This is a genomic window from Pseudomonas sp. LD120 (assembly GCF_009861525.1).
In the GTDB taxonomy this organism is placed as follows: Bacteria; Pseudomonadota; Gammaproteobacteria; order Pseudomonadales; family Pseudomonadaceae; genus Aquipseudomonas.
The window spans coordinates 2859771-3085654 of sequence record NZ_WVHL01000005.1 but is presented as its reverse complement, the minus strand read 5'-3'; the positions used below and the strand labels follow the sequence as shown (position 1 = coordinate 3085654).

Below are 225884 nucleotides of genomic sequence, written 5' to 3'. Positions count from 1 at the left end.
GACCACCCGGCAGCTCTGAAAAACGGTTCTATGTTCGGAGTCAGGAGATTCATGCGGCGAAGATAATCAAAGTGCAGGAAAACCGCAAAAGCCCTGGATACGGCCCCCGCCGGAAGGCTATCAGTAGCTCTGCGCGACAAGTCGACATCCACGACCATCGACGGCGACGCCAAAACAGGCGATGGGTGGCAAGGTCAGAGGTCACTGCCATTCCAGGTCGTGTGAACAACATTGGCTGAATCGCTTTTTTTCGACTGCGCGGCGGCATCTTCTCTGTCGAGCCTTGTGCTTCTGGGGACCGTGAATACGTGTTGAACCGCCATGGCCAGCCAATGCCTGCTTCGGCCAACCCTGCCCAGGACCGGGGAAAACAAGGGGAAGAGTGGAAGAGTGATGTGGCAGCGGCGCATCGCACGCCGCTCCACTGCTTCCGATCGATCAGGCGATGATGTCGGTGACGGCCGCCTGGCCCACGGTGCCCACGGCGAAGTCCACCACGCCATGACCGCTCAGGTCGATCATCAGGCTGGTCTGGTTGGTTTCGGCGAAGTAGGTGAGGATCGCGTCGCCCGCATGGCCAGTGAAGCCGCTGACGAAATTCAGGGTGGCGCCGGTGGAGGCAAACAGGCCGCTGAGGTCGATCTTGTCCTCGCCACTGGCGAAATCCATGATCCAGTCCGGGGCGTCGAAGGTCGAATCCGAGGCTGCGCCGAACACGAAGGTGTCGGCCCCTGCCCCGCCCCACAGCGTATCGCCGCCGCCACCGCCGTAGAGGATGTCGTTGCCAGCACCGCCTTCGAGGAGGTTGGCCACGGCGTTGCCGATCAGCAGGTCATTGCCCGAGCCGCCGATGGCGTTTTCCACGGTCACGCCGTGGGCAATGGAGACGTTGCCCACCAGGCCGCCGACATCGGAGAAACCACCCTGGTTGAGGTTGATTTTCTGGTTCTGGGTAAAGCCGGAGAAGTCCAGGGTATCGTTGCCGCCACCGTCCCAGACCGCGAACACCAGCTTGTCGGAGGCGCTATGGGCGCTGTAGAAATCCCGCTCGGTGTTGGAGTTGAAGCCGTACACCGTGTCTTCGGCGCGGGTTTCAAGGTTGGCGCCATAGAGCTTTTGCACCGCGACGATATCGTCCAGCAGCGGTGCCGAAGCATAGGCACCGCCGCCGTCCTTGCTGAAGTTCTGCCCGGTGTGGCTCTCGCTCCAGTAGCTCATCAGGCTGTAGCCGCGGGTGTCCTGGGCGTAGGAGACATCGTTGTAGGTGGGGTTGCCGTTGCCGGCGTTGTACACGCCCGGGTGGGACAGGCCCAGGCTGTGGCCGATCTCGTGGGTCAGGGTCTGACGGCCATAGTTGCCGTTGCCCGGGGTTTCGTTGACCCGGTACTGGTCGTTGATCAGGTACCAGGACTGGCCGTCATAGCTGCTGCCGGACGGCAGGTAGGCAAAGGCCGCGCCGCCGGTGCTGACGTTGTAGTTGCCGAAACTCAAGTGGCCGTCGCCGCCTTTGGCGGATTCGCTGAAGGTGATGTTGGCCACGTCCGACCAAGATTGCAGGGCCAGAATCGCCTGGGCCTTCTGCAGCGCGCTGAATTCACTGAAGCTGCCCAGGGCCGGGTTGTAGTTGGCCGGTTTTTCGGTGAGAAAGCTGAAGCTCAGGCCGATCTTGCCGTCGCCGTTGTGATCCTGCCAGGACAGGCCTTTGCGCAGGATCGAGTCGGCAGCCTGGTCGGCAGTGAAGGAAGGCTTGCCATTCACCAGCGTGCTGCCGCCCCGGTCATACAGGTGGCTGAACGCCTGGACTTGCTGATAAGCATCGCTGGCCGCCGCAGCCACGATGCCAATCCCGTGGGCCTCTGAAAGTACTTTTGACATTGCTACGTCCTTGTTCCAGATCAAAAAAAACCGATAGAACACACGCGACTCCGCCTGCGAGATCGTCCTATCACTCGCCCATTGAGGCGTAGAAAACCTGACACAGCCATTCGCGCCGAGTCCATGATTTTTTTCGTCCTACAAAAGCCCGGAATCGCCCTGACACAGGGGATAGATTCCACTCGCGCGGGACGTTGGCAAACGATAGGCTGAGCACTGATCCGGGGCGCAACGCAACGGTTGTATGAACACGCGTCCCTTCGTCCAAGAGGAGTCCACGATGCGCAAAACCCTGCTGCTAGGCACCTTGATGATCTTCGCTGGCGCAGCCCAGGCCGAAGACCTTCCGCTGTTCAATGTCTCCTGCCCAGGCAATCTGGCGGTCAGCTCGGACCAGGGCGGACCGGTCTACATCAACGGCGAGGCGGTCGCGAGCAGCGCCGTCGATGACCGGCATTTCCAGGTCAAGACGGCGCAAATAAACCTGTTCATCAGCCTCGAAGACGACGATTCGGTGACGGTGCAATACAGCGATCAGCACGGTGCCAGCGGTGTTTGTGAAGCCATCGACGATTGAGCCGCCCTCGCCCTGCCTGCTCTTTACCCCTGGGCGTCCGCCATGCAAATCACCGCCACTCCCTTCGCCACCACCGACTGGTCCAGCATCGACCCCACCGAGCATCGCGGCGAAACCGGCAGCGCCTTCTGGCGCACCCAGCAGTTCGGGGCAATACGTGTGCGCATGGTGGAGTACACCCCGGGCTACCTGGCCGACCACTGGTGTTCCAAGGGGCACATCCTGCTGTGCCTGGAAGGCGAGCTGCACACCGAACTGGAGGACGGCCGGCAGTTCGTGCTGACCCCGGGCATGAGCTACCAGGTGGCGGACAACGCCGAGCCGCACCGCTCATTTACCGCCGTGGGGGCCAAGCTGTTCGTGGTGGATTGAAGCGTCTCAGAACAAGCCCATCTGCCCGCCCACCAGGGTGCTGAAGTCGTCCTGCACGAACGGCAGGATAGCGTCGGCCACCGGCTGCAATTGCCGGGTCAGGTAGTGCTCGTAGTCGATGGCGGCACGGCGGTTTTCCAGAGGCTCGGGGCCGGCCAGGGTGATCACGTAGCTGATCCAGCCACCATTCTGGTACTGCAAGGGGCGTCCCTGCTCGCGATTGTATTCATCGGCCAGGCGCGCGGCGCGCACATGAGGCGGCACGTTGCGCTCGTAGTCGTCCAGGGGCCGGCGCAGGCGTTTGCGGTAGATCAGCAGATCGTCCAGTTGCCCGGCCAGGGTGCGTTGCACGTAGTCGCGCACATAGTCCTGATAGGGCTGGCGGTGGAAGATCCGCTGGTACAGCGCCTGCTGGAATTCCCGGGCCAGGGGCGACCAGTCGGTACGCACGGTCTCCAGGCCCTTGTAGACCATTTCCTGGCGCCCATCGGCGCGCGCTACCAGACCGGCATAACGCTTCTTGCTGCCCTCCTCGGCGCCGCGGATGGTGGGCATCAGAAAGCGTTTGTAGTGGGTTTCGAACTGCAACTCCAAGGCGCTTTCCAGACCGTATTGCTGCTGCAGATGCTCGCGCCACCACTGGTTGACGTGGGCCACCAGGCCGCGGCCGATCAGCGCCGCCTGCTCCTCGTCATGCAGGCGGCCGAGCCAGACGAAGGTGGAGTCGGTATCGCCATAGATCACCTGATGACCCTGGGCTTCGATCAGTTGCCGAGTGCGGGCCATGATCTCGTGACCACGCAAGGTGATGGATGAGGCCAGGCGCGGGTCGAAGAAGCGACAACCGCTGGAACCCAGCACCCCGTAGAAGGCGTTCATGATGATCTTCAGGGCTTGGGACAATGGCGCGTTGTGCTCGCGCTTGGCCACTTCGCGGCCCTCGGCGACTCGGGTAACGATCGAGGGCAGGCAATGTCGGGTGCGGGAGAAGCGCGCGCCGCGCAAGCCCGCCACCGAATGCTGCTCGTCCGGCTGGCGCAGCCCCTCCACCAGCCCCACCGGGTCGATCAGGAAACTGCGGATGATCGAGGGGTACAAGCTCTTGTAGTCCAGCACCAGCACCGACTCGTAGAACCCGGGCCGCGAATCCATGACAAAACCACCGGGGCTGGCCTGGGGTGGCAACTCGCCGAGGTTGGGCGCGACAAAACCCTGGCGATGCATCAGCGGCATGTACAGGTGAGTGAAGGCCGCCACCGAGCCACCGCTGCGATCGGCGGGCAGGCCAGTGACCGTGGCCCGCTCCAGGAGAAAGGTCAGCAGCTCGGTCTTGGCGAAGATCCGCGTCACCAACTCACAGTCCTTGAGGTTATAGTGGGCCAGGGCCGGCTTGTCCTCGGCGAACATGCGGTTAATTTCGTCCATGCGCTGGTAGGGGTTGTCGATCGACTTGCCCTCCCCCAGCAGCGTCTGGGCGACGCTTTCCAGGCTGAAGGACGGAAAGCTCCAGGTCGCCGAACGCAACGCCTCGATGCCGTCGATGATCAAGCGCCCGGCGGCCGCGGCGAAATAGTGGGTGCGGCTGCCGTGCTCGCGCCATTGCATTTCCTCGCCCCCCCGCCCCAGACGCAGGGGCACGGCCAGGCGCCGGGCATGTTCGTGAAGCACCCGCAGGTCGAACTGCACCAGGTTCCAGCCAATGATCGCGTCAGGGTCGTGCTCGGCCAGCCAGTGGTTGAGTTTCTCCAGCAACTGCTCGCGGCTGGCGCAGAACTCCAGGTCGAAATCCACCGCGCTGTCGTCTTCCCGGGCCTTGCCGAGCATGTACACCTGGCGCTGGCCACAGCCTTCCAGGGCGATGGAATACAGCTCGCCACGCTCGCTGGTTTCAATGTCCAGGGACACCAGCCTGAGGGTTGGCCGATAGTCCGGCGCCGGCTTCATCTGCGCCTCCAGCAGCAGACCGTCCGGCCCTGGCTGGCCGCCGAAAGTCACCGGCGCAGTAATGAAACGCTCCATCAGGTAGCGCTCGGGCGGTCGCACATCGGCCTCGAACACCTCGACACCGGCGCGACGCAGGGTCTTGTCCAGGCGGATCAATTGATTGTGCTGCGCACAGTACATCCCCAGCACCGGGCGCTGGTGGAAGTCCCGCAACTGCAGGGGACGCAGTTCGACATCCGGGTCGTCGGCAAGCAAGCGCTCGGCCTGAGGACGCTGCACGGCCGGGACGAACGCCACGGACGTCTGCAACGGCAAGCGGATCCGCCGCGGGCCCTGGTCGGTGGCCAGCCAGAATTCGACTTGCGTGCCCGCCGGCGTATCGCGCCAGTGCCGGGTCAGGACGAAGCCTTGTTGTACCTCCACCGCTGCAACCTCAAAGCCGTTTCAAGACGCCGATTCTACCTGTCCCGGACGGCGACAGGGTGTCTGGATGATGGCTTTGGCGCTTTTGTCAGACAACATGTAGTGCTTTAAAATTTTCACTACAAAACCGTTGACGCGAGGATTTCGCCCTTGCATGATGCAGACGTCTCCCCGATCGGGGGACGAGGCAAAGGTGTTATGAGCAAGCTCGTCTGACCGCCGAGCTGTGACCCGGATGTGTACTGCCCACAAGGCAGATTGATGAAACTGACCTGGCATTGACCGTCCAGTACAAGGACCGGAAGCCGGCGAAAACTCTTCAAGATGCTTGTGGCCGATGGTGGGAATGTCGGCAGCTTCATCCAGGTTTACGCTGCTTCTCTTCGTTGTGACGCTATTGCGTAGCAGTTAATCAAGGCAACTACACGCATCAGGCTCTGGGCCTTATCTGTATCCGACAGACACCCTCTGTCGCCCTGTTTCCGGTATCAGGGTTCAACTTACCGACGTAGCAAGATGAATTAGCGAATCAACTTAGATAGATCGATAAATGGTCAAGGGGGCTACACATGAATCTTAATAATCAACCCACTATTGATGAATTGGCACGTATGTTCGCCGCACAGAAAGACAGCCACGACAGCCACATCCTGTGGATTGCCAAGTCGGGCCAAGTGCACATCGACTGCCTGTCGCCCCATAGCCATGAAGCAGAGTTCGACCAGAACAACCGGGACCTGGCGGCCCGCCTGAAGATGTACCGCCGTGGCCAGGGCTACGTCGGCAAGAAAGCCGCCGCCGACAAGGACTTCATCGGTCGGGTACTGGAGACCCTGAAGACTGAATGGCAGTCGCTGCGTGGCAACTCGGAAGTTCGGGTTATCGATCGGTTTTGTTGAGCAGGTTGTGTGATCAACGGGTTGAACACCCGTTGATCCACCCTCTTCCTGGAACAACTGCAACACGGCACATGACTGACTTCTGCGTGTTGCAGCCACCTCTAGCAACTTTCACTCCCCTCATGATTTGCCACAGCCTTGCAACAAGTGGCTCGGAACTTCCCTGACGCGCCTGTTTCTCGACCATTCGATCCAGCACCTGGGCATGCTCTTCGAGCACAGCGGCCTTACTTGCCAGTGAACGAAGCCGGAGGGACGAAATACGCATCGCGGCGTTTTAGCCCATAGTTCCCCATGCGCAGGTAACGCTCATTCATGTTCATGAAGGGCTTGATCATCGGCGCGATGATCAATAGAAACGCGACAGTGCCGATGCCGAATGGCCCACCCATGAACCAGCCGAGGACAAAGACCGAAATCTCCAGAACCATCTTCGCCAGGGTGAAGGACCAACCGAGTTTGTTCATCATGCTGATCACCAGTAAATCGATGACCCGGATGCCGATCCCGCTCATGATGATCAGCGCCGAGGAATAAGCGCACAGCCCCAAGCCAATGGCGAGCAACCCATAAGGCCCCAGGGCCGCCGCCAACACCTCGTCAAACTGCAGGAACAGCCAGAGATCGATGAACAGTCCGGTCAGGGTCGTGGTCACGAAGGGGCTGATCGGCGGCCACTGCCTGTTCCACAGTGCCCACCAGAGCAACAAGCCCACCGAGAACAAAGCAGAACAAGCCCCCAGTCCCACCTGCAGATGACCGTTCAAGGCAATGACAAACACATCCAGTGGATCGGTGCCCAAGCGGCTGACGATAAAGAACAGAGCCCCCAGCGAAAAGACCATCACGCCTATCAAGTACATCGCCAGCCGACTCGGCGTCAGCCAGCCGCGAACAGAGGCGGCCAGGACTTTCTTCAGGCCCTTGGGCTCATGGAGCGGTTCGTTGATCATATCGTTGGCCTTTTCTCAAAATGGATACATCCGTTGTGTCCTGCCATGAGCCCGCTCACCTCGGGCTCATGGAGATAAAACTCATGCCGTTGCTGACATGGCGAATGCTGACCCTGGAATTGTCGATGCCACCTTCGCAGATCTCGTTCTGCACTTCGTGGCTGGCCTGGGCCAGATACAACCCACCCAGCACCGAGGCTTCGGTGCCCTGGGGGGAATGCATCACCAGGGGCGGATTCAAGGAGGGTTTCAGGTAGCCCGGCTCACGCAGCAGCATGCCCACCTGATGGGGAATTTCCGGAAAGCGTCCGAGCATGCCCCCGCCAAGGCAGATCACCTCCACCCGGAACAGCTCCACCAGGTTGGCCGTGGCCAGCGCCAGGGCCTGTACCGCCCGCAAGCGCCAGTGGTTAAGCGTGGCGTCATCGGAAAAGCCCATCGAGGCGACAAACTTGTCCAGTGAACGAAACGACGCATAGGCCTGCAGACAACCCGCCCGCCCACAACTGCAGGGCGCACCTCCGGGCCAGACCAGCAGGTGCCCCAGCTCGCGATCGGGCAACATGCGACCCTGATAGACCACGCCGCCACCAACCCCGGTGCCCAGGGAGAAATGCACCAGGTTGGAGGCACGCATGACCGTGGCGTCGCCGAAAGTCGCCGCCGTTCCGTCATCGCACCAGATCACCCGTTCGACCCCCTCGATGCGAAAGGCCGGGCCGATGGCCAGACCTTCCCAGTCCGGCCGATTGGGCCAGCGGATGATGGTTCCGTCGGCATTGATCGTCGGTGCGCTGGCAATCACCAGGCAATTGATCGGGCCGTACAGCGCGATCTGCTGGGACAACAGGACCACCGCCTGTTCAAGAATGCTGTGCGCAACACAGCCGGCCGGAATCTCGATGCGCTCACGCTGCACAACGCGTCCGGCGATGCTGAAGTGAAGGGCCATTTTGCTGCCGCCCAGGTCGATACTTGCGCAATGCATCAGAAACGCCCTCCGCCATCGACCGCGATCACCGCACCGTTGATGTAGGAGGCCCGGGCCGAAGCGAGAAAGCCGACCACCGCCGCCACTTCCTCGGGGCGCCCCAGGCGTCGCAGGCCGATACGCTGGCACACCTGCTGCTCCTCGGCGGCGCTGTAATGGGTCGGTGGCCCGGCCACGGCTCCTGGAGCGACCACATTGACAGTGATGCCGAACCCACCGACCTCGAAGGCCAGCGACCGGGCGTAACCATGCAGCGCCGCCTTGGACGCGGCATACAGGCTTTGCCCGGGCATCCCGCTTTCGCCGGCCAGTGACCCCAGGAGCACCACGCGCCCGGCTCGCTGTCCCAGCATTGGCCGCACAACCTGACGCACCAGGCCGATCGTGGCCTCGACATTGAGTTCGAACAGCGACTCGCCATCGCGTTGATTGCTGAGCAAGGCGGACTTGCGCAACATCGTCCCTGCACAACAGACCAGGGCGTGAATCGGCCTTGAGTCGGCGGCCAGGGTGGCCAGCATGTTGGTGGTTTTTTCTGTGCATGTCAGGTCGCAAGCGACCGGAGTCAGTGTGCCAGGTAGCTCCGCGGTCTCGGCGACCAGGGCTTGCATACGCTCGATGTTGTGCTGGTAGACCCCGTAGACCCAAGCGCCTTCACGGACCAACTCTTCACATATCGCAGCGCCCAGCACACCTGAAGCCCCTGTGACAAGGCACACCCGTCCATTCAGTTCCAGCATGATTTTCCCTATCTGCAATCGATTTAAACAGGCAGCTGAACCGCTACCCTGTATGACACCCGGTACTGCATGGTTCCTGCCGTCGCCACAGGGAGCTGGCGAAAGTACTTGTCTTCGAAGCAGCTCAGGCAGGGGGCTCCGTTGTGGTCGTAGGAGTCGACCACGCACAGCCTCAACAGCGCGCCCAGCGGTGACCTGTGCAGCGGCCATTGATCACAGACAAGCCCCGCCTGCTGCGACAGCAGGCGAATCATCAAGGGGTCCACGGCAATCCACTCGCCACGAATCTGCAGCTCGGCCCAGTAATGACCGGTGGCATAGGGGGAACTGAGCAGCAGGCCAAATACCTGCCGGGCTGGCAAACCGAGTGCCTTGGCACGTTCGACCAGCAATTTCGAGAAACCGCCGCATTCGGCCAGCCGATGCCGGCTCATGAACTCAAGGTCCCAACGAACACCGTCGTGCAGCATGTAGAACTGCATGCCGGCGCTGACCTCTTCGAGCAACTCCCGAAACGGACTCGGCAACAGCCGTGTCTGGCCCGCGATGACCAGGCGCTGGTGATAGAAGTCGCCGCCCTGCGGAGCCTCCAGCACACACAGGCGCTCCGCGGCGGTCAGCACCTGGATCGGCCCCTGGGGCGGCTGCTTTTCGTTGAGCGTGTACACCAGGTCGACCTGTCGCTGACGATCGGACTGGCGAAACGCCGTGGCCCAACTGCGCATCGCCAGCTTGTGCAACGACGGCAAGCGCAGGTGCAGGGACAGGCTGTACAGATCGTCGGGATCGAAGAACTCGTCGTGTTCCTGAATGCGCGAGGCCAAGCCAATGGACTTCAGTGCCTGCAGGTCACGGTCGACAAAACCGTAGAGCCCCGCCTCCCCCGCCGCCACGCTGAACCGGCGATGGTGATCCCCGACCTTGCCCAGGTTATCGAGAACGGCTTGCGCCAACGGCTGCCCAACAAGCGCCAGGCCGGTCATGCAAAACTCGTCATTTCACATTGGGCAGCAGGCTGGCAACCACTCAGCCCAGCGATCGTCGGGGCGATCTGCTGCAGTTGAAGGGGCCCCGGCGCGGCCTGGATCCTGGCCCCGTCCAGCAGCACGAAACCGCAATCGCGATGCCATCCCGACTGCGCGGTGCGGCGCACGTGATTGGCCCAGCGCGGATCGCCCAAAGGAGGCCGCTTGGGGTCCGCCGGAGTCACGATCAGGCTCGGGGCCAGGTGAGTATGGGGCCCCTGGTACACCTCCTCCCGAGCACGGACGCTGGCCAGCGCCGGCTGCCCATCGGCAAAACGGATGTCGCTCAGGCATTGCATCACCGCCTGGCGTTGAGCAGCGCTGGCACGCCCTTCATTGCACAGGTCGGCGCACAACATCACCCCATGGGAACCCTGCACCGTCTCCAGGGCGACGCTGCGCTTGAGGTCAACCTGACCCTGCTCGTCGAGCACTTGCAGGCCGGCGGCTCGCAAGTGCTGGTCAATGGAGAAGAACCCCGTCAGTTCGCCGAAGCCCATCTCGGAAAACACCAGCATCGACTCCGGAGCCAGGGACTGCAGACGCTCGCAGGCACGGTCGATGAAGTCATAAGCGCAGAGAATCTGCGGGCGCTGCGCGGGCTCGGGATCGAGCATTTCGTACCACATGAAATGCGACAAGCGATCGGCCAGGGTCAGGTTGACGATCATCACGTCCGCCTCCGCCCCCAGGGCCATGGCGCTGTCGAGCTGATGCTCGGCGATCCGCAAGGCCTGGGCCGCGAACTCGTCGAAGGGCTGCCCGGTGTAGAACAGCGAAACGTCATGGGCGTAGCGCACCCCCTGGGCATTCAGGTCGCGCAGCAGGCTGCGCGGGTGGCTGGTATTCATCGAGTTGTGCATCGGGTAGGTAATCAGCGTGCCATTGAGCGGCTGCGGCGGATGGGTGAGCTGCACATTGACCACCGCAAAGCGCTGCCCGGCCATTTCCGGCCACTCCCAAAGCCGCGGCGCCATGACATCGGTGGTTTCGAGAATCCGTGGGATCTCCCCCGAACTGTGGGCGCTCCAGTAAGAAAAACACCCATGCCGACCGGGGTTGACCCCCGAGAAAGCGGTCGCCAGGTTGCTTGGTTCATAGGGCACTGGCCCACAATTCAAATGCCGATAAGAGTGCGCGCCCAAGCGCTGCGAGAACCATGGAAGCCGGCCTTTGGCAACTTCGGACTCCAGTACCAACGGGTCCATCCCTTCGGCAATGACAATCAACGTCTTCATAATATCAATTAGCCTCTTATCGTCCCTGAGCCCGGCAAACTTAGTGAATACCGAACCAATACTTAGACATGACTACAAAGCGACAGTCGCTTTGCAATGTCGCGAACAGCACCCGTCAAGAAAGCAAATAAAAGGCAACCGAACACAAACCACTCCATTACTTAAAAGGAGAGTTACATAGAAATTCCCGGATATGAAATGACACTTCCTTGACGTCAGCTATTTTTTTATAGGCGCGCTCATGCCCGCCACTATCCTGCCTAAAAGCCACTCAAACCGGGGCCCAAAGGGCAAGTCCGGCATTGGCGATTTTTTAACACAGGGATTAATCCAGACACGACAACTGCAACTATGAGAGTATTTCATAATATTACAAAGGATTACTAAAAATAACCTTGCATCCAACTTTTAATCCCATGTTATCTTCACGGCCACGCTGAAAATAACAACTTTGGAAGCACGACCCAGCAACTACAGAACCTATAGCGCGACACATTCGACACTTAACTAAAACTTCAGGCAAAACACTTCAATCGCCGAGAACTTTTCCGAAATATCCCGGCAATAGTCTGCTGCCTGCCTGTTTATAAACCTTTCCAAGGAAATGGATGTATGACCCTGGCTATTGATGGCGGTACCCCTGTTCGACAAACCCCTTATCCCGGCTGGCCGCAGTTTGGTGCCGAAGAGGAAAGCGCTCTGCTGCGCAGCTTGCACCAGGGCCAGTGGTGGCGCATGCAAGGCTGCGAAAACCTCGACTTCGAGCAGGCCTTCGCGCAGGTGCACGGTGCCCACTCGGCCTTTGCGGTAAGCAACGGCACGGTGGCGATCGAAATAGCCCTGCAAGCAGCGGGCATCGGTGCCGGTGACGAGGTCATAGTGCCGGCCTTCACCTTCATCTCCACCTCGATGGCCTGCCAGCGTATCGGCGCCACCGCGATTGCCGTGGACGTGCTGCCCGACACGCTGTGCATCGACCCGGCCGCCGTGCTGGCAAACATCGGGCCCCGCACCCGAGCCATCATCCCGGTACACATGGCCGGGCACCTGTGCGACATGCTCAGCCTGTCGAGAATCGCCGACCAGCATCGACTGGTGATCATCCAGGACGCCGCCCACGCTCACGGCGCACGCGGCCTGGGCGATACCGGGATTGGCGAATACGGCTCCCTGGCCTGCTTCAGCTTCCAGAACTTCAAACTGATGACCGCCGGGGAAGGCGGCCTGGTGCTGTGCCCCAACGAAGAACTGCGGGAAAAGGTCTTTCTCTACGGCAACGTCGGGCGCCCCCTGGGTGATCGCAGCTACCAGCACACCGTGGTCGGCACCAATGCCCGCTTGAGCGAATTCAGCGCCGCGGTACTCAGTGCCCAGCTCGGGCGCCTGGAGCAGCAGACCCGGGTGCGCCAGCACAACGCCCAGTTGCTCAATGCAACGCTGGTACGCCAGGGGCTGGTGACGCCGCAGGTGCGTACCGCGGATGCCCACACCCACCCCTACTACATGTTCCTGTTCACCCTCGACGACCTCCCGGGCCAGCGCGCGCTGGACCGCAACCAGGTGGTGGACTGCCTGGTGGCCGAAGGCATCCCGGCGTTCCGCTCCTACCAGGCGCTGTACCGCATTCCCAGCTTCTGGCAGGCACCGGCTCCGACCCGGCAGGACCTGGCACAGTGCATCGCCGCCTGCCCGGTGACCGAGCACCTGGCGCATCGCGGTATCTGGATCCACCACCGGGCCCTGCTCGGCAACGAACAGGACACCCTGGACATCGCCACGGCCATCGCCAAGGTCCACCAGCATCTGGCCGGCGCACGATGATCGAGCCCCGTGTAGCCCTCGTCGGAGCCGGCTGGGTGGCGCGCAATGTCTGGGCACCGCTGCTGGTACAACACAATGCGCACATCGTCTCAGTGATCGATCCCCAGGCCGAGGCGAGTACGGCCTTCCCGGCCCTGTCGCCTGGTCCGCGCTGGCATCGCTGCATGAGCGACCAGGCATTGCGGGACTGCAACCTGGCCCTGATCTGCTCGCCCAACGTGCATCACGTGCCACAGGCCTTGAGGGCCATGGGCCAGGGACTGCATGTGATCCTGGAAAAGCCCGCCTGCCTGTCCTGCGCGGATGCCGAACAGCTGATCCGCTGCAGCCGTGAAACCGGTGCCGAACTCCTGGTCAGCGCAGCCGCGGCCCACCGTAGCGACGTTCGCGCCATGGCCGCGGCCGTCGCCCGGGGCGCGGTGGGCACGCTGCACTGTATCGATGTCAGCTGGCGTCGGCGCCGTGGGGTGCCGCGCCCGGGCTCCTGGTTCACCCAGGCCGGCCAGGCCCTGGCCGGCTCCGGCGCGGACCTGGGCTGGCACCTGCTGGAGGTGGCCCTGCATGCACTGGACTATCCGTTGATCGACGCGGCCCTGAGCAACCATGTACCAGCGACCGCCGACGAAGCTCAACAGCCGGCCACCTGGCGCGGCGACCAGGGCCCGGGAGGCGCGATCGAAGTCGAGTCGCAGTCATTCAGTTGCCTGCAGGTCCGGGGCGGCACGCTGGTGCGCATGAGTACCGCCTGGGCCTGCCACCAGGAGCTCGATGAAACCCGCATCACCCTGTACGGCAGCGCCGGCGAGCTGTGTTTGCGCACCACCTTCGGCTTCAGCCAGAACCGCATCCAACAGCCGAGCCTGACGCTGACCGTGGACGGCACCCAGACCCCGCTGGCCTTCGCCACCGAGGACAACCTCGCGCCTTACCGGGACTTTCTCGGCCGCCGCATCGCCCGCCTGGGCACTTGTGCGCAGACCCGCGAACACGAGTACCGCAAGCTGCGCTCGCTGGCCTCGGCAATGTCCGCGCTTTACCCCCATCTCACGCCATCTTGCACCGCCCGGCCAGGTCACTGACCGGGCGCCGCAGCCAGGAGCCACTCCCATGGCCAGTTCCACACCGCTCAAAGACAAGTTGCTGCAACTCTCCAAACTCTCGGGGCCGATCGTCGTGTCGCGCATCGGCTTCCTGCTGCTGTCCCTGGTGGACACCATCATGGTCGGGCGCTATGCCACCGAGTCGCTGGCGGCGATCTCCATCACCCACGCGATTGCCGACACCTACATGCTGATTGCCGCCGGGTTGCTGCTGGGCATCCTGGTCATGGGCTCGATCGCCATCGGCCAGCAGGACCCGCGCGCTGCCGGCCTGGCCGCCCAGCGCGGCGGGGTCCAGGCCCTCGGTCTCGGGCTGGCCTGCGCCCTGGCCAGTGTCGCCAGCCTGCCCTTGCTCGCACGGTTCGGGGTGCAGGCGGAGCTGGCCGCGGCCATTGCCGAACTGATGGTCATCGTGGCGCTGGGGTTGCCGGCGATCCTGATCTACATCGCCTACTCGTTTTTCCTCGAAGGCATCTCTCGCCCCCTGCCCGCCACTCTGGTCATCCTGGGCGGCAACCTGGTCAACGCGGTGCTGTGCTACGCCATGGTCTATGGCGAGTTCGGCCTGCCGGAAATGGGCGCCCTGGGCTCGGCCTGGTGCACCACCCTTGTCCGGCTGTTGATGGCCCTGGCGATCATGCTGTATGTGCACCGGATCATGGCGGACCGGGCCGACTTCGGCATCAACCGGCGCTTCGCCTGGGGCTGGTCGCAATGGCAGATGCAACGGCGCATCGGCTATGGCGGCGGCTTGAGTTTCGGCATCGAGGCCGGCGCCTTCATGCTGATCGCCATCATGGCCGGGGTGGCCTCGCCATTAATTGCCGCCGCCTGCGCGGTGCTGGTCAACATCCGCTCGATCCTGTTCATGATTCCCATGGGCGTGGGCTTTGCCACCTCGATCCAGGTGGGTATGGCCCACGGCAACCGCGACCTGCCGGACATCCAATTGTCGACCCGGGCCGGGCTGCTGCTGGGGGTGTCCTTGAGCACCCTCTGCGCCCTGGTCCTGGCGGCCCTGCCGGGCCCCTTGCTGGCGCAATACAGCCATGACTCGCAACTGCTGGCCGTGGCCCTGCCCAGCATGCTGCTACTGGCCCTGGCGCTGCCCTTCGATGCCTGGCAGGGAATCATGTCCAATGCCCTGCGCGGACGCGAAGACGCCATGCCCCCCACCCTGATCCATGCCATTGCCTACCTGCTGCTGATGGTGCCCCTGGGCTGGCTGCTGACCCTGCACTGGCAGCGCGGCCTCAATGGTCTGGTGGAGGCCATGCTGATCGGTAACCTGATCGCCGCGGTGCTCATGACCCAGCGTCACCACCAGCTCAATCAGCGGACCGGCCGGGCGGCTCGCGCCTCCGACCTGCGCGACGAGGGGGCCTGATGTTGCTCTCCGTGATCGTTCCGGTGCATGCCAAGGCCGAGCGCCTGCGCCTGACCCTGGCCAGTCTGCAACGCCAACAGGCACGCTGTGAATTCGAGACCGTGATCGTCGCCGACGCCGCCCAGCCCGCCGTACAGGCCCTGATCGAAGCCTTGCCGGACGTACGGCTACTCAGCTCGCCGGGCCTGGGGCGCGCAGCGGCGAGGAATCTCGGGGCCAGTGTCGCCGAAGGCGAGGTCCTGCTGTTTCTCGACGATGACATCCTGGTCCAGGACGGTTTCTTCGAGGCCCACCTGCAGGCCCAGCAGGCACACGGCGGCCTGGTACACGGCCGGCTGCGGGAACTGATTGCCCTGGGCCCGCTGAGCGATCCGGCCCTGGGCACCGCCGGCTGCCCGCCGATCCTGGTGGACGACTTGCTCGCCGGGCGCTGGACAGCCGCAGGCGCGCGCGTCGTCGCCAACCCCCTGGAGCAGGCCGCGGAACATCCACGGGCCAGCCAGTGGCCATGGCTGGCCAGTGCCGGAGCCAATATCTCGGTGGCCCGCGGCGACTGGCAGCGGGTCGGCGGTTTCGATGCCTCTTATGGCCGACGCTGGGGCATGGAAGACCTGGACCTGGGCTACCGCTTGTGGCGGGCCGGGGTCAGGCTGAGCCTGGAACCCCGCGCCTGCGGTTACCACATGTCCCATCACAATCCCCAGCGCTGGGAGGACCATCGGCATAACCTGCAACTGTTCCAGGCCCAGGCACCGATCGCCGAGGCCCTGGCCCTGGACGAACTGCTCTCGCCCACCGGCTCGGTGCAGCGCTACATCGCCCGGGTCGACCAGATCCGGCAGAACGCCGTGTCCCCCTGTACACGGCAGTGACGCTGCAAGGCCTGGAGAAAACGGCCCTGAGTGGCGAACAGCATCAGCACCTGGGAGCGGTAGCACAGCGCCGCCTCGCGCCACGCCGGCCAGGAACAGGCAATATCCCGGGCCTGCAGCTGCAGGCCCAAGGCCCGCACATGCCCCTGCAGCGCCTGCTGCGACCACTGTTCGGCATAGGGAAACTCACTGTAGAAATACACCCGGTTAGGCAGCTCGCGGGCCAGGCGATGGGTCAGGCAATGGTCGACATGCCCCCCGATGGCCAGCGGCGCGCAGACCACATCCTGCGGCCGTAGAAAGCCTTGCAGCGCAGCCACCAGGGCAGGCTGCGGGGCTGGCCAGGAGGCCGGGGCGCTGTCCAGGAACAGCGACTGCAGGCTGGCATGCACAAAGCCCGCGTTCTGATCCAGGCGCAATGCACCATCCGTTGCCTCCAGGTTCGAACAGCCGTAGCCGAGGACTGCGGCGGCACGCCGATCCTCGGCGCGACGTTGCCCGGGCGTGGAAAAACAGCGCCAGCGCTGCTCCGGCGCACGGGCCCGGGCCAGCCCTGCCGGGGCGTCGCCGGCGAACAGGCTCAGCAGCACGATCTCCCGGCCCCCGGCCCAGGGCGCCAGACCGCTGCCCAGCGACCAGACGGCGTCGTCCGGGTGCGGTGACAGCACCACCACCCGGTCACGCGGCGCCTCAGCGAGCATCGACGGCGCCGCCGGCATAGAACTGCCCCAGGCGCAGGAAGCGGGAGATCTCCCGGTCATTGCGCTCCACCACCCGGCAACGGCCCATTTTCAGCGGCGAGAGCTGGATGTCGGGGAAGTTGGCCATCTGCACCCAGGACAGTTGCTGGAAATCCCGGTACAGCCCCTGCAGCTCGACAGCGCAGGCCGCCAGGCGCAAGGCCGGCGGCACTTGGGCCAGGCGCCGGACGCTGGCGCTGAAGGCCTGTTCGAAATCCGGGCCGACATGGGTTTCCGGACAGGGCACGCAGTAGTCCAGGTACATGCCGAAGCGCAATAGCGTCTGATACAACTGCGCCTCCTCCTGGACCCGGGCCGCCGACGGCACCTCGTGGCTGCCGAAATTCAGATAACCACTGGCCATCGCCGCCGGTGCCTTGAGTGCTTGCAGGGCGCGGCCGACAAACATCAGCAGGCCTCCCAGGTCCTTGAAGCCATTGACCGCGAAGCAGTCGAAGCGGCCACGCAGGCTGGGCGGCAGCGGCTCAAAGACGTCGTAGTGGACCACCTCGATATTGTCGAAGCCCTGTTGCGCCGCGACCCGGGCGATGGTCGCCAGCAACTGCGGATCGATGTCCGCCACCACGATCTGCCGGCGGTAGCCGTGGACCGCGAGAAACAGCGAGAACAACGCGTCGTCCCCCAGCAGCAACAGCGCCTCATGGTTCAAGTCGCCCAGGCTCTGCATGATCTTGTAACGACGGATCAAGGTTTCGTAGGTCTCGATGGACTGGCTGTAGCGGTTCTGCTTGTCGCTGACGAGGTCGGCGAGGATCTCGCGAAAATGCGGGTTCAGTTGCAGGCAGTCATCGCTGACCAGATGCAGCCCATGCCCGGGCGCCGGCGTGTGCGGCGCACCTTGCCAGACGAAACGCGGCGCGTCCGTGCCCGGCACTTGGCCCACGCGCTCATCGGCCAGCAGTTGCGCCAGGCACCAGAGCACCTGGCGCACCGTCAGGCGCGAGGAGAGCAGTTGGTAGATCCGCTGCGGGCGCCCGAGCTTGGCCAACAGATCGTCCAGCGCCGCCGGTTGCGCGCCGCCCGCGCCGGGCAGGGTCGCCAGCGTCGCCTGAAGTTCCGACTGTGTTGCAGTCACTGTATGCATGCAGCCTCCCGTGGCTTTGCTTGAAGTGAAATGCCGTCAGAGCACGGCATGCAGAATGTTTCCGGCACACCGGCCATGAAAGAAATTGACCCCGACTTCCAGGGTGGCGCCACGGCGGTCGGCATAACCCAGCCCGGTGCCGAACAGCCCGGGCAGCGCCTGACCGCCGACCATCAGTTCGTGGGTTCGCGGGTGTTTGCACAGATTGCCGTCACGCTGGTCGAGGGTCAGGCTGACACCCGCCGCATTCAGCAGCCCGGGCACCCTCGGGCGGTAGCCGGTGGCATTGATCAGCAGCGCGCCGCGGCTGAGCCAGGGGCGTGGATCGGCACTGCCGATGTGCAGTTCGACGCAGGCCCAGGTCCCCGCCTCGATCTGCAGCAAGGTGTCGCGGGCGGCGCCGCGCAAGCCACAGAAACGGTTGACCTCGCCGCTTTCCTCATCGATCAGGTCCCGGGCCTGCAAGGGTGGCGCGACCCCGGCGCAGGCCGACCACAGCGCCGGACGCTGGCGGCACAGCACCTGGATCGCCCCCACCGGCAGACGCCCGGCAAAACGTTCCAGCAGGTAGCCGACCACGGAGAAGGCGCTATGGCTCCCCCCCAGCACCAGCAGTTGCAGGCCCTGCTCCAGGGCCTGCAGCAACTGCGGGTCGGCCTGCCCGCGCAACACCCGGTCGGAGCAGAGGCTCGCAGTTGTCGCCGCGCCCTCCTGCGGCCGCAGGTCACGCACCCGGGCACCACAGGCCAGCACCAGGTAGCGGCTGTGGCTGCTGCCCCAGTCGCCGTGGACGCTGAAGCCGCTGACGGCGCTGCGGACACTGGCCACCGGGTGAGCAAAATGGATCGCCGCGTTGGGCTGGTCCCGGCACAGATCGAGGATCACCTGGGCCAGCTGGCGCAGGAACGCCGAGACTTCGACCAGCGACACCACCTGCTCCGGGTGCTGCAGCCAGTGCTGCACCCGGGGCTGGCGCAGACACTGGGCGAACGCCCCGTCGCTGCGGATGCCCCGGAGAAAGTCCGCGATCGGCGAGTTGGCCTCGATGGCGTAGGCCATACACTCCCACTGGCTGAAGGACGCACTGCGCTCATGCACCTGCACCCCGCCGTCGAGCAATGCCTGCAGGCGTCCATTGCGGTCCGCGGCAATGAACAGGCCCAGGGCGGCGGGCCCGAAGCCGATGATCTGTAGCAGCGTTTCCATGGCGTTACCCCTTATAGCGACTGCATGGGATCGCCCCGGTGGTGACCGGCGCGATCAGAATGAATAGGAAAGTTCCAGGGCCAGGTGGGAGTCGCTGGCCAGCGCATCCCACACCGCATCGCTGCTGGAGCTATTGACCAGCACGGCGGAGACTCCGGCCCGCAGGGCATCGCTGAGCCCCAGGTCGAGGGAGGCGCTGAGCATGTTGTTGCCCAGGTCCGAGGCCTGCGCGGTGTAGCCCAGAAACAACGAGGACAGGTGCGCATCGTTGAGTTCCAGGCGCGCGCCGAGCAGGAACTTGCGGTCGAAGATGCTCACCGGGGCCAGGCGCTGATCCTGGTCGCGGTGGTACTCGCCGATCAGGCTCAGGTCGGCATCACGCCAGGCCCGGGTGATGGCGTATTCCAGGCCGACGGACAGCTTGCGCGAGTTGTAGGCACTGTCCGAAACCCGCTGGTCCAGGGCTTCGAGCTTATACAGCCACTGCTCGCGGACCCAGATGGCGTCCAGCCCCCACTGCGTGACCTCGGTGTACTGGGCCACCAGGCTGTCGCCCTCTGCGCGAAACGCCGGCGCGCGGTTAGTGCCCTTGAAGTAGCTCAGGCCGATGTCCAACTCGGACAGCGAAACGAAATAGCGTGCCGCCACATCCAGCGCATCCCGGTCGGCGCCGTGGATGTACTCGGCCGAGGCCTGCACCTGGTACGCGGCAAAGCGCGCCGGCTCGCGGTAGAACTGCACCGGTTCGAAACCGTCCAGCAGGTACAGGCTCAGGTGCCCGGGGCCCAGGCTGCTGCCCAGCTTGAGGGCCTTCTGCGAGAGTTTTTCCTCCGGTTGCAGGCCGTCGAGGTTGTCGTAGGTGTTGATTACGTCCACCAACTGACGGGTTTCCATGACGCCCCAGTGTTCCTTGATCCGGCCAACCTTGAGCTCGCGGCTGTCCTGCTCCAGCAGCACGAACAGCTCATCCCAGTAGAAGTCCGGGCGCGGATCCCTCTTGGCGCTGGCGAGGTAGCGCGGGTTGACCACCAGCCGCAGGCGCAGGCTGTCCCAGCTCTGCAGGTACTGATAGTCCAGGCCCAGTTGCGCGGTGCCGGGCAGGCCGTCGTCGTCGACCCCGTCGGCGGGCGACGAGGTGAAGACATAGCGCTTGAGGGCGATCTTCGCCGACAGCCCCTGCTCCGCCTCGGCCTGCGCCTGGATGACGCTCCAGCACAGCCCCAGCATCAACGCCTGGAGCCTGCGCCGGCCCTTGCCTGGGTTCATTGCGTCAGGTTTCCAAGCCTTGCAGGTTCAAAGGCGTCCTCGCGGATGCCGGTGCGAAACTGCACGTCGGAACTGACCAGGACGGTTTGCCGACCGGTGATGTGGTTGACCATGGTCATGTTCAGGGCGCGCCAGTAGCGCCCCAGGAACAGCTGGTAGTCGCCCAGGGTCAGGGTCTTGAACTTGCTGCCCTTGCGGTCGTAGTACTCGGTCTTCATCTGCCGGTAGTCGATCTTGTTGTACCAGACCCAGATCGACGAATAGCCCGAATACGGATACAGCGGCACCTGCTTGACCACCGCGCACTGGAAGTCGCCGCAGGGCTCGTCGCGCAACCACTGGTAGTCGTAGTTGCCGACCTCCATCGAGCCGATGTCCTCGTAGGAAAACTCGCTGCCCGAGAACGAACCGGAACGGTCGGCCGCCGCCACCCGCTTGACCCGCTTGAGGGCCGGCAGGTACAGCCAGACCTGGTCGCCTTCCTTGATCTTGGAGTGGATCAGCACCCGGGAATGCTTGATGTTCTCCGGGGCCTCGAAGGTCAGCAGCACCTTGTCGCCCACCGCGCTGCTGGCGGTTTCGAAGCTGTTCATGCGCATGAGGCGGTCGGTGCTGGCGCCCTCCTTCTCCACCAGGGTCAGGCGGATCCTGGCACTGGTGTCCTGGTAGCCCAGGTCACTGTCGCGCCAGCGATGGGCGTATTGCTGCCCCAGTTCCTGCTCCGGGCTGGCCTGCAATGACGCCTGGTACAGCAGCGCGCAGAGTGACAGGCAGGCGCTCGATAGGGCGTTGCGGTTCATTGTTGGATCCTCTCTGGGTACGGGTTGGGGTTCAGGCTTCGCGCATGGCCAGCCGCGTGGCGGCGCGCCCCCACAGGAAGCGGTCAAAGGTCAGCAGCACCAGGGGCAGGCACAGCGCGTCGAAGATCAGACCGAGGAAAATCGCGATGACCGCCAGCAGGCCGAAATCGGCATTCATCGAAAACGGCGACAAGGTCATCACCATGAAGCCCGAGGCGAGAATCACCGCATTGGCGAACACCGACGGCAGCACCTGCTGATAGGTCCGGCGCAGCGCCTCTCGGGGCGGGTGGCCCTGCACCAGGCGCAGCTCCTTGTAGTGGCTCATGATGTGGATCGTGGCCTCGACGATCAGGCCGTAGACCACCACGCAGACGTTGATCGCCGCGGTGTTGATCTCGCCGCGCCACAGGCCCCAGAGGCCGAACATGATGAAGAACGGAAAAACATTGGGCAGGATGCTGATCAGCCCCAGGCCGGCATTGCGCAGGAACAGCGCGACCATCAGGGTGATGGTCACCAGTTCGAACAGCAGGCCATTGACCATGTACTCGATGCTGATGTGCGTGAGGTTGGCAAACACCACCGCCTCGCCGGTGCCCAGGCTCGGCACCAGCGCCGCGCGCTCGGCATGGGTCTGCCACCAGTCATCGGCCCGCTGCTTGATGTCGCGGATCTGCTGGGTGTCGAGGCGGGTCAGGGTCACCACCAAACGCGTGGCCGACTTGTCGATGTTGATCTGGCTGCCCAGGTCGAGGCCGAACGGCAGCGACATTTCGTAGACCAGCAGCATCTGTGCCGCCAACGCCGGGTCGGCGGGCAAGCGGTATTCCCCGGCCTGCCCGCCGTTCATGGTCTGGTTGAGCTTCTTCAAGGCATCGCCCAGGGTGGTGACCGAATCGACTTCCGGCTGAGTCCTGAGCCACTGGGCGAAACGGTCCAGTTCGACGAGAAAGGCCGGATCGGAAATATCGCCCTTGGCCGAGGTGGCGACATATTCCAGGCGATAGATCCCGGACAGGTTGTCCATGGCGAACTCGGTGGCGTTGCGCACCGGGATGCTGGTGTCGAAGTTCTCGACGATCCGGTCATTGATCAGGTTGTGGCGCGCCGGCTCGATCGCCAGCATGAACAGCACCACGAACCCCAGCAGCCACAGCTTCGGGTAGCGCAACAAGGGCTCCATGTACAGCGAATAGCGCCGCCTGGCAGCCCCTTCGAGCGGCTTGAGCCGCAGCAGCGGGATCAGCACCGCGGCCACCGACAGGGTCACCAGCAACGCCATGACCGCACCGATGGCCGCCAGCACCCCGAACTCCTTGTAGGGCGGCGACGCGGCGAACACCAGGCTGTAGAAACCCACGGCATTGGTCGCCGTGCCAATGGCGATGGGCTTGATGGTGTCCCTGATCGCCGCGCAGGCCAGGTCCACCCGGCGCTCGCCGTACTGGCCACTCATCTGCCGCGCGGCGGACAGCACGTGCATGATCTCCGCCACCGAGGTCGCCAGGACAATGGTCGGCAGCAGGCCGGTCAGCGCGGTCGCCTCGAACCCCAGCCAACCGCTGGCGCCCAGGGTCGCGGCGGTGGCCAGGCTGATGGCGATCAACACCACCAGCAGCGCGCCGATGCTGCGCAGCATCAGTACGCTGGCCAGGAGAATGATCAGGTACATCAGCGGGGTCAGCACCGCCATGTCCTGCTGCGCCGCCGCCGGATAGGCCGCCTCTACCGCCGCCAGCCCGGTCAGGTGCACTTCCAGGCCGGGGTTGTTGCGCGCGAAGTCATCCAGCAGCCGCTGGCCTTCGGCGGTGGCGGCCAGCGCCGCGTCCAGGGTCTGCGGCGGAAACTGCAGGGTGACCAGCACGCCCAGGGTCTGGCCATCGCTGGACACCAGGCGCTTGACCAGTTCGATGTCATTGCGTCCCAGGCGCTCCATCAACTCGATGTGAGCCGGCGTCAGGTCCATGGGCTCGCGCACCAGGGCCTCGACATGCACGGTGTCGCCTTCGGCGAACACATGCTGGAAGTTGGTTACCGAGTCCACCCGATAGGCGTGGGGAATGTGCCAGGCCTGTTGCGTCAGCTGATGCAACTGCTCCAGGTACTCGCGGGTAAACACCGTGCCCTTGGGGTTCTTGATCACGAACAACAGGGTGTCGGACTTGCCGAACTGCCGGTGCAGGGCGTCCAGTTGCTCGACGGTTTTTTCGCCCTCGGGAAAAAACGCCCGGTAGTCGGCGGCGAAGCGGATCGAGGGGATCCCCCAGGACAACCCCGCGACCAGCGCCAGCACCAGGGCAAACAGCCAGAAACGGTAACGCTTGAGCCCGCGTTCGAAGGTCGAAGTGGCCATCAGTGCTGCCCTCCACCGACGGCCGCCATGACTGCCAGCAACTGCCCGACGCCGTCGTCGACACTGCGCCCCGCCGTCTCGATCAGGCACTCGCAGGCCGGCGGCGGCTGGTAGGCACTGTCAATCCCGGTGAACGCCGGCAACTGGCCGCTGCGGGCCCTGGCATACAGGCCCTTGGGGTCGCGGGCTTCGCACAAGGCCAGAGCAGTGGCGACGTGCACTTCTATGAACTGCCCGCCAGGGAACAGCGTCCGTGCCCGTTGGCGATCTTCGATAAAGGGTGAAATGGCACTGACCAGAACGATGTAGCCACTGTCGTAGAACAGCCGGGCAACCTCCCCCAGGCGGCGGATATTCTCCTTGCGGTCGGCGGCGCTGAATGTCAGGTCGCTGTTCAACCCGCCGCGCAGGTCGTCGCCGTCCAAGACCCGCACTCGCGCGCCGAACTCCCCGAGCCGCGCTTCCAGGGCCCTGGCCAGGGTCGACTTGCCGGCCCCCGAAAGGCCGGTGAACCACACACACAACGGGCCGTGGACGAACCGGCCGGCCACCTCATCGAGCAATGCGATGGCGCCGGTGTGGCCCTTGCCCATGTCATCGATATTCACTGTCGCGCCTCTCATAAACAGATCCAGTAGGTTCACTCGTACACCGAGCGGATGATTCGGCAGGGATTGCCTGCCGCCAGTACCCCGGGCGGAATCGAGCGGGTCACCACGCTGCCAGCGCCGATGACGCTGCCATCGCCAACCGTCACGCCCCCCAGCAGCACCGCCCCCGCGCCGATCCACACGTCGTTGCCCAGCACGATCGGCGCCGCCCGCTGCACGCACTTGAGGCGACCGTCGATGCGCACCGTGCGCGCCCGGGGATCCACGGGGTGAGCGGTGGTCATCAGCTGTACGCCGGGCGAGAGGTAGGTGCGGTCGCCAATGAGGATCCGGTTAGCGTCCAGAAAGATGCAGTTCATGTTGATGAACACCTCATCGCCAATCTCGACATGCACCCCGTAATCACAATAAAAGTTGGGCTCTATCCAACTGTTCCGGCCCACTCGCTTAAGTAACTTCGCCAGCAGGGCCTGCTGTTCCTTGAACGCCGATGGCGAACAGTCGTTAAAACTTCGTTGCAACTCCTGGGAGCGAAAACGCATACGCGCAAGTTGCAGGTCAGGCGTGCAGAACCACTCTCCCGCGAGCATCAGCTCGCGGGCCGAACGACGTTCGTCAATCACAATGCGTGGGGATGGGGAAACGTCCATGTCCAACTCCGAAGTTCTGAAAAGTCAGACCTGGGGCAACTTTTCATAGGTCGATATATGTTTGAACGAGCCCTCGACGAAGGGCGTCTTGTCCCAACTTGACCAGCGCTGCACCAGGCGCATGCCCGCCAGTTCGGCCATCAGGTCCAGTTCCGCCGGCCAGGCATAGCGCAGCTCCACCGGAATCACGTTCAGCCCCTGCTCCTGCATGCGGATAAAGCGGCAACTGACCCGCTGCGCGACGGCATCCAGGCGCGAAGCTTCCAGCAGCACTTCGTTGCGCTCCAGGCCGCCGACATAGACCGGCTGGTCCTTGCCGTAGCGCGACAGGTCCGGATAAAAGGTCTCGATCACCAAGCGCCCATGGTCCTTGAGCAAGGCGCTGGTGGCCTTGAAGCAACTGACCTGGGCGGCCTGGGACAGCAACAGGAACAATGAACTGAAGGTGCAGAAGGCCAGGCTGAACGGCCCCCCCTCGACCCCGTCCAGGGTGGCGAAATCCGCCTCGGTCAGGGGAATGCCGGCCGCACCGGGCTTGGCCCGCAGTTTCTCCAGCATCGACGGTGACGCATCGACGCCATGCACCTGCACCCCGCGGGCATGCATCGGCAAGGCGAAGCGCCCGGTGCCGATCCCCAGCTCCAACACCGGCTCGCAGGTGCCGGCCATTGCCACCAGAACCTCGATGGCATTGGCCGGCGCCTCGCCATACAGATCGTCATAGATATCGGCCAATGTTTCGCCGTAAGTGCTGGCATCGTTCATGTGCTCATTCCACTCTGTGGTTTTTTTAGGGCAATAAAGTCCCGTGCGGGGGATATGATCCCCCGCAGGAAACAACCGTTAGTTAGGTATTCAGTTCAAAAGACTATTGATTGATTGCTTGCCTTACATAATCAGCAAGTTGCTTCTTTTGAACATCCGATACAGCAAACAACTTGATATGCCTGCGAAACTTTCCAGAGCCTTCGAGCACCCCGTGCGGGTCGTCGAACAAATAGCCCTGGCCAAACTCCACCGATACATGGTCGGTATAGGCATAGACCCCGCAGAACGGCGCCGCACGGGAAAACATGATGCCCCCGTACTTGACCATTTCCGTGACGCCGCCGCAGGTTTCCTCCACCACCTGGCGCACACGCTGGACGATGTCCAGCAAGGCTCCGTGGGTGCTGCCGATGTCCTCGAGCAACGCCAGCACCGCCTCATCGGTCTTAACCATGGCCGAACACTCCCTGGCAGCCGGCAACCTCACGCCCGGCGCTCACTGGCCCACCGGAGTGCACAACTCGACCAGGGTTCCGGCCGGGCAACGCACATAGGAAACCACCTGCCCCCAAGGCTTTTGCTGGATGGCCGCATGCTCGGTGGCGCCGGCGGCCAGGGCCTTGGCGTGGGCCTTGGGCACATCATCGGTGACCAGGGCAATCTCGATGCCCAGGGGTTTGTGCTCTGGGCTGCAGAACTGATAGCCGCCCTCGCAATTGGAGTCCGCCAGGCCACGGCTGGCGAAGGCCAGGGTCGTGGCGCCACTGTCGAGTTCTCCGTAATCACCGGACTCGTCGAGGAAGCGACGGGAGAAACCGAAAGCGTCCTCGAAGAAACGGATCGAGGCTTCAACATCGGGGACATAAACAATCGTGTATCCAAACTTCACAGTGTCACTCCTTTAATTACCCTGTTTATGAGGCTCCTGGCGCCTGGGTGGCCACCTTGGAGCCAAGGCGAATTTTCCCGGTTAGCGGCGCGATCCGCCAGTGCAGAATCGGCCTGGAACAGCACTTTCAGACACTCCACATCATGGCCCGCAGCCACTAGTGAGCCGCCTGCCGGGGTGGCCACTGGGCGCGCGCGCCTGTTGTCAGCAGCGTTCATGTCCCTGCCTGGTGGTCATCCGCCGCGCTGACTTCGCGCACCGCCGCCGCCAGGCACAGCACAATCTGCTCCAGGGCCGCCCCGGAAAGAATGCTGTAATGGTCACCGGCCAGGGTCCGGCAATGGGCGTCCCGGTCCTGCTCGGCCAGGGGACGCAGGCCGCTGGATGGGTGTGCGACGCTGGCCTGCAGGTGCCAGGTCGGGCAAGCCGGCGCTCGGTAGCGATAATCGAGCAAGGCGGCGTAATGCCGACAGAACAAGGCAAAGCGTTCCTGGGTGGCGCTCTCGCAGACTTCGGCTACCGCCTGGCCCATGGCCTGGATCTGCGCGCCATGCTCCAGATCGTCCTGGAACAGTTGCTGCAACAGGCTCGGTGGCAATTCGAGCACGCTGTCCAGCGGCGCACCCGCATCGAGGGTCACCAGCGCCAGTTGCCGATGGCCGCGATTACCGAGCAGGCGGGCCATTTCCACCGCCAGCACGCCACCGAACGACCAACCGGCGAGCACCACCGGACGTGCTGCCGGCAGGCTGTCCTGCAATTGCTCCAGGTACTCCCGGGCCTGATCCTCAAGCGTCTCGAAACGCTGGCCGGTGTCGGCACACAGGCCAATCACCTGGAAGTCCTCGCGGGTGGCACGAATCATCGGCCAGTAGCACGACAACGCCCCACCCACCGGGTGCACCAGCACCAGCAAGGGTTGCGGCTCACCGCTGCCGGCGCAAAAATCCACCCGGTTGCGGTGCCGCCGACCCGTGCCCTGCACATGAGCGAGCAAGGCACTGACCGAGGGATAGGCGTAGATGTCCGCCAGGCTCAGGTCCAGCCCCAGCTCGGTGTTCAACCCCAACAGAATGTGCACCGCGTGCAGTGACGAGGCGCCCATGTCGAACCAGGAATCAGCCGCCCCGCGCACCGCCGGCAACACCCGCTGGACGCAGCTCAGCAGCAGTTCCTGCCGGGCCGAGAAGCCCACCTCCGGCACCGGCCCGGCGGGTTCGCAAAGCCCTGGCAGCAAGGCCACCAGCGCCCCCCGATCCACCTTGCCGTTGGCGCTCAGCGGCATCTGCGCCAGCGCGAACAACTGCACCGGCAGCATGTAAGGGTTGAGGTACTGCGCCGCGAAGGCCAGCAACTGTGGGCCACTGGGTGCCGCTTGGCCGGCGACGAAAAACCCGTACAAGACCCCGGCAGCGTCTACACACACCGCCACCTGCTCGACCCCGGGGGCGCGTCCCAGCACCGCATCGATTTCCGCCAGTTCCACGCGCATGCCATTGAGCTTGACCTGCAGGTCCTCGCGGCCGAGAAACTCGATCTCCCCGTCCATTCGCAGGCGTCCCATGTCACCGGTACGGTAGACCCGCTGCTGCAGCCCGGGCTCGATGAAGAAGGCCTGCTCGGTCCGTTGCCGATCATGGATGTAGCCCGCCGCCAGGCCGTCGCCGGCGATGTACAGCATGCCCTTGACCCCAGGCGGGCAACGCCGGCCCAGCGCGTCGAGAATGTAGAACCGCTGGTTGCTCAGCGGCCGGCCATAAGGAATGCTCGGCCACTCGGGGCACACTTGCTGGACCTCGAAGCAGTTGGACCAGATGGCCGCCTCGGTGGCGCCCCCCAGGGCCACGAAGCGCGAACCCGGGGTAAGCTCTCGCAGGCGCTCGGGTAACCCCAGGGCGATCCAGTCGCCGCTGGCCATCCACAGGCGCACACTCGCCGCCGGCGCCGGCAGGCCCACCGCCCTGGCGTAGCCCAGGGCCATTTCCATGATCGCCGGGACCGAGTTCCAGACAGTCGCCCCATGCATCCGTGCCGCGTCGAGCCAGGCCTGGGGCTCGGCCCGCTCGCCATTGGCCGGCAGGATCAGCGCGCAGCCGCACAATGCCGGCATGAACAGGTCGAACACCGACAGGTCGAAGCTGAACTCACTGACCCCCAGCAGGCGGTCCTGAGCGTCGATGGCAAAGCGCTCGCGACAGTCCAGCAGGGTATTGAAGGCGGCGCGATGACTGACCGCCACCCCCTTGGGCGTGCCCGTGGTGCCGGAGGTGAACATCAGGTAGGCCAGGGAGCTGTCCACCGCCGGATAGGCCGGTGCGATAGCGGCGCCCTGCGCCTCGGGCGACGCCAGCCAGTGCCGGTAGTCGAGCGACCAGTTCACCGGCGATGCGAGCACCGCCGCGATGTCCGCAGCATCGTCGCCCAGCACCGTGGTAGCCGCCGCCTGGGTGATGATCGAATGCACCCGGCGTACCGGGGAACTCTTGCTCACCGGAACATAGGTCGCCCCGGCCATCAGTACCGCGTAAATCGCCACCACATTGGCGCTGTCCCGACTGCCGCGCACCACCACATGGTCGCTGGGGCCTACGCCGTTTTCATTCAGGTGGCTGGCCAGACGACTGGCCAGGCGCAACAGCTCGGCAAAACTCAGACAGGTGCCAGCGCTCAACAGCGCCGGCGCATCCGGGCGCAGCGCCGCCTGCCTTGACAGGCCCTGATGCAGAGACTGCCGAGGCAGCGGACGCGTGGCGTGATTGAAGGCATCGACCCGCTCCAGCAGTGGCGCCGGCAGGGCCAGTTCAGTCAGCTCCCAGGTCGGCGGCTGGGTGGCCAGGCGCTCCAGGGCGCCATGAAAATGCTCGAAGGCCTGGGCCACAAGCCCGGGCTCGAACACGCCCTCGCGCTCGTCCCAGGACAGGCACAGGCCCGCCTCGCTGGCGAAGGCCTGGGCGTCGATCCAGATCTGCGGCGTCATCATCGCGTGGTCGGTCTGTTGCAGCGGCGGCGCCGGCAGGTCCATTTCCAGCAACGAGGAAAACACATACGGCATCGGCGGCTCGCTGCTGTCCTGGCGCTGGTCGTGTTCGCGAATCCATTCGCGGACCACTGACACGCCATCGTAGGCGGCATGCCGCAGGGCGGCGTACAGGTCCTGCTGGACCCGCTGGGCGCAGGCGGCAAAGGCCAGGGATTGGGCTGGCAGATTGAGCAGCAGGGTATCGGCGAAATTGCCGATGGTGCGGGCGAACTCCGGCCCCAGCAGCGTCCGGGTGCTGTACATGACGCTACAGGTCACCGTGGCCCTGCCCGACCAGCGCGCCAGTGTCTGCAGGTACACGGTCAGCAGGACCGCATTGAGCGACACCCGGTGACGCCGGGCCGCCGCACTCAGCGCCTGCTGCAACGCCGGCGCCAGGACCACCCGATGCTCGATGAAGCGTGCCGGGGTTGCGCTCGCTTGCCGGCGCCGAGCCAGTGGCAGGTCCGGCCCCGCGGCCAGTTGGGGAATCTTCTGCAGCCAGTAGTGCCGGGCCTTGAAACGCGCCAGGCGTCGGGCCCGACTCCACGCCGCGACCTGCGCCGGGGCATAGCCCTGCACGTCCGGGGGGCTGCCTCCGGCAACCAGCGCCAGCAAGTCACCGATAAAAATCTGCACCGCCGGGGCATCGAACAGCGCCAGCCGATAGACCACATGCAAGCAGCGCTCATGGGGGCCGCTCACCAGCACCAGGCGAAACAGTGGTTGTTCCGCGGTCAACGGCGCAATCGGCATGGCGCTGTCTGCCAGGGCCGCGCAGCGCCTTGGGTCCGCGCCCTCTGCCGCGACCTGCTGCTCGACCATCAGTGACGGCGCGACCATGGGTTTGAAACGCGGTGTCTGGGCATCCAGGGTGTACGCCAGGATCGGGTGCAACGCCAGCAGCCGGGGCAAGGCCGCCTGCAATTGCACGGCCGTGGGCACCGCGCCGGCATAGACCAGGTGCAGATAGGCGGCACTGCCCTGGCTGAACGCCGAATGCTCCCCCAGCCAGTAGGCCTGGCGCAGCCCGCCAAGCTGAGACGCCAGCGGATCCGGCGGGGCCAGGTACGCCAGCAGGCGACGCCTCTCATGGCCCACCGCGTGGCGGATATCCTCAGGCAGCCGGTCCGCGTCGCAGTAATAGCGCAGGCGCCCGCTGTCTTCGTAGAGGTGCACGCCGCGTTGTTCCCAATGCTCGATCAAGGTCGCCATCGCCTGGTTCATAGCTCGCCCTCGGAAATCGCCCCGACCGGCCTGCCGACCGCCCCCTGCAGCAGGGCGTCGACAAACTCGCCAAGGGTCGCGGTGCCGACAATCAGGGTCAGGTCAATGCCGTCCTCGCCGCATAGCTGTGGATGCCGCTGTTCGAGCAGCGCACACAGTTGCAGGGCCTGCAACGAGCTGCCGCCGAGGGCGAAAAAATTCTGCCCGGCATGCAACTGCTCCTGCGTCACCTTCAGCAAGCGGGCGCAGAGGCCCAGCACGTCGTTCATCACTTGGGTCTGCAGCGCTGCTGCTGTCGCACTACACATGGCGGGCTCCCACCAGCGCCGCGGCGGCCAGGGCATAGCCATCGGTGCCCAGGCCGGCAATGAAGCCGTGGCACAGGGGCGCCAGCAACGACTGGTGACGGAAGCGCTCGCGGGCAAACAGGTTGGAAATGTGCACCTCCATCCAGCGCCCTGGGTAGTCCTGCAAGGCATCGCGCAGGGCCCAGCCGGACATCATCAGCGCCCCCGGGTTGATGATCATCGCCTCGGCCTGATGCTGGCTCTCGATGAAGTCGATCAACTCGCCCTCATGGTTGCTGTGCCGGGCCAGCACCGCCCAGCCACGGGAGTCGGCGACGGCGGTGACTTCAGCGGTGATCTGCTCCAGGGTCTTGGTGCCATAGACCTGCGGCTCGCGCTGCCCCAGGCGCCCCAGGTTGGGGCCGTTAAGCAGGAGTAATGTCGGCATGGCGAGCCACCTCCAGCAAGGCCAGGACCTGGCCCGGCGCGGTCAGTTGATAGGTACTGGGATAGCGCCGGACCTCCTCGCCGGGGTGATCCCAGAGCGCCAGCGCGGTCTGCATGCCAGCCGCCTGGCCGCATTTCAGGTCGGCCAGGGCATCGCCCACGAACAGGCAACTCGCCGGGTCCAGATGCAACTGTTCGACAATCATCCGGGCCATGTCCGGCGCCGGCTTGGGGTTGGCCACATCGTCGCTGCCGACGATGCAGGAGAAATACTTCAGCAGGCCCAGGTACTCGAGAATCGCCACCGTGCGCCCATGGTCCTTGCCGGTGGCAATCGCCATGGGAATGCCCCTGGCATGCAAGCTCGCCAACAGTCCGCCGACGCCCTCGAACACGCGGATGCGCTGCATTCGCGCGTTGCTTTCACGCATGAACACCGGGTGCATCTGCGCCGGCAGCCCCATGATCTTCATGATCTGCACGAAGCTGCGTCCCAGGTGCTGGCAGTACTCGCTGAACGGTGGCGGCTCGACGTCCGCCCCTACCACCTGGGCGTGGGCCGCGTGGTAGGCCTCGCGAATCACTTGCTTGCTGTCGATCAACGTTCCGTCGAGGTCGAAGATGACTGCACGGATGGGCAATTCAGACATGGCTCGCAGCCTCCATCGCCGCTTGATGATTCAGACCTCGATCCACCGTGGCCGCCATCGACGGCACCGCCAGGGGCAAGGGTGAGAGGAACGCCGCAACCCGGGTGAATTCGCCGGTCGGGTCTTGCAGCACCCGTTGATAATCCAGTTCCAGCAGCTGCATGTTCGGCCGCGAACGGACCCACGCCAGCACCTGGGCCACATGTTCGCGATACAGCCGCGCCAGTTCCTCGACCTCCTGCCCTGCCCAGACCTGACCGCTGTGGTGCTCGGCCATGTCCTGCTGGGAACGGATCACCGCATCGATATCGCGGTGCATGAACAGCACCCGATACCCGTGGGTCGCTGGCAGGTACTGGAGAAAGCGCGACACCAGCTTGACCGCCCGGCCGCGGGCCTGGTCCATCCACCCCAGGTAGCCGTCCCGGGACTTGACCGCTTCCCATTCGAAATAGCCATGGGGATTGCGTTCATCGCCCTGGCGCAGGTTGTCGGTCAACGGCGCCAGGCCGGCACTGGCCAGGGCACGCATCATCATCGAGGTGCCGCTGCGCGGCAGCCCGGACACCACGGACACGAAGCCGCCATCGCCGGCAACGCAGTCCGCTACCTTCATGCATTCATATTGCTTAAGCATCCCAGCTCCTTACTCGTTCTTTCCCGGCTGCCCGGTATCCCGGACAGCGGCCTGCGGGCTGCACTGGACCAGGCCCAGGCGGTTGCCGAACGGGTCCTCGATCACTGCCTTGTAACTGCCCCACAGGGTCGGCCCTGGCGCCTCGACAAGGGTCACTTGCGGCGGCATCCGCGCCACCAGGGCGTCCAGCTCAGACACCATCAGGTCAAGCATGCTGGCCGGCGACGGCCGCGCCATCAGCGGGTCCTCGATCAGGCCGAGCCCGGCACCGCCCTGCTCGTCCACATCCAGGCTGATCCAGCGGGTCGGGGCAAAGCGCCGGCTGACCTGCAGACCCAGTACCTGCACATAGAAGGCTTCGGCAGCCGCCAGGTCGGGAACCGCCAGGGTGGCGAAACACAGGGTCGACTGATTCAGCATGGCTGGCACTCGCGGGCCTCCTCGGACAGCGGCCGGGCTCCGACCTGGAACTCGAAGCCCACCCGATGGCGGATCAGGGCACACACCACCGAGGCCTCGATGCTCGCCGCCAACTGTTGCGTCAACGTCGCCAACTGGGCCGCCGGCCAGCCTTCAACCTGCAATTCAAGCTCGATGTCCTGCAGGTGGACCGGGGTCGGCGCCACCTCACACATCCCGCGGATATCCACCATGGCCCGCACATCCAGGTGCACCGCACCCGGCAACTGCTGGCGGCGGTTGAGCTGCGCCAGGACATCGGCGGCAATCGCCATCAGCAGGTATTCCTGAGGGTTGGGCCCCCAGTCGATACCGGCCAGTTGCTTGGGTTGGTCGATGGGAAAACTGCGCGGGTCCCGAGGGTCCTGGTGGACGAAGTCCGCCCGCAGTTGGGTGCCATAGAGCCACTGGCAATCCAGGGTCTGGGTCTGGGTCTGGGTCTGGGCCGCCGCCGTATCCGCAGGCGCCTGTTCAAGGGGGCAAAACCTTTGCCAGGGGCCGGCGCCCTCGGCATTCACCAAGCGTGCCGACAGGCCCAGGGCCTGGACGAAGGTCTGGTGATTGGGGCTGTGGCTCTTCACCGCCTCGATCACTTCCAGGGCTTCGTTGATCTTCTTGTCGGTGCCCGAACGGATCTCGTAGCGCACCTGGGGAGCCGCAGCGGCCGCTTCCTGCAGGATCGCGCGGGTGGTCATGGACAGATGATCGACCGTGGTCCGTCGCGCGGAAAACCCCGACACCGCGGACACCAGGAAACAGCCGGAGAGCGCCGCCAGGGCCAATTCCTGGGGCCAGGCCGGGTCCAGCAGCCCCTGGCATTGCAACGCCGGGCTGGGACGGATCGGCACTTCGAAATGCCGCGGCGCGCGCAACAGGCCGATCAGCGCCGGAGCCACCCCGGCCAGCATGCCGCCGGCCGGCGAACAGTGCGCATAGGCGGCGTAACGGAAGATCGCCTGGGCCGGCTCTTGCTGGATCTCGTGGACGATCTCGCTGAAGCCCGAGATGTTCATTCCGTTTCTCATGGCTGACTCCTTCCTTGATAGACCTGGCGCAACGCCTGTTCGAGATCGGCACACAGGTCATCGGGGGCCTCGATGCCCACCGACAGCCGGACCAGGCCGGGGTTGAGCCCGATCTGTTTCTGCTGCTCGCGGGTCAAGCCGCTGTGGGAGGTGTTGAACGGCAGGCTCACCAGGGACTCGATGCCGCCCAGGCTGGTGGCGCAGGTGATCAGCTTGAGGTGCTCCAGCAGTTGCAGGGCCGCCGGGTCCCCACCTTGCAGCTCAAAACCGAGCATGCCGCAGGTGGCCTGGGGGGCGTACTGCCGCAGATGGGGGTGGGCATACGCCTCGGCATACACCGAATGCACCGCGGTCACCTGCGGATGGCGTTCGAGAAAACGCGTCACCTGCCGGGCCCCCTCGGCATGGGCCTGCATGCGCACCGCCAGGGTCTTCATGCCCCGCTCCAGGAGAAAGCACACGAAGGGGTCGAGGTTGCCGCCAAAGCGCAACAGTTGCGCCCAGACCCGGTCCACCAGCTTGCGACTGCCCGCGACCGCGCCACAGGTGGCGTCACTGTGCCCGTTGAGGTACTTGGTCGCCGAATGGATGACGATGTCCGCCCCCCACTCCAGGGGACGGCAACTGATGGGCGACAAGAAGGTGTTGTCCACCACCAGCAGAATGTTCTCCTGCTTGCACAAGGCAGCGATGGCCACCAGGTCGATGGCCTTCATCAGCGGGTTGGACAGCAGCTCGAAGAACATGATCTGGGTCTGCGGGCGGATCGCCCGGCGGATCGCCTCCAGGTCCAGCGGGTCGACATAGCTCACCGAGCGCCCGGCCTGACTGATGTCGGCGTGCAGCAGACTGTAGCTGCCACCGTACAGATCATAGGAAGAGATGATGTGGCCATTGCGGTTGGTCAGGGCGAACAGGGTCGAGGCGATCGCCGCCATGCCCGATGACAGTACCAAGGCACTTTGCGCCCCCTCCATGGCCGCCACCTTCAACTGCACCGACCACTGCCCCGGGTTGCCGTAGCGGCTGTAGGTGGGAATGTCACGCACGTAGCCTTCCAGGAACGACTCATAGGTGGACTGGCTGAAACGGAAGGTGGTGCTGGGAAAGATCGGCGTGCCCACGGCCCCGGTCACCGGGTCCTCATAGGTGCCGGCGTGCACGCAGAGTGTCGCCGGGGCCTCGCCGGCGGTCAGCCAGCGATTGTTCTCCATCGCCGGCCCGGCCAGGCGCTGGCGGTTGAGCTGGTTGAGCCAGGGCAACTGGACGTCGGTGCCAGGACGATTGGCAAACACCGCCTCAGTCTTTTTTGCGTCGTTCACACGAATTCCCTCGTCGTTCGGTTCTTCCGGGCGGGCCGGCGGGCGCCGGGCCGCCCACATCGGCGCGCGCAGGAAACCACGCAGCCGAGGTTGGCAAAGAGACACATGCCGTCATCACCTTCAGACAACCTGGGCCTGGGTCTTGTCGGCGACGAAGGCTTCCAGGCGTTCCAGCGAGTTGACCAGTTCGATGGACAGCTCGTTGTCCTCGATGGAGAAGCCAAACTCGGTTTCCACTTGGATCAGCAACTGCAAGGCGTCGATCGAGTTCAGGCCCAGGGTGCCGATCAGGTCGCCCCCCGAGAGGTCTTCACGGCTCAGTTCACGGCCCACGGTGCTGGAGAACACTTTGATCAAGCGGTCGGTATCGGTCATTTTCTAGCTCCTGCTGAATAACATCGTGCATTGATAAATCATCGATTCGCGGCGCCAGATTTGCTCGCCGACGAACCCCAGGCGCGCCAGCGCCGCAACCACCTCGTCCTGCCTCGGGTACTGGCAGCCACCGTGGGTCAGCCAGTCCACACCGACGGCTGCCGAGGCCGTGTCGCAAAAGAAAATCTCGTCAATGATCAGCCGGCCATCGGGTCCCAGGCGCTCGAGCAAAGCCGGCAGCGCCTGGACCACGCTGGGCTGGTGCAGGGTGTTGTCGAGCACGATTACGTCGAACCCGCGCGCGTCCAGCTGCGCCAGCTCCTCGTGGCTGTGCACCGGGATATCCGCCGCCGGCGGATTGAGCCCCCCCAGCTGCACGATCCGACTGGCCCGGCAGTCCAGGCGCCGGCGGCCCAATAAGGCTTGGGTGTACACCGCGCCAGTGGCGCAGATGTCCAGCAGGGCGATGGCCCGGGGCGCGTTGTGCAGGGCCTTGCGCCAGGTCAGTTGGGCCGCCAGTTGCTTGTCTGCCCCGGCCACCGCGCGCTGGTAGCGCCGCTGCAGTTGCGGGTGCTTGGGGGTCTGTTCGAAGGCGCGCCGGTCGAGGCCGTCATGCAGCACCGCCAGCAACTCGTCCAGGCGGTTCCAGTGGCGGTTGTTGAAGGACTCCAGGTCCAGCACCCGGGCCAGATCCTCCAAGTCCCGGGGCGGCGTCTCGGCCTCCAGGGCCTCGTGCAGCAGGCCGTTGGCCTGGGCCGTGTCGAAGGCCACCGCCAGGGTGTGGGCATGCAGACCGGTACGCTGGGCGATCTGGTCGACGCTCAGGCCCTGGGCACTGAGTTGCAAGGCCCCGCACTCCCACAGCGCCAGCAACAACTGCGAGCGCTTGTAGGCCTGGGCGGCCTCCAGCAACACCTGGTTCGCGGCCGGACGATAACGCCGGCTGAGCAGCGGCTTGCCGTTGCCACGGCGGGCAATCAGCGGCGTGCGCTCGAAGCGGTCGGGGACCTTGGCCGGCGCCAGATTCGCCTGGCAATGTTCGCGCAGCAGTCGTGGGTCCCACGGGCGCTGAGGGTTCCAGACCACGAAGGCAAAGATATGGTCGTTGCCCGAGCGGGCCGACTTGACCGCGCGCACCGCGCAATCTTGCACATCCGGGTGGCTGCCCAGCACCGACTCAATCTCGAACGGCGAAATCCAGCGTTCGCCCCGGCGGATCGCACTGCTCTCGCGACCGACGATGCTGTAGCCGGCTGCGCTCTGTTCGGCAATGTCGCCGGTGTCGTAAAGGCGGCCATCCTCCAGTCGCACCTTGAGGGCAAACGGCTGCCCCGCCGCCGGCTCCACGACTTCGATCCCCGGCATGGGAAAGCCGATGGACAACGGCGGCAATGGCGCGACGCCGGCAAACACGGCACCGCTTTCGGTACTGCCATAGTTGCGCGACAGTCCGATGCCGAAGGCCTGCTGGAACTGCTGGTCGAGCTGTCCGTCCACTGGACCGGCGCCGGACATCACCCCCTTGAGCTGGGGCGGACGCTCACCCTGGCCTACCCGCTGGGCCATCAAGGCCGCCAGCATGGGCGTGACCACGCAATGGCTGGCGCGCAGGCGCAGCGCCTGCAGCGCCGCCCCCAGTTCCGTGGGTTTGCAGATCTCCACCTGGGACCCGGCCAGCAACGCGCCCCACAACCAGCCCAGTGCATAGGCGTGATACACCGGAGCGATGAACAGCACCCGATCCTCGCGGCTCAGTTGCAACAGCCGGCAGTAGCGCAGGCCCTCGTCACGCCAGCTGTTCAGGTCGCGAAAAACCAGCGACGGTTCCCCCGTGGTGCCCGACGTCAGCAAATAGATGCCACGCCGGTGTGGCTGCACTGCCGAAGCGCCAGGCAGCGCAGCGCCAGGTTCAAGCGCTGTCACCCGCAGTTCGCCCTGCTCCAGCTGGACGCTGTGGCTGATCGCCCCCTGGGCGGCATAGCGCTGCAGTTCCTGAGGCTTGGCATCGCTGGCCACCAGCAGCGGCGACAAGCCCTGCTCCAGTAGCACCAGCAACAGCGCGGCATGCTCAAGCGTACTGTCGAACACCAGCAGCAAGCGCCGCTGGCCGCTGCTGGCCAGTTCACCAAGCTGCCGGGTCCATTCACTGCGCCGGATTGCCGGCAGCGAAGCCAGTACCGGCCCCGCGCTCAGTTGGGCCAACCAGCGGTCGTCGATCCGTGACTCAGGCGCCATGTCGATACGCCTCCTTGGCTTGTTCAAGCAGGTTCCTGACGGCCTGGGGCGCGTAGGAAGGCGCACGGCACAGCTCGTCCAGGCTGATGGCGTCTTCGAAATACAGGCTCAGGGTGTCCCAGGGGGTGAAGCAGCCCTTGCAGGCATCCAGCCGCGGTCGTTCAGCCAGCAACAGTTGATAGAACGGTGAACGGTTGACCGGAGCCAGGGCCTTGTTCCAGTCGTCCTCCAACAGATTGCCCATGTTGTGGAACCAGATGTTCGGGCACGGGGTGGCCACGCCGTCGCTGAAGGTCGACATCACCAGGCGTGGCAGGTGGCAGCGCCAGGTGCGCCGCCCCTGGTGATAGAACGAACTGAGGCGCTCCAGGTAGGCCTTGGGTGGCAGGATCTGCGGGTAGCGCTCGCGCAGCTCGAACAATGCGTCGATGAACGGATACTGCTCGGGGCGGACCTTGAACGTCTCGCTGTCCGGGCCGCGCACGGGGAACGGAAACAGCTGCGGTGGGTTGTCCGCAAACCCGGAGCACCACTCCACGAACTCGCGCAGATACGGCGCGCTGCGGTCATTGAGCACGCCGTAGATTTCCAGCGGCAGGCCGGCCTCCAGGACCATGGCGATGCGCTCCATGATCATCTCGTGGATGCGTGGCGACAGGACCCGATAGCTGTTGCCCTGATAGTGGCTGCTGTCGAGTGAGATCTGCACCACGACATTGCCCAGTTGGGCCAGGCGCCGCACTTTGTCCCGGGTCAACGGCAGGCCGTTGGTCTGTACGATCAGCACTTCATGCAGGGGCGACATGCGCTCGATGAAGCTCATGATGCCCTTGATGATGAAAATCTCGCCGCCGGTGAGTTTCAGCAGCGGTGGCTTGAAGGTGCGGTTGACTCGCTCGACGATGGTCTGCAGGCGCTGGCCCAGGTCGCTGTCTTGGCTGTAGACGTCGTGCACCGGCGGCTGGAAGATCAGCTTGCCCTCATGGGACGACTTCATGTTGCTCTGCCCGGTCAGGCAGTAGGTGCACCCCAGGTTGCAGGCGTCCTCGTTGATCACCAGGTCGTTGCCCAGCAACTGGCTGTGACCGAGAAAGTTCACCGGTTCGGCATTCGTCATGGCTCAAGCCCCTTTGCTGAACTGGATGTCGCGCAGGCTCAGCCCGGCGCGGTGGAGTTGCATGCTGATACCCAACTGGACCTGGCGCAGCTCGCCAAGCTTGACCCGGTAGAACTGCTCGACCTGGGGTCGCCGTTCATGGGCATAGGCCTCGTCGAGGGTTCCCAGTTCGGCCAGGTCGGTCATCTCGGAAATCAGCGCATAGTTGAAATCGCTCATGAGCCGGCGCAATTCGGCGGCCTTGGCTTCGCCGGCTTCGAGAATCGCCATGCCCCGGACGTCGCCGAGCACCGCACGCCGCAAGCGCGACATAAAGGTGTGCATGACGATGTCGTAGGTCTCGAACTCGAACACCGCCGGCTCTTTTTCGATGACCATTTCCGAGGCGTACTTCTCGCCGTAGAGCAAGGCGCTGATGGTCGACAACTGCCGCACTCGCGGGTCTTCGAAGTCGTAGCTCAGGGCATTGAGCGACACATCGAAGTCGTCATGCAGCTTGCCCTCGGCGCGCAGGGTCTCCACCGCCTCCGCCCCGGGATACAGCTCCAGGCGCACGGTGTAGCGGCGCAGGTTGTAGCCCATGTACTCGCGCAGGAAGAGGTTGTTGTCGCGGATCTCCTGGAAGGTCGACCAGGGGTGATAGGCAATGAAGCCGAAGGCCACGTAGATGCCGGCGCCACGCACCAGTTCGATGGCGCGCTTGTTGTCCTCGACCGTGGATTTCTTCTTCCAGCGATCCAGGCCGATCTGTGAACCCGACTCGATGCCGATCAGCACCTTCTCCAGGCCGGAGCGGTACAACAGGTCCAGCAGCGGCTGGTCTTCGGGGTGCCAGTTCTTGGCCTGCATGCAGCAGTTGTAATAGATCTTCAGGCCGCGATCGAGCACGCCTTGGGCGATGTCGGCGATGCGCTGCTTGGCGAACGGCGCACCGCCCGGATCTTCGAAGGTCGAATCGACGAAGTCGAACGTGTTGAAGTTGTACTTGTGATAAAGCCGCTCGATTTCATCGACGATATTGTCCGGGGTCCTGGCCCGCCAGAGCTTGCCGGGATTGATCTTGTTGCCGGCGTGGGGCGCGTTGCAGAAGGTGCAGCGCGCCGTGCAACCACGGGTGGTGGCCAGGCGCAGGTAGGGCAGCTTGCCGCTGTTGAGCTCGAACTGATCCCGCGCCGGTTCAGGCAGCATGTCCAGCTCCGGCACCGGCTTGCCAATGGGGTTGTCGATGACGAACCCGCCCTCCTCGCGCCAGCTCAGGCTCGGCACCCGGGCGTAGTCGCCATGATCCCAGAAGGCCTCGACGTAGCGCACCAGCGGCACGTCGCCCTCACCGCGCACCAGGGCGTCAAGGAAGCTCCAGTTGGGGTTGCTCAGCAACTTGGAGCCCAGGAAGGTGGCCAGCGGGCCACCGGCCAGAAACGCCACCTGCTCGGGCAGGGCCGCACGCAATGCCGAACCGAAAGCGGTGGCATGACTGACGGTGACGGTGGTCAGGGAGAACCCGATCAGGTCGGGCTTGAAGGCCACCACTTCAGCAATGGCAATCTCGTCGCCGTGCTGGATCGACTTGACTTCGACCACCTGGCACTCGGCGCCCAGGTCCCGCAGGATCGACACCAGGTAGCTGACGCCCAGGTGTTCGGAACTCATTACCAGGTCGCCATCGAGCAACACCGGAAAGCACACGCGCATCGGCTGCGGCTTGCGGAAGTCGACAGTGGAATGCAGCGGATTGCTCGCTGGCGCGTCGATCGGCTCAGCCAGGTTGGCGAGCGGAATCAACCCGTCGGCGGCGTTGGTGAACGGCACGGTTTCCATTAAAAATACCCAATTTGTTGTAATTGGCGGTCCATGAAGCGCTGTTCTTCTTCACTCATTCGTTGCCCGCCACAGCCTTTGCGGCCGGGCTCGCGCTGCGGCTCGTGGGCCGGTTCCAGCAACCAGTGACCTTCCAGCCCTTCAGGCACTGGCAGCCCCAGATGGGCCAGGATCGTCGGGTAGATGTCTTCGATCCGCGCCTGCAGCGCGGCGTCCTCGGGAAAGGTCGAGCCACGAATGAACACGATGCCGTCGGGCCGATGCACGCCACGCTGGGCCGGTGTGTTCCAGACCCGGCCGGTGAGTGCCGGTGTCGGCATGACGCTGAAATCCCTGGGGATCAGCAGGTAGTCGGGAGCGTCCTGCAGGCGTGCGCCGGCATACACCTGATCGGCCTTGACCAGCGTGAACCAGGGGCGGCCCTGCTCGTCGAGCTCCTGCGCCAGGGCTTGCTGCAAACGCGCTTCGGCCTCCGGCAACTGCTCGGCGCGCAGCACCCCCTGGGCCTCGCGCCCCAACAGATTGGCATTGACACCGAAGCAGCCAGGGGTGGGCATGTAGAACTCGGTGCGCGACCAATCCACCACGCGTCGGTAGCTCGCCGGCGCGTCGAACCAGGAACGCGCCCCCGGATCGTCGTGGGAGGCCTCGGCGCCCGAGTCCTGGGGTTCATAGCGGGTCGCCAGCAGGCCCTGTTGTTCGAGGAACTCGTGCACGCTGAAGTCCGCTTCACACAGGCCGAAGCCATGGTCGGAAGCCACCACCACCAGGGTGTCGTCATCGGCCAGGGTCAATACGGTGCCCAGCGCCTGATCGATATCGATATAACACTGTTCCACGACGGAACTGGGCGCCGAGTGATCGCCCCAATAATAGTGACTGACACGATCAACTTCGGTGAAGACTACAAACAGTGCATCCACGGCCCGCGTCTGCTGTAGAAAACAGCAAGTATCGGCACGCCCCTTGATGAACTTGCGCGCCTGCTCACAGTAGTCTTCCTGACCGCGATACATAGTGACAATGTCTGAATGATAGTGCAGCCCCGCCTGCATCAACTCATGCATCAAGTTGGCGGGCGAGGTATATCTCAGGGTTTTGGCCAATGGCCAGCTGATCATATAGCCGCCCTGCAGATCTGCCGGCGGATGAGTCATGGGGATGTTGTAGGCACCGACTTTCAGCCCGTGGCGCTCCAGGGTCAGCCAGCAGGGTTCGCGCCCATAGTCGGCAGCGTTCATTGCCCGGAAACGATAGTCCGCAGACTGGGTCGACCAGAACTGGTAGATCCCGTGTTCACCCGGAGAAACCCCAGTAAACATGGAGGCCCAGCCCGGTGCGGTGTGCGGTGGAAAGGTCGATTGCAGTACCCCATGGGAGGCGCGCCGGCGCAGTGCGCTGAAGTTGGGCAGCAATCCCCGAGCCATCAGTTGCTGGAGGACAGCATGGGACGCCCCGTCGATACCGAAGACCAACAACTTCAACTTCTGATCTTCCATGATCACCCACCTCCGACACTAAAGTTCAACCAGATAAACTTTTATCAACATTGCAGAACAACATTTCAAACAGCAGCGACGTATAAGAAGCGCTATTGCGACGCCATTCGAAAACCAACCGATAAAGTTCGAGACTCACAACTACCAGACACAGCCAGAACAGCGGCGAAAACAAGCTAACACCGACACCGAACAAACAACCTCGAAAATAATTTCAGACTTGTAACAAAATCGCTCCGAGTATGAATCGATATTTCCAACAACTAATAAAGGAACGATCCCCCCCGGACAGCACGGCGACACCTGTCGATGGCGATAACTGATCCAATGAATGAGTTGATCAAGGCCCATGAATCAACGCCGGCGCCGGTCGCCGGCTTGCCTCGGGGGCGTGCGCGCCAGGTGCTGATCGCTCCGCCAGGACCTGCGAAACAATTGGTATCAACCTCTTACATGCTCAAATAACCCGCCGGCAATTTGCCTGGAAAGCGAGCACTGGCTATCCCATCATCGGCGTCTGCAATCAGGCCTGCGCAGCCTTTCACTCACCCACCCGCGCCATGCGTACTGGTGTCGAAACAGGGAAGTCCTATGAACCCGAACGCCAATGCTTTTTTTGGCAGGCACACACTGGGCGAGCTCTATCAGATCGCCCCGGAAAAGCTCAATGACCTGGATGCCTTGACCCAACTGCTGTGTGCCGCCTCCGCCGAAGCCGGCGCGACGGTCTGTGGCACGCTGACAAAACGCTTCGAGCCACAAGGCGCGACGGTGCTGGTGATGCTGGAGGAGTCCCACGCCTCCTTCCACACCTACCCCGAACACGGGGCGCTGTTTCTCGACATCTTTACCTGCGGCACGACTTGCGACCCGGTCAAGGCGTTCGACTACATCTGCTCGAACCTGGGCTGCGATGTACGGGCGATGAAGATCGTCGAGCGCGGAGCGGCGCAACCACCCCAGCACCTGCCCGCCAGCCATGCAGCGCCGGTGGTACGGCACCAGGCAGAGTCGGTCGATCCCTAGGCGTTGTACGAAGAGCCTTGATACTCGGTGATGCTGCGTTGAAAACGGTCTCGTGCGCGAGTCCAGAAGGCTCATTTACACCCCGTAAAGTCGAACGCGACCCCGGCCGTTCCTCGACCGTTTTCGCCTTGCCTGACCTTCGTCTCAAAACTGTTCGGACAGAGCCTAGCGAACGCCGGCCCAAGCTGAAGCCCCGAGCCTCATGCACCGCCGACAGGGGCTGCCGGCACCTGTTGCCCGGTGTCTACTGGGGCTCTGTAAAAAAAATCAGACACTTCTGGCATTCGGGAAGCACCGCTCTAGCTCACGCCTCTCCCCGTAGGCGAAGGGCAGCCGGCAGGGGACTGGAGCCTTTTACCCCCCTTACATTGGCCGACGGATTCTTGCAGTATTGATCCGCCCTGGGACAGCGGCCCCATTGATCCGCCCCAGCAGCACCCGGTTCCCATAACCCATAACCACAACGAACTCGACAGCGAGATCACATCGGCGATGTCCCCCCTGAGCCCGTATCACGGATTCGACAGATCAGCGCCCGCGCCCCTGCACAGAGGCTGCGGCGGTGATCTCGACGCCCGACTCGCGCTGTCCTGCCGCTCACTTCCCGCCACGCCTCATGAGGTTCATGAGGACCGCGCTGTCGTCATCGGCTCGTACTTGCTGGACAGGCCCTGCCCATGAAGCTCCTGGTCAACCTGCCCATGGCCCTGTGCCGCTCCCGTCTGCGCCACTCCTCACGCCCTCCGGATCACTCGCTGCTGGCCTGAGCGCGCGTCCCTGCGCGCTCCCTTTCCAGATCTGATTTCTGCCCTTGCAACCAAGCCGTGCGCGGCGTCGTTGCAGGACCTGAAAACCTGCGCGCCCCAATGGCGCAAGCGAGAACCCTGATGAAATTTGCCGCCCTCGACGAAGCCCGTGACTTCCTGGCCGCCAACCCCGATATCGACATGATCGAACTGTTCATCCTCGACGCCAACGGCGTGCCCCGGGGCAAGCTGCTGCACCGCGAAGAACTGCTGGCGGTCTACGCAAGCGGCCGGCCCCTGCCCAGCACCATCCTCGGCCTGACCCTCAACGGCGACGACGTGGAAAACTCCGGCCTGGTGTGGGACGTCGGTGATATCGACTGCCGTGCCTACCCGCTGGCCGGCAGCCTGGTGCGCTTGCCCTGGCGGCAAATTCCCACTGCCACGGTACAGGTCAGCATGCACCCGCAGGAGGGCATGCCCGCCAGCATCGCCGACCCGCGCCACCTGCTGATCAAGGTGATCGACGGGCTCAAGGCCGAGGGTTACCACCCAGTGATGGCCTGCGAGCTGGAGTTCTACCTGCTGGACGCCAAGCGTGACAGCAATGGCCGACCGCAACCGGCGCTGGATGCTGACGGCGGTCGTCCGCGCAGCACTCAGGTCTACGGCCTGCGCGAGCTGGAGCAGATCGAGCCGTTCCTCGCCGACCTGTACGCCGCCTGCAAACTGCAAGGCATCCCGGCGCGCACGGCGATCTCCGAATACGCCCCGGGCCAGGTGGAAATCACCCTGGAACACGGCGATGCCCTGGAAGCCATGGACCAGGCGGTGCGCTACAAGCGTCTGGTCAAGGCCGTGGCTCACCAGCACGGGATGCAGGCCACCTTCATGGCCAAGCCCTTTGACCACCTGGCCGGCACCGGCATGCACATGCACGTGAGCATCGCCGATGCCGCGGGCCGCAACCTGTTCGCCTCCGAAGACCCGGCCGGCACCCCGCTGCTGCGCCAGGCGGTGGGCGGTATGCTCACATCGCTGCTGGACTCCCTGCTGCTGTTCTGCCCCAACGCCAACTCCTATCGGCGCTTCCAGGCCAACAGCTACGCGCCCCTGGCACCGACCTGGGGCGTCGACAACCGCACCGTGAGCCTGCGGGTGCCCGGCGGTCCGGCCAACAGTCGGCACATCGAACACCGCATCTGTGGTGCCGACGCCAACCCTTATCTGGCGGCGGCGGCAATCCTCGCCGGCGTACATCGCGGCCTGCGCGAACAGCTCGATCCGGGCGATCCGGTGCAAGGCAATGGCTACGCCCAGGCCACCGAACTGCTGCCCACCGACTGGCTGACCTCGCTGATCGCCCTGGAGCAATCGGCCTGGGCCCGGGATGCCCTGGGCCGTGAATTCCTCGGCGTGTACCTGGCAGTCAAACGCGCCGAATACCGCCAGTTCATGGCCGAAGTCGGCGAGCAGGACTGGCGCTGGTACCTGACCCAGGCCTGAGCCCCGGCACGATCTGCACAGCCTGCTGCATCCAGGCGGCAGCGGCAGATCGCCGACACGTTATCCAGCACTGGCGGCTGTCCACACACAGCCGCCCGGTCGAATTTTTCAAGGATATTGTTCATGACAACCGCTCTCGATCCGCGGACCCCGGCAGCCGAACGCTGCCCCAGCTACTACAGCGCCACCCTGAACCAGGAAACCCAATACCCGACTCTGCAAGGCACTCATCAGGTGGATGTGGTGATCATCGGCGGCGGTTTTACCGGCGTCGCCAGCGCGGTGGAACTGGCCGAGCGCGGCCTGAAAGTCGCCATCGTCGAAAGCCACAAGATCGGCTGGGGCGCCACCGGGCGCAATGGCGGCCAGGTCACCGGCAGCCTGTCCGGCGATGAAGCCATGCGCAAACAGATGCGCCGCCAGCTCGGCAAGGAAGTCGATGATTTCATCTGGAACCTGCGCTGGCGCGGGCACCGGATCATCCAGCAACGGGTGGAGAAATACGCCATCGCCTGCGACCTCAAGCACGGCCACCTGCACGCCGCCTACAAGCCCAGCCACCTGCCGGGCCTGCGCGCCGACTACGAAGAAGCGCTGCGCCGCGGCATGGGCGATGAAGTCAGCCTGCTGGACCGAGCCCAGGTGCGCGGCCTGCTGGAAAGCGAGCTGTACCACGGCGCCATCAAGAACACCCGCAACCTGCACCTGCACCCGCTGAACCTGTGCATCGGCGAAGCCCGGGCCGCCGAGAGCCTGGGGGCGCTGATTTTCGAGCACAGCCAAGTGCTGCAGATCGTCCACGGCGAACACCCGGCGGTGATCACCGCCCAAGGCCGGATCAACGCCAAGCAAGTGCTGCTGGCCGGCGACGTTTACCACAAGCTGGAGCCGAAAAAACTCAAGGGCAAGATCTTCCCGGCCATGGGCGGCATCGTCACCACCGAGCCCCTGGGGGATTTGGCCAAACGCCTGAACCCCGAGGACCTGGCGGTCTACGACTGCCGCTTTGTCCTCGACTACTACCGCATGACCGCCGACGGCCGCCTGCTGTTCGGTGGTGGCGCCAACTACAGCGGCAAAGACTCGCGGGACATCGCCGGCGAACTGCGCCCCTGCATCGAGCGCACCTTCCCGGCGCTCAAGGGCGTGGGCATCGCCTTCCAGTGGAGTTGCGCCATGGGCATCGTGATCAACCGCATCCCGCAACTGGGCAAGCTCTCGGACAACGTCTGGTACTGCCAGGGCTACTCCGGGCACGGCGTGGCCACCAGCCACATCATGGGCGAGATCATGGCCGAGGCCCTGACCGGCCACCTGGGCGACTACGACACCTTCGCCGCCTGCCGGCATATTCGCGTGCCCCTGGGCGACCAGTTGGGCAACTCGATGCTGGCGGCGGGCATGTGGTACTACCAGATGCTGGAGAAGCTGCGCTGAGCCCAGGCCAGGCACGCACTGGCGCACAGCGCCATCAAGCAACCGTCCGACACGATCCTGTGAGCGCTATCAGGCATCCTCCAGGATCAGGTCGGCGCCCTTCTCCGCCACCATCAGCACCGCCGCATGGGTGTTGCCCGAAGTGACGTTGGGAAACACCGAGGCATCGACGATGCGCAGCCCTGCCAGGCCATGCACCTTCAAGCGCGCATCCACCACCGAGTGCTGTGCGTCACGGCCCATGGCGCAGGAGCCGCACAGGTGGTAGATCGAGCCGCTGTTCTGGCGAAAGTACTGCAGCATCTGCTCGTCGCTGTCCACCGTTGGGCCCGGTAGCACTTCGTCCACCGTGATGCCCTTGAGCGCCGGCGCCTGCATGATCTTGCGCAGCAGGCGACTGCCCTGGATCACCTCGGCGATGTCCTTGTCGGTGCTCAGGTAGTTGGGGTCGATCAGCGCCGCGTCCCGCGGGTTGTTCGAGGCAATCTCGATGCTGCCGCGGCTGGTGGGACGACACGGGTTGAAGCACAGCAAAAAGCCGGAATACGGCTCGGGCTTGAGGCGCGCCTTGTTGCTCTTGGGAATCTGGTACGACAACGGGTTGAAGTACAGCTGCAGGTTGGGGTGCGCTTGCCCGGCGTCGCCCCGGAAAAAGCCACCGGCCTGGTTGACGCTCATGGCCAGCGCGCCCTGGCGCCTCAGCAGGTACTGCAGGCCGAGCTTGAGCTGCCCCAGCAGCGAGCCGAACTGGTCGTTGAGCGTGGGAACATTGGCCTTGTAGTAGTAGCTCACGCACAGGTGATCCTGCAGGTTCTGCCCCACCGCCGGCAGGTGCTTGAGCAAGGGAATCCGGTGCCGGGCCAGCAGTTGGCGATCGCCGACCCCGGACAGTTGCAGGATCTTCGGCGTGTCCACCGCGCCGGCACAGAGGATCACTTCCTTGGCCGCGTTGAACGTCCGGCCGACCCCGTGCTGGGTCACCGCAACCCCCACCGCGCGCTGTTGCAGATCGTCAAACAGCACCCGGTCCACCAGGGCATGGTGCTCGACCTGAAGGTTGGGCCGGCGCAGCGCCGGGTGCAGGTAGGCAAAACTGCTGGAGCAGCGCTGGCCGTTACGGGTATTGACGTCGTAGATCCCCGCGCCTTCAACATCCGCGCCGTTGAAATCCTCGCTGCGGGGGTAACCCAGCTCCTCGCAGCCCTTGAGAAAGGCCTCGCAGATCGGGTGGGTCTGGCCCTTCATCGGGGTGATGCTGATGGGGCCGCTAGCACCGTGGTATTGGCTGTTGCCCAGCGGGTGGCTCTCCAGTTTGCGAAAGTACGGCAGCACCTCCTTGAAGCTCCAGCCGTCGTTGCCGGCCGCCGCCCAATCATCGAAATCATGGGCCTGGCCACGCACGTAGATCATCGCGTTGATCGAGCCGGAACCACCCTGGACCTTGCCCCGGGGCGCATAGAGCGCGCGGTCGGCGAGTTGTTTCTGGGGCTGGCTGTAGTACATCCAGTTGAAGGTCGGGTTGTAGTACATCTTGGCGAACCCCACCGGAATCCTGAACCAGAACGAGGCATCCTTGCCGCCCGCCTCCAGCAGCAGGACCGAGTATTGGCCCGATGCCGAGAGCCGGTTGGCGAGGATGCAGCCGGCGGCGCCGGCGCCGGCGATGATGTAGTCGTATGTCATGCAGGAGTACCGCGTCAGTCGTATTGAAGGCAGCCGTCAGCGGCTGCCCATGCCCCGCCCGCAACGGGCGGTCAGTGCTCAACCCTTGGCCGGTGAAGTGTCCTTGACGTCGGCCGGGGTCGCGGCCATTTGCAGGTGCAGGCGGTCACCGCTGTAGGGCGAGTGCTGGCGCACCACGTCCATGTTCAGCTCCACCCCGAGCCCCGGCTCGGTGGACGCAATGATGTAGCCGTCTTCCCATTGCAGCGGTTTGGTCAGCACCTGCGCATGGAAGCCGCCCCAAGTCATGATGCTTTCCTGAATCAGGAAGTTCGGCGTGCAGGTGGCCAGCTGGAAACTCGCCGCCGCGCCGATTGGCCCGTTGTAGAGGTGCGGCGCGATCTGCGCGTAGTAGGCCTCGGCCATGCTGGCGATTTTCTTCGCCTCCAGCAGCCCGCCGCAGCGCGCCACGTTCATCTGCAGAATCGACGCGGCACCGGCCTGCAACAGCTTGAAGAACTCGAACTTGGTGGTCAGGCGCTCGCCAGTGGCAATCGGGATGCTGGTCTTGGCCGCGACCTGGGCCATGGCCTGTTCCTGGCCTGGCGGCACCGGCTCCTCGAACCACAGCGGGTCGTATTGTTCCAGGCGCTTGGCCAGGCGAATGGCCGAGGACGGCACCATCTGCCCGTGGGTGCCAAACAGCAGGTCGCACTTGTCACCCACGGCTTCGCGGATCTTGCGGCAGAAGGTTTCACAGCGCTCCAGCACCTCCAGCGACAACTGATGCCCGGAGTACGCGGTATAGGGGCCGGCCGGGTCGAACTTGAGCGCGGTGAAGCCCTGCTTCATGTTCTGCACCGCGCACTCGGCCGCCAGGTCCGCATCCTCGTAGTCGTACTCGCCACGGCTGTTGAGTGGATACAGGTAGGTGTAGGAGCGCAAGCGCTCATGCACCTTGCCGCCCAGCAGCTCGTACACCGGCTTGTTCGCCGCCTTGCCGATGATGTCCCAGCAGGCCATTTCCAGGCCGCTGACCACGCCCATCATGGTCAGGTCCGGGCGCTGGGTAAAACCACTGGAATAGGCCTGGCGAAAGAAGCGCTCGATGTGATGCGGGTCCTGGTCCAACAGGTAGCGCTGGAACACGTCCTCGATGATCGGTTGCATGACCTTGGGGCCAAAGGTCGCGGCATAGATCTCGCCCACGCCTTCAATACCGCAGGCGGTCCTGAGCTTGACGAACAGCCAGTACATGCCGCCGATATGCGGTGGCGGTACGGCAACGATATGGGTTTCCAGGGAGACGATCTGCATGTCAGGCACCTGCCTTGTGATGGAGTGTTGTGCGCTTGACCCGGGCCCTGAGCACCAGGGCCGCGAGGGTGCCGAGCAAGCCGACGGCGGCGATGTAGCCGAAGTACAGTTGGTAGCCCAGGGCACCGGGGAAGTGTTCGGTGAGGTAGCCATTGATCAGCGGGATAAAGGCGTCCGGCAGGTAACCGACCACCGAGACGATGCCGATGGCCAGCCCGGTGATGCGCAGCGGAATGTTGCAGGTATCAAGAATCGCCCAGTACAAACCGCGGATCGCGTAGGTCATCAGGCCGATGAAGATCACCGTGCCGATCAACAGGCCCAGGCTGTTGAGGCCGGGGAACACCATCAGCCCGGCCACGCTCAGGGTCGCCAGCGACAGCGCGACTATCAGCACCGAAACGTTGGAGAAGCGATCACCCAGCCAGCCGCCGCCGATGCCACCAATCGGGCGCATCCACAGCTTGAGGGTGGTGATGGTGCCAGCCATGACGGCGGTCATGCCGTTGCTCTGCAGGTAGTCGGAGAAGCTGTAGGTGGCCCAGAAGATGTGGTAGCCGCAAAACACGATGGCGGTCACCAGCCACAGCTCGGGAATCTTCGCCAGAGTCGCCAGGTCGCTCAGCAGGTTGAAGCGGCCCTGCTGCACCGCGGCCGTGTCCGCCATGGGCTTGGGGTCCTTGAGCAGCACCAGCACGCAACCGATGGCGATGCAGGTAAAGGAATACAGATAGACCACCTGCCGGAATCCCTCGACCGCCGACTGGCCCCGGGTTTCGGTGGCGAAGGCGAACAGAGCCAGGGCCGCGGTCGCCAGCAACGCCTCCACCAGGCCGCGCCCACCGTCGAGGATGCCGAAGAAACGCCCCTGTTCGTTGGCTTGGGCAATCATCTTCACCCGCTTGAGCACCGAGGCCCAGAAGGTCAACCCGGTGGTCAGGCCCCAGCAGCCGAAGATGACCAGCAACCCGTTCATCGACGGCGCGCTGGAGTACCACAGGCCCAGGGCGCCGGTGGCCACCAGCGAAAAGAAGATCAGAAAGCGCGGCGCGATGCGGTCCGCCAGCCAGCCGCTGGGCAAGTAGCTGAGGAGGAAAATCGTGCCCAGCATGGAATACAGATACCCCAGCTGGCTGTGGTTGATCTGGAACACGTCGAGCATGGTGGTCTGGTAGACCTGGCGCAGGTAGAGGATGGGGTAGATCGCCCCGGCGGCCAGCACCAGCAACAGCAATTGAACGTAGCGACTGCCCTTGTCGTGGTTGCCCACGGGCAAGGCGGCACTGGCCTGGACCGCGACCGGATCGGCTGCATATTTAGACATGACGATGCCCTCGGGCGCCGGTGTCCGGCGCCTCTCATTGTTATTAGTGAGGCAGCGGCAAGCTTGGAGCTTCAAGCGGCAAGAACGACGGCGCTGCTCTTGCTTGCGGCTTGCGGCTGATGACTTGCAGCCGCCTTAGAAAGGCATGACCACCAGGCGGGTCTGGGTGAACTCCAGCATGCCGTGCTTGCCGTCGTCACCGCCCAGACCCGAGCGTTTCCAGCCCGCGTGGTAACCCTGGTAGGGGTCGGCCGGGGTGCGATTGACGTACAGCTCGCCGGCCTCGATGGCCCCGGCGACCTTCATCGCGGTGCGGTAGTTCTCGGTGTAGAGCACCGAGGCCAGGCCGAACTGGTGGTCGTTGGCCAAGGCCAGGGCCTCATCAATATCGCGGTAGGTGAGCACCGGCAGCACCGGACCGAAAACTTCCTCCTGGACGATCTCCATGTCCTGACGGCAGCCACTGAGCAGGGTCGGCGGGTAGAAAAAGCCAGGTCCGGGCGGCAGCACGCCACCGGCTTCAAGCACCGCGCCCTCGGCCACGGCACGCTGTACCAGGCCGTGGATCGCCTCCCGCGACGCGCCATTGGCCAGCGGCCCCATCAGGCTCGGGTCCTGGCGCCGGTCACCAAAATGCACCGCCGCGATCTGCGCCTTGAGCAGGGCCAGGAAGCGTTCATGCACGCTTTCATGCACGTAGACCCGCTCCACCGCCGTGCACAGCTGGCCACAGTGGGTGGTCTTGGAGCCGACGATGGCGCGCGCAGCCTGTTCCAGGTCGGCATCGGGTTCGATGATCGCCGGGGTCTTGCCGCCCAGTTCCAGGGACGGTTTGGCGACGTTGGCCTTGCAGTAGTCAAGCACGATGCGCCCGGCATTGACGCTGCCGGTCAGGGTGATCATGGCCACCGCCGGGTGGCTGCAGACCGTGGCGGCGGTGGCGTGATCCATGACCAGGATGTTCACCACCCCCGCCGGCAGGCCGGACTGCTGCACCGCCCGGGCGATCTCAAGGGCCGACAGCGGCGTGTTGTTGCTGGGGCGCACCACCACGCTGTTGCCGGCGATCAGCGCCGGGGCGACCTTGCGCAGCAAGGTATAGACCGGGTAGTTGAAGGGAATCAGGCAGGCCACCACGCCCAACGCTTCGCGGTGCAGAAACAGCTTCTCGTCGGGGCTGTCGCTGGGGATGATTTCACCCTCGATGCGCCGCGCCCATTCGGCGTGGTAGCGGGTGATCTGCGCCGCATAGCGGGCTTCGTTGCAGGCATCCTCCAGGCTCTTGCCGGATTCGGCAGCCAGGCTCTGGCCAATGGCCTCGGCCCGCTCTTCAAGGGCATCGGCCAGGGCCCGCAGGTGTTCGCCGCGCTGGATGCTGGTCAGTGCCGCCCACTTTTTCTGTGCGCTGCGCGCGGCTTCCACCGCCTCCCGCGCCTGCTGAGCGGTGGCCGCCGCGACCTCGCCCACCAAGGTTTCATCGGCCGGGTTGCAGACCGTGACGCGTTCATGGCCGGCCGGCTCGATGAAGTGGCCGTTAACAAAGTTTCGCTGAAGTTGCATGCTGGTTGCCCCGTCGTTGGCAAGAAAAGGTAATGCCGGCGGCCTGGAGGCGCTCCAGGCCCGGCGCTCAAAGGATCTGGCGTGATCGAGCGCGCATGGCGGCGCCGGCGCACAGGCCAATGGCCTGCGGGCAACGATGGATACAGCGGGCAAGGCGCAACGGCAGGCAATCGGCAAGGACCGGATACGGCATGGCTAGGCACTCGGGTTGTTGTTAGGTGAGTGCCGGCAGTCTTGTCGCTCGCCGCGATGGGGACAAACGATTAATGTCGCCGACTAACTTGCATAAAACGCATGTTAGTCGCGACCAGGGGACGGTTCATGGCGTCGCCGCACAGGCGCTGAAAGGCTCTGGCTCAGGCCTAAGGCGCAAAGGCTGCAGTGGACGGTTCGAGCTGGCGCTGGGCAAGCCAGACCTCCTCTTGCAACCATTGCCCGAACTGCTGCAACTGGGGCAGTGGGGTCTGCTCCGGACGGGTCACCAGCCAATAGGACTGATGCCCCTCCACATGCACGTTGTGCACCTGGGTCAACTGCCCGCCCGCCAGCTCCGCCGCCACCATGTGCCAGTCGGCGATGGTGATGCCCAGGCCGTCGATGGCGGCACGAATGGCCAGGTCCAGCAGATCGAATTCATAGCCACCCTGGGTGTCGACGCCACTGATGCGCGCTGCGTCCAGCCAGTGCTTCCAGGTCAGGTAGCGCTGGTCTTCGCGGGCCAGCACATGCAACAGGGTCATGCGCCCCAGGTCGATGCCCTGCTCCGTCGACTCGCGAGCCAAGAGCGACGGCGCGCACACCGCGACATGTCGCTCCTGGAACAACTGCGAGCTGTCCAGGCCGTCCCACTCGCCATCGCCAAAGCGGATCGCGCAGTCCAGGGTCGCGGTTTCCGCCAGGCTGTCCTGCAAGCGCGTGGTCAGGCTCAGCTCCAGCGCCGGATACTGCTCGCGCAAGCGCCCCAGGCGCGGCAGCAACCAGCGGCTGGCGAAGGTTGGGGGTGCATTGAGGTGCAGGCGATTGGCGTGGGATTTCTGCTGGATGCCGCGCACCGTCAGCTCGATCTTGTCGAACGACTGGTGCAACGCACGCAACAGCACGCGCCCGGCACTGGTCAGTTCCAGGTGGTGATGGCGTCGTTGCAGCAGGCTCTCGCCCAGCTGTTCCTCCAACTGCCGGACCTGCCGACTGACCGCGCTCTGGGTCACGTTGAGCAGCTCGGCGGCCCGGGTAAAACTGCCCGTGCTGCCTGCAACTTCAAAGGCTTTGAGCGCATTGAGCGCGGGGATCTTGCGTTTCACGTCAGGCTCTCGCTGAGGGCGGCTCAAGGGCACCCAGCATGGCACGGCGACAGGGCGCCGGCCAATGGGACAAACATGCGTTTTACGCATGCTGCAACGCACAATAAATCGTTTGTCGCCCTCCGGCGCGCAGGGCAACACTGCCGGCAGCCTAGGCCCTGTAGGAAAAGTTTTGAGACGCAGGTCAGGCAAGGCGAAAACGCTCAAGGAACGGCCGGGGTCGCGTTCGCCTTTACGGGTTGTAAATGAGCATTCCGATCGGACTCGCGCACGAGAGCGTTTTCAACACAGCATCGCCGAGTATCAAGGCTTTTCGTGCAAAGCCTAAAAAAACAACAAGACGAGTACTGCCCATGCCCACGCACCTGCCTGCTCCATCGATCGCCAGCGGCTGACACCCCCGACGCCGGACACTTCCCCCCTTTCACCCTTGGCTACAGCCCCCTTGCTGCGGCCCGGTCCAGCGCACCTGACCATAACAATCCGGGAGAAAACCCCATGCACACCCTGCGCCCTCGCCCTCTTTGCCACTTGGCCCTGTTGCCCTTGCTCGGCAGCCTTGCCGCCCCGGCGCTAGCCGTCCAGGTCAGCGATCACCTGGACCTGGGGGGCGCTCTTCGCGCCCGCTGGGACTACGACCCGGACCGGGACATCCAGACCTTCAACTTCGACACCGCGATCCTCAGCGCCAAGTACAGCTCCGACACCTGGATCGGCGCCGCCAAGTACCGCCTCTACGGCGGGGCCTACCCTTATCGCTACACCGACAAGGTCGGCGAGGTCGCCTTCGCCGAAAGCGCCTGGATCGGCTACCGCTTCAACCCCGAGCAGCAGGTGCAGGTGGGCCTGAATCAGATCCCCTTCGGCCTGCAGCCTTATTTTGGCAGCACCTTCTTCGAAACCCTGGGCAACGTGGTGGGCCTGGAGGACATCTCGCAAGTGGGCGCCAAGTACATCCAGGACAACGGCAACTGGAACCTCCAGGCCGGTTATTACCTGCGCCCGGCGTGGCAAGGCAAGGGCACCAGCAACGGTCGGACCTACTCCAGCGTGGTGTCTTCGGCCGACAGCTACGTGGCCGACGGCAGCGACAACCGCGAGCGCAACACCCTGGTCCTGCGGGTGGCCAAGGCCGTGCAGTGGGGTGACTGGCGCTCGGAAGTCGGGGTCTCGGGCCTGAGCTCGACCCTGAAGAACAACGACACCCACCACGATGGCCGGCGCAATGCCCTGGCCCTGCACTACCTGGGCAAGCACGGCCCCTGGGGCGTGCAGTTGCAGGCGGCGCGCCAGCAGATGTCGCCACGCAATCCCGGCAGTGATGAGCTGGTGACACTGGGCGGCTATGACGGCACCTTCAACGTTGCCAGTCGCGGCAGCCTGTACGTCGCCGACCTGAGCTACGACGTCGACGGCAAGCACCTGTTCGACCAGGTCAGCGGCATCAAGCTGTACGCCAACTACAGCGCCTTCGACAAATCCGCCAGCGCCTACAAAAGCTCCCAGCGGATGATCCTCGGCAGTTCGTTTTCCGTGGGGCCGTTGTGGGTGGCCAGCGAATGGCTGCTGGGCAAGAACGACCCCTACATCGGCGGCAGCAGCTATACCCAGAGCCTGGGCCCGGGTGGCAGCAACCAGTGGGAAAACCAGCTGTACGTGAACATTGGTTACTACTTCTAAGCCTCGGCCAGGGCCCTGGCGCATCGTCGCGCGGGGCGCCGCCAGGGTAGGATGAGCGCCTTGAAACACGCCGTCGGCCCCTAACCATGAACCTGCTCCACTCAGTGCCGCCCTGCCCTCCAGGTTCGGGGCGCCGCGTCCTGGCGCCAGGTGCGGAGTCTGCCCGCCATGCGTCAACTGCCCTCTTTGAACAGCCTCCGGGTCTTCGAGGAAGTCGCCCGCCACCGCAGCTTCAGCCAGGCCGCCCAGGTCCTGAGCGTTACCCAGGGCGCGGTCAGTCGCCAGATCAAGCAACTGGAGGATTACCTCGGCGTGTCGCTGTTCAGCCGCTCCCCCCAAGGGCTGGCGCTGACCGAAGCCGGCACGGCCCTGGCGCCGGAGCTGGGGCAGGCCTTTGAGCAGATCGAACAGGCGCTGCAGCGCCTGCGTGTGCCCAACCTGCGCCAGCGCCTGCGCATTGTCGCGCCGCCGACCTGGGCCACCCGCTGGCTGTCGGCGCACTTGCGAGACTTCTGCCGGCAGCACCCGGCCATCAGCCTCAGCGTGACCCAGCACGCCAGCCACGACAGCCCCGCCGAAGTCGACTGCCAGATTCGTTTCGGCCTGCAGGCCGCGCCCCATTGCCACAGCCGCTTGCTGGTGATGGAGCGGCACCTCGCCGTGGCCAGCCCGGAACTGTTCAGTGCCGGCCAGGCGCCGGACCTGCGCGACCACTCGCTGCTGCACATCCTGCACGACGGCAAGCGTTTGCGGGTATGGGAAAACTGGCTGGCGGCCATGGGCCGGAAGGACATCGACGCGGGAGCAGGCCTGGAGTTCGGCACCCTGGATCAGGTGATCCACACCGCGCTGGCCGGTGGCGGGCTGGCCGTGATCGACCGACAGATGATCGAGCGCGAACTGGCCGACGGCCACCTGCTGCCGATCACCCCAGTGGAGGTGATCGGCCCTTACGGTTATTGGCTGGACGTGGCGCACGACAAACACGGCCTGTCCAAGGTGCAGCGGTTCACTCACTGGCTGAGCCACCAGAGCCAAACCTGAACCCTGTAACCCCTGTAGCCGCTGGCGCCTGCGACGCCTGGCGGCGCCGCAGACGCACAACCGCCTCAGACGGTTTTCAACGCGCCGCTGTCGCTCATACCGGGGCCGCCACCTTGGGTCGCTTGAGCGCGGCCGGCTCGCCAGCCGCCACGCTGCAGGCCTGGTTCAAGGTCAGGGACTTGGTCTCCGGGGCCCAGGCCCAGGCAATCAGCGCGCCCAGGGCGAGGATGGCCGCCAGAATCCCCATGGTCGGGCGGAGGCCGATCCCGGCCACGCTCACCGGCAATAGAAAGGTGCTGATGGCCGAGCCCAAGCGGCTCACAGCGGTGGCCAGGCCAATCCCGCTGGCCCGCACCTCGGTGGGGAAACTCTCCGCGGGAAACACCCCCACCAGGTTGCTCACCGCCGACAGCACCAGGGTAAACACCCCGAACAGCAGCACCATCAACCAGGCGGCACTCCCCGGCAACACCGCCAGCAGCAACAGCGTCACCGCCAGGATGATGAAGGCGTTGATCAAGAAACCGCGGCGGGAAAACTTCAGCGTGCAGACGATGCCGATCAAGGCGCCGAGGATCAGCAGCAGGTTGAGCATCAGCTCAGTGCCAAAGCCCTCGGCCAGCCCCATCTGCTGCAGGATCGACGGCAGGAAGGTGTAGATGGCGAAATACGGCATGACGATGCACACGAAGAACAGGCAGTTGAACGCCGTGCGCGTGCGGTACTCGGGGCTAAACAGCACCGCGTAGCCGGAGCGCTTGTCGCAAGCCGGCTGCTCGTCAAGCAGCACATGCGCCCCCAGGTGCTTGTGCACGATGGCCCGGGCCTCGGCGAGGCGCCCGCGGTTGACCAGCCAGCGCGGCGACTCCGGGGTGCCAATGCGCGCCAGCAGAATGAGCCCGGCGGGAATCGCCGAAGACCCGAGCATCCAGCGCCAGGCATCGTCGCCGAGGCTGAGCATGGCGGCGCCGACAAAGGTCGCGGCCACGTAGCCAAAGGTCCAGACCACACTGAAAGAACCCAGCAGCACGCCGCGGTGCTTCTTCGGCGCGAACTCGGCGAGCATCGCGTGGCCGACGCTGAAATCGCCGCCCAGGCCGATGCCGATCAGCACCCGGCAGAGAAACAGGCCCAGGGCGGTTTCGGCATAGAACTGCAGCACCGAGGCCAGGGTGATCAGCACGAAACTGGCCAGGAAGATTTTCTGCCGCCCCAGGTGATCGGAGATCCAGCCGAAGAACAGACTGCCGATAAACAGCCCCATCAGCGCCGAGGCGCCGATCAGGCCCTGCCAGAAGGCATCCAGTTGCATCTGCGGGCTGAGCAGGGTGAAGGCAATGCCGATCAGGCCCAGGATGTAGCCGTCGGTAAAATGCGCGCCGAAGGTCAGGCCGGCGATTTTCAGGTGGAACCGGCCAATCGGCAGGTCATCGATCTTGACGGTTGCAGTGCTCATGTTCGTCTCCACTTATTGTTCTTGAATAAGAGATGAAGCGTTTGCGGGCGCCCCTGGCCGTGGCTGCGCGCAGCCAGGGGCCCGGCCTCAGAGGCCGCCCATCAGCAGGTATTTGATCTCCAGGTAATCGTCCAGGCCGTACTTGGAGCCTTCGCGCCCCAGGCCCGAGGCCTTGATCCCACCAAAGGGCGCGACTTCGGTGGAAATCATCCCTTCGTTGATTCCCACCATGCCCGCCTCCAGGCCCTCGGCCATGCGCCAGACCCGACCGATGTCGCGGCTGTAGAAGTAGGCCGAAAGGCCATAGAGCGTGTCGTTGGCCTGTTGCAGCACTTCAGCCTCGTCGCGAAAGCGCAGACAGGCCGCCACCGGGCCGAAGGTTTCTTCCTGGGCGATCAGCATCTCGGCGTTGGCTTCGGCAAGAACGGTCGGCTCGAAAAAAGTGCCGCCCAGGGCGTGGCGCCGGCCGCCGCAGAGCAGCCGTGCGCCTTTCTCCAGGGCATCGCCGACGTGCAGTTCGACCTTGGCCAAGGCTGCCGCGTTGATCAGCGGGCCCTGCTCGGTTTCGCCGTCCAGGGCACTGCCGACGCGCATCGCCGTCACCGCCTCGGCCAGCTTGGCGGTGAACGCGTCGTACACCCCGTCCTGGATAAAGAAGCGGTTGACGCAGACACAGGTCTGCCCGGTGTTACGAAACTTGGAGGCCATGGCGCCCTGGACCGCGGCGTCCAGGTCGGCGTCGTCGAACACGATAAAGGGCGCGTTGCCGCCCAGCTCCAGGGACACCTTTTTCAAGGTGTCGGCAGCCTGACGCATCAGCAGCTTGCCGGTGGCGGTGGAACCGGTGAAGGACAGCTTGCGCACACGACTGGACGCTTGCAGTGCTGCACCGATGGCCACTGCATCACCAGAAACGATGTTCAGCACACCGGCGGGAATCCCCGCCTGCTCGGCCAGCACCGCCAAAGCCAAGGCCGACAGTGGCGTTTCTTCCGACGGTTTGAGAATCATTGTGCAACCGGCCGCCAGCGCCGGGCCTACCTTGCGCGTGACCATGGCCAGGGGGGAAGTTCCACGGCGTGATCGCCGCCACCACACCAATCGCCTCTTTGACAACGATGATCCGCGCATCGGCCTTGTGGCTCGGAATCACATCGCCATAAGCACGCTTGGCTTCTTCACCGAACCACTCCAGGAAGCTCGCGGCATAGACCACCTCGCCCAGGGCTTCGGCCAGCGGCTTGCCCTGTTCCTGGCTGAGCAGCCGGGCCAGGTCCTGCTGGTGGCTCAGCATCAGCTCGCTCCAGCGCTTGAGGCGCTGACTGCGCTGCTTGGCGGTGAGCGTGCGCCAGGCTGGCAAGGCGCGATGGGCCGCGTCGATGGCCCACTGGGTTTCTTCGGCGCCGGCACGCTGCACCTCCGCGATCAGCGCGCCATTGGCCGGGTTGAACACCGGGTAGGTCGGGCCCGCGCCGGTCCATTGGCCATCGATGTAATGACCTGTGCGAATCAGTGGGTTCATGCCACGGCCTCGATCAGATTGAAGCGCTCCAGGCCCGGACGGGCGCTGCGCAGAATGCGCTGGCCGGCGGTGTAATCGTTGATCACATCGCACGGGGTGTAGTTGCGCTCCAGCTCATGCAACTCCTCGACATCCAGCGGGGTGTCGAGGGCCGCCAGGGCGCTGTCGAATTGCTCGGTGGTGTCGGCGCCCACCAGCATGCAGTCCACGCCGGGATGATTGAGCACCCAGGCCTGGGCGATCTGCGCATTCGACACCCCACGGGCACGCGCCACGCGCTGCACCGAATGGGCGATGTCGAACGAAGCCTGGTCGCTGTACATCTGCTGGGTGAAGAGGTCGGTCTGGTTGCGCGTTGACTGCGCCTCACCGGTGAGCAAGCCACGGGCCAGCGGGCTGAACACCGAGACGCCCAGGCCCTGGTCGCGGCAGAACGGCAGCATCTCGCGCTCCTCTTCGCGGTAGGCGCAGTTCAGTTGCAACTGCATGTTGATCGGCTTGACCCAGCCATGGCGCTCGCACGCCATGAGGATCTTCGCCAACTGCCCGGTGAGCATGGTGGACACGCCGATGTAGCGCGCCTTGCCAGCGCGCACGATGTCGTGCAGGGCGCTCATGGTTTCTTCCACCGGAGTGTTCACATCGAAGTAATGCAGCATGAACACATCGACGTAATCCATGCCCAGGCGCGTTAGCGAGGCGTCGATGCTGTCGAGGATGTGCTTGCGCGAATGGCCGCTGGCGTTGATCGCGTTGCGGGTGCCGTAGCCGACCTTGGTGGTGATCACCAGGTCTTCGCGCCGCGCCAGGCGCTTGACGATGCGTCCCACCACCTCCTCGCCAACGCCAGCCGAATAGAAGTCGGCCAGGTCGATGAAGTTCACCCCGTGATCCAGGGCGTGCCTGACGATGGGCTCGCTCTGTTTCTCGTCGAAGATCCAGGGCTTCCAGTCCGGGGTCCCCATGTTCATGGTGCCCAGGCACAGGCGCGAGACGTTGAGGCCGGAGTGGCCCAAACGGATGTAGTGCATGGCGCGCTCCTCAGGCTTTGGGGGTGTAGAACGGGTTGCTGATGTGGTTCACCTCTTCGGCCAGGCGCGCCCGTTCGGGCTGGCCGGCCAGGGCCGCGCGGATCGCCGTGCGGCAGGCGGTGTAGTTGTTCAGGTACACCGCATCCAGGTCGTCGCAGTCCGGGTTGACCCAGTTGGCGGTGACGATTGCCCACTGATCCTCGGCCTCGGCCGGCAAGCTGCCATCCAGCAGCGCTTCGAGCACCGCCTTGGCGATCCCGGCCTGGGATGCGCCCCAGGTGGCCTGGCCGTGCAGCTCACTGGCGATGGCGGCCTTGTTCACGTAGAGGGTCATGGGCTTGACCGGCAGGTTCGGCTGGGCAATGACCATGAACGGGCAATGGCCCTGGCTCGGCGAGGCCAGGCTGTTGGCGAAGGCCTGCCCGGCCGGACCGTTGCGCGGACCGATGAGAATATTGATGTGGGCCGCGTTGACGCCCGGGCCTGCGAAGCCTTCACCGATGTAGAGGTCGAGTGGGTGCATGGGTACTGACTCGTTGAGGGTGCAAGGGAAACAATCCGGATCAGCCGAGGCGGCACCGGATCGGGGGAACAGGCAACTCAAGGAGCGTGGCCGCAGGTCACTGCAACAGGGGCCGGGAAGCCCGGCGGGACGAGAGGACGTCATGGCGCAAACGCTCTTTGTTGTTAGGGATGAGCTGAATGAACGCTGTTGTATCACCGGGTTTTCAGGCCCCCGTAACCATTAAAAGTCATGCGGCCATGAGCTTTAGTCATACCCGCCGGCGCAGGCGCAAGCCGCTGGGTATGTCGCGCTACCAGGTGCTGGATAAGCGGCGCTATGGACCCACAGGGCGTCCGGCGCCCACCGGCGCGACAGCGGCACTTGATGAACCACGCCTGTGTTCAGTAGGCTCCGCCCCTCGAAGGCATGGATCGCCCTGAACCTGTGGGCAGTTCTTGCGCTTTTCCGACCCGTACCAGCCCAGGCTTGCACCCAGTGAGAGCAGCGTTATCAAAGTCCTCGATCCAGAAAGAATCGACCGTATCAATCGGCACTTGATGCGCTCCAGGCGGGGCGATCTGGAAACCACCTGCGTCCTCTCGGGCGTCACGCTGATCGTCTTCCTCATCGGTATTGGCCTACTGGAGGGGCCGCTGTTCGCCAAGCTCATACTGGCCGCTTTTCTATGCCTCATGATCGGCGGCTGGTGCGCAATCAAGTGGGTGAGCAGCCAGGAACAGCCCAGGTTCGACGTCGCTGAAATCCCCGTGGAGCAACTGCAAGGCTACTTCGATCGCCGCTGGGTACGCGCCGCAGGCAAACCTTATGTCCGATACAGCTTTGGCAACTATCCACTGCACATCCAAACCTGCGCCAGCCTGTACTTCAGTGGCGACACCCAATTGAAACTGAACCGCCGCTATCGCGTAGACGCGCTCTACATCACCGGGCTGAACAGTTCTGAGTCTGGCTATTACTTATTGGAAGAGACGTTCCAGGAAATCTTCGATGACAGCGACCTTAGCGCCGAGGAGAAAGCCGAGGTCGCCGAGCGTGAGGAACGGATCAACGAGGAACTCAAGGCCCAACACAAACGCCTCTATCGCCTCTACCGCAGCCCTCAGGGCGAACTGGCGGCGGTGGCCATCGGCTTCAATTTTGCGGCGTGCTTGCTCACCCTGCTCTGGTCGTTCAGCGCCGGCCTGAAGTGGGTTACCGGCATTGCTCTGGTAGCCCTGAGCCTGGTCCTGCTGATCCCGGATGCCGGCGATGATCACCATTGGTTCACCCTGGGGTTACTGCTCAGCGCCGGGGTTTTTGGCGCGTTTGGCAACCGCTGGCGAGAAAAGCAGGTGTTGTCCAGGGGCATGGTGCTGGTCGATTCCCTGCGCTCTTGCAACCCCGAGCAGGCCATCGCGGATTACCGAAGAAAGGTCGAAGAGACCGCAGCCAAAAACAACGACTGCACGCCATAACACCGCGTCTCACGACCATAAACCGGCCCTTCCACCTCCAGGCGCGGGCCTGGAGCATGGGCTTTCATCGCCCAGCCGATCAGCCTTGGATGGACCATAGGCCGGCGCCAGAAACACAAAGGCCCTCCGAAGAGGGCCCGTGCCGCGCCTGCCGGAGGCTTACAGGTAACTGATGCTGTACTGCATCGAGCTTTCCACGGCGGTGGCTTCCAGGCCCGACGCTTCGGCGTAGTAACGCACGCCCAGCACCTTGCTCACGCCCTGGGTCGACTCGCCCTCTTCCACCAGAGTGACCCGGCTCAGTTCGCCGGACGCCAGATTGATCGGGGTGGTTTCGTCGAGCAATTGCAGGCTGACCTTGTTGCTGCCGCCCGGTGCCTCGTTGGCCAGGCGGCCATCCTTGGTCACGTCGCCATTGGGCAGGAAGGAGGCAGCGATGGTGCGGGTCGCCTCGGCGCCGGTGCAGCCCTTGAGGGTCAGGGTGAAGCGCGACTCACCCGCAGTCTGGCCGATGGCGGACAGGTCTTTTTTCGAGACCGAAGGCAGCATGATGGTCGGGTTGGTCACGCCATTGACTTCCAGGCTGCAGGTCTCATCGACGATCTCCCCGATGAACTTGACTTCTGCGGCCTGGACTTGCTGGACGGTGGCGATCAACGCCAGGGCAATCACTGTTTTTTTCATGGTCGACTCTCTTCAAATAGGTACAAGGGGGTGGGCAATGGCCAGTTGTTCAAGCAACGAAGCCCTGGGGCTCGCGCTGAATGAGAGCGATTTTCGAGAGAGTCCGGGCAAGGATGAATAGGACAATGACTAATTATCCAAACCACCAACGATCCCGGCCATTTGTCTGAACTTTGCCGAAATTAGCATCTTAGTACCGGTCCTATTCAGGCGCAGGCGGCGCGCTTGTAACCTGCCCCCAGTGAATTTTTTCGAGCCACGGCACGTGCTGTAGCGCTCCGCGCTACGCCAGACCTCATCGCCAGCGGGCACCCCCGGCCCACCCTGCGCCTGAGGCGTGGCGCAGCGTTTTCCATCCAGCACCCGACCCGGGTGAACAGAGTGTGTTTCATGTCGAAAAAAAGCCCCGCGGTACTTTTCCTGGCCGGCTGCCTGGCCTTTATGGCCTGCCAGGCCCAGGCCAGCGTGGTGATTGTTGGCAGCCGCATCATCTACCCGGCCCAGGCCCAGGAAAAATCCCTGCAACTGAGCAATCGCTCCGATCACCCTAGCCTGGTGCAGGCCTGGGTCGACCGGGGCAACGAAGAGTCCAGCCCGCAGACCGCCGACGCGCCATTCATTGTCACGCCCCCGGTCTTTCGCATCGAAGGCCACACCGGCCAGGCGGTGCGCCTGCGCTTCACCGGGGAAAAACTGCCCGAGGACCGCGAGTCGCTGTTCTTCCTCAATGTGCTGGAAATCCCCCCAACCAAGGCCGACCAGGAAGGCCGTAGCCTGTTCGTGGTCATGCCCCGCCACCGGCTGAAAGTGTTCTACCGCCCCGCCACCATCGCCCAGTCACTGGAGCGCCTGCCGGCGTTGCTGGAACTGCGCCTGAGCCGCGAAGGCAATGACTGGCTGATCAACATCAACAACCCCAGCGGTTACTACGCCACGTTCGTCGAAGCCAACCTGCTGGCGGGCAGCCAGAGCGCCCCGCTGCAGTTGCAGAACAGTCTGCCGCCGTTTTCCAGCGCCACCTGGCGCGTCGCCCGCAGCGCCCTGGCAGGCCAACCGGACACCGTGCAACTGCGGCTGGTGACCGATGCCGGCGGCAGCCTGGAAAAACGCATCGCCCTCAAGCCCTGAGGGAACGGGCAGACATGATGTGCGCACACCGCCTACGGCTCCTGGGCCTCGCCCTGGCCGCACCACTGGCCTGGCCCGTGGCCGCCGACCCAGCCACCGTCGCCCCGGCCGCCAACGCCAGCCCGGCCTACCAATTCAACCCGCGGCTGCTGCGCGGCGCGCGCCCCGGCGGGCTGTCGGTGGAGCGCTTCAATCAGACGCATGTCACCCCGGCCGGTCGCTATTCGGTGGATGTATTGGTCAACGGCAGCAGCCTGGGGCGCCAGGATCTGCACTTCGAGGAGGGCCACGGACAGCAGCTCAAGGCCTGTTTCAGCACCGAGCAACTGCTGGAACTGGGGGTGCAGGCGCGCTACATCAAGAACGCCCTGGAGGAGAACTGCGCCGGTCTCGGCAAGAGCGTCAAGGGCGCCAGTGAGCGCCTGGACTTCGCCGCCTTGCGCCTGCAACTGTCGATCCCGCAGGCAGCACTGCAGCCCAGGCGGCGCGGGCAAGTGCCCAGCAACCAGTGGAGCCATGGCGAGCCCACCGGCTTCGTCAACTACAGCGCCAGCCATTTCCACCTCAACCAGGCCGGTGGCAATACCTATTCCAGTTACCTGGGGGTGCGCTCCGGGGCCAATCTGGGCGAATGGCGCCTGCGCCACCATGCCAGCCTGACGGCCAGCAGCGACCAGCCCAACCGCTGGACCCCGCTGCGCACCTACGCCCAACGCACGCTGGCCGACTGGGGCAGCGAACTGACCCTGGGCGACACCTTCACCAGCGGCCAGTTGCTTTCCAGCCTGGGCTATCGCGGAGTGCAACTGGCCAGCGACGAACGCATGCTGCCCGAATCCCAGCGCGGTTATGCGCCGACGGTGCACGGCGTGGCCAACAGCAATGCGCGGGTAGTGATCCGCCAGGACGGCAACGAGCTGTACCAGACCACCGTGGCGCCCGGGCCCTTTCGCATCGACGACCTCTACCCCACCGGTTACGGCGGCGACCTGGACGTGGAGGTGACCGAGGCCGACGGTCAGGTCAGCACCTACCGCGTGCCCTTCTCGGCCATGCCCGATGCCCTGCGCCCGGGGCAATCGCGTTACTCGGTGGCCGCCGGGCAAGTGCGCAACAACGGCATGGACCTGCCCTACGAACCCTTTGCCGAAGGCTCCTACGAGTACGGTCTGAGCAACGCCCTGACCCTGCGCAGCGCCAGCCGCGTCGCCGATGGCTACCTCTCGGCCCTGCTGGGCGGGGTCTACAGCAACTCGATCGGCGCCTTCGGCCTGAACTCCACCTACTCCGCCGCCCAATTGCCCGACGGTCGCCAGACCGGCTGGATGACCCAGGCCTCGTTCAGCCGCACCTTCCAGAGCACCGGCACCAGCCTATCCATGGGCAACGCCCGCTACTCCACCGAGGGCTACCGCGAGCTGATCGATGCCATCGGCGAACGCGAACGCACCTACGTACCCGAAGACTGGAGCTCCAGCAGCTATCAGAAGAAGACCCGCTTCGACCTACAGGTCAGCCAGAACCTGGGCAACCGCAGCTCGCTGTTCATCACCGGCTCACAACAGAACTACCGCCACCGCTCCGGCCAGGACCGGCAGTTCCAGTTCGGCTATTCGGGTTCGTTCGCCAACGGCGTCAGCTACAACCTGTCCATTGCCCGGCAGTTCGACAGCCGGGGCCAGCACAGCGACACCCAGCATGTCTTGTCGCTGTCCTTGCCGCTGGGCGCTTCCGGCAGCCGCAGCAAGCTGTCCACCAGTTTCAGCCACAGCGCCAGCCAGGGCAGCCAACAGCAGGCCAGCCTGTCCGGCAGCGCCGGCAAGGACAACGACCTGAGCTACGGCCTCAACGCCAGCCGCGCCCACAACAACCCGGACGGGGTACTGGGCGGCACCCTGCAAAAACGCCTGAGCAGCGCCACGGTCGGCGCCAGCCTGTCCCACGGCGACGACTTCTGGCAGGCCTCGGCCAGCGCCATGGGCGCCCTGGTTCTGCACAGTGGCGGCCTGACCAGCGGCCCCTACCTGGGAGATACCTTCGCCCTGATCGAAGCCAAGGGCGCCGAGGGCGCGCTGGTGATGAATGGCCAGGGCGCGAGGATCGACAAGGCCGGCTATGCCTTGATGCCCAGCCTGACGCCCTTTCGCTACAACGACGTCGGCCTGAGCAGCAACGGCCTGCACAGCGCGGTCGAGCTGCAAGAAACCCAGCAACGCGTGGCCCCCACCGCCGGCGCCGCGGTGCACCTGCAATTCAAGACCCTGGCCGGCTTCGCCGTACTGATCCAGGCGCCCCGGGAGCAAGGTGAAAGCCTGCCCATGGGCACCACCGTGCAAGACAGCCAGGGCCGCGTGGTGGGCATGGTCGGTCAAGCCAGCCAGCTCTATGCCCGGGTCGAAGCCCCCCAAGGCCTGCTCAGCCTGCAATGGGGCGACCACCCCGACCAACAATGCCAGGTCCAGTACCAGATCCCTGAAGCGGACCTCAAGCAACCGATGATCAACCTGAGCGGAACCTGCCGGCCCAGCCGGACTGCCGCTCTATAGCCCCAGGAATTTGCCCCATGTTTTCGATGTTCTCTGCCGGGCGCGGCGCAAGCGTGCTGGGCCTGCTGCTTGGCATGGCCTGCGCGCCCCTGGCGGCGCAGGCGCAATGCCGCCAGGTGTGGTCCTACAGCGCCCATGACACCGCCAACGGCAACCTCGGCCTGCCCGCCATTACCCTCACCGCCGAACAGTTGCAGCCCGCCGGCAGCGTGCTGGGCATGACGAGCATCTCGGTGGCGCGCAACGCCAACGTCGATCCCGAGACGGTGGCCTACGATTGCCTGCCCGAAGACGGCCCCTTCTACGAATACTTCTCCACCAATGGCACCGATGCCCTGAGCGGCAAGCACGAAGTCAGCGGCATGCCCGGCTACTTCCACACCTTGTGGCGCAATGTAGCGGTGAAAATCACCCACAACCAGAGCGGCCAGACCTTTTCCCGCACCTGGCAGCGCCGCGCCCTCAACGGCGACTACAACCCCAGCAGCGGTCGGATCGAGTTCAAAGCCAAGCATTTCAGCGACGTCACCGTGGAGCTGGCGCGGGTTGCCGACAGCACCGGCGGCGGTCAACCGGGCAGCCTCGCCGAGGGCGTCTACAACCTCGCCCGCCCCAACGCCTACATCGCCTTTCAGGGCGGTGGCTTCAGCACGGCCCTGAGCCCCGGCTGCGACCACGGCAATGGCTGCGCGAGCAATCAGCGCCAGCACTGGCCGGCGGCAATCGGCCTGTGGAACAGCGTCAGCATCAGCCGCCGCACCACCTGCGCGGTGCATTCAGCCACGCCCCTGGTGGACTTCGGCCGGGTCTCGCTGAACCAACTGCGCCAAGGCAACGGGCCACAGGCGCGCCTGAGCATCGAGATCGAGTGCAACAGCCCGGCGCTCGCTGAACACAGCCACGGCGGCCAGGTCACGGTGGGCCTGCAAGTGCCTCCAGACAGCTACCTGGCCCTGCAACGTGACTACCCGCAACGGCTCGACCCGGCCGGCGGCGCCCAAGTGCTGCTGTCCAGCGGCTACGGCAGCGACCCGACCCTGGCCAGCGGGGTCGGTGTGCAGATCCACGACCACAACCAGCGTCCGCTGCTGCTGGCCGGTTGGAACCCCGGCGGCACCCGTACGGCCGGCGGCGATGGCTGGTACTCGGTGCATGACCCACTGCTGACCCGCACCGCCGCAGCACCGGGGCAGACCCGCTACAGCGGCCAGTTCAGCGCCAGCCTGGTGCCCCTGGCGCGGCGCATCACCCCGGGGCGCATCGATGCCACAGTCAACGTGGTGGTGAGGGTCCAATGAGTACGCCGCGCCGTTCACCTGCGCTGCTGGCGACCCTCTGCCTGGCCCTGGCCGGCCTTTGGCAGAGCGGCGCCGACGCGGGCCTGCTGGCCTCGACCACGCGCGTCGTCTACCCGATGGACGGTCGCGAGCAGGTCCTGGAACTGAGCAATACGGGCCAGGCTCCAGTGCTGGTGCAAACCTGGGTTGACGATGGCCAGCCCAATGCCGCGCCGCAGGACAGCTCCAGCCCCTTTGTCGCCCTGCCGGCGGTGTTCCGTCTGGAACCCGGTGGGCGTCAGAGCCTCAAGCTGCTGTTCAACAAGCACCCACAGCCCCAGGACCGCGAAAGCCTGTTCTGGCTCAACCTGCTGGAAATCCCGGCCACACCCAGCGACACCAAGCCAGGGGACCGACTGACCCTGACGCTGCAAACCCAGATGAAGGTCTTCCTGCGCCCCGCCGGCCTTACCGAGCCCCAGGAACGGGCCGCCAGCCGACAGGTCTTCAACCTGACCCGCGAAGCCGAACGCCTGCGCCTGCACTGGCACAACCCGAGCCCCTACCACATCACCCTCGATCACCTGCGCTTGAGCGCCGGCGCCACGCAACTGAGCGTGCCCGGCGAGATGCTCGCGCCCTACGCCAGCGTCACTCTGGAGCTGCCCGCTGCCTCGACGCCCGACCTGGTGAGCGGCAGCCAGGCACTGCTGAGCTACCAATCGATCGACGACCAGGGCACGCCCAAAGCGCTGGAACAGCCAGTGGCCGTGCCCTGAAGCACCACCGGGCGTGATAGATTCTGCCACCGGCCATCAGCGCCCTAGGTCAGGAGACATAGCCATGAATGACGCGTTGTATCAGGGCGGCTGCCTGTGCGCACAGATCCGTTTCGAGGCCCGGGGCCCACTCGCCACCCCCCATACCTGCTCCTGCTCCTGCTCCTGCTCACTGTGCCAGCGACACCGCGGCGCCTTGACGCTGGCCTGGGTCGAATGCCCCAGCACGCACGTTCGCTGGACCGACCCCGCAGGCGTCCCCGCGACCTTCAGAGCGTCGGACTGTTCAAGCCGCGCATTCTGCCGGGAATGCGGCAGCTCCCTGGGCGCCATCGATGATCAGCCGACCAGTGCCTTGCTCCTGGGCTGCTTCGACGAAAACCGCGACCCGGCCCTGATGCCGCGCAACCATTCGTTCAGCGACCGCTGGCCTGCGGGTTGGCGCCCCCTGCGCGGCAACCGGCAGGCCGACGATAAAGGCCTGCCCCATGACTGACACAACGCCCTGCAACGCAACGCCTCTGGCCTCGAATATCTGGACCTGGTACGGCCAGGACGAGTATCGAAGGATCATCCTGCTCGCGGAATTGGGCCTGGCCCTGGAATTTCTTGCCCTGGACGCCGAGCGGCAACGGGCGGAAATCAGTTGCTGCGCCGAATGCAATCTTTGGTCTGACTAGCTGGATGGCCTCGATGGTTTCGTGAAGCACTTTCCGGCCTGCCTCGCCCCCGCCCTGCAGCAGCGCCTGCATATTCTGCTGGGCCGCTGTGAGGCCTTGTGTTGGGAGGCTTACGTTGGCACCCCGGAAAACAATGGCTTCGAGCATCCGCAATGGCAGCCGCTGCGCGAGCAAGCACGTCAAGTACTCGACCTTCTGGGTTGGCAAACCGTGCGAGAACACATCAACGAGCTGGCCCAGGACTGCCGAGCGGCCTTGAAAAAATGGCCGGATTGACGAGCCCTACATCAGCATCGAGCTAGCGCCCGGGTTCCCGGTCGCCGCTGCCGAAGGCTGCGATCGGCGACGCCGTCGACATCAAGGTGGCCAGTCGGTTTCTTAAGGCGATCGGGGGTACAGACTTGGCGCCTGCTGCGCAGCCACTGGCAGGCTGCGCCAGCGGCTACAGGATGGCGGGGCTGTGGGGCAAGGCGCGTTTGTGGGCGGTGCGGCGGTAGGCGCTTTCGATCAATTGTTGCACGCGCTCCGCGACCGGCTGGCCCATCAGGTAGGCATCGATTTCTTCGTAGCGGCAACCGTAGGCGGCTTCGTCCAGCTTGCCCGGCGCCAGTTCCTCCAGGTCCGCGGTGGGGGCCTTGTGCACCAGATGGCCTGGCGCGCCGAGGGCCTCGGCCAGCAGCCGCACCTGGGTCTTGGTCAGGCCCGACAGTGGGGCCAGGTCGCAGGCACCGTCGCCGTACTTGGTGAAAAAGCCCATCAGCGCCTCGGCGCCGTGGTCGGTGCCCACCACCAGGCCGTTGCTGAAGTTGGCCACGGCGTACTGCGCGATCATCCGCGCCCGGGCCTTGACGTTGCCCTTGGCCAAGTCCGTGAGAGCCGGTGAAGGCTGTAAGCCGTCGATCCGCACCTGGCTCATCAGGCCGTCGACGCTGTCGGCAATGTTGCAGGTGCTCACCGCGTCCGCGCCAATGAAGTCCAGGGACGCCTGGGCATCGCTTTCATCAGCCTGGCTTTTATAGGGCAGGCGCATGGCGATGAACTGCGCCTTGTGCCCTGCCCCACGCAGTTGCTCCACCGCCAGCTGGCACAGGCGGCCGGCGGTCAGGGAGTCGACCCCGCCGCTGATGCCCAGCACCAGGCTGCTGCAACCGGACTCGCGCAGCACCTGCTGGATAAAGGCCACGCGCCGAGCGATTTCAAAGGCCTCGCCACCGCGCACCAGTTGCCGGTCGATGCCCAGCTCGCGGGCGATACGTTCTTGGGTTTGGTTGCTCATGTCAGGCCTCCAGGGGCGAGTGGGCAAGATCGACTTTAAACACCTGGGCCGCATAGCGCAGGAACGACGGGTCTTCGCAGACGTTCTTGATCGGGTCGTCGGAAAACTTCACCACCGGCTCGCCATGCACCCGCACCAGCTTCATCACGATGCTCAGCGGTTCGACGCCTTCGACGTCGCAGGCCAGGCTGGTGCCCATGCCGAACCCGAACCGGGCCTGGCCGCGCACGTGGCGCAGGATCGGCAAGCATTTCTCGAAGTTCAGACCGTCGGAGAACATCAGGTCCTTGGTCCGTGGGTCGATCCCCAGTTCGCGGTAGCGGGCCAGGACCTTGTCGGCCCAGAGGATCGGGTCACCGGAATCCTGGCGCAGGCCGTCGTAGAGCTTGGCGAAATACAGGTCGAAATCCTTGAGGAAGAAGTCGGTGCTGATGCAGTCGGTCAGGGCGATGCCGAGGCGTCCGCGATACTCGTGCACCCAGTTCTCCAGAGCGGCGTTCTGGCTCTCCCGCAGCCGCCCCAGTTGCTGGTGCACCATCAACCACTGGTGGGCCATGGTGCCGATCAGCGGCAGGTCGAACTCGTAGGCCAGGTGGGCATTGCTGGTGCCGACGAAGACCCCGGGGAAATCACTGCGCATGATCTTCACCACTTCGCGCTGGGCCTTGAACGACAGGCGCCGGCGGGTGGAGAAATCCGAGACGCGCAACTCGGCAAGCTCGTCGCGGCTGGCGTTTTTCTCCAGCCATTCGAACTTCTGATACAGCCGGCGGGTGACGTCCTCCAGCTCCACTTCCGGGTACTTGTCGCGGTTGCGCAGCTCGCTGACCATGGCCAGCACCGGCTGCTCGAACATGATGCAGTGCAGCATCGGGCCGCGGACGCGGATGCTCAACTGGCCGTCGACCGCCGCCACGTGGATGTAGCGCAGGTTGAAGCGGAACAGGCCGAGAAACTGCTCAAAATCCGGGGTCAGGTATTCGCGAAAGCGCTTGTTGAACAAAAAGCGCTGTTCGCCTTCGCGCATCTGCAGGCCGGCGAGCTTTTCCAGCTCCTGGCGGATCTCGGGGATCAGGTGCACCAGGGACTCTTTGGAACGGACGATGAACTGGTATTCCACATCGACATTGGGGTGCTGGTGCAGCACCGCCTGCATCATGGTGAAGGTGTAGTAGTCGGTGTCCAGCAGGCTCTGAATCACGCCGTTGTTACGGTCGAATGCACTTTCCATGATGACTCCTCAAGCCTTGGCCACTCGGGTGGTTGCTTCGCGGGTTGTGGCCACCGTGATGCCCGCTCGTTGCATGTCGTCGATCGCCTGGGTGGCGCCCTCGGCGCTGATGGCCCGGCACGCCGGCAGGTGGATGATCACCTTGAAGCCGGCGGCGGCCAGTTGCAGCGCGGTGGTCTTGACGCAGAAATCCAGGGCCAGGCCGCCGACGATGACTTGTCGCACGCCCTGGCTGTTGAGGTACTCGATGACCCCGGTGGACAGCTTGCCGTGCAGGTCGTGGTAGCAGGCGCCATAGGGGTGCAGGTCCGGCTCCACGCCCTTCCACACGAAGTAGTCGTAGTCATAGGGCGTGGGCAACTCGTCCAGCAGGGTGAAGCCTGCGGTGCCCGGTACACAGTGGCTGACCCAGGTCAGGTCGGCGTGTTCCAGGCCAGTGGGCTGGAGCATCTGTGCGTGTTCGGCCACCACCCAGGGAGCCTGGTGGCTGTGGGCGTCCTTGCTGCCGATGCGCAGGCTGGCCAGGGTCGCCATGAAATTCAGCTCGCCGCCGATGCGGTCGCCTTCGGCCACGGGCAACTCGTCCGGGCACAGCGGGGTAAAGCTCTTTTGTGCATCGACATCGAAGGAAGCGGTCTTCATCGTTTGGCTGTTCATGCTGGGTCTCTCCTCTGCATGGAGCACAAAGTACATGTCATGTACTTTCATGACAACCCCCCTATGGATTTTATTTTCCTCAATCGAACTTCAATTTATCTTCATAAACAAGGTTAAAAAGGAGATTCTCCGACGACAAAATCGATGTTAAGGTACACGTCATGTACCAATTGAGGAAAGGCAGATGTTTGAACTGGCCCTCTATGGCGGCGCCTTCAACCCGCCCCACGCCGGACACGCCCAGGTGATGCTCGAAGCCGCGCGCCACGCCCGCCGGGTGCTGGTGGTGCCCAGCTTTCGCCACCCGGATGGCAAGCGCATGGCCGACTTCGAGCAGCGGGCCCACTGGTTGCAGGCGATCACCACACACCTGCAACCCGAATGCTCGGCCGAACTGGCGGTGAGCCGTCTGGAGCAGCAACTGGGCCTGGCCGATCCGCGGCCGGTCTACAGCTTCACCCTACTGCAGCGCCTGGCCGACGATCTGGCCCTGGACGGCAAGCGCATCGCCCTGGTGGTGGGCGAAGACGTGGCGCGGCGATTGCCCAGGTTCCATCGCGGCGAAGAATTGCTGCAACGCTTTTCCATCCTGTGCATCGAGGAACAGCCCGGGGTGCGCAGCAGCGTGTTGCGCCAGTGCCTGGCCCGCGGCGAAACACCGCCCAGCCAGTGGCTGGCACCGGGCATGAATCCGCTAAACTACGGCCTCTACGCCGCCCACGGAAGTTGATATGCACGACCGCACCACCCTCCCCAGCGCCTACCTGCACACCATCGACCTGTGCCTGCTGCGCTATAACCGCAACCTCGGCGAATTGGAGATTCTCCTCCATCAACGCGACGCCGAGCCCTTTGCCGGGCACTGGGCGCTGCCGGGCATCGTGGTCAACGGCGGTGTCGAGGACCGCAGCCTGAGCGACGCAGTGGAACGCCTGCGCCGTTCGAGTAAGGTCGACATGCCCCTGGCCTGGCTGGAACAAGTAGGCACCGTGGGTGACGCCTTCCGCGACCCGCGTTGCTGGTCGTCCTCGACCTTCTACCTGGGGATCGTCAGCGAGCCGGTGCAGCCGGGCCCGCAGCAGGGTTTCTTTGCCCTCGGCGAGGTGGCCAGCGGCGCCTTCAAGCTGCCGTTCGACCATAACAACCTGGTGGCCCAGGCAAGGGAGCGGCTGTTTTCCAAATCCCTCTACAGCAGCCTGCCGCTGATGTTTCTCGGCAACGAGTTCAGTGCCCCGGAGGCGGTGAGCATCTTCTCCCGGGTGCTGCAACGGCCGGTGCTCAAGACCAGCATCCGCCAGCGCCTGCTGAAGATGAGCGAAGCCGGTTACCTGCAGGAAACCGGGCGCAAGAAAAGCGGCGATGGTGGCCGCCCGCAAGCCACGGTGGAAAGCCTCAAGCCCACCGAGTTGTACCTGTTCGATCGTTGTTTTCTGGAGTAATGCCGCCCATGAGTTCCGTCACCGAAAGCCAGTGCCTGCTGCAAACCCCGTACTTCAAGGTGGTCCGCGAAAACGGCTACTTCATCATCAAGGAAGCCCAGGCGGTGAACGGCGTGGTGGCCGTACCCACCCTGGCCGATGGCCGGCTGATGCTGGTGGAGCTCAAGCGCCGGGCCATTGGCGGCCAGTCCATCGAGTTTCCCCGGGGCGCCATCGATGCCGGGGAAAGCGCCTGTGAGGCCGCAGCCCGGGAACTGCTGGAAGAGACTGGCTGGCAGGCATCGCAGGTCCGCCAACTGGGCTTGCTGCACAGCAACACTTCGCTGATCGCCAGCGCGGTGGCGGTGTGTCAGGTCGAGATCGCCGACCAGCAGAGCGCCGCCACCGATGGCGAGGTGGACCATGTACTGTGGGTCAGCCGCCAGGAGTTGCTGGCGATGATCGCTGCCGGCCAGATCAGCGACGCTCATACCTTGTCGGCAGCGATGATGTTGCTGGCCGCCGAGTCGGCCTGACGCCCCCACTTCTGCAGGGCGAAGTCGACAAAGTGGCGCAGCTTGGGCAGGCGGTAGCGGTCCTGGGCATACAACAGGTGCATCGTCCGAAACGGCAACTGATAGTCCTGCAGCACCGGCACCAGCCGGCCCTGCTGCAGGTCCTCCTCCACCAGCGCATCGGGCATCATCACCAGCCCCAGCCCACCCCGGGCCGCACGGTGCAGACCGGACGAGGTGTTGGTCAGCAGCGAGCCGGACACCGGAATCAGCACATCGCCCTCGGGCCCACGCAAGGGCCACTGGGTGGCGGTGGAACTCCACTCGTCACCGGCCGGGTAGGCAAAGGCCAGGCAGTTGTGCTGCTGCAGGTCTTCCGGCACTTGCGGCGTACCGCAGCGCTCCAGGTACTCCGGCGCGGCGCAAATGGTCAGGGTGTAATCCTGCAGACGCCGGGCGATCAGCGCCGAGGTGTCCAGGTTGCCCAGGCGCACGGCCACATCGAAGGTGCCGTCAGTCAAGTCGAAGCGCTGGTTGGCCAGGGTCAGTTCCACCTTGACCTGCGGACAGCGCTCCCGGAACTCGCTCAGGGCTGGCGCCAGGCGCTCGGTACCGAAGGTCAACGGCGCGGTGATGCGCAAGGTGCCGGTGGGTTCGCCCTGGACCTGTTCCGCCAGGCGCTCGGAGTCCGCCACCAGCCCCAGTACCGCCAGGCAGCGCTGGTAATAATCGCTGCCGAAGTCGGTGAGGCGCTGGCGTCGCGTCGTGCGATGGAGCAGGCGCACCCCGAGACGCTGTTCCAGGGCCCGCAGGTGATTGCCGACCATGGTGGTGGACATGCCGCATTCCCGCGCGGCAGCGGTCATGTTCCCCGCTTCCACCACCTTGACGTACACCGACATTGCCTGGAACAGATCCATTATCAACCCTGATTTCAAGATGATTAAAGAAATGGCGAGTTTATCCATCCAAGGTGGCTAACGATACTGGCAACACACCCACAACGATGGAATCAGCCGCCATGACCGCCGCCTGCCTGATGAGCACCTACCAACCCCTGTCACTGAGTTTTTGCAAAGGCCTGGGCACCCGCCTCTGGGACCAGGCCGGTCGCGAATACCTGGACGCCATCGCCGGGGTCGCGGTGACCGGCATCGGCCACGCTCATCCGCGGCTGGTCAGTGCCATCAGCGAACAGGCCGGCCTGCTGCTGCACAGCTCCAACCTCTATGACATCCACTGGCAGCAGCAACTGGCCGCCAAGCTGACCCGCCTGAGCGGCATGGGGCGGGTGTTCTTCAACAATTCAGGGGCCGAGGCCAATGAAACCGCGCTCAAGCTGGCGCGTCTTCACGCCTGGCACAAGGGTATCGAACAGCCCTTGGTGGTGGTCATGCACAACGCTTTTCACGGCCGTACCCTGGCCACCCTCTCCGCCAGTGATGGCCCGGCGGTGCGCCTGGGCTATGGCCAACTGCCGGACGGTTTTCTCAAGGTGCCATTCGGCGATCTGGCCGCCCTGGCGTCAGTGGCTGCCAAGCACGGTCCGCGCATCAGCGCCGTACTGATGGAGCCGATCCAGGGTGAAGGCGGTATCCAGCTGGCTGCGCCCGGCTACCTCAAGGCCGTGCGCGAACTGTGCACACGGCGCAACTGGTTGCTGATGCTCGACGAGATCCAGACCGGCGTCGGGCGCACCGGGCGCTGGTTCGCCTGCCAGCACGAAGGGGTGGTGCCGGATGTGATGACTCTGGCCAAGGGCCTGGGCAACGGCATTCCCATCGGCGCCTGCCTGGCCCGGGGCAAGGCCGCCGAACTGTTCACCCCAGGCAGCCATGGCAGTACCTTCGGCGGCAATCCCCTGGCTTGTCGGGCGGCCTGCACCGTGTTGGAGATCATCGAGGAGCAGCAGTTGCTGGCCAACGCCGAGCAACGCGGCGCCCAACTGCTGCGTCGGCTGCGGGAGGAACTGGCAGGGCATCCAGCGGTGCGGGAGGTTCGCGGGCTGGGGCTGATGGTAGGGATCGAGCTGGTGCAGCCGGCGCGCCAGCTGGTGCAGATCGCCGCCCGAGATCATGGCCTGCTGATCAATGTCACCCGGGGCAACACCATCCGCCTGCTGCCACCCCTGGTGATCGATGCCGCGGAAGTGGAGATGATCGTCGACAAGCTGCGCCAGACCCTCGAAGCGCGGTAATCGCGCCCAGGCCGAGGCGATGCGGGTTGGCAAGCGCCGCGGCGTTCAGCACCTGCCCCGGGCTAGCCGCCCCTGCAAGTCAATCGTTCAGCACCTTGGCATTGGCCGGTTTGGTTTCCGGTTCTGGGGCCGGGGCTGGAGCCGCGGCCTGCTTCTCCGCCGCTGGCAATTGGTCAACGGTACTGAAAAGCTCCTTGAGCTCGATGGCCCCGGAATGCTCCAGTTTCTTCTCGCCGTCCTTGCCCACCAGGATCACCTTGGTCTGCGCCCCGGCGCCGAGCTTGAGGCTGCGGATCAGGGCCATGGTGGATTGCGGATCGATGTCCTTGCCATCGCGCTGGCCGATGGTATTGATCACCGTGTACAGGACCATGTTGCGTTCGTTGAAGGCTTGACGGTTGGCCGGTTCATCCAGGGACTTCTTCAGGCTCACCAGGGTCGGGTCCACTTTGCTGGGAGCGATCACGATCAATGGCCGTGACTTGCCCAGGTCCTGAATCAATGGGCCATCGTTGTCGGCAGCCAGGACGGGGCCGGTGACAGCGAGCAGAGTAGCGAGGGTCAATGACCGAATGAACATGCGTCTCTCCTTATGTTTTTCACCCAGTAATGATTGCGTATTGCGGAAAAAGGTCCAGGCCGCGACTCAAAATCTGACATTTTTCTGCTGACTGTCCAAGCACTTCCCGGCCATGGCCACACGGCTGCAACAAACCCGAACGGCAACGACTTTTCCTCTCAGCAAAACCCCGGGACGCTTGTAAAAGAAACGCCCCCTAGGGATAAACTGCGCGTTTTTCCGGCCCCCCCCCGGTTTGCCGCACCTTTCCAGCGCCACAAGGAGTCCTGAGCGCATGTCCCAGTCGAATTCGAACCTGTCCCCGCAACAGCAATGGCAGCAAGCCGTGCTGACCTATGCCCGCGACATCAACCACTATGTCGAAACCGGCACCCGCGAGGGCTGGAAGGGCTTGAAGGAGCCGAACATGCCTGACACCGAGCACCTGCTGGCGGACTGGCAAGCCGCCCTGGAAGCGAGCAATCAGGGCCCCCATGACGAGGCCACGCGCCAGGCCTTTCGCCAGGACTGGCCACCGGCACACTTCCCACTGACGCCGCGCCTGGACAGCCAGGGGCGGATGATTCCGACCCTGGCCCTGTTGCCGGACGGCAGCCTGCTGGCCCGCATCGGCACGCCCTACGAGGCCGGCTTCGTGGTGCATATCGACGATGCACGGATCCAGACCCTGGAGCAGGTGGAGTGCTTCGGCATGTGCCCGCAGCGACGCTATTTCGCCTGGGGCCGGGCCGAGGGCATCCAGGTCACTGACGGCTGGAACGGGCCTCAGGTGGCAAGCTTTCCCTGGCCCACCCCTCACGCGGGCCTGCCTGCGGGTCTGGAGCTTGAAGACAGCGGACGCCCCGCTCCCACCAGCCTGACCCCCTTCCCCGACGGGCGCCGGGTGCTGCTGGTGAGTGCCGACGGCATCTTCGTCCTGGCTGCCGATGGCGCCACACGCCTGCTGCGCAGCCTTGAGGACATCCAGCAGGACCTGGCCGACGGCGTCACCGCTGAAGACCTGAGCATCGGCCTGAGCATGGAACATGGCGCGGTGTCGCCCGACGGCCAGTGGATCGCCGTGGGCGAACAAAGCGGGATGCACCTGGTGTTCGATGCGAAGTTGCAGCAGGTCGCGCAGATCGGTCCCGCCAGCGAGTACCCGCACTTCGCTCACTTCAACCTGCGCGGCGACCGCCTGCTGCTCAATGCCTGCCACTTCTATGGTGGCGCCAGCCTGGGGGTGGCGGTGGCCGACCTGCCGGGTCTGAGCACCGACTTCTACAGTGACGACCCGCGCACCCCGGTGCTGCAGGAAGGTGCCCGGGTGTACGCCGCGGCTTCACGGGGCGACGAGTTCATCATCGGCGACGCCTACGGCTACCTGCGGGCCATCAGTGAAACCGGCGAGCAGCGCTGGCAGCACTACATTGGCTCGACCCTCACCGCCATGGACATCAGCGCCGATGGCAAGACCCTGGTGGCCGCGACTTATGCCGGGATCATCGTCAAGATCGCCCTGGAGGGCGGACGACCGGACTGGCAGATCGGCACCGGCGAGCACCACGAACTGCGCCGCTGGCTGTTCTGGAAAGACCTCGCCAAGCCCCTGCTGTGGTAAGCCGGCGTTAAACCGCCTGGCGCGAGAAGCTCACCTGCATCTGCAGGTGAGCCGCATCGTCGATCGCCCGCAGGTACTCCTCGACACTGACCTCGCCGGCACTGGAGCGCGCCCCCGGTGCCGGCACCTGGCCGGCCAGCAGCTTGTGCACCAGGGCCACTGCCGCGCAGCTGGGGATCTCCGGGCCGTGATCGTGGGTGGCGGTCAACTGCGCGTACATCGACAGCGGCTGACCGTCCCGGCCCAGGCCCTGCACGTCCACGTACAGGGCACTGAGGCCGTCGCCGAAACCTTCAAACCAAGTGCCGCAACGATGCAGACGCGCCGCCCACGGCGCCGGGTCGGCGATCAGCCCGAGCTTCACCGCCTGGGCCAGCAGGGCGTTGGCCAGCCCGGCGATCTTCAGCCCGGCGCCGGCCTTGAAGCTCAGGGTGTGGGCGCCGTAGCGCTCGGCGAACAGGTCCAAGTCCGGCACATCGACATTGGCCACCAGCCGCATGCCCAACCTGGGCAGCTTGCGCAGGGTCAGGCCCTGCCAGCCGATCACCGGGTGTGGTTGGCCGTTCTTGAGTTGCAGGATCGGCCGGCCAGCGTAGGCCAGCACGCCCTGGATGGTGGACAGGCCGGGCATTTTCGCCGAGGAGGAAATACCGTGCTCGATCCGATCGATGCGGGAGAAACGCTCACGGTGTTCATCGATGATCGCCGTCGACAGGGTCGGCACCGAACTGCACCCGCTGAGGAGTGCCACCCCGGCGGCCCGGGCCGCTTCATCCAGGGTGCCGATACCGCGCACGAACTGGCGGCAGTCGGCCAGGTCGCAGTAGTTGACCCCAACCTCGATGCAGCCCTGGGCCACCGCATAGGGCTGGCCCTGGAACGGCCCTGCGGTGTGGATCACCCAATGCACGTCCAGGGCCTTGAGCGCTGGCACCCACTGCGGGCCCATGGCATCGCCGCACCAGCCTTCGCAGGGCTGTCCACCCTCGGCTTGCAGCGCCTGAACCTTGGCCGCGAGCTTGTGCGGGTCGCGCCCGGAAATCAGCAGATGCACCCCGGGCGTCTGGATCAGATAGCGGCAGACGATGCTGCCGAAATTGCCATAACCACCGACCACCAACACCCTGAGCGTCATTACCTGCATCCTTGAACCAAGCCATTGCGCAGTTGCCAAGCTGCCATTCGAGGCGCGGCAGCTTGGTTGATTTACCAGCGCTCGACAAGTACCCGAACAGCGCCAATCAGCACCTGAAGTCCCCTCGGCAGGCATCTGTAATATTCAGTTAGAAAAAAATGCCAATGCCGGTCCGGCATAATGCTATGCAAATTCCTCATCAACTACGGCCTTGGAGCGTGATAGCCTCGTTCTGCTATGTCGGCCTCGCATAACAAACCTGCCGGTTCGCGCAACCGAGCGGGATAAAGACGCCTTGCTACCCACCTTGATTCATCTTCATTTGCCCCACTAACGTTTCGCTGCGAGCCGCTCTTTCCCCGGCTCGCCAAGGGAACTGATTGCAAAATCTGACTCGACCTCAAGGTCGATCTCTCGATCCTATCTCGGAGCTGTTATGTCCAGGCTTTCCCATCAAGATTTGCGCCGCGGTTTCCGTGAACTGATCGCTTCCCACTCCTGCTACCACACCGCTTCAGTGTTCGACCCGATGTCCGCCCGCATCGCCGCCGACCTGGGTTTTGAAGTGGGCATCCTCGGCGGCTCCGTGGCTTCGCTGCAAGTGCTGGCGGCCCCCGACTTCGCCTTGATCACCCTCAGCGAGTTCGCCGAGCAAGCCACCCGCATCGGCCGCGTGGCTCAGTTGCCGGTGATCGCCGACGCCGACCACGGCTATGGCAACGCCCTCAACGTGATGCGCACCGTGGTGGAACTGGAGCGCGCCGGCATCGCCGCGCTGACCATCGAAGATACCCTGCTGCCGGCACAGTTCGGACGTAAATCCACCGACCTGATTTCGGTCGCCGAAGGCGTCGGCAAAATCCGCGCCGCCCTGGAAGCCCGGGTCGATCCGGAGCTGGCGCTCATCGCCCGGACCAACGCCGGCATCCTGCCAGTGCAGGAAATCATCAGCCGCACCCAGCAATATGAACGCGCCGGCGCCGATGCCATCTGCATGGTCGGTATCCGTGATTTCGAGCAACTGGAACAGATCTCCGAGCACCTGAGCGTGCCGCTGATGCTGGTGACCTACGGCAACCCGGAGCTGCGCGACGATGCCCGCCTGGCCGAGCTGGGGGTGAAAATCGCGGTGGACGGCCATGCCGCCTACTTCGCCGCGATCAAGGCCACCTACGACTGCCTGCGCGAACAGCGGCAGATCTTCACCCAGGCCTCGGACCTGAGCGCCACCGAGCTGGCGCATACCTACACCCAACCCGAGGATTACATCGTCTGGGCCAATGAGTTCATGAGCGTCAAGGAGTAACACCGGCGATTGGCCGGGGTGAGGCGCAACGCCTCAACCCTGAGCCGATTTCAACGCACCTTGCACGCAGTCGAGGACCTGCCCGATGGTCCAGGGCTTGCGAATGAAGGACACCGGATAACGCACCCCGGAGCTCTCGGGGGTCTCGAAACCCGACATGATCACGATCGGCAGCAACGGCCAGCGCTCACCGCACAGGTTGCTCAGGCTGGCGCCATTGAGGGTGCCGGGCATGCTGATATCAGTCAGCAACAGGGCCACGTCCGCCGCCCGCTCCTGCAAGTATTCCCACGCCTGATCGGCACGTTCAAAGCCTTCGGTGGCAAGCCCTTCGTCTTGCAAGATCTCGCGGAGAAACTCCAGCACCGTCGGCTCATCCTCCACCACCAGAATCAAACGGGAGTGGGTACCGGGGTTGAGGGGCGAGGCTGGGTTCATGAGGGTGACACTCCCTGATGGATTGAGGCGGCTACAGACATGAGCGCTGACAAGCGTTATGAGCGGCGACTTGAGGATAAATTCATTTACGCTGCAAGCCCGGCGCTTTTTTAGTACCGGTCCGAACACGGAAACAGCCGCTCCGTTCTTTCACCCACGCCCGGAACATGTTCAACCATGCCGTTCGATCCCAAGCGCCTGGCCCAGGCCCGGCATATAGTGGTATGAAGCGGTGCCGCCGTCTCGGCGGAAAGTGGCATCTCGACTTTTCGCGATGCCCTGACCGGCCTGTGGGAGCACTTCGACCCGCAGCCTCAGGCGTGTCGCGCGCCACAGGCGTACAGCCTGACGGGCCCGGCCGGCGAGGTTCTGCCGCAACTCGTGCAACGGGCCTTTGCCTGATTCACGGATGTGGCCGCGGCGAATCATCATTTTTCCCGCCACGGCGGGCCCGCATGAGGTAGATTCAAGCAGCGAATACCCTCGCAACGACGTTTGCTTTCTTGCCCTGCCGCTGGAAACCAAGCCCCGTACCGGTGGCTCTGTTCACTGCCCCACTTTTTCGCCACTGCGCCAAACGGTGTGGTGGCGCAGCTTTCAGGAAATGGATGAATGCCGCAAAGACACGTGATCAATGCTTCGGTTAGCCCGAAAGGCAGCCTGGAAACCCTCTCGCAACGTGAAGTACAACAACTCAGCGCCGCCGGTTCCGGCAGCATCTACACCCTGTTCCGCCAATGCGCCCTGGCGATCCTCAACACCGGTGCCCACGTCGACAACGCCAAGACCATCCTCGACGCCTACCACGATTTCGAAGTACGCATTCACCAGCAGGACCGCGGCGTGCGCCTGGAGTTGCTCAACGCGCCGGCCGACGCCTTCGTCGACGGCGAGATGATTGCCAGCACCCGGGAAATGCTCTTCAGCGCCCTGCGCGACATCGTCTACACCGAGAACGAACTGGACAGCCAGCGCATCGACCTGGACAGCTCCCAGGGCATCACCGACTACGTCTTCCACCTGCTGCGCAACGCCCGCACCCTGCGCCCCGGCGTCGAGCCGAAGATGGTGGTGTGCTGGGGCGGCCACTCGATCAATACCGAAGAATACAAATACACCAAGAAGGTCGGCCACGAACTGGGCCTGCGCAAGCTGGACATCTGCACCGGCTGCGGTCCGGGCGTGATGAAGGGCCCGATGAAGGGCGCGACCATTGCCCACGCCAAGCAGCGCATGAACGGCGGTCGCTACCTGGGCCTGACCGAGCCGGGGATCATCGCCGCCGAAGCCCCCAACCCCATCGTCAACGAGCTGGTGATCCTGCCGGACATCGAGAAGCGCCTGGAGGCCTTCGTCCGCGTCGGCCACGGCATCATCATCTTCCCGGGGGGCGCCGGCACCGCCGAGGAATTCCTCTACCTGCTGGGCATCCTCATGCACCCGGACAACCGCGACCTGCCGTTCCCGGTGATCCTGACCGGTCCCAAGAGCGCAGCGCCCTACCTGGAGCAGCTCAACGCCTTTGTCCTGGCGACCCTGGGCGACGCGGCGCAGCAGCACTACCAGATCATCATCGACAACCCGACCGAAGTGGCCCGGCAGATGACCGAGGGCCTGAAGGCCGTCAAGCAGTTCCGCCGCGAGCGCAACGACGCCTTCCACTTCAACTGGCTGCTGAAGATCGACGAAGGCTTCCAGCGCCCCTTCGATCCGACCCACGAGAACATGGCCAACCTGCAGTTGAGTCATGGCTTGGCGCCCCATGAATTGGCGGCCAACCTGCGTCGCGCGTTCTCCGGCATCGTCGCCGGCAACGTCAAGGACCAGGGCATCCGCCTGATCGAAGAGAAAGGCCCGTACAGCATCCACGGCGACTCGGCGATCATGCAGCCTCTGGACCAACTGCTCAAAGCCTTCGTCGAGCAGCACCGCATGAAGCTGCCTGGCGGCGCGGCCTATGAGCCGTGCTACCGCGTAGTGAGCTGACCGCCCCTTCGGTGGTTGAACGGCGCCGCGCGCTCCCTGGGAGCGCGCGGCTTTTTCTTGCCCGGCATTTGCCTTGCGCACCAGACCGGCCCCTCGGCTTTGTGCTAGCTGAAACCCGGCAAAGGATGGCCGGGCTCCGGTAGGATGTGGCGCCAACCATCAAGGAGTGATTCATGCCGGCACCAGACAGTGAGAAGTCCGCTCGTTGGGAAGCCTTCTACAAGGCTTTCGAGGGTCGCCCACCTTCACCCCTGTTGTGCCACGCCCTGGCCTTGTACCTGCCCGACATGGACCACCCTCTGGCCATTGACCTGGGTTGCGGCTCGGGCATCGAGACCTGCTTATTGCTGGAGCGCGGCTGGAGGGTACTGGCCATCGACCAGCAAGCGAGCGCCATCGAGCGCCTCAAAGACCGCGCCGGAACCCTCGCCGAAGGTCGCCTACGTGCCGTCCAGGGGCACTTCGAAACCCTCAATGAACTGGCGCCGGCCCAGCTGATTCACGCCGGACTGGCCTGGCCGTTCTGTCGCCCCGACGCCTTCGCCCGGTTCTGGCAGGTGCAAGTCGAGGCCTTGCAACCCGGCGCATTGCTGGTGGGCCAGCTGTTCGGTGAGCGGGACCAATGGGCCACGGTGCCAGACCTGACTTTTCACTCCCGCAGCGCCGCACAAGCACTGTGCGCCGGCCTGCACATCGAGCATTTCGAGGAAAGCGAAGGGCTGGGCAAGAGCCTGCGCGGCCCCAAGCACAACCACAGGTTCGACCTGATCCTGCGCAAACCCTGACGGGCGCCACCAAGGCCCCGCCCCCCCCTTTCTCCTATCCCCGGACAACGCCGCTGCACACGGCGTTACCACCTGCAAACGCAGCGGGTTTGACAGCCTCGCGGCCACATGAAATAGTTTTCCACAATTATGGAACATAATTCCATTTTTTATAAATACACCAAAAAGGCCTGTCATCGTGAGCGAAGTTCCCGCCGCAACCCTCCCGCCTCTTGATTGTGACCTGTTGGTGATCGGCTCCGGAGCTGCCGGTCTGGCCTGTGCCGTAACCGCGGCCTGGCATGGGCTGAACGTGGTAGTAGTGGAAAAGGATTCCACTTTCGGCGGTGCCAGCGCCTGGTCCGGCGGCTGGATGTGGGTGCCGGGCAATCCGCTGGCCCGCCGTGTCGGCATTCATGAAGACCCGCAACAACCGCGCACCTACCTCAAGCACGAATTGGGGCATCGCTATGACGCGGCGCGCATCGATGCCTTCCTCGATAACGGGCCGCAGATGGTCGGCTTCTTCGAACAGCACACCGCCCTGCAGTTCGTCGACGGCAATGGCATTCCGGACATCCACGGCCAGGTGCCCGGAGCCGGTATCGAGGGCCACCAGGTGATCGCCGCGCCCTATGACGCCCGAGTCATCGGTCCCTTGTTGGCACGCCTGCGCCGGCCCCTGCGCGAGACCTCGTTCCTGGGCATGCCGATCATGGCCGGAGCCGATCTGGGCGCCTTTCTCAGCATGACGCGCTCGTTCAAGTCGCTGTTGCATGTGGGCAAGCGCTTTGTCCGCCATCTGCGGGACCTGGCGCTGCACGGCCGGGCCATGCACCTGGTGAACGGCGTGGCGCTGATCGGCCGGCTGGCGAAGTCGGCCCAGGACCTGGGAGTGAATCTGCTGGAGTCGTCGCCGGCCCGTTCGCTGCTACGGGACGAACAAGGGGTGCACGGCGCCCTGGTCGACACGCCTCAGGGACCGCGGGAGATCCGTGCCCGTCGCGGTGTGGTCCTGGCGGCCGGCGGTTTTGCCCACGACCCAGTGCGACGCCAAGCGCTGTTTCCCCGGGCGCCTGGCGCCGACGAGCACCTGGCCTTGCCCCCCTTGAGCTGCTCGGGGGACGGCATTCGTCTCGGCGAGGCCGCCGGCGCCGTGCTGGCCACCGACCTGGCCAGCCCGGTGGCCTGGGCCCCGGTATCGCGGGTGCGACACGCCGACGGCAGCATCGGCCACTTTCCCCATATCATCGATCGGGCCAAACCCGGGGTGATCGGGGTGCTGGCCAATGGCAAACGCTTCGTCAACGAAGCCGACGGTTACTACGACTACACCGCGGCCATGCTGGAAGCGGTTCCGGCCGGCGAGAAAGTGGCGTCCTGGCTGATCTGCGACCACCGCTTCCAGCGTCGCTACGGGCTGGGTTATGCCCGCCCCTTCCCCCTGCCCGTGGGCCATCTGCTGGGCAACGGCTACCTGCAACGGGCCGACTCCATCCAGGCGCTGGCACGGCGTTGCGGCATCGACCCACAAGGCCTGGCCGCCACGGTACAAGCGTTCAACCAGCATGCCCGGCAGGGCCAGGACCCTGAGTTCGGTCGCGGTTCGACACCCTACAACCGCAAACAGGGCGACCCGCTGTACCCCGGCCCCAACCCCTGTGTGGCGGCCATCGAGCAAGCACCGTTCTACGCAGTGAAAGTGCTGCCCGGCAGTTTCGGCACCTTTGCCGGACTCAAGACCAATGCTCAGGCCCAAGTGCTGAACCAGACCGGCGCGGTGATCCCGGGGCTGTATGCGGCCGGCACGGACATGGCCAGTGTCATGGGCGGTTTCTACCCTTCCGGCGGGATTAACCTGGGACCAGCCATGACCTTCGGCTACATCGCCGGGCGCCATGCCGCAGGGGTCAGTGACTATGAAGTTCAGCTCGCACCGGCCATCAGCGCCGCCCAGGCAGCGCGTGTCAGTGCGCCGGTGGAAGGCTGATCCGGCAACGGTCTTTCAGGGACGCCACGGCGCGCCGCCTGGTTCAATCAGTGGCGGCGCCTGCTGCAACTGGCCTTCGATCTGCCGGCCAAGGTAATACACGCCCGCCATGACGCCATGTTCAGGGTCATGCAGTTGGGTCAACCACGCCTGATCGAACGCCGCGCCCAGATCGCGGCGAGTCTGGGCCTGCAGAGCCTCGCGATCACTGCTATGCACCAACGCCCGAACCCCTGCCACCCCGACAGAGATCAAGGCCCCGGCCACCCGCCCCACGGAAGCAGCCACCGCTCCGGCTACACCACGACCGGCGAACTCGGCCTGGAGTTTGTCGCTGGTCACTTGGGCCACCTGCGAGACCCCGGGCGCCGGCGTGCCCTCTGCTGTCGTCGGCGCGACCTGTATTTTCTGCAACAGCGGCCCGTAGGCGGGCAAGCGGGCGATGGGTTCGACCCGCAGCAGTTGGGCCAAAGAGGCGCGCTGGCCAGCATCGGGTCCCAGATCGATGGCCAGGATTCGATCAAAGTGCTGATCCAGTTGCGGTGCAGGCAGTTGATGATGGCGGGCGATCAGCACCAGTTGCTGGCGCAGCAACTGCACATAGAACTCCATGGCCTCGCCGGCAATGCCATCGGCATCGATGTCCAGCGCCACCGGGGCCAGAACCCGGCGCTGATACTGTTGCTGCAGGTAACCGGCCAGACGCTTGGAGGTTTGCTGGTCATCGCCCCCGCTGCTCAGGGCGTACCAGCCGACCTTGAGCGACAGCCACTCCTGGGTCCAGTAGCCACTGAACCAGGGGATGAAGTTTTCGTCGGTCTGCTGATAGATCCGCGTGCGCCAATGCGCCATGGAACCCTGGGTGTAGACTTCGGCCTGCAAGGTGGCGGAACGGGACGCGTGCAGCAGCTCCGCATCCACCTGGCGCCAGGTGAGCGGGCTGACCGGGAGCGCCGGGGCCGGTTCCGGGGCGCGCCCGGCGCAGCCGCTGATCACCAGCAACATCAGCAGCGTGCAGCAGCGCAATGCCAGGAGCGAATGACAGGAGCGGATCGCCAGCGGCCACAAGGCAGAGTCCTCCCAGAAAGACCGTGTCAGGCTCGCTAGGGCGCCTTGACGTCTGTGCAGTATAGGTAGCGCAGCCGCGCTGCTCGGCAGAAAACGCCTCGGCCTGGGGCCTTGGTCCAGACTTTTTCAAGAGGCCGGGGGCAATCGCCCTCCACAGCGCCCACCGTCATCGGTATATTGCCCGCGCGCTCGCGCCAAGGACCTGCCGCCCGCCACAAGGACCCGTCCATGTTCTACCGCATCGCCGCTGACAGCCTGGTGCTGTTTCACCTGTCCTTCATCGTCTTCGTGCTGCTGGGAGGCCTGCTGGTGCTGCGCCATCCACGGCTGATGCTGCTGCACCTGCCCGCCGCGGCCTGGGGTGTGGCGGTGGAAGTCCTGCACCTGGAATGCCCGCTGACCCGCTGGGAAAACCTGTTGCGCCACGCCGCCGGCCAGGATGGCTACGGGGCCGGGTTCATCGAGCACTACCTGATCCCACTGATCTACCCCGCCGGGCTGACCCCGGGCATCCAGCTCTGGCTGGGCAGCCTGGTTCTAGTGATCAACCTCTCGGTCTACGGCTACCTGGCACGGCGCTGGAGCCGTACCCGCCGCGCCTCAAGCCTCACCCCCTTGTGACCGCAGCGGCACCGGCCCGCACCTTGGCGCTCTAGGACGGATCGACCTCGCAGGCCTGGGTCAGCGCCTGCCAGGTGGCCTGGTCGGCGGGGATCAGGTGCTCGATGCGCAATGACGCCACAGTGATGTCCTGGGGCATGCCAAAGGTGGTGAAGGTGGAAAGAAAACGCAGTTCGTCCGTGGGCCCGCGCACCCGGGTCAGCAGCAACGGCGTGGCCAGGCTTGCAGCACCCGCCGCCTCGCCGGGGCACGGCAGGCTCGCCAGCAGCGCCGCCAGCCCTGGCTGTTGCGCCGCCTCCCGGGCCGCCCGCTGCCAAGCCACCTGACGGATCTCTTCGGCATTGATCAGGCAGTCGCCAAAACCACCGGGCAGCAGCAGGCTCGCCAGCAGATTGAAGCCTTGCTCCAGCGCCGCCGGCGGCAGTCCCAAAAGCCCGAACAAGGCCGTGGTGGCGCGATTGGCGGCCAGTACCTGCCAGCCGCCGTCGATGACAATGGCCGGCGCCGGGTTGTTGGCCTGGAGCAGGTGCATCAGCGCGGCGCGCACCGGCTCCAGGCCCGGGTCGTCCAATGGCAAGGCGGCATAACGGGGGGCATAGCCGGCGGCAAGATACACCCGGTTGCGTATTTCCAGTGGGGTATCCAGGGTGCTCAGCAAGCCATGCAGCAGCGCCGGGCTGGGCTGCGCCCGGCCGGTCTCGACGCAGCTCAGGTGCCGTTGCGACATGCCCACCTGCAACGCCAGATCCAGCTGGCTCAAGCGCGCTTGGCGCCGCAGCTGGCGCAGTTGCGCGCCGACCGGCAGCGCTGGCGCGGGAACGCGTCCAAGGGGTTCAATCATCGGGTTCCGTCATCCTTTGGGTGGGTTAGCCGTTGGCGGACAGCTCAGCGAACAGGCTTGAAAAAGATCAGTTCGGGATCATCCTCGTCCAGGTTCTCGACCACCCCACTGGGGCGAAAACCCGCCTTGGCCAGCAACCCTACTCATTCCTTGAAGGTGATTGTCGTCCGGTGCCGCCCAGCTGAGCGCTTGTGCCCCACGCCTGTCTATGACCTGGGAGGTCATTGAGTGGCCCGGGGGTTGCCACTTAGCCTGTTCGCTCCCCGTAGTTCAAGGAGTTTAACGGTGAGAAAAACACTCTGGCGCCTATGCCTGGTCTTGTTCGCCGGCCATGAACTGGACGCCGTGGCCCAAGCCGAGTGGCGCCTGCTGTATGGCTTGCGCGACCTCGATCCGGCGCTGGGCCAGCAGTGGTTCATTGCGCTGCATGTACCGCTGTGCGTCGCACTGATGTGGCTGATCGGGCACCCGCGCCAGGCCATGCGACGGAGCAGTCGGCAACTGCTGGCCGCCTTTGCCGTGGTTCACGCCGGGCTGCACTACAACCTTCAGCAGCACCCGCTGTACCTCTTCGACTCGCTGCTGTCGCAAACGCTGATCGTCGCCTGCGGTGCCACCGGCCTGCTCTACCTGATGCTGGACCTGGGCCGGCAACGCTCCCCGTGCAACGACTGATCACCTCCCGGCTCAAGGAACCCACCATGCCCCGCCCCTACCTCGCGCTGCTGACCCTGCTGGCCTTCAGTGCCTACACCCTGTTCACCCTGCTCCAGGCACAGCAGTCGCTGCTGCAATTCGGCATGCAACTGCTGTCGCAACCCGACACTGCACAGGTGGTCATCGACCTGTACTTGATGGCGCTGCTGGCTGGACTGTGGATGCTGCGAGACGCCCGGGCCCGCGGACGCTCGGCGCTGTCGGTGCTGCCCTACCTGCTGCTGACGGCGGTCTTCGTCTCCATCGGCCCGTTGCTGTACATCGTGGTCAACGGCTTTGGCCGAGGCTCGCCCCGCAGCGCCTGAGCGGCAACGGCCTCAGATCAGCCGCTGGATCTGCTTGTGCCGCCAGACCCGCTTGAAGTAGCCAGTCTGCAGCACCAGCATGCTCAGGTAGGCCACCGGGAACGCCATCCATACCCCCTGCAGGCCGAAGTGCGCGTCCAACAGATAGGCCATCGGCAGCTGCACCCCAAGGATGCAGAAAATCGAGATCGCCACCGGCATCAGCACCGTGCCGCTGGCGCGCATGATGCCGCCCACCACCGCCTGGAAGCCGAACACCAGGATGCTCCAGAGCATGATGTGCAGCAGGTGTTCGGCCTGCACCAGGGCGGTGGGGTCGATGATGAACAGCCCCAGCAGCCAGTGGGAAATCAGGTAGCCGAGCAGCACCAGGGCCCCGGTCAGGCACAGGTTGATCGCCAGGCCCGTGCGCAGGATCGGGGTGATGCGCTCCAGGCGCCCGGCGCCGATGGCCTGGGCCCCGAGGATCGACGCGGTGATGGCGATCGACAGCGCCGGGAACTGCACATAGTTGACGATCTGGGTCACCGCGCCGTAGGCCGCCGTGGCCTGGGAACCGTGGCGGTTGACCAGGGCCAGGATCACCAGCTCGGAGAGTGAGATCACCACCATCTGCACCCCGGTGGGCAGGCCGATGCGCAGCACTTTGCCGAGGATCGCCCGGTCCAGTTTCATCGCCGCGAACAGCGCCCGATCCGGCGCCAGCGGGTGCGCCCGACCGCTCAGGCGCCAGACCAGGAAACCCATGGCCAGGATATTGCCCACCAGCCCGGCGAAGGCCGCGCTCTGGATGCCCATGGGTGGCAGACCCAACCAGCCACGAATCAGCGCCGGAGTCAGGAGCAGGCCCACCAGGGTCGACACGATCAGCGCCAGCAGCGGCGACAGGGTATCGCTGACGCCCCGCAGCAACTGGGTAAAGAGCACGAACACCAGCAGCAGCGGCATGATCAGCATCATCACCCGGGCATAGCCCACCGCATCGTCCAGCACATCCAGCGGGGTCCCCAGCCCCTGCAATGCCGGCCGCGCAAACAGCATGCCCAGCACCGCCCCCAGCAGGCCGATCAACGCGCCGAGCAACAGGGTACTGCCGGCCACCGCCTTGACCGTGTCCAACTCCCGGGCGCCCCAGGCCTGGCCGATCAGCACCGAGGCCCCCGCGCCCAGGCCGATCACCAGGGCAATGAAGAAGAACACGATGGGGAACATCCCCGACACCGCGGCCAGGGCCTGGGTCCCCAGCATCTGCCCGATGTAGATGCCGTTGAGGGTGCCGGAGAACGACTGCAGAAAGTTCGACAGCACCATGGGCAAGAGGAAGATCAGGTACACCTGCCAGAGCGGGCGCTGGGCGGGAATCGACATGGAACAGGCAACCTCGGATCAAGAGGACGAAGGGCCGCGAAGCAGTCCGTGGCACGGGGCTCGCGTCGGTCCTAGAAGGTGCAGCAATGAAGGCCGCACGCGACGTTCCGGCAGCGCAGCGGCCCGAGGTTTATATCAGCGGTTGACGTCCACCACCACCCGCCCGCGGACCTTGCCGTCGAGCAGTTCGCGGGCGACGGTCAACGCCTCTTCCAGGCCCACTTCGCGGGTGATCCGCTGCAGGTGCTGCGGGTCCACCTCGGCAGCCAGGCGCTCCCAGGCATGCACCCGTTCGTGGTAGGGACGGGTCACGCTGTTGACCCCCAGCAAGCTCACTCCTCGCAGAATGAAGGGCGCCACCGAAGCCGGAAAATCCATGCCCTGGGCCAACCCGCAGGCGGCCACCAGACCATCGGCGGCGGTGCCGGCACAGACGTTGGCCAGGGTGTGACTGCCCACCGAATCGATGGCCGCCGCCCAGCGTTCCTTGGCCAGCGGGCGTCCCGGCTCGGACAGTTCGGCGCGCTCGATGATACGGCTGGCCCCCAGCGCCTTGAGGTAGTCGGCCTCTTCCGGCCGCCCGGTGGCGGCGATCACCGAGTAGCCCAAGCGCGACAGCAGGCTGATGGCAAAGCTGCCGACGCCGCCGCTGGCACCGGTGACCAGCACTTCGCCGTGCTCGGGGGTCAGGCCGCTGCGTTCCAGGGCAATCAGGCACAGCATGGCGGTGTAGCCGGCAGTTCCGACGGCCATGGCCTGGCGCGCGCTGAAGGCTTCTGGCAGGTGGATCAGCCAGTCCCCCTGCAACCGGGCCTTCTGCGCCAGCCCGCCCCAATGGCTCTCGCCCACACCCCAGCCATTGAGCAGCACCTGCTCCCCCGGACGAAAGCGCGGATGGCTGCTGGCTTCGACGGTGCCTGCCAGGTCGATTCCGGGGACCATGGGAAACTGCCGCACCACCGGGCTTTTGCCAGTGATCGCCAGGCCGTCCTTGTAGTTCAGGGTGCTGTAGGCCACCCGCACCGTGACATCGCCTGCAGGCAGTTGCACCTCCTCCAGTTGGCTCAGATGGGCGCGATAACCTGCAGTGTCTTTGTCGATCACAATGGCCTTGAACATCACGGACTCCTGTTGGCAAGGGAGGCAGCAGCGCTGGCTGCTGCGGCGTAGAACGCGAACGCGCCATCCTACGCAAGCCTTCGGAGGGCGTCCATGAACACCCCCACCCGCCTCAGGATGGCTCCGGTGGCCGGGCCGGCGCTGCCGGTCATTGACCGCCCCTCACCGCAGTCCCCGCCAGCGGTGCTCGCAATGGTCCGGGCCGCACCCAGTGTCCCGTATCGCAACGTAGCCCAGCGCGACTGGCCTGCCAGAACAGCGATGAGGGGCGTATCGGGCGTGGCAAAAACACAGCATGGAGCGTTACCATGCCGCGGTGTTTTTACCCTGACCGAACGGACTCTCGACCTTGTCTCACCTACTGGAAAAAGCCGCCGCACGCGGCGATCTCGCGGCCATCGAGCGCCTCCTTGATGCTGGCGCGAACCTTGAATGGCAGCACAAGGGCACCGGCCGCACGGCCCTGCTGGCCGCCACAATCGCCGGGCACCGGCCGGCCGTGGCGCTGCTGCTGGCACGCGGTGCGAATGTCCAGCAACCGTGCAAGGCCCTGGGCTACAGCCCCCTGGCCTGGGCCGCCAGCCAAGGTGATAGCGCCATGGCCGAGTTGCTGATCGCCCATGGCGCAGCGCTCGAACACGCCAGCCCCGAACTGCAACGCACTGCCCTGATGAACGCCGCCCAGGCCGGGCACGAGGCAATGCTGAGCTTGCTGCTCAAAGCCGGCGCCGATCCCCTGCGCCTGGACTTCCAGCAGCGCAATGCCTGGTCCCTGGCCGAAGAGAAGGGCCATACCCAGATCATGCAACAGCTGGCGCAGGCCGGTGCCGGAGCGCCGCCAGCGTCCGCAGCGGCCCCTTCCCTGCCCTGGCCGCCACTGGCACCAGGCGATGACAGCAGTGGCGATCCGGTCACCCAGGTACGGGCCTATACCCTGGCGCTGGAGGCCTGGGAACAACGGGGCAATGCCCTGGGCCACGAGGCTGTCGACGCCGCCTTCTGGGCCGAACCGCAACAGCTCCTTGAACGTTTCTGCACCCTGCGGCCGCGGGCCTATCCCCGAGCCTCCTACGGTTACCCCACAACCTACTCCGAGGCCGACCAACTCCTGGGCTGCCAGCTGCTCAAGCCCGCCCAGGCCGAAGTGCTGATGCGTGATCCAGCCTCCCGGGCGCTGTGCTACGAGCATCGCTTCCTGGTCAAACGGGTCGCGGGGCAATGGCGCATCGACAGCGTCAAGCGGCGCCTGGCCGGCACCCCGAAATGGACCAACGCGATTCTGTGACGCCCCTGCAACTTGCACGCCCCTCTCACCTTTCAGGACCTGCCCCCATGAAATACGACGACGCCTCCTGGCACTACGGCGGCGACTTTCCCGGCGACCTGCCCACCACGGCCGGAGCCACCCACATCGGCCTGTTCCTGGCCTGGATGCTGATCAACGACTTTGCCAGCGAGGAGCTGCTGGAGGATGTCGAAGAGGAGATCGGCCAAGTCCAGGCCCGCACCCTCGATGGCCGCGAGTTCCTGTTGCGGGTACTGGATGAAAAGCTCAGCGACGGCGATTTCAACGACGAAGGCAATGCCTTTGCCCTGGCCTACTACAAGGGGCGGGACAGCGGTCGGTTTTCCAGCGACTACGAACAGATCCTGGCCCCCGAGCCGGGCACCATCTACCGGGTGGAAAACAGCTGGAGCAACTACGACCGGCTGGCATCGGTGATGGACGAGCGACTGGCACACTGGCGCGCCACGGGGCGAGCGCAGTACATCGACTGAGCGCCGGACGCCGGCAATTGTGGTTAAATGCCGCCCCCGAAAATCGCCGGTTACCGTGATGACCCCTCAAGCCCTCGCCACCCTCAACCAGCACTTGCTAACCGCCCTGGCCACCGCGCCCATCGAAACCCGGCGCCTGTTCCATGGCCGCGGCCGCTGCTGGCCGGGGCTGGAGCAACTGACCGTGGACTGGCTGCAAGGGGTATTGCTGGTGTCCCTGTTCAAGGCGCCGGAGCCTGAACAGCTCGCGGCCCTCAAGCTGCTGCTGGTGGAGCTGGGCAACTCCGCGCAATGGGCCGCCAGCGGCGCCCGCAGCCTGATGCTGCAACACCGCTACCTGCCCGACAGCCATGGCGAATGGCTGCTGGGCCAGCCGGTGGATTCCTGCACCATCACCGAGGAAGGCCTGCACTACCAGGTGGACCTGGGCAGCAAACAGAACAACGGCCTGTTCCTCGACATGCGCTACGGGCGCAACTGGGTGCGGGCCCATGCCCAGGGCAAGAACGTCCTGAACCTGTTCGCCTACACCTGCGGCTTCTCGGTAGCAGCGATCGCTGGCGGTGCCGAGCAGGTGGTCAACCTCGACATGTCCCGAGCGGCCCTGAGCCGTGGCCGTGACAACCACCGGCTCAATGGCCACGACACCAGCCGGGTGAGCTTTCTCGGCCATGACTTGTTCAAGTCCTGGAGCAAGGTCAAGCAAGGGGGGCCTTACGACCTGGTGATCATTGATCCGCCATCGTTCCAGAAAGGCAGCTTTGTCCTGGGCAAAGACTATGCCCGAGTCCTGCGGCGCTTGCCGGAGCTGCTGACAGCCAACGGCTGCGTGCTGGCCTGCATGAACGACCCGGCGTTTACCGTGGAGTTTCTGCTGGAGGGCATGGCCGAGGCAGCGCCAGGGTTGCGCTTTGACCAGCGGCTGGAGAACCCGCCAGAATTTCCCGACGCCGATCCGCAGTGTGGGCTCAAGGCGCTGGTGTTTCGTCAGGGGGAATAGAGGGGCCATCGCTGCTGGGAAGGGGCCGGAAGATCAACATCAAAATCAAGATCAAAAGCCAAAGCCAAGGTGCGCAGGCCGGCTCTTTGTAGCCGCTGCCGAAGGCTGCGAAACCAGGCGACGCGATATGTCAGGAATATCGGGGAGGCAGGTTTAGCGTCTCCTGCGACGGAGTGCCGCCCAGAGCGTTCGCAGCCTGCGGCAGCGGCTACATTAACGCGAACGGCAATGAAACAGGTCGGCCGGCAGGCCGCCGTCAGATGTTGATCTTGCTCTGGCTTTTGATCTTGATCTGAGCGCCCCGTTAACCACGATGGCCGAACGCAGGCATTGATCCGTGGGTAACCCGGCAGGGATGCCGGGTTAGCCGCCACCCGGCCAGGGATGGCCGGTGGCGGCGGCCCACGGATCAATGCCGGAGTTCGGGCATGCCTCGCTATGCGAGGCACCGAGTGGAGGGGCAGAAGCGTTTTGCTCACCTTTTGCGCTTTTCAAAAGTGAGCCGCTGTAAGAGCCATCCCTTTCAAGGTCTTAGGTAGAATCCCCTGAAATCTCAGTCAGGGATCCCCGAAGATGTGGACCGATGTTCTAGCTCGATTCGAGAAAAAAGCACCTGCCAGCGTCATGGCCAAGTTGGCGCTGGAGCAGGCTATTGCTCCTGAGTGGGTCGATCAGGTCTTCGAAGAACATCGGCAACGGCAGTACTCTCGTGAACTACTGTTCTCGACCATCATCAAGCTGATGTCCCTTGTTTCATTGGGTTTGAAGCCATCCCTGCACGCCGCCGCTCGGCAACTGGAAGATCTTCCTGTCAGCTTGGCAGCCCTCTACGACAAGATCAGTCGTACCGAACCTGCTCTGTTGCGCGCGCTGGTCACAGGCTGTGCGCAACGCCTGACCCCAACCATCAAAGAGCTGGGTTGCACCACGATGCTGCCGGGCTGGCAGGTTCGGGTGGTGGACGGCAACCACTTGGCATCCACTGAGAAACGTCTGGGCGCTCTACGCCACGAGCGAGGTGCCGCTCGTCCTGGCTTTTCGGTGGTTGTCTACGACCCCGATCTCGATCAGGTCATCGACCTTCAGGCGTGTGAGGATGCCTACGCAAGCGAGCGTATTTGTGTGCTGCCTCTATTGGCTGATGCCGAGCCGGGCCAGGTGTGGCTGGCTGATCGACTCTACTGCACGCTTCCGGTCATGGAAGCTTGTGAGCAGGTCCAGACATCCTTTGTCATTCGTCAGCAAGCCAAGCACCCACGCCTGATTCAAGAGGGTGAGTGGCAAGAGCCCGTACCTGTGGAAACAGGCACTGTGCGCGAGCAGATCATCCACGTCAGAGGCGGTTACCAATGGCGGCGCGTGGAACTGACGCTTCATTCGCCAACGGACTCGGGTGACAGCAGCTTGATGTTCTGGAGCAATCTACCTGAGAGCGTCAGTGCACAGCAGATCGCGGAACTCTATCGCCGCCGCTGGAGTATTGAGGGCATGTTCCAGCGACTGGAAGCGATCCTGGAAAGTGAAATCGAAACCCTTGGCAGCCCAAAAGCTGCCTTGCTCGGGTTCGCTACTGCGGTATTGGCATACAACGTCCTGGCCGTACTCAAACGAAGTGTCGAACAAGCCCATCGGGACACCCAGCCTGAAGGCTGGGAAGCCTCGACCTATCACTTGGCGGTCCAGGTCAGGAGTGGTTATGAGGGAATGCAGATTGCGCTGCCCTCGGAGTACCTTCCCGTTATCCCTGCGGAAAAACTGGCTCAGCGCTTGTTGGAATTAGCCAGAAACATCCAGCCAAAACAAGTTGCGAAAAGCCCACGAGGCCCCAAGGTACCCAAGCCCAAAACATGGGTGCAGGGGACGGCCGTGAATGCCCATGTTTCAACCGATCGAGTCATCAAGGCAGCCAAAACGAAAAGACCTTGAAAGGGATGGCTGTAAGGGCGAAACCGCCAGCGGCCGTGACCGCAGCAACGGATATACCCCCCCAAAAAGCCCCAAAGCCCCCGCTCCGCCTCACAACCCCATCCGATACTCAATAACCCCCGGTTTCTGCGCCACCCAGTCATACAATCGCTGTGCGCGCTTGTTGCTCTCCTGGGTATGCCAATACAACCGCCCACAGCGCTGTTCCCGGGCAAAGGCCTGCACCCACTCGATCAACCGTTTCCCCGCACCGCTGCCCCGCTCCGTCGGGGCGACATACAGATCCTCCAGATAACAGAAGTCGGTGACAGCCCAGGTCGAACGGTGCAACACCGAGTTGACGAAACCGATCAGCTCATCCCCCTGCACCGCCACCGCTGAAAACACCGGCTCCTGCGGATCGCAGAAACGCTCGAAGGCAACCACACTGACCTGCTCGTCCAGCGTCACCTGATAGAAGTCCTGATACGCCAGCCACAACTGCAACCACTGCTGATAATCGCCAGGCTGAATCGGCCGTATCGTCACTGCGTGTTGTTGATCGCTCATTGCACTCTCCTGTTGAAAACCCACGCCAGGCATCAGTCCCTGGGTGGTGAGGAGCGTCAGCTTATGGCTTGAATGGAGGGTTTGATCAGTCCAGTTCAACCATAAGCAGCAGACCACTTTACCGCACCCCGCGAGCCTCAGACCTCCGGCTGTTGGTGGGTCACGCAGTGAATCCCCCCGCCTCCCGCCGCGATGGCGTCGATGTCCAACTGCACCACCTGCCGCCCGGGGTAGAGGCCCTCCAGCAGGGCCAGGGCCTTGGCATCCGCCGCCGGATCGCCGAACTGCGGGGAAATCACCGCACCATTGATCACAAAATAATTGATGTAGCCCGCCGCGAAATCCGGGTTGTCACGACTGAAGCGGCTGCGACGCGGGCTGAGCGGCGGCGACAGGGTGTACACCTGAAGCTGGCGCCCATCGGCGTCGCTGGCATTGCGCAGGATCTCCAGGTGCTTGAGCGTCACCTGGTGGTCGTAAGAGTCCGGGTCGTTGTCGAGGTTGGCCACCACCACCCCGGGCCTGACGAAGCGTGCATAGAAGTCGACATGGGCATCGGTGATGTCCCGGCCCCTGATCCCCGGCAACCAGATGATCTTGCGCAAGCCGAGACAAGCCTTGAGCTCAGCCTCTACCTCGGCCTTGCTCCAGCCCGGGTTGCGGTTGCCGTTGATCCAGCTGCTTTCGGTCATGATCCCGGTGCCGTGGCCATCCACCTCGATACCGCCCCCCTCGCCTATCAGCGCGCTGCGCAGGTACCGGGCAGCGGCGGCGTCGGCCATTTGCCGCGCCAGCCGGGCATCCAGGGCATGGCGCTGCTTGTTGCCCCAGCCATTGAAGTTGAAGTCCACCGCGCCCAGTTGACCCTGGGAGTTGGTGACGAAGTTGGCGCCGATATCGCGCATCCAGATGTCGTCCAGCTCGGTGATCACGTAGCGGATGTTGTGCGTCCCGCAGAGGGTCTCGGCCAGGTCGCGCTCGTGTTCGCGGCAGAACAGGGTCAGGGGCTGATGGGCGGCAATGGCTCGGGCGATACGCCCTTGGGCTTGCTGGACATCCGCGGTGAAGTCCTCCCAGATGGCGTCTTGGGCACCAAAGGCCATGAAGGCCCGCTGCTGGCGGTCGCCTTCGTCAGGCAGGTACCAGTCGTCCTGCTCCTGGGCCCGGGCGGGGCCCGAACCCAGGCCTAGGTTGGTCATGGTGGCGATACCGGCCAGCAGCGAGGCTTGCTTGATGAGTTCACGTCGGGTGGGCATAGGCAATGCTCTGGGTAAGGTTGCTGAAAGGGGTACAGAAGCCGGCGATGTACCTAGCGGAGCCCTCGCTACCCAAACAGTGTAGGAGGCGGCTGCCGGCCAAACGCGCTGCGGCCCGCCGCCTCGGGTTCATGGGCGGGATACGGTCGCGGTCTTGAACTGGGTCCAGGCGCGCATCCGCGCGCGCATATCGGCCTGGGGGATGTCCCGACCGGGGATCAAGTGCTCGAAGCTGGCGGCATCCGGGTAGATGTCCGGGTTGTTGCGCATCTGCGGATCGACTGCAGGCCGAGCCTTGGCATTGGCCGTGGGGTAGCCGGTGAAGTTGCTGATGGCCGCCATGTTCTGCGGGCGCATGACGAAGTTGATGAAGGCATAGGCGTATTCCGGATGCCGGGCGTCCTTGGGGATTGCCATGGTGTCCATCCACACCGTGGTGCCTTCACGAGGGATGCGATATTGGAAGTCGACCTTTTTCCCTGCGGCATCGGCGGTGCGCTGGGCCTGGGTCATGTCACCGCTGTACCCCAGGGACAGGCACAGGTTGCCGTTGACCAGATCGGTCACTGGCTGCGACTGGAACTTGCGGATGTAGGGCCGCAGCTTGCCCAGCAGTTCGCTGGCGGCCTGCAGGTCCGCCGGCTTGGCGCTGCGCGGTTCACGCCCCAGATAGTTGAGCACCACTGCCAGCACTTCATCCGGCGAGTCGATGACCGAGATTCCACAATCGGCAAATTGGCTCGCCAGCTCCGGCTTGAACAGCAGGTCCAGGCTGTTCACCGGGGCATTGGGCAGGCGCTCGGCGACTTGCTGTGCGTTGTAGGTCAAGCCGATGGTGCCCCAGGTGTAGGGCACCGTCGCCTGGCTGGCGCGGGGGTACTGGGTCCGCAGTTTTTGCAGGCCGGGCTCGATGTCGTCCAGGGCGCTCAGCTTGCTCGGGTCCAGGGGCTGCAGGCTGCCGGCGCGCATCAGCCGTTCGGCCACGGTGTCGCCGGGGAAGATCAGGTCGTAGCCGCTGCCGCCGGTCATCAACTTGGCTTCCAGCACTTCACTGCCTTCCATGACGTCGTAGATCACCTTGATCCCGGTTTCGGCGGTGAAGCGGCTCAGGGTATCGGCGGCGAAATAGTCGGCCCAGTTGTACAGGCGCAGGGTCTTGTCTTCGTCTTCGGCCCTGGCCTGGGTCGATATCAGGGCGGCGGCGAGCAACCAGCCCAGTGCCTGCAAGCGGGGTTTGCCAGTCGGTTGCATGTCATGCCTCTCGGGTAGTCCAGTGGGGGTGAATGTGGTGCCCATCAAGGCTCAGCAGGGGGCCGTACATCTCCGGACGCCGGTCACGGAAGATGCCCCAGGTGCGGCGCTCTTCGGCCATGGCCGCAAGGTCCAGGCTGTGCAACAGCACGCCTTCGGTCGTGCGATCGGCCGCGGCCAGCAGGCGGCCCTTGTGATCGCAGATAAAGGACGAACCATAGAAATCCATATGCAGCGTCGGATCGCTGGTGGCCACTTCGCGGCCGATGCGGTTGGCCGCTACCACGGGCAGCAGATTGGCTGCAGCATGGCCGCGCATGGTCATCTGCCAGTGGTCCCGGGAGTCCAGGTCGGCCGCTCCCGGCTCCGAACCGATGGCGGTGGGAAACAGCAATACCTCGGCCCCTTGCAACGCCAGGCAGCGGGCCGTCTCGGGGAACCACTGGTCCCAGCAGATGCCGATTCCCAGGCGCCCGAAAGCCGTCTCCCAGACCCGGAAACCGGTGTCGCCTGGGCTGAAGTATTCCTTCTCCTGATAACCCACGGCGTTAGGAATGTGGGTCTTGCGGTACACCCCCAGCAGACGCCCGTCAGCGTCGGCAACGCTGAGGGAGTTGAAATAGGCGGTACCGGCCCGTTCGAACCAGCTCAGCGGCAGCACCACCGCCAACTCCCGGGCCAGGGCGGCGAAGCGCTTGAGTACCCGGCTGTCGGCATAGTCCTCGGCCAGGGCCAGGTGCTGGTGCTGTTGCTCGATGCAGAAGTACGGCGTGGCAAACAGTTCCTGCAGGAGGATGACCCGGGCGCCTTGGGCCGCCGCTTCCCGCACCCGTTGTTCGGCGCGATCGAGGTTGCCGGGCAAGTCCCAGGTGCAGGGCATCTGGATGGTCGCGACGATCAACGGGCTCATGCCGGCACCTCCAGCGGCCACAGCGGCTGCTGCTGGGTGATGCAGTGCACGCCACCCCCGCCGTGGGCCAGGTGGTTGATCCGCACCGGCACCACTTCACGCCCGGGAAAAGCCCGGGACAGCACCTGGGCCGCCACTTGATCGGCCGCGATGCCGTAGGCCGGCATGATCACCGCGCCGTTGGCCAGGTAGAAGTTGGTGTAGGACGCACAGAACACTTCGGCCCAGGCGTCCACCGCAGCACTGGCCTCGAACAGCTCGATCAGCTCGAAGCGGCGCCCGTGGGCATCCCGGGCCAGCTCCAGAGCCCGGCGATTCTCCCGCACCACCTGGGCGTACACCGACTGCTGATCGTGGGTGGCATCCACCAACAGCACCGCCGGGCGCGCGAAGGCGCACACCCCGTCGACATGGCCGTCGGTCATGTCGCCGGTGACATGGTCCGGGTCACCCGGCAGCCAGATGGTCTTCTGCACCCCAAGCAAGCGTTTGAAAATCTCCTCGATCTCGGCCTTGCTCAGGCCCGGGTTGCGATTGGGGTTGAGCAGTACCGACTCGGTGGTGATCAAGGTGCCCTCGCCGTCCACATGGATGGCCCCGCCCTCGTTGGCCAGCGGGCTACCGAAACTGGGCAGCCGCAAATCGTCCAGCAGGCGTCGGGCCAGACTGCGGTCCAGGTCGTGAGCCGATTTGTCGCCCCAGGCATTGAAGCGCCAGCTGACCCCGGCCAGGCCTTGCTGCGGATGGCAGATGAAACTCGGCCCGGAGTCGCGGCACCAGCTGTCATTCACCGCCTGGGCAATCAGCTCGACATTGTCGCCACACAGCGCGCGGGCACTGTCCAGAGCCGCCGGGTCCACCACCAGTTTCACCGGCTCGAAACGGGCAATGGCATTGGCCACCCGCGCAAAATCCGCCTGCACATCGGCCAGGGTCACGCCCCAGACCGACTCCCACAGGGCCTGATTGTGGGGCCAGACCATCCAGGTCGCGGCGTGGAGCGCCCACTCGGCGGGCATCCTCCAACCCTGGGTTTGACGGTGATTGCTGAACATGGACGCAGCACCTCTCAAGTAAGGTTTTTTTATCAATCAACCCACTGGGTCGAACCATGGCGACCATGCTATGGCTTTGAATAACCCTCAACAAACGATAGATTTAGCGCAATTCTGATCAGCAAGGCTTATCAATCATGTTGAAACACTGGCCGCCCCTGAATGCCCTGCGCGGCTTCGAAGCCGCCGCGCGCCTGGGTAGTTTTCACAAGGCCGCGCAAGAGCTGCATCTGACCCAGTCGGCCATCAGCCAGCAGATCCGCAGCCTGGAAACCTTTCTCGAACAGCCTCTGTTCTACCGCAGCGGCCGCAGCGTCACCCTCACCGATGCCGGGCACGACCTGCGCAGCACCACCCAGTCGCTGCTGCAGCAATTGGCCGTGGGCATCCGCCGCCTTGAGCAATACCGCAAGCCCAACCAACTGGTGGTCAACACCAGCCCGGCCTTTGCCCGCCACTGGTTGCTGCCGCGCCTGGGGGACTTCCATCGCCTGCACCCCGAGGTCGACCTGTGGCTGTTCACCAGCTTCGAGCCGCCGGACATGAGCACCCAGACCATCGACCTGACCCTGCGTGATGACCTCAGTGCCCAGGCCGAGTGCAGCCATCTGGAGCTGTACCGCGACCGCCTGTACCCGGCCTGTCACCCGGCCCTGCTAGAGCAGCCCCGGGAGCAACGCACCACCTTGCATGGCGAACGGGAAATGGACTGGAGCCACTGGGTGGTGGAAGGCGGTGCGGACATCGGTCAGCGCAGCAACGGCCTGAACTTTTCCGATCCGGGGTTGCTCCTGGACGCGGCCTGCGCCGGTCACGGGATTGCGCTGGTCAGCCAGTTGCTGGCGCAACAGGCGCGCGGCCAGAACCTGCTGGTGCCCCTGTGCGAGCAGAGCGTGCGCGGCCCGACCTGGGCCTGGCTGGTGCATCGGGACAGCGAACACAGTGCACTGACCCGAAGCTTCTGTGAGTGGTTGCAAGCAGCATTGCTGCGCTGCAACGAGGACGCGGTGTGACCCCGCCCGCCCGGCGCCCGGAGGCATTGCCCAGCGCCAGCGAGTGGCAGCCCAGGCAACGCCTGAGCACGCGGCGCCTGAGCTCTAGCGGCCACCGGCGTCGCTGCACCGTGGTTTTTTCTTGACAGTGAAAAAACCCACCCGCTATTGTCTGACAACCTGACTACCACGGTTTCCCTCCATGCTCGAACTCCAGCGTCCCGACTCTCTCGTCGTCCGCGTGGTCAATGCGATCCGCAGCGAGATCGACTCCGGTCGCCTGGCGCCCGAATCGCGCCTGCCCACTGAACAGCAGTTGGCCGAGCAGCTGAATGTCAGCCGCTCGGTGGTGCGCGAAGCCATTGCCCAGCTCAAGGCCGACGGCGTGCTGATCGCCCGGCGCGGCCTGGGGTCGTACATTTCCAAGACCCCGGCCGGCACGGTGTTCCGCTTCCCCCAGGCCGATGGACGCCTGCCGGATCTGGCGCAGATGTTCGAGATGCGCCTGTGGATCGAGACCCAGGCGGCGTCGATTGCCGCCCAGCGCCGGGATGCCGCCGATCTGCAGCGCATGCAGCAAGCCCTGCAGGAAATGCACGACAAGCGCAGTGATTTTGAAGCCGCGGGGCTGGCCGACGTGGAGTTCCACCGGGCCATCGCCGAGGCCAGCAAGAACGACTACTTCGTGGCCTTCCATGATTTTCTGCGCAGCCAGCTGACCAGTGCCCGCAAGGCCGCCTGGGAGAACTCGGCGCGGCGCCAGGTCGGCGGCTCCGCCGATGCCGCCCAGGAACACCAGGCGTTGTACCAGGCGATTGCCGCCGGCGATCGACAGGCCGCCGCCGGTTGCGCCGACGCTCACTTGCGTGCCGCGGCCAAGCGCCTGGGCCTGGAGCTGCCAACCCTCGACTGACACCTGCAACACGCTTCGAGCCGCAAGCGCGAGCCTGCGGTTTTTTATCGGAATACTTAGTCTGACAACCTGATAACCAGACCTGAAACCGTTTGATCCAAGGTACCCAGAACCATGATTTATGACTTTTGCATCATCGGCGGCGGCATCGTCGGCCTGGCCACGGCCATGGAGATCCTCAAGCGCCAGCCCGGCGCCTCGCTGGTGATCCTGGAAAAGGAAAACGTCCTGGCCAGGCACCAGACCGGCCACAACAGCGGGGTGATCCACGCCGGTATCTACTACGCGCCGGGCAGCCTCAAGGCTGACCTGTGCAAGCGCGGCGCCGAGGCCACCAAGCAGTTCTGCCGCGAGCACGGGATCAAGTTCGAGGTTTGCGGCAAGGTGCTGGTGGCGTCCAATGCCCTGGAGGTGCAGCGCATGGAGGCCTTGTACCAGCGCTCGCAACAGAACGGCCTGAAGGTGGAGCGCCTGGACGCCGAGCAACTGCGCCAGCGTGAACCGAACATCGTCGGCCTTGGCGGGCTGTTCCTCGACGCCACGGGCATCGTCGACTATCGCGAAGTCTGCGAAACCATGGCCCGGGTGATCCGCCGCGACGGCGGCGAGATCTGCCTCAGCCAGACCGTCACCGCGATCCAGGAGAGCGCCGACAGCGTCACCGTCAGCAGCCATGGCGGCAGTTGGCGAGCGAAGAAGCTGGTGGTCTGCGCCGGCCTGCAATCGGACCGCCTGGCGGTGATGGCCGGGGTGCAGATCGAGCACCAGATCATCCCCTTCCGTGGCGAGTACTTCCGCCTGCCAGCGGCGAAGAACAACCTCGTCAATCACTTGATCTACCCAATCCCCGACCCGGAGCTGCCATTCCTCGGCGTGCACCTGACGCGCATGATCGACGGCAGCGTCACCGTTGGTCCCAATGCGGTACTGGGCCTGGGCCGAGAGAACTACAGGAAGTTCTCCATCAACTGGCGCGACGTGACGCAGTACGCCAGCTTCCCCGGGTTCTGGAAAACCCTCTGGCAGAACCTCGGTTCCGGCACCAGCGAAATGAAGAACTCACTGTTCAAGTCCGGTTACCTGGAGCAGTGCCGCAAATACTGCCCATCACTGGAAGTGACCGACCTGCTGCCCTACGAAGCGGGAATCCGCGCCCAGGCAGTGATGCGCGACGGCAGCCTGGTGCACGACTTTCTGTTCGCCCAGACCCCACGCATGTTGCACGTGTGCAACGCGCCCTCGCCCGCCGCCACGTCGGCGATCCCCATTGGTTCGATGATTGCCGACCGCATCTTCCAGGCCGGTTGACACCCCCTTCAAGCCCGCTGCTCCAGACCGCACTTAGCGGCGACCAAGCGGGTTCCGTGGCACCGCAACAACCACCGGCCGCGCCTTTAGTGCTGGTCGAGCAAGCCCCGCGTCAACTCGACAATAAATACAATGATTCATGAGGAAGTACCGATATGACCGCAGTTGAAACCAGCAGTACTGCAGCGGAAACCCCACGACAAACCCAGAAACGCCTGCGCAAGGTCGCGGCCGCCACCATCTTCGGCTCGATGCTGGAGTGGTACGACTTCTACCTCTACGCCACCATGGCGGCCATCGTCTTCTCGAAGATTTTCTTCGATAACAGCAACCCGCAAAACGCTACGCTGCTGGCCTTCTCCACCTTTGCCATCGGCTTTATCGCCCGCCCCTTCGGCGGCATTCTGTTCGGCTACCTGGGGGACAAGTTCGGCCGCAAGCAGGTGCTGGTGCTGACCTTCTGCCTGATGGGCGTGTGCACTACGCTGATCGGCTTGATCCCCAGCTATGCCTCGATCGGCATCTGGGCGCCGATCCTGCTGGTGGCAATCCGCATCATCCAGGGCCTGGGCGCCGGCGCCGAACTGGCCGGCGCGGCGGTCACCTCTTACGAGCACGCCAGCGAAGGCAAGCGTGGCAGCCAGGGCGCCTGGCCGGCACTGGGGCTGAACCTGGGCCTGCTGCTGTCGTCGCTGACCATCTACCTGCTGACCATCAACGGCAACGAGTTCCTGCTGGCCGGCGGCTGGCGCATTCCGTTCGTCTGCAGCATCGTCCTGGTGGGTATCGGGCTGTGGGTGCGCAACAGCATTCCAGAAACCCCGGAGTTCAAGGAACTGAGCAAGGAGAGTCAAAAGGCCAAGGCCTCGCCGCTCAAGGCACTGTTCAAGAACGACCTCAAGGGTCTGGCGGTGGTGTTCTTCATTGCCATTGGCTACAACGCCCTGAGCTACATCTTCAAGACCTTCTCCCTGGCCTACCTGACCCAGTACAAGCATGTCGACGTGCACGTCACCTCGCTGTCGGTGACCATCGCCAGCCTGATTGCCATCGTCGCCGTGCCGTTCTTCGGCTGGCTGTGCGACAAGTGGAGCAGCAAGACCGTACTGATTCTCGGCGGGGTGTTCTCGGTGCTGTTCGCCTACCCGTTCCTGGCCCTGCTCAACACCGGTGAAAGCCTGATGATCTACATCGCCATCGGGGTCGGCACCGGGATCCTGGCGCCCATGATGTTCGCGCCCCAGGGTTCGTTCCTCAGCCGTCAGTTCCCCACCGCGACCCGCTCCTCGGGCTTTGGCACCGGGCGCGAAGTCGGTACCGCGATCGCTGGCGGCCTGGCACCACTGGGGGCCCTGTCCCTGGTCACCGCCTCGGCCACCCACTCCACCGACGGCGTGGTGATCATTCTCGCCGTGGCTGCCGTACTGGTGGTGGTCTTCGCTCTGTGCGACCAGGGTCGCAAGCATTCGGCGTTCAAGAACTGACGCGGTGTTCAAGCCTCCACAGCGCCCCTGGCGGCCTGTGGAGACTCTGCTAAGGTGGCCGCTGCATTCGAATCACGGGCCACCCCATGCAATCCAGTAGCGCATTCGGCGTCGATGCCGACGGCTTGATCAACCTCCCTGCCGAACCGCCTGTGCAAGCCGAATACCGCGGCTTGCTCGATGACATCCGCACCACCTTGAGCGACCCGCTCGGCCCATCGCTGCACAGCCTCTATCTGTACGGCAGCGTCGCCCGTGGCACCGCCAGGGCCCATGCTTCCGACCTGGACCTGTGCCTGATCCTGCAACACCCCGCCACCCCGCAGCAGCTGCGCCACCTGGAGAACCTGCGCCGGGTGCTGCAAGCACGGCACCCGCGGGTGGCGAAGATCGACTTCGATATCGGCCACCTGGCCCAGGTCCTGGCTGCGGAAAACCTCGACAGCTGGGGCTATTGGCTCAAGCACCATTGCCGCTGCTTGTCCGGCGAGGACCTGCGCCCGCGCTTTGCGCCCTTCAGGCCCAGCCGGAACATTGCCCTGGCAGTGAACGGCGACTTCCAGACGGTGCTCGATGACTACGCCGAGCGCATCGAGGGCGAGCGCCGGCCCGCGGAAATCCTGCGCCTGCAACGGGAGGCGTCACGCAAACTCATTCGCGCCACCAACCTCTTGCGCGCAGAACAGGAGCCGAGGTGGCCCCATAGCCTGGATGAGCATGTGTGGTTGTTTGTGCAGCGTTACCCCGACATGGCCGTGCCCATTGCCGAGTTCCGCCAGACCGCCGAAGCCAGGGCCGACGCCAGTGCCGGTTTCAGCCGCCTGCGGCAGATGGTGCAGTGGATGAGCGCAGAACACATCCAGCCGCAAGCCAGGAACTAGCCCGGGGACCGACAACGCCCCCGGCCATTGCGGCACGCCGCGAACAGGCACGCGCCGCCCTGCCTGCCCTGTTGCCGGCCACCCTGGAACGGGTCAGGCCAGCAGCACCTCGATCCCCAGCTGCCGATAGCCCTGGATATCCGCCTCAGGCACTTCCTGCTCGGTGACGAGCCTCTGCAAACGCTGGCACGGCACCACCACAAAGGGCTCCATGGCCCCAAGCTTGTCGACGGTGGTCACGGCGATGACCTCGGCGGCGCTGTCGAACATCGCCTGCTTGATCGGCACTTCATCGAAATGCAGGGAGCTGAGGCCGATCTCCGGGTGAATCGCACACACCCCGGTAAACAGCAGGTCGGCCTTGACTCCCTGGATCATCCGCAGCGCTTCATGGCCGCTGACGGACAGGGTCGCCGGGTTGAGCTGGCCGCCGACCAGGATCACCCGAACCTTGGGGTATTCGGCCAGGGCCACGGCGATCATTGGCGAGGCGGTAACGGCGGTCAGGCTGATGTTGGCGGGAAGGGATTGGGCGATATGCAAGGTGGTAGAGCCAGAGTCGAACAGCACCGTCTGGCCATCGCGCACCCATTGCACGGCACACTGCGCCAGGCGCAGTTTCGCCTCGTTGCTTTCGCCCACCCGAGTGAAGCAGTCCTTGCCACTGTCCTTTGGCCGCGGCAGCGCACCGCCATGCACCCGCTGCACCAGGCCCTTGGCATCCAGCTCGGCAAGGTCGCGGCGGATGGTGTCTTCGGAGACCGAGAAATGCCGGCTCAGCTCGGCGGCCATGACCTTGCCGTCGCGTTCCAGCAGCAAGAGGATTTTCTGTCGACGCAGGGAGGGCAGCTCGGCTGCCGGGTGCCGGTTTTGCATGTTCGTGCCCGTTTTTGCGTGTTTTCGCGAGATTAGCCAAGCCCTCTCGCGAAAACAAGCAGGCGCGCTCAGGAGATCAATTGTGGAGGCCGCGCGTTGTACAGCGCCGCCTCGCCCAAGCGCTCGCGCACCAGCGCCTGGGCCTGCCGGGTCATCTGGTCCAACTGCCGATCACGCTTTTTCTCCGCTTCCAGCATCGCCTTGCGCCCGTGCTGGGCCAGCAGATAGGTGTGGATCTGCCGCACTTCCACCGATTGGTAGATCGGCGCTACGTCCAAGACCGCCAGCAGGCCGTCGCTGCCGTGGTCGTGGGTATTCATCAGCACTTGCGGACCACGGGCGCCCAGCACCTGAAAGCCCAGGGCCTCGAAACAATCCACTTTGGCCACATGGCAGGCCAGCTCGGCATGGGGGTAACGGGCGCGCATCACCTCCAGCATCTGCCGGGCAATGCCCTGGCGCCGATGGCTTTGCAACACCGCCATGTAGGCCACGGCGCAGGCCTGGGGATCGTCCTTGACCGGCAGATACAGGGTAAAGCCCAGTACTTTGTCGGGGTCCTGAGGATCGCCGGCCACCAGCAGTTCCACCGCGATACCACGGGAGCCGTCCATCGCCTGCAAGTACAGGTGCACTTCGTAGCCGACGCCGTACTGGTACAGGTTGTACAAGGGGTTGCTGGGGGCGATGGCCACCGCGCTGATGTCGCTGATGAAGTCCACCACCATCTGCTGGATCTGGCTCTGGATGGCTTCGGGCGGCGGGGCTTGGAACAGGGTGATACTGGACATCGAGGCGGTGACTCCGAGGATTGAGGCGTGCCCGCGACGGCGGGCGCGGCAATCATACCGCGTCACGGCAAGGCACAGGCGCACGACAAGACGCTCGAGTCGGGCTCCAGCCTCGTTGAACGCATAAGCACAGGCTGCTTCAGAGGTACCGGCAAGGCCGGCCGGTTGCGACGACATCAGGGATATCGCCGCAACCCATGCAAGATACGGCTGCACGGTGGCAGCCGCTGTGCCCCATCCGACCAGCGCGGACAGGGCCGAGGCTTACAGCGCCATGTCGGCCGCTGGATTGCTCGCTGGCGTGGCCATGCTGGCCGGGGCCTGAGGCGCGGCGCCCTTGACGGCCGGAGGCGGCGTCAATTGCAAGGTGTCGGCGGTGTAGGCCCATTCTTTGGCCACACGCTCAGGGCTGCCGTTCAGGGCCGTGCCGTAGCTGGGTACGATCTGGTGCAGTTTCTCCTGCCAGGCCGGGCTCGCCACTTGGTCCTTGAACACCTTCTGCAGCACGCTGAGCATGATCGGCGCGGCGGTCGAGGCACCCGGGGAGGCGCCCAGCAGGCCGGCGATGCTGCCGTCTTCGGAAGCCACGATCTCGGTGCCCAGTTTCAGCACGCCGCCCTTCTCTTCGTCACGCTTGATGATCTGCACGCGCTGACCGGCCTGCCACAGGCGCCAGTCTTCTTGCTTGGCGTTGGGGAAGTATTCCTTCAGGGCGTTGAAGCGGTCGTCATCCGACAGCATCAACTGGCCGGCCAGGTATTCCACCAACGGGTACTGCTCGATACCGACTTTGGTCATCGGCCAGACGTTGTGGGTGGTGGTGCTGGTCAGCAGGTCGAAGTACGAACCTTGCTTGAGGAACTTGGTGGAGAAGGTGGCGAATGGGCCAAACAGGATCACCCGCTTGCCGTCCAGCACCCGAGTGTCCAGGTGCGGAACCGACATCGGCGGAGCGCCGACCGACGCCTTGCCGTAGGCCTTGGCCAGATGCTGCTCGGCAATGCTGGCGTTCTCGGTCACCAGGAACGAGCCACCCACCGGGAAGCCGGCGTATTCGTTGGCCTCGGGAATGCCCGACTTCTGCAGCAGGTGCAGGGCACCGCCGCCGGCGCCGATGAACAAGAACTTGGCATCGGTTGCGGTTTTCGAACCGTCTTTGAGGTTCTTGTAGGTCACGCGCCACGAGCCGTCTTCATTGCGCTCGATGTCCTGCACTTCGCTGGACAGCTTGAGGGTGAAGTTCGGCTGAGCCTGCAGGTGGGCAACGAACTGGCGAGTGATCTCGCCGAAGTTGACGTCGGTGCCGATCGGGCTCCAGGTCGCCGCAACCTTCTGCGCCGAGTCACGACCTTCCATCATCAGTGGCGCCCACTGCTTGATCTGTTCAGGGTCTTCGGAGTACTGCATGCCGCTGAACAGCGGGCTGGCCTGCAGGGCTTCGTAGCGCGCCTTGAGGAACTTGATGTTGTCATCGCCCCAGACAAAGCTCATGTGCGGCGTGGAGTTGATGAACGAACGCGGGTTCTTCAGCACCCCGCTCTTGACCTGCCAGGACCAGAACTGCCGGGAAATCTGGAACGCTTCGTTGATCTCGATGGCCTTGCCGATCTCGATCTTGCCGTCCTTGCCTTCCGGGGTGTAGTTCAGCTCAGCCAGGGCGGAGTGACCGGTACCGGCGTTGTTCCAGCCGTTGGAGCTTTCTTCAGCCACGCCATCCAGGCGCTCGACCATCTCCATGGACCAATCCGGCTGCAGTTCATTGAGCCAGACCCCAAGGGTCGAACTCATGATGCCGCCACCGATCAGCAGCACATCCACTTTCTTTGGCTCAGCCGCGTGCGCGGTCGTGAGGCCTATCGACATCGCCAACCCGATCAGGGCCGTGTTCACTTTCTTCAACATTGTGTAGTACCTACGATAGAACGCCATCCGCCGCCCCATCCTCGATCCTGCTGGCCCCGGGCTTTGCGAAACAGGCATTTCGCAGGTCCAGAATCGCCGCATTCATAAGAACTGGAGGGTGGGCACACAAGGCCGACGAGACTGGCTCGACCTCAGTTTTATATCGCTCCGACGCTGACTTCTTATCGTTTTTGGCTTCAGCTATTTGAGTGACAGTGTTGCTCAGGGTGGGTCATGGAACGTCACCATCAGCCAGTGCCAACCGGCCCGATCCCTGCCGCCGGCATCGACTCGATGCACAGCCTGGCCCGCGTCTGCACGGGACCTGCAAGAAAAGAGGGGTCGGGTTCAACCAAAGACGGTAAACGAACACTGCCTGACATTACGCTCGGCGGGGTTGCCCAGACACTCCCGCACGCTTGCAAGAACCCGATCGGGTCAGTGGACCCGAAGCATGGGGGCGCGCATTTTTGCACAAACGATGAACCGATTCAGCGAAAAAATATCATTACGACATCAGACGGTCCTGGACGGACCGGTGGGCCGCGCCGCAAGACAAACCCCGAGCGCTTGCGCGTCCCACGGCAATCAATGCGTCACAACGACGCTGCCCACCGGCACGCCACAACGCCCTTGGCGCCAAACCGCACCACGGGCATCATGACCGCCTGCTGTTCCCACCAGGTCCAAACCCTGGTTCCAGACCATCGTCAAGGACAAGAAGAACAACCATGCACGAGACTTCCCTGCAAGACACCACCGCCCCCGAAGGCGTGTGTTTCGGCTGCGGCAGCAGCAATCATCACGGCTTGCACATCAAAAGCCACTGGCATGAAGACGGCGTGCACGTGATCGCCGAGCACCTGCCGGAATCCAAGTACTGCGGCTGGCCGGATCTGGTCTACGGTGGACTGATTGCCATGCTGGTGGACTGCCATTCCAACTGGACCGCCATGGCCTACCACTACCGCAGCGAGCAACGGGAACCGGGCAGCCTGCCGCGCATCGACTGCGTGACCGGCAACCTGGGCATCAAATTCATCAAGCCCACGCCCATGGGCGTGCCGCTGACCCTGCGGGCCAAGGTCGAGGGCGACGTGGGCCGCAAGAGCCGGGTGATCTGCGAGGTGTACGCCGGCGATGTGCTGACCGCCATTGGCGACTCGGTGTTTGTCCGGGTCGATACCTCACAGCTCGCGGCGGCGGCCCACGGCCGCGACGCCTGAGGCCGGGCCGGGCCGGGAACCTGAACTACTGGCCGTTGGCCGGGGACAAGTGCCGGTACCCCGCCGCCCGGGTGAAATCCGCCAGATGCCACAGCGTGCCGTTGGCGCCCCAGGTGCCATCGGGCACCTCGTCCAACAGGATCGAGGTCATCAACAGCCGCCCGTCCTCTGCCGGACGGCACGCCGCCAGGGCCTGATGCAAGCCGGCCACATAGGCCTGGCGCCGGGCGCTATCGAGCACGCCGGCGGGCACCTTGACTTGGACCAGACAAGACAGCGCCTGGGCCCCGAGATCGGCGCCGCCACAGCGCCAGGTGCCTGGGGCCAGCTCCTCCAGCAAGACCCAGCACAGTGCCCGCTGGCGCGGGTCCTGGCCGATCTGCTCCACGTCCAGCGCCACTTGCGTCACCTCGTGCAGCATCCGCTCACGTTGCTGGGCATTGAAGGCACCCTGGGGAATCTTGATCAGGATGTTGGGCATCGCTATCACCACTCGAAGAAAAAATGAGCCGCTATTGAGCCCCTTGCCCGGCTTGGCCAACAGCGACCGATTCGACATCTTTCGTGCATAATCAGCCAATGAACGATTTCACTGTGCTGCTGCTTCCCGGTGCCTTTGCCTCCAGCGTCGCCCTGACCCTGGACATGCTGTCCTGCGCCGCTCTGCTGGCTCCGCGCCTGGGGCTGGGCGCGCCGCGCTGGCGGGTCTGTGCGCTGCACGCAGGCCAGGTGCGCCTGGGACAAGGCTTGCTGCTGGAAGTCGAGGCCCTGGATACCACGGCCGACGACCGCTCCTGCTGGATTCTGCCGGGGCTGGGCCTCGACACCCCGGAGGCCATCGCCCAGCGCCTGCAGCATGCGGAGGTGGGCCCCGTGCTCCAGGCTCTGCGCCATCACGTGCACAGCGGCGCTGAAGTCGCGGCGTCCTGTTCCGCGGTGTTCCTGCTGCATGCCGCCGGGCTGTTGCACGGGCGCCGAGTGACCACCTCCTGGTGGCTGGCGCCGCTGCTGCAGGAGTGGGTCGCCGACTGCCGCGTGGACCCGGATCAGATGGTCATCGTCGATCCGCCGCTGACCACCGCCGGTGCAGCCATCGGCCAGTCCGACCTGATGTTGCACTTGTTGCGCAGGCGCTTCTCCCCGGCCCTGGCGGACGCCGTGGGACAGGTGCTGCTGATCGATCGGCGCCAGTTGCAAGCGCCTTGTACGGTTCCGGCGATGATGGCTCAGGGCAGCGCCCTGATCGCTCGTCTCACTGCCCATATCGAATCCTGTCTGCCCAGGCTGCCCAGCGTCGGCGAACTGGCGGCGCAGTTCGGCATGTCCGAGCGCACCCTGGGCCGCCAAGTGCGCAAGGCCACTGGCCACAGCAGCTTGCGCTTGATCCAGCGTGTGCAATTGAACCGCGCCCGGGCGCTGCTGCAGAACAGCAAGTACTCGGTGGAAAGCGTCGCCGAACAGGTGGGCTACCAGGACGCCACCGCCCTGCGCCGGCTGATGCGCAAGCTGCTCAACGCCACGCCGCGACAGTTGCGTTGAACACGACGAGCTACTGCCTTGCCGCCGCCTTTGCTACATTGCCCGCCCCCTTCCCCTGACAGGAAATCAGCCCTGACCATGGACATTCAGGACATCCAGCGCCAATTGGCCAAGCCGGCACTGCAACTGATCCCCGGCGGCTTTCGCCCGACCCACAGTGACGAGGAAAGCTGGCTGGGCCGGGTCTTTCTGTTTCGCGAGGATGAAGAGTTGCCGCGCAACAGTGCCGGAGAAACCCTGCTGCCGTTTGCCCAGTTCTACCTGCCGGCCCTGCCCTGGCACAGCCCGCTGCTGGACGGCGTGCGGGTGCTCACGGTGTTCGTCGCCAACCCCTTCCCCGAGCCCCTGGAACCCATGGGCGAGCGCTGGCTGATTCGCGAATACCGGGCCGAGGATGCCCTGGTGCGCAAGGAGCTGCCGGCCCCGGGAGCCTTTCTCAAGCCCTTCCCGGTCAAGGCCCAGGCCGTGCCCGAGGACTATCCGCTGTGGGACGGCGGTGGCGTGCCGGAAGACCTGGAGCGGGAAATCCTCGAGCTGGAGCGCTCCGGGCAGATCCAGTGCTACTACGACCTGGTGAGCCATTGCTACCAGCACAAACTCGGGGGCTATCCATCGTTCTGCCAGTCGGGGATCGATGCCGGAGACGGTTTCGAGTTCGTGATGCAGATTTCCTCCGACGCCAAGATCAACCTCAACGTGGTGGACAGCGGCAGCCTGATGTTCTGGAAGCACCCCGGCAGCGGCGAATGGGCGCTGTACTTCGACTTCTATTGAGAGACGCCGGTGAATCGCGATTTCATCCTCCAACGGATGAAAAGCCCGGGCCCCGGGTGCATCATGGCCGCTGTCATTTTTCGGGAGACCTTCATGCCCCTGCGTCCATTGCTCTTGCCCGCCGCCGCCCTGTCGCTGGGCGTGCTGGCGGCCACTGGCGCCGCCGCCGACGACCAGTCGCAACTGATCGAGTCGATCAACGCCTACCGCAGCCAGCCACAACGTTGCGCCAACCAGGCCTCCTCGGAGCTGCCGCCGCTGGCCAGCGATCCGCGCCTGGTCCTGCCGGTGGACAGTGTCGGTGATCTGCAGCAGGCCCTCACGCGGGCGGCCTATCCGATGGTCAATGTGCAGGCCATCACTCTGACGGGCCCGCGAGACGCCCAGGCGGCGATGCAGGCGGTGCGCGAGAGCTTCTGCCAGGTGGTACTGGACCCGCAGTTCATCGACATCGGGGTCAATCGCCAGGCCGAGCAGTGGCGCATCGTCCTCGCGCGACCATTGCTGTCCGCGCGTCTCGGGGATTGGCAAGCCGAGGGCCAGCAATTGCTGGCCCAGATCAACACGGCCCGCAGCCAGCCGCGGCAATGCGGCGGCCAGCGCTTCGCCGCCAGCGCACCGCTGACCTGGAATGCCACCCTGGGCAGCACCGCCGAAGCCCACAGCCGGGCCATGGCCAACCAGAACTACTTCGACCACAAGGACCACGACGGCCGCACCCCGGGTGATCGCGCGGAACTGGCCGGTTATGCCGGGCAACAAGTGGGCGAGAACATCGCCGCCGGCCAGGACAGCGTGCGCAAGGTGCTGGACGGCTGGCTGGCCAGCCCCGGGCATTGCGCCAACCTGATGAACCCGGCCTTCAGCGAGTTGGGAGCAGCCTACGCGGTGGACCCGAAAAGCGATGCGGGGATCTACTGGACGGCGATGTTCGGCGCGCCTTGAGGCCGCTGGCCCCAACACAGCTGGCGGACCGACGCACCACGCGCATCGCGCCCTGGCAATGCGCGCAAACGCCCCCGAACCAGCGGGGCGTTTTTGATCCAGCTCATGCAGGTGTTACTGATTGACCGCCACCTGCCCGACCGGCCCTCGGCCCACCAGCGCCTTGAGGGACGCATCGAACTGCTTCAGGGCATCGACCTGCAACGCAGTCTGTTGGTTGATCTGCGCTGCAATCTCCGGCGCCGCCTTGCCACGGACCCAGACCGACGGTAGTTCCTTGGCCTGTATGCCTTCAGCCTGACCGATGTACTGCAGGTTGGCATCGTAGAACTTGGCGATGAACCGCGCCTCGACCTTGCTGTTGCGCTTGCTCACCAACTGGTTGTAAGTGTCAAGCATCACCACCACGTCGGGGCGGGCCTGAACCACAGCGTCGAGGTTGTCGTAGACGGTCACTGTCGCGAAGTGTTGTTGCAGTGACGCCATCACCCAGTTGATCGCCCGCAGCGGATCGGAGCTGTCGACAAAGGCGGCACTGATGCGCGGATCGAGCCCTGCATTCTTCGCGCCCTTGAGCGCCACCGAGTGGTATTGCTCAAGGTACTGCACAGTATTAATGGTGTTCTGGCTGTACAGCACCCCCGCCGATTGCGCCTGATGCAAATCGACACCGCTGTCGGCCATCGGCAAGAAGCGGCAAGAAGTATCCTCAGCCACCGCGGCCATTGCAGGAGTTCCCGGTCCCGCAATCAAGACAACGACAAAGGTCAGTAACGTCGAGATTTTCATCGGATGTTTCCTTCTGCTGCCAGCACGGGGTGACAACTATCTTCCTCCTTTGTAGGAAAAACGGAACCTGCACTTTTTGATGATCACTATTGATTGCAGCAATGATGTAACGCCACTGGACACCTGGGCGCTCTTTGCCCGGGCAGCTAAAGGCTACTGATGCCAAAAGTATCGACGCAGAGCCATCGACGACACTTTTTCTTAAGATTTATCTGGGCATTAGGCGGTAGCATCCAAACCACTTTCGCCCAACGAGTTCGAACCATGGATGCTCACTCGATATTGACGTTCACCCTGGTGGCGGCGATCGCCATCGCCAGCCCTGGCCCGGCCACCCTGGTAGCACTGCACAACAGTGTGGCCTACGGCGCCAAGTCGACCCTGTGGTCATCCCTGGGCAATATCAGCGGCCTGTTCTGTATGTCCGCCGCGGCCATGCTCGGCCTGGGCGCGCTGATCGCCAGTTCCGAATCGGTCTTCAACGCGGTAAAGATCGTCGGCGCCGGCTATCTGTTCTATCTCGGTGCCAAGCAGTTGTTCAGTAAACGCCAGCTCCTGAGCGCCAGCAGCGCCGACAACGGCAAGCTCGCCCCCCCGCCGCGTCTGAAGTTGTTCAAGTCGGCCTTCCTGACCGCCGCCACCAACCCCAAGGCGACGATTTTCTTCACCGCGCTGTTCCCGCAGTTCATCGACCAGCATGCGGCGCTGCTGCCGCAGTTCTTCATCCTGACCCTGATCTTCATGGCCCTGTCGCTGATCTCCCTCAGCGTCTATGCCGTGCTCGCTTCTCGGGCCAAGGGCGTGCTGACCCGACCGGCGCTGTCCAAATGGGTCAATCGCGTAGTGGGTTCGACCTTCATCTTCTTCGGCACCACCATCCTGGCCATGCGCCGGCAAACGGCTTAGGCAATCAGACGCTATGCAAATCGATCTACTGAATGGGGCGATGCTCGGTCACTGGGAGACCTCTGCAGGCGTTATGCAATGCGAATTGCAGTTCGGCAGCCGCCTGTTTTATGTCCAACATCCCACCAACGAGCCGCCTCAGCGCCGGCTCGCCGCCGCGCAACAACAGGTGCAGGCAGCCTGGGACGACATCCCCCTGGCCCTGGCCTTTGCCGAACAGCGGTGTGAGCCCGGCATGCGCACAGTGTGGCAGTGGTACGCACGAGGCGCCCTGTCGTTCCCGCCGCTGGCGGTCTACTCGATTCATTTCGAGCTCGACAGTCCCTATCCGTCCTACAGCCTCTCTCTCAACCCGGACTTCAATTGGAAGGCCAGCGTTAGGCTGGAAGATGAACTGGGACAGGAGCACCTTCAGCCTCTGGCCCAATACGAACCTCGGGAAGGCTTCTGGTTGAGTGTACGGCGACTGGGCGCCGGACAATTCCAAAACCAAATCTGAGCGCCGCGCCTCAACCCTTCTTTTTCTGCAAGGCCTTGAGCCGCGCACTGGCCCGCTGCACGGCGGCCATCTTTTCCGGGCGCTTCATGCGCTTCCATTTGCGGATGTCGTCCTTGGTCCGCCCGCAACTCAGGCACAGGTCGCCGCTGAGCTGGCACACAGCGATGCAGGGGTTGTCGATGTCCTTGGCCATGGCTCAACCCCGTCCCGGGCGCAGGCGCTTGAGGCGTTGCACCCAGTCACCGGCGTTGACCCGGCGGCACTGTTCTTCGCTGTCGAAGAACACATGGGCGGCCAATGAGTCCAGGTGCACCCCGGCTTCGTTCAGCGCCCGGGCCGTCAACTCGATCATCAGCGTGCCCTGGCCCGCGGCCAGAGCGCGCTCCTTGCGGGCCTGGGTGTCGAACACCCAGACCACCACCAGGCTGGCGGGAAAGGTCGCGTAATCCGCCTCGTGGGTCAGCCAGGCAAACCCCTCGATCTGCGCCTTGGCGCTTTCGCAAGCCTCGGTCAGGGTGGCTGCCAGCAAGCGTTCCATGGCGGCCTGCTGGCGTTTGTTCAATGGCATGACGGCCCCCGATAGGCAAAAAAAGGCCGCACACGATACCTCAAGCTTCTCGGTCGAGAAGCATCTTTGCGTCTAGGCTTGAAGCCTCCTACGTACCTTCAAGGAAGAATGGTCATGCTACGACCCTCACTCAGGCGGCTCCTGGCCGCCCTCCCGCTCGCCTGCGGCAGCGCCATGGCCGCCACGGGCGCCCCGGTGGCGGATGCCATCTGGTTCAACGGCCCGATCATCACCCTCGACGACAAACACCCCAACGCCCAGGCCGTGGCGGTGAAGGACGGCAAGATCCTTGCAGTCGGCGAGCAAGCGCTCGTCTTGAAGAGTCAGGGACCGGCGACGCAGATGCTCGACCTCAAGGGGACCACCCTGCTGCCGGGCTTCATCGACCCCCACGGCCACGTGTCGATGGTGGGCTTCCAGGCCGCCAGCGCCAACCTGCTGCCACCGCCGGACGGTGCCAACAACACCATCCCCAAGCTTCAGGAAACCCTGCGCAACTTTGAACAGCAGTCGCCGATCCCCAAGCAGTTCGGCGTGCTGTTCGGTTTTGGCTATGACGACTCCCAACTCCAGGAACAGCGTCACCCGACCAAGGACGACCTGGATGCCGTGTCCAAGGATGTGCCCATTGCCATCGTCCACCAGTCTTCGCACCTAGGGGTGCTCAACAGCAAGGCCCTGGCGCTGGCCGGGATCGACGCCACCACCCCCAACCCCGAAGGCGGGGTGATCCGCCGCGTCGAGGGCAGCCAGGAGCCCAACGGCGTGCTGGAGGAAAACGCCTTCTTCAACGCCCTGATCAAGATCTTCCCCAAGCTCACCGCCGACCAGGCGGTGGACATGCTCAGCGCCGGACAACAGCTGTACATCAGCTACGGCTACACCACCTTGCAGGACGGTCGCTCCTCGCCGGACCAGGTCAAGACCGCGATCAAGGCGGCCAGCGAGGGAAAACTGCTGGCAGACATCGTGTCCTACCCCGATATCCTCAGCCCAGGCACCAAGGAACTGATGGTCGCGCCCTGGTATCACCCGAGCGACCAACCGGTGAACTATGACCACCACTTCCGTATCGGCGGGGTCAAGCTGACCCTGGACGGCTCGCCCCAGGGCAAGACCGCCTGGCTCAGCCAGCCCTACTTCAAGCCGCCCCAAGGCCAGGACGCCAGCTACGCCGGCTACGGCGTGGTCAAGGACGATCAAGCCCTGGCGATCTACAAAGAAGCCCTGGCCAATCGCTGGCAGATTCTGTCCCACACCAATGGCGATCGCGCCATCGATCAGTTGCTGAGCAACATGCGCGAAGCGGAAAAGGCCTACCCCGGGGTCGATGTGCGTCCGGTGATGATCCACGGCCAGACCCTACGCCAGGATCAGGTGACCGAGCTCAAGCAACTGAAGATCTTCCCCTCACTGTTCCCCATGCACACCTATTACTGGGGCGACTGGCACCGCCAATCGGTGCTGGGGCCACAGCGCGCAGAAAACATCTCGCCCACTCAATGGGTGCTCAAGGCCGGCCTGAAGTTCACCACCCACCACGACGCCCCGGTGGCGCTGCCGGACTCCATGCGGGTGCTGGCGGCCACGGTCAATCGCACCACTCGCACCGGTTATGTGCTGGGAGCGGAGCAACGAGTCACACCGTTACAGGCCTTGAAAGCCATGACGCTCTGGTCGGCGTACCAACATTTCGAGGAAGACCGCAAAGGTTCGATCACCCCCGGCAAGCTGGCGGACTTCGTGGTGCTGTCGAGCAACCCATTGACCGCGAAGCCCGAGACCCTGAGCGATATCAAGGTGTTGAAAACCATCAAGGAAGGCCAGGTGATCTACGCGCGGCCGCTCAGCGTAACGGCATTGCCACCGCCGTTCGGCATGCAGGGTGATCCGTCGCTGCCAGCCCCGGCCGGCATCAAGGCCGTGGCCCAGGGTGACGGCGATCTGGGGCCGGCGCTGGATGTGATCTACGACAAACTGGCCCCTGACCAGCCTTGAAACCAAAAAACCGCTCTCCCATACGGGGAAAGCGGTTTTCAGTGAACGGCGGTCGGCCTGCATGGCCACAGAGCCGGCTCGCGCTTCGGCCAGCCGCGCGGATCAGCCCGACACTTGCCGCGCCACCCGCGCTGGCCACCCACGGCGCTACGCCAGCGCCCCACGAATCCCCCCGCCCGACAAGCACCTGGCCCGGGGTTAGAGCTTGCTGGCCAGGGCTGCCGACAGCACCGCGTCACGTCCGTAAATGTCCGGGGCATACAGCAGTTGGCCGTGGTCATCGGCCTGCACCGTCCAATAGCTGAGCAGGATCGGCACCGGTGTGCTCAGACGGAATTCATGGGTCCGTCCGGTGGCCAAAAGTTCATTGCTGCGCAAGCGCTCCGCCGGGCTCAGCAACCAGTCACGTAATTGCAGCGCCTGTTCGACCCTGACGCAGCCAGAGCTGAACGCCCGTGGCCCCTTGCTGAACAAGGCCTGGCTGGGGGTGTCGTGCAGGTACACGGAAAACGGATTGGGAAAGCGAATGGCGATGCGCCCCAGGGGATTGCGCGGCCCCGCGCCCTGGCGCAACAGGATGTTGCCAGGGCGATCCCAGTCGACGTCCTCGGCGGCCAGGGGTTGGCCGTTGGCGTCGAGCACCTGCAGGTTATGCCGGCTGAGAAAGCCCTGGTCCCGGCGGATTTCCGGCAACTTGTCTTCTTTGAGAATGGTCGGTGGCACGGTCCATGTCGGATTCAAGGTCAGCCGTGTCACCCGGGACTTGAGCAACGGGGTCTGGCGCTCGGCGCGACCGACCTGGGTCCGGGTCTGCCACACCACCGCGTCATGTTGGTAGTAGGTCAGTTGCGCAGCCGCGACGTTCACCAACAGGATATTCGGTTCGAAATCCTGGGCCAGCCAACGCAGGCGTTCGAGGTTGATGCGTATTTGCTCGCGACGCTGACTCGGGCTGATATTCAACTCTTTCAAGGTGCCCGCGCCGACCACGCCGTCAGCTTGCAACGAATGGCCGATCTGGAAGTTTTTCACCGCGCTGACCAGGTCGTCACTGTAGAGGTTGTCCGGGCTGGCCACCGGATCGGGCAGATAGCCGCCCTGGTACAGACGCTGGATCAACTCGGGAACACGCTTGTCCTGCATGTTCGGGCGCAACAGCGGCCCCCCGGCCACCAGCGGCCAATGACGCAACGCTTGCTGACGCTCATGGGCATAGGCTTGGCGCAGATTACGATACTGTTCGAGGTTCGGCCGCGCCTGTTCGAACGCCCTGGCGAGGTTTTCGACACCCGGCACCGCGATCGCCAGCAATGCTGTCTGGCGATCATCCGGCAACGGTTGGGCACGCCACAGTGGCTCGAAACGCGATTGCGACAGGCGCCCGTAATGCACATCCTGTAAGGCTTGCAGGTACTGGTGAGTGATCTCGATATCGGTGCACGGCGCCTCCCCCTCCGGGGTCGGCAACGGCAGGCGGTACCGCCCCGGATCCAGACCGTCATCGCCCAGTTGCGCCAACTGTGCCTGCAAGCTCGACAGCCGCCCCGCGACGGACCACACCACCTGCTCACCCTGTTGCCGATAAAAACCCTGCAGCAGTTGCTGCGCAGGTGCGTTCCATTGCGGGGCCTGGGCCGGGCACGCTACCGCCAGTTGCCGCAGCGCCAGTTGCATCGGGGTCGCCGATGCTTCCGGCTGTTGCTCGGCCAGCGCGACCAATGGCGCGGCGAGCAAGCACAGGCTCAAGTAACATGCGTGTTTTTTGAACAACTGCTTTACTCCAATCCGAGGCCGCCTGCATGGCGGCCAATCGTTACGGCAGATACGCGGGAGCATCAGGCCTGGGTTTTGCTTATATAAACCAGACTGCCGGGAAAATGACAGGACGTCAGGAGCTAAAGTGACCATGGGGACTCTGTACACATGCTGACCTTCTTGAGCCGATTCTGCCTGGCGGCCGTCGCCCTGGGCGTTATTTGCACGTCATCCCTCGCCGCCAACAAGCCCCGTCCCACCACCAGCCCTACGCTGTACGCCAGCCTCGCTCACGCCGCGCCGGAACTCAATCCCCAAGCCCTGAAAAGTGCAATCAGCGCCATGCAATGCGCGGTCACCGGTGGCGCCCGGCAGGCACGACACCTGGCGGTGATCGACTACTCGCAGCCCTCCACCGCCCGGCGCCTGTGGATCTTCGACCTGCGCAGCAAAAAACTGGTGCTGCGCGACCTGGTGGCCCACGGACAGAAATCCGGGGAAAACTTCGCCACCCAGTTTTCCAATCGCCTGGGCAGCTACCAATCCAGCCTGGGCCTGTTCCGCACCCAGGAAAGCTACGAAGGCAGCCATGGCTATTCGCTGCGCATGGACGGGCTGGAGCCGGGCTTCAACGACCGCGCCCGGGACCGCGCCATCGTGATCCATGCCGCCGACTATGTGAACCCGTTATGGAGCCAGCGCCAAGGTCGCATCGGCCGCAGCCAGGGCTGCCCGGCCGTGCGCCCGCAGGTGGCGCGCCAAGTGATCGACAAGCTCAAGGATGGCCAGTTCATGTTCTCCTGGTACCCGGACCAGCGCTGGCTGAAATCTTCGCCCTACCTCAATTGCCAGCCGCGCCAGGTGGCGAGCATCCTCAGTGCCAATGGCGGCTGAGCAAACGCGCTGAACGCAGCGGCCAGACCGCTGCCGGGTTGCGCCAAGCGCCGGTGACGAGATACCGTTGCCGACTTGGAGCGACACCTCACCCGAGCCGGACCTCATGCCTTCAGCGCACACCCTGCTTCTCCATCATCCCGGACCACGCCCGGGATTCTGTCGAGTCGCCGAACACCTGTGGGGCGCCGGTTGCAATGTGGACTCCGATGGCGACAGCAGAACCCCCGACGACGAGCAGTGGACCGAGCTGACCCTGAGACTGCGCGACTCCAGCGAGCAACGCCTGGACATCGACCCGCTGTCCCAGGCGCCCCTGGTCTTGCGGATCCGCGCTTCTGAGGCGGAGCTGGGCACCAGGGCCGCGCACTTCATCCAGTCGGTGGCAGGCGGCATCCTCCAGACACACGTCACGGACCGATAAGGACCGGGCCTCGCCCTCTGGCAATGGCCCTCCTTCCCCCACTGGCAACGCTTTTATGAATCCACCCGAGATCGACTTTTTCCCCGACTTCATCGCCGACCCGCTGCGGTTGTTCAACCACCTCAAGCAGGGCGTGCAATGGGACGAGCGCATGCGTGCCCGCAAGACCGCCAGCTTCGGCGCGCCCTATGATTATTCGCAGATCACCTACCCGGCAGTGCCGATGCCCGAGGCCCTGGCACAGCTGTGCGAGCCGATCGAGCAACGACTGGGATTTCATCCCAACAACTGCCTGCTCAACTTCTACCCAGACGGGCAGTCCTCCATGGGCTTTCATTCCGACGCCAACGAACAACTGGTGGAAGGCACCGGGGTGGTGATCGTCTCCCTGGGTCAGCCGCGGGCCATGGTGTTCCGGCACAAGGAAAGCGCTGCCACCTTCGACTACACGCTGGCCAGCGGCTCGCTGCTGCATATGTCCGACGAGTTGCAAAAACACTGGCTGCACGCGATCCCCAAGGCGCCGGATGCAGGCGAACGCATCAGCCTGTCGTTTCGCCTGCTCAAGGTGCAATAGTGCTGGACGCGGTCAGGATCGACCCTTGACTCGCGCCTCGCCCCGTCGACAATGCCCGCCTGTGCCCACCGCTCTCCAAGAGGCCCCATGCAGTTGCTTCCCTGGTCCTATCCGTGCCCCGAAGGCTTCACCCTGCGCGGCCTGCGCTCCGAACCTTCGGGCAAACCCTTGCTGCATTTTCTTCATGGCAACGGCTTCTGCTCCATGGCCTATCGCCCTCTACTGGCCTTGCTGGCCGAGTCCTTCGATTTGTGGCTCAGCGACGTCCAGGGCCATGGCGACAGTGACCATGGCGGCCCGTTCCGCGGCTGGAACCGCACGGCACAACTGGCCGCCGAGGCATTCGAAGCCGGGCGCGGGGCCTATGCCGAGGTGCCGTGCTACGCCGTCGGCCATAGTTTTGGCGGGGTGCTCACCAGCCTGATCCTGGCCGAACGCCCCCAGCTGTTTCGCAAGGCGGTACTGCTGGATCCGGTGATCTTCAGCCCGTCGATGATCAGTTCCCTGAGGCTGCTTTCGGCCCTGGGCCTCAATCGCCGCCACAGCCTGGCACGCAAGGCCGCAGCCCGGCGCCAGCATTGGCCGGATCGCGCCGCGGCCAGGGCCAGCCTGGCCAACCGGGGAGTCTTCAAGGGCTGGAGCGAAGACGCCCTGAACGCCTATGTCGAGCACGCACTGAAGGACGACGGCCAGGGCGTGGCGCTCAAATGCGCCCCGGAACGCGAGGTGGACATCTTCAGCAGCTTCCCCCGGCACCTGTGGCGTTCCCTGCGTCAGGTGCAGACTCCGAGCCTGGTGATCCACGGCCGCGACAGCTACCCCTACGTGGCCCGTTCGGTGAAACGCTGGGCCGCCATCAATCGCCACCTGAGCACGCAACTGGCCGAGGGCCAGCACTGTTTTATGCAAGTGGACCCGGCAGCCAGCGCGCGGGCCATTCAAGGCTTTCTGCACCATCAAGGCCGCTGAAAACCCCGTCGCAGACACCCCAGACCAGATGTCACCGTGATATCATTGCCCGGTTTTCCAGACCGGGCCGTGCATCCTGATCGCCCTGGAAAGCCCTGGACAAGGCGCCGCCCAGATGCGCCTGCCACCCCGCCTTGTGTGTAAAAGACCGTCGGCGCCATGGAGCCTACTCCACAGCGCGCCGCACCGAAGCAAATCGGCGATGACCATCGCCGGTTGTACTTTTTGCTGCCACAAGGATCACCGCCATGCTGTTGAGAACGATGAATATTTCCCGCCGCGCAGGGTTCAGCTTTGCCCTGATCGCCCTGCTGGCGCTGGGACTGGGAGGCTTCTCGTTGCTGGAAATGCAGCGCATGAACCAGCAATCCCTTGAGGTTGACCAGAACTGGCAGCCGTCGATCGTCGCCGCCAACGCCGTGGCCCTGACCAGCACCCAGATCCGCACCATCACCCTGCGCATGCTACTGGTCAGCGACAGCCGCGATGTGCAAGTGCTGCTCTCGCGTGTCGCTCAGCTCGACGAACAGCTCAACCAGCAACAGGCCACCTACGAAAAGCTCATCAGCGAGGCCGATGAGCGGGCCGCCTTTGAGCGCTATGTGAACGCCAAGGCGGCGTATCTCACTGAGCAGCACAAGGTGATCGAGCAAGTGCGCCAGGGGCACAAACAAGCCGCTATCGATATTGTCGACGGCGGCCCATTCCTGGCCAACGCCGACGCCATGCTCAAGGAACTGCTGAGCATTATCGACACCAACACCCAAGGCGGCGTCGCTGCGGCCGCGCAAAGCAATCAGGTGTTCCACAGCGCCGTTGGCCTGGTTCTGCTGATCATGTCGATCGTGGTAGCCCTGACCATTGTCCTGGCACTGCTGCTGACTCGCAGCATCGTGCATCCTTTGGGCGAAGCGGTGAAGGTCGCGGAAACCATCGCCAGCGGCGACCTCGGCCAGAGCATCACGGTCAGCGGCAAGGACGAACCGGCGCGCCTGCTGCAGGCCCTGCAAAGCATGCAGGCCAGCCTGCGCGGGACGTTGCAGCGCATCGCCGACTCCTCCAACCAACTGGCCTCGGCCGCCGAAGAGTTGCACGCGGTCACCGAACACTCGACCCAGACCCTGCACCAACAGAGCAACGAAGTAGAGCAAGCCGCCACCGCCGTCAATGAGATGACCGCCGCCGTGGAAGAGGTGGCACGCAATGCCGTGAGCACCTCGCAGGCCTCCCAGGAAACCGACCGCACCGCCCACCACGGCCGCGAGCAGGTGCAGCACACCGTGGACTCCATCGGCCAACTGGCGGCAGACGTGACCCAGACCTGCGAACGGGTCGAACACCTGGCGGTGGACGTGCGCAATATCGGCCAGGTGCTGGAGGTGATCCGTTCGATTGCCGAGCAGACCAATCTGCTGGCCCTCAACGCCGCCATCGAAGCGGCCCGGGCCGGCGACGCCGGACGCGGCTTTGCCGTGGTCGCCGACGAAGTGCGGGCCCTGGCCCATCGCACCCAGCAGTCGACCCAGGAGATCGAAAGCATGATCAACACCATTGAGGAAGGCACCGAGGGCGCGGTCAGTGCCATGCGCACCAGCAACGAACGGGCGCACTTGACCCTGGAAGCCGCCCGCGCCTCAGGGCTGGCCCTGGACCAGATCACCCAAGCCATCACCATGATCAACGAGCGCAATCTGGTGATCGCCAGCGCCAGCGAGGAGCAGGCCCAGGTGGCGCGAGAGGTGGACCGCAACCTGATCAACATCCGCGACCTGTCGACCCAAACCTCGGCCGGGGCCAACCAGAGCAACGCCGCCAGCCAGGAACTGTCGCGCCTGGCAGTGGACCTCAACGGCCTGGTGAATCAGTTCAAGCTCTGAACAGGCAGCGGCAAACTTCGAGCGGCAAGCTTCAAGTTCAAGTTCAAGTTCAAGTTCAAAGCTTCTAGCTTGCGACTTGCGACTTGCGACTTGCGACTTGCGACTTGCGACTTGCGACTTGCGACTTAAAGCATGCGGCTTGAACCTCGACGCTTGAACTTTTAGAACGCGTAACGGCCAATCACTTGCCGGACCTTGGCCAGCGCCTCGGGCAAATCCGCCAGGTCCACCGAGCCCAACGCCAGGCGAATGGCATGGGGCACCGGCCCGGCGCAGACAAAGGGCTCGGCGGTGGACACCGAGACGTTCTCGCGCAGCAACGCCATGACCACCTGATCCGCGCGCACTTCCTCGGGCAAAGGCAGCCAGAGGAAGTACGCGTTGGGGTGGCCGATATGCTCCAGCCCTGCCAGCAGTTCCCTGGCCAGACGCTGACGGGCCTTGGCGTCCTGGCGTTTCTGCTGCTCCAGGCGCGCTACGGTGCCGTCCTCGATCCAGGCACAGGCGATGGCGGTCATCACCCCAGGGGTGTTCCAGGTGGTGGCGCGGATCGCACGTTCGAGCAAGGGCGCTCGGTCTGCGCAGGTCACCACGTAGCCGACCCGCAGCCCGGCGGCCACACTCTTGGAAAAACCCGAAACATAGACCGTGCTCTCCGGGGCCAGGGCCGCCAGGGGCAGCGGCGGCTCATCCGCCAGATAGGCGTAGGCCGCATCCTCGATGATCAGCAACCCATACTGGCGGGCCAGGGCCACCAGACGCTGGCGCCAGGCCAGGTCCAGCACCCAGCCCATGGGATTGTGCAAGGTCGGCATGGCGTACACCGCCCGTACTCGCCGCTGTCGGCACAGGCGCTCGAAGGCATCGAGATCCGGACCCTGAGGCGTCAAGGGGATGGCCAGCAACTCCAGTCCATGCGCCTGCGCCACCACCTTGAAACCCGGGTAAGTCAGGGCATCGGTGGCCACCACGTCGCCGGGTTTGAGCAGCGCCATGACCGTGGTCGCCAGGCCGTGCTGGGCACCGCTGACGATCAGCACCTGCTCGCCCTTCACCGTCAACCCGCGACTGGCCAAGTGCTGCGCCACCGTAGCCCGCTCATGGCTGCGGCCGGCATGAGGCTGATAACGCAGCAGGGCCTCCAGGTCCCCGCTGGACGCCAACTGACGTAACGCCGCACGCAGCAACTCTGCCTGCCCCGGCAAGGACGGGTAGTTGAAGTTCAGGTCCAGGGTTCCCACCGCCGTGGCCTGCTGATCCACGCCCTGCCCGGGCGGCAGAGCAGTTTCCCGGACAAAGGTGCCACGCCCGGTTTCGCCGCTGATCAAGCCCATGGCTTCCAGCTCGGCATACACCCGCGAGGCGGTCACCAGCGCGAGCCCCTCCCTGGCCGCCAACTCGCGATGGGTGGGCAGGCGGGTGCCAGGAGCCAGCACCCCGCGACGGATATCGGCGGCAAGCAGGTCGACTAACTGTTTGTAGCGGGCGCGGGCCATTGGCGCTGTATCCATGACAATTTTTTGATTGTGCTGATCTTCAATCCTAGGATGGGCCGCATGCAAGCCCCACTCCGGGCCTGCCCCCCGCCCATCGTAGTGAGCACTTGTTGAATGGAACGGACATCGCACCCGCACTCCGCCGCGCTGGCAAACAAAACCGGCGGCTGGCTGAACGGCTTTATCGGGGTACTGATCTTCAGTGGTTCACTGCCGGCGACCCGGGTCGCGGTGCTGGAGTTCGACCCCCTGTTTCTGACCGTAGCCCGCGCCACCCTCGCCGCGCTCCTGGCCCTGTGCCTGCTGCGGCTGTTCAAGGCGCGACGCCCGAGCACGCAGCAATGGCGGCCCCTGGCCCTTGTCGCCTTGGGCGTGGTGCTGGGCTTTCCCCTGCTGACCGCCCTGGCCCTGCAATACGTGACCTCGGCTCACTCCATCGTGTTTCTCGGCCTGCTGCCCCTGGCCACTGCGGTATTCGGCGTGTTGCGCGGCGGTGAACGACCGCGCCCGGTGTTCTGGTTGTTCTCGGTGCTGGGCAGCCTGCTGGTGGTGGGCTATGCCCTGTCCCAGGGACTCGCGGCCTCGCCGCGGGGCGATGCGCTGATGCTCCTGGCGGTGCTGGTGTGCGGCCTGGGTTACGCCGAGGGCGCGCAACTGTCCCGGACTCTGGGCGGCTGGCAGGTGATCTGCTGGGCCCTGGTGCTGGCGTTACCACTCATGGCCGCACTGACCCTGTTCAGCGCCCCACCCGACTTTGGCGGCATCAGCCTGCCGGCCTGGTTCAGCCTGGGCTACGTCTCGCTGTTCAGCATGCTGATCGGATTTGTCTTCTGGTACCGCGGCCTGGCTCAAGGCGGGATCGCCGCCGTCGGCCAACTGCAGTTGCTGCAGCCGTTTTTCGGTCTGGCCCTGGCCGCCGGGCTGCTGCACGAACAGGTCAGCCTGGGCATGCTCGGGGTCACTCTGGCGGTGATTCTCTGCGTGGCGGGGGCGAAGCGTTGGGCCAAGTGACAAAAACGACAGTGGCAGGCTCAAGAGGCCTGCCACTGCTTGCGCCTTACCTGGCGACGGGTGCTGCAGACGGTTTGGGGTCTAGGTCGGAGAGATAGTGGCAAGCGCACCGATCGCGATGGTCAAGGCTAAAAATCCAAACAAGAAAAACGCCATCTTAGTCATCAGGCCTCCTGAACAGTAGGTGTGCGGTGCAGCGGACCGGATCTCCAGCCAGGAGACCCAGTGGGCGCGCCATTTTCAAACCTCGACTGTTCTGATAACAGATGCAGATGAGCAAGAAAAATACGGATCAGAAGCACTGCCCGGGGAATCGCGGCCGACTCCTCGTCACCAGGGCCGCCGGGTTCAACACCCTGGAAGGACCCCGTGCACGACGGGAGTGATCAGCCCTGCTCCAGCCTGAGCAACGGCCATTTGCCCTGCCAGTTCTTCGACCGCAGCCGTTCCAGGAAGACCGGGCGCTTGGCGTCGATGAAGCCTGCGGTCGGCCGAATCAGCAGGCGCAACAGATCATCGAGGCCCAACGGCGCGCACACCTCACAGGTCCCTTCGGCCCCCAGCCTGACGGCGACCGCGGTGGCGGTTTCCGGCCAGTAGCTCATGGCATCGGCGCTGGAGAGGTAAGGCCGGTCACCGTTCTTCAGGTGCATCCGGGCCTGGTTCTTCACCGACCAGTCGACCCCCGGATGACTCGCCCGCAGTTGCTCTTCCAGTTGTCGATCGAGCTCGGCAGAACAGCGCTGGCGATCGAACCAGATGACATCCACGTCGCTGTCCAGCGGCGAACAGGCCCGGCCGTGCAGGTGATCCCACACCGCGTTGCGGACAAACCCGGCGCCGACCCAGCAATCGTCAAGCCCCAGGGCCTGCACCTGCTGCAGCACCTGCCAGCGCAGCGGATCGGCAGCGATGATCGCCCCGACCCGGGCCGCCATTTGCTCCTGCGGCTCCCGGGACGGGCGGACCTCAGCCGGGCTCAATACCCGCTCGCCAGCAGATAGGCCGACAGGTCCTGCGCGGCCTCTTCAGCCAGCAGCCCGACCTGCACCTCGATTCCCGCCTGCCGCAGGATCTGCACACCGGCCCCGGCGTTGCGCGGATCGGGGTCGAGCATTGCCACCACGACGCGGCCCACGCCCCGTTGCCCCAGGGTTCGCGCACAGGATGGCGTGCGGCCCTGGAAGGAACAGGGTTCAAGGGTGACGTAGGCCGTGAGCCCGCTGCAGTCGCCGGGCCACTGGGCGAGTGCCATGGCCTCGGCGTGAGGCTCGCCCGGGCGCTGGGTGAAGCCCTGGCCGACGATCTGCCGATCCTTGACCAGCACACAGCCCACCGGCGGGTTGGGCAGGCAGCCGGGCAAGGCCAGGCGCCCGGCAAGCAGGGCCTGTTGCATGAAGTAAACGGGGGTGGACATAAAGGCCTCGGTGGGTTATCGACGGGCCAACTTATACCGCACACAGTCGTCGTAAAAGCTTTTGCGCAAGGCTTCGGGCCTGATCCGCGAGGGGCTGTCGTAGGTCTGCTCGGTGATCCCCAGGGCCATCATGCGCATCCAGCCCTTGCTGAACTTGTAGACCTGGATCTTCTGCCGCGCCGCGTACAGTGACACCCCGGACAACTTCAGCTCCTGGGCCCTGGCAGCCGTGCCTGCGCCCCAACTGCAAACATAACGATCATTGGCCGCCAGCTCCCGGGCCTGGGCCGCACCAACCCCGCCCAGCAGAGCAAACGACGTCAGCGTAATCAACACATGGCGCATTTTTCGGTCACCTAACCACCTGAAAATAAAGCGATTTTGGCGACACTTCAGACTGTCCGGGGCCAGTATTCTGCCTGACCAATCAAGGCAATATGCCTGCCGATACTGGCCACCCAGGCGATCCCCCCAGTGGCGGCTCAGTTGCCCGAGGCCGATACAGCGCAGCATGACACCCGCCGCGCCGGCCGCTCGCCAGTATTCCCACGAGTAATGCCGGGATAAAAATCGCGCATTTTATTTATCGAACAGGATCTCTTAGCGTGTCGGTTCCCCCTATGGAGATACCGCCGTGACCGCTTCTCGCCCGCGCCTGTACGTCGATGCTCAGTTCACCAGCCCTTATGCCCTGTCCGTGTTCGTGGCACTGCGCGAGAAGGGCATCGATTTCGACCTGCTGCCCCTGGATCTGGACGCCGCGCAACACCGCGAACCCGCCTATGCCCGCCTGTCTCAGACCCAACGCGTACCGACCCTGGTGCATGACGACTTTGCCCTGTCCGAATCCTCGGCCATCACTGAATACCTGGAGGAGCTGTTCCCCGAACCTGCGGTCTATCCCCTCGACCGACAACCGCGAGCCAAGGCCCGCCAGGTCCAGGCCTGGCTGCGCAGCGACTTGCTGCCGATCCGCCAGGAGCGCTCGACCCTGGTGGTGTTCTATGGCTGCAAGGGCGAACCTCTGTCGCCACCCGCCGAAGCGGCGGTGGCCAAGCTGATCGATACTGCGCAAGCGCTGTTGGCCGATGGTCGTGACTGCCTGTTCGGCCAGTGGTCGATTGCCGATGTCGACCTGGCACTGATGCTCAACCGGCTGATCCTCAACGGTGACCCGATGCCCGCAAACCTGGTGGACTATGCCCGGCGCCAATGGCAACGGCCGGCAGTCCAGGAGTGGCTGCAATTGCCGCGGCCGGCGCTGTAGCGGCCGCGCAACGCCAGAACAGTACCCCTGGACCGATCCGGCTGGTATGGTGCGGCCCTTGAAAAACACACCGCCAGACACTGAGGAAAATGCCCTTGAGCAGTGAAGCAAAAATGACCGGGGACCTGTTCGAAGTCGACAAGCGCCTGGCCCTCAAGCCCATTGTCGATTTCAACAGCTACCTGCGCGCCGCCTTCGCCGACGGCCCTTGCTCCTGCGGTCGTTGCGTCGCCAGCCAGGGTGACGAAACCGGCTACGAGCACCCGCACAGCTTCAACTTTGCCGGCAAGGTCGCCAACCGCCGCTTCGCCACCACCGCCGGCAGCGACGTGCTGCTGGCCCTGAAAAAGGCCTGGCTGTCCTTCACCAAGGCCGAACTGCCAGCGAGCGGCGACCTGGACCTGGCGACGGTCAAGGACTTCGTCGACCCCGAACTGCACAAACTGCTGGTGCCGCTGTTCGTCGCCAGCGGCCTGACTCGCGAAGTGGACGGCCAGTTGCAGATTCAGGCGCAAGTGGCGGCTTGAGAGCCGCCAGCGGCCAGCACTGATTGCCCGGCGTCCCGCACCGTGCCGAGGCGCCCCCACGCAAACCCGGCACAAGGTCACACACCTACGCCCCCCCCTGCGGCATCAGGAGCTAGGAATGGATTCCCACCTGCCAACGTCCGATCAAGAAGCCCTGATTCCCATCTATCAGGGCTGCCTGTACTTCCTGCCCATGGCCAACGTCTTCGACTTGCTCCACATGCCGGCCCTGCAGAGGAATCTGTACGAGCAGGCGCATCGACCTGGCTGGCTCACCTGGAAGACCTTCAGCAAGTGGTTTGCAGACCCTCAGCCCAAGGAGGAGATGCGCCCTACCCAGAAGCTCAAGCTGGACAAGATGCTGCAAAGCCGTCCGGAGCTGGCACAACTGCAGCAAGAAATTCTGCAGAAGGAGGCGCTCTGGCGCCCCTACGCCGAATGGCTGGGTTTGATGGCTAGCCCGCTCTTCAATAGCCCGCGATGCGGGGACTACTGGAAAGACAAGCTCGAGACAGAATGGCACCTGGCCTGCAAGCTGTTGCCCGGTGCCTCCGGCGTCGCGGCAAAGCTGGCACTACTGGCCGACTCCAAATTGACCGAGGATCTCGGCCTTCCTGGTTCAAGGCCACGGCTCAAGGCATTGCTGGCAAGCACACGCGATGAGCAGGCCCTGACCAGCCATGCGGATTTCATGCAGACGAGACTGGCCGACAGCGTCGCCACATTGCTGCGTTTTGCGGCCTGGCTGACCGCCGATGCCGTGGTGCTGAACTGGGACCTGATGCAACACAACGCAACCCGGAATAGCCAGCCACTGGAACGCTGGCTGCCCAGGCTGACGCCTCCCCAGTCCGACTGGAGCAACCCTCTCGGCGACTGCCTTGAACACTTTGCCAAGCTCGCGGGATGCTCTAACACGGCAGCCCTTGGCGAGCTCTGGGCGCAGCATGAGTACCATCAGGGCAAAGTCCGTGACATCACCTCCAAACAACGCTTGCTGCGTGACTGGATCAGCGGCGGCAAAGGCCGGCCTACCCTCGCCAGCGTGCGCTCACTTGCCGAGGCGGTGGCGATCAGGGCGGCCGCCTTGCAAGGTGTGGCGGACTACCAGGGAGGAAGTGAAATCGATGCACTGCGGCAAATGCTGCACTTTGCCGAAACAACGCGTTTTCTACAGAAGGAACTGCAACGGCTGGGCCTGCCCGCGCAATTGATCGGCGAGGTGTTCGCCAGCTATCCGCAGGAATACCGCAAAGCGCTGATGATCCTGGGCCATCCGCTGCCCTGAAGAAAAGGGCCGGCACGTCGCCGGCCCCAAAGCCTTGGTCATCTAGGTTTCGACGGCGACTGATTGGGATTCAGCTGCTTGCCACGATTGCCCTGGCCCTTGTCATAGATGGGATTGGTACCTGCCGTGCCCTTGTTGGCGTTCTGGATATCCCCTCGCGCATCCTGGGGGTGTTTCTTGCTACTGCCCATCGCTGCCCTGGTATCCCCCCGTGAGCGCCGGTAGGCAGGGCTGTTGGGGTTCAGTTGATTAGCGCGGTTGTTGCGGCTTTGCTGGTTCATGAGGTGTGCCTTTAGTGAGTTGTCTGGCTGATCTTGAAGATCGAGCACAGGATCAACCCCAGGCCTGAAAACACCGAGGAATTGGCGAGGAAAAAAGTCGCCTATTGCATGCAACTTCAGCAGAAGCTCACAGCCAGCGCCGCACACGCTGTCGATACGCCGCAAAATCCGCACCAAACAACTGCCCGAGCGCCCGTTCTTCTGGAGCGATCTGCAAGCGGTTCATGTACAGGACAAACCCCAGGACGCCCAGCAGCACCAGGGGCGAGGCCAGGTATAGCCCCCAGGCCAGCAACCATAGGGCAAAGCCGACATACATCGGGTTGCGGGTGTAGCGGTAGATGCCTGACGTGACCAACGCTGAGGCCGCTTCGGGTTTCAAGGGATTGACCGTGGTCCGGGCACGCCGGAACGAGATCCCGCCCGCCAGAACGAACAGCAGCCCCGCCCCGATCAGCGACAGCGCCAACAACAGGCGTGTGCCCCATGCCAGGTCAAGTCCCGGCAGCCCCAGCGATGCACCGCCCATCAGCCCGCCGAACACCAGCGCCACCAGCGGGGGCGGAACCTTGTTTTCCAGTGCTTGCAGCATGATTCTTCCCTCGACATGTTGCGCAATAGACAGGCGACGGATCTCTGGCCCCAGAGGTTGCCCGTCACCCGCCACAGCTTACCGTCGCTCAATAATGCGACAAGACATTCCTGGGAAGCCGGCACTGCCCACTTGAGCATCAGCGCGCATTTGTACATCCTCCGGGCCTCGACCTGATTGTCCCCATCCACTCTGAACCCCCAACTGGACTGGTTCCAGCGCGAATGGCCCTGAAACCTCGGAATCCCTCACAACATGCAAATACCCCATCAAGGCAGTTGCCTGTGCGGCGCAGTCACTTACCGAGTGTCCGGCGCACTGAAAGCCGTCACCCACTGCCACTGCCGCAAGTGCCAGAAAGGCCATGGCGCGGCCTTTGCCTCCTACGCCAGCACCCCGCGCGCGAATCTGCACGTCAGCGACGACGGCACAGCCCTCAAGGGCTATGAGTCCTCCCCCGGCGTGCTGCGCCAGTTCTGCTGCCACTGTGGCTCATCATTGTTCTGGCAAAATGTGCGAGGCGAATACGCCGAGTGGATTTCAATCGCCATCGCCACCCTGGACACGCCATTCACGGCCCCCAAGCAGAAGCACCATTGCGTGGCCATGAAAGCCAGTTGGCATGCCATCACCGATCACTATCCGCAACTGCCCTGACCCCGGGCGCAGCCGTGCCCCTACCTGAAGGATAGGCCAATAGATGAGCCAGCACTTGTGCTACGTATGGCTACTGCCGCTGCTGGAAAGCCCTTATGAGTCGGTAGCGGCCAACCTGCCCAATGCCCTGGCCGAGCTGGACATCAAGCACCCGCTGCCCCAGGCGGTCGACCTGCGCCAGTTGCTGCTGACCGCCCTGGAGTCCGACTCCGAATACTGGGCGCAACGTGCCGTGATATGGCTGGAAACAGGCTTTCCACTGGATCGCGAGCTATGCGAAACCCTGCTGCATCAGGTGTCTCGCAAACGCTTCAGCCAATCCATCCGACACAGGCTGACGCCCCTGGGCAAGCGCTGGCTGCGTCAGCACCGCCCGACGACCTGAACACCACCGGCCCCGGCGCCGCTAGCGCGCCGCCAGATCCTTGGGTTTGTAGAACAGGAAATGGCCGATTTCGGTGGTCTTGATATAGCTCTTGGCCCACTGCGGTGAAACGCTGCGGTCGTGAAAGTACAGGGCGCCGCCGGTGCGGTCCTGGAGCTGCTGATTCAGCACCTTGCGCGCAATCTCCTTGGCCAGGCTATAGCGCCCCTCCTCTTGCACCTGATCCGGGCGACCGTCGCACCACCAGGAGAACTGGCACGGACTTTTTTCCGAGCCCTGCTTGACCACTTCGCACACCGTTGCGGGAAACCCCTCATGGCCCAGGCGGTTCATGACCACATCGGCCACCGCTTCCATATCGGCAGACTCCCCTCCTTTGGCTTCCCAATACAGAGTTCGCGACAGACAGGTGATGGCATCGTCCACCGGTGCCTGTCCGGCGGGGTCAACGGCCTGGACTTCAGGCTTGGTGATGGCTGCCGCCTGTGGCTCGGCCTTGGGGCTCTCTTTGTCCGCGACTTTCTGCTCCAGGACCTGAGCCTTGTCCTTGGCCACTTCCTGGACCACCGATTGCGGCTCGGCGGCCAGGAGCTGGGCAGCAGGCAACAACCAGGCAAAACACATGACTCTGACCATCGAGCGCATGATTGATCCCTCCAGACAAACCCTCAGGTCCCATATCCACGCCGTGCTTGATAGAAAGGTTGCAGCAACGCCTGTCAAAGCTGACCAAGCCCCTGTGCTGCAGTCAAACGCAAGCCAACGCTTCACCAGAGATTTTGTTGAGTCGACCATCTGGCCGATAAAACATTCCCTGGGCCTGGCTTCAACATCTTTGGACGCAAGGCCATATTTCGCCATACCATGGCCAAATACAGCCATAATCATGATTGGGAGATAATATTTTTTCCAATAAAAACAATAACTTATATAAAAATGAAATCTGGCACGGGACATGCTCTAGGAAGAACACGCAGATCTAAAGGAAATTTTCATGGCCAGTCATTTTTATATGTCCCTGAGTGGTGTCGGACAATGGAAACGTGCGCTGCGCGATTCCGGCGCCCAGCTCGCCCCTTATCGTCACTACCTGACGACTGCCAAGAACGCCGCCGAGCAGCGCTCGCCGATTCTGTCTTGGCGCCTGCCAAACCTGGACGAACAACAAGAGCTTGAACGTATCAGGAAGGCCTCACCCAGCAGGGAAAAACATGCTGGCAAGCTTCCTCGGCGACGCGAGCGAGCTCGGAACCAATCGGCACAAAGCGGCGAATGGATCATCCTTGAACCACGCCAGGGATTCGCCGAAGAGCCGGACGCGACGTTTGAAGCCTTTCTCGACGCAAAGGAAATCTACCAGCGCCCCCCTTACAAGAACCGAGGCGCCGTAACCTGGGACTTACGCTCGAAAATCGCGATAGTGGATCGGGACCACGAAAGGCTGGCCATCAAGCTGGCGCAACTGCCCACATTCATCGACAAGCATCCTCCCCCTGAACATCAGGTCGTCGAAGCCGAGCCGTTGATCTTTCTAAAACCCAACACCTGGCCTCTGGAGTGCCAGCGCAGAGCTTTGGAGTCCTTGGAGAACCGACCGTTTCCTCGACTGGCACCACTGCTCCGCTTGACCTCAATCCAACCCACTTGGGATCCGCTACAACCCAGGCACATGGATGAAGACGACTGGGTGTTCCTGCGCCAGGACAACGACGGCAGCTTTCGCGACGGCACCCACGAACAACGCCAGTTCGTTCAATGCGCGCTGCAAACACCCGACTTCGCGATGCTAGAAGGCCCGCCTGGGTCAGGCAAGACCACCGCCATCTGTGAACTCATCAGCCAGATTGCCCGGGATGGAAAACGCGTACTTCTGGTCGCGTCTACCCATGTTGCGGTGGACAACGTGCTGGAGCGCTTAATGGATTGGCAAGACCACTCGGATGAAAAACTGGTCATGCCGATTCGCATCGGTGACGAAAGCAATGTCGCCTCCCCAGCAATCAAACCCTGGGTTCTCGGCAATCTGACCCGTACCTGGAATGCCGAGATCCTTGACTACCTCGACCACCCCAAGGACGCCAGCGCCGAGGGCAATGCGGCGCGAGTGGTACTCCAAAGCGCGCTCGGCAGCAAAAGCCACAATGAATCGCTGACCAACATGATTCTTGAGACATCCAATCTGGTGTGTGGAACCACTATTGGCATCCTGCAACACCCGGCAATCAAGGTGGCTGGCTCGGGGCGCAAAGGCGAACAGAATGCCGCCAGCATCGAACCGTTCGACTTCCTGATCATCGATGAGGCCTCCAAAACCACCTTCAGCGAATTCCTAGTACCAGCCCTATTTGCCAAGCGCTGGATCATCGTTGGCGACAAGCGCCAACTCTCGCCCTATGTCGACGAACAGGATCTGGCCGAAAACGTACAAGGACTGCTGACGCCAGCCGCCGCCGACGCTGCGTTGTCGACCTTTCTGGCGTCAGACGCACTGCCGGTGCGCATGCGCCGTAACAGCCTGCTGGTGATCGAGTCAGACGAGCAAGCCAGACGCCTGATGGAAGAAGCCGAGGCGCGCCAAGTGGCGATCGTCAATCTCGACGATCTGGATCCGAAACAGCCCTGCCTGGAAATACTGTGCGCCCAGATTGTCTGTGCAAAGTCGCAGACGCTGGCGCTCTGGGAACACCGATTACCGGACGACCTGTGCCTCGGCAACGGCCCGGTTACGCACCTGCCGGACTGGCAGGCCCATCGTCGAGCCCGAGCCGAGCCCTCCCCCCCGGAGCCAACAAGCTGGGCCGAAGAAGTCGCCTGGCGTCAGGTCCGCGCTCATGAACTGCGCAGCAACCCCAGCGAACAACGACGTTATGTGCAGGAACTGCAAGAGCTGATCCCCCGGACCCTGCAGAGCCATGAGCGCCCTGGTGCTCGTCGGCCAAGAGATCTAAATGACGGAACCAAGCAAACTCTAGCCGCAGTGCTGGAAGAAGACCTGGAACAGATGCGCCGTGTCGCCATGATTTCGATTCTGGAAATACTGCAGAACGGCGCCGGCTCAATGGGCTGGCGCGACGAGACAGCCTTGACCGGAGGCCTACCTGCTCCAGTGTTGCGACAACGCTTAGTTTCACTGTCATTCCAGCACCGCATGCACCCGGACATTTCTGCGTTTCCCCGGCAGGCCTTCTACTCGCAAGCAGAGCTTCTCAACGATGCCAGCGGCCTTCACGCCGCCCGCCAATGGCAATACCCGCGCTACGCCCGGCGTGCCGTTTGGTTCGACATTGCACCTGGCGGCAAAAAGACCAGAACCCGCCTTTCAGGCAATCGCAACCTCGCCGAGGTCAATGTCCTGATGACCGAACTGGGTGAATTCGTCGCCTGGGCACAACACAATCCCCGCCCAGGCAAAAACCCGGAAGCCCCCTGGGAAGTCGCTGTATTGAGCTTTTACAAAGCCCAGGAAAAGGAACTGCGCGCTCGCCTGCAAAAGGCCAGTGGGCAACGTGGCAATACTCGCAACTTCAGCCTTGGCCGGGACCGCGTAAAGATCACGCTGTGTACCTCGGACCGCTTCCAGGGACACGAGGCAGACCTGGTACTGCTGTCCTTCGTCAAGTCCGGAACCGTCGGTTTCCTCAATAGCCCCAACCGTCTCAATGTCGCCCTGACTCGCGCCCGCTACCAACTGGTACTGATCGGCCACCGTGCCTGGATGGCTTCCAGACACTGCAAATCAGAACAACTCAAGCAGCTAGCGACTTCACCCCTTTACGCCAATGACCTTGGATGGGAATGAACATGATCCATCTTCATCGCCACGTAGCTGTCAGTTCCTTCGATGCACAAGCCACTGTCGCCATCGGCCGCAAACGCCCCGAGTTCCTCGCCGTAGCTCAATTGGCGGCCGATCTGGCACGCCCGATCACCCCCCGCGACATCATGCGCGAGTTGCTAGGCAATAGGCCCGAGGTCCTGGGCCGAAGAGTCATCGCTCGCTGCATCAGCCTCGGCCTGCTTGTAGACAGCGACCGCCACGGCAGCGCCGAGCTTTCCACGGCAGGCTTGCAGGCATTGGAAGCGGGAGAAGTCTTGGTTCCGGAAGAAGGCATCTGGCGCTTTTACCTGCAGAGCGATCCACTGCTGCCAAACACCCTGCTCCATGCTCGACGCCTGGAGACTGGCAGTGCCCACCAGGAGCGGAACAAAGGTAAAAAATCATCGAACCAGAATTCGCAGCCGCAGAACATCCGCGGCCCAGAGTTCCTTCGACAATGTCTCGCGGCGACGCCCTCGGCCTCTATTGCTGACGGGCAACTGCTACACCTCAGGGAACTGTCCGAAAGGGGCACCGAGGGCCCTTCAGGCACGCTGAACCTGTCATTTCTGTGGGAGCCAACGAGTTCTCCGCTGCTGACCCTGACGGGGGACCTGGCAAGAATTGACCCGATGCTGGAGAGCACCCTGATCGATAGCGCCTTGGTGCCTGATAGGCGATTTTTCAGCACCTATGAGGGCATGTGGAAGGCGATTGCCGCAATGGCAATGGACATCAGCCACGAAACCCTAGACCACTGGCACCAGCGCACGGAGCAATTGAGTGTACCGGTGTCCTTCAGCTCAACCACAGAGCTCGAACGCAAAGTATTCAAACGCAACATACCCGTGCCGGATTCCGATTGGGGAGAGTTTGGCGAATTCGAGCCAACAACCCTGAAAGACGCCCCGATCCTTCCAGCCTCCGCCGCGGATGCCCAACAATGGGCGCAGTGGCTGCAATGGGAATCCATACAAGACTACGTCACGGCGGAGCAGCTTATCCAGGTCACACAAGCACAACTGACTCGTTTCCCCTATCACCAGCCGCGCCTGCCGAGCCCGCAAGAGTTGATTGCGTATGCCCGCGATTTACCCCCTGACAGTCGCCGGAACTTTCTGCTGGCGCCTTTCGACCTCGGACTCTGGAGCTGAACAATGATCGCCAACACCCTTGACCGCGAAGCCATCATTGACCTGACCCAGGAGACACTGGGGGCTGGCTGGCTACGCAGGAATGAGACACGCCCGCAACACCATGAACGCCTCTCCGCGGAAGTCTGGCGTACCGGCCCGCAGTTGCACTTTCGCGACGCCTTGGTGGCTGCCATGAACAACGCTCAGGAAGTGCTCCTGCTTTCATCCTTTCTACTGGCCGACGATGCCATCGCCAACGGTCTGATCCAGGCTGCCGAACGAGGTGTACGCACCTACGTGATTACTGCCTCCGAGCAGCGCCTCGACAAGTTCCTAGAGGAGGACGAGAGCTTTGAACACAAGATGGTCGAACAACACAAGACCCTCCTCGCCAAGCTGGCAGGCAAAGTGCTGCTACGCTCGGGCGAACACATCCATGCCAAGTTCCTGGTAGTGGATCCGCAGTTGGGCCATGAGGCACAGGGCTGGTTGTCTACCGCCAATTTCAACAAAGCCCTGGAAAACAGCATCGAACTGGGGATACGCCTCTCCCCCTTCAGCGCACAAGCACTGGCCGAGTGCTTCAACTGGGCCTTCTGGTGCGAAGCACAGCGTGAGCTACGAGGTCCCAAGCGCCTGGTGGAGATCCAGTCCAGGCCGAGCCTTGCCCCCAAGCGCCCCTCGGCCCCCCAGATATTCGCAACGCTCAATGACAGCACCGACCTACGGGATCAAGTGCTCAAAATGATTCGCAGCGCCAACAGGGAAATCCTCGCCGCCAGCTATGGCCTCGATCCTGAGCATGTCGTGCTGCATGAGTTGACTCTAGCTGCCCGGCGTGGTGTACAAGTCACCCTGCTGACCCGTCCACGACCTGCTGTAGCCCAAGGCGCCGCCGCCTTGGCCGCAGCCGGAGTACGCATACTGGCCCATGACAAACTGCACGCCAAGGCCCTGGTGGTAGATGGCGACGCCCTGGTCATGACTGCCAACTTCGACGCCTTTGGCCTCGACACCGGCTTTGAAGTAGGCGCGATACTTGAGCGAAAGGCTGCGCAGGATGTCCAACATACCCTTCGCGAGTGGATTGACAACTTTCCCTGGGAGTATCGGGCCGACGCTGCACGTGGCGACCATCTGGGAGACTTCTGCCCGGTCGACAAGGGACTCAGAGACGGTGTCATCCGAATCGTCGCAAATCATCGGCAACAGGCTGCGAATATAGAGGCGCCGAATGCACTGGACCTTGAAGGTGCACCGGTCCCCAGGCTGTCACCGATACCGGTACCGCAGGAACTGCCACAGCAAGTCCAATTCAACTGGCAGGTTCAGGCCCCACGGTTGCCCGATGGTGCAACGGAGCTGTTTCAGGAAAGCGCAAGCGAGCCACAGTCGAGCACGGGCAGGCCTCGGCCGAAGGTACCTTTCGACCCACCGGTCTATCAGCATAAGAAACTCAAATACGTCGTGCTGCGTACCCTTGCGCAAGCCGATCGGGCAATCCTACTGGCCGAGCAGCTCGGGGCCAGACTGGTATTGAAACCCGCATGAACAGGAGCCCTGCCATGAACCAGTCCGTGCTTGTCTGCTGGCTCAGCGTGAATCATTGCGCCGCACCGATCATTGCTGCCCTGAGTAGCACCACGCCTTCCAGCCCTTGCACCTTTGGACATCTGCACCTGTGCTGGCGTGATGCCCCCGATGGTCAACGGGAGAAGCAGGCCCTGGAGACTACCCTCGGCCAACTGCAGAAGCTGGGTGACGACTGTCCAAAAATCACTATAGAGCCCTGGCGCACTCGCTCATCACCAACAGAACACGGCGCCATTCGCCTTTTTGCCGAGGCAACCTTGAAACGAATCCGCAAGCAGTACCCGGACGCCCTGATTCGCATCAACCTTTCACCAGGTACCCCAGCCATGCACGCAGTCTGGCTGGCATTGTGCTCCACAGGCCTGATCGAAGGGCCCCTGGAACTGGTCCAGACCAACGATGCCAAAGCTGTCGCCGCGGGCGCTGCCGCGGTCCAGGCCATCGAATTTGAACTGGATACCTGGCTGCAGCGTTACCGCGGTTCACGCCCGGGAAACACTGGTAGCGACGACACCGGCCATAACCTTGACCCATCCAGGGTCAAGAGTCCGGCCATGCGTGAAGCGCTCTCCAAACTGGAAATGTGGGCCCCCCTACGTATTCCGGTACTGCTGGTGGGCGAGCGTGGTACCGGCAAGACCACCCTGGCCAACCTCCTCAGATCCAACAGCCCGTTTCAGAAAAAAGGACAAAAAACCTGGCCATCCGTTGTCTGTGGGCAATTCCGGGTCAACCCGCAACTGGCCCGCTCGGAATTGTTCGGCCATACCAAAGGCGCCTTTACTGGCGCGAGTCAGGATCGTGTCGGGCTGCTTGAGCAAGCCGACGGAGACTCGCTGTTCCTCGATGAAATTGCCGATATCGATCGTGATACCCAACGCTTGCTGATGGCCGCTCTTGAGGGACGCGGCTTCCAGCGCATCGGCGAGCCCAAGATGCGCTACTCGACCTTCAGATTGATCTGCGCAACAAACCGTCCCGTACGACAACTGCAGAGCGAGCTGCTAGATCCGGATTTCTTCGACCGGATCGGCATCTTCGTACTCACCGTCCCAGCGCTACGCGACTGTGTCGAAGATATTCCCCAGGCCTGGGAGAAAGTGCTCGCCTCAGCCCTGAGGGTAAGCGGTACAGACATTCCAGGCTGGCAGCGATTCACCGACCACGAACAACTGCTGCTGCAGCTTACGCATCACCCTCTACCTGGCAATTTCCGCGACCTGCAGCGAGTTGCCTACCATTTGCTGGCCGCTCTGATGGCTGGACGCTCTGATGCAGAGATCCTGCGAGAGGCCTTGTCTGCACTACCTGCTGAGGACACGGCGCCTGCGGCCCTGCCCTGCGTCGCAGAACTGATCCCACAACTGCCTATAGACGATATACGGAGCAAAATTGGCGATTACGAAAAAGCCTGGTTTTCAGCGGCACTGAACAGGAGTGATGGAAACAAAGCCGAAGCCGCGCGCTTGCTAGGCATACCACGCAAGACGTTCGAACATCGCCTAAAGAGCGATAGAAAGGACTCGGCGGATTGAAAAGGACCGACAGCGACAGGGCCCGAGTCCTGATAACTAACGTAAGCTGGGCGGATGCTTCGCACAACTTCATGTTCGGCACCCGCCGGGACTTCCGAACCCGTTGCCATGCCGGACAACGTACCCGGACTGACACTACGTGAGATGGCTACAAGTGCTGAACCTAGAACTTGTACCCCAACCCCATCATGTACACGAACGGGTCAACATCCACATTGACCTTGGAGCGGACCCCAAGCTGGCGGTTGTTCACATAGGCATCGGTGTTGATGTCAATGTAGCGCATCTATGCGTTGAGCATCAGCCGATCGGTGAGCATGTAGTCCATGCCCACGCTGCCCAGGGTCAATGCACCTGACAGTGGCACCGCCAGGAGCCGCCCCCAACCCTGCCGAGCTCGTCCATGAAGCGGCACCGGCAGCTTGTCGATACCACGGATCACCAGGCTGTACAGGCCACCCAGGGCCAGTCCGCCGGCCAGCGGCAGTAGCAACAACTGCATCCATGACGCACGTACCAACAAGGTCGCGACCAGGCTCAGGATCAGGCCGATCCACAGATAGCGCATCTTGGCCTGCGGGCAGCGCCGATCACTCCAAAGCAGCAGAGGAATGCCCAGGACAATGGCAATCACGCTGCCAAACAAAAAACCGGAAAACAGCTGCGTGCCACTCCAGCCCTTGATCAGCCCCTTGATCACGGCGTAGACCAGACCGGCGCATACCGGCAGTGCAAACAATCGGAGTTCGGCGTTGGGCCGCATTGGGTTCCACCTGAGCTGGCAGCGGGTGCCGGGTTGAATAGCAGAGCGTTTTTACACAACTGCGGCGGACTCATCCACTGCTGGAAAAACTGTGCAACCTTAAGCCCGGCAATGGCTTATTGCTCAATATCGGGTTATACAACTGGGCGAAAATTCATCCAGACACTCACCGTAAAAGACTACCCACCGATGCTCTCAGCCCAACAAGCCTGTGCTCTGGTGCTCGCCATGCATGACGGCATTATCAACGATGGAAAACCTGAGCGTTTTGTCATTCAGTCCTGCGAGCTCTGCCCCCTGAGGGCTTACTGGGTGATCCGCTGCAACAGCGTGGATTATGTGCAGCACGGCGTGGAGTCGAGTTGCTATATCGGCATAAACGCCCATCTGGTCAACGTCCAGACTGGAGTGGTCGACACCATCGGTAGTGCCATCAGCGTGGGTGACTACCTGCAAGACAAGTACGATCAGGACGCTGCGATGGGCAACTTTTATGTGCTGACTCCTGCATTCAATCGCCACGACAAAACCGCGATGGGCAATCTGCGGCAAAAACTGGCCTGCACCTATCCACAGGTCGTTGCACTGCTGTCAGAGCAGAACAAGCATTGGCTTACAGGCAGCCGCCGAGTCCTGCTGCTAGCTCAACAGCTGCTCTGCGACCAAGGCGTGCCCTGCACGATCAGGTTGGTGCCTGAAACAGCCGGTGCAACTCCTCTGGACGGGCAACTCTGCCACGCTGACGCGGTCCTGCTAGCGCTCCGGCGCAGGTTGCAATGACCCAGCGTTGACCGACGCGATACGAAAGGAAACTTGACGTGCTGGCAAGACTGAACGGACAGGCACTGCATTTCTTTGGCACACCCAAAGCCTTCAATGCCATGGCACGAGCCATTCGCAAAGGCCGGCACGGCGACTCTCAATCGATGCCGCTGGAGCAGGAGCCATCCAGTTTCAGCACCCTGTTCCTGAGTTGCTCCGGTCAATCGAGCAGGATCTGGATTGAGCACAGCAAGGTTCATATCCAGTATGCCGAGGCCAGTAAAAACCAACTCTACCCTTGCCTCTCCATGCCCGCTGAAACAGCGCCGGGTACGCTTTTTTTCATCAACAAACTGCAACAGGATCACCCACCGCTGCTCACCGACGACTCGCTGAGCCTTGTGCTGCATGTCATCGCGAACGACGCCGATGCTTGAACTGCATCTGAAAGAGTAAACAGGCCCATGAAAATCTACCTCGACGACGAACGCCAAACCCCACAAGGCTGGATTCGCACCTACTGGCCGGACGAAGTCATCGCGTTGCTGAAAGCCGGCGGCGTCGAAGAGATCAGCCTCGACCACGACCTCGGAGATGACCAGCGCGGCACCGGTTACGACGTGATCCTGTGGATCGAAGAAGCGGTGGCGTTGCACGGTTTCTGCCCGCCGCAGATTCATGTTCACTCAGCCAATGCCAGCGCCGTGGAAAAAATGCGCGCGGGCGTGCAATCGATCTATCGGCTGGCTCGCAGCAACGGATGCCGACTCTAAACCCACGGCAGAAGCGGCAGATCCCATGAACGGCAAGCATGCCTCCAGTGCTTTGACGCTCCGCCGGCTTGCGTGGCGTCATCGGCCCGCTTGATGGCCGCATCGTTGCGCTCAAGGCCGTCGCCACGAGCCACATCGGCCACCAAACGCAGCATGATGGCGCCAGCCAGTCAGCGCCGTGGGAGAGATTCCTAGAGGATTGTGGCGGATGGGTGTGTGGCCCGGGCAGGGCTTTTTTGCATCTTCGTTCAATCGAACTGCAGGTCCGCCGCCCATGCCGGGTACTGGCTTTGCAAGCGCAGCAGGCATTGCTCCAGCAGTCGCGCATCGTCCGGCAAACGCTGAGAGAGGTTGTGCCAGCCCCTGATCCGCAACTGCAGCGGCATGTCCACCAGTCCGGAAATGGCATCCCAGAAGGCATCCCCATTACAGCCATACCACTGGGGAAAACCCAAGGCATCACGCAAGGCCAGGTGCAGCTCACGGGCCGTGCCCAGGTCACGCACATCAATTTCCAGCCACGCCAGGCGCGTCATGTTCTGTGCCTCTGCTCCGGTTCATGGGCCGCCAGCATAACCGATGCCATCGCCTGCGGACGCTTGCGCAAGCGGCTCGGGCACCGACGCTCGACACCGCCCCATGACTGAGGCGGCTGGGACACCGTTTCGGCGCGCGTCTTACAGGTATTTCTGGAAGAACGGCAGCAATTGCGCCATGGCCAGCGCCACCGGTTCGTCGCGGTCGTACAGGTCGTAGTGGGACCAGCCTTCGGCGACCACCAGATGCTTGTCTTTGGAGGCGGCACGGCCATGGATTTCCAGGCCATCGCGATAGGCGCCGAAGCCCCCGGGCTTGTCGCCGATCACCACCATCAGCGGCTGGGTCAGCAGCACTTCGGCATGCAGGAAGGCATCCCAGCCAAAGGCCGCGCTGTTGAAAGAAAACAGGCCACTGGTGGCGCCGTTGGGTTGCTGACCACGGGGCGACTTGTAGTACTCGGTGGCTTCCAGGACGTCGATATCGCTGATGCCGTTCTGCTGCGCCTCGGCTGTCGATGCCGGCAGGTAGTTGATCACATGACGCGCCTCGCCCCGGGCCTCGGCGCTGCGTTGCTTGGCCATGGCGTGCAGGGCGCTGACGGGATCGAAATTGCTGAAACCTTCGCGGATCAGGCGACCGAAGTTGACCCCGGTGACGGAGGCCAGGGCCTTGATCCGGTAGTCGGTCATCGCCGCATGGATGGTGTAGGCACCGCCGCCGCAGACGCCGATGGCACCGATGCGTTCCGGGTCGACATACGGCAGGGTCAACAGGTAGTCGATGGCAAAGCGGATGTCCAATACACGCATCGCCGGGTCTTCGATATAGCGCGGCTGGCCACCGCTGGCGCCCTGGAAGCTGGCGTCGAAGGCAATGGCGATGAAGCCGGCCCGGGCCAACCCGGCGGCATAGACATTACCGGAGGTCTGTTCCTTGCAACTGCCGATGGGGTGAGTACTGACGATGGCCGGGTAAGCCTTGCTCGGGTCGAAGTCCGCAGGCAGGTAGATGTCTGCGGCGGTGTCCCAACCGAGATTGCGGTAGGTGACGTGCTGGATGGTCGTGCTCATGACCGTGCTCCCTGTGCCGCGCTGGGCGGACTTGTCTGGATCGATGTGGGCCCTGATGGGCTGCTGCGTCGCTGGGCCCCAGTATAGAAATGCCGCACCACCAGACTTTGCCTATTCCAACGACAAGCTTGCCTGTTTTGCCAAGGAGACGATTGCGTACGTCCCGGCCTCAACCGGTCTCGCGCATCCGCCGGATATCCCGCTGTGGCGGCGCGCCAAACACCCGACTGTATTCACGGCTGAACTGCGAAGCGCTTTCATAGCCCACCAACCCGGCGGCACGACCGACGTCGAGGTTCTGGCTGAGCATCAACTGCCGGGCTTCCTGCAGGCGCAACTGCTTGTGAAACTGCAACGGGCTGACGCCGATGATCGCGCGAAAATGCTGGCGGAAAGAGGACGGGCTCATATGCGCCCCCTGCGCCAGGTCGTCGATCCGCAATGGCTGGGTGAAGTTCTGCTTGAGCCAGGCCACGGTCCTGAAGATCTGCTGGGTCGGCGAGCCCACCGCCAGCAGTTGCTGCAGCACCAGGCTGTAGGGCCCGGCCAACAGGCGCACGATGATCTCCTGCTGAATCAGCGGCGCCATCTGCGCAATCAAGGCCGGCTCGTCCAACAGCCCCAGCAGACGCTCAAGCGCACTGAGCAGCCCCGGCTGCAGCTCATTCACCACCACCGTCCGATAACCGCTGGCCCGGGGCGGGGGCGGGGGCTGCATTTGCGCAGCCGTTTGCAGGATCTGGTGCATATCCAGGGTCAGCATCATGCCCAGGAAGGGCTCGGCCACCGAGCCCTCGGACACCCGCGCCACCACCGGCTGATCGATGCTGGTCAACATGCCCTGCCCGGCCCGGTAATCGATCACCGAGTCATGCAGCAGCACCTGTTTGCCTCCTTGGGCGATCACCCCCAGGCCCAGGCTGTAGATGCAGGGAATGGGCGCCGTTGCCGTGGCGCGCCGGTGCAGCGTGAGGTTGGGCACTAGAGTGGGAAAATCACCGGAGGCTCTGGTGTGCCGGGCGATCAAGGTGGCCAGAGTGGCGAGTGAGGGGGAGTCGGGGACTTGGATCATGATGGCTGCGGTCGGGAGTGGTGCAAGAAGGGCCAGTCACTGTGCGCTGATTGTGGAATCAGTTCGAGTTTTTCTTCAATGGATAACCACCAACAGCAATCCCTTGCCTGCTTCGGCCAGCTCCTGCCACGGCCCTGTCCCGGTAACGCCACGGACACCGCACAGAACGGCACAGGAGAAGACTGCCGGATCATGGCCCGACTTTCGCTCCGTCTGCCGCTACCAACCAGGGAGTCGTTACATGACAGGAAGCATCTCAAGCACCACGTCACTCGTCGTTATGGGCCTCAAGGGAATCACCCGGGCTTTGGAGAGTGGCACGGTGAAGCCCATGAAGATTCAGGTCGAAAACGCAACGCCGCAAATCCAGGCGCAGATCGACGCCAGCTTTCGTGAATCACAGGCGTCGCAGGCGAAGCTGACCGCCCAATACAGAACCAGCCCTACCTGGGCGACCTTCGACGACAAGAGCAACAGCGTCGAACTGCCCGATGTGGCATCGCTCGACAAGAGCCACGCCACCCAGGTGCTCAAGGGCCTGCAATACCTGATGGACATCGGCCGCCTGGACGGCAAGACCCTCATCGCCAGGAACCCCGGCCAGTCCACGGACAGCCCCTTGCTCTACCAGGATTGGCTGCTGGCCAGGATCGGCGTTGATGCCCAGACCTGAGTAGCGCGATCCGTTCAGCGGCCGGACGGGGCCAAACGCAGCATCAGCGAGTATCAGGGCTTTGCGTACAAAGCCTAGTGACTGATGTACTGCTGGGTCTTGCTGTCATAGACATAGGTGAGGTTGTCGGCCGCCACCAGCGGGCGGACTTTTCCCGGTCCCTGGAAGGTGGTGCCGCTGACCTTGACCAGCACCTGCGGCAGTGACTCCTGGCCGGCGACGAAACTCAGCTCACCGTCGCTGCCGATGCACGGCATCACCGCGCCGTCGTCGCAGGCCGCCGAATTGTCCTCGCCGGTGCGTACCTGGCCGACATGGGACCAGATCCAGCCGTTGTCTTCGGGTTTCTTGTTCGGGTTGAACACGAACAGCGTATAGCCCTTGGTGACGATGCCGTCCTCAAAGGTGGCCGTGGGCACCGCCAACAGCAGCCGGCCATCAACAGTGCGGTGTTCCAAGGCCTGGCGCTGGGGGTCCACTTCCTCGGGTTTTTCCCGGCCGCCAAAGAAGCCGATCTTGCGCTCGATACTGAGTATGGAATAGGCCGGCGTCTGGCCAGGATGGGTGAGTTCGAAGGTGGCATCGGCCAGCCGCACCTGGACCTCGGGCGCGGCAAAATCCTCGCCCTGGCGGGCGGCACTGTCCCGGGTGTGCCAGACAAACGCCGCGTAGTAATGCTTGCCGTCGATATCCAGCTCCTTGCCGTACCAGAACGTGGCGGTGACACCGTCCTCCAACTCCACCTCCTCATTCGCCGCGGGAACCTCGACGTTCTGCATCACCGCCAGCACCGCGCCTGGGGGAATCGGTGCCTCTTTGGCCTGGACCAGCGCTGGTGCCATCAGCGTGAAGGTGGACAACAGCAGGCCTGCCAGGCCCTTGCCCAAGCAGCCTTGCATGAGCGAACCGGCCTTGATCGTGATTTTCATCGCTTGAACATCCCTGTGAGCCTGTAGAAAACCGCGGACCGCGTCGGCGGCCTCGGACATGACCCGGCGATCATAAAGGCAGGTTTTTGGCCGCAACAAGAGGCTGGCAAATAGCAACTATGGACAGGCATTCCGGGGCCGGATTGCTGGCGAGGCAGACAACAACAAGCTGGGGGCTGTCTTGGCTTGCCATTCATATATGGATTTCCGTATATTCGATTCTCCACATATTCAAGCCGCCACCACAATGACGCCTGCCGAAGTATTCAAGAGCCTTGCCGACGAAACCCGCGCCCGCGCCACCCTGCTGATCGCGCACCTGGGCGAACTGTGCGTCTGTGAGCTGATGTGCGCCCTGGACGACAGCCAACCGAAGATCAGCCGCCATCTGGGCCAACTGCGCAGCAGCGGCCTATTGCTGGATCGCCGCCAGGGACAATGGGTCTACTACCGCCTCAACCCGGACCTTCCTGCCTGGGTGCACGAGATCCTGCAAGTGACCCTGCAAGCCAACGCCAACTGGCTGCAGGACAACGCTGCCCGCCTGCAGAACATGGATGGACGCCCGGTCCGCTCCGCTGCCTGCTGCTGAATCGACAAACGACTGAATCTTTGATATCCGCCACCGCACAAGGAGCCATCCATGCGAGTCCTGTTCATGTGCACGGCCAATAGCTGCCGCAGCATCCTCAGCGAAGCCCTGTTCAACCACCTGGCGCCAGAGGGCTTCCAGGCCCTGAGTGCCGGCAGCTTTCCCAAGGGCCAGGTACTGCCCCGCAGCCTGACCACCCTGGAGCGTGCCGGCATCGCCACCGCAGGCCTGTACAGCAAGGGCAACGACGCCTTCGCCGACAACCCGCCCGACATCGTGATTACCGTCTGCGACAAGGCCGCGGACGAGGCCTGCCCGGTGTACTTCGGCCCCGCGCTCAAAGCCCACTGGAACCTGGAAGACCCCTCCGACGTCCGGGGTGACGAAGCCTGCGTCGACGCTGCCTTCGGCGCCGCCCTGGCGCACATCGAACAGCGCTGCCGGGCCTTCCTGGGCCTGCCTTTCAACCACCTCAGCCGTGAGCAACTGCAGCACGAGTTGAACCGTATCGGCACACTCTGAGCCGGAGGACACATGTCAGAACACCTGTCAGAACAACTGCCCAACCTCGACCTCTCCCTGTTCGACGGCAAGCACGCCAGGCCCGAGCACAAACCTCGCATCCTGCTGCTGTACGGCTCGACCCGGGAACGCTCGTTCAGCCGCCTGCTGGTCGAAGAAGCCGCACGCCTGCTGCAGCACTTTGGCGCACAAACCCGGATCTTCGATCCGTCCGGACTGCCGCTGCCCGACGACGCTCCCGTGGACCATCCCAAGGTTCAGCAACTGCGGGATCTGGTGCAATGGTCCGAAGGCCAGGTCTGGTGCTCGCCGGAGCGCCACGGCGCGATGTCGGCGGTGTTCAAGGCACAGATCGACTGGATTCCCCTGGAGCTCGGTGCCGTGCGCCCGACCCAGGGCAAGACCCTGGCGGTGATGCAAGTGTGCGGCGGCTCGCAGTCGTTCAACGTGGTCAATCAGCTGCGGGTGCTGGGCCGCTGGATGCGCATGTTCACCATCCCCAATCAATCCTCGGTGCCGAAGGCCTACCTGGAATTCGACGAATCGGGACGGATGAAACCCTCGGCCTACTACGACCGGGTCGTCGACGTGATGGAGGAGCTGGTGAAGTTCACCCTTGTGCTACGGGACCAGCAAGCGTTCCTGGTGGATCGCTACTCGGAGCGCAAGGAAAGTGCCGAGCAACTCATGGCCCGGGTCAACCAGCGTTCGATCTGAGAGCACGAATCCCGTGCCCTCTCGCTGGGTCCCGGACATTGCGGCCCACTTGAAGCACCGGCTCAAGCCAGCAACTCGCTGATCCATTGCGTCTGGCGGACGACCTCTTGCACCTTTTCCTCGGGCACGGCCTGGGCTTGAGTGAAATTGGCCAGGGTGCGCTGCTTCAGCCGCAGCAGGCGCTGCCACTTGGCCAGGAACGCCGGGCTGCGGGCCTGCATTTGCAGCGGGCCGAAGTACAGTTCCCGGGCGCTGTACTGCACCGGCCCGAGGCGCTCGGCGACGATGATTTCGTAGTCGAAGCGGTTCTCTCGCAGCACTTCCTCGGCGAGGATCTGGTAGTCATGTTCCATCAACCATTGGCGCAACGGCTGCTCGCCGCCGTTGGGCTGCAGGATCAGACGCTCCTCACCGCTCAAGCGCGCCTGGCCGCCCTCGAGGATGTCACGGATGGTCTCGCCGCCCATGCCACAGAGGCTGATCGCCGTGATCCCGTCTGCCGGTTCGATCGCGGCCAGACCGTTGGCCAGGCGCACGTCGATCTGCTGCTCCCTGCCGCTCTCGAGCACCGCGCGCTGGGCCGAGCGAAACGGCGTCAACGCCACCTCCCCGGCCACCGCTGCAACGATGGTGCCGCGGCTGACCAAGGCCAACGGCAAGTAGCCGTGATCCGAGCCGATATCGGCCAGCCGCGCGCCGGCCGGCACATGCGCCGCTACACGCGCCAGGCGCATGGACAATGTCTGTTGCTTCAACTGCTGCCCCTTTTCACCACGAACGTCCGCCAGCCAGGGCCGGATCGGGGGGCGATTCTGGCGGGCAATGCCGGGCTTTTCAAATTTATGCGACCGGGACCTGGGATGCGCTGCAGAAAAGGCCCGCTCCGGACGGGGTCGAAAGCACCGTCCTGCATGGCGGGTTTCTGAGCGGAAGCCGACCTTCGTTGCTGGCAGCGTGCACCCTGGTCAGTGATAGACTCCGTGCCCATTTGGAAGCTGAAAAAATGCTCTGTCCAGAATGTGAACAAGGCGAAGTGACCAAGGTTCAAGTGCGGGCAACGCAGGAGATTCTGTACGTTTGCCAAGAGTGCGAGTTGCTCTGGCTCAGCGCCGAGACCATTGGTACCGAGCCTTTCAACAGTTTCACTTCCTACATGGAGGAGCTGGGTTTACCGCCGCTTTGGAGCTCGCTGTATGTCCTTGAGCCAGAAAAGATCACCGGCCGTCAGGCACGAAAATACCTGCGCTCGGTCGGCTCGATCTAGGTCGATCGAAGCAAAACCGCGATAGCGCACCCACCCCACTCAGAAGCCCAGGGGCAAAAGGCTAACGAGCGCACCAAAGCAAAAAAGATGGGTATCAAAGATGAATTATCAACTCTGGATGGAACCGGATGACTGCCAGACCTTCTGTCTGAGCGGCCCACAGGGAAACACCGCACGCAAACTGCTTCACCCCGACGCCCAGCTTGTGTGGGAAGTTGAAGCCCACAGCCACTTCGAAGCAATGACCCAGTACTACGCGTACATGGAGTGGGGCGAATACAAGACCGACCTTGCCGAACAAGAGCAAACGTAGTGGGCGGCATGCTTTGGCCCAGGAGCGTCAGGCGGACTGAGCGTCGGCCCAGGCCTGGTTGCTTCGATGGCGACCCAGCCCCAACGCATCGAACTCATCCTCACCGACCTTGGCCACGACCCCGATCCGGCGCAAGGCGCGACTGATCGGAGAGTCCGGCCAGGGGCTCATGTCGTCCTCCTCGTCGCCGATGTTCAGCACCACCTCGCCCTCAAGCCAGACAACGGCGTCTTGCCCGCCTGTACCGCCATGGAAGTAGGTCGCGGCATAAACAATAGGGCCTCGATCCGAGAGCTGCGCCGCCAGCTCGGCGACACCGCAGGCCAGCTCACCCGAAAAGGGGCGTACGGCGGACAGTCGCCCCTGTGCTCGTCCCTGGAGTTGCAGCTCGAGCGCCTCGGTCACCGGGATCAACGCCAACCCTTGGCACAGCGGGCACAGCACCGCTGACGGCAGCTCAGCCCGCACTTCGGCCAGCACCTCGAGCGGCCCGATCAGGGCCTGAATCCAATGCATGTTGTCCGTCCCCTTCTCTTGTGGTCGGCCCATGAAGAGTCAATGCCATCGACTTGGTATCGACCTTCGCGTTACAGCCTTCGATGATGTCGTCGCGGGTAGAGAAGTCGACGATACAGCGCTGGCCCGGGCGGAACTCTACATCACGGGCTGCAAAGCCGCACCGGGCGCCACCGGTGCCCGGGGCCGGATAATCCGCAGTTTTTTTGCTCGTTTTCGAAGAGCACAGGTTTTTCGGCAATCGGTGAATGCTAGGCTTGGCGGTTTTTTCAGCAGGGACTGGCTCATGCAGCGCATCGTGATTCTGGGCAATGCGGGAAGTGGCAAATCGACCCTGGCCCGTGAACTGGGTCGCCGCCTTCAGTTGCCGGTCGTACACCTGGACAGGCTGTTCTGGGAGCCCGGCTGGGTCGAGGCGGACAATGAGGTTTTCCGCAGCCGAGTCCGGCAGGCCGTCTGCGGGGATGCCTGGATCTGTGAAGGCAACTACTCCCGGCGCACCTTCGACCTGCGACTGCCCCGTGCCGACCTGATCATCTGGCTCGACACCCACCGCACCACTTGCCTGCGGCGAGTGATGTTGCGCAGCCTGCTGAATCGCCCCCGGGCCGATCTTCCTGTTGGCTGCAGCGAAAAGCTGAACGGGGAGTTCCTGAAATTTCTGAATTTCGTGTGGAATTTCGATAGGGTAAACCGCCCAGGCATCGAGGCTGTACGCCTAGCTATCGGGCCACAGGTGCCTGTCGTTCACCTGCGCAGTGCCCGAGAGGTTGGCGCATTTGTGCAGGACTTATCCGCCACGGTCCAAGGCAGCTTCAAGCTTCAAGGATAATGCTCAGCGGATTGGCGAGTTGTTGAGTCTTCAGCCACCTTCAGGAAAATCATGGACATTCGATTGACGCAAACCAGGGACTGGATGCTGTTGAAGCGCGTTCGTCTCGCGGCACTTCAGGACACCCCGACTGCCTTTGGCGTGAGTTACCAGACTGCCGCTAACTACAGTGACCAGCAGTGGCAGGACCGCGCCTCGTCAACCGGTAGCCAATTCTGGCTGGCCTTCAAGGACCAGCAGCCGGTGGGAATGATTGGTGCCGCAGTCAGTGGCGCGAACCGCTACAACTTGATTGGCATGTGGGTGGCCCCCGACGCACGGGGTAGCGGCGTGGCCGCGAAGCTGGTGGACGCGGTGAAATCCCGTGGGCGAGACCAGGGCCATGAGTGCGTGTATCTGGACGTCGCCCTCGAGAACGCAAGAGCCGCACACTTCTATCTGAAGCAGGGATTCGCCTTCATCGATGAATGGGAACCCCTGGAAAGCCACCCCCATATCAAGGTGCAGACCATGCTCTGCCCTCTGTAGAACTGACCCCGCCGCGCCTCTGCTGGCCAGAGGCGTGCTCCGCCCGAGAAAAGATAGCGTCGCGCAAGTCGGCCAGATAAAGGTCCATCGGGCTTCAAGCGGACGGATCAGCTCTCAGTGACAACCACTGCGTCGTCATTGGACTCGGTGGCCAGCTTCGCCCGATCAGCCTTGCTGATGTACTTGGACTTTTTCTGCGGAGCCAGTTTGGCACTGGCCTTCTTGGCGTGGGCCTTCAATAGCTGCTGGATTTTCTTGCGACGATTCATGTGGGGCTGCCCGGCTTTTTAAGTGCCGCCATGATATCAGCCGCCGCTCGGCGGGGCTGGTAACTCTTCGTCAATCCAGTCAATGATCCTCTGCGCCCTTCCTCGGCGATGCCTGTTGCTTCAACCACCGCCCCTTCGGTGGGAGGCGGCAGCTGAACGTCGCACTTAACTCCCGATGGCCATCACGAGCACACCCAGCAGTAGGCAGGCGCTGGCCACGATGGTCAGTCGCAAACGCATCGGCAGGTACCAGGCCGGTAGGTGCATGACCTGCGAGAGCTGCCGGTCCTGCCACCAGTGCGCGAAGAATCCGACAATCAATAACAGCCCGCCCCATGACAGCGGCAGCAAGGTTGCGACCCACCCCATCAGCGCAGGGACGATGCTCCAAATAAAGCGTGTGTGACGCTGCTGCGCGTTCATGCCGGGAGCGATCATGGCAAAGCCCCAATGCAGGGCTCCGACAAAACTCAGGATCACCGCCCCGTAACTGACCAGTGCCTGGCACCACAACAGCCGCTGTCCGTGCGCAACCACGGCCAGCAACGCCAGCCCGAGAAACGGCAGCAAACCGCCATAACCCAGCAGGGCAACAGGCTTGGGTGGCGATACAGAAGACAGAAGGTTCATCTGGATTCCTCTCAATTAGGGCACTCAAAACTGTAGCCGCAAAAGCGCCCTCTGAATGGCCGTCGCGTTGACTCACCGCAACCGGCTGGCCACTGCCGGCCCCTCAGAACTTCGCCTGCATCCCCACCCGCAGCGTACGCCCCGGCGCCGGCATGAAGCTCTGCGCCAGCGGGTCCAGGTAGTAGCGATCCGTGAGGTTTTGCAGCGACACGTTGAGGCTGGCGTCTTCCTGCAACTTGTAATTGAGGAACAGATCGAACAACGCCACTTCGCGGTAGTTCAGTTGCGGCGTGGTGGCGCCGGTCTGCCAGGGCTTGTCGGCGGTGACGGTGGGCCCCGAGGTGTAGGTGATCCGCGTGCCGAGGGTCAGGCTCTGGTCGAAGAAGCGCAGGCCGGTGGTCAGGTTGCCGGCAAAGCGCGGCGGGTTCTGAGTGTTGGTGTAGGACCCCATGAAGCTGCCCGGGGTGCAGTCCGGGGTGTCGGCGGTTTTCCGGTAGGGGTTGCTGGTGGCGCGCAGGGTGGCGGCGAAGGCCGCGTCGCAGGTTTCGGTCTTCAGGTAGTAGGTGGACGACAGGTCGGCAAACACCCGCCCGGCGTCGTAGCGGGTTTGCAGTTCCAGGCCGCGGGTGGTGTAGCTGTCGGTGTTGCTGAAGCGCATCAGGCCCCACAGGCCCGGGCTCGGATCGTAGTAGCGGGTGATGTAGTTTTTGATGCTGTTGTTGAAGTAGGCGAGCTTGATCGCCGCCGCATCGTCATCCAGCAACAAGCCCTTGTGCAGGCTGCTGGCGCCGATTTCCCAGTTGCTTGAGCGCTCGGGCTTGAGGCCCTTGCCGGGCGTGGTCTGCTGCACACCGTAGCCGGTTTCGAACAGCGAGGGCATGCGAATGCCCTGGGTGTAAGAGGCATAGACGAAGGTGTCTGGCAGCACTTCGATGTTGATACCGAAGGCCGGGGCAAAGGCGCTTCCGCTGTTGCTCTGCTGGCTGGAATAGTTGTAGCCGGTGACCACCCGGCCTACTTGCGCGTCGCCCACTTCCGTCTCGGTCGCGCCGAATTGGTTATAGGGCGTGCCTTCGAATGGATAGTTGGTGTTATTGAAAACAATGCCGTTGTTCAAGCGTGGGTCGGTCGCATCGGTGTACAGCCCGTTCTGGTCCGGGAACCACATCAGGTAGCCATAGTCGCCGGGCCTGGAGACGGTCACGTACTTGTGTTCGCGTTCCTCTCTGCGCGCCGTGGCATTGGCCACATGGTCCTTGCTGCGATAGTGGGTGTAACGACCGCCGCCCCACAGCGTCAGGTGCTCCACCGGCTGGTATTCCAGCTTGCCGTTGAAGCTGAACTCCTGCCGCGAGCCTTCGCGCAAGCTGCGGTTGGCGTTGATGTCGTCCTGGGTGGTGACCACGCCCTTCTGCGGGCGCAGTTCTTCCAGCTGGAACGAGCCGCCCAGGTCCAGCTTCAAGTCGCCGTAGTCGGTGCTCAAGCGCGAGGTGTTGGCCAGCCCGCCGCCCATGCGGCGGTTGGCCTGGCGGGCCCAGGAGCGATCCGTGCGATAGGCCTGGGAGGCCGGTGCCGACCAGGCGCTCAGTTGGCTGGTTTGCGCATCGGTCAGCCACAGGTCGGCAGTCAGGTCCAGCAGCGGGTTGTCCGCGGGCAGGTAGTTGTAGCGCGCGGTGTAGGTGTCGATCTGGGTGTGGCCCAGGGGATACTGGTAGATGCCACCGGTGCCGAAACGGAAAATGTCCGAGGGCATGATCTCGCCGATGCGCCCGTCATAGCGCCGGTAGCCGAGGTCGAAGCGGTGGCCGTCCGCTGGGCGCAGGGTGGTCTTGAGCAGCCACGATACGGTCTTCGACGAGGAGTTCAGCACCTCTTCCCCGGCGTTGTAGGTGGTGGCCACGCTGGTCTGTTCATCGCCGTAGCGGTCAAAGGTGCGGTAGCGATCCTGGCCCTTGTTGCCGGCGAAATAGTTGCCCTGGGTGCGCTGGGCGTAGGCCGCCACCACATCGAACAAGTCATGGCTGTAGGCAAACGCGGCACTGCCGGACTCGGCCTGCGAGCCGAACAGCCCGCCACGGCTGTGGTGCGGTTCCGCGTACAGGTCCTCGGTCCTGGAATGGGGGTCGCGACGGGCCGGCGCCACGCCGTTGTTCCAGACATCGCCCTTGAGCCGCAGGCCGACATGCTGACCGTCCTTGAGGATGTCGCCGACCCCGAGGGTGCGCATCTTCACCGTGCCGCCGATGGCGCTGGAGGTCAGGCTCGGGCCCTTGTCGATGGCGATGTCGCTGATCATGTCCGGGTCGATGTAGCTGCGTTGCTGGGTGCCGGCATAACCGCGATAGACATCCAGCGCCTGTTGCGACCCGTCCACCGTCACCGCCACCCGGCTCTGGCCCTGGATGCCGCGGATGTTCACATCCAGGCCGCCGCCATTGCGGCTGTCGCCGACCTGCACCCCGGGCTGGCCCTTGAGCACGTCGCCCACCGACACCACGCCAAAGCGCTGCATGTCGTCGGTGGAGATGTACACCGACGAACGCGGCGCCCGATACACCTCTTGCTCGTCAGGGTTCTCGCCCTTGATCTTCTGCATCGGCAGCGACACCGCATCAAAGCGCAGGCGCAAGGCATAGCCGCCGTCGGCCTGACGCACGTAGCCCAGGCCGGTGCCCGCCAGTAGCTGGTTCAAGCCCGCTTCGGCATTGAAATCACCTTGCAGGCCCTGGCTGGTCTTGCCCGCCGTAAGCAGTGCACTGCCGGCCAGGCTGATCCCCGCCTCGGCGCCAAAACGCGACAGCACTTGGTCCAGGGGACCGGCGCCGATGCTGTAGTGGCGTTCGCCAGCCGCCAGCGCCATCTCGCTGTAGAGCGGTTGCAGGCTGAACAACAGCAGGCCGAAGGTATGGGTACGCAAGACACGAGTGGGGAAAAACATGCAAGGCTCCTAGGGATCGAAACCCACCTGCGCCGGCGGGTAATACCTGAAGGCCAAGCCAGATCGAAAAAACTATCGCGCAGGTGAAAAAAAACGTTCAGGCCGGCACCACCGTCACCCAATAACGGGTTCTGCGCTCGATGCGCACCGGCAGGGTATTGGCCACCAGGGCCAGGGCGGCATCGGTGTCGTCCAGCTGGAAACTGCCGCTCACCCGCAAAGCGGCAACCGCTTCGCTGCAACGTAATAAGCCCGGGCGATAGCGCGAAAGCTCTGCCAGCAACTGATCCAGGCGCATGCGCTCGGCGGGCAGGAGGCCGCGCAGCCAGGCCTGGGCCAGAAACGCATCGACGGAACTCGGCCGCCCTGCTCCACGGCCATCGACCCGGGTTTGCCAGCCGGCCTGCAAGGGCAGCGGGGTCGACGGCTGCCGGGCACTGACCTGCACCAGGCCGCGCAACACCGTCACCTGAGTGCCCTGGCGATCATGACGCACCAGCAGATGGGCGCCCTGGCTGTACAACAGCGCATCCGGCGTTTGCAGTTGCAGAGACGCCGATCCGGCCGGGGTATCCAACGCCAGTTCGCCCTCGATCAACTGCACACTGCGGTGCCCCGCACTCAAATCCAGGTTCACCGCACTGGCGGTGTTCAGCCACAGTGACCCGCCATCCGCCAGGGCCCAACGCCGCCGTTCGCCGATGCCGGTGCGATAACCGGCCAGGGCCGAACGCACCAGGGTGGAATCCGCCCCCTGCCAGGCAACACTCCCCAGCAGCCCCAACGCCGCCAGGCCCTTGAGCACCTGCCGGCGCCGTTGCGGATCGACGCCCGCCGCCTGCAAGGCCCGACGCGCCGTGGCATCGGCCAACAGATCGGCCCCCGGCTGCAACATCAGCGGCAGACGGCTGACCCGCTGCCAGGCGTACTCATGCTCGGCACAAGCCTCGCGCCACTGCTGCAAAGCCTGCTGCTCGGCGGCGCTCATCAGCCCGGACTGCACTCGCACCAGCCAATCGATGGCGCTGTCTCGCACCCGCGGATCAATCGCCGCGCCCCTCATTCAAACAGGCTCGCATAGCAGACACTGAACGCCTTGCCCATGGCCCGCTGCACCTGGGCCACGGTCAGGCCCAATCGGGCGGCGATCTGCGCATAGGTCAAGCCATCGAGCTGGGACAGAAAGAAAATCTGCCGCACCCGCGACGACAACCCCACCAGCAGCGAGTCCAGCTGCAACAGGGTCTCGATCATCAGATGCCGCTCTTCCGGCGAAGGCTCCTCCCCCACCGGCCGTGCCGCCAGCGCCTCCAGGTAAGCCCGCTCAATCGCCTGACGACGCCAGCGATTGATCAACAGACCATTGGCGATGGTGGCCAGAAACGCCATGGGCTGGCGCAGCTCACGTACATCTTCCTGGGACCGCAGCACGCGGATGAAGGTGTCGTGGGCCAGGTCCTCGGCATCGGCGCTGTGCCCCAGACGCCGATGCAACCAGCCACGCAGCCAGCCGTGATGGTTCGCATACAACTGGGCGACAGGCGAAGAGAGGCTGTGGTTGTGCATGGGAGATTCGCATTAATGATAATGCTTCTCATTTTATGATTTGCGAATGGGAGTTGTACAGCGCGGCACGTTGCGATTGCCATAAAGAGCCAGGCCCGACTTGACGGATCAGGCCACTGGGATCGGGCGCCAAGCGTGGATTGCAGCTGCGTTTGAGCAGTGTCCGGCATTCCCGCAGGCACGCGTCATCAAGTCTTGCCGCCGTGGCGGATCAGGAGGCCTGGCGGTCGATGTCACGGCGGAGCACCACGGCGGTGGTGATGTCCTCGACCGATTCGTGACTGGCGACGGCATCCCGGACACGGTTCAGGTCATCAATGGTGCGTGATTCGATCTCGATCACCAGGTCCAGCTGGCCGCTGACCGAAGAGATGCGGCGCACCTGCGAGTGCTGGGCCAGCATGTCCAGCAGGCTGATGGCCGGGGTGCGTTTCAGGCACACCAGAAACATGGCGCGAATCAGGTTGGCGTCGATTTCGCCAATGTCCGCCCGGTAGCCCCTGATCACACCGTTGCGTTCAAGGTTGCTGACGCGCTCGCTGGTGGCGCTTCTGGACAAGCCGATTCTGGCGGCCAGGGCCTTCAGGGCGATCCGCGCCTCTTTAGACAGAATGTCGAGTATTTCCCGATCTTTCACGTCCAGCTCGCGCATTGAAACTCCTCACATTGACTGCCGATTTTGTGCCGGCCGATTCCGACAATATGCAGGCCAAAGCCGACCGCATACCTACTGCCTTCGAAGATTTCGCATGCCAAGCTAACTGAAAAAAATAACTTGGAAAACCATGACCATGACTGACCTTTGCCACCCTGCTCCGCAGTTTTCGCCCCGCGATGCCGAACAATTGGCTGAGCAGCTTTTCAATGTCAGCGCCAGCGCCTCGCCGCTGGACGGCGAGCGAGACTGCAACTTCCGGTTGAACACAGCAACTGATGCGGGATGGATTCTGAAAGTCGTCAACGCCAGTGAGCCGCGCATTGAAAGCCAGCTGCAGACCGCCCTCCTCAGCCATCTGGCCCATCACAGCCCCGAGCTTGGCGTACCGCAGTTGAAGAAAAGCCTGGCCGGCGATTTACTCGCCTCGGCCGTGGCGCCCTCTGGCGAAACCCACGCGGTGCGCCTGGTGAGTTGGCTGCCCGGCACACCGCTGGCCGAAGTCCCGCGCACCTTCGAACTCATGCGCAGCCTGGGTCAATCATTCGCCGACATGGACCATGCCCTTCAGGGCTTCATGCATCCCGGCGCGGTCCGCGATCTGGACTGGGACCTGCGGCACGCCGCCCGTTCCCGCGCCCGCCTGCACTTCATCAAGGACCCCGGCAGACGCGCCATTGCGCTTCGCTTCATTGAGGCCTTTGAACAACAGGTCGAACCCAGGCTTGCGCGCTTGCGCACCCAGGTCATTCACAACGACGGCAATGACTGGAACATCCTCGTCAACCCGCAGAATCATCAAAAGGTCTCGGGCATCATCGATTTTGGCGATGCGGTGCACACGGTGCTGATTGCCGAAGTCGCCATCACCTGCGCCTACGCCATTCTCGACATGCAAGACCCCATCGGCGCGGCCGCCGCCCTCACCGGCGGCTTCCACGAGCGCTACCCGTTGCAACCGCAAGAGCTGGATGTGCTGTTCAATCTGATCGCCATGCGCCTGGTGATCAGCGTCACCTTGTCCGCCTCGCGCCACCAGCAGACCCAGGACAACCCTTACCTGGCCATCAGCGAAGCACCGGCCTGGCGCCTGCTGGAAAAGATGGATCGCATGAACCCGCGCCTGGCCACGGCGATCCTGCGCAAGGCTTGTGGTTACGACGCGATAGAAGGCGCTGGGGCGATTCGCCGCTGGGTGGATGAACACCGCCAGTCCTTCGCGGACATCGTGCATCCCTCGGCGGCGACCCTGAACAAGGCGATTGTCCCGTTCGCCGATGCCAGCCATGAGATGACCATCGCTTCGGCCGAGCAGCGCCCGGCAGAGGCAACCCAGTGGTGGAACGATTTCTCCGCCGAGCAGCATGTACGGCTGGGCATCGGGCCCTGGGGCGAAGCCAGGACCATCTACACCGACCGCGCCTTTGAATCGCGCTTCATTGCAGGAGAGCGTCGGATCATCCACCTGGGCGTCGACTTGATCATGCCCGCCGGAACACCGCTGTACACACCGCTTGCCGGTGTGGTGCAGAGCGTCGAGGTCGAGCCTGAACCGCTGGGCTATGGCGGCTTGATCATGCTCAAGCACTCGCCTGAAGGCTGCCCGCCCTTCCTGACCCTGTGGGGGCACATGGCCCACGAAGCGCTGACCCGCCTCAAGCCCGGCGACCACCTTGAAGCGGGCGCGCTGGTGGGCTACATGGGCGCGGATACGGAAAATGGCGGCTGGCTGCCCCATGTGCATTTCCAGATGTCCACCGACACCCAGTTGAAGGCGAGCGAGTTCATCGGCGTCGGTGAACGGGCCTATCTTGAGGTGTGGGCCGACCTGTTCCCGGATGCCTCGACCCTGGCCGGAATCCCTGCGGAAACCTATAGCCAGGAAGGCAGGAGCAAAGCGCAGATCGTAGCCAAGCGTAAGCAACTGCTGCTGCCCAACTTGTCGATTTCCTACTCGGACCCGATCAAGTTCGTGCGCGGTGATGGGGTCTGGTTGATCGACAACGTTGGCCGCGCGTATCTGGACTGCTTCAACAACGTCTGCCACCTCGGCCACTGCCATCCCGATGTGGTGCAAGCCCTTGCGCGTCAGGCTTCACGCCTGAACACCAACACCCGCTACCTGCACGACAACATCGTGGAATACGCCGAGCGGCTCACCGCAACATTGCCCGAGGGCCTGGCGGTCGCCTCCTTTGGCTGTTCAGGCAGCGAAGCCAACAGCCTGATGCTGCGCATGGCGCGCAATCACACCGGGCGCAACGATGCCATCGTGCTGGATTGGGCCTACCACGGCACCACCCAGGAGCTGATTGATCTGAGCCCTTACAAGTACAAGCGCAAGGCCGGCAAGGGCCGTGCAGAGCATGTATTCGAGGCGGCCGTGCCGGACGTTTACCGCGCAGCGGATGACTGGCCATTCGAAGAGCTGGGCAAGCGTTTCGCGCAAAGTGTCGCCGAGCAGATCGACAGCATGCGCCGGCAGGGCCGAGCCCCGGCGTTCTTTTTGGCGGAGTCCATTCCCAGTGTCGCCGGGCAGCTGTTTTTCCCGGACAACTACCTGCAAGAAGTCTATGCCATGGTGCGTGCCGAGGGCGGTCTGTGCCTGGCCGATGAGGTCCAGGTCGGCTTTGGCCGAGTGGGCAGCCACTGGTGGGCCTTTGAAACCCAGGGCGTGGTGCCCGATGCGGTGTCCATGGGCAAACCCATTGGCAACGGCCATCCCATGTCGGCGGTGGTGACCACCCGCGAGATCGCCGACAGCTTTAACAACGGCATGGAGTACTTCAATACCTTCGCTGGCAGCCCGGTTTCATGTGCCGTGGGCCTCAGCGTTCTCGATGTGATCGAGCGCGACAACCTGAAACTCAACGCACTGACGGTGGGCAACTATCTGCTCGAAGGCTTTCGCAAGCTGCAGCAGCGCTACGCGGTCATTGGCGATGTGCGTGGGCTGGGGCTGTTCCTCGGGATCGAACTGGTCACCGACCGGCAGAGCAAGGCTCCGGCCACGCAACTGGCAAAAAAGGTCGCCGATGGCGCCCGGGAGCGCGGCGTGCTGATCGGCACCGAAGGCCCCCATGACAACGTGCTGAAAATGCGCCCGTCGATGATCTTCAGCCACAAGAATGCCGACTTGCTGCTGGAGGTGCTGGACGACAGCTTCAAGGCGGCCCTGCAGTAGAGCTGCCAGGATTGGCGCGCAAGTGACCGCCAGCGTGCATAGCCGACAGAGTGTCGGCCAACTCCGGCAATGTGTCCGGCTGGCGGACACCTTGCCGGGTGCTTTCCAGAACAGCCTATGCAAAGCTTTTCCCGAGGCCTGGGTGAAGAGCCCAAACAACAATAATTAATCATTCTTCAAAGGTGCCATCCAATGCTAACCAGAACGCTCAAGGGTCTGTTTGCTGCATCCACCGTCGTCGCCGCGGCGCTCCTCTATCCGGCAGCCGCTCAGGCTGATGACTTGCAATCGATCCAGGCATCCAAAGAGATTCGTATCGCCATGAGCGGGCAGTACTCGCCCTTCAGCTTTGCCAACGAGCAGAACCAGATTGTCGGCTTCGACGCCTCCATCAGCGAAGCCCTGGCCCAGCGGCTCGGGGTGAACGTCAGCATCGTCACCACGCCCTTCGACGGGATCATTGCCGGGCTGCTGGCGAAAAAATATGACGCCATCATTGCCTCCATGACCATCACCCCGGAGCGCCAGAAGGCCGTGGATTTCGTCGGTCCCTACTACCACGCCGGCCGCACCATCGTGGTGAAGGAAGACTCGCCGATCCACAGCCTGGATGACCTGAAGGAGGTGAAGGTGGGCGTCACCCTGGGCGATGCCCACGACAAATGGGCCAGGGCGCGCGGCAACCTGAAGGTAAAAACCTACAAAGGCCTTCCCGAGATGCTGGTCGACCTGGACGCCGGGCGCCTCGATGCGCTGGTGATGGACAGCGTGCCGGTGCTGGTGGCCGTCAAGGAAACCGGGCAGAAGGTGCGCATCATCACCCCTCCCGACCGTGACGGTGGGGTTGAAGGCATGGGCATTGCGCTGCGCAAGAACAACCCTGAACTCAAGGCCGCGATGCAGCAGGCGCTGAACGACATGCTCGCCGATGGCAGCTACGAAAAGATCTCGATGCAGTGGATTGGCAAGGACATTCGCTGACTCATCTGCAGCCTGGCTCGACCTGGGGGTCGGGCCAGTCAATCCGACCTTTTCGAGCCTGCCCATGGATCTGACACTTATACAGCGCACCCTGCCGTTTTTTCTGGAGGCGGCCTGGGTCACGGTGCACGTTTCGCTGCTGGCACTGCTGCTGGGTTTTCTGGTTGCCGTCGTGCTGGTGGCCGCCCGGCTGTCCGGCTTTTTTCTGCTTCGCTGCCTGGCCAGGGTCTACATCAGCGTTTTTCGCGGCACCCCCTGCCTGGTCCAGCTGTTTCTCATCTACTTTGGCGGCCCGCAGATCGGCCTTGAGCTGGAGCCGTTTTCCGCCGGTGTCATCGGCCTGGGCCTGAACATCGCGGCCTACATGGCCGAATCCATTCGTGGCGCGATCAGCAACGTCGATCCCGGCCAGGTCGAGGCGGCGCGTTCAATCGGTTTCGGCAAGGGCCAGACCCTGTGGCTGATCACACTGCCGCAAACCGCCAAGTTGATGATCAGGCCACTGGGGGTCAATGCGGTCGCGCTGATCAAAGGCTCGGCCCTGGTGTCGACCATCTCCGTGGTCGAACTTTCCTACACGGCGCAGCGTTTTATCAGTTCCACCTACAAGCCATTCGAGATCTTCACGGTGTCGGCCATTTTGTACATCGCCATGGTCTACACGGTCAGACTGATGGTGGACCACCTCGATAAACGCTTCGCGGCCAAGTGAGACGCTCCCATGCCAAGCCTCGACCTGAGTATCGTGACACCCTATTCCGAGCTGCTGGCCACCGGGCTCTGGTGGACCATGGTCCTGTTCCTCTGCTCCAGCGTATTGAGCCTGATCGCCGGCATAGCCTTTGCCCTGATCGTGCTCTACACCCCCAGACTGATCTCCCTGCCCATACGCTTTATGACTTGGCTGCTGATGGGCACGCCCCTGCTGCTGCAGCTGTACCTGATCTATTACGGCCTGGTGCAAGTGGGGATCGACATCCCGGCGCTGATGGCCGGCATCATCGGCCTGAGCCTGCATTTTGCGGTCTACAACGCCGACGTGATTCGGGCCGGGATCCTCTCGGTCGACCCGGGCCAGATTGAAGGCGCGCGCTCCATTGGCCTGAGCCGCAGTCAGGCGCAACGCTACGTGGTGGTGCCGCAGGCACTGCGCAATACCCTGGCCCCGCTGGGCAACAACCTGATCGTCCTGCTCAAGGACACCTCCCTGGTGTCGATCATCGGCATCGCCGAACTGGTCTACAGCGCCCAGCGCGCCGTGAGCGAAACCTACAGCCCGTTCGAATTTTATCTGGCCGTCGCGGTGATTTATTACGCGGTCAATCTTGTTCTGGAAGCCGGCCTGCACCTGCTTGAAACCAAGGTAGAGATGTCACGATGACCCCAGAAAAACTCATGGTTGAAGTCAAGGGCGCGCGCAAGGCGTATGGCGCCCTTGAAGTGCTCAAAGGCATCGATCTGTCTGTCTCGCGCGGACAGATCATCGCCATCATCGGCCCCAGTGGTTCGGGCAAAAGCACCCTGCTGCGCTCCATCAATCACCTGGAAGTGCTGGACGAGGGGGAGATCTGGCTGGAGGGCGAACACGTCAACCGGCCCTTGAAAGGTCGCGCATTCGAACAGCACATCAACAGCGTGCGCCAGCAGATGGGCATGGTGTTCCAGCACTTCAACCTGTTCCCGCACCTGACCGTGCACGAAAACATCGCCCTCGGGCCGATCAAGCTCAAAGGGCTGACCAGGCCGGCCGCTCGCGAACTGGCCATGGAGTACCTGTCGAAAGTCGGCCTGGCCAACAAGTTCGACGAGTACCCTTCTCGCCTCTCGGGCGGACAGAAACAGCGCGTGGCCATTGCCCGGGCCCTGGCGATGCGCCCCAAGGTCATGCTGTTCGATGAGGCCACCTCGGCGCTGGACCCCGAGCTGGTGGAAGAGGTCAACCAGGTGATGAAGCAACTGGCCGCCGAGCACATGACCATGTTGATCGTCACCCATGAAATGCGCTTTGCCGGTGAAGTGGCCGACCGGATCGTCTTCATGGACGGCGGGGTGGTGGTCGAGGAAGGCGCGCCACACGAGCTCCTGCAAAACCCGACTCACGAACGCACCCGGTCGTTCTTGAAAAAGCACCTGCACGCCTAGATGAGTGGCCCGCGCACTGGCTGAAGGTTGCTTTGCATCAGGATTGATCAGGCAACCACTGACTGGACACCACACGGAGCGATCAAGGAGAAATGCTTCGTTGCTTTCGACCGTACAGGCCGCACTGATGCCCCAAACGCCCAGCCCGAGAAAAGACGCAACATCGATAGAGGCATTTTGATAGCAACCCCCGGATATCGTTGTTTATGATGCACGCCATGCTCGGGGGTGACAGCCACCTGGGTAGGCGATTTTTCAAGGATAAAAGCAGAGGGACACTATGAGTCGAGTCATCAACCGTGTGATTCAACAGGCCGCGGCAAACTTTTCCGACAGCTTGAGTGCGTTCTACCCGTCCTACGGCCGCAATGGCATGAATGAACGCAACCTCACCTTTCAGTTGGCCAATGCCTTTGGCGCACGCAACAACGCCCATGCGTTCATGGAGGTGCCCTTCCTCAACCCGCTCACCCAGCGCTATGAGTACCGGATCGACTGCATGTTGTTCGACAAGGAACGTGTGTTCTTTGTCGAGGCCAAACGCCTGTTCACCCCGAAGAAAGCCGAACAACTGCGCATCGACTTTCAACGGATGAAAGCGCAAAACCTGGCCCCGGTGCTGGAGAAGTTCGTCACCCCTTCCACCCAGACACGCAGTGTCTACCGCTTGATGCTTGCCGAAACCTGGCACCCGAACATTGTCAGTTGGTGGCAAATGCAAGACACCACCCGATCCTGGGACAACAGCTGGCTACCGGAGACCCGTGGCGTGGTCGAGGTCAAGACGTTCAACAACCAAAGAACACTGTATTGGCTGTACGCCTATGAACAGCTGGAGATGTCCGTATGAACGCTGCGCCAGTGATCGAGCCCTACGACATTGCCGAACACCTTCACCGCTACACCGCCTGGGCCGCAAGTCGTGCAGCGAGCACCAAGACCTGTCGCTTCGATGTGAGCACCGGCAAGACCATCATCGAAGCCACAGGGTTGCACCTGTTACTAGCAGGCCCGCAACTTCTGCCGTCTCCCGAGCACATCGATGCCCAGCACAAAATATGGCGCGAACGCGCAATCGAAGCGGCCAGGAACAAGGGCCTGGTCGGATTCGGCCACGGCGTCGCAGCAAAGCTCATCAATGTCTATCTCAAGGGGGCTTTTGTCTGCGCCGGCCAGGAGTTGCACCTCCATGTCCAGGCCCTGCATCCCCCTATCGACAAACTGTTGCTGGATGAGCTCTACGATCAAGATGTTGGCGGTCTGCGGGCAGTCTGGGCACAAGCACGAAAGCAACGCTGGTCGAAGTTCGATGCCGGGCAGTATCAAGCCGTGATCAATGGCATACGCGAAGTCTTGGCGGGACGTCCACTGTGGCATGTCGAGGCCTACTGGCGTGGCTACCAATGAGTGTGCCGAATCTGTGCATTTCCAGGATAGCGTCTCGACGAAGTCCCTGGTTTATGCGAAGGCCTGCATCAATAGCAAAGGCTTCGACGCCTGAGAGCGCCGTCTGTAGCGTATCTTGTCGGTACCTCCAGCAGGGCCGCTACGGGCCTTAAACCCGCAAAACGCAGCACCAACGCCTGCTAAACTCCCGTCCCCCAAACCCACTTGAGGGTGACCAAAGACTCTGGTCGCCGATTGAAAGGACTCTCCCATGAACAAGCTGATCTACGGCCTTTTCGCCTCGACACTGGCCCTGTCCGTTGACGCGGCCCAAGCCGCTACCGTGGCCGGAGTCTTCACTGGCGACATGCTGGGCACCAACCAGCGTTACTTTGAATCCGTTGCCGGAATCCCCCGTGAATCCTTCGGCGATGAGCACAGCTTCAAAGTCCAGGGCTGCAACATCACCGCCACCATAGAAGGCGGCACAGTCAGCAAACTGCGCATGGAGCTGACGCCCAAATGCCAGGCCGACCTGACCCAGTTCGTCGACACCTTCGCCCCCGCTCCCGGCAAACCGCTCACCGTAGGCGCCTTTACCGAGTCGTCCGGTGGCGGCCTGAGCTACAGCGCCAGTTGCCTGAGCATGTGCGGCAACGCCGCCGACCCTTCGGTCTACGCCCACTGGGAAGGCCCTCGTGCGGTAGATTTCAAGGAAGTGCTGCTGGAGGTGGTCCTGGCCTCGGATGCTGCGCTCAACGCCGCCAACCAGTGGGAAGCGCAGATGCGCACAGCAGAAGGCGAAGACTACGTGATGGAAACCCGCTTCAACTGCGACCAGAAATACGACGCCGCTGCACAGAAGGCTTTTGAGAACGTGCAGGTCAGCGCGGTGACCATCGGCACCGGGCTCAAAGCGTCGGGCTGCTGAGATCGACGACAGAGGCAGAACCGCGGGCGCAAAACGGTTTTTGGAAAGCGCCCTGCTCAAGCCAAAAGGCGACGCATTGCGTCGCCTTTTTTCGTTGCCTCAATACTCAATCAAGGTTACGCAGGATCAGCCTGCCACAAGGTTTTATCACCCAAAGTACGCGGCAGATCGAAGCCGTCACTGAACAGCAGGCCGATGGCAAAGCGGATCTGGGAGAGGTCCTGAGGACCACAGGTGCAGTCGAAGATTTCAAGCAGGCTGTAGGCGCCGACAATACGCTGTTGAACGCACGAACAATGAGGCGTTGGCGTCCAAGCGGAGGATGGGATGGTCGGTTCATGGTTTCAAACAATATATGGAGGTTGGCGTTATGCATGGCTGTTTTCGGCCAAGAGTGTGTAAAAACGCTTTGAGCGCGGCAGGTTCCCATAGCTCGAGTGAAACTCGCGTTTCTACACAAAATCTACACCGGCCAGACGTGCCGATAAGTTTCAGATTTCACGCCGATGCGCGCACTTCAATTTTGACGAAGCGTTTTTACACACTCTAGACCAGAAGCAGCCCCTCAATATGTGCCTGCATAATCAGGCCGAATCACTGCGCGTCAATCTACCGGTCAATTTCTGGCGCTTACCTATTCACGTCCACCACCACACGGCCGCGGACCTTACCGTCGAGCAATTCATGGGCAGCCAATATGGCCTCACTCAGACCGACCTCCTGGGTAATTTCATCCAGCTGTGCCAGATCCAGACCCTTGCAAAGACGGTCCCAGGCTTCGACCCGCTCTTTGTAAGAGCGGGTGACGCTGTTGATACCGAGCAGGCTGATACCGCGCAGGATGAACGGCGCTACCGTCGCAGGAAAGTCCATGCCTTGCGCCAAACCGCACGCAGTAACCAGACCATCTGCGCGAATGCCGGCACACACGTTGGCGAGGGTATGGCTACCGACAGAGTCAATCGCAGCCGCCCAGCGCTCTTTGGCCAAGGCACGCCCGGGGCTAGACAGTTCGGCACGATCGATGATGGTGCTAGCACCCAGGCGCTTGAGGTACTCCGCTTGCGCCAATCGTCCAGTAGCGGCGACCACGGAGTAGCCTTTGCGTGCCAGCAACGCGATCGCAAAACTGCCAACGCCGCCATTGGCGCCTGTCACCAGCACTTCGCCGCGCTCTGGCGTAAGGCCATGGCGCTCCAGCGCCATCAGGCAGAGCATCGCGGTATAACCGGCAGTACCGATCGCCATCGCCTGACGCTCGCTCAACCCTTCAGGCAAGGGAATCAACCAGTCGCCATTCAATCTGGCTTTCTGTGCCAGCCCCCCCCAATGTCCTTCGCCGACACCCCAGCCGTTGAGTAGCACCCGATCACCGGGTTTGTATGCCGAGTGGTTGCTGGACTCAACGGTGCCAGCCAAATCAATGCCGGGAACCATTGGAAAACGGCGAACAACCGGACTACTGCCACTGATGGCCAGTCCATCTTTGTAGTTCAGCGTGCTATAGGCCACACGGACGCAGACGTCCCCTTCCGGTAGCTGCGCCTCATCCAGCTCAGTCACACTGGCTTGGTAAACATCCGCATTTTTATCAACAAGAATTGCCTTGAACATTGTTGCCCCCTATTTAGACCGATCGTCTATAAATAACCAAAGAAAAACGGATTACCGTGTAATCCCTGCAATAAAACCATTCGTGAATACATCCAGTGGCCGCACGTCCTGCACCAGACGGGCACGCAACACGGCACCCTCCCAGCCGATCCAGAAAAACCCAGCGAGTGCTTCGCAGTCACTGTTTTCGCCTATCTGCCCCTGATTGACCGCTTCCTGCAAGCAAGTGGTTAGGCGCGCCTGCCAGTCGAGCAGTACGCCTTCCAGTTCATTGCGAAAACTCTCGGGCAGTACGACAACCTCCTGACCCAGATTGCCCACCAGGCAGCCGCGACGGAACTTGTGTCTGGTCATGCCCGACTTGGCGTCCTCAACAAAGTTTCGCAAGCGCTGGAGAGGAAGTTCCGCCTCATTCAGCAACCAGCGATCCAGTTTGCGGGCAAAGTAATCGGCATAACGACGTAACACCGCCTGTCCAAAGGCTTCCTTACTGTCAAAGTAGTGATAGAACGAGCCCTTGGGTACGCTGACCCGTTTGAGGACCGTGTCGATGCCAGTAGCAGCAAAACCTTGCTCGGTCAGTACTTCCATACCACAACGAAGCAACAGCTCTAGTGTGTCAGCGTGCTCACGGGCAATTTTTGGCGGGCGGCCGCGACGGACCTGTGGCTTAGAAATAGTCATGGCGACATATTAGACTGATCGTATTTAATCTCAACAAAAAAACAATCAAACCCATCTCCAGCACAACCTCAAGGCTACCGACTTGGCATGTGTAGCGATTGAGCGCAAACAAGCCAGTGCCGTAGTTAAGCAATTTTCAGTCTGCCGTACCTCCCTGCAAAGGAGGTACGACAGGCCATTAGTTAAACGTCAGCAGTCCTTCTTCACTTCATCGTCGGCATTGAAAACTCAGCACCTTCGCGTACACCCGCAGATGGCCAGCGCTGGGTGACGGTCTTGCGCTTGGTGTAAAAGCGCACGCCGTCAGGGCCGTAGGCATGCAGGTCACCGAACAGCGAACGCTTCCAACCGCCAAAACTGTGATAGGCCACTGGCACCGGCAGAGGCACGTTGATACCGACCATGCCGACCTTGATGTTGTCGGAGAAGTAACGTGCGGCCTCTCCATCGCGGGTGAAAATACAGGTGCCGTTGCCATATTCGTGGGCATCGATCAGGTCCATGGCCTCCTGCATGCTGTTGACCCGCACCACTTGCAGCACAGGACCAAAAATCTCTTCCTTGTAGCTGACCATCTCCGGGCTGACGTTATCGATCAGCGTGCCGCCGACGAAGAAGCCGTTCTCAAATCCGGCCACCTTGGGGTTACGCCCGTCGACCACGATCTTGGCGCCCTGCGCTTCGGCGCTATCGATATAACCCACGACCTTCTGCTGGTGTGCTCGGGTGATCACCGGGCCGAAGTCGTTGCTCTTCTCTGAATAGGCACCGACCTTGAGCGATTGCATCGCGGCCTGCATCTTCTCGACCAACGCATCGGCGGCGGCATCGCCCACAGCCACGGCGACCGACAGCGCCATGCAGCGCTCGCCGGAGGAGCCGAACGCGGCACCGAGCAGCTGGTTCACGGCGTTATCCATATCCGCGTCGGGCATCACGATGGCGTGGTTCTTCGCCCCTCCCAAGGCCTGGCAGCGCTTGCCGTTGGCATTGGCGGTTTTGTAGATGTACTCGGCAATAGGGGTTGAGCCGACAAAGCTGACGGCCTGAATACGCTCATCGTTGAGCAGCGTATCCACCGCTACTTTGTCGCCGTTAACCACGTTCATCACGCCATTCGGGAGCCCTGCTTCCTGCAGCAGTTGGGCAATGAACAGTGTCGAGCTAGGGTCGCGTTCGGACGGTTTGAGGATGAAGCAGTTGCCGCAGACGATGGCCATCGGGAACATCCACAGCGGCACCATCGCCGGGAAGTTGAACGGGGTGATACCCGCCACCACGCCCAAGGGCTGAAACTCGCTCCACGAATCGATATTGGGGCCAACGTTTTTGCTGTGCTCGCCCTTAAGCAATTCAGGCGCACCGCACGCATATTCGACGTTCTCGATGCCACGCTGCAGCTCACACCACCACGGTGTCGAGCACGGTTGCCAGCCAGCCATCCGCCTTATCGCCCAATACCCCGCGTGCCGCGACTGACAGGCGCACGCCTGGCTGACGACGGACGTACATGGAGTAGGCAATCGGAATCGCCGGTAGGCAGTAAATGGCCCAAGGCGTGAGGCCCCAGTGGAACTGCCCATAGGCCAGTGCCCACTCGGCGGCTTCCTTGCTTTTGGCGGCGAAGCCTAGCGGCGGGCCATCGAAGTAGTAGATCGGCTCAACCCAGGCCCAGTTGGCGATGGCAATACCGATGCCGCCACAGAAAATCATCGCAATCCAACTGAAGTAGGAAAACTCGGGAACGTCTTCCGCGCGGCCCAAGCGTACGTTGCCATAGCGACCCAAAGCGAGCCATAGCAGGAAGAGCACGGCACCCAGACCGCTAAGCAAATACAACCAGCCGAAATTGCCGGTGGCGAAGCCAAATAACTGTTTGATGATCAGGTTCCCGGATTCGGGATACATGACCAGTGGAATGGTGATGCCAAGAATGACTGCAATCGATGGCCAGAACACCCGTCCATCGAGGGCTGAGCCGGTGTGTATGTTACTCATCGCGATGACTCTCCTCTTGTAGGCTGGCTACGGTGACTTCCGCTGAGCGGTCGCCAGGTCCGTAGTACGCACATGCAAAGTACCGATTAACCCTGGTTGCACTCGATGCAGCAGCGCGGGGGGGCCAAAGAGGGAGCGGAATCGTTGGGCATAATTTTTTATATTTATTGTTCATGGCAGTTCTCGTTTAGATCACGTGTGAGAGAACGCTCAGGCACTTCGGGCAGTCGTATTCCTGAGCGTTCATTGGGTTCTCGTGGTTAGCTCGGCAGGTACTCCTCACTCCAGCTTTCGCTGATGCTCTTGCGGGCAATCAGGGTGTCGATTTGCATTTCGCTGTAGCCAAAATCGCGCAGCACCGTGCGCGTCGAAGCGCCGAACTTTTCCGCCGGTGTCAACGCGCGGATGGGCGCACTGCGTGGGCGGATGGCAAATGGATCGAGCTGGGTGACGCAGTGACCGCTCGGATGATCGGCATAGACACTGAACGAATAGCTGCCGTTGTCCGTGCCAGGGCGACCATCTGCAGGACGGCTGTAGCGGCGGCGCAGGTTGTCGATGTTGTCTGGCACTGCAGCGGCGATACCGGCGGCATGCAAGCGGCTCTGCCAGGTAGCGGCGGTTGCAGTGAGCAGTGCAGGACCGAGGAACGCGGCGTGGTCACTGGCCTCGGCGAGGCCGGCGAGGCCTTCAACACGAGTCAATCGCTCCAGCTCCAGCTCATGACTGTCCAGATACAGCCAGTCATCTGCGGTGCGGTAGAAACGCGACAGGTCGCTGTAGCCGACAGAGTCGCGACCGGACGGCTCATCAAAAGGTGCACGGCCGGCATAGTCGAAGCAGAACGGGATCTGCACCAGGTTGCCTAACGAGGCCAACGAGGTGCGCGCCCGACTGATTTGACCGGTTACGGCTTTTTGGTAGAGCGCCGCAGCAATCCCCAGCGCCGCGGCGAAACCGCACATGACATCGATGGTGCCCACATGAGCATGCTCTTCCGGTGTCTGCATACTGCCGCCGAAGCGCAGCATGATGCCGGTAGTCGCCTGGATCAGGTCGTCGTACCCCAAGTAATCCGTACGCGGTCCGCGACGAGGGCCGCCGAAGCAATCCAGCTGGCAGAAGATCACCCCTGGGTTTACCGCCTGTAGGCTGGCCTCATCAAGGCCCAGCGGTGCCAGCTGCCGATCAGGGGCGTTCATCACGATGATATCCACCGAACGCACCAGAGTATTGAACACTTCACGGCCATCGGCCTGGTTCAAATCAACCAAGATGCTCTGCTTGCCGCGCGCCGACGACATACCAAACACCACGGTATTCCAGGGGTCGTAGTTGGGCGTGGCGGGGTCAAGCTTGATCACCTCGGCACCAAAGCGGCCAAGAAATGATGTGGAATGCGGGCCGGCGATCACATTGGTCAGGTCAAGGATGCGCACCCCTTCCAGCCAGCCGCCGACGTTGCCTATCGTCGGCGGCACAGCCCTTGCCCCGGCGCTAGCAACAGCTGCCGCCGTTGCAGGCGCGGCCTATGTGGCCAGTAGCGTCTGGGATTGGGTTACGGACTGGTGGTAGAAGGATCGCGCGATTCATCGTTTCAAAGCACACGGCGATCCATTTGTGCGCGGCGGCTTTCGATCGAGGCTGTGTATAAAGGTTTTCAGCACGATTGGAGCCCAGCGCTGGACTGAAAATCGCATTTCTACGCAACATCCTGATCGGCCTGAGCAGCCGATCATCTTTAGATTTCGCATAGATGCGCAAACTTCAATCTTGACCAAGCGTCTTTACACTCTCTGGATCATTCGCGGACTTTGGCGAAACACTGCTCTGGGCCAGAGGCTGATTGCGGGAGCCGGCTGAAATCGCCCCTCAGTGCCCAAGCCTACAAACTTGCGGATGACTCAAGGCGCGCATCACCTGCCGCTAGCCGCCGCAACTCGCTCACATCGGCGAACCACTCATGGGTCTGAAGACTGTGGAATGCATCGTATGCTCCATAGCCCCAGGCGACCGCGCCAAAGGCGATACCGGCAGTCGCTGCGGCTTCACCGTCCGTGGGCTGGTCGCCGATGTAGATCACCTGTTCTCGCGCCACATCGAATTTGCGCATGACCCGGCGCAAGCGAGACGCCTTGCCGAATATGGAAACGCCGCACTCGAAGGCCCGAATATGTCGACAACTGGCGCCCAGAATATGCGTGATGTTCTCGCGCGAGTTGGAAGACACCACCGCCAGAATCAGTCCCTTCTCATCAAGATGACTCAGGGTCTGGGCAATGTCGTTAAACAGTGGGATCGAGCGTTGATGCTGCTTCATCAGGCCCATGAAGGTTCGCGCCACCATGGGCAACTTCCAGCGGGGCATCCCCAGATGGGCCATGATCTCGCGAGCCCCTTGCTTGCGCAGGCAGTCCAACTCTTGCGGGTGAATCCGCCTGAATGCGTGCCTGTCGGCAACCTGGTTAAACACCGAAACAAAGAACGGAAAGGAATCAGCGAGCGTGCCGTCAAAGTCGAAAATGGCCAGTCGGTATGACATGTGAAAGTGCTTTTCTGTGGTGATAGCGGCCGACTCCAAGCAACGGCCGGTGCTGGGCGATTAACTCACCTGATTGATTGAATGGGGGCCGGCGCCAACAAACCCTGTCGCGCCTGAGTAGTGCATGCTCGCCGCTGGTTGTTTGGCCTTCAGCCGCAAACAGCGGGCTGCGGACTCGCCCGTTTCCCTTCCTTGGTTGCTGAGCATTCAGTTGGAAGCGTTGTTCAGCCGCTGCAGCTCAAGTTGCTCGGCAGCGCTGGCTTCAAGCTTTGCACGCTCTTCATCCAGATACCGATAGATGCCTTGGAAGTTGGCGATTTTCTGTTTGATTTCGGCCATCTTTTTTTCAATGAGCTTGGCGCCCTCGGCACAGTCGATCAGCTTGTTGCGTTGCGCATCCAGAATCTCGCCTATTTCCCCCAGGGAAAACCCCATGCTCTGCGCGCGCTGGATAAAGTCCAGGTCCTGCAGCGTTTGCTCTGTGTAAACACGATAGTTGTTGGTTCGCCGCTGCGATGAGATCAGGCCGATTTGCTCGTAGTAACGCAGCGTATGGCGGCTGGCGCCGCTACGGGCCTCGATTTCGCCAATTTTCATGAAAACACCGCTTGACCATAGAGTTTGGTCGATAGTTTACGCTTGACTTCTCACCTTCAACAAGGAACAGGGAAATGAGCGTGGAGTGCTTTGTCACCGGGGGTACCGGCTTCATCGGTCAACATTTGCTGGCACACTTGAGTGCAAAAGGTCACACCGTTCGGGTGTTGATGCGTCGCCCCGAGCGGCTTGCTGCGCTGCGCGAGCAAGTCGAGCATTTGGGCGGGTGTGGCACCCGGGTATTGGCCGTGGCCGGCGATCTGGAACGGGACCACCTCGGGCTGAGTCCTGCCGACCGAGAAGTGCTGAGGCACGCCGACGCTGTATTCCACCTCGGTGCCCACTTCGCCTGGGGTCTTTCAATGGAGCAGTCGCGTGCGGTGAACGTGGCAGGGGCCAAGCGCGTGGCGCTGCTGGCGGCTGAGCAAAACAGCCGGCTAGTGATGATCGGCGGCTACATGCTGAAAAATCATCAACACCTGCAACGCATCGGCATTGATCCTCGCCATCCGCAGCGGACCGATTGGCCTGCCGTCTATCGGCATGTCGGTGGCTACGAGGCGAGTAAGCTGGAAGCGCATTTTGCGACCCTGGAGGTCATGTCCACCAAGGGCGGGGAACTGACCGTAGTGCACCCCGCGACAGTGTGTGGCCACAGCCGCACGGGGCATATCCTCGACGGCCAGCCGCTGGTGGCGCTGATACGCAACCTGGTGCAGGGAAAACTGACGGCCGTGCCCGGTACCGCCAGGCACTGGCTGCCACTGGTCACCGTGGATTACCTGGTCGAGCTGATGACGGCGAGTGCTTTTGATCCGGCCATGGTGGGCCAGGAACTGCTGGCGCTGGATGCGCAAACGCCCAACTTGCGAGAGCTGTTGGGACAGGTGGCACAACCTTTGGGGTTGAAATCTCCCCAGCACCACATCCCGCTCCGATTGCTGAAGTGGCTACTGAGCATTCCTCCCCTCGCGCGCTTGATGAATACCCAACCCGAGGCCTTGGACTTTATCCAGACCACTCGCTTTGATACCGCGGCCGTCGAGCAATTTGCCAACAGGCATGGCATCGCCAAACCGGATATACGTCAGTCTTTGCAGCACACTGCAACCTTCGTCAACGCCCATTGCATTGCCAAGAGCCAGGCCGGCTGACGTCCCTTCGGGGCGACACCGCTGTCAGCCCCGACGGGAGGAACTGTCCGCAGGTCAGTCATGCGGACTCATCAACTGGCAGGAGCCTCGGCCTGTGCTTCTCCAATGAACTGATACGTTTGAGCAGCAAAGCATCCATCGCTTCGCCCGATTGAATCCACAACCCAAAACAACAGCCATTGGAAAACGCCAAAGCAAATCGCAGCGCTGCCCGCCGCAGACGCAAAGAGCGAGCTACCGAAGTTATCGCCAGAGCCGCTGACGATGGTGCCGCCGTGGCTGCTGAGGCTGCCCAGATGGGCCAGGGCCCGGCCATTGACCAGAACAGAAGGGAATCCTGTGGTCATCACCGCGCCGCAGCCGCAAACATCACTGACCCGGGCCGCGCCCATGCCGTTGCTGATGACGTTGCCGGAAGCGGTAACGATGGGAGTACAAGTAAAAAGGCGACGCATTGCGTCGCCTTTTTACTCAACCAGGGATGAGGCAGGATCAGCCTGCCCCAAGGTTCTATCACCCAAGGTTTTTAGATGTAGAGAATCAAAACGGTCGCAGGAGCCGGCGAGGTCGGTTCTACCGCCTCCTGCTTTTCGCAACGTGCTCCGCTCCTACCCTTGGCCATACAACAGGTCGCTCAGGCACGGAAAGCGAAACACCGTCCTTTGGGAAGCCTCGTGCCCGATGGACGAACATCGAGCAAAGAGCGCAATTCATAGGTGGAAGTCGCCCGCAGCCTCCGGCTGGTAAAGCACTTTCCTGATCTCAATCCGGCGGGTCCGATCAGAAATTCGCCAGTCGATGGCATCCCCCTCCTGATAGCCAAGGATGGCGGCGCCCAGATCGGAATATACGGAATACTTCCCTGCGCTGCTGTCCGCGTCTTCAGGGTAGACCAAGGCCGCTTCGAACTCTTCGTCGTCCAGTTGCAACAACGCCCTAGAGTTCATCGTGATGACATTGCGCGCCACCTGCTGCGGCTTGACGACAATGGCTCGCTCAAGCTCATGTTCGAGTTCAACAATCGTCGGGCCTTGCTCGAACGCGATCAGACTTTCGAGCCTGGCCTTGTCGATTTCAGTGATGTAGATCCTAGCGGAGTCGTCACCGGCTCCTTCGCGCAAGAATTGGAGATAGCGTCCCGCCGTCATGGACAATGACTTCAAAGTCAGCGTTTGGCTCTCAAGCGTAAAACCGCTACGCAGAAAGGCTTTCAGCGACCGCGAGTTATCCGGGTGAATCTTGGCAATGAGCTTCTCGGCCTGCATGTCGAGGAAGGCCAGTTTCATGCCTTCGCGAATCGTACGAGCGCCAAGGCTCCGCCCCCATTTGTCGCTGTCTCCAATGGCCAGGACTATCTCGCAATTTGAGCCGGTCTTGATCAGGCGGACAAAACCCACCGGGACGTCATGCCGGTCATAGGCCATGAAAAATCGGCCGCCCTGGTTGAATAGATGGGTCAGGATCGGCAACTGCGTCCGATCAATGGCTTGCTCAATGGAGCGGGATACATGACGCGAATCGCTCAGGTAGCAGGTCACTCGCTCATCTTCCAACCAATCCATCAACGTCAACGCGTGCGCCCGAGTTATTTCAGGGCATAGCGTAATGAAAGGCTTGTTCATCTAAACCACACTTCTATGTCAAGGATAGAAGCCCTTCATGGCTAAAGTCATGACGGTTCTTCGGCAACCGGGCATTTTAAGATATACCGCGAGTAATAGCGAAGATCCCCGAGATTTCGAGGAAACCATCGTCTTGCCGACCCCGAACCAGTCAAGCGCTCAAGCCTCGATGACGCCGACTCCATTCAGAAAGCTCAGCACTGTATCGCTCTGCCCCTTGATCCGACCCAGAGGTTCGCCGCGGGCGGCTCCATCAGATGTACGTGGATGTCCTGGCATTACTGGGTGTAACAGTTTTAGTGTTCTAGATGATTTGCCCGAACCCGCTTTTGGGGTGGCTGACTCAGTACTTCTTCACACCCAAGGCTCGAGGGGTTGACTCTTCAGGGGCTCTCCGAACAAGTACGCAGATGTGCTGAAATACACCTGACTTCATGATCCGAGCCGCCCATGAGCCAGATGAGCTTTTCCGACTTCAAATACGCCGGCAAGCGTAAGCCGACAGCGGGCACAGAGCCGATCGCTGGAAAGCGCCCCGCTCAAGCAAAAAGGCGACGCATTGCGTCGCCTCTTCGTTGCCTCAGTACTCAATCGAGGTTACGCCGGATCAGCCAGCCTCAAGGTTCTATCACCCAAGGTACGCAGCAGATCGAAGCCATCACTGAGCAACAGGCCGATGGCAAAACAGATCTGGGAGAGGTCCTGCGGACCAGAAGCGCAGTCGAGGATTTCCAGCAGGTTGCGGGCTGCGCCGATGCGTTGTTGAGCGCAGGTATACAGATCAGCCAACGAGGCGTTGGCGTCCAGGTAAAGGACGGGATGGTCGGTGTCGTTGCGGGTGAGCGGGATGGGATTGCAGGTAGGTGTGCGGGTCATTGGTGAAGCTCCATGAGAGACAAGTCTTTACCGCCGTCAAACAGCCAAATGGAATCGGCCAAGAGACGAGGTTTATGCCCATAGTTTTTTGGCCCGCGATGACCAGTCACTTAAGTTGCGGTGACCTGTTGGACTATAGAAGTGGTATTCGCTCGATGACAGTTTTGGGGTCACTGATCCTTCGGTTTATCGTTGCAAAAGCATACAGCGATCGGTTTTTTGAATCGCTACTTTCGGCCATTAGCTACCTGTCATGCCGACCATTTGTTGTTGACCGAGGTAAGCATTGACATAAAATCGCCGCCCCAAAAGATCAGCTTGCATAGCGAGAAGGAGCTTCGATGCAACGGGTGATGATTGTTGGTCAACCTGGATCAGGCAAAAGCACTTTGGCGCGTGAGCTTGGTCAGCGCACGGGCTTGCCGGTCGTCCATATCGACACTATCCACTGGCAGCCAGGGTGGATAGAACGAACCCCGGAAGAGAAAACGCGGCTATGTCTCGCTGTAGAGACTCAAGATCGTTGGATATTCGAAGGTGGCCATTCAGCCACTTGGGACAACCGCGTGGCCCGTGCAGATCTTTTGATATGGATTGATCGTTCGGCGACGCTTCGATTCTTCCGCGTACTGCGCAGAACGCTGCTCCAACGCGGTCAGTCTCGGCCCGACTTGCCGGAGAACTGCCCCGAACGGCTGGCGAACCTGCCAGAGTTTTTCAGATTCATGTGGCGGACGAAAAATTCAGCGCGAGAAAAGATGCAGCAACTTGTGGCAACAGCGCCATCCACTTGCCGCATGGTTTGTCTGCGGTCCAATCGGGATATCGGTATTTTTCTCGCGAATATTGGAAGTTCGACTGTCCCAGTTCCGCGAGATTGATCGACGGTTGATTGACTCACTGCGGAAAATGCTGGTTACGAGCGGCCGCTTCCGGCCCAGAGTGTGTAAAAACGTCTTCGCGAACTCTTACTATGATTTCTGAGGATTTCATCGCAGGGATCGCCCATGAAGCGCTTTATCCAAGGTGAACATCGAGGCCAAGGCACCTTACTTCCCGAGAGCCTCGACGACTACGTCAGCGATACCAATCCGGTGCGGGTAGTCGACGTCTTCGTCGACGAGCTCGACCTGGTCAATCTGGGTTTTGAAGGTGCCATTCCAGCTGATACTGGCCGGCCGGCTTACCACCCCGCGATCCTGCTGAAGATCTACATCTACGGCTATCTCAACCGCATCCAGTCGAGCCGACGTTTGGAGCGAGAAGCCCAGCGCAACGTCGAACTGATGTGACTCCGGCTGCGCCGGGGTAAACCAATAACCGGCTTTGCTGCAGGACTGCCCCGCCACCACCGGCGCTACACGTTTTGGGTGGCTCGGCCGAAGGTTCCTCGCATAGGCCACCAGATCCTTGGGATAGACCCTATGCTCGACCCCGCTGTCATCGATGCCATAAAGGAAGGCAATAGCAGCCGCCTCGAACGCCCAATACCCGCAATAGCTGCCCTCGTCCCCTTGCAGGTGGCTGTCGTGCCAGGGCGCTTGCTCGAACGCGGGGTACCAGTCGTCACAGTACTGCTGCAGAAGGTCGCTGGCCTCGGTTGGGTCGTCGGCGTAGATGGCTTGTATCAGCGGTGTATAGACGTCGTGGTACCAGTCATCGACGTCATATCGATCGGGCAGCAGTTTGCTCAGCAGGTCTTCGTAGAGGGTGTCGTCCCCGGCGTAGCCTGCTGGGTCGATCAGGGCCACGAAGCGTTGAAGCAGGTCGGTGCGGTGCAGCAGGATGCACAGGCTGAACACCTGGACGCACTCTTGGTACTGATCGAGCCAGTCGTCAATCGCCAAGGGGGTGATGTTCGGAATCTGGTTGTACTCGGCCAGTTGTCTTTGCAGGTGTTCGTAACTGTCCACCAGGGTTTCCAGCAAGGGAATCAGCAGGTCGATGCTGTGGCCAGCGGTGTAGCGGATGAGGATTTCCTTGAAGATCCACTTCTGGAAATGCCGGGCCCTGAGGGACTTTTCCTGGGCTTCGGAGTCGGACTCAAAGGTGTTTTCGGCAAAGAACTGCACGCTGTGCTGGTAATTGCTGAAGAAGTTCTCCAGGCGTACTGCGCTGAGGAATGCTTGTCGTCTGTCCTTGATCATGAGTCTTCCTTGCGTCTGAACGGCGCCCGCTCCAGGCGTTGCCCGCAAGCGCGGCAACGGCAGTCACCAGTCTAAAAAACAAAGCCCGCGACACAAGGCGCAGGCTGGATAAGGTTGCAACAGGTCGAGCCGGATCAGTCACCCAGCCCTTAGAAGTTCGCCGGGGTGTTGGCGCTGATGATTTCCGCCTCATCCTGCCCAATATTCCTAAAGCTATGAGGCAAGGTGGTGGGGAAGTAATAGCCATCCCCCGGGTTGAGCACGCTGACTTGCCCGTCCACGGTCAACTCCACGGTGCCGCGAGTCACCAGCCCGCACTCCTCGCCTTCGCTGTGCACGATGGCTTCTTCGCCGGAGCTGGCGCCGGGGGCGTATTGCTCGCGCAGAAAGCGCATCTGCCGGTTGGCCACGGGGGCGCCGATCATCAGCAGGCGCAGGCCGTCGCGACCGAGGTCCGGCTGTTCGTTGGCGCGGAACACGTATTGGTGCTCGCGAGGCGGTTGGTCGAAGGTGAAGAAGTCGGCCAGGGACATGGGGATGCCTTCCAGCAGCTTTTTCAGGGAGCTGACGGAGGGGCTGACGCGGTTCTGTTCGATCAGGGAGATGGTGGCATTGGTGACGCCGCTACGACGGGCCAGCTCGCGCTGGGAGAGTTTGTAGCTTTCGCGAACGAGTTTGAGTCGGGTGCCCGTGTCCATAACAGCCTTATGTGAGTGGAACTTAAGGGTACTTTCGCGGCGGTTGGGTCGCGAGGATCGCGATTTTGCTGCCCCTGGAGCCTGAAAAGGCGGCTATTTAAACATGTTTGACAGGCAAGCTGTAAAGGCTGGTGATGAGGGCAATGACGAGGGGATTTCGGGCCAGGTTGGCGCGGGCCGCAGCCCGCTCAAACCCAGTCTTTTGTGGCGAAGGCGCTGGCTCCCGTTCGGCTACGCAGCGGCCGTAACCCAGGCGATCGGGTCATTGGGATTGATCGCGGTCGCCTGGGTTGGGAGGGCTGCGCCGTCCAGCGGGAGCCCGCTCCTTCACCACACAAGGCTCCCTGCCCTGAGGGTCGATGAATCAGATGCCAAAGCGGTCGCGCAGGGCGTAGTACGCGGCGCCCAGGGCGGTCAGTGGGGCCTGGAAGGTGCGCCCGCCGATCATTGGCATATGCGGCAGGGAGGCGAAGGCGTTGAAGCGCTCGGCGTCGCCGCGGATCATTTCGGCAATCAGCTTGCCGGCCAGGTGCGAGCAGGTGACGCCGTGGCCGCTGTAGCCCTGCATGTAGTAGGCGTTCTTTTCGATCCGGCCAAATTGCGGCATGCGCGACATGGTCAAGAGGAAATTGCCGGTCCAGCGGTAGTCGATCTTCACGTCCTTGAGCTGGGGGAAGGTCTTGAGGATCTTCGGCCGGATCAACTGGTCGATGTCGTCCGGTTCGCGGGCGCCGTAGACCACGCCACCGCCGTACAGCAGGCGGTTGTCGCCGGTCAGGCGGAAGTAGTCCAGCAGGTAGTTGCAGTCTTCCACGCAGTGGTTGTTGGCGATCAGGCTGCGGGCCAGTTGTTCGGGCAGTTGCTCGGTAACCACGATCTGCGAGCCGCAGGGCATGCTCTTGCGGGTCACGCGCGGGTCGAGGTCCTGCTGCAGGTAGGCGTTGCCGGCGATCAGCAGGTACTTGGCGCGCACCACGCCCTTGGCGGTGCGCACCACGTTGGGTTCGCCGTAGGTGATTTCCACCGCCGCCGACTGTTCGAAGATCTTGCCGCCCAGGCCGATGATGGCGCTGGCTTCGCCCAGGGCCAGGTTCAGCGGATGGATGTGGCCGCCCTGCATGTCCAGCAGGCCGCCGATGTAGTTCTTGGTGCCGACTTCGCGGTCGATCTGCGCCTTGTCGAGCATTTTCAGGTTGTGGTTGCCCAGACGCTCCCAGTTGCGTTTCTGTTCCGCCAGGCCCTTGAGCTGCTTGTTGTTCAGGGCGGCGAAGATGCCGCCGGGGCGGTAGTCGCACTGGATGTCGTAGTGCTGGATGCGCTGGCGAATGATGTCGGCGCCTTCGAAGATCATGCTACCGAGCACTTCGGCGCTTTTTTCGCCGTAGCGTTGTTCGATCACGTCCACGTCGCGGCTGTAGGAGTTGACCAGTTGCCCGCCGTTGCGCCCGCTGGCGCCGAAGCCGACCTTGGCCGCTTCGAGCACGGTGACGCTGTAGCCCGCTTCCGCCAGGAACAAGGCCGAGGACAGGCCGGTGTAGCCGGCGCCGATCACACAGACGTCGCACTCCACCAACTCTTCAAGTTGCGGGTAGTCGGTGGTCTGGTTACGGGTCGCGGCGTAGTAGCTGTTTACGTAGGTTTGCATGTGTCGTTCCCCAGCAGGTGCGGGTCGAAGCCCGCCCCGCTGTTGTTATAAGAGCCTAGAGCTTGATCCAGGTCGCTTTGAGCTCGGTGTATTTGTCGAAGGCGTGCAGCGACTTGTCGCGACCGTTGCCGGACTGTTTGAAGCCGCCGAACGGCGCGGTCATGTCGCCGCCGTCGTACTGGTTGACCCACACGCTGCCGGCCCGCAGGCCACGGGCGAAGCGGTGGGCACGGCCCAGATCGGCGGTCCAGACCCCGGCCGCCAGGCCGAAGATGCTGTCGTTGGCGATCTGCAGCGCTTCTTCTTCGGTATCGAAGCTGATCACCGACAGCACCGGGCCGAAGATCTCTTCCCGGGCGATGGTCATGGCGTTGCTCACGCCGTCGAAGATCGTCGGCTCGACATACAGGCCGCCAGTGCTTTCCAGGGCGCGGACGCCACCGGCCAGCAGTTGCCCGCCCTGCTGCTTGCCGATTTCGATGTAACGCAGCACGTTCTCCAGCTGGCGCTGGTCCACCACCGCGCCGACCCGGGTGTCGGGGTCGAGGGCGTGACCCGGCTTCCAACCCTTGAGGGCCTCCACCAGCAGCGGGATGAACTGTTCGCGGATCGAGCGCTGCACCAACAGACGCGAGCCGGCGGTGCAGACTTCGCCCTGGTTGAAGGCAATGGCCGCAGCCGCCGCTTCAGCCGCTGCGCGCAAGTCCGGGGCGTCGGCAAACACCACGTTGGGGCTCTTGCCGCCAGCCTCCAGCCACACCCGCTTCATGTTGCTTTCGCCGGAATACACCAAGAGTTGCTTGCCCACGGCGGTGGAGCCGGTGAAGGCCAGCACGTCCACGTCCATGTGCAGGGCCAGGGCCTTGCCCACGGTGTGGCCGTAGCCCGGCAGGACGTTGAACACACCCTTGGGGATGCCGGCGTCCAGGGCCAGCTGGGCGATGCGGATCGCGGTCAGCGGCGACTTTTCCGACGGCTTGAGGATGAACGAGTTGCCCATCGCCAGGGCCGGGGCGAATTTCCAGCTGGCCATGATCAGCGGGAAGTTCCACGGCACGATGGCCGCCACCACGCCCGCCGGTTCCCGGGTCACCAGGCCCAGCTGGTCGTGGGGCGTGGCCGCCACTTCGTCGTAGAGCTTGTCGATGGCTTCGGCGTTCCAGCGGATGGCGTTGGCCGTGGCCGGAATGTCGATGCTCATGGAATCGCCAATCGGCTTGCCCATGTCCAGGGTTTCCAGGAGCGCCAGTTCTTCCTGGTGCTCAAGGATCAGGTCGGCGAAGCGAATCAGGATGCGCTTGCGCTCGGCCGGGGCCTTGCCCGACCAGACGCCACGGTTGAACGCCTGGCGCGCCACGGCCACGGCACGATCGGCATCGGCCTGATCGGTGCTGGCGACGTTGGCCAGGAAGCGCCCGTCCACCGGGCTCAGGCATTCAAAGGTGGCGCCACTGGCGGCGGCGCAGTACTGGCCGTCGATAAAGGCACGGCCTTCGAGGCTGAGGGAATGGAAGTGCTGCTCCCAGTCGCTGCGGGATTTAGTCATGGCAAATACTCACTTCAGGAAGCACCACGGCCATCAGACCGTGTGCAAATACCAGTTGTATTCCAGGTCGGAAATCGAGTTTTCGAACTCCGCCAGTTCACTTTCCTTACAAGCAACAAAGACGTCGATGTACATCGGGTCGATGTACTTGGCCATCACTTCGCTGTCGTCCAGTACGCGCAGGGCGTCCCGCAGGTTAGTGGGCAGGCTTTGTTCGTTCTGCTCGTAGGAGTTGCCTTCAACCGGCGCTCCCGGATCGATCTTGTTCGTCAGGCCGTGGTGAATACCCGCCAACACCGAAGCCATCAGCAGGTAAGGGTTGGCGTCGGCGCCGGCCACCCGGTGCTCGATACGCACCGCATCGGCGGAACCGGTGGGTACGCGCACGGCCACGGTGCGGTTGTCGATGCCCCAGGTCGGCGAGTTGGGCACGTAGAACTGCGCACCGAAGCGGCGGTAGGAGTTGACGTTGGGGCACAGGAAGGCCATCTGCTCGGGCAGGGTGTCGAGCACGCCGCCGATGGCGTGGCGCAGGGCTTCGTTGGTTTGCGGGTCTTGGCTGGCGAAGATGTTGTTGCCCTGCTTGTCGAGAATCGAGATGTGCACGTGCAGGCCGTTGCCCGCCTGGCCCGGGTAGGGCTTGGCCATGAAGGTGGTGTCCATTTCATGGTCATAGGCGATGTTCTTCACCAAGCGCTTGAGCAGCACCGCATAGTCGCAGGCTTTGATCGGGTCGTTGACGTGGTGCAGGTTGACCTCGAACTGCGCCGGGGCGCTTTCCTTGACGATGGCGTCGGCCGGGATGCCCTGCTCTTTCGCGCCTTCGAGGATGTCCTGCAGGCAGTCGACGTATTCGTCGAGGTCGTCGATCAGGTAGACCTGGGTCGACTGCGGACGCTTGCCGGAGATCGGCGAACGGGGCGACTGCGGACGGCCGTTCACGTTGTCCTGGTCGATCAGGTAGAACTCCAGCTCGAAGGCGGCGCAGAGGGTCAGGCCCATCTCATCGAATTTCGCCACCACCTGGCGCAGCACTTCACGGGGGTCGGCGAAGAACGGCTGGCCCTCGATCTCGTGCATGGTCATCAGCAGTTGCGCGGTGGGGCGCTTCTGCCAGGGCTCGACACTCAGGGTGCCGGGAATCGGGTAGCAGATGCGGTCGGCGTCGCCGATGTCCAGGCCCAGGCCGGTGCTTTCCACCGTGGAGCCGTTGATATCCAGGGCAAACAGCGAGGCTGGCAGGTTGATGCCCTTCTCGTAGACCTTGTGCAGCGCGGTGCGCTCGATGCGCTTGCCGCGCACCACACCGTTCATGTCTGCAATCAGCAGATCGACGTAGAGAACCTCGGGGTGTTTTTTCAGGAAGGCATTGGCTTCGTTGAGTTGAATGGCACGCGGGGGGACCGGCATGATGCACCTATTGTGTTAATTATTATGTTCACTGCTGTGACACGCCAGCAGTCAACCCGAAAGAAAAACCGGAGTCAATAGCCAACAGCGGCGGCTTTTCGTCAATTATTTTGCCCCACTAAAGACCAATACCCGGCGCAATCCGCACCGCCCGCGGGTTTCGGACGAGTAACGTTTAGAATTTTTTACATGGAAGTTGTTAATTAAAATCAACGAGGATAAGCTCTGGAAAAACTCGTTCCCGCGTGAATTTCGAGGTGATAAAAATGGCATTCAAGCCATTGATCGGCGTTACTGCGTGCGTCAAAGAGATCGGCCTGCACCCCTACCACGTCAGCGGCGATAAGTACGTGCGTGCTGTCAGCGTCGCGGCCGAGGGCCTGCCCCTGATCATTCCTTCCCTGGCGGATCTGATCGATATCGACGATCTGCTGCACCACATGGACGGGCTGCTGTTTACCGGCTCGCCGTCCAATGTCGAACCCTTCCATTACCAGGGCACGCCCAGCGCGCCGGGCACCGCCCACGACCCGCAACGCGATGCCACCACCCTGCCCCTGCTGCGCGCGGCGATTGCCGCCGGCGTGCCGGTGCTCGGCATCTGCCGCGGCTTCCAGGAAATGAACGTGGCCTTCGGCGGCAGCCTGCACCAGAAGGTGCATGAACTGCCGGGCTACCTGGACCACCGTGAAGCCGACGACCCGCGCATCGAAGTGCAGTACGCCCCGGCGCACCCGGTGAAGATCCAGCCTGGCGGCGTGTTCGAAGCCATGGGCCTTACCGGCGAGATCCAGGTCAACTCGATCCACAGCCAGGGCGTCGACCGCCTGGGCCCTGGCCTGCGGGTCGAGGCGCTGGCGCCGGATGGCCTGATCGAGGCGCTGTCGGTGGAACACAGCACAGCCTTTGCCTTCGGCGTGCAGTGGCACCCGGAATGGCAGGTGCTGTCGAACCCGGCCTACCGGCGGATCTTCCAGGCCTTTGGCGACGCCTGCCGGCAACGGGCCGCGCAACGCCGCTAACCGGCAAACCCCGGCCGCCAAGGCGGCCTTCCAGGCATTCAACCCGATTCACCACGCCCTGCCCCACGGCGAGCGCGCCTGTGTGCGCCCGACGTTCGGCGTGAGCAGCAAACGGCAAGACCACAACAACAAATAGCGTCAGGCCGCCAGGGAGGCAGCGCCGAATCAGCCCGCCCCCTGCGGGCTGGCAATCAACCTTTAAGCCCGGCCGAATTGGCCAGGCTGCTGACACCTGTTGGGAGTTTCACATGGCAAACGCCTCCAGCACTTACCGCAAGGCCCTCGAAGGCACCCCGAGCCCGCAGAAGGTCCTGGTCAAGATCGACCGCGTGACCAAGAAGTTCGATGAAACCGTGGCCGTGGACGATGTCTCTCTGGAAATCCACCAGGGCGAGATCTTTGCCCTGCTGGGCGGTTCCGGCTCCGGCAAATCCACCCTGCTGCGCATGCTCGCCGGCTTCGAACGCCCCACCGAAGGCCGCATCCTGCTGGATGGCGTGGACATCACCGACATGCCGCCCTATGAGCGGCCGATCAACATGATGTTCCAGTCCTACGCCTTGTTTCCCCACATGACCGTGGCCCAGAACATCGCCTTCGGCCTCAAGCAGGACCGCTTGCCGGCCGCCGAGATCGACGCCCGGGTCGAGGAAATGCTCAAGCTGGTGCACATGACCCAGTACGCCCGGCGCAAGCCGCACCAGCTGTCCGGTGGTCAGCGCCAGCGGGTGGCCCTGGCCCGCTCCCTGGCCAAGCGCCCCAAGCTGCTCTTGCTGGATGAACCCATGGGCGCCCTGGACAAGAAGCTGCGCTCGCAGATGCAACTTGAGCTGGTGGAAATCATCGAGCGGGTGGGCGTGACCTGCGTGATGGTGACCCACGACCAGGAAGAGGCCATGACCATGGCCCAGCGCATCGCCATCATGCACCTGGGCTGGATCGCCCAGACCGGCAGCCCGGTGGACATCTACGAGGCGCCGGTGAGCCGCCTGGTGTGCGAATTCATCGGCAACGTCAACGCCTTCGACGGCACCGTCACCGAAGACCTGGAAGGCTACGCCATCATCGACTGCCCGGACCTTGAGCAGCAGATCTACGTTGGCCACGGGGTCAGCACCTCGGTGCAGGACAAGTCGGTAACCTACGCCATCCGCCCGGAAAAGATGCTGGTCACCACCGTCAAGCCCGACACCCGCTACAACTGGTCCAAGGGCAAGGTGCACGACATCGCCTACCTGGGCGGCCACTCGGTGTTCTACGTCGAGCTGCCCGGCGGCAAGCTCGTCCAGTCGTTCATGGCCAACGCCGAGCGCCGTGGCGCGCGGCCGACCTGGGATGACCCAGTCTACGTGTGGTGGGAAGACGACAGCGGCGTGGTGCTGCGGGCATGAGGACGTCGACCATGAGTACGTTCAATCAGAAGCTGTTCCGCATGCTGCCCAGCGGTCGCAAGCTGGTGATCGGCATTCCTTTTCTCTGGCTGTTCCTGTTCTTTATGCTGCCGTTCTTTTTGGTGATGAAGATCAGCTTCTCGGAAGCGGCCCTGGCGATCCCGCCCTACTCGGAGATCTACAGCTACGCCGAACAGAAATTCCAACTGTTGCTGAACCTGGGCAACTACGCCCTGCTGGCCGGCGACGAGCTGTACATTTCGGCCTACCTGGGCTCGTTGAAGGTGGCGCTGCTGAGCACCCTGATGTGCCTGGTGGTGGGTTTCCCCATGGCCTACGCCATCTCCAAGACCGGCAAGGAAACCCAGAACGTCTTGCTGTTGCTGATCATGATGCCGACCTGGACCGCGATCCTGATCCGCGTCTACGCCTGGATGGGCATCCTCAGCAACAACGGCCTGCTCAACAGCTTCCTGCTGTGGACCGGGCTGATCAGCCAGCCGCTGGAAATCCTCAACACCAACATCGCCGTGTATATCGGCGTGGTCTACGCCTACCTGCCGTTCATGGTGCTGCCGCTGTACGCCAACCTGGTCAAGCATGACCAGAGCCTGCTGGAGGCCGCGTCCGACCTGGGTTCGAGCAACTTCAACAACTTCTGGAAAATCACCGTGCCCCTGGCCAAGAACGGCATCATTGCCGGCTGCATGCTGGTGTTCATCCCGGTAGTCGGCGAGTTCGTGATTCCGGAACTCCTGGGCGGCCCGGAAACCCTGATGATCGGCCGCGTGCTGTGGCAGGAATTCTTCAACAACCGTGACTGGCCGGTGGCCTCCGCCCTGGCGGTGGTGATGCTGGCGATCCTGATTATTCCGATCCTGCTGTTCAACCGCAGCCAGGCCAAAGAGATGGAGGCACGGGCATGAAACGCTTCGAATTTTCCAAACTGATGCTGGTGCTGGGCCTGTTGTTCATCTACCTGCCGATGCTGATCCTGGTGATCTATTCGTTCAACGCCTCCAAGCTGGTGACGGTGTGGGGCGGCTGGTCGATCAAGTGGTACGTCGGCCTGCTGGACAACCAGCAGCTGATGGGCTCGGTGCTGCGCTCCCTGGAAATCGCCCTGTACACCGCCGTAGCGGCGGTGGCCCTGGGCACCCTGGCGGCCTTCGTGCTGACCCGGGTCACCCGCTTCAAGGGCCGTACTCTGTTCGGCGGTCTGGTCACCGCGCCGCTGGTGATGCCCGAGGTGATCACCGGCCTGTCGCTGTTGCTGCTGTTCGTGGCCATGGCGCAATTGATCGGCTGGCCCATGGAACGTGGGGTGGTCACCATCTGGATCGCCCACACCACATTCTGCGCGGCCTATGTCGCCGTGGTAGTCTCCGCGCGCCTGCGGGAGCTGGACCTGTCCATCGAAGAAGCGGCGATGGACCTGGGAGCGCGACCGTTCAAGGTGTTCTTCCTGATCACCATCCCGATGATCGCGCCATCCCTGGCGGCGGGCGGCATGATGTCCTTCGCGCTGTCCCTGGATGACCTGGTGCTGGCCAGTTTCGTGTCCGGCCCGGGTTCCACCACCTTGCCGATGGAAGTGTTCTCGGCGGTGCGCCTGGGGGTCAAACCCGAGATCAACGCCGTGGCCAGCCTGATCCTGCTGGCGGTGTCCCTGGTGACTTTCCTGGTCTGGTACTTCGGCCGTCGCGCCGAAGCCGCCCGTAAGCGGGCGATCCAGGAAGCCATGGAGTTCACCGCCAATGAATCCTGGCAGCCACCGGCGGCGAAAAAGCCTGCGCTACCTACGCCGACGACGGCCTGACCGTGGCCGCTTCGCCAGCCCGCTGAGGCCTACAGGTTGGAGTTGTCCGTAGGTGCCCGCTGGTGAGTGAAGCGGGTAAAAAGCCCCCCCGATATCCACCTTGCACACGCAGCAATCTGCACAATAAGAAATGGAGTTGTAGTGATGAAAATGCTTGGCAGGACACTGTTCGCCAAAACCCTGCTCTCACTGTCCTTGATGGGCGCGATGGTGAGCGGCGCTCAAGCCAACGATAAGGTGCTGCGCGTTTACAACTGGTCGGACTACATCGCCCCGGACACCCTGAAAAAGTTCGAGGCCGAAACCGGTATCCACGTCACCTACGACGTCTTCGACAGCAACGAAACCCTGGAAGCGCGCCTGCTCACCGGCAAGTCCGGCTACGACATCGTGGTGCCGTCCAACAGTTTCCTGGCCAAGCAGATCAAGGCCGGGGTCTACCAGGAACTGGACAAGTCCAAGCTGCCCAACTGGAACAACCTCAACCCGGTGCTGCTCAAGAACGCCTCCGCCAGCGACCCGGACAACGCCCACGCCTTCCCCTACATGTGGGGTTCGATCGGCATCGGCTACAACCCGGACAAGGTCAAGGCGGTGCTAGGCACTGACGCCCCGACCAATTCCTGGGACCTGTTGTTCAAGCCGGAGAACGCCGAGAAGCTCAAGGCCTGCGGCATCAGCTTCCTCGACTCGCCCACCGAAATGCTCCCCGCCGCCCTGCACTACCTGGGCTACCCGGTGACCAGCAAGGACAAGGCGCAGATCCTCGAAGCCCAGGAACTGTTCATGAAGATCCGGCCTTCGGTGACCTACTTCCACTCCTCCAAGTACATCTCGGACCTGGCCAACGGCAACATCTGCGTGGCCGTGGGTTACTCCGGCGACGTGCTGCAGGCTCGCTCTCGCGCCGAAGAAGCCGGCAACAAAGAGAAGGTCGCGTTCAGCATTCCCAAGGAAGGCGCCGGCAGTTTCTACGACATGATGGCCATCCCCAAGGACGCCACCAACGTCGACAACGCCTACCTGTTCATGAACTTCCTGATGCGCGCGGACATCATCGCCGAGGTCACCAACAGCCTGGGCTACAGCAACGCCAACTCGGCAGCCACGCCGCTGGTGGAGGAAGCGATCCGCAACGACCCGGCGTCCTACCCGCCACAAGAGGTACTGGCCACCCTCTACGCGGTGCCGGACCAGCCGATTGCCATCCAGCGGGTGATGAACCGCGGCTGGACCAGGATCAAGCTCGGCAAATGATCCAAACCGCTGATCCAAGCCGCCCGCCGAACAGGCGGGCGCTGCTGCCCTTTTCCGTTCCTGTCGCGCCTTACCACCGCGACGCTCCTGCGAACGGCTTCACCCGGCTCCCTCGGTTGGGGTGAATCCTTGGCGCCTTCGGGCGCCTTTTTTGCGTTCCCTGTCGCCGCTGCCGCAGGCCGCGAACGGCTTGGGTGGCATACCGACGCAACAAACGCAGCGATCCTGAAGGCAACAAGGGGTCCTGCGACCCCTGTCGCAGCCTCGCTAACGCTCGACAGCGGCTACAAAGACTCCAGACACCTTCTTGCGCACCCTATCGCCGCTGCCGCAGGCTGCGAACGGCTTGGGTGGCATACCGACGCAACAAACGCAGCGATCCTGAAGGCAACAAAGGGTCCTGCAGCCCCTGTCGCTGCCGCAGGCTGTTCCCCGCTCCTAGAAGTGGTATTTTTTGCCGCTTCTGGCGTGGCTGATCGGCATGCAGCCCCAGCCGCCAGTTCTACAGGGAGCCGTATCGATGAAAACCGCTGTTCACCCTTGCCCACTGCCCCATGACTCCAGCATCGCCGCCCTGGCCCCGGGCGCGACCTTCGTCGACTGCCGCCGTACCCTGGCCGAAGCCCCCGAACGCAGCGCCATGCGCCACCTGCTGTGCCTGATGAGCCAGACCCCGGCCTGGATCGACCGGCTGATGGGCCTGCGCAACCGCGCGGTGCAGCTGTTCGGCCTCAAGGACCTGGGGCGCCTGACCCGCATCGACCTGTCGCGCCCCGATGAGGATTACCAGCCCGGCGACCGGGTGGGCATCTTCACCCTGATCTCCCAGCGCCCCGACGAGGTGCTGGTGGTGGACCGCGACAAGCACCTGGATGTGTACCTGTCGCTCAACCTCCGGCCCCTGACCGCCGAGGGCCTGCGCCCGGTGGTGCTGAGCACCGTGGTGCATCCGCACAACCGCCTGGGGCGCCTGTACATGCTGCCGGTGGCGCCGTTTCACCGGATCATCGCGCCCATGACCCTGGCGAATATCAATCGTCGCTGAGCCTTTACTCTTCAAGGATCTTATCGTGCAGACAGCGAAATTCGATGTGGTCGTCGTAGGCCTGGGGGCCATGGGCGCCGCCACCCTCTATCAACTGGCCAAGCGCGGGGTCAAGGTGGCGGGCATCGACCGCTTCGCCCCGCCCCATGACCAGGGCTCCAGCCATGGCGACACCCGCATCACCCGCCAGGCGGTGGGTGAAGGCGCGGCCTACGTGCCCCTGGCGATCCGCTCGCAGCAGATCTGGCGCGAGCTGGAAGCCGAACTGGATGTGCCGCTGTTCGAGCAATGCGGGGTACTGGTGATGACCGCCAGCACCGACCCGCAGCGCCCGGCGGATGCCCGGGACTTCACCGACACCAGCATCGCGCTGGCCCGGCGTTACGGTATCGAGCATGAAGTGCTCGACGCCGCCGAGATCCGCCGGCGCTTCCCGCAGTTCGCCCCACTGGCCGACAGCGCCCGAGGCTACTTCGAACCCGGCGGCGGCTTTGTCCGCCCGGAACGCTGCATCGACGCGCAACTGACCCGGGCCCGGCAACTGGGGGCGACCCTGTTCACCGGCCAGACCGTGCAGGAACTCAAGTCCGACGCCGAGGGCGTGGACCTCATCAGCGCCGGTTCGCCAATACGCGCCCGGCAGGTGATCGTCAGCGCCGGCATGTGGACGGCGCAGCTGCTCGGGGCACCCTTCGACGCCCTGCTGCAGGTCTGTCGCCAGCAGCTGTACTGGTTCGGCCTCGATGAGCCCTGGCACTACCCGGCCCGCTCGCCGAGCTTCATCCTCCACAGTTCCGGCGATGTCGACGCCTGCTACGGTTTCCCGCCGATTCCCGGCGAAGGCAGCGTGAAGATCGCCACCGAGCAGTACAGCGTCAGCAGCCAGCCGGACCATCTCGACCGCCAGCCCAGCCGCGCCGACGCCCGGCGCCTGTTTCGCGACCTGGTGGCGCCGCATATCGCCGGGCTGGCGCCGGAATGGGTGAAGGCCAGCGTCTGCGCCTACACCGTGACCCCGGATTCGGGCTTCATCATCGACCGCCACCCGCGCCTGGCCCACGTCACCGTGGTCAGCGCCTGCTCCGGTCATGGTTTCAAGCATTCGGCGGCGATTGGCGAAGCCTTGGCCCAGTGGCACGTGGACGGGCACAGCGAGATCGACCTGGGCAGTTTCTCTCTGCAGCGCTTCCTCTGAAGGCAACGACCCCTTTATCGGGGCGCTGATGAAAAAAATCCCCGGGTTGACGTTTTTCGCTGTTTATCGGCCGTTTTCAGCCTTGCCGGCTGGCCCAGTCTCTACGATTCTTTAGAAACCTCAGGGCGGCGCATCGCCGCCCCACCCAGAACCACCGGAGCGCCCCATGAAGAGCGTTGCAGAACTGCTGAAACTCAAAGCCAAGCACAACCAGCAAGTGCACACCATCGCCCCGCACCAGATGGTCCTGGAAGCGCTGATGCTGATGGCGGAAAAAAACGTCGGCGCCCTGCCGGTGATGGAAAACGGTCAAGTGGTCGGGGTCATCAGCGAACGTGACTACGCGCGCAAGCTGGTGCTGCACGGGCGCTCCTCGGTGGGCACCCCGGTCAGCGCCATCATGAGTTCGCCGGTGATCACCGTGGACTCCCACCAGAACGTGGAAACCTGCATGAACATCATGACCGACAGCCACCTGCGCCACCTGCCGGTGGTGGAGAACGGCCAGTTGCTGGGTTTGCTGTCGATCGGCGACCTGGTCAAGGAAGCGATCGCCGAACAGGCCGACCTGATCCGCCAGCTGGAGCAATACATCCGCGGCGAATGACCCCGGCCCGGCCAATCTCGCCCCACTGGCCAAGCGGCGCCGGCTTGCCGAAGAAGCGGCGCGCAAGGACGCGCCGGCCGGGGCCTGTGCCGGTAGACCGAGCGCTGCGCCAGGGGTGCCCGCTGCGTCCTTTCTCGGCGTCTACAGGCAGAACTGCACGCGCACTTCAAATCCATCCTCGCGGCCGCTGGCCGGCGAGGCCAGGTGCAATTGGCCGCCCACGCCGTGGACGATGCTCTGGACAATCGCCAGGCCCAGGCCAGAGCCGCTGGTATCGCTGTTGCCACGCACAAAGCGTTCGGTCAGGCGGTGCAGCACATGCGGCGCGACCACCAACCCGGCGTTGACCACCCGTAAACAGCCCTCGGCACTGAGGCTGACCTCGACCGGATGCGCCGGATCGCCGTACTTCAAGGCGTTCTCGATCAGGTTGCGCAGCAAGACACCAAAAGCGTCCGGGTCGATGGCGCTGCACACCTGGGCCACCTCCGGCAGTTGCAACTGGATGCGCGGGACGCCATCGCGGTTCCATTCCTCGACGCCATGGGCCAGCAGCGGAATCAGGTCCTGGGGGCTTTCCGACAACAGTCCGCCGCCCTCGGCCTTGGCCAGTTGCATGAGCTTTTCCGACAGCCTTGCCAGCTCCCGCAGGGCGTTCTCGATCTTCGCCGCCCGCACCTGCAATGGCCCTTGCGGGGCTTCGTGGCGCAAACGCTGAATCTGCGCCAGGGTCGCGGCCAGGGGTGTGCGCAGCTCATGGGCGCTGTTGGCGGTAAAGCTGCGCTCGGTTTCCAGGGCTTTGCGCAGGCGCTCCAAGAGGTGGTTGACCGCCTCGGCCAAGGGATCGATTTCTGCTGGCAGACGCGCCACCTTGATCGGCGACAGGTCGCCCACGCCTCGCGCCTCCACCGCCCGGCGATAGGCCAGCACGCTGCGCAGGCTGATGCGCACGAACAGCCAGGTACCCAGCAGGCTGATGGGAATCAGCCCGAGCAAGGGCAGCAACAAGGCCAGCAACGCCTCCCGCGAAGCTTCGCGGCGATGGGCCAGGGGCTCGGCAATTTCGATGGAAATCGAGTTGTCCTCGGCACTGGCGCTGTACAGACGGTAATGACTGGTCGTGGTAAACCCGGGCCTGGGGCGGTGACTGAAGATCTTCAGCTTGGCGTCGTGGGAGCGCATCAGAATCCGCCCGTCGCCATCGCGTACCAGGTAGGTCAGGTATTCGCTGTCCATCTTCAAGGTCGCCACGTGCCGCGCCCGACGCGGCCCGCGGCGGTTGCCGATCTCCAGCGCGGCCAGGGGCAGGATGCGCTGGGCGGTGGCTTCCAGGGCGCTGTCGAAGGTTTCGTCCAACTCATGCTGGACCACCAGCCAGCTGCCGGCGGTGGCCCCCAGCCAGAGCAGGGTCATGCCCAGGGTCAGGCCCAGGCTCAGGCGCTTTTGCAGACTGATGGGACGCGTCATGCGGGCATCAACCGGTAGCCCATGCCACGCACGGTTTCAATCAGTTCGCGCCCGAGCTTTTTGCGCAAACGGCTGACGTAGACCTCGATGGTGTTGCTCTCGATTTCCGCGCCGAATGCATACAGCCGCTCCTCCAACTGCGACTTGGAGAGCAAGGCGCTGGGGCGCTGGACAAAGGCCTCGAACACCGCCCATTCGCGAGCCGTAAGGTCGACGATGACGCCGGCGCGCTGCACGGTGCGGGCGCTCATGTCCACTTGCAGCTCGCCGAGGCGGATCTGCGGATTGGGATTGCCACTGTAACGCCGGGCCACCGCCGCGACCCGCGCCGACAGCTCGAACAGGTCGAAGGGCTTGACCAGGTAGTCGTCGGCACCGGCATTGAGCCCGGCGATGCGTTCGGAAATCTGGTCCTGGGCGGTGAGGATGATCACCGGCGTCACATCCCCGGCGCTGCGGCGCTGACGTAGAAACTCCAGACCGCGCCCGTCGGGCAACATCAAGTCCAGTAGGATCAGGTCATAAGGCGTGCTGGCGACACTGGCCCGCGCCTGCTCCAGGCGTTGCACCCAATCCACGGCGTGGCCATCGTCGGCGATCTGCTCACGCACCGCGTCCCCCAGCCCTGTGGCGTCCTCGACCAATAACACGCGCATCGACGCTCTCCTTTGATCTGTGTGGTGGCACACCTTAACCGCTGAACCTGACGCGAATCTGAAGAAACCATCAGCCTGATCAGGGTAGCCATTGTCGCACCCTCGCGCCCCGAGACAGATCAGCAAACGCTCGGGTCACCCTGAGCGCCATGGCTTGAAGTTTTTTCCAGGCCTTCAGGTTGCTGTCAGCTAAACGGCCCAGGCTGCAGCCACATTCATCGATCAGGACAGCCTCATGAACAAGCTCTTCGTCGCCAGTTGCCTCGCCGCGGCTCTGGCCCTGCCCGCGCTGGCCCAGGCCCGTGAAGTCACCCTGACCACCCGCCTGAAGAACTACAGCGGCAACAACGCCTACCTGGCGATCTACCTCACCGACGCCAACGGTGCCTACCAGAAGACCCTGTGGGTCGCCGGCAAGAAGGCCAAGTACTACAAGCACCTGCCCGGCTGGGCCCGCGGTGGCGGCACGGCGGCCGGTCAGTACGACGGCGTCACCGGCGCCAGCGTGGGCAGCGGTGAAACCCTGACGGTCAGCACCGACCTGGCGGACAACCTGATCGACGCCGGGTATCAAATTCGCATCGACAGTGCGGTGGAAGACCAGCGCGACGTCCGCGCCGACGTGGTCCTGCCGCTGACGCTCAAGGGCGCGGGCCAAGCCGCCAGCGGCGGCACCTACGTGCAGTCCCTGCGCTACGACCTGTAATGCCCACACCGTGAGGAGGCCCGACCATGTTGCGCTTGTTGCATTCCATTCCCGGACTGATCGCCGCTGTGCTGGTGATGCTGCTGGCCATCAGCGGTGCGACCCTGGCATTGAACCCGACCCTGGAGCGCCTGCAGACCCCACAGCCAGCGACGGCCGAGGTGTCGGTGGGGCAACTGGCGGGACGCATCGCCAGCCACCTGAGCGGCGTCGAGCAAATCCAGCGCACGCCCTCAGGCTCGGTGATCGTCTACCACCGCCAGAACGGCCAGGGTCTGGCCAGCACCGTCAACCCGCTGACCGGCGAAGTGCTGGCGCCCTACGCCCCCTCGGTGTTTGCCCGCTGGGTCAAAGAGTTGCACCGCTCGCTGTTTCTCGGCACTTCGGGCCACGCGGTATCGGCCCTGGGGGCCCTGGCGATGCTCTTACTGACGGCCTCCGGGGCGGTGCTGCTGGCTCGCCGCGCCGGTGGCTGGGGCAAGCTGCTGCGGCCGTTGCGCGGTAATTTCAGTCAACGCTGGCATGCTGAAGTCGGACGCCTGAGCCTCCTTGGCCTGTTGCTGTCAGCCCTGAGCGGGCTGTACCTGTCGGCCAGCACGTTCGGCTTGATCGCCGATGGCAGCCAGGCCGAACCGGCCTTCCCCACCCACCAGAGCAGCGGGCCGGCCTTACCGGCGGCCAGCCTGCCAGCGTTGCAGGCCCTGGACCTGAAGGATCTGCGCGAGCTGGTCTACCCCGACCCGGGCAACCCCCAGGACCTGTATAGCCTGCGTACCAGCGCCGGCGAGGGGTATATCGATCAGGCCAGCGGCGCGCTGTTGGCCTTCAAGCCCTATGACGCAGCGCATCAGGCTTATGCCTTCATCTACCAATTGCACACGGGCGAAGGCCTGTGGTGGCTGGGCCTGCTGCTGGGCGCCTGCGCCCTGGGCGTACCGCTGATGAGCACCACCGGCCTGTGGCTGTGGTGGCGTCGGCGCCGCGCCGATGCGCCGATCAGTGACAACAGTCCAGCCGCCCGCGCTGACTGCGTGATCCTGGTGGGCAGTGAGAACAACAGCACCTGGGGCTTTGCCCGCACCTTGCACCAGGCTCTGGTGGCCGCCGGCCTGCAAGTCCACAGCGCGGCGATGAACCAAGTGCAACACCACTACCCCAAGGCGCGCCAGTTACTGATCCTCAGCGCCACCCACGGCGACGGCGATGCGCCGGCCTCGGCCAGCGCTTTTCTCCGTCGGCTGGCACAGCACCCACTGCCGCCTGAACTGCCATTTGCCGTGCTGGGCTTTGGCGACCGCCAGTTTGCACAGTTCTGCGGCTTTGCCGAACGCGTCCACAAGGCTCTGGAGGCCAGCGGCGCGCGCCCCCTGCTGCCGCTGGAGGGTATCAACTGCCAGTCCACCCAAGCATTCCAGCGCTGGGGCCAGGTGCTGGGATCGGCCATGGGGCTGGAGCTGGACCTGCACCATCAGGCCCCAGCCTTGCCCAGCCATGCCCTGGAGCTGGTGGAGTCGGTGACCTATGGCGCCCAGGTTCAGGCACCCACGCGCATCTTGCGCTTCAAGACGCCGAGCGACCGCGCAGGGCAGCCACTGCCGCCGTTCCAGGCCGGCGACCTGGTGGGCATCCTGCCCCCCGGAAGCACGCAACCGCGCCTCTACTCCCTGGCCAGCAGCAATCTCGACGGGGTGCTGGAGATCTGCGTGCGCAAGCACCCTGGCGGCCTGTGCTCGGGTTTTCTACATGAGTTGCAAGCCGGGGCGCAGATTCAGGCGTTCATCCAGCCCAACCCGCACTTTCGTCCCCAGCAAGGCGCGCAGCCGGTGATCCTGATCGGCGCCGGCACCGGGATTGGTCCATTGGCCGGCTTCATTCGCGGCAACCGGGCGCGCCAACCCATGCACCTGTACTGGGGCGGGCGCCACCCGGCATCGGACTTTCTCTATGAACCCGAACTCAAGGGCTACCTCGCCGACCGCCGCCTGACCGCCCTGCGCGCGGCCTTTTCCCAGGTCCAGGACCGCGGCTACGTGCAGGATCGGCTGGTTGCCGATGCCCTGGCGGTCCGTCGGTTGGTGGAAAAAGGCGCTCAGGTGCTGGTCTGCGGCAGCCGCGACATGGCCAAAGGGGTGATGCAGGCCCTGGACGAAGTACTGGCTCCGCTCAACCTCAGCGTCATCACCCTCAAGGCCCAAGGACGTTACCGTGAAGATGTCTACTGATACCGCCAACCGGCAGCGCTACAGCCTCAACGGCCCCACCATGGGCAGCCGCTACACCGCACTGTTCTACGCCGCCCCCGGCTTCGATACCGAACCGCTGCAGCAGCGCCTGGCCGAGGCCGTGGCGCGGGTTGACCGGCAGATGTCCAACTGGAATCCCGATTCGGACCTCAATCGAATCAATGCGGCCCCGCAACAGCAGTGGCTGGAGGTGCCAGCAGCGCTAATGACCGTGCTGAGCACGGCGCTGCGGGTTGGCCAGCAATCGGCCGGTGCCTTCGAGATAGGCGTGGGCGATCTGGTCCAGGGCTGGGGCTTTGGTCCTGCCCAACAGCCTCTAGAGCCCGCGACACTGGCGGCCATGGCCCACCAATCCCGCCCCCGTGCCGCCAGCGCCCTGGAGCTGGCGCCGCAACAGCAGCGGCTGCGCAAACGCGCGCCTGTCACCCTGGACCTCAATGGCATTGCCAAGGGCTTTGGGGTCGACGAACTGGCACGCTGCCTGGACCAGTCGGGCATCAGCGATTACCTGGTGGGCATCGATGGCGAAATGCGCGCCCGGGGCAACAAGCCCGGCGCACACCCCTGGGTCGTGGCCCTGGAAAAACCCCATCGCGGCGTGCGCGAAGTCATGGGCGTGATGGAACTGAGCGATGCCGCCATCGCCACCTCGGGCGATTACCGGCAATGGGTGGACATCGCCGGGCAGTCCTACGCTCATACCCTTGACCCCAGTCGCGGCATGCCCCTGGACAATCGCGTGGCGTCGGTCAGCGTGGTGGCCAGCAGTTGTATGCTGGCCGATGCCTGGGCCACCGCGCTGCTGGTGCTCGGTGAAGTCGAAGGGCCAAGGCTGGCCCAGGAACGCGGGATGGATGCACTGTTTGTGATCCGTGACGCTACGCAACTGCGAGAAGTGTCTATTGTGGGCGGACGGCTGCAGGCACAAATCGAGTCCCGCTGACGCTCACGCCTGCACCTCTGTATCTGTTCAGCCGCATCCACCTGAGTCCAATGGCCGATGAAATTCATGCACCGACACCGCGAACTGCACCGCAACGACCGCATCGGCTGGCTGCGCGCCGCCGTCCTCGGAGCCAATGACGGCATTGTGTCCACCGCCAGCCTGTTGATCGGCGTGGCGGCCGCCAGTGCCAGCCACAGCACCCTGCTGGTCACCGGCATGGCCGGGTTGGTGGCCGGTGCCATGTCCATGGCTGCCGGGGAATATGTCTCAGTGCATTCCCAAGCCGACACCGAACAAGCCGACCTGGCCCGGGAGCGGAGCGAGCTGAGCAACGATCACCAGGCCGAACTCAATGAGCTGGCGCACATTTACCAGCAACGCGGGGTCAGCCCGGAGTTAGCGAAACAGGTCGCGGCGCAACTGATGGAACACGATGCCCTGGGGGCCCATGCCCGAGATGAACTGGGCATCAGCGAGGCCTTGGCGGCCAACCCGTTGCAGGCGGCCCTGGCCTCGGCGGCAAGTTTCGTGGTGGGCGCCGCCCTGCCCCTGGCGGTGACCTTCGTCGCCCCGCCCGCCAGCGTGGTGCCGTGGGTCGGCGGCATGTCCCTGGTGTTTCTCGGCAGCCTGGGGGCGGTGGCTGCCCGCGCCGGCGGTGCCAAGGTCGTGCCGGGCGCCTGGCGCGTGACCTTCTGGGGCGCCCTGGCCATGGGCATCACCGCCGCCGTTGGCAGCGCCTTTGGCGCCGTGGTCTGACCCCGCAGGCGAACAGGCGCGCAAGCCGTGCAATGCGCTCGCGGCCGCCTGCGCTTCTGAGCTGATCCGCTGACGGCGCCTTTTTAACACTCTGAAATAGTAAATCCCGCCACCGTCAGACCTTGCCGCACCTGCAAAAAGATGCTTGAACACGGCACCTCAGCTCAGTCTCAAGCCTCTCCGGGGCAATTCTCAGACAGCTGATAAATAAATCACCCCCACTAATAAGAAACGCCTGAGCTGTCGCTCTTGCTACCATTGCGCACATTTGCGTGAAGCTTTGATGACAGGCAGGTTATTTGTGAAATTGATCCGTCGTTGCCTCCAACACCCCCTGGCTCCCCTGTGCACCTTGTTCGGCCTGCTGTTGCTGGTGCCGATGGGCGCGCGCCTGGCCCTGGGCTGGTCCAACCCACTGGGCTATCTATCCGATCTGGCCAGCGCCAGTCTGCTGACCCTGCTCCTTTACCGCCGCCCCTGGTGGCTGGCCTTGCCGGTGCTGCTGATCTGGAGCCTGTTGACCCTGATCAGCGCCGAACTGGTCAGCGCGGTGGGCCGCTTGCCCAACATCGCCGACCTGCACTACCTGACGGACCCACAGTTCATGGGCAACTCCACCGGCGGCGCTCTGGCTCACCCTGGGCTGGGGTTGGCCCTGCTGCTAGGGCTGGCACTGTGGCTGATCGTCCAGCGCGCCAGCCGCGACGTGACCACGCCAGTGCTGCCACGTCCGGCCTGGGCCGTGCCGGCGGTGCTGCTGCTGGCCCACGGCACCCTTCAATCCCTCAAACCCAGCGACGCCGATCAGTGGCAGTTATTCAACCTGCCGCACCAGGGCCTGGCCACGGCCGTGGGTCAGGCGCAGATGCACGCAGAAGACTGGCTGGCCGGCGACAGCAGCGATACACCACCGCCGATGGCCGGCCTGACCCAGCTGGACCTTGAAGGCCAGCCCCTGCTGCCGAGCGCAGGTCGGGCGCGCAACGTGCTGGTGATCGCCCTGGAAGGCATTCCAGGTGCCTATATCAAGACCAACCGCGAGGCCCTGCACAGCCACTATCAGGAAGACCTGATGCCCAAGCTCAGCGCCTGGGCCGAGCGCGGCATGAACACCCCGGACTACGTACTGCACAGCCACCAGACCATTCGCGGCCTGTACGCCATGCTTTGCGGCGACTACGACAAGCTCGACAACGGCACCCCCAAGGGCGTCGAGATGCTCACCCAGAGCCAGCGCAACCAGGCTTGTCTGCCGGCGCAGATGCACAAGTTCGGCTTCGCGACCCACTACCTGCAAGGCGCCGGCCTGCGCTTTATGGCCAAAGACAAAATCATGCCGCACATTGGCTTCGATGCGACCCATGGCCTGGAGTGGTTCAACAACGACAATTACCTGGAATTTCCCTGGGGCAAGGACGACAAGGCGTTCTTCGAGGGCGCGCTGACTTACGTCGACCAACTGAAGAAGAAAAAGCAGCCGTGGATGCTCACCCTGCTGACCGTCGGCACTCACCAGCCGTACTCGGCCCCCAAGCACTACCTGGAACGCTATGACACACCCAAACAAGCCGCGGTCGGCTACCTGGACGACGCCCTCGGCCAGTTCCTTACCGACCTGGAACGCAGGGGCGTGCTCAAGGACACCCTGGTGATCATCACGTCCGATGAGTCCCACGGTATCGATGGCGTGCGCCTGGCCTCATCCTGGGGCTTCAACCTGATGCTCGCCCCGGAGCAAGCGCAGCTGCCTCACATCAAATCCGGCACCTATGGCCACATCGACCTCAGCGCCTCGGTGCTGGACTATTTCGGTTTGCCAGTGCCGGCCAGTCTCAGCGGCCGCTCGCTGTTTCGCGACTATGCCCAGGGTCGGGAAATCATGTCCTACACCAACGGCAAGCTGCGCTACCACGACGGCCAGGGCACCTTCACCGAGTGCGATTTCCAGCAGCGCTGCCGCAACTACTCAAGCCCTGGCTTCATTGCCGACAGCGCCACCCTCATCAGCCAGTACGGCGGTCAGCGGGCGCGGCAGATCAGCGCCCGGGCCACGAGCCTGGATCGCAGCCTGCTGCAATCGCCGCTGAACCAGCACTACCAGTTCGGCAGCCCGGCGATCATCCCCTTGCAACCGACAATCAAGGATGACTGGGCCGACAACCTGATCGGCGCCCAATACCTGGAAATGCCCAAGGGTTCGCAAACCCGGGTGCGCTTCACCGTGCGCTCGACCGATCCGCAGCAGAACGCCTACATCCTGCTCAAGGGCAAGGAGTTCGAGCAGGACGTGCCGCTGGGCCTGCCGGAAGAAATGCTGGTGACCCCCGATCAGCCGCTGCAAATGGACTTCAGTTTCGACAATCCGCAAACCCGCAAGGCCTTCTCCTTTCACCTGTTGGGCTACGGCCTGGGCGCGGTGGAAGTCAGTGACTTCAGCGTGATCACCCAATTGCCGGGGCAAACCGAATCCGCCGATCCCGAAGACGACAGCGACACCCACTCCAGCTGAGCCCTGGCTCCCCGTCGAGCATCGCCAGCGCGGGCGATGCTCGATTTTGTCGTCAGAATGCAGGCCTGCCGCCCCCTTTTTGCCGGACAAACCGGCATCCCGGCAGCCTTGGACAACTCGACAACCACGGTAGAAACCCTATGCACCGCGCGCCCCTGCGCGGCCAGCCGGTTCGCCGCAACGATCGCCATAACGTCTGGAACCGCAACGCCCTGCCGTCAGCGCGACTGGCACGCCCGGGGTTTTGCGTCTATTTGTGGTAGCCAACCCTCTACCGACGAGCGCCGCCATGCCCCACCCTCCCATCGCCCCGCCACTGGAACAACTGGCCGCCGCCCTGGACGGCAAACCGTACATGGTCCTGACCGGCGCTGGCATCAGCACCCCCTCAGGCATCCCCGACTACCGCGACAGCGAGGGCGTGCGCCGAGGCCAGCAACCGATGATGTACCAGGAATTTCTCAATCAAGCCCATGCCCGCCGTCGTTACTGGGCCCGGGCCATGCTCGGCTGGCCGCGGGTTCGCCAGGCTCGTCCCAACGCCGCGCACCAGGCGCTGGCGCAATTGCAGGCGGCCGGGCGGATTGCCGGAGTCATCACTCAAAACGTCGACACCCTGCACGATCAGGCTGGCAGCCTGGAGGTCATCGAACTGCATGGCAGCCTGCATCGGGTGCTGTGCCTGGACTGCGGCCAGCGCAGCCAGCGCGAGGCCATCCAACAGCTGTTGGAGACGCACAATCCTTATCTGGCTGGGGTCGATGCACGGCAAGCACCGGATGGCGACACCCTGCTGGACCCGGCGTTCGAGGAGCGTTTCCAGGTGCCCCATTGCCCCTACTGCAACGGTGACCGGTTGAAACCCGACGTGGTGTTTTTTGGCGAGAACGTCATGCCCACCACCGCGGCACGCGCCTGGGCGGCGGTGCATCAAGCGCCCGGGCTGCTGGTGGTGGGCTCGTCATTAATGGCCTATTCGGCGTTTCGCCTGTGTCGCGCGGTGACCGAACAAGGCAAGCCGCTGCTGGCCATCAACTTCGGCAAGACCCGCGCCGATGAGCTGCTGAACCTCAAACTCAGCGAGCCCTGTGATCAGGCCTTGCCCTGGCTGGCTGAACGCCTGCTGGGCTGAACCTCAGCCGATCGCCAGGCGCGCGCCAAGGTTCTCCTGACGCAGAATATCGAACAGCGCCTGGGCCGCGGTGGACAACTCGTCCCCCGGTTTGGTCAAGACGCCAATGGCCCGCTCCACCACCGGATCATCCAGGATCAGGCAATGCCCACCCAACTCGCGCATCTGCTGCGCGCACAAGGCCGGCACCGCACTCACGCCCAGGCCGCTGGCGACCATGCGGCCCACGGTCGCCAACTGATGGCTTTCAAACTCCACCGGCAACTGCACGCCCCGGGCCCGCAGGTGGTCCTCCAGCATCACCCGCACCGTGGACGGCCGCTGCAGGGTGATGAAGGGCTCTTGCAAGAGCGTCTGCCAGTTGATGCGGCTGCGCTGCGCCAGGGGCGAGTCCTTGGGCACCACCGCGACGAAACGGTCGACGTACAACGAGGTAAACAACAACGAAGTGCTGTCCTGAGGCTCGAACGCCACCCCCAGCTCCACCTCGCGGTCACGGACCATTTCCAGCACCTGCTCGTTGATCACGTCGTTGACCGTGACGTTGACCTGGGGATAGCGCGCGCGAAAGTGCTTGAGAATCGGCGGCAGCAGATTGCCGGCAAAAGACGGCATGGCCGCCAGGGTCACCCGCCCGCGTTGCAAGGTGAAACGCTGACGCAGTTCGTCCTCGGCGTTATCCCAGTCAGCGATCAGCCGCCGCGCCAGAGGCAGCAACGCCTCGCCTTCCGGAGTCAGGGCCACGTTACGCGTATTACGCGTGAACAAACGCCCCCCCAACCCTTCTTCCAGAGCCTTGATCGTCAGGCTCAAGGCCGACTGCGACAGATGCAGCCGCTCGCAGGCCAGGGCAAAACTCAAACTGTGGGCCACCGCGAGAAAGGCCCGAATTTGTTTAACCGTCATCTGTCACCCTCGGGAGAGCAGCGGCAAGCTATAAGCTTCAAGCCGCATGCTTGGTGCTTGGTGCTTGGTGCTTGGTGCTTGGTGCTTGGTGCTTGGTGCTTGGTGCTTGGTGCTTGGTGCTTGGTGCTTATTATGCTGATTTTCCAATCAATCAACCTTAAAAATAAACTTAACAAATCAATCCGACAGCGCAACACTGGCCCGCAAACGGCTGGCCAGCCGCCAACGAACAAGAAAGAGGATGGTGCAAATGGCAGGTTTCGATAAGCGCGTGGCGTCCTACGAGGAAGCCCTGGAAGGTCTGCAAGACGGCATGACCGTGATCGCCGGCGGCTTCGGTCTGTGCGGGATTCCCGAGAACCTGATCGCCGAGATCAAGCGCCGCGGCACCCGTGATCTGACGGTGGTGTCGAACAACTGCGGGGTCGACGGTTTCGGCCTGGGGGTACTGCTGGAGGATCGCCAGATCAGCAAGGTGGTCGCTTCCTACGTCGGTGAAAACGCCCTGTTCGAGAAGCAACTGCTCAGCGGCGAGATCGAAGTGGTGCTGACCCCCCAAGGCACCCTGGCGGAAAAAATGCGCGCCGGCGGTGCCGGCATCCCGGCCTTCTTCACCGCCACCGGCGTCGGCACCCCCGTAGCCGACGGCAAGGAAACCCGCGAGTTCAAAGGCCGCACCTACCTGATGGAAGAGTCCATCACTGGCGACTTCGCCATCGTCAAGGGCTGGAAGGCCGACCATTTCGGCAACGTGATCTATCGCCACACCGCGCAGAACTTCAACCCCCTGGCGGCCACCGCCGGCAAGATCACCGTGGTTGAAGTGGAAGAAATCGTCGAGCCGGGCGAGCTGGACCCGACGCAGATCCACACCCCCGGCATCTACGTCGACCGGGTCATCTGCGGCACCTTCGAGAAGCGCATCGAACAGCGCACCGTGCGCAAGTGATCGCCCTTCCCCAGCCCGACTAAAAGGACAACCAACATGGCTCTTACCCGCGAACAAATGGCTCAACGCGTCGCCCGCGAACTGCAGGACGGCTTCTACGTCAACCTCGGCATCGGCATTCCGACCCTGGTGGCCAACTACATCCCCGACGGCATGGAAGTCATGCTGCAGTCGGAAAACGGCCTGCTGGGCATGGGCGCCTTCCCTACTGAAGACGAAGTCGACGCCGACATGATCAACGCCGGCAAACAGACGGTCACCGCACGCATCGGCGCCTCGATCTTCTCCTCCGCCGAATCCTTCGCAATGATCCGCGGCGGGCATATCGACCTTACCGTGCTCGGTGCCTTCGAAGTCGACGTGCAGGGCAACATCGCCTCGTGGATGATCCCCGGCAAGCTGGTCAAGGGCATGGGCGGCGCCATGGATCTGGTGGCCGGTGCCGAGAACATCATCGTCACCATGACCCACGCCTCGAAAGACGGCGAATCCAAGTTGCTCAACCGCTGCAGCCTGCCGCTGACCGGTGCCCAGTGCATCAAGCGGGTGCTCACCGACCTGGCCTACCTGGAGATCGAGAACGGCGCCTTCATTCTCAAGGAACGCGCCCCCGGGGTCAGCGTCGAGGAAATCGTCAGCAAGACCGCCGGCAAGCTGATCGTGCCGGATCACGTCCCTGAAATGCAGTTCGCTTAAGGAGCATTGCCATCATGCAAGACGTCGTTATCGTTGCCGCCACCCGTACCGCCGTAGGCAGTTTCCAGGGTTCCCTGGCGGGCATTCCCGCCGTTGACCTGGGCGCCGCGGTGATCCGCCAACTGCTGGCCCAGACCGGCATCGACCCGGCCCAGGTGGACGAAGTGATCATGGGCCAGGTGCTCACCGCCGGCGCCGGGCAGAACCCCGCGCGCCAGGCCGCGATCAAGGCCGGCCTGCCCCACGCTGTGCCCGCCATGACCCTGAACAAGGTCTGCGGCTCGGGCCTCAAGGCCCTGCACCTGGCCGCCCAGGCCATCCGCTGCGGCGATGCCGAGGTGATGATCGCCGGCGGCCAGGAAAACATGAGCCTGTCCAACTACGTGCTGCCCGGCGCCCGCACCGGCCTGCGCATGGGCCACAGCCCGATGATCGACAGCATGATCAGCGACGGCCTGTGGGACGCCTTCAACGACTACCACATGGGCATCACCGCCGAGAACCTGGTGGACAAGTACGGCATCAGCCGTGAAGCCCAGGATGCCTTCGCCGCCGCGTCCCAACAAAAAGCCGTGGCCGCGATCGAGGCCGGGCGTTTTGTCGACGAAATCACCCCGATCCTGATTCCCCAGCGCAAGGGCGAACCGCTGAGCTTCGCCACCGATGAGCAACCGCGCCCCGGTACCACCGCCGAGGCCCTGGCCAAGCTCAAGCCTGCGTTCAAGAAAGACGGCAGCGTGACCGCCGGCAACGCCTCGTCACTGAACGATGGCGCCGCCGCAGTGATGCTGATGAGCGTCAGCAAGGCGCGCGCCCTGGGCTTGCCCGTACTGGCCAGGATCGCCGCCTACGCCAACGCTGGCGTTGATCCGGCGATCATGGGCATCGGCCCGGTCTCTGCCACCCGTCGCTGCCTGGACAAGGCCGGCTGGACCCTGGACCAGCTGGACCTGATCGAAGCCAACGAAGCCTTCGCCGCACAAGCACTGTCGGTGGGCAAGGAGCTGGAATGGGATGCGAGCAAGGTCAACGTCAACGGCGGCGCGATTGCCATCGGCCACCCGATCGGTGCCTCGGGCTGCCGCATTTTGGTGACCCTGTTGCATGAAATGATCAAGCGTGACGATAAAAAAGGCTTGGCAACCCTGTGCATCGGCGGCGGCCAAGGCGTGGCGCTGGCCATCGAACGCTAAGCCGCTACCGCGCTCCACGGCAGGCCGCCGGTCCCACGATACCCGGCGGCCTGCCGGCAACACACCCGGCGCACATACCCGTGCGCCGGGTCCATTTCGCGACCTGACCGAGGGCCCACGCAAGCCGCCACCGGCGCTCTAGCCGTCAGCTACATCCAACTTGTACGGCTGGCCCGATCCTGCTTTTCGACACTTATTCCTACTGACTCACCGCAGAACCTGTCCGGGATCGTGCCCGCTTCAACACGCCGCAGGCAGCATGAAGATCTCGGTGAGGATAAGGCCCGGCCCCTAGATCTTGAGGACGCCTTCGCTGGCAAGCGGAACGCCACCCGGCCTGCGCCTACACAAGCCTGCCCGGCGCAGGCGTAGGCGTAGGCGTAGGCGTAGGCGTAGGCGTAGGCGTAGGCGACGATTTTCGCCAGTAGCGGCGGGCCTAGTTCGCCAACATGCTGGTCCCTACAGAAAAAGCGGGGGCCTGGTTACGCCAGGTCCAGCTGTACGCCGTCCGGCGCACCCTCGACCGTCCACTGACGGAGCCAGTCACTGTTTTGTTCAACACTGCTGAAGCCGTGATAGACCACATTCAGTTGGGTGGTCTGGGCTGTCACCCCATTGCAGATCAAATACAGCGTGGCATTGGCATCCGCTTGCAGAACATAAAGAACCCCATTGCCTTGAGCAGGAATGTTCACATTGGCCAGGTTGTTGCCCTGGGCAGTGCCCCTGATGGCAACTTGCTGCGCAGCAGTTGTGTTATTGCGGCCACGAATGGCGATAGGCATTTTCTTCAACTCCGGACCCCGTCAACGGATTCAGTCGCTAGGTCTTGAGAATGCTGCCGCCCGACTCGCTTGAGAGGTTCAGTCGACAACTGAGGCCACCCTCGGTAATTGTCGACAGCCAGACGAGAGGGACATGTTTCCCTGAAGAGCCAGGTTCAGCCCTCGATATTGGCCATAGGCCTCGAATGCCCCTAGGCGCCCTGCACAATCCGTCCCACCTGCTCTTGCAGCCCCTTGGCCTGGGCCCGCAGCGACTGGCAAAAGCCCTCGACAAAACTCGATGACGGCCGGTAATCCGGGCGGATCAGCACCACCCGGTACGGCACCGACAGCTGCAGCGGGCGAATCACCAACCCTCGTCCGGCCTCCTCCATGGCGCTCAAGGGATTGATGATCGCCACCCCCAGTTTCTGCCGCACCATGGCGCACACCGAGGCGGCGTTGGTGGTTTCCACCACCACCCGGCGATCGACCTCGGCCTGGCGAAAATGCTCGTCCAGGGTTTGCCGGTAGATATCCAGGCCCGAAAGATTGATGAAGTTCTGCCCGCGAAAATCCTCCGAAGCCAGCCGTGGCCTGGCCAACAGCGGATGATCGTCCGGGAGGATGCAGACCATGTCGGCGCAGAACAGCAACTCGCCCTGAGTGCCCCGGGGCAGGTGTTCGCTTTCGGTCAGGCCCAGGTCATGGCGCTGGGCGCTGAGGGACTCTTCCAGCAGCGGCGACTCCTGGGCGGTGATGCTCAGGCCGATCCCCGGATGCTGTTGCAAAAAGCCCTTGCACACTTGAGGCAGCAGGGTCTGAGAGAACAGTGGCAGGCAGCTCAGGCTCAACTGGCCGTGTTCGAAACGGCGGATCGACTGGGCCACGCTGTTGATCCGTTCCAGCCCCACATAGGCTCGCTCCACTTCTTCCAACAGCAGCAAGGCCTGGGCCGTGGGCAGCAGGCGTCCGCCTTCGCGGTCGAACAGGCGCAACCCGGAAAGGCTTTCCAGCCGCGCCAGTTCCCGGCTTACCGTGGGTTGCGAAGTAAACAGCAGGCGCGCGGCACCGGTGACACTGCCGGTTTGCATGATGGCGCGGAAGACTTCGATATGGCGCAGGGAGATGTCCATCAACAGAGGCTCGTTCGATCAACCAATCCATATCAAATCTGAATTGACCAACAAAGAATAGATATTTTATTGAATAAGCAATCATAGGCATGCTGCAACCACTCCCACTGACTACAGATTGCAATCGCCATGACCATTCCCTTCGCCCCCGTTCAACTCGCTGCCGCCGCCCGTCAATATGGCACTCCGCTGTGGTGCTACGACGCCGCCACCATCCTGGCGCGCATCGCCCAATTGCAGGCCTTCGACGTGGTGCGCTACGCCCAGAAGGCCTCGTCCAACCTGCACCTGCTGCGCCTGATCGGCGAAGCCGGGGTGCGGGTCGACGCCGTCTCCCTGGGGGAAATCGAACGCGCCCTGCTGGCCGGTTTCAGCCCGGTGGATGCCGGCATCGTCTTCACCTGCGACCTGTTCGACGCAGCCACCCTCAAGCGCGTGGTGGAGCTGCAAGTGGAAGTCAATGCCGGCTCCATCGACATGCTCCGTCAACTCGGGGAGCAGTCCCCGGGGCACCGGGTCTGGCTGCGGATCAACCCGGGCTTCGGCCACGGCCACAGCCGCAAGACCAACACCGGCGGCGAGAATAGCAAGCACGGCATCTGGCACGACCAGGTAGGCGAAGCCCTGGCGGTGATCCGCCAGTACGGCCTGCACCTGGTGGGCCTGCACATGCACATCGGTTCCGGGGTCGACTACGACCACCTGGAGCAAGTGGGCGCGGCCATGGTGACGGCGGTGAAATCCCTGGACCACGATATCGAGGCCTTCTCCATCGGCGGTGGCCTGTCCACCCCATACCGCGACGGTGACACCCCGGTGGATGTGCAGCGCTACGCCAATGCCTGGAAAGTCGCCCGTCAGCAAATCGAGGCCTACCTGGGCCACGGCGTGCGCATGGAGATCGAACCGGGGCGCTTCCTGGTGGCCGAGGCCGGTTGCCTGGTCAGCGAAGTGCGGGTGGTGAAGACCGCCGGCCAGCATCACTTCGTGCTGGTGGACACCGGCTTCAACGACCTGATGCGCCCGGCCATGTACGGTGCCTATCACGGCATGAGCCTGCTGGACGCCAGCGGCCAGCCGGTGGACCGCCCGCAGCAACCGACCGTGGTCGGCGGCCCGCTGTGCGAGTCCGGCGACATCTTCACCCAGAACGATGAATGCCTGACCCCGCACCTGCTGCCGCAAGCCCAAGTCGGCGACCTGCTGGTGCTGCACGACACCGGCGCCTACGGCGCCAGCATGTCCTCCAACTACAATAGCCGGCCGCTGCTGCCGGAAGTGCTGTTCGCCAACGGCCAGCCACGGCTGATCCGCCGCCGCCAGCCCCTGGCGGACTTACTGGCGCTGGAACTGGGGCTGTAAGCCCCCTCTGGATAGCGATCCGGATCGCGACACAGGGAAGCAAGGCCCTGTGTTCGCCCAGCCACCTGCCCGCCCCCTTCCTGGCCATCGCGCTACTGACCGGCTTGCCCAGCCTGCTCCATGGACAAGGCGATCCCATGCCTGGGCCCCTACCTGCCCGCCTGATGGATGGATGGATGGATGGATGGATGGATGGATGGATGGAAATTCCATTGCCTCCCCCGATCGGAGCAAGCGCTCGGAGGAGGTTGTTTATCCATGAATCGGCCCAGCGTGTGTAAAAACGCTTCACCAAAATTGAAGTGTGCGCGTCTACATCAAATCTGAAATTTATCGGCACGTCAGCGGATGTGGATTTCGCCTAGAAGCGCGATTTTCAGTCCGGTTTTGAGTACCTGCCGCGCTCAAAAACGTTTTTACACAGCCTCGGCCGGCAGAGGACACCCCGCTACCAAGGCAATAGCTGCAGACGTTCCGGCTGCTCGTTGACCTGGTCGTTCTGCTTGCGGGTCATCAGCGGCTGGCCATCGGTGCCGTAGAACTGCACCACCAGTTCGGCGCTGCCCGGGTGCAGGTCGAGCCGGGCGAAGTTATCAGCCTGGGTGAAGGCCCAGGTGCGGTAGTCCATGGCGCCCGGCTTATTTTTCAAGGCAAAGCTGTCGGGAGTGCGGGGTGACCGCGAGTCATGCACGTAACCTGCAGGGTCGCCGTCGGCAAACGAGAACGGCCAGTAGAAGGCCGACGAGGTGACGGCGTAGGCATGGATGGACTGGGCCCCGCTATCGAGTTGCAGTTCAGAGATATTCGAGCAGTGAATGTCGCCGGATAGAAACACCACGTTCTGTACCTGGTACTGGGCGATGGTTTCCAGCACTGCACTGCGGGTGGAAGGGAAAGCCGACCAGGCGTCACTGGCGTTTTTGCGGCGATCGTAACGCTCACCCTCGCCTGCCGTATCGACGCCATTGGGCACAAAGACGCTGGAGGTGACCACGAACTTGGGCATGTTGCCCCGGTCCTCTTGCATGTGCCGCAACCACGCACACAGGCGGTCCAACTGGCCGGGTTCGGCAGGATGCAGTGAGGGCCGGCCCAGCAGGTGATTGTCCGCCAGGGCACCGGGCACATCCTCAAGAAAGCGCTGGGTGCGCGTGTCGAGCACGAAGAACGGGTAGTTGGAACAGGAAAAATCGTAGAACAGCTGATTCACCGAACGCTGTTTGAGGTACTGATCGTTGCCGGACATCACGCGGCTCTGCACATAGCTGTCATCGAAACGTGGGCCGTGGCTCCACTGATAACTCATGTAGGCCCCCATCGCCCAATTGAACAACGTGCGCTTGGTGCCGCACTTGGCGATGCGGTCCTGGGTCCAGTTGTCTTCGATTTCATGGTCATCAAGGATCATGTAGGTCGGCTTATGCGACAGCAGCCGGCCGATGCTGGGCGAGCCGAAGGCCGTGTGGTAGCGCTCTTCGAACTCTTTGTAGGTGTCTGCCCGGCCAATGGGTATCGCTCGGTTGTACAGGTCGGCGTAGATCTGATCCCCCACCATCAGCACGAACTGCGCATCGCCGTGGGCTTCGAGCATGGGCGCAAAAATCGCATCGGAATCCCGGCGCTGCCAGGCCAGGCCCGGATAGCGGCAGGACCCCAATAGAAAGCTGAGGGGTTGAGGCGCCGCCGTGGCGTCGACCCTGGCCTGGGTGGTGAATTCGGCTTCGACATACACCTTGTCGACCCCGACGCGATTCAGGTCTTTGGCCCAGACCGAAGAGGCAGGCAGGCGGTGCACCACCGACTCACTGGACACCTCATCATCAATGGAGCCTGCATCGTCGACGTTGAGCGATGCCATCCGCACCCGGTAATGAGTGGCGGGCGTCAGCAGGAACGGCTTGAGCTGCTTGCGCTCGGTCTCGTTGCGCCACAGATTGACATCGACCCCGAGGTTGAAGGTGCCGGTGCGGTGATACTCGCGGCGCAGGCGAAAGTAGAAGATATCCTCCCCCGCAACCCGACCATTGCTGCCCAGCACGCCAATGACGCCGATGGTGCGGATATCCTCGGCCACCCCCTTCTCGTCCAGGGCATCGGAAGCGGCGATCCATAAACGGCAGGATGTGTCGGTGGTGTGCCCGACGATCGGGCCTAAAGAAGGGGTGCGAAGGGTGCTCACAATGGCCTGCTCCTGGGTGGGGTGTGCAGGCAAAGCCTAGCTCGGGCGCGGCGCCCGACAAGCCTGGAGACTGCCGTCCGTCCGCCGCACCCAGGCCATCATCAGCGCCAGCAACATCAATCCGGCGGCAACGCCAAAGGTAACGCTCATCCCCCTGGCAACCGCCTCGACGCCCACCTCAGCCGCGGCTCCCGGGCGCGCCACCCGGGCGAACAGCGCGCCCATGGCGGCCGTCCCGCTGATCAAGCCGAGGTTGCGCGACAGGCTCAGCAGCCCCGCCGTCAGCCCTCGTTGCTGCGGCGCCACATCCCGCATCACCAGGCTGTTGTTGGCGGCTTGAAACAGGGCATAGCAGGCCGTCACCAGCGTGATCGGCAACAGGTAGCCCAACAGGCCCGAGCCCATGGGCAACAGCGCCAGCAGGCCCAGCCCGATGAACATGCCCAACAGCCCGAGACGACACAGGCGCGGGGCGCCGTACCGATCCACCAGGCGCCCGGCGGGCAGACCGCTCAAGGTCGCGACCAACGGCCCCACGGACAGGCTCAAGCCCACCTGCGCGACTCCCAACCCCAGCCCGCGAGACAGGTAAAAAGGCCCGACCACCAGGGTGGTCATGATCACCGTTGACACCAGCACACCCAGCAGCAGGCTCACGCGTAACTGCGGCTCGCTCAGTAAAGCCGGCTGAAACAGTGGCGCAGCGGCCCTGCGTTCCATCCTCACCAGCAGCGCCAGCGTCCCGGCCCCGGCCAGCAACAGCCCCAGGTTCAGCGGGGCCAGCAGGTTATCGCCCAAGGTCAGGGCCAGGGCATAGGCCCCCAGGCCCAGGGCCAAGAGCAGCATGCCGGGGTAATCGAAGGCGCTGGTCGATGGCGGCCGACGATCTTCCGGCAAACAGCGCCAGGCCAATACCAGAGCGATGATCCCCAGCGGCACATTGACCAGGAAAATCCAGCGCCAGCCAATGCCGGCCAACAACAACCCGCCCACGCTCGGGCCCAATGTGGTGCCCAGCGCCGACAGGCTGCCCAGCAGGCCCATGGCACTACCGATGCGAGCCTTGGGCAAGGCATCGCCGACCATGGCCATGCTCAGGGGCAGCGTCACCGCCGCGCCCAGCCCTTGCAGTGCGCGAGCTGCCAGCAACCAGCCCAGGCCCGGAGCCAGACCACAAAGTAGCGACGCCAGGGTGAACAGGGCGATCCCGCCCAGCAGCAACCGACGCCGTCCCAGCAGATCGCCCAGGCGCCCGGCGCTGGTAATCAGCGTGGTCATCACCAGCAGGTAAGCCAGAACAATCCACTGCACGTGCTGAAAGGACGCGGCAAAGACTCGGGCCAGATCCGGTAACGCCGCATTGGCGATGCTGGTGTCCAGGGACGGTATCAGCATCGTCAGCGACAGACTGGCCATGGCCCAGCGTGCTTGGGGCGTGAGGGGATCAAGTGGGGCAAGGTTCGACAAAGGGACGGGCATCACAATGACTCCATCAAGGTAATGCCCGAGAGCCTAGGCTCGCGCCACACTCGGCGGAAGACGCAGCCCTTGCAGTTAATCAGTGCATGTAACGCCATGTATACCGGCACCGTGCTAGATTCCGCCCATGTCGAATCCTGATCTGAATCTGCTGTTGACCCTGGACGTGCTGCTGACCGAAGGCAGCGTGGCGCGGGCCGCCGAGCGCCTGCAACTGAGCCCTTCGGCCATGAGCCGGGCCCTGTCGCGCTTGCGCCAAGTCACTGGCGACCCTTTGCTGGTGCGCGCCGGGCGCGGCCTGGTGCCCACGCCCCGGGCCCAGGAACTACGCCGCCAGGTCGGGCCTCTGGTGGAGCAAGCCCTGGCGGCCCTGCGCCCATCGGAGCAGATCGACCTCGGCCAGTTGCAACGGACCTTCACCCTGCGCAGCCGCGACGGCTTCGTCGAAAACTTCGGCCCGGCGCTGATCCGCCGCCTGCGCCAACAGGCCCCTCAAGTGCGGGTGCATTTCGTGCCCAAGCTGGACCGCGACAGCCAGCCCCTGCGCGAGGCCAGCATCGATCTGGAAACCGCGGTGATCGATAGCGATACCAGCCCCGAGCTACGCACCCGGGCGCTGTTTCGTGATCGCTTTATCGGCGTGGTGCGCAGCGGCCATCCGTTGAGCCGTGGCCCGGTCAAGCTCGAGGACTACCTGGCGGGCGAGCACATTCTGGCGTCCCACCCGGGGCACGCTCACGGGCGCATGGACGAAGCGCTGCACGCCCTGGGCCGGCGGCGGCAGGTCGTCACCCTGGTCAGCGGCTTTTCCGCGGCCCTGGCCCTGGCGCGGGGCTCGGACCTGATCGCCATGGTGCCCGAGCGTCACACCAGCAACCTGCGAGAAGGCCTGCACAGTTTCTGCCTGCCGCTGCCATTACCGGAGATGACCCTTTCCCTGCTCTGGCATCCGCGCATGGAAGCCGACCCGGCCCATCGCTGGTTGCGCCAGTGCGTCTATGAACTGTGCAGCGACGTCGCTGCCACTCTCCCGACGGCCAACACCGCTGATTGATCTTTATCTGCGAGCCCCTGCAATGCCTTCCCACACAACCGCCGTACCGGCTGCCCCGTTCAAGTACCTGCCCGCCTTCGCCACCCTGCTCTGGGGCCTGGCGCTGGCGCTCGGCCGGGCGCTACCGTCGCAGGACTACTTCTGGAGCAATTTTGCCGCCTACTGGCTGCCTCAGGGGCTGATCCTCGGCCTGTTGCTGTGCACCCGGCCTTCGGCGGCGCTGTTCACCGGCGTGGCCTTGGCCCTGGCGGCGCATCTGCAACTGTTCAGCCTGTGGCTCAGCTCCCCGGTGGACACCATGGGCTGGCTGTTCTACCTGTTCGACTTTCCGGGCGCGCTGGTCGGCGCCGCCATTGCCCGCTTCCTGGCCACGCACAGGGCCGCGGGCAAACCGCTGGCGAGCGGGCTGCTGGGTTTTGGCGGGGTGGCCTTGGGGCTGTTGCTGAACTTTCAGCTGGTGCTGTTCAGCCAACATTGAATCGGGGCGACGACAACGCCCCGCAGAGGGCGTTGAAACTCACCCGGACCGCCGGCGGCCCGGGTGGGTGAGTCTTCAGCCGTGGCCCTGATTGAGGCTCGACAAACGCCCGGACAGGGCCTGCATGGCCGCGCTGACCTTGTCCAGGGCCTGGGCGTCGCGGGCGTTGTCCTCACTGATGCCGTGGATACGCACCGCCAGTTCGTTGATCTCCTGGGTCACATGGCTCTGTTGCTGCGCCGCTACGGCGATCTGCTGCGCCCGCTGGGAGATGTCGTCGAAACTGGTCACCGTGCTGGACAGCGCGTCCGAGGCACCGGAGGCCTCGCCCACCGCTTGGCGGGTCCGCGCCTCACCGGCCTGGATCGCCTGCACCGCCTGGCGCGAGGCCTGCTGCAGATCGTTGATCATGCCGCTGATCTCGTTGGCCGAGGTCTGGGTACGCCCGGCCAGGGTCCGCACTTCATCGGCCACCACCGCAAATCCGCGACCTTGCTCCCCGGCCCGAGCCGCCTCGATGGCTGCGTTGAGCGCCAGCAGGTTGGTCTGTTCGGAGATCGCCTTGATCACGTCGAGCACCGCGCCGACCTGTTGGCTGTCCTGTTCCAGGCGCTGGATCACCGCTGCCGCCTCGGCCATTTCCGTGGACAGTTGCTGGATCGACTGACTGTTAGCCGCGACCCGCTGCTGACCGTCTTGCACCACTACCAGGGAGTCGCGGGCGGTGTTGGCGCAGGTGTTGGTGTTCTGCGCCACTTCCTGGGCACTGGAGGACATCTCGGTGATCGCCGCAGCCAGTTGGGTGTTTTCCTGACGCTGCTGCTCGGCCCGCTGAGCCAGGGTGCTGCTCAGCTCGCCCAGGCGGCCGGCTTCGCCGTGTAACTGCTGGGCTTCGCTGGAGATCTTCTGCAGCATCAATCGCAATTGCCCGGCATAACGGTTGACCGCACCGCGCAAGGCGCCAATCTCGTCGGCCCGCGCCACCTGCAACTCAGCATTGTCATGGGCCTGACCACGCCCCAGGGCGTCGATCTGCTGAGTGGTTTCGTCCAGTTGCGCGATCAACCGATGTCCGCCAAGCCAGGCAAAGAACAGCAGCAAGGCCAGCAGCGGCAGGAGGAACACCAGGATTTCCGTGGTCAGGGCTCGCGCCAGGCCGGTGACCTTCTGCTCCGGGGTCACCAGGCCGATGGTCCAACCACTGCCGGGCATGGTGAACAGGCTGACCCGCACCGCTTCCTGCAAGCGGCCATCCTGGTCAAGGTCGAGGTTGCGCACTTGACCGGGGCTGGTCGCAGTCTTGGTCAAGGCTTCAGCCACCGGCGTCAACCAGGGTTGCTGTTTGCTCAAGGCGTCGAAGCTGAGCATCTGCCCCGCGGCGCTGGCCTGAGCATCGGGGAAATACAAAATATTGCCGGCCTGATCCAAGGCAAAGGCATAACCGCCCGTGACCGAACCTTGCTCCTTGAGAAAGCGCCCCAGGTCATCCAGGCGCAGGTCGATGGTGGCGACCCCGGCGAAGGCACCGGCCTGACGATACGGCACGCTGCAGGTGGTCATCGGTACTTGAGTCACCGGGTCCTGATAGGCCTCGGACCACAGGCAACGGCCAGGAGGGCTGCTACGCGCGCCGGTGTACCAGGCTTCGTGGTGGTAGCCAGCGCTGCCGGCGGCGTTGTAGTCATCGGAAAATTCCAGGGCGCCGGCGTCGCTGCGGGCCCAGAAGAAACTGCGGCGTTCGACACCCGGGGCGAAGGCATTGGGCTCCGGCCAGATCCCGCCGCCGGCGATTGCCTTGTCACCCTCGTGGTCGATCACCTTGGGCAAGGTCGCCATGTACAGCGCCTGCTCCTTGGGCAGTCCTTCCACCAGGTGAGCCATGCTGGCCGTCACCCCTTCGATCCCGGCCAACTGCAAGGCCAGCTGGCGGACGATGGCGCTGCCGGTCTGCTCAATCAGGGCCGAGCTCGCCGCCACCACTCTGGGCTGCCCCCGCAGGGTCATCACGGCGAATACTGCCAACGCGGTGAACAGCAACAGCAGCACGCTGCCAAGGGTCAAACGATGAGACAGACGAACCGGTAGCAAGGCCATGACAAACTCCGAATCAATGAGCATTCAGAGGCTATCGACCGCGATCGTGGTTCCCTTGAGGAAATCGTGATGCGGTTCACAAAGGGCCGTGGTTGCAAGCGTCGCACACGCCCTTCAGTCGGCTTCTCCGCTCATGTACAGGTCGAAGTTCTCGCTGTAGTCGGTGAGGTTCTCTTCCAGCATCAAGCGGAATTGCTCAACGAAATAATCCACCGCCTGCTGCTTGGCCGCTAGCAACTCTTCGGCATTGCGGCAACCACAGGCGCTGACCCAGGCACTGAAACGCGCGTTGGCATACATCAGCGACGCGCTGGTCTTGCCACGGCTGCTGTCGGCGATGTGGGTGTTTGCCAATTCGATGATGGCATCGGCGCGGTTGTAGAAGTCCTGATCCGATTCATCGGCCACGGGGTATTCCTCTTGCTGGGGGGAAATAAAGCGCCGGAGTATAAGAGGTTTGTCTGCCGGCGACCGATGATTTTTCGCCTCGGCGCACGCAGCGCACGCCGGACACACCCGAGGCTGGGACACCCACTACGCCGGACACGCCTGATCAACAGGCCGCGTAAGCGAGCGTAAGTATCCAGCCAGCAATGCCTCGTTCTGGCCTTCGGACAACACCACGCAGTTATCCGCCGCCCGCAAGGCTTGCTGCAGATACTGCTCGCCACGCGGATAATCACCCTCAAGAAAGGCCCGCAAGGCCAGGCAACGCGGGAGCAGCCAGGGCGCGTACCAGTCTGCATCAGCGCTCACCCAGGTTTCTTTCAAGCCCGAGGGGTCGCGCAGAACGTAAGCGCGGTTGAAGGCCAATTCGGCGCGCAGCAACTCGATCAGGCTACTCATGCCGTCCAGTTGCTGCGCCCGGTCCTCCAGCAATTGCTCCAGCGCTTGCTCCATCTGCAGTGCGCCCGCCCAGTCGCCCTGGTGCCGCCGGGCATCGAGCCGGTAGCCGAAGGCGACCAAGGGCGCCGGCATGACCCCATGATCGAGGCGTTCAAGGTCCTGCGCCGGCAGTTGCGTACTGGGCACGCCCGCTGCGGCCAGGGCCAGAAGACGCGCCTGAGCCAGCTCTGGACGTTGATCGTCGCGATGCCAATACCACCCCAGAAAAGCCAGGCCGTCGCTGGGTAATCCCCCCCAGACCGGTATCAGGTTACCCACGCCCATCAGCAGATTGATCAAGGCAAAGGCCAACGCTATCGCCCCGGGCATACCTTGCCCATGCAGCCCAAGCCACAAGGCCACGCCGCCCACCAGCAGATTCAGCAGCGGCCCACTGAGCGCCAACAGCATCCATTGACCACGCAAGGGCCGTTGCGGATTACTCGCCACCAGCACATAGCCCCCCAGGCGACTGCGCTTGAGCTGCGGCGACCAGCGCAGGCGCCAGCCGCGCCGCAGCACCTGTAACTCCAAGGCGGCGATCCGCACCTGCAACACCGGCATTCCGCACCAGCGGGCTCCCAGGTAATGCCCGCCCTCATGCACCACCACGCCAATGATCGCCAGCAGCGAGGCCAGGAACATGGCCAGAAAGGGCTGCAACCCGGACTTGATGGTGAGCCCCAGCACCAGAGCGGCGAGAAACCAGCCACTGAGCAACACCACGCGCTGCACCATTGTCAGCAGTTTGTTCAAGGCCTTGAGCCATGCGTTGCCTTCCATTGCGTACTTCCCCAAAAGTCAGACCGGTCATGATCCGGGCGCGCAGACTGCCAGTTCCGACCCAGGAAACTCAACCGCAGATTCACCGCACAGCCTCGCCGCCCTCTACCGCAGGAGCCGGCTTGCCGGCGAAGAAGCCCTTGAGCCCTGCATCGTTCTCAGGGACGCCTTCGTTGGCACGCCAGCGCCTACGATGAGGATGCGGGGGGCCAGTGGCGGGCCAGGATCGCGGCGATGGGCGGCTCGTGGTCGATGCGTTGCAGCAGGGCGAAAAAATCCGGATGGCTGCCGCGCAGATGTTCACGGGCGCCGGACCAGCGGGACACCACCGCCGCCTGGATATCCAGGGCGCCCGGCGCCGCGCCACCGAGGAAGGGTCGTGCAGCGAACTGCTGGGCGAACACCTCCCAACTGCGCAACAGGCGATCGGCCGTGGCACTGCGCACTCGCGCCTTGAGCGGCTCGTCGGCGTCGCTGATCCAGCGCTCCGGGTAGTCGAGAAGACCGATGGCCGAATAGCAGTTGGCGACGATGTACACCAGGCCGCGAATCACCTGAGCCCGGGCCAATGCCTGGGCAGGCAGCAGCCCGGAATCGGGAAACTCCAGGCCCAGGTGGATCAGGATCGCCGCGCTTTCGGTGAGGATGCTGCCATCCGGCAGTTGCAAGGTGGGAATCTGCAACAGTGGATTGAGCCGAGCCAGGGCCTCGCGCCCGGGCTTTCCTCCCAGGGCGCGGCGTCGATGCTGCGATACGGCGCCCGACAATACTCCAGGGCGATCTCGACGATGGCCGAACCGCTGCCCCGGCCTCCATACAAGTGATATATAGCGACAACCTCCTTGATGACCGGAGCACTCTACACACGTCAAACCAGCGCGTGACACTCCACGCGCAGCCGTTGCTCGCTCAGCAAGCGCGCCTCGATGCGCACCG

The 225884-nt window shown here is 63.4% G+C and carries 210 protein-coding genes and 11 pseudogenes (2 of these 221 cut by a window edge); 107 read left to right on the top strand and 114 right to left on the bottom strand.

Annotation, left to right across the window (positions count from 1 at the left end):
- Both PLD_RS28580 and PLD_RS28575 read right to left on the bottom strand, forming a co-directional pair.
- On the bottom strand, window positions 1-53 hold the beginning of the coding sequence (locus PLD_RS28580) for an SUKH-3 domain-containing protein (RefSeq protein WP_256674828.1). The gene continues 463 nt to the left of window position 1, outside the view; 53 of the gene's 516 nt are visible here — the first part of the coding sequence; it begins with the start codon at window positions 51-53; its stop codon lies off the left edge, out of view.
- Between the two features lie 385 nt (window positions 54-438).
- Entirely contained in the window at window positions 439-1875 is a 1437-nt protein-coding gene (locus PLD_RS28575; protein ID WP_159898040.1) for a serralysin family metalloprotease, read from the bottom strand.
- Between the two features lie 280 nt (window positions 1876-2155).
- Between PLD_RS28575 and PLD_RS28570 the strand changes: the two genes are divergently transcribed.
- Together PLD_RS28570 and PLD_RS28565 are read left to right on the top strand one after the other, a co-directional pair.
- Entirely contained in the window at window positions 2156-2452 is a 297-nt protein-coding gene (locus tag PLD_RS28570) for a hypothetical protein (RefSeq protein WP_159898039.1), read from the top strand.
- Window positions 2453-2494: 42 nt separating this feature from the next.
- Window positions 2495-2824 carry a DHCW motif cupin fold protein gene (locus PLD_RS28565; RefSeq protein WP_159898038.1) on the top strand — a complete coding sequence of 110 codons (330 nt, stop codon included), beginning with the start codon at window positions 2495-2497 and terminating at the stop codon, window positions 2822-2824.
- Window positions 2825-2830: 6 nt separating this feature from the next.
- Here the strand turns inward: PLD_RS28565 and PLD_RS28560 are convergent, their stop codons facing one another.
- Complete coding sequence (locus tag PLD_RS28560) at window positions 2831-5191, bottom strand: DNA polymerase II (RefSeq protein ID WP_159898037.1); 2361 nt, start codon at window positions 5189-5191, stop codon at window positions 2831-2833.
- Between the two features lie 569 nt (window positions 5192-5760).
- On the opposite strand from PLD_RS28560, the gene PLD_RS28555 reads away from it, so the two are divergent.
- Window positions 5761-6090 (top strand): hypothetical protein, encoded by a 330-nt coding sequence (locus PLD_RS28555; RefSeq protein WP_159898036.1) that lies wholly within the window; start codon window positions 5761-5763, stop codon window positions 6088-6090.
- A gap of 227 nt (window positions 6091-6317) precedes the next feature.
- On the opposite strand, the gene PLD_RS28550 is transcribed toward PLD_RS28555, so the two are convergent.
- Genes PLD_RS28550 through PLD_RS28530 form a run of 5 tightly spaced genes read right to left on the bottom strand, consistent with a single transcriptional unit; the run spans window position 6318 to window position 11037 of the window.
- On the bottom strand, window positions 6318-7043 hold the full coding sequence (locus tag PLD_RS28550; RefSeq protein WP_159898035.1) for a YitT family protein: 726 nt from the start codon (window positions 7041-7043) through the stop codon (window positions 6318-6320).
- Window positions 7044-7098: 55 nt separating this feature from the next.
- Window positions 7099-8031, bottom strand: a complete 933-nt coding sequence (locus PLD_RS28545) for an ROK family protein (RefSeq protein ID WP_159898034.1) — start codon at window positions 8029-8031, stop codon at window positions 7099-7101.
- Window positions 8031-8774 (bottom strand): SDR family NAD(P)-dependent oxidoreductase, encoded by a 744-nt coding sequence (locus PLD_RS28540; protein ID WP_159898033.1) that lies wholly within the window; start codon window positions 8772-8774, stop codon window positions 8031-8033. The genes PLD_RS28545 and PLD_RS28540 overlap by 1 nt, the downstream gene beginning before the upstream one ends.
- Window positions 8775-8797: 23 nt before the next feature.
- Window positions 8798-9757, bottom strand: coding sequence for a transglutaminase domain-containing protein (locus PLD_RS28535; protein WP_159898032.1), 960 nt, complete (start codon window positions 9755-9757; stop codon window positions 8798-8800).
- Complete coding sequence (locus tag PLD_RS28530) at window positions 9754-11037, bottom strand: alkaline phosphatase family protein (RefSeq protein ID WP_159898031.1); 1284 nt, start codon at window positions 11035-11037, stop codon at window positions 9754-9756. Before PLD_RS28530 ends, PLD_RS28535 begins: the two co-directional genes overlap by 4 nt.
- A gap of 612 nt (window positions 11038-11649) precedes the next feature.
- On the opposite strand from PLD_RS28530, the gene PLD_RS28525 reads away from it, so the two are divergent.
- Genes PLD_RS28525 through PLD_RS28510 form a run of 4 tightly spaced genes read left to right on the top strand, consistent with a single transcriptional unit; the run spans window position 11650 to window position 16217 of the window.
- Window positions 11650-12858 (top strand): DegT/DnrJ/EryC1/StrS aminotransferase family protein, encoded by a 1209-nt coding sequence (locus tag PLD_RS28525; RefSeq protein ID WP_159898030.1) that lies wholly within the window; start codon window positions 11650-11652, stop codon window positions 12856-12858.
- The gene (locus PLD_RS28520) at window positions 12855-13937 is read left to right on the top strand and encodes a Gfo/Idh/MocA family protein (protein WP_159898029.1); all 1083 of its coding nucleotides are present in this window, start codon (window positions 12855-12857) and stop codon (window positions 13935-13937) included. Before PLD_RS28525 ends, PLD_RS28520 begins: the two co-directional genes overlap by 4 nt.
- A gap of 28 nt (window positions 13938-13965) precedes the next feature.
- Window positions 13966-15345 carry an MATE family efflux transporter gene (locus tag PLD_RS28515; protein ID WP_159898028.1) on the top strand — a complete coding sequence of 460 codons (1380 nt, stop codon included), beginning with the start codon at window positions 13966-13968 and terminating at the stop codon, window positions 15343-15345.
- Entirely contained in the window at window positions 15345-16217 is an 873-nt protein-coding gene (locus tag PLD_RS28510) for a glycosyltransferase family 2 protein (RefSeq protein ID WP_159898027.1), read from the top strand. The genes PLD_RS28515 and PLD_RS28510 overlap by 1 nt, the downstream gene beginning before the upstream one ends.
- Here PLD_RS28510 and PLD_RS28505 read toward each other — a convergent pair.
- From PLD_RS28505 to PLD_RS28390, 24 genes are all read right to left on the bottom strand, one after another.
- On the bottom strand, window positions 16157-16918 hold the full coding sequence (locus PLD_RS28505) for a PIG-L deacetylase family protein (RefSeq protein WP_159898026.1): 762 nt from the start codon (window positions 16916-16918) through the stop codon (window positions 16157-16159). The genes PLD_RS28510 and PLD_RS28505 overlap by 61 nt on opposite strands.
- Window positions 16908-18062: a bis-aminopropyl spermidine synthase family protein gene (locus tag PLD_RS28500; protein WP_159898025.1), complete on the bottom strand. Its 1155-nt coding sequence runs from the start codon at window positions 18060-18062 to the stop codon at window positions 16908-16910. Before PLD_RS28500 ends, PLD_RS28505 begins: the two co-directional genes overlap by 11 nt.
- Before the next feature lie 36 nt (window positions 18063-18098).
- On the bottom strand, window positions 18099-19268 hold the full coding sequence (locus PLD_RS28495; RefSeq protein ID WP_159898024.1) for a hypothetical protein: 1170 nt from the start codon (window positions 19266-19268) through the stop codon (window positions 18099-18101).
- A 54-nt stretch (window positions 19269-19322) separates the two neighbouring features.
- Complete coding sequence (locus tag PLD_RS28490; RefSeq protein ID WP_159898023.1) at window positions 19323-20534, bottom strand: hypothetical protein; 1212 nt, start codon at window positions 20532-20534, stop codon at window positions 19323-19325.
- Window positions 20531-21334 (bottom strand): outer membrane lipoprotein-sorting protein, encoded by an 804-nt coding sequence (locus PLD_RS28485; RefSeq protein WP_159898022.1) that lies wholly within the window; start codon window positions 21332-21334, stop codon window positions 20531-20533. Before PLD_RS28485 ends, PLD_RS28490 begins: the two co-directional genes overlap by 4 nt.
- A gap of 31 nt (window positions 21335-21365) precedes the next feature.
- On the bottom strand, window positions 21366-23690 hold the full coding sequence (locus PLD_RS28480; protein WP_159898021.1) for an RND family transporter: 2325 nt from the start codon (window positions 23688-23690) through the stop codon (window positions 21366-21368).
- Window positions 23690-24313 (bottom strand): adenylyl-sulfate kinase, encoded by a 624-nt coding sequence (gene cysC, locus PLD_RS28475; RefSeq protein WP_256674801.1) that lies wholly within the window; start codon window positions 24311-24313, stop codon window positions 23690-23692. The genes PLD_RS28480 and cysC overlap by 1 nt, the downstream gene beginning before the upstream one ends.
- Before the next feature lie 17 nt (window positions 24314-24330).
- Entirely contained in the window at window positions 24331-24951 is a 621-nt protein-coding gene (locus PLD_RS28470; protein WP_159898020.1) for a sugar O-acetyltransferase, read from the bottom strand.
- Between the two features lie 24 nt (window positions 24952-24975).
- Window positions 24976-25716 (bottom strand): class I SAM-dependent methyltransferase, encoded by a 741-nt coding sequence (locus PLD_RS28465; protein ID WP_159898019.1) that lies wholly within the window; start codon window positions 25714-25716, stop codon window positions 24976-24978.
- A gap of 103 nt (window positions 25717-25819) precedes the next feature.
- Window positions 25820-26173, bottom strand: a complete 354-nt coding sequence (locus tag PLD_RS28460; protein ID WP_159898018.1) for a DUF1801 domain-containing protein — start codon at window positions 26171-26173, stop codon at window positions 25820-25822.
- Window positions 26174-26215: 42 nt separating this feature from the next.
- Window positions 26216-26608, bottom strand: a complete 393-nt coding sequence (locus tag PLD_RS28455) for a VOC family protein (protein ID WP_159898017.1) — start codon at window positions 26606-26608, stop codon at window positions 26216-26218.
- Window positions 26609-26822: 214 nt separating this feature from the next.
- Window positions 26823-30854 carry a non-ribosomal peptide synthetase gene (locus PLD_RS28450; RefSeq protein ID WP_159898016.1) on the bottom strand — a complete coding sequence of 1344 codons (4032 nt, stop codon included), beginning with the start codon at window positions 30852-30854 and terminating at the stop codon, window positions 26823-26825.
- Window positions 30851-31162, bottom strand: coding sequence for a phosphopantetheine-binding protein (locus tag PLD_RS28445; protein WP_159898015.1), 312 nt, complete (start codon window positions 31160-31162; stop codon window positions 30851-30853). The genes PLD_RS28450 and PLD_RS28445 overlap by 4 nt, the downstream gene beginning before the upstream one ends.
- Complete coding sequence (locus PLD_RS28440) at window positions 31155-31589, bottom strand: type II 3-dehydroquinate dehydratase (protein WP_159898014.1); 435 nt, start codon at window positions 31587-31589, stop codon at window positions 31155-31157. Before PLD_RS28440 ends, PLD_RS28445 begins: the two co-directional genes overlap by 8 nt.
- Window positions 31567-32238: an HAD-IA family hydrolase gene (locus PLD_RS28435; RefSeq protein ID WP_159898013.1), complete on the bottom strand. Its 672-nt coding sequence runs from the start codon at window positions 32236-32238 to the stop codon at window positions 31567-31569. The genes PLD_RS28440 and PLD_RS28435 overlap by 23 nt, the downstream gene beginning before the upstream one ends.
- A complete protein-coding gene (locus tag PLD_RS28430) occupies window positions 32231-32875 on the bottom strand; it encodes a sulfotransferase (RefSeq protein WP_159898012.1) in 645 nt (214 codons plus the stop codon). The genes PLD_RS28435 and PLD_RS28430 overlap by 8 nt, the downstream gene beginning before the upstream one ends.
- Before the next feature lie 9 nt (window positions 32876-32884).
- Window positions 32885-33295 carry a VOC family protein gene (locus tag PLD_RS28425; RefSeq protein WP_256674827.1) on the bottom strand — a complete coding sequence of 137 codons (411 nt, stop codon included), beginning with the start codon at window positions 33293-33295 and terminating at the stop codon, window positions 32885-32887.
- Window positions 33289-34359, bottom strand: coding sequence for an OsmC family protein (locus tag PLD_RS28420; RefSeq protein ID WP_159898010.1), 1071 nt, complete (start codon window positions 34357-34359; stop codon window positions 33289-33291). Before PLD_RS28420 ends, PLD_RS28425 begins: the two co-directional genes overlap by 7 nt.
- Window positions 34356-35681, bottom strand: a complete 1326-nt coding sequence (locus PLD_RS28415) for a PLP-dependent aspartate aminotransferase family protein (RefSeq protein WP_218575871.1) — start codon at window positions 35679-35681, stop codon at window positions 34356-34358. The genes PLD_RS28420 and PLD_RS28415 overlap by 4 nt, the downstream gene beginning before the upstream one ends.
- A 120-nt stretch (window positions 35682-35801) precedes the next feature.
- A complete protein-coding gene (locus tag PLD_RS28410) occupies window positions 35802-36056 on the bottom strand; it encodes an acyl carrier protein (protein WP_159898009.1) in 255 nt (84 codons plus the stop codon).
- Between the two features lie 3 nt (window positions 36057-36059).
- A complete protein-coding gene (locus tag PLD_RS28405; protein ID WP_159898008.1) occupies window positions 36060-38291 on the bottom strand; it encodes a fatty acid--CoA ligase family protein in 2232 nt (743 codons plus the stop codon).
- Entirely contained in the window at window positions 38281-39408 is a 1128-nt protein-coding gene (locus tag PLD_RS28400; protein ID WP_159898007.1) for a radical SAM protein, read from the bottom strand. Before PLD_RS28400 ends, PLD_RS28405 begins: the two co-directional genes overlap by 11 nt.
- 3 nt (window positions 39409-39411) lie before the next feature.
- Window positions 39412-41226, bottom strand: a complete 1815-nt coding sequence (locus tag PLD_RS28395; RefSeq protein ID WP_159898006.1) for a B12-binding domain-containing radical SAM protein — start codon at window positions 41224-41226, stop codon at window positions 39412-39414.
- Window positions 41226-42725 carry an alkaline phosphatase family protein gene (locus tag PLD_RS28390; RefSeq protein WP_159898005.1) on the bottom strand — a complete coding sequence of 500 codons (1500 nt, stop codon included), beginning with the start codon at window positions 42723-42725 and terminating at the stop codon, window positions 41226-41228. Before PLD_RS28390 ends, PLD_RS28395 begins: the two co-directional genes overlap by 1 nt.
- 591 nt (window positions 42726-43316) lie before the next feature.
- Between PLD_RS28390 and speD the strand changes: the two genes are divergently transcribed.
- From speD to PLD_RS28375, 3 genes are all read left to right on the top strand, one after another.
- The gene (gene speD, locus PLD_RS28385; RefSeq protein ID WP_159898004.1) at window positions 43317-43751 is read left to right on the top strand and encodes an adenosylmethionine decarboxylase; all 435 of its coding nucleotides are present in this window, start codon (window positions 43317-43319) and stop codon (window positions 43749-43751) included.
- A gap of 887 nt (window positions 43752-44638) precedes the next feature.
- Entirely contained in the window at window positions 44639-46003 is a 1365-nt protein-coding gene (locus tag PLD_RS28380) for a glutamine synthetase family protein (RefSeq protein WP_159898003.1), read from the top strand.
- Window positions 46004-46126: 123 nt separating this feature from the next.
- On the top strand, window positions 46127-47440 hold the full coding sequence (locus tag PLD_RS28375) for an FAD-binding oxidoreductase (protein WP_159898002.1): 1314 nt from the start codon (window positions 46127-46129) through the stop codon (window positions 47438-47440).
- Between the two features lie 69 nt (window positions 47441-47509).
- Here the strand turns inward: PLD_RS28375 and PLD_RS28370 are convergent, their stop codons facing one another.
- The 5 genes from PLD_RS28370 to PLD_RS28350 all read right to left on the bottom strand — a co-directional run bounded on the left by PLD_RS28370 (window position 47510) and on the right by PLD_RS28350 (window position 54604).
- Window positions 47510-49123, bottom strand: a complete 1614-nt coding sequence (locus PLD_RS28370) for a GMC family oxidoreductase (protein WP_159898001.1) — start codon at window positions 49121-49123, stop codon at window positions 47510-47512.
- A gap of 78 nt (window positions 49124-49201) precedes the next feature.
- Window positions 49202-50419 carry a mandelate racemase/muconate lactonizing enzyme family protein gene (locus PLD_RS28365; protein ID WP_159898000.1) on the bottom strand — a complete coding sequence of 406 codons (1218 nt, stop codon included), beginning with the start codon at window positions 50417-50419 and terminating at the stop codon, window positions 49202-49204.
- A gap of 1 nt (window position 50420) precedes the next feature.
- A complete protein-coding gene (locus PLD_RS28360) occupies window positions 50421-51743 on the bottom strand; it encodes a nitrate/nitrite transporter (RefSeq protein WP_159897999.1) in 1323 nt (440 codons plus the stop codon).
- Window positions 51744-51878: 135 nt separating this feature from the next.
- Window positions 51879-53303 carry an aldehyde dehydrogenase gene (gene aldA / locus PLD_RS28355; protein ID WP_159897998.1) on the bottom strand — a complete coding sequence of 475 codons (1425 nt, stop codon included), beginning with the start codon at window positions 53301-53303 and terminating at the stop codon, window positions 51879-51881.
- A 362-nt stretch (window positions 53304-53665) separates the two neighbouring features.
- Window positions 53666-54604: a LysR substrate-binding domain-containing protein gene (locus tag PLD_RS28350; protein WP_159897997.1), complete on the bottom strand. Its 939-nt coding sequence runs from the start codon at window positions 54602-54604 to the stop codon at window positions 53666-53668.
- Between the two features lie 498 nt (window positions 54605-55102).
- Here PLD_RS28350 and PLD_RS28345 point away from each other — a divergent pair, with 498 nt between their 5' ends.
- Both PLD_RS28345 and PLD_RS28340 read left to right on the top strand, forming a co-directional pair.
- Window positions 55103-56284 (top strand): hypothetical protein, encoded by a 1182-nt coding sequence (locus PLD_RS28345; protein ID WP_159897996.1) that lies wholly within the window; start codon window positions 55103-55105, stop codon window positions 56282-56284.
- Between the two features lie 168 nt (window positions 56285-56452).
- A complete protein-coding gene (locus tag PLD_RS28340) occupies window positions 56453-57328 on the top strand; it encodes a LysR substrate-binding domain-containing protein (RefSeq protein ID WP_159897995.1) in 876 nt (291 codons plus the stop codon).
- 94 nt (window positions 57329-57422) lie between these two features.
- Here the strand turns inward: PLD_RS28340 and PLD_RS28335 are convergent, their stop codons facing one another.
- From PLD_RS28335 to fae, 4 genes and pseudogenes are all read right to left on the bottom strand, one after another.
- Window positions 57423-58784, bottom strand: coding sequence for an MFS transporter (locus tag PLD_RS28335; protein WP_159897994.1), 1362 nt, complete (start codon window positions 58782-58784; stop codon window positions 57423-57425).
- An 87-nt stretch (window positions 58785-58871) separates the two neighbouring features.
- A pseudogene (locus PLD_RS28330) lies at window positions 58872-60306 on the bottom strand (NAD-dependent succinate-semialdehyde dehydrogenase).
- A complete protein-coding gene (locus PLD_RS28325; RefSeq protein WP_159897993.1) occupies window positions 60303-61337 on the bottom strand; it encodes an aldo/keto reductase in 1035 nt (344 codons plus the stop codon). Before PLD_RS28325 ends, PLD_RS28330 begins: the two are co-directional and overlap by 4 nt.
- Before the next feature lie 10 nt (window positions 61338-61347).
- Window positions 61348-61860 (bottom strand): formaldehyde-activating enzyme, encoded by a 513-nt coding sequence (gene fae / locus PLD_RS28320; RefSeq protein WP_159897992.1) that lies wholly within the window; start codon window positions 61858-61860, stop codon window positions 61348-61350.
- Between the two features lie 539 nt (window positions 61861-62399).
- On the opposite strand from fae, the gene PLD_RS28315 reads away from it, so the two are divergent.
- Window positions 62400-63317, top strand: a complete 918-nt coding sequence (locus PLD_RS28315) for a DUF2628 domain-containing protein (protein WP_256674826.1) — start codon at window positions 62400-62402, stop codon at window positions 63315-63317.
- A 159-nt stretch (window positions 63318-63476) separates the two neighbouring features.
- Here the strand turns inward: PLD_RS28315 and PLD_RS28310 are convergent, their stop codons facing one another.
- Window positions 63477-64001 (bottom strand): fimbrial protein, encoded by a 525-nt coding sequence (locus tag PLD_RS28310; RefSeq protein WP_159897990.1) that lies wholly within the window; start codon window positions 63999-64001, stop codon window positions 63477-63479.
- Window positions 64002-64391: 390 nt separating this feature from the next.
- On the opposite strand from PLD_RS28310, the gene PLD_RS28305 reads away from it, so the two are divergent.
- From PLD_RS28305 to PLD_RS30875, 7 genes are all read left to right on the top strand, one after another.
- Entirely contained in the window at window positions 64392-65129 is a 738-nt protein-coding gene (locus PLD_RS28305; RefSeq protein WP_159897989.1) for a molecular chaperone, read from the top strand.
- A gap of 14 nt (window positions 65130-65143) precedes the next feature.
- Window positions 65144-67675 carry a fimbria/pilus outer membrane usher protein gene (locus PLD_RS28300; RefSeq protein ID WP_159897988.1) on the top strand — a complete coding sequence of 844 codons (2532 nt, stop codon included), beginning with the start codon at window positions 65144-65146 and terminating at the stop codon, window positions 67673-67675.
- Between the two features lie 17 nt (window positions 67676-67692).
- The gene (locus tag PLD_RS28295) at window positions 67693-68973 is read left to right on the top strand and encodes a fimbrial protein (protein ID WP_159897987.1); all 1281 of its coding nucleotides are present in this window, start codon (window positions 67693-67695) and stop codon (window positions 68971-68973) included.
- On the top strand, window positions 68970-69731 hold the full coding sequence (locus PLD_RS28290; RefSeq protein WP_159897986.1) for a molecular chaperone: 762 nt from the start codon (window positions 68970-68972) through the stop codon (window positions 69729-69731). The genes PLD_RS28295 and PLD_RS28290 overlap by 4 nt, the downstream gene beginning before the upstream one ends.
- Window positions 69732-69795: 64 nt before the next feature.
- Window positions 69796-70227: a GFA family protein gene (locus tag PLD_RS28285; protein WP_159897985.1), complete on the top strand. Its 432-nt coding sequence runs from the start codon at window positions 69796-69798 to the stop codon at window positions 70225-70227.
- Complete coding sequence (locus PLD_RS30880; protein WP_256674798.1) at window positions 70220-70411, top strand: hypothetical protein; 192 nt, start codon at window positions 70220-70222, stop codon at window positions 70409-70411. The genes PLD_RS28285 and PLD_RS30880 overlap by 8 nt, the downstream gene beginning before the upstream one ends.
- 21 nt (window positions 70412-70432) lie before the next feature.
- Window positions 70433-70687 (top strand): hypothetical protein, encoded by a 255-nt coding sequence (locus PLD_RS30875; protein WP_256674797.1) that lies wholly within the window; start codon window positions 70433-70435, stop codon window positions 70685-70687.
- 166 nt (window positions 70688-70853) lie between these two features.
- On the opposite strand, the gene nadE is transcribed toward PLD_RS30875, so the two are convergent.
- Genes nadE through PLD_RS28265 form a run of 3 tightly spaced genes read right to left on the bottom strand, consistent with a single transcriptional unit; the run spans window position 70854 to window position 73575 of the window.
- On the bottom strand, window positions 70854-71687 hold the full coding sequence (gene nadE, locus PLD_RS28275; RefSeq protein WP_159897984.1) for an ammonia-dependent NAD(+) synthetase: 834 nt from the start codon (window positions 71685-71687) through the stop codon (window positions 70854-70856).
- 1 nt (window position 71688) lies between these two features.
- Window positions 71689-72918, bottom strand: a complete 1230-nt coding sequence (gene pncB / locus PLD_RS28270; RefSeq protein WP_159897983.1) for a nicotinate phosphoribosyltransferase — start codon at window positions 72916-72918, stop codon at window positions 71689-71691.
- A 9-nt stretch (window positions 72919-72927) separates the two neighbouring features.
- Window positions 72928-73575, bottom strand: a complete 648-nt coding sequence (locus tag PLD_RS28265; RefSeq protein WP_159897982.1) for an isochorismatase family protein — start codon at window positions 73573-73575, stop codon at window positions 72928-72930.
- 184 nt (window positions 73576-73759) lie between these two features.
- Between PLD_RS28265 and PLD_RS28260 the strand changes: the two genes are divergently transcribed.
- The 3 genes from PLD_RS28260 to PLD_RS28250 are packed head-to-tail and all read left to right on the top strand — an operon-like array spanning window position 73760 to window position 75529.
- Window positions 73760-74305 (top strand): adenylyltransferase/cytidyltransferase family protein, encoded by a 546-nt coding sequence (locus PLD_RS28260; RefSeq protein ID WP_159897981.1) that lies wholly within the window; start codon window positions 73760-73762, stop codon window positions 74303-74305.
- Window position 74306: 1 nt separating this feature from the next.
- Entirely contained in the window at window positions 74307-75014 is a 708-nt protein-coding gene (locus PLD_RS28255) for an NUDIX hydrolase (RefSeq protein ID WP_159897980.1), read from the top strand.
- 8 nt (window positions 75015-75022) lie between these two features.
- Complete coding sequence (locus PLD_RS28250; RefSeq protein WP_159897979.1) at window positions 75023-75529, top strand: NUDIX hydrolase; 507 nt, start codon at window positions 75023-75025, stop codon at window positions 75527-75529.
- Here PLD_RS28250 and PLD_RS28245 read toward each other — a convergent pair.
- Window positions 75481-76428 carry a LysR family transcriptional regulator gene (locus PLD_RS28245; protein ID WP_159897978.1) on the bottom strand — a complete coding sequence of 316 codons (948 nt, stop codon included), beginning with the start codon at window positions 76426-76428 and terminating at the stop codon, window positions 75481-75483. The genes PLD_RS28250 and PLD_RS28245 overlap by 49 nt on opposite strands.
- A 101-nt stretch (window positions 76429-76529) precedes the next feature.
- On the opposite strand from PLD_RS28245, the gene PLD_RS28240 reads away from it, so the two are divergent.
- Window positions 76530-77705, top strand: coding sequence for an aspartate aminotransferase family protein (locus PLD_RS28240; RefSeq protein ID WP_159897977.1), 1176 nt, complete (start codon window positions 76530-76532; stop codon window positions 77703-77705).
- A gap of 79 nt (window positions 77706-77784) precedes the next feature.
- Here PLD_RS28240 and PLD_RS28235 read toward each other — a convergent pair whose 3' ends face one another.
- Window positions 77785-78285 carry a DUF4174 domain-containing protein gene (locus PLD_RS28235; protein ID WP_159897976.1) on the bottom strand — a complete coding sequence of 167 codons (501 nt, stop codon included), beginning with the start codon at window positions 78283-78285 and terminating at the stop codon, window positions 77785-77787.
- A gap of 274 nt (window positions 78286-78559) precedes the next feature.
- Between PLD_RS28235 and PLD_RS28230 the strand changes: the two genes are divergently transcribed.
- Window positions 78560-79885, top strand: coding sequence for a hypothetical protein (locus PLD_RS28230; RefSeq protein WP_159897975.1), 1326 nt, complete (start codon window positions 78560-78562; stop codon window positions 79883-79885).
- A 7-nt stretch (window positions 79886-79892) separates the two neighbouring features.
- Here PLD_RS28230 and PLD_RS28225 read toward each other — a convergent pair whose 3' ends face one another.
- Complete coding sequence (locus tag PLD_RS28225) at window positions 79893-81020, bottom strand: saccharopine dehydrogenase family protein (protein WP_159897974.1); 1128 nt, start codon at window positions 81018-81020, stop codon at window positions 79893-79895.
- A gap of 436 nt (window positions 81021-81456) precedes the next feature.
- On the opposite strand from PLD_RS28225, the gene PLD_RS28220 reads away from it, so the two are divergent.
- Window positions 81457-82326, top strand: coding sequence for an oxaloacetate decarboxylase (locus PLD_RS28220; protein ID WP_159897973.1), 870 nt, complete (start codon window positions 81457-81459; stop codon window positions 82324-82326).
- A gap of 33 nt (window positions 82327-82359) precedes the next feature.
- Here the strand turns inward: PLD_RS28220 and PLD_RS28215 are convergent, their stop codons facing one another.
- Window positions 82360-82764 (bottom strand): response regulator, encoded by a 405-nt coding sequence (locus PLD_RS28215; RefSeq protein WP_159897972.1) that lies wholly within the window; start codon window positions 82762-82764, stop codon window positions 82360-82362.
- Window positions 82765-82941: 177 nt separating this feature from the next.
- Here PLD_RS28215 and PLD_RS28210 point away from each other — a divergent pair.
- From PLD_RS28210 to PLD_RS28195, 4 genes and pseudogenes are all read left to right on the top strand, one after another.
- A pseudogene (locus tag PLD_RS28210) lies at window positions 82942-83073 on the top strand (NAD-dependent deacylase); the annotation flags it as partial.
- A gap of 303 nt (window positions 83074-83376) precedes the next feature.
- Window positions 83377-84750 (top strand): nucleotide 5'-monophosphate nucleosidase PpnN, encoded by a 1374-nt coding sequence (ppnN, locus tag PLD_RS28205; RefSeq protein WP_159897971.1) that lies wholly within the window; start codon window positions 83377-83379, stop codon window positions 84748-84750.
- A gap of 173 nt (window positions 84751-84923) precedes the next feature.
- Window positions 84924-85535, top strand: a complete 612-nt coding sequence (locus PLD_RS28200) for a trans-aconitate 2-methyltransferase (protein ID WP_159897970.1) — start codon at window positions 84924-84926, stop codon at window positions 85533-85535.
- Window positions 85536-85713: 178 nt separating this feature from the next.
- Window positions 85714-87504 (top strand): FAD-dependent oxidoreductase, encoded by a 1791-nt coding sequence (locus tag PLD_RS28195; protein ID WP_159897969.1) that lies wholly within the window; start codon window positions 85714-85716, stop codon window positions 87502-87504.
- Between the two features lie 15 nt (window positions 87505-87519).
- Here the strand turns inward: PLD_RS28195 and PLD_RS28190 are convergent, their stop codons facing one another.
- Window positions 87520-88572 (bottom strand): hypothetical protein, encoded by a 1053-nt coding sequence (locus PLD_RS28190; RefSeq protein WP_256674796.1) that lies wholly within the window; start codon window positions 88570-88572, stop codon window positions 87520-87522.
- A 228-nt stretch (window positions 88573-88800) separates the two neighbouring features.
- Here PLD_RS28190 and PLD_RS28185 point away from each other — a divergent pair, with 228 nt between their 5' ends.
- A complete protein-coding gene (locus PLD_RS28185; RefSeq protein ID WP_159897968.1) occupies window positions 88801-89193 on the top strand; it encodes a DUF2784 domain-containing protein in 393 nt (130 codons plus the stop codon).
- A 31-nt stretch (window positions 89194-89224) separates the two neighbouring features.
- On the opposite strand, the gene PLD_RS28180 is transcribed toward PLD_RS28185, so the two are convergent.
- A complete protein-coding gene (locus PLD_RS28180; RefSeq protein ID WP_159897967.1) occupies window positions 89225-90034 on the bottom strand; it encodes a helix-turn-helix domain-containing protein in 810 nt (269 codons plus the stop codon).
- A gap of 285 nt (window positions 90035-90319) precedes the next feature.
- On the opposite strand from PLD_RS28180, the gene PLD_RS28175 reads away from it, so the two are divergent.
- Together PLD_RS28175 and PLD_RS28170 are read left to right on the top strand one after the other, a co-directional pair.
- Window positions 90320-90709, top strand: coding sequence for a DUF6713 family protein (locus PLD_RS28175; RefSeq protein WP_159897966.1), 390 nt, complete (start codon window positions 90320-90322; stop codon window positions 90707-90709).
- Between the two features lie 26 nt (window positions 90710-90735).
- Window positions 90736-91056, top strand: coding sequence for a DUF2834 domain-containing protein (locus PLD_RS28170; RefSeq protein WP_159897965.1), 321 nt, complete (start codon window positions 90736-90738; stop codon window positions 91054-91056).
- Between the two features lie 12 nt (window positions 91057-91068).
- Here the strand turns inward: PLD_RS28170 and PLD_RS28165 are convergent, their stop codons facing one another.
- On the bottom strand, window positions 91069-92424 hold the full coding sequence (locus PLD_RS28165) for an MATE family efflux transporter (RefSeq protein WP_159897964.1): 1356 nt from the start codon (window positions 92422-92424) through the stop codon (window positions 91069-91071).
- 135 nt (window positions 92425-92559) lie between these two features.
- Window positions 92560-93543, bottom strand: coding sequence for an MDR family oxidoreductase (locus tag PLD_RS28160; RefSeq protein ID WP_159897963.1), 984 nt, complete (start codon window positions 93541-93543; stop codon window positions 92560-92562).
- 349 nt (window positions 93544-93892) lie between these two features.
- Here PLD_RS28160 and PLD_RS28155 point away from each other — a divergent pair, with 349 nt between their 5' ends.
- The 4 genes from PLD_RS28155 to PLD_RS28140 all read left to right on the top strand — a co-directional run bounded on the left by PLD_RS28155 (window position 93893) and on the right by PLD_RS28140 (window position 98248).
- Window positions 93893-94828 carry an ankyrin repeat domain-containing protein gene (locus tag PLD_RS28155; protein ID WP_159897962.1) on the top strand — a complete coding sequence of 312 codons (936 nt, stop codon included), beginning with the start codon at window positions 93893-93895 and terminating at the stop codon, window positions 94826-94828.
- Window positions 94829-94875: 47 nt separating this feature from the next.
- Window positions 94876-95322, top strand: a complete 447-nt coding sequence (locus PLD_RS28150; RefSeq protein ID WP_159897961.1) for a hypothetical protein — start codon at window positions 94876-94878, stop codon at window positions 95320-95322.
- A gap of 58 nt (window positions 95323-95380) precedes the next feature.
- Complete coding sequence (locus PLD_RS28145) at window positions 95381-96322, top strand: class I SAM-dependent methyltransferase (protein ID WP_159897960.1); 942 nt, start codon at window positions 95381-95383, stop codon at window positions 96320-96322.
- Window positions 96323-96946: 624 nt separating this feature from the next.
- Entirely contained in the window at window positions 96947-98248 is a 1302-nt protein-coding gene (locus PLD_RS28140; RefSeq protein ID WP_159890820.1) for an IS4 family transposase, read from the top strand.
- A gap of 90 nt (window positions 98249-98338) precedes the next feature.
- Here the strand turns inward: PLD_RS28140 and PLD_RS28135 are convergent, their stop codons facing one another.
- From PLD_RS28135 to PLD_RS28115, 5 genes are all read right to left on the bottom strand, one after another.
- Entirely contained in the window at window positions 98339-98797 is a 459-nt protein-coding gene (locus PLD_RS28135) for a GNAT family N-acetyltransferase (protein ID WP_159897959.1), read from the bottom strand.
- Between the two features lie 137 nt (window positions 98798-98934).
- Window positions 98935-100053, bottom strand: a complete 1119-nt coding sequence (locus PLD_RS28130) for an agmatine/peptidylarginine deiminase (protein WP_159897958.1) — start codon at window positions 100051-100053, stop codon at window positions 98935-98937.
- A 129-nt stretch (window positions 100054-100182) separates the two neighbouring features.
- Entirely contained in the window at window positions 100183-101304 is a 1122-nt protein-coding gene (locus PLD_RS28125; protein WP_159897957.1) for an extracellular solute-binding protein, read from the bottom strand.
- A 1-nt stretch (window position 101305) separates the two neighbouring features.
- Window positions 101306-102214, bottom strand: coding sequence for an N-carbamoylputrescine amidase (gene aguB / locus PLD_RS28120; RefSeq protein WP_159897956.1), 909 nt, complete (start codon window positions 102212-102214; stop codon window positions 101306-101308).
- Window positions 102211-103269 (bottom strand): agmatine/peptidylarginine deiminase, encoded by a 1059-nt coding sequence (locus PLD_RS28115; RefSeq protein ID WP_159897955.1) that lies wholly within the window; start codon window positions 103267-103269, stop codon window positions 102211-102213. The genes aguB and PLD_RS28115 overlap by 4 nt, the downstream gene beginning before the upstream one ends.
- Window positions 103270-103406: 137 nt before the next feature.
- On the opposite strand from PLD_RS28115, the gene PLD_RS28110 reads away from it, so the two are divergent.
- The 5 genes from PLD_RS28110 to PLD_RS28090 all read left to right on the top strand — a co-directional run bounded on the left by PLD_RS28110 (window position 103407) and on the right by PLD_RS28090 (window position 108847).
- The gene (locus PLD_RS28110) at window positions 103407-104282 is read left to right on the top strand and encodes a LysR family transcriptional regulator (protein ID WP_159897954.1); all 876 of its coding nucleotides are present in this window, start codon (window positions 103407-103409) and stop codon (window positions 104280-104282) included.
- Between the two features lie 181 nt (window positions 104283-104463).
- A complete protein-coding gene (locus tag PLD_RS28105; protein WP_159897953.1) occupies window positions 104464-105174 on the top strand; it encodes a FadR/GntR family transcriptional regulator in 711 nt (236 codons plus the stop codon).
- A 114-nt stretch (window positions 105175-105288) separates the two neighbouring features.
- On the top strand, window positions 105289-106482 hold the full coding sequence (lhgO, locus tag PLD_RS28100) for an L-2-hydroxyglutarate oxidase (RefSeq protein ID WP_159897952.1): 1194 nt from the start codon (window positions 105289-105291) through the stop codon (window positions 106480-106482).
- Window positions 106483-106637: 155 nt separating this feature from the next.
- Window positions 106638-107966, top strand: coding sequence for an MFS transporter (locus PLD_RS28095; RefSeq protein ID WP_159897951.1), 1329 nt, complete (start codon window positions 106638-106640; stop codon window positions 107964-107966).
- Between the two features lie 86 nt (window positions 107967-108052).
- A complete protein-coding gene (locus PLD_RS28090; protein ID WP_159897950.1) occupies window positions 108053-108847 on the top strand; it encodes a nucleotidyltransferase domain-containing protein in 795 nt (264 codons plus the stop codon).
- Window positions 108848-108940: 93 nt separating this feature from the next.
- Here PLD_RS28090 and PLD_RS28085 read toward each other — a convergent pair whose 3' ends face one another.
- The 3 genes from PLD_RS28085 to mqo form a co-directional block, all read right to left on the bottom strand.
- Entirely contained in the window at window positions 108941-109723 is a 783-nt protein-coding gene (locus tag PLD_RS28085) for a DeoR/GlpR family DNA-binding transcription regulator (RefSeq protein WP_159897949.1), read from the bottom strand.
- 68 nt (window positions 109724-109791) lie between these two features.
- The gene (locus tag PLD_RS28080; RefSeq protein ID WP_159897948.1) at window positions 109792-110514 is read right to left on the bottom strand and encodes a GNAT family N-acetyltransferase; all 723 of its coding nucleotides are present in this window, start codon (window positions 110512-110514) and stop codon (window positions 109792-109794) included.
- 264 nt (window positions 110515-110778) lie between these two features.
- Complete coding sequence (gene mqo, locus PLD_RS28075) at window positions 110779-112416, bottom strand: malate dehydrogenase (quinone) (protein WP_159897947.1); 1638 nt, start codon at window positions 112414-112416, stop codon at window positions 110779-110781.
- 731 nt (window positions 112417-113147) lie between these two features.
- Between mqo and PLD_RS28070 the strand changes: the two genes are divergently transcribed.
- A complete protein-coding gene (locus PLD_RS28070; RefSeq protein WP_159897946.1) occupies window positions 113148-113642 on the top strand; it encodes a PaaI family thioesterase in 495 nt (164 codons plus the stop codon).
- A 25-nt stretch (window positions 113643-113667) separates the two neighbouring features.
- Here the strand turns inward: PLD_RS28070 and PLD_RS28065 are convergent, their stop codons facing one another.
- Window positions 113668-114123, bottom strand: a complete 456-nt coding sequence (locus PLD_RS28065; protein ID WP_178116221.1) for a tautomerase family protein — start codon at window positions 114121-114123, stop codon at window positions 113668-113670.
- Window positions 114124-114221: 98 nt separating this feature from the next.
- On the opposite strand from PLD_RS28065, the gene PLD_RS28060 reads away from it, so the two are divergent.
- The 3 genes from PLD_RS28060 to PLD_RS28050 all read left to right on the top strand — a co-directional run bounded on the left by PLD_RS28060 (window position 114222) and on the right by PLD_RS28050 (window position 116900).
- Window positions 114222-115181, top strand: a complete 960-nt coding sequence (locus PLD_RS28060; protein WP_159897945.1) for a GlxA family transcriptional regulator — start codon at window positions 114222-114224, stop codon at window positions 115179-115181.
- Between the two features lie 78 nt (window positions 115182-115259).
- Window positions 115260-115955, top strand: a complete 696-nt coding sequence (locus tag PLD_RS28055) for a DUF1963 domain-containing protein (protein WP_159897944.1) — start codon at window positions 115260-115262, stop codon at window positions 115953-115955.
- A gap of 93 nt (window positions 115956-116048) precedes the next feature.
- A complete protein-coding gene (locus PLD_RS28050) occupies window positions 116049-116900 on the top strand; it encodes a CAP domain-containing protein (protein WP_159897943.1) in 852 nt (283 codons plus the stop codon).
- 114 nt (window positions 116901-117014) lie between these two features.
- Here PLD_RS28050 and PLD_RS28045 read toward each other — a convergent pair whose 3' ends face one another.
- Window positions 117015-117689, bottom strand: coding sequence for an ATPase (locus tag PLD_RS28045; protein WP_159897942.1), 675 nt, complete (start codon window positions 117687-117689; stop codon window positions 117015-117017).
- Between the two features lie 264 nt (window positions 117690-117953).
- On the opposite strand from PLD_RS28045, the gene PLD_RS28040 reads away from it, so the two are divergent.
- Window positions 117954-118595 (top strand): LysE family translocator, encoded by a 642-nt coding sequence (locus PLD_RS28040; protein ID WP_159897941.1) that lies wholly within the window; start codon window positions 117954-117956, stop codon window positions 118593-118595.
- A gap of 73 nt (window positions 118596-118668) precedes the next feature.
- On the top strand, window positions 118669-119094 hold the full coding sequence (locus PLD_RS28035; protein WP_256674793.1) for a hypothetical protein: 426 nt from the start codon (window positions 118669-118671) through the stop codon (window positions 119092-119094).
- Window positions 119095-119104: 10 nt separating this feature from the next.
- Here PLD_RS28035 and PLD_RS28030 read toward each other — a convergent pair whose 3' ends face one another.
- Window positions 119105-119287 carry a DUF1289 domain-containing protein gene (locus PLD_RS28030; RefSeq protein ID WP_159897939.1) on the bottom strand — a complete coding sequence of 61 codons (183 nt, stop codon included), beginning with the start codon at window positions 119285-119287 and terminating at the stop codon, window positions 119105-119107.
- A gap of 3 nt (window positions 119288-119290) precedes the next feature.
- Window positions 119291-119662, bottom strand: a complete 372-nt coding sequence (locus tag PLD_RS28025; protein ID WP_159897938.1) for a hypothetical protein — start codon at window positions 119660-119662, stop codon at window positions 119291-119293.
- Window positions 119663-119776: 114 nt separating this feature from the next.
- Between PLD_RS28025 and PLD_RS28020 the strand changes: the two genes are divergently transcribed.
- On the top strand, window positions 119777-121660 hold the full coding sequence (locus PLD_RS28020) for an amidohydrolase (protein ID WP_159897937.1): 1884 nt from the start codon (window positions 119777-119779) through the stop codon (window positions 121658-121660).
- Window positions 121661-121858: 198 nt separating this feature from the next.
- On the opposite strand, the gene PLD_RS28015 is transcribed toward PLD_RS28020, so the two are convergent.
- Window positions 121859-123430: a murein L,D-transpeptidase gene (locus tag PLD_RS28015; protein ID WP_159897936.1), complete on the bottom strand. Its 1572-nt coding sequence runs from the start codon at window positions 123428-123430 to the stop codon at window positions 121859-121861.
- A gap of 153 nt (window positions 123431-123583) precedes the next feature.
- Between PLD_RS28015 and PLD_RS28010 the strand changes: the two genes are divergently transcribed.
- The 6 genes and pseudogenes from PLD_RS28010 (at window position 123584) to PLD_RS31325 (ending at window position 128156) form a co-directional block, all read left to right on the top strand.
- On the top strand, window positions 123584-124309 hold the full coding sequence (locus PLD_RS28010; RefSeq protein WP_159897935.1) for a murein L,D-transpeptidase catalytic domain family protein: 726 nt from the start codon (window positions 123584-123586) through the stop codon (window positions 124307-124309).
- A 106-nt stretch (window positions 124310-124415) separates the two neighbouring features.
- A complete protein-coding gene (locus PLD_RS28005) occupies window positions 124416-124733 on the top strand; it encodes a hypothetical protein (protein ID WP_159897934.1) in 318 nt (105 codons plus the stop codon).
- Between the two features lie 55 nt (window positions 124734-124788).
- Window positions 124789-125310 carry an alpha-ketoglutarate-dependent dioxygenase AlkB gene (locus PLD_RS28000; protein ID WP_159897933.1) on the top strand — a complete coding sequence of 174 codons (522 nt, stop codon included), beginning with the start codon at window positions 124789-124791 and terminating at the stop codon, window positions 125308-125310.
- Window positions 125311-125397: 87 nt separating this feature from the next.
- Window positions 125398-126279, top strand: a complete 882-nt coding sequence (locus tag PLD_RS27995; protein WP_159897932.1) for an alpha/beta fold hydrolase — start codon at window positions 125398-125400, stop codon at window positions 126277-126279.
- A 248-nt stretch (window positions 126280-126527) separates the two neighbouring features.
- Window positions 126528-127298, top strand: a pseudogene (locus PLD_RS31330) (MCP four helix bundle domain-containing protein); the annotation flags it as partial.
- Window positions 127293-128156, top strand: coding sequence for a methyl-accepting chemotaxis protein (locus PLD_RS31325; RefSeq protein WP_371929105.1), 864 nt, complete (start codon window positions 127293-127295; stop codon window positions 128154-128156). The pseudogene PLD_RS31330 and the gene PLD_RS31325, both read left to right, overlap by 6 nt.
- 161 nt (window positions 128157-128317) lie before the next feature.
- Here the strand turns inward: PLD_RS31325 and PLD_RS27985 are convergent, their stop codons facing one another.
- Window positions 128318-129652 carry a PLP-dependent aminotransferase family protein gene (locus PLD_RS27985; RefSeq protein WP_159897930.1) on the bottom strand — a complete coding sequence of 445 codons (1335 nt, stop codon included), beginning with the start codon at window positions 129650-129652 and terminating at the stop codon, window positions 128318-128320.
- 114 nt (window positions 129653-129766) lie between these two features.
- On the opposite strand from PLD_RS27985, the gene PLD_RS27980 reads away from it, so the two are divergent.
- Window positions 129767-130663: a DMT family transporter gene (locus PLD_RS27980; protein ID WP_159897929.1), complete on the top strand. Its 897-nt coding sequence runs from the start codon at window positions 129767-129769 to the stop codon at window positions 130661-130663.
- Window positions 130664-131049: 386 nt separating this feature from the next.
- Here the strand turns inward: PLD_RS27980 and PLD_RS27975 are convergent, their stop codons facing one another.
- The 3 genes from PLD_RS27975 to PLD_RS27965 are packed head-to-tail and all read right to left on the bottom strand — an operon-like array spanning window position 131050 to window position 132425.
- Entirely contained in the window at window positions 131050-131601 is a 552-nt protein-coding gene (locus PLD_RS27975; protein WP_159898231.1) for a nucleotidyltransferase family protein, read from the bottom strand.
- A gap of 41 nt (window positions 131602-131642) precedes the next feature.
- Window positions 131643-132080 (bottom strand): bifunctional diaminohydroxyphosphoribosylaminopyrimidine deaminase/5-amino-6-(5-phosphoribosylamino)uracil reductase RibD, encoded by a 438-nt coding sequence (locus PLD_RS27970; RefSeq protein WP_159897928.1) that lies wholly within the window; start codon window positions 132078-132080, stop codon window positions 131643-131645.
- 15 nt (window positions 132081-132095) lie between these two features.
- Complete coding sequence (locus tag PLD_RS27965; RefSeq protein ID WP_159897927.1) at window positions 132096-132425, bottom strand: hypothetical protein; 330 nt, start codon at window positions 132423-132425, stop codon at window positions 132096-132098.
- Between the two features lie 289 nt (window positions 132426-132714).
- Here PLD_RS27965 and yfcF point away from each other — a divergent pair, with 289 nt between their 5' ends.
- The 3 genes from yfcF to PLD_RS27950 all read left to right on the top strand — a co-directional run bounded on the left by yfcF (window position 132715) and on the right by PLD_RS27950 (window position 135162).
- Window positions 132715-133347, top strand: coding sequence for a glutathione transferase (yfcF, locus tag PLD_RS27960; protein WP_159897926.1), 633 nt, complete (start codon window positions 132715-132717; stop codon window positions 133345-133347).
- 89 nt (window positions 133348-133436) lie between these two features.
- On the top strand, window positions 133437-133874 hold the full coding sequence (locus PLD_RS27955) for a hypothetical protein (RefSeq protein WP_159897925.1): 438 nt from the start codon (window positions 133437-133439) through the stop codon (window positions 133872-133874).
- A 193-nt stretch (window positions 133875-134067) separates the two neighbouring features.
- Entirely contained in the window at window positions 134068-135162 is a 1095-nt protein-coding gene (locus PLD_RS27950; RefSeq protein WP_159897924.1) for a hypothetical protein, read from the top strand.
- Between the two features lie 38 nt (window positions 135163-135200).
- Here PLD_RS27950 and PLD_RS27945 read toward each other — a convergent pair whose 3' ends face one another.
- Window positions 135201-135443: a hypothetical protein gene (locus PLD_RS27945; protein WP_159897923.1), complete on the bottom strand. Its 243-nt coding sequence runs from the start codon at window positions 135441-135443 to the stop codon at window positions 135201-135203.
- A 127-nt stretch (window positions 135444-135570) separates the two neighbouring features.
- On the bottom strand, window positions 135571-136032 hold the full coding sequence (locus tag PLD_RS27940; RefSeq protein WP_159898230.1) for an isoprenylcysteine carboxylmethyltransferase family protein: 462 nt from the start codon (window positions 136030-136032) through the stop codon (window positions 135571-135573).
- Between the two features lie 258 nt (window positions 136033-136290).
- Here PLD_RS27940 and PLD_RS27935 point away from each other — a divergent pair, with 258 nt between their 5' ends.
- A complete protein-coding gene (locus tag PLD_RS27935) occupies window positions 136291-136692 on the top strand; it encodes a GFA family protein (RefSeq protein WP_159897922.1) in 402 nt (133 codons plus the stop codon).
- Window positions 136693-136735: 43 nt separating this feature from the next.
- Window positions 136736-137077 carry a hypothetical protein gene (locus tag PLD_RS27930; RefSeq protein WP_159897921.1) on the top strand — a complete coding sequence of 114 codons (342 nt, stop codon included), beginning with the start codon at window positions 136736-136738 and terminating at the stop codon, window positions 137075-137077.
- A gap of 21 nt (window positions 137078-137098) precedes the next feature.
- Here PLD_RS27930 and PLD_RS27925 read toward each other — a convergent pair whose 3' ends face one another.
- Window positions 137099-137722 carry a cell wall hydrolase gene (locus PLD_RS27925; protein WP_159897920.1) on the bottom strand — a complete coding sequence of 208 codons (624 nt, stop codon included), beginning with the start codon at window positions 137720-137722 and terminating at the stop codon, window positions 137099-137101.
- 349 nt (window positions 137723-138071) lie between these two features.
- Here PLD_RS27925 and PLD_RS27920 point away from each other — a divergent pair, with 349 nt between their 5' ends.
- From PLD_RS27920 to PLD_RS27905, 4 genes are read left to right on the top strand one after another with little or no spacing between them, the layout of a single operon-like run.
- On the top strand, window positions 138072-140876 hold the full coding sequence (locus tag PLD_RS27920) for an AAA domain-containing protein (protein ID WP_159897919.1): 2805 nt from the start codon (window positions 138072-138074) through the stop codon (window positions 140874-140876).
- Window positions 140873-142048, top strand: coding sequence for a hypothetical protein (locus PLD_RS27915; RefSeq protein WP_159897918.1), 1176 nt, complete (start codon window positions 140873-140875; stop codon window positions 142046-142048). Before PLD_RS27920 ends, PLD_RS27915 begins: the two co-directional genes overlap by 4 nt.
- 3 nt (window positions 142049-142051) lie before the next feature.
- On the top strand, window positions 142052-143581 hold the full coding sequence (locus PLD_RS27910; RefSeq protein WP_218575870.1) for a phosphatidylserine/phosphatidylglycerophosphate/cardiolipin synthase family protein: 1530 nt from the start codon (window positions 142052-142054) through the stop codon (window positions 143579-143581).
- 14 nt (window positions 143582-143595) lie between these two features.
- Entirely contained in the window at window positions 143596-145158 is a 1563-nt protein-coding gene (locus PLD_RS27905; protein ID WP_159897917.1) for a sigma-54 dependent transcriptional regulator, read from the top strand.
- A 163-nt stretch (window positions 145159-145321) separates the two neighbouring features.
- Here PLD_RS27905 and PLD_RS27900 read toward each other — a convergent pair.
- Window positions 145322-145921 (bottom strand): annotated as a pseudogene (locus PLD_RS27900) (OmpW family outer membrane protein).
- 228 nt (window positions 145922-146149) lie between these two features.
- On the opposite strand from PLD_RS27900, the gene PLD_RS27895 reads away from it, so the two are divergent.
- From PLD_RS27895 to PLD_RS27885, 3 genes are read left to right on the top strand one after another with little or no spacing between them, the layout of a single operon-like run.
- On the top strand, window positions 146150-146701 hold the full coding sequence (locus PLD_RS27895) for a hypothetical protein (RefSeq protein ID WP_256674791.1): 552 nt from the start codon (window positions 146150-146152) through the stop codon (window positions 146699-146701).
- Between the two features lie 38 nt (window positions 146702-146739).
- On the top strand, window positions 146740-147120 hold the full coding sequence (locus PLD_RS27890; RefSeq protein ID WP_159897915.1) for a hypothetical protein: 381 nt from the start codon (window positions 146740-146742) through the stop codon (window positions 147118-147120).
- Between the two features lie 27 nt (window positions 147121-147147).
- On the top strand, window positions 147148-147456 hold the full coding sequence (locus PLD_RS27885; protein WP_159897914.1) for a cyclic-phosphate processing receiver domain-containing protein: 309 nt from the start codon (window positions 147148-147150) through the stop codon (window positions 147454-147456).
- Between the two features lie 248 nt (window positions 147457-147704).
- On the opposite strand, the gene PLD_RS27880 is transcribed toward PLD_RS27885, so the two are convergent.
- From PLD_RS27880 to PLD_RS27870, 3 genes are all read right to left on the bottom strand, one after another.
- Window positions 147705-147992, bottom strand: coding sequence for a barstar family protein (locus PLD_RS27880; RefSeq protein ID WP_159897913.1), 288 nt, complete (start codon window positions 147990-147992; stop codon window positions 147705-147707).
- 141 nt (window positions 147993-148133) lie between these two features.
- Window positions 148134-149066 carry an alpha/beta hydrolase gene (locus PLD_RS27875; protein ID WP_159897912.1) on the bottom strand — a complete coding sequence of 311 codons (933 nt, stop codon included), beginning with the start codon at window positions 149064-149066 and terminating at the stop codon, window positions 148134-148136.
- A gap of 169 nt (window positions 149067-149235) precedes the next feature.
- Window positions 149236-150138: an AraC family transcriptional regulator gene (locus tag PLD_RS27870; protein ID WP_159897911.1), complete on the bottom strand. Its 903-nt coding sequence runs from the start codon at window positions 150136-150138 to the stop codon at window positions 149236-149238.
- A 331-nt stretch (window positions 150139-150469) separates the two neighbouring features.
- On the opposite strand from PLD_RS27870, the gene PLD_RS27865 reads away from it, so the two are divergent.
- Entirely contained in the window at window positions 150470-150811 is a 342-nt protein-coding gene (locus tag PLD_RS27865) for a hypothetical protein (protein WP_256674789.1), read from the top strand.
- A 74-nt stretch (window positions 150812-150885) separates the two neighbouring features.
- On the opposite strand, the gene PLD_RS27860 is transcribed toward PLD_RS27865, so the two are convergent.
- Window positions 150886-151740, bottom strand: coding sequence for a hypothetical protein (locus PLD_RS27860; protein ID WP_159897909.1), 855 nt, complete (start codon window positions 151738-151740; stop codon window positions 150886-150888).
- A gap of 247 nt (window positions 151741-151987) precedes the next feature.
- Between PLD_RS27860 and PLD_RS27855 the strand changes: the two genes are divergently transcribed.
- Genes PLD_RS27855 through arsH form a run of 3 tightly spaced genes read left to right on the top strand, consistent with a single transcriptional unit; the run spans window position 151988 to window position 153571 of the window.
- On the top strand, window positions 151988-152332 hold the full coding sequence (locus PLD_RS27855; RefSeq protein ID WP_159897908.1) for a metalloregulator ArsR/SmtB family transcription factor: 345 nt from the start codon (window positions 151988-151990) through the stop codon (window positions 152330-152332).
- A 51-nt stretch (window positions 152333-152383) separates the two neighbouring features.
- A complete protein-coding gene (locus PLD_RS27850; protein WP_159897907.1) occupies window positions 152384-152854 on the top strand; it encodes an arsenate reductase ArsC in 471 nt (156 codons plus the stop codon).
- A gap of 24 nt (window positions 152855-152878) precedes the next feature.
- Entirely contained in the window at window positions 152879-153571 is a 693-nt protein-coding gene (gene arsH / locus PLD_RS27845) for an arsenical resistance protein ArsH (protein WP_159898228.1), read from the top strand.
- Window positions 153572-153633: 62 nt separating this feature from the next.
- Here arsH and PLD_RS27840 read toward each other — a convergent pair whose 3' ends face one another.
- Window positions 153634-154326 (bottom strand): tRNA (adenine(22)-N(1))-methyltransferase TrmK, encoded by a 693-nt coding sequence (locus tag PLD_RS27840; protein ID WP_256674788.1) that lies wholly within the window; start codon window positions 154324-154326, stop codon window positions 153634-153636.
- On the opposite strand from PLD_RS27840, the gene PLD_RS27835 reads away from it, so the two are divergent.
- Both PLD_RS27835 and PLD_RS27830 read left to right on the top strand, forming a co-directional pair.
- Window positions 154311-154835 (top strand): hypothetical protein, encoded by a 525-nt coding sequence (locus tag PLD_RS27835; protein WP_159897906.1) that lies wholly within the window; start codon window positions 154311-154313, stop codon window positions 154833-154835. The two genes, PLD_RS27840 and PLD_RS27835, sit on opposite strands and share 16 nt — an antisense overlap.
- Before the next feature lie 100 nt (window positions 154836-154935).
- Window positions 154936-155148 (top strand): hypothetical protein, encoded by a 213-nt coding sequence (locus tag PLD_RS27830; RefSeq protein ID WP_159897905.1) that lies wholly within the window; start codon window positions 154936-154938, stop codon window positions 155146-155148.
- Between the two features lie 27 nt (window positions 155149-155175).
- Here PLD_RS27830 and PLD_RS27825 read toward each other — a convergent pair whose 3' ends face one another.
- Complete coding sequence (locus tag PLD_RS27825; RefSeq protein WP_159897904.1) at window positions 155176-155664, bottom strand: hypothetical protein; 489 nt, start codon at window positions 155662-155664, stop codon at window positions 155176-155178.
- A gap of 286 nt (window positions 155665-155950) precedes the next feature.
- Between PLD_RS27825 and PLD_RS27820 the strand changes: the two genes are divergently transcribed.
- Together PLD_RS27820 and PLD_RS27815 are read left to right on the top strand one after the other, a co-directional pair.
- The gene (locus tag PLD_RS27820) at window positions 155951-156496 is read left to right on the top strand and encodes an AAA family ATPase (RefSeq protein ID WP_159897903.1); all 546 of its coding nucleotides are present in this window, start codon (window positions 155951-155953) and stop codon (window positions 156494-156496) included.
- 51 nt (window positions 156497-156547) lie between these two features.
- Window positions 156548-157024 carry a GNAT family N-acetyltransferase gene (locus tag PLD_RS27815; RefSeq protein ID WP_178116220.1) on the top strand — a complete coding sequence of 159 codons (477 nt, stop codon included), beginning with the start codon at window positions 156548-156550 and terminating at the stop codon, window positions 157022-157024.
- A 107-nt stretch (window positions 157025-157131) separates the two neighbouring features.
- On the opposite strand, the gene PLD_RS27810 is transcribed toward PLD_RS27815, so the two are convergent.
- The 6 genes from PLD_RS27810 to PLD_RS27785 all read right to left on the bottom strand — a co-directional run bounded on the left by PLD_RS27810 (window position 157132) and on the right by PLD_RS27785 (window position 163079).
- Complete coding sequence (locus PLD_RS27810) at window positions 157132-157293, bottom strand: DUF2986 domain-containing protein (RefSeq protein ID WP_123724540.1); 162 nt, start codon at window positions 157291-157293, stop codon at window positions 157132-157134.
- A gap of 165 nt (window positions 157294-157458) precedes the next feature.
- A complete protein-coding gene (locus PLD_RS27805) occupies window positions 157459-157923 on the bottom strand; it encodes a DUF3429 domain-containing protein (protein ID WP_159897902.1) in 465 nt (154 codons plus the stop codon).
- 103 nt (window positions 157924-158026) lie between these two features.
- Window positions 158027-160861, bottom strand: coding sequence for a TonB-dependent receptor (locus tag PLD_RS27800; RefSeq protein ID WP_159897901.1), 2835 nt, complete (start codon window positions 160859-160861; stop codon window positions 158027-158029).
- 97 nt (window positions 160862-160958) lie between these two features.
- Window positions 160959-161924: a FecR domain-containing protein gene (locus PLD_RS27795; protein ID WP_159897900.1), complete on the bottom strand. Its 966-nt coding sequence runs from the start codon at window positions 161922-161924 to the stop codon at window positions 160959-160961.
- Window positions 161921-162427, bottom strand: coding sequence for a sigma-70 family RNA polymerase sigma factor (locus PLD_RS27790; protein ID WP_159897899.1), 507 nt, complete (start codon window positions 162425-162427; stop codon window positions 161921-161923). Before PLD_RS27790 ends, PLD_RS27795 begins: the two co-directional genes overlap by 4 nt.
- A 211-nt stretch (window positions 162428-162638) precedes the next feature.
- Window positions 162639-163079 carry an Lrp/AsnC family transcriptional regulator gene (locus tag PLD_RS27785; protein ID WP_159897898.1) on the bottom strand — a complete coding sequence of 147 codons (441 nt, stop codon included), beginning with the start codon at window positions 163077-163079 and terminating at the stop codon, window positions 162639-162641.
- 139 nt (window positions 163080-163218) lie between these two features.
- Between PLD_RS27785 and PLD_RS27780 the strand changes: the two genes are divergently transcribed.
- The 8 genes from PLD_RS27780 to PLD_RS27745 all read left to right on the top strand — a co-directional run bounded on the left by PLD_RS27780 (window position 163219) and on the right by PLD_RS27745 (window position 171706).
- Window positions 163219-166266 carry an aminotransferase class III-fold pyridoxal phosphate-dependent enzyme gene (locus PLD_RS27780; protein WP_159897897.1) on the top strand — a complete coding sequence of 1016 codons (3048 nt, stop codon included), beginning with the start codon at window positions 163219-163221 and terminating at the stop codon, window positions 166264-166266.
- Window positions 166267-166458: 192 nt separating this feature from the next.
- Window positions 166459-167247 carry an ABC transporter substrate-binding protein gene (locus PLD_RS27775; RefSeq protein WP_159897896.1) on the top strand — a complete coding sequence of 263 codons (789 nt, stop codon included), beginning with the start codon at window positions 166459-166461 and terminating at the stop codon, window positions 167245-167247.
- Between the two features lie 64 nt (window positions 167248-167311).
- On the top strand, window positions 167312-167959 hold the full coding sequence (locus tag PLD_RS27770) for an amino acid ABC transporter permease (RefSeq protein ID WP_159897895.1): 648 nt from the start codon (window positions 167312-167314) through the stop codon (window positions 167957-167959).
- Between the two features lie 9 nt (window positions 167960-167968).
- Window positions 167969-168628, top strand: a complete 660-nt coding sequence (locus PLD_RS27765) for an amino acid ABC transporter permease (protein ID WP_159897894.1) — start codon at window positions 167969-167971, stop codon at window positions 168626-168628.
- Window positions 168625-169389 carry an amino acid ABC transporter ATP-binding protein gene (locus tag PLD_RS27760; protein ID WP_159897893.1) on the top strand — a complete coding sequence of 255 codons (765 nt, stop codon included), beginning with the start codon at window positions 168625-168627 and terminating at the stop codon, window positions 169387-169389. The genes PLD_RS27765 and PLD_RS27760 overlap by 4 nt, the downstream gene beginning before the upstream one ends.
- 280 nt (window positions 169390-169669) lie before the next feature.
- Window positions 169670-170239 (top strand): hypothetical protein, encoded by a 570-nt coding sequence (locus tag PLD_RS27755; RefSeq protein ID WP_159897892.1) that lies wholly within the window; start codon window positions 169670-169672, stop codon window positions 170237-170239.
- Window positions 170236-170796 carry a hypothetical protein gene (locus PLD_RS27750; RefSeq protein WP_159897891.1) on the top strand — a complete coding sequence of 187 codons (561 nt, stop codon included), beginning with the start codon at window positions 170236-170238 and terminating at the stop codon, window positions 170794-170796. Before PLD_RS27755 ends, PLD_RS27750 begins: the two co-directional genes overlap by 4 nt.
- 250 nt (window positions 170797-171046) lie before the next feature.
- Window positions 171047-171706 carry a hypothetical protein gene (locus tag PLD_RS27745; protein ID WP_159897890.1) on the top strand — a complete coding sequence of 220 codons (660 nt, stop codon included), beginning with the start codon at window positions 171047-171049 and terminating at the stop codon, window positions 171704-171706.
- Between the two features lie 630 nt (window positions 171707-172336).
- Here PLD_RS27745 and PLD_RS27740 read toward each other — a convergent pair.
- The 7 genes and pseudogenes from PLD_RS27740 to PLD_RS27710 all read right to left on the bottom strand — a co-directional run bounded on the left by PLD_RS27740 (window position 172337) and on the right by PLD_RS27710 (window position 179141).
- On the bottom strand, window positions 172337-173320 hold the full coding sequence (locus tag PLD_RS27740) for an MDR family oxidoreductase (RefSeq protein ID WP_159897889.1): 984 nt from the start codon (window positions 173318-173320) through the stop codon (window positions 172337-172339).
- Between the two features lie 51 nt (window positions 173321-173371).
- Window positions 173372-174004: a TetR/AcrR family transcriptional regulator gene (locus PLD_RS27735; RefSeq protein WP_178116219.1), complete on the bottom strand. Its 633-nt coding sequence runs from the start codon at window positions 174002-174004 to the stop codon at window positions 173372-173374.
- A gap of 203 nt (window positions 174005-174207) precedes the next feature.
- Window positions 174208-175407, bottom strand: a pseudogene (locus tag PLD_RS27730) (CoA-acylating methylmalonate-semialdehyde dehydrogenase); the annotation flags it as partial.
- Window positions 175406-175912: a BCCT family transporter gene (locus tag PLD_RS27725; protein WP_256674825.1), complete on the bottom strand. Its 507-nt coding sequence runs from the start codon at window positions 175910-175912 to the stop codon at window positions 175406-175408. The pseudogene PLD_RS27730 and the gene PLD_RS27725, both read right to left, overlap by 2 nt.
- A 350-nt stretch (window positions 175913-176262) precedes the next feature.
- Window positions 176263-177483, bottom strand: coding sequence for a CoA transferase (locus PLD_RS27720; protein ID WP_218575869.1), 1221 nt, complete (start codon window positions 177481-177483; stop codon window positions 176263-176265).
- Window positions 177484-177887: 404 nt separating this feature from the next.
- Window positions 177888-178544 carry an HAD hydrolase-like protein gene (locus PLD_RS27715; RefSeq protein WP_159897886.1) on the bottom strand — a complete coding sequence of 219 codons (657 nt, stop codon included), beginning with the start codon at window positions 178542-178544 and terminating at the stop codon, window positions 177888-177890.
- 207 nt (window positions 178545-178751) lie between these two features.
- Window positions 178752-179141, bottom strand: coding sequence for a MerR family transcriptional regulator (locus tag PLD_RS27710; RefSeq protein WP_159897885.1), 390 nt, complete (start codon window positions 179139-179141; stop codon window positions 178752-178754).
- A gap of 74 nt (window positions 179142-179215) precedes the next feature.
- On the opposite strand from PLD_RS27710, the gene PLD_RS27705 reads away from it, so the two are divergent.
- The gene (locus PLD_RS27705; RefSeq protein ID WP_159897884.1) at window positions 179216-180295 is read left to right on the top strand and encodes an SDR family oxidoreductase; all 1080 of its coding nucleotides are present in this window, start codon (window positions 179216-179218) and stop codon (window positions 180293-180295) included.
- A 191-nt stretch (window positions 180296-180486) separates the two neighbouring features.
- Here the strand turns inward: PLD_RS27705 and PLD_RS30870 are convergent.
- The 3 genes and pseudogenes from PLD_RS30870 to PLD_RS27690 form a co-directional block, all read right to left on the bottom strand.
- Window positions 180487-180750, bottom strand: a pseudogene (locus tag PLD_RS30870) (PAAR domain-containing protein); the annotation flags it as partial.
- A gap of 255 nt (window positions 180751-181005) precedes the next feature.
- The gene (locus tag PLD_RS27695; protein WP_159897882.1) at window positions 181006-181917 is read right to left on the bottom strand and encodes a bifunctional GNAT family N-acetyltransferase/nucleoside diphosphate kinase regulator; all 912 of its coding nucleotides are present in this window, start codon (window positions 181915-181917) and stop codon (window positions 181006-181008) included.
- A 597-nt stretch (window positions 181918-182514) separates the two neighbouring features.
- Window positions 182515-182793: a hypothetical protein gene (locus tag PLD_RS27690; RefSeq protein ID WP_159897881.1), complete on the bottom strand. Its 279-nt coding sequence runs from the start codon at window positions 182791-182793 to the stop codon at window positions 182515-182517.
- Between the two features lie 341 nt (window positions 182794-183134).
- On the opposite strand from PLD_RS27690, the gene PLD_RS27685 reads away from it, so the two are divergent.
- The gene (locus PLD_RS27685) at window positions 183135-183674 is read left to right on the top strand and encodes an AAA family ATPase (RefSeq protein ID WP_159897880.1); all 540 of its coding nucleotides are present in this window, start codon (window positions 183135-183137) and stop codon (window positions 183672-183674) included.
- 126 nt (window positions 183675-183800) lie between these two features.
- Window positions 183801-184082: pseudogene (locus PLD_RS27680) on the top strand (transposase); the annotation flags it as partial.
- Window positions 184083-184208: 126 nt separating this feature from the next.
- Here PLD_RS27680 and PLD_RS27675 read toward each other — a convergent pair.
- From PLD_RS27675 to PLD_RS27655, 5 genes and pseudogenes are all read right to left on the bottom strand, one after another.
- A pseudogene (locus tag PLD_RS27675) lies at window positions 184209-184940 on the bottom strand (PoNe immunity protein domain-containing protein); the annotation flags it as partial.
- A 149-nt stretch (window positions 184941-185089) separates the two neighbouring features.
- Window positions 185090-185638 (bottom strand): cupin domain-containing protein, encoded by a 549-nt coding sequence (locus PLD_RS27670; protein WP_015635120.1) that lies wholly within the window; start codon window positions 185636-185638, stop codon window positions 185090-185092.
- Between the two features lie 364 nt (window positions 185639-186002).
- Window positions 186003-187283, bottom strand: a complete 1281-nt coding sequence (locus PLD_RS27665) for an FAD-binding oxidoreductase (RefSeq protein ID WP_159897879.1) — start codon at window positions 187281-187283, stop codon at window positions 186003-186005.
- A 55-nt stretch (window positions 187284-187338) separates the two neighbouring features.
- A complete protein-coding gene (locus PLD_RS27660) occupies window positions 187339-188829 on the bottom strand; it encodes an aldehyde dehydrogenase (protein ID WP_159897878.1) in 1491 nt (496 codons plus the stop codon).
- A 33-nt stretch (window positions 188830-188862) separates the two neighbouring features.
- A complete protein-coding gene (locus PLD_RS27655) occupies window positions 188863-190239 on the bottom strand; it encodes a glutamine synthetase family protein (RefSeq protein ID WP_159897877.1) in 1377 nt (458 codons plus the stop codon).
- 266 nt (window positions 190240-190505) lie between these two features.
- Here PLD_RS27655 and PLD_RS27650 point away from each other — a divergent pair, with 266 nt between their 5' ends.
- The 8 genes from PLD_RS27650 (at window position 190506) to PLD_RS27615 (ending at window position 198575) form a co-directional block, all read left to right on the top strand.
- Entirely contained in the window at window positions 190506-191261 is a 756-nt protein-coding gene (locus PLD_RS27650; RefSeq protein WP_159897876.1) for a gamma-glutamyl-gamma-aminobutyrate hydrolase family protein, read from the top strand.
- A gap of 248 nt (window positions 191262-191509) precedes the next feature.
- Window positions 191510-192652: a polyamine ABC transporter ATP-binding protein gene (gene potA / locus PLD_RS27645; protein ID WP_159897875.1), complete on the top strand. Its 1143-nt coding sequence runs from the start codon at window positions 191510-191512 to the stop codon at window positions 192650-192652.
- 44 nt (window positions 192653-192696) lie between these two features.
- The gene (locus tag PLD_RS27640) at window positions 192697-193578 is read left to right on the top strand and encodes an ABC transporter permease subunit (protein ID WP_178116250.1); all 882 of its coding nucleotides are present in this window, start codon (window positions 192697-192699) and stop codon (window positions 193576-193578) included.
- On the top strand, window positions 193575-194471 hold the full coding sequence (locus PLD_RS27635; RefSeq protein WP_159897873.1) for an ABC transporter permease subunit: 897 nt from the start codon (window positions 193575-193577) through the stop codon (window positions 194469-194471). Before PLD_RS27640 ends, PLD_RS27635 begins: the two co-directional genes overlap by 4 nt.
- A 150-nt stretch (window positions 194472-194621) precedes the next feature.
- Window positions 194622-195728 (top strand): polyamine ABC transporter substrate-binding protein, encoded by a 1107-nt coding sequence (locus tag PLD_RS27630; RefSeq protein WP_256674824.1) that lies wholly within the window; start codon window positions 194622-194624, stop codon window positions 195726-195728.
- A 520-nt stretch (window positions 195729-196248) separates the two neighbouring features.
- A complete protein-coding gene (locus PLD_RS27625; protein ID WP_159897871.1) occupies window positions 196249-196773 on the top strand; it encodes a DUF2867 domain-containing protein in 525 nt (174 codons plus the stop codon).
- Between the two features lie 25 nt (window positions 196774-196798).
- On the top strand, window positions 196799-197968 hold the full coding sequence (gene solA / locus PLD_RS27620; RefSeq protein WP_159897870.1) for an N-methyl-L-tryptophan oxidase: 1170 nt from the start codon (window positions 196799-196801) through the stop codon (window positions 197966-197968).
- A 166-nt stretch (window positions 197969-198134) separates the two neighbouring features.
- Window positions 198135-198575, top strand: coding sequence for a CBS domain-containing protein (locus tag PLD_RS27615; RefSeq protein WP_159897869.1), 441 nt, complete (start codon window positions 198135-198137; stop codon window positions 198573-198575).
- Window positions 198576-198716: 141 nt separating this feature from the next.
- Here PLD_RS27615 and PLD_RS27610 read toward each other — a convergent pair whose 3' ends face one another.
- Both PLD_RS27610 and PLD_RS27605 read right to left on the bottom strand, forming a co-directional pair.
- Entirely contained in the window at window positions 198717-200042 is a 1326-nt protein-coding gene (locus PLD_RS27610; protein WP_159897868.1) for an ATP-binding protein, read from the bottom strand.
- Entirely contained in the window at window positions 200039-200698 is a 660-nt protein-coding gene (locus PLD_RS27605; RefSeq protein WP_159897867.1) for a response regulator transcription factor, read from the bottom strand. Before PLD_RS27605 ends, PLD_RS27610 begins: the two co-directional genes overlap by 4 nt.
- 235 nt (window positions 200699-200933) lie before the next feature.
- Here PLD_RS27605 and PLD_RS27600 point away from each other — a divergent pair, with 235 nt between their 5' ends.
- From PLD_RS27600 to PLD_RS27575, 6 genes are all read left to right on the top strand, one after another.
- Complete coding sequence (locus PLD_RS27600) at window positions 200934-201404, top strand: DUF2271 domain-containing protein (RefSeq protein WP_159897866.1); 471 nt, start codon at window positions 200934-200936, stop codon at window positions 201402-201404.
- A gap of 26 nt (window positions 201405-201430) precedes the next feature.
- Window positions 201431-203626 (top strand): PepSY domain-containing protein, encoded by a 2196-nt coding sequence (locus tag PLD_RS27595; protein ID WP_159897865.1) that lies wholly within the window; start codon window positions 201431-201433, stop codon window positions 203624-203626.
- Entirely contained in the window at window positions 203616-204590 is a 975-nt protein-coding gene (locus PLD_RS27590) for an FAD:protein FMN transferase (RefSeq protein WP_159898225.1), read from the top strand. The genes PLD_RS27595 and PLD_RS27590 overlap by 11 nt, the downstream gene beginning before the upstream one ends.
- 57 nt (window positions 204591-204647) lie before the next feature.
- Entirely contained in the window at window positions 204648-205349 is a 702-nt protein-coding gene (locus PLD_RS27585) for a VIT family protein (RefSeq protein ID WP_159897864.1), read from the top strand.
- 283 nt (window positions 205350-205632) lie between these two features.
- Window positions 205633-207858, top strand: coding sequence for an LTA synthase family protein (locus PLD_RS27580; RefSeq protein ID WP_159897863.1), 2226 nt, complete (start codon window positions 205633-205635; stop codon window positions 207856-207858).
- 289 nt (window positions 207859-208147) lie between these two features.
- Window positions 208148-208990 (top strand): NAD-dependent protein deacetylase, encoded by an 843-nt coding sequence (locus PLD_RS27575; RefSeq protein ID WP_159897862.1) that lies wholly within the window; start codon window positions 208148-208150, stop codon window positions 208988-208990.
- 3 nt (window positions 208991-208993) lie between these two features.
- Here the strand turns inward: PLD_RS27575 and PLD_RS27570 are convergent, their stop codons facing one another.
- Window positions 208994-209896: a LysR family transcriptional regulator gene (locus PLD_RS27570; protein ID WP_159897861.1), complete on the bottom strand. Its 903-nt coding sequence runs from the start codon at window positions 209894-209896 to the stop codon at window positions 208994-208996.
- Window positions 209897-210146: 250 nt separating this feature from the next.
- Here PLD_RS27570 and PLD_RS27565 point away from each other — a divergent pair, with 250 nt between their 5' ends.
- Genes PLD_RS27565 through PLD_RS27555 form a run of 3 tightly spaced genes read left to right on the top strand, consistent with a single transcriptional unit; the run spans window position 210147 to window position 212734 of the window.
- Window positions 210147-210845 carry a CoA transferase subunit A gene (locus PLD_RS27565; RefSeq protein WP_092317299.1) on the top strand — a complete coding sequence of 233 codons (699 nt, stop codon included), beginning with the start codon at window positions 210147-210149 and terminating at the stop codon, window positions 210843-210845.
- Between the two features lie 36 nt (window positions 210846-210881).
- Window positions 210882-211541: a CoA transferase subunit B gene (locus tag PLD_RS27560; protein WP_159897860.1), complete on the top strand. Its 660-nt coding sequence runs from the start codon at window positions 210882-210884 to the stop codon at window positions 211539-211541.
- 14 nt (window positions 211542-211555) lie between these two features.
- Window positions 211556-212734, top strand: a complete 1179-nt coding sequence (locus PLD_RS27555) for an acetyl-CoA C-acetyltransferase (RefSeq protein WP_159897859.1) — start codon at window positions 211556-211558, stop codon at window positions 212732-212734.
- Between the two features lie 482 nt (window positions 212735-213216).
- Here the strand turns inward: PLD_RS27555 and PLD_RS27550 are convergent, their stop codons facing one another.
- Both PLD_RS27550 and PLD_RS27545 read right to left on the bottom strand, forming a co-directional pair.
- Window positions 213217-213519 carry a hypothetical protein gene (locus tag PLD_RS27550; protein ID WP_159897858.1) on the bottom strand — a complete coding sequence of 101 codons (303 nt, stop codon included), beginning with the start codon at window positions 213517-213519 and terminating at the stop codon, window positions 213217-213219.
- Window positions 213520-213710: 191 nt separating this feature from the next.
- Window positions 213711-214634, bottom strand: a complete 924-nt coding sequence (locus PLD_RS27545) for a LysR family transcriptional regulator (RefSeq protein WP_159897857.1) — start codon at window positions 214632-214634, stop codon at window positions 213711-213713.
- A 129-nt stretch (window positions 214635-214763) separates the two neighbouring features.
- On the opposite strand from PLD_RS27545, the gene lysA reads away from it, so the two are divergent.
- Window positions 214764-215996, top strand: a complete 1233-nt coding sequence (gene lysA, locus PLD_RS27540) for a diaminopimelate decarboxylase (protein WP_159897856.1) — start codon at window positions 214764-214766, stop codon at window positions 215994-215996.
- Between the two features lie 448 nt (window positions 215997-216444).
- Here the strand turns inward: lysA and PLD_RS27535 are convergent, their stop codons facing one another.
- The gene (locus PLD_RS27535) at window positions 216445-218175 is read right to left on the bottom strand and encodes an alkaline phosphatase D family protein (RefSeq protein WP_159897855.1); all 1731 of its coding nucleotides are present in this window, start codon (window positions 218173-218175) and stop codon (window positions 216445-216447) included.
- Between the two features lie 36 nt (window positions 218176-218211).
- On the bottom strand, window positions 218212-219654 hold the full coding sequence (locus PLD_RS27530; RefSeq protein ID WP_159897854.1) for an MFS transporter: 1443 nt from the start codon (window positions 219652-219654) through the stop codon (window positions 218212-218214).
- 127 nt (window positions 219655-219781) lie between these two features.
- Here PLD_RS27530 and PLD_RS27525 point away from each other — a divergent pair, with 127 nt between their 5' ends.
- Together PLD_RS27525 and PLD_RS27520 are read left to right on the top strand one after the other, a co-directional pair.
- Window positions 219782-220708 (top strand): LysR family transcriptional regulator, encoded by a 927-nt coding sequence (locus tag PLD_RS27525; protein WP_159897853.1) that lies wholly within the window; start codon window positions 219782-219784, stop codon window positions 220706-220708.
- A 22-nt stretch (window positions 220709-220730) separates the two neighbouring features.
- Window positions 220731-221186 (top strand): hypothetical protein, encoded by a 456-nt coding sequence (locus PLD_RS27520; protein WP_159897852.1) that lies wholly within the window; start codon window positions 220731-220733, stop codon window positions 221184-221186.
- Between the two features lie 75 nt (window positions 221187-221261).
- On the opposite strand, the pseudogene PLD_RS31320 reads toward PLD_RS27520, so the two are convergent.
- The 6 genes and pseudogenes from PLD_RS31320 to rtcA all read right to left on the bottom strand — a co-directional run.
- Window positions 221262-221795 (bottom strand): annotated as a pseudogene (locus PLD_RS31320) (methyl-accepting chemotaxis protein); the annotation flags it as partial.
- A gap of 588 nt (window positions 221796-222383) precedes the next feature.
- Window positions 222384-223022: pseudogene (locus PLD_RS31315) on the bottom strand (cache domain-containing protein); the annotation flags it as partial.
- A 372-nt stretch (window positions 223023-223394) separates the two neighbouring features.
- Window positions 223395-223688 carry a DUF3144 domain-containing protein gene (locus tag PLD_RS27510; protein WP_159897851.1) on the bottom strand — a complete coding sequence of 98 codons (294 nt, stop codon included), beginning with the start codon at window positions 223686-223688 and terminating at the stop codon, window positions 223395-223397.
- A 126-nt stretch (window positions 223689-223814) separates the two neighbouring features.
- Window positions 223815-224948 (bottom strand): M50 family metallopeptidase, encoded by a 1134-nt coding sequence (locus PLD_RS27505; RefSeq protein ID WP_159897850.1) that lies wholly within the window; start codon window positions 224946-224948, stop codon window positions 223815-223817.
- Between the two features lie 188 nt (window positions 224949-225136).
- Window positions 225137-225777: pseudogene (locus PLD_RS27500) on the bottom strand (glutathione S-transferase family protein).
- A gap of 39 nt (window positions 225778-225816) precedes the next feature.
- On the bottom strand, window positions 225817-225884 hold the final stretch of the coding sequence (rtcA, locus tag PLD_RS27495) for an RNA 3'-terminal phosphate cyclase (protein ID WP_159897849.1). Its footprint extends 961 nt past the window's final position; 68 of the gene's 1029 nt are visible here — the last part of the coding sequence; the start codon falls outside the window, past its right edge; its stop codon occupies window positions 225817-225819.

What these genes read in the sequence shown, in the direction of transcription:
- PLD_RS28520 (WP_159898029.1), top strand. Translation starts at nt 12,855, where the DNA reads ATGATCGAGCCCCGTGTAGCCCTCGTCGGAGCCGGCTGGGTGGCGCGC.
- PLD_RS28380 (WP_159898003.1), top strand. Translation starts at nt 44,639, where the DNA reads ATGAAATTTGCCGCCCTCGACGAAGCCCGTGACTTCCTGGCCGCCAAC.
- PLD_RS28160 (WP_159897963.1), bottom strand. Translation starts at nt 93,543, where the DNA reads ATGTTCAAGGCCATTGTGATCGACAAAGACACTGCAGGTTATCGCGCC.
- PLD_RS27560 (WP_159897860.1), top strand. Translation starts at nt 210,882, where the DNA reads ATGGCTCTTACCCGCGAACAAATGGCTCAACGCGTCGCCCGCGAACTG.
- PLD_RS27910 (WP_218575870.1), top strand. Translation starts at nt 142,052, where the DNA reads ATGATCGCCAACACCCTTGACCGCGAAGCCATCATTGACCTGACCCAG.
- PLD_RS28535 (WP_159898032.1), bottom strand. Translation starts at nt 9,757, where the DNA reads ATGACCGGCCTGGCGCTTGTTGGGCAGCCGTTGGCGCAAGCCGTTCTC.
- PLD_RS28305 (WP_159897989.1), top strand. Translation starts at nt 64,392, where the DNA reads ATGTCGAAAAAAAGCCCCGCGGTACTTTTCCTGGCCGGCTGCCTGGCC.
- PLD_RS27690 (WP_159897881.1), bottom strand. Translation starts at nt 182,793, where the DNA reads ATGACCCGCACACCTACCTGCAATCCCATCCCGCTCACCCGCAACGAC.
- PLD_RS27565 (WP_092317299.1), top strand. Translation starts at nt 210,147, where the DNA reads ATGGCAGGTTTCGATAAGCGCGTGGCGTCCTACGAGGAAGCCCTGGAA.
- speD (WP_159898004.1), top strand. Translation starts at nt 43,317, where the DNA reads ATGAACCCGAACGCCAATGCTTTTTTTGGCAGGCACACACTGGGCGAG.
- PLD_RS28495 (WP_159898024.1), bottom strand. Translation starts at nt 19,268, where the DNA reads ATGGAAACGCTGCTACAGATCATCGGCTTCGGGCCCGCCGCCCTGGGC.
- PLD_RS28390 (WP_159898005.1), bottom strand. Translation starts at nt 42,725, where the DNA reads ATGGAAGATCAGAAGTTGAAGTTGTTGGTCTTCGGTATCGACGGGGCG.
- PLD_RS28485 (WP_159898022.1), bottom strand. Translation starts at nt 21,334, where the DNA reads ATGAACCGCAACGCCCTATCGAGCGCCTGCCTGTCACTCTGCGCGCTG.
- PLD_RS27985 (WP_159897930.1), bottom strand. Translation starts at nt 129,652, where the DNA reads ATGGCCCGCGCCCGCTACAAACAGTTAGTCGACCTGCTTGCCGCCGAT.
- PLD_RS27885 (WP_159897914.1), top strand. Translation starts at nt 147,148, where the DNA reads ATGAAAATCTACCTCGACGACGAACGCCAAACCCCACAAGGCTGGATT.
- PLD_RS28295 (WP_159897987.1), top strand. Translation starts at nt 67,693, where the DNA reads ATGTTTTCGATGTTCTCTGCCGGGCGCGGCGCAAGCGTGCTGGGCCTG.
- PLD_RS27660 (WP_159897878.1), bottom strand. Translation starts at nt 188,829, where the DNA reads ATGACTAAATCCCGCAGCGACTGGGAGCAGCACTTCCATTCCCTCAGC.
- PLD_RS28445 (WP_159898015.1), bottom strand. Translation starts at nt 31,162, where the DNA reads ATGTGTAGTGCGACAGCAGCAGCGCTGCAGACCCAAGTGATGAACGAC.
- PLD_RS27790 (WP_159897899.1), bottom strand. Translation starts at nt 162,427, where the DNA reads ATGCACAACCACAGCCTCTCTTCGCCTGTCGCCCAGTTGTATGCGAAC.
- PLD_RS27505 (WP_159897850.1), bottom strand. Translation starts at nt 224,948, where the DNA reads ATGGAAGGCAACGCATGGCTCAAGGCCTTGAACAAACTGCTGACAATG.
- PLD_RS28235 (WP_159897976.1), bottom strand. Translation starts at nt 78,285, where the DNA reads ATGTTCATTCGGTCATTGACCCTCGCTACTCTGCTCGCTGTCACCGGC.
- PLD_RS28480 (WP_159898021.1), bottom strand. Translation starts at nt 23,690, where the DNA reads ATGGCCACTTCGACCTTCGAACGCGGGCTCAAGCGTTACCGTTTCTGG.
- PLD_RS27915 (WP_159897918.1), top strand. Translation starts at nt 140,873, where the DNA reads ATGAACATGATCCATCTTCATCGCCACGTAGCTGTCAGTTCCTTCGAT.
- PLD_RS27965 (WP_159897927.1), bottom strand. Translation starts at nt 132,425, where the DNA reads ATGCGCCATGTGTTGATTACGCTGACGTCGTTTGCTCTGCTGGGCGGG.
- PLD_RS28230 (WP_159897975.1), top strand. Translation starts at nt 78,560, where the DNA reads ATGTCCCAGTCGAATTCGAACCTGTCCCCGCAACAGCAATGGCAGCAA.
- PLD_RS28430 (WP_159898012.1), bottom strand. Translation starts at nt 32,875, where the DNA reads ATGCTTAAGCAATATGAATGCATGAAGGTAGCGGACTGCGTTGCCGGC.
- PLD_RS28300 (WP_159897988.1), top strand. Translation starts at nt 65,144, where the DNA reads ATGATGTGCGCACACCGCCTACGGCTCCTGGGCCTCGCCCTGGCCGCA.
- aguB (WP_159897956.1), bottom strand. Translation starts at nt 102,214, where the DNA reads ATGAGCCCGTTGATCGTCGCGACCATCCAGATGCCCTGCACCTGGGAC.
- PLD_RS28025 (WP_159897938.1), bottom strand. Translation starts at nt 119,662, where the DNA reads ATGCCATTGAACAAACGCCAGCAGGCCGCCATGGAACGCTTGCTGGCA.
- PLD_RS27525 (WP_159897853.1), top strand. Translation starts at nt 219,782, where the DNA reads ATGTCGAATCCTGATCTGAATCTGCTGTTGACCCTGGACGTGCTGCTG.
- PLD_RS28035 (WP_256674793.1), top strand. Translation starts at nt 118,669, where the DNA reads ATGCAATGCGAATTGCAGTTCGGCAGCCGCCTGTTTTATGTCCAACAT.
- PLD_RS27810 (WP_123724540.1), bottom strand. Translation starts at nt 157,293, where the DNA reads ATGAATCGTCGCAAGAAAATCCAGCAGCTATTGAAGGCCCACGCCAAG.
- PLD_RS27545 (WP_159897857.1), bottom strand. Translation starts at nt 214,634, where the DNA reads ATGGACATCTCCCTGCGCCATATCGAAGTCTTCCGCGCCATCATGCAA.
- PLD_RS28325 (WP_159897993.1), bottom strand. Translation starts at nt 61,337, where the DNA reads ATGCACTACATCCGTTTGGGCCACTCCGGCCTCAACGTCTCGCGCCTG.
- PLD_RS27585 (WP_159897864.1), top strand. Translation starts at nt 204,648, where the DNA reads ATGAAATTCATGCACCGACACCGCGAACTGCACCGCAACGACCGCATC.
- fae (WP_159897992.1), bottom strand. Translation starts at nt 61,860, where the DNA reads ATGCACCCACTCGACCTCTACATCGGTGAAGGCTTCGCAGGCCCGGGC.
- PLD_RS28575 (WP_159898040.1), bottom strand. Translation starts at nt 1,875, where the DNA reads ATGTCAAAAGTACTTTCAGAGGCCCACGGGATTGGCATCGTGGCTGCG.
- PLD_RS28250 (WP_159897979.1), top strand. Translation starts at nt 75,023, where the DNA reads ATGAGTTCCGTCACCGAAAGCCAGTGCCTGCTGCAAACCCCGTACTTC.
- PLD_RS28225 (WP_159897974.1), bottom strand. Translation starts at nt 81,020, where the DNA reads ATGACGCTCAGGGTGTTGGTGGTCGGTGGTTATGGCAATTTCGGCAGC.
- PLD_RS27530 (WP_159897854.1), bottom strand. Translation starts at nt 219,654, where the DNA reads ATGCCCGTCCCTTTGTCGAACCTTGCCCCACTTGATCCCCTCACGCCC.
- PLD_RS28060 (WP_159897945.1), top strand. Translation starts at nt 114,222, where the DNA reads ATGAACGATTTCACTGTGCTGCTGCTTCCCGGTGCCTTTGCCTCCAGC.
- PLD_RS27865 (WP_256674789.1), top strand. Translation starts at nt 150,470, where the DNA reads ATGAAGATTCAGGTCGAAAACGCAACGCCGCAAATCCAGGCGCAGATC.
- PLD_RS28550 (WP_159898035.1), bottom strand. Translation starts at nt 7,043, where the DNA reads ATGATCAACGAACCGCTCCATGAGCCCAAGGGCCTGAAGAAAGTCCTG.
- PLD_RS27980 (WP_159897929.1), top strand. Translation starts at nt 129,767, where the DNA reads ATGGAACGGACATCGCACCCGCACTCCGCCGCGCTGGCAAACAAAACC.
- PLD_RS28340 (WP_159897995.1), top strand. Translation starts at nt 56,453, where the DNA reads ATGCGTCAACTGCCCTCTTTGAACAGCCTCCGGGTCTTCGAGGAAGTC.
- PLD_RS28410 (WP_159898009.1), bottom strand. Translation starts at nt 36,056, where the DNA reads ATGACCGATACCGACCGCTTGATCAAAGTGTTCTCCAGCACCGTGGGC.
- PLD_RS28570 (WP_159898039.1), top strand. Translation starts at nt 2,156, where the DNA reads ATGCGCAAAACCCTGCTGCTAGGCACCTTGATGATCTTCGCTGGCGCA.
- PLD_RS27745 (WP_159897890.1), top strand. Translation starts at nt 171,047, where the DNA reads ATGAACAAGCTGATCTACGGCCTTTTCGCCTCGACACTGGCCCTGTCC.
- PLD_RS28345 (WP_159897996.1), top strand. Translation starts at nt 55,103, where the DNA reads ATGCACACCCTGCGCCCTCGCCCTCTTTGCCACTTGGCCCTGTTGCCC.
- PLD_RS27550 (WP_159897858.1), bottom strand. Translation starts at nt 213,519, where the DNA reads ATGCCTATCGCCATTCGTGGCCGCAATAACACAACTGCTGCGCAGCAA.
- PLD_RS28070 (WP_159897946.1), top strand. Translation starts at nt 113,148, where the DNA reads ATGCACGAGACTTCCCTGCAAGACACCACCGCCCCCGAAGGCGTGTGT.
- PLD_RS27775 (WP_159897896.1), top strand. Translation starts at nt 166,459, where the DNA reads ATGCTAACCAGAACGCTCAAGGGTCTGTTTGCTGCATCCACCGTCGTC.
- PLD_RS27995 (WP_159897932.1), top strand. Translation starts at nt 125,398, where the DNA reads ATGCAGTTGCTTCCCTGGTCCTATCCGTGCCCCGAAGGCTTCACCCTG.
- PLD_RS28525 (WP_159898030.1), top strand. Translation starts at nt 11,650, where the DNA reads ATGACCCTGGCTATTGATGGCGGTACCCCTGTTCGACAAACCCCTTAT.
- PLD_RS27610 (WP_159897868.1), bottom strand. Translation starts at nt 200,042, where the DNA reads ATGACGCGTCCCATCAGTCTGCAAAAGCGCCTGAGCCTGGGCCTGACC.
- PLD_RS27860 (WP_159897909.1), bottom strand. Translation starts at nt 151,740, where the DNA reads ATGAAAATCACGATCAAGGCCGGTTCGCTCATGCAAGGCTGCTTGGGC.
- PLD_RS27970 (WP_159897928.1), bottom strand. Translation starts at nt 132,080, where the DNA reads ATGTCCACCCCCGTTTACTTCATGCAACAGGCCCTGCTTGCCGGGCGC.
- PLD_RS28065 (WP_178116221.1), bottom strand. Translation starts at nt 114,123, where the DNA reads ATGCCCAACATCCTGATCAAGATTCCCCAGGGTGCCTTCAATGCCCAG.
- PLD_RS28125 (WP_159897957.1), bottom strand. Translation starts at nt 101,304, where the DNA reads ATGCAACCGACTGGCAAACCCCGCTTGCAGGCACTGGGCTGGTTGCTC.
- PLD_RS28180 (WP_159897967.1), bottom strand. Translation starts at nt 90,034, where the DNA reads ATGATTGAACCCCTTGGACGCGTTCCCGCGCCAGCGCTGCCGGTCGGC.
- PLD_RS27815 (WP_178116220.1), top strand. Translation starts at nt 156,548, where the DNA reads ATGGACATTCGATTGACGCAAACCAGGGACTGGATGCTGTTGAAGCGC.
- PLD_RS28450 (WP_159898016.1), bottom strand. Translation starts at nt 30,854, where the DNA reads ATGAACCAGGCGATGGCGACCTTGATCGAGCATTGGGAACAACGCGGC.
- PLD_RS28045 (WP_159897942.1), bottom strand. Translation starts at nt 117,689, where the DNA reads ATGAAAATCTCGACGTTACTGACCTTTGTCGTTGTCTTGATTGCGGGA.
- PLD_RS27755 (WP_159897892.1), top strand. Translation starts at nt 169,670, where the DNA reads ATGAGTCGAGTCATCAACCGTGTGATTCAACAGGCCGCGGCAAACTTT.
- PLD_RS28360 (WP_159897999.1), bottom strand. Translation starts at nt 51,743, where the DNA reads ATGTCTAAATATGCAGCCGATCCGGTCGCGGTCCAGGCCAGTGCCGCC.
- PLD_RS27605 (WP_159897867.1), bottom strand. Translation starts at nt 200,698, where the DNA reads ATGCGCGTGTTATTGGTCGAGGACGCCACAGGGCTGGGGGACGCGGTG.
- PLD_RS28440 (WP_159898014.1), bottom strand. Translation starts at nt 31,589, where the DNA reads ATGCCGACATTACTCCTGCTTAACGGCCCCAACCTGGGGCGCCTGGGG.
- PLD_RS28505 (WP_159898026.1), bottom strand. Translation starts at nt 16,918, where the DNA reads ATGCTCGCTGAGGCGCCGCGTGACCGGGTGGTGGTGCTGTCACCGCAC.
- PLD_RS28395 (WP_159898006.1), bottom strand. Translation starts at nt 41,226, where the DNA reads ATGGAAACCGTGCCGTTCACCAACGCCGCCGACGGGTTGATTCCGCTC.
- PLD_RS28220 (WP_159897973.1), top strand. Translation starts at nt 81,457, where the DNA reads ATGTCCAGGCTTTCCCATCAAGATTTGCGCCGCGGTTTCCGTGAACTG.
- potA (WP_159897875.1), top strand. Translation starts at nt 191,510, where the DNA reads ATGGCAAACGCCTCCAGCACTTACCGCAAGGCCCTCGAAGGCACCCCG.
- PLD_RS27570 (WP_159897861.1), bottom strand. Translation starts at nt 209,896, where the DNA reads ATGACGGTTAAACAAATTCGGGCCTTTCTCGCGGTGGCCCACAGTTTG.
- PLD_RS27685 (WP_159897880.1), top strand. Translation starts at nt 183,135, where the DNA reads ATGCAACGGGTGATGATTGTTGGTCAACCTGGATCAGGCAAAAGCACT.
- PLD_RS28500 (WP_159898025.1), bottom strand. Translation starts at nt 18,062, where the DNA reads ATGCATACAGTGACTGCAACACAGTCGGAACTTCAGGCGACGCTGGCG.
- PLD_RS28515 (WP_159898028.1), top strand. Translation starts at nt 13,966, where the DNA reads ATGGCCAGTTCCACACCGCTCAAAGACAAGTTGCTGCAACTCTCCAAA.
- PLD_RS28000 (WP_159897933.1), top strand. Translation starts at nt 124,789, where the DNA reads ATGAATCCACCCGAGATCGACTTTTTCCCCGACTTCATCGCCGACCCG.
- PLD_RS28375 (WP_159898002.1), top strand. Translation starts at nt 46,127, where the DNA reads ATGACAACCGCTCTCGATCCGCGGACCCCGGCAGCCGAACGCTGCCCC.
- PLD_RS28200 (WP_159897970.1), top strand. Translation starts at nt 84,924, where the DNA reads ATGCCGGCACCAGACAGTGAGAAGTCCGCTCGTTGGGAAGCCTTCTAC.
- PLD_RS28540 (WP_159898033.1), bottom strand. Translation starts at nt 8,774, where the DNA reads ATGCTGGAACTGAATGGACGGGTGTGCCTTGTCACAGGGGCTTCAGGT.
- PLD_RS28265 (WP_159897982.1), bottom strand. Translation starts at nt 73,575, where the DNA reads ATGAACAGCCAAACGATGAAGACCGCTTCCTTCGATGTCGATGCACAA.
- PLD_RS27950 (WP_159897924.1), top strand. Translation starts at nt 134,068, where the DNA reads ATGGCCAACGTCTTCGACTTGCTCCACATGCCGGCCCTGCAGAGGAAT.
- PLD_RS27820 (WP_159897903.1), top strand. Translation starts at nt 155,951, where the DNA reads ATGCAGCGCATCGTGATTCTGGGCAATGCGGGAAGTGGCAAATCGACC.
- PLD_RS27765 (WP_159897894.1), top strand. Translation starts at nt 167,969, where the DNA reads ATGCCAAGCCTCGACCTGAGTATCGTGACACCCTATTCCGAGCTGCTG.
- PLD_RS27785 (WP_159897898.1), bottom strand. Translation starts at nt 163,079, where the DNA reads ATGCGCGAGCTGGACGTGAAAGATCGGGAAATACTCGACATTCTGTCT.
- PLD_RS28215 (WP_159897972.1), bottom strand. Translation starts at nt 82,764, where the DNA reads ATGAACCCAGCCTCGCCCCTCAACCCCGGTACCCACTCCCGTTTGATT.
- PLD_RS28010 (WP_159897935.1), top strand. Translation starts at nt 123,584, where the DNA reads ATGCTGACCTTCTTGAGCCGATTCTGCCTGGCGGCCGTCGCCCTGGGC.
- PLD_RS27830 (WP_159897905.1), top strand. Translation starts at nt 154,936, where the DNA reads ATGAATTATCAACTCTGGATGGAACCGGATGACTGCCAGACCTTCTGT.
- PLD_RS28150 (WP_159897961.1), top strand. Translation starts at nt 94,876, where the DNA reads ATGAAATACGACGACGCCTCCTGGCACTACGGCGGCGACTTTCCCGGC.
- PLD_RS28545 (WP_159898034.1), bottom strand. Translation starts at nt 8,031, where the DNA reads ATGCATTGCGCAAGTATCGACCTGGGCGGCAGCAAAATGGCCCTTCAC.
- PLD_RS27935 (WP_159897922.1), top strand. Translation starts at nt 136,291, where the DNA reads ATGCAAATACCCCATCAAGGCAGTTGCCTGTGCGGCGCAGTCACTTAC.
- PLD_RS28105 (WP_159897953.1), top strand. Translation starts at nt 104,464, where the DNA reads ATGCTCGAACTCCAGCGTCCCGACTCTCTCGTCGTCCGCGTGGTCAAT.
- PLD_RS28005 (WP_159897934.1), top strand. Translation starts at nt 124,416, where the DNA reads ATGCCTTCAGCGCACACCCTGCTTCTCCATCATCCCGGACCACGCCCG.
- PLD_RS28510 (WP_159898027.1), top strand. Translation starts at nt 15,345, where the DNA reads ATGTTGCTCTCCGTGATCGTTCCGGTGCATGCCAAGGCCGAGCGCCTG.
- ppnN (WP_159897971.1), top strand. Translation starts at nt 83,377, where the DNA reads ATGCCGCAAAGACACGTGATCAATGCTTCGGTTAGCCCGAAAGGCAGC.
- PLD_RS27600 (WP_159897866.1), top strand. Translation starts at nt 200,934, where the DNA reads ATGAACAAGCTCTTCGTCGCCAGTTGCCTCGCCGCGGCTCTGGCCCTG.
- PLD_RS28080 (WP_159897948.1), bottom strand. Translation starts at nt 110,514, where the DNA reads ATGTCCAGTATCACCCTGTTCCAAGCCCCGCCGCCCGAAGCCATCCAG.
- PLD_RS27555 (WP_159897859.1), top strand. Translation starts at nt 211,556, where the DNA reads ATGCAAGACGTCGTTATCGTTGCCGCCACCCGTACCGCCGTAGGCAGT.
- PLD_RS27750 (WP_159897891.1), top strand. Translation starts at nt 170,236, where the DNA reads ATGAACGCTGCGCCAGTGATCGAGCCCTACGACATTGCCGAACACCTT.
- PLD_RS31325 (WP_371929105.1), top strand. Translation starts at nt 127,293, where the DNA reads ATGCAGGCCAGCCTGCGCGGGACGTTGCAGCGCATCGCCGACTCCTCC.
- PLD_RS28240 (WP_159897977.1), top strand. Translation starts at nt 76,530, where the DNA reads ATGACCGCCGCCTGCCTGATGAGCACCTACCAACCCCTGTCACTGAGT.
- PLD_RS28245 (WP_159897978.1), bottom strand. Translation starts at nt 76,428, where the DNA reads ATGGATCTGTTCCAGGCAATGTCGGTGTACGTCAAGGTGGTGGAAGCG.
- PLD_RS28110 (WP_159897954.1), top strand. Translation starts at nt 103,407, where the DNA reads ATGTTGAAACACTGGCCGCCCCTGAATGCCCTGCGCGGCTTCGAAGCC.
- PLD_RS27735 (WP_178116219.1), bottom strand. Translation starts at nt 174,004, where the DNA reads ATGACTATTTCTAAGCCACAGGTCCGTCGCGGCCGCCCGCCAAAAATT.
- PLD_RS28490 (WP_159898023.1), bottom strand. Translation starts at nt 20,534, where the DNA reads ATGAACCCAGGCAAGGGCCGGCGCAGGCTCCAGGCGTTGATGCTGGGG.
- nadE (WP_159897984.1), bottom strand. Translation starts at nt 71,687, where the DNA reads ATGAGCAACCAAACCCAAGAACGTATCGCCCGCGAGCTGGGCATCGAC.
- PLD_RS27580 (WP_159897863.1), top strand. Translation starts at nt 205,633, where the DNA reads ATGACAGGCAGGTTATTTGTGAAATTGATCCGTCGTTGCCTCCAACAC.
- PLD_RS27615 (WP_159897869.1), top strand. Translation starts at nt 198,135, where the DNA reads ATGAAGAGCGTTGCAGAACTGCTGAAACTCAAAGCCAAGCACAACCAG.
- PLD_RS28055 (WP_159897944.1), top strand. Translation starts at nt 115,260, where the DNA reads ATGGACATTCAGGACATCCAGCGCCAATTGGCCAAGCCGGCACTGCAA.
- PLD_RS27630 (WP_256674824.1), top strand. Translation starts at nt 194,622, where the DNA reads ATGCTTGGCAGGACACTGTTCGCCAAAACCCTGCTCTCACTGTCCTTG.
- lysA (WP_159897856.1), top strand. Translation starts at nt 214,764, where the DNA reads ATGACCATTCCCTTCGCCCCCGTTCAACTCGCTGCCGCCGCCCGTCAA.
- PLD_RS28530 (WP_159898031.1), bottom strand. Translation starts at nt 11,037, where the DNA reads ATGAAGACGTTGATTGTCATTGCCGAAGGGATGGACCCGTTGGTACTG.
- PLD_RS27920 (WP_159897919.1), top strand. Translation starts at nt 138,072, where the DNA reads ATGGCCAGTCATTTTTATATGTCCCTGAGTGGTGTCGGACAATGGAAA.
- PLD_RS27650 (WP_159897876.1), top strand. Translation starts at nt 190,506, where the DNA reads ATGGCATTCAAGCCATTGATCGGCGTTACTGCGTGCGTCAAAGAGATC.
- PLD_RS28290 (WP_159897986.1), top strand. Translation starts at nt 68,970, where the DNA reads ATGAGTACGCCGCGCCGTTCACCTGCGCTGCTGGCGACCCTCTGCCTG.
- PLD_RS27875 (WP_159897912.1), bottom strand. Translation starts at nt 149,066, where the DNA reads ATGAGCACGACCATCCAGCACGTCACCTACCGCAATCTCGGTTGGGAC.
- PLD_RS27835 (WP_159897906.1), top strand. Translation starts at nt 154,311, where the DNA reads ATGTCTGTTGCTTCAACTGCTGCCCCTTTTCACCACGAACGTCCGCCA.
- PLD_RS27880 (WP_159897913.1), bottom strand. Translation starts at nt 147,992, where the DNA reads ATGACGCGCCTGGCGTGGCTGGAAATTGATGTGCGTGACCTGGGCACG.
- PLD_RS28460 (WP_159898018.1), bottom strand. Translation starts at nt 26,173, where the DNA reads ATGGTTAAGACCGATGAGGCGGTGCTGGCGTTGCTCGAGGACATCGGC.
- PLD_RS27825 (WP_159897904.1), bottom strand. Translation starts at nt 155,664, where the DNA reads ATGCATTGGATTCAGGCCCTGATCGGGCCGCTCGAGGTGCTGGCCGAA.
- PLD_RS27725 (WP_256674825.1), bottom strand. Translation starts at nt 175,912, where the DNA reads ATGTATCCCGAATCCGGGAACCTGATCATCAAACAGTTATTTGGCTTC.
- PLD_RS28420 (WP_159898010.1), bottom strand. Translation starts at nt 34,359, where the DNA reads ATGAGAAACGGAATGAACATCTCGGGCTTCAGCGAGATCGTCCACGAG.
- PLD_RS28140 (WP_159890820.1), top strand. Translation starts at nt 96,947, where the DNA reads ATGGCCAAGTTGGCGCTGGAGCAGGCTATTGCTCCTGAGTGGGTCGAT.
- PLD_RS28135 (WP_159897959.1), bottom strand. Translation starts at nt 98,797, where the DNA reads ATGAGCGATCAACAACACGCAGTGACGATACGGCCGATTCAGCCTGGC.
- PLD_RS27695 (WP_159897882.1), bottom strand. Translation starts at nt 181,917, where the DNA reads ATGAACAAGCCTTTCATTACGCTATGCCCTGAAATAACTCGGGCGCAC.
- PLD_RS27945 (WP_159897923.1), bottom strand. Translation starts at nt 135,443, where the DNA reads ATGAACCAGCAAAGCCGCAACAACCGCGCTAATCAACTGAACCCCAAC.
- PLD_RS28400 (WP_159898007.1), bottom strand. Translation starts at nt 39,408, where the DNA reads ATGACGAATGCCGAACCGGTGAACTTTCTCGGTCACAGCCAGTTGCTG.
- PLD_RS27850 (WP_159897907.1), top strand. Translation starts at nt 152,384, where the DNA reads ATGCGAGTCCTGTTCATGTGCACGGCCAATAGCTGCCGCAGCATCCTC.
- PLD_RS28255 (WP_159897980.1), top strand. Translation starts at nt 74,307, where the DNA reads ATGCACGACCGCACCACCCTCCCCAGCGCCTACCTGCACACCATCGAC.
- PLD_RS28090 (WP_159897950.1), top strand. Translation starts at nt 108,053, where the DNA reads ATGCAATCCAGTAGCGCATTCGGCGTCGATGCCGACGGCTTGATCAAC.
- PLD_RS28365 (WP_159898000.1), bottom strand. Translation starts at nt 50,419, where the DNA reads ATGCAGATCGTCTCCCTGGAAACCCATATCGTTGCCGTACCGCCACCG.
- PLD_RS27575 (WP_159897862.1), top strand. Translation starts at nt 208,148, where the DNA reads ATGCCCCACCCTCCCATCGCCCCGCCACTGGAACAACTGGCCGCCGCC.
- PLD_RS28370 (WP_159898001.1), bottom strand. Translation starts at nt 49,123, where the DNA reads ATGACATACGACTACATCATCGCCGGCGCCGGCGCCGCCGGCTGCATC.
- PLD_RS27930 (WP_159897921.1), top strand. Translation starts at nt 136,736, where the DNA reads ATGAGCCAGCACTTGTGCTACGTATGGCTACTGCCGCTGCTGGAAAGC.
- PLD_RS28085 (WP_159897949.1), bottom strand. Translation starts at nt 109,723, where the DNA reads ATGCAAAACCGGCACCCGGCAGCCGAGCTGCCCTCCCTGCGTCGACAG.
- PLD_RS27655 (WP_159897877.1), bottom strand. Translation starts at nt 190,239, where the DNA reads ATGCCGGTCCCCCCGCGTGCCATTCAACTCAACGAAGCCAATGCCTTC.
- PLD_RS28145 (WP_159897960.1), top strand. Translation starts at nt 95,381, where the DNA reads ATGACCCCTCAAGCCCTCGCCACCCTCAACCAGCACTTGCTAACCGCC.
- PLD_RS27955 (WP_159897925.1), top strand. Translation starts at nt 133,437, where the DNA reads ATGCCCTTGAGCAGTGAAGCAAAAATGACCGGGGACCTGTTCGAAGTC.
- PLD_RS28465 (WP_159898019.1), bottom strand. Translation starts at nt 25,716, where the DNA reads ATGAACGATGCCAGCACTTACGGCGAAACATTGGCCGATATCTATGAC.
- aldA (WP_159897998.1), bottom strand. Translation starts at nt 53,303, where the DNA reads ATGCAACTTCAGCGAAACTTTGTTAACGGCCACTTCATCGAGCCGGCC.
- PLD_RS27800 (WP_159897901.1), bottom strand. Translation starts at nt 160,861, where the DNA reads ATGTTTTTCCCCACTCGTGTCTTGCGTACCCATACCTTCGGCCTGCTG.
- PLD_RS28170 (WP_159897965.1), top strand. Translation starts at nt 90,736, where the DNA reads ATGCCCCGCCCCTACCTCGCGCTGCTGACCCTGCTGGCCTTCAGTGCC.
- PLD_RS28185 (WP_159897968.1), top strand. Translation starts at nt 88,801, where the DNA reads ATGTTCTACCGCATCGCCGCTGACAGCCTGGTGCTGTTTCACCTGTCC.
- PLD_RS27760 (WP_159897893.1), top strand. Translation starts at nt 168,625, where the DNA reads ATGACCCCAGAAAAACTCATGGTTGAAGTCAAGGGCGCGCGCAAGGCG.
- mqo (WP_159897947.1), bottom strand. Translation starts at nt 112,416, where the DNA reads ATGTTGAAGAAAGTGAACACGGCCCTGATCGGGTTGGCGATGTCGATA.
- PLD_RS27780 (WP_159897897.1), top strand. Translation starts at nt 163,219, where the DNA reads ATGACTGACCTTTGCCACCCTGCTCCGCAGTTTTCGCCCCGCGATGCC.
- PLD_RS28020 (WP_159897937.1), top strand. Translation starts at nt 119,777, where the DNA reads ATGCTACGACCCTCACTCAGGCGGCTCCTGGCCGCCCTCCCGCTCGCC.
- PLD_RS28470 (WP_159898020.1), bottom strand. Translation starts at nt 24,951, where the DNA reads ATGGACGTTTCCCCATCCCCACGCATTGTGATTGACGAACGTCGTTCG.
- PLD_RS27670 (WP_015635120.1), bottom strand. Translation starts at nt 185,638, where the DNA reads ATGGACACGGGCACCCGACTCAAACTCGTTCGCGAAAGCTACAAACTC.
- PLD_RS27590 (WP_159898225.1), top strand. Translation starts at nt 203,616, where the DNA reads ATGTCTACTGATACCGCCAACCGGCAGCGCTACAGCCTCAACGGCCCC.
- PLD_RS28310 (WP_159897990.1), bottom strand. Translation starts at nt 64,001, where the DNA reads ATGAAAAAAACAGTGATTGCCCTGGCGTTGATCGCCACCGTCCAGCAA.
- PLD_RS27855 (WP_159897908.1), top strand. Translation starts at nt 151,988, where the DNA reads ATGACGCCTGCCGAAGTATTCAAGAGCCTTGCCGACGAAACCCGCGCC.
- PLD_RS28335 (WP_159897994.1), bottom strand. Translation starts at nt 58,784, where the DNA reads ATGAGCACTGCAACCGTCAAGATCGATGACCTGCCGATTGGCCGGTTC.
- PLD_RS28565 (WP_159898038.1), top strand. Translation starts at nt 2,495, where the DNA reads ATGCAAATCACCGCCACTCCCTTCGCCACCACCGACTGGTCCAGCATC.
- PLD_RS30880 (WP_256674798.1), top strand. Translation starts at nt 70,220, where the DNA reads ATGACTGACACAACGCCCTGCAACGCAACGCCTCTGGCCTCGAATATC.
- PLD_RS28315 (WP_256674826.1), top strand. Translation starts at nt 62,400, where the DNA reads ATGCGCTCCAGGCGGGGCGATCTGGAAACCACCTGCGTCCTCTCGGGC.
- PLD_RS27795 (WP_159897900.1), bottom strand. Translation starts at nt 161,924, where the DNA reads ATGAGGGGCGCGGCGATTGATCCGCGGGTGCGAGACAGCGCCATCGAT.
- PLD_RS28425 (WP_256674827.1), bottom strand. Translation starts at nt 33,295, where the DNA reads ATGCTGAATCAGTCGACCCTGTGTTTCGCCACCCTGGCGGTTCCCGAC.
- PLD_RS27740 (WP_159897889.1), bottom strand. Translation starts at nt 173,320, where the DNA reads ATGTTCAAGGCAATTCTTGTTGATAAAAATGCGGATGTTTACCAAGCC.
- lhgO (WP_159897952.1), top strand. Translation starts at nt 105,289, where the DNA reads ATGATTTATGACTTTTGCATCATCGGCGGCGGCATCGTCGGCCTGGCC.
- PLD_RS27925 (WP_159897920.1), bottom strand. Translation starts at nt 137,722, where the DNA reads ATGCGCTCGATGGTCAGAGTCATGTGTTTTGCCTGGTTGTTGCCTGCT.
- PLD_RS27705 (WP_159897884.1), top strand. Translation starts at nt 179,216, where the DNA reads ATGAGCGTGGAGTGCTTTGTCACCGGGGGTACCGGCTTCATCGGTCAA.
- PLD_RS28030 (WP_159897939.1), bottom strand. Translation starts at nt 119,287, where the DNA reads ATGGCCAAGGACATCGACAACCCCTGCATCGCTGTGTGCCAGCTCAGC.
- PLD_RS27520 (WP_159897852.1), top strand. Translation starts at nt 220,731, where the DNA reads ATGCCTTCCCACACAACCGCCGTACCGGCTGCCCCGTTCAAGTACCTG.
- PLD_RS27770 (WP_159897895.1), top strand. Translation starts at nt 167,312, where the DNA reads ATGGATCTGACACTTATACAGCGCACCCTGCCGTTTTTTCTGGAGGCG.
- PLD_RS28130 (WP_159897958.1), bottom strand. Translation starts at nt 100,053, where the DNA reads ATGCCCACCCGACGTGAACTCATCAAGCAAGCCTCGCTGCTGGCCGGT.
- PLD_RS27595 (WP_159897865.1), top strand. Translation starts at nt 201,431, where the DNA reads ATGTTGCGCTTGTTGCATTCCATTCCCGGACTGATCGCCGCTGTGCTG.
- PLD_RS27905 (WP_159897917.1), top strand. Translation starts at nt 143,596, where the DNA reads ATGAACCAGTCCGTGCTTGTCTGCTGGCTCAGCGTGAATCATTGCGCC.
- PLD_RS28165 (WP_159897964.1), bottom strand. Translation starts at nt 92,424, where the DNA reads ATGTCGATTCCCGCCCAGCGCCCGCTCTGGCAGGTGTACCTGATCTTC.
- PLD_RS27625 (WP_159897871.1), top strand. Translation starts at nt 196,249, where the DNA reads ATGAAAACCGCTGTTCACCCTTGCCCACTGCCCCATGACTCCAGCATC.
- PLD_RS28260 (WP_159897981.1), top strand. Translation starts at nt 73,760, where the DNA reads ATGTTTGAACTGGCCCTCTATGGCGGCGCCTTCAACCCGCCCCACGCC.
- PLD_RS27710 (WP_159897885.1), bottom strand. Translation starts at nt 179,141, where the DNA reads ATGAAAATTGGCGAAATCGAGGCCCGTAGCGGCGCCAGCCGCCATACG.
- cysC (WP_256674801.1), bottom strand. Translation starts at nt 24,313, where the DNA reads ATGAGAGGCGCGACAGTGAATATCGATGACATGGGCAAGGGCCACACC.
- PLD_RS27715 (WP_159897886.1), bottom strand. Translation starts at nt 178,544, where the DNA reads ATGTCATACCGACTGGCCATTTTCGACTTTGACGGCACGCTCGCTGAT.
- PLD_RS27665 (WP_159897879.1), bottom strand. Translation starts at nt 187,283, where the DNA reads ATGCAAACCTACGTAAACAGCTACTACGCCGCGACCCGTAACCAGACC.
- PLD_RS27635 (WP_159897873.1), top strand. Translation starts at nt 193,575, where the DNA reads ATGAAACGCTTCGAATTTTCCAAACTGATGCTGGTGCTGGGCCTGTTG.
- PLD_RS28435 (WP_159898013.1), bottom strand. Translation starts at nt 32,238, where the DNA reads ATGTCTGAATTGCCCATCCGTGCAGTCATCTTCGACCTCGACGGAACG.
- PLD_RS28405 (WP_159898008.1), bottom strand. Translation starts at nt 38,291, where the DNA reads ATGGCGCCTGAGTCACGGATCGACGACCGCTGGTTGGCCCAACTGAGC.
- PLD_RS28555 (WP_159898036.1), top strand. Translation starts at nt 5,761, where the DNA reads ATGAATCTTAATAATCAACCCACTATTGATGAATTGGCACGTATGTTC.
- PLD_RS28050 (WP_159897943.1), top strand. Translation starts at nt 116,049, where the DNA reads ATGCCCCTGCGTCCATTGCTCTTGCCCGCCGCCGCCCTGTCGCTGGGC.
- PLD_RS27870 (WP_159897911.1), bottom strand. Translation starts at nt 150,138, where the DNA reads ATGATCCAAGTCCCCGACTCCCCCTCACTCGCCACTCTGGCCACCTTG.
- PLD_RS28115 (WP_159897955.1), bottom strand. Translation starts at nt 103,269, where the DNA reads ATGTTCAGCAATCACCGTCAAACCCAGGGTTGGAGGATGCCCGCCGAG.
- PLD_RS27895 (WP_256674791.1), top strand. Translation starts at nt 146,150, where the DNA reads ATGCATGACGGCATTATCAACGATGGAAAACCTGAGCGTTTTGTCATT.
- pncB (WP_159897983.1), bottom strand. Translation starts at nt 72,918, where the DNA reads ATGGAAAGTGCATTCGACCGTAACAACGGCGTGATTCAGAGCCTGCTG.
- PLD_RS28285 (WP_159897985.1), top strand. Translation starts at nt 69,796, where the DNA reads ATGAATGACGCGTTGTATCAGGGCGGCTGCCTGTGCGCACAGATCCGT.
- PLD_RS27975 (WP_159898231.1), bottom strand. Translation starts at nt 131,601, where the DNA reads ATGGCGGCCCGGGTCGGGGCGATCATCGCTGCCGATCCGCTGCGCTGG.
- PLD_RS28040 (WP_159897941.1), top strand. Translation starts at nt 117,954, where the DNA reads ATGGATGCTCACTCGATATTGACGTTCACCCTGGTGGCGGCGATCGCC.
- PLD_RS27805 (WP_159897902.1), bottom strand. Translation starts at nt 157,923, where the DNA reads ATGAACCTTCTGTCTTCTGTATCGCCACCCAAGCCTGTTGCCCTGCTG.
- PLD_RS28095 (WP_159897951.1), top strand. Translation starts at nt 106,638, where the DNA reads ATGACCGCAGTTGAAACCAGCAGTACTGCAGCGGAAACCCCACGACAA.